Below are 230,686 nucleotides of genomic sequence, written 5' to 3'. Positions count from 1 at the left end.
GATGCATCTTAAAGTTGAGTGAAAGCGTTTATTAATATACTATGATATAATTTTGTTATTAAATTACAATAAAATGTCAGGAGAATGAAGCATGTATACAGTTAGAAAAGCGACAACTAATGACGTTATAGCAATAAGAGATGTAGCTACAAAAGCTTGGTATAATACGTATTTAAATATTTATGCAGTATCAACAATTAATGAATTATTAGCAGCTTCGTATAATGAACACCATTTAAAAAAGCGATTAGAAGATCAACTTTTTTTAGTTGTTGAAGAAAATAATGAAATTGTAGGATTTGCTAACTTTATCTATGGTAAAGAATTATACTTAGCCGCACATTATGTTCACCCAGGTGTACAACATAAAGGTTATGGAACAAGTTTACTTGAAGAAGGATTACATGAATTTGAAAATGAATATGATACGGTCTTTTTAGAAGTTGATAATAAGAACAAAGAAGCTATTCATTATTATCAACATCATGGTTTTGAAATAGTTCGTTCATATCAACCAGAAATGTATGGTGAACAATTAGATTTAGCATTAATGAAGAAAGTATTATAAGAATTAATCAACTTAAATTCATATTACTACTGATGAAAGCAAGTATGAAAGAGGAGGATGAACTTGACACAATCATCTTATGTAACTAAAAAATTAGCTGAAGAAAAAGTATTTAAAGATCCAATTCATAAGTATGTTCATGTTAAAGATCAACTAATATGGGATTTAATTAAAACTAAAGAATTTCAGCGCTTGCGTCGTATTAAGCAATTAGGTACATTATACCTTGCCTTTCATACTGCAGAACACAGTCGTTTTGGACACTCTTTAGGAGTCTATGAAATTGTAAGACGTATGATTGATGAATCATTTGTTGGGCGTGAAGCATGGAATAATAAAGATCGCCCCCTTGCTTTATGTGCAGCTTTATTACATGATTTGGGTCATGGGCCGTTTTCACATAGTTTTGAGAAGATATTTAATACGGATCACGAAGCGTTTACCCAAGAAATTATTACTGGAAACACTGAGGTTAACGAAGTATTAAGTAGAGTGTCTGAGACCTTTCCTCAGGAAGTAGCCGATGTTATTAATAAAACGCATAAAAATAAATTAGTCATTTCCATGATTTCATCTCAAATTGATGCTGATCGTATGGACTATTTGCAACGTGATGCTTATTTCACAGGTGTATCATATGGTACATTTGATATGGAGCGTATACTTCGATTAATGAGACCATCAAAAGATGAAGTACTTATTAAAGAAAGTGGTATGCATGCTGTAGAAAATTTTATTATGAGTCGTTACCAAATGTATTGGCAAATCTATTTTCATCCCGTAAGTCGTGGTGGAGAAGTACTATTAAATAATTGTCTTAAGCGAGTCAAACAGCTTTATAAAGAAGATTATCAATTTAAAATGTATCCAAAAGAATTTATTCCATTTTTTGAAGGCACAATTACAATTGATCAGTATGTAGAATTAGATGAAGTAACTGTATTATTTTATTTGAAGAAATGGATACATGAAGAAGATGAGATCTTAAGTGATTTAGCGCGTCGATTTATTAATCGTGATCTCTTTAAGTATATTCCATTTGATGGTTCGATTATTACAATTACTGAATTACAGGATTTATTTATTGAAGGTGGCATTGATCCGGAATATTATTTTGTTAGTGAAGCTTTTTCGGATTTACCATATGATTATGATCGACCTGGTTCTAATCGACAACCTATCCATTTGTTAAGACGAAATGGTAGTATTAAAGAAATTAGTAGCCAATCGTTAGTCATTTCAAGTATTACTGGGATTAATCGAGAAGACTATAAACTATACTATCCTAAAGAAATGATTCTTAATATTAAAGATCCAGAAGTGAAAGGTTCAATTATTAATTTATTGAATGAATTAAATTAAATATTTGTTGATAATATACGCTATGATTTAATAGCAAGTGTGAAAAGGTAAAGAAGTATTGGAGGAATCATCGTGGCAGAAAATAAAGGGTTTAAATTTAATATTATAAAAAATGATCCTCTAGATGGTCATAAAGGTACAAATATAGGAGCAATTAGTTTAGATAATATTGCACCTGTATTTATCGATGTTGCAAATAAAGAAGCATTTCTTGATATCGGCGGTATGCATGCACGTGCGGAAGTAGAAAAAGGCGTAAAGTGGATTACTGATAAAGAATCAGTGGAAGGTCCAGAAGCTAAGGAATATTGGTTATGTTGGGTGACTACTGAACGTGGTGAAAATGGTCCTTATTACGCGGGCGTCACTGCATGTTATTTACTTGTAAATAAAAGTATTCGTCGAGGTTATAAGAGTATGCCAGAACATGTCAATATGATGGATAAGTCTATGAAACATCAAGTTATTATTGATCAAATTGGTGAAGAAAATAAAAAGATATTAAAAGATTTTTTAATATCCCATAATGAAACGATGTGGAATAACTCAAACGAAGCGTTATTCAAGGCATTTGATTAGAAAAAACTCGAGACACTCAGTAGTGCATATTAAATGACTGAGTATCTCGAGTTTTATTTTTCTAATGTATCTCCAACATTATAAAAATGATAAACTGATTTCATTACATTATGATAAATCTGTTGAAAAGATTGTTCAGTTTGTTTACTAATAACTCTTAAATCTTCATATTAAAATTTCTGCTTAAATTAGAAGATTTAGGCTTTAATCATATATCATTAATGGTAGATCACATTGAAGATGTACTCGAAGATGCCAAGCGTGCAGGGGCTGAGCCTTTGTCTGAAACACATGATAATTCAACTTATGAAGATACTAAAGGCAGTAAAAGCGTTTATATCAAAGCGCCTTTTAATGTATTGATTGAATTGCAAGCGATCCCTAATGGGTATTATTATCGAGAAGATAGTGAGGCAAAAGTATTTATTCCTGGGAAATAAGGTACACCTAATCAAATTTAGTTATTAAGAAATGTATAAAAATGTTATTTAATGATATAATTATTTAAAAGATTATAGCTAATTTATGGAGTAAAGAGGACAACAAATGAAAAATATCTTATTATTTGTAGCATCAATCGGTTTCGGCATCATTTTCTTCTATAAATATAGAACACTTTTAGAAAAGTATCATTATGATATTGTTGAACTTGAATCAGAAACGGACATATTAGAAAGAAAAAAGTAATACTATGATACTAATGGTGACATTCAAAAAATAATAACTTGAAAAAAATCGAGTCTGAGACTTAAAACATAAGCGTCTTAGGCTCTTTTTCATTATATAGAAGTAGATAATTAAATTAAAAACATAGGATATCAAGATTTTTTAATTGTGTTGAGGCAAGGACTTAAATGGGACAATGAACACAAAATGACTTTTGTTTTACTCTCTTTTTTATGATAACTATTTAACTAATGTTGATAGAATTTTGTTAACTTCAAGCACTATAGGATTTATGCTATAATGTGGTGTAATATTTTAAAGATTAAGGTGAGTCACACGTTGGATAAGAATATACACATTCAAACGAAACAAGTCTTAAAACAAAATGGAGAAAAACAAACATTTGAGTTTTCTTCTCAAGGATCATGGCAACAAAAACATGCCGATTATATTCGATATCAAGAACAAATTGAAAGTGCAATTGTTAATGTAACAATTAAAATTGAAGACAATGGCGTGAAGTTGATACGTAAAGGTGATATCAATATGAACTTACACTTCGTTGAAGGTAAGGACACTACAACACTTTATACTATACCAGCAGGACGCATTCCATTAATAGTAAGAACTAAGAGTATTTTACATTTTGTAAATGAAAATGGTGGGAAATTAAAAATACAATACGAATTACATCAAAATGACGAAAAAATGGGCTCATATCAATATGAAATTAAGTATAAGGAGATAGGCGAATGAATATTATTGAAAAAGTAAAGAAAACTTTAATACAAGAAATTGAAGCAAGTATAAAAAAAGCAAATCTAGCAGAAGATATTCCTGAAATTAAAGTTGAAATCCCTAAAGATACTAAAAATGGAGACTATTCTACTAATATTGCAATGGTCTTAACTAAAATTGCTAAACGTAATCCACGCGATATTGCTCAAGCTATTGTAGACAATTTAGATACAAGTAAAGCAAATGTAAAACAAGTAGATATCGCTGGGCCAGGATTTATCAATTTTTATTTAGATAATCAATATTTAACAGCTGTCATCTCAGAAGCAATTCAAAAAGGTGATAAATTTGGTTATGCAGAAGAACCAAAAAACAAAAAAATATTATTAGAATATGTATCAGCAAATCCAACTGGTGACTTACATATTGGACATGCTCGAAATGCTGCTGTAGGTGATTCACTAGCAAATATTTTAATTGCAGCAGGTTACGATGTAACACGTGAATATTATATTAATGATGCTGGTAATCAAATTACAAATTTAGCACGTTCAATTGAAACACGCTTCTTTGAGGCATTAGGGGATACAAGTCATGAAATGCCAGCTGATGGGTATAATGGTAAAGACATAGTCGAAATTGGTAAAGACTTAGCCAAAAAACATCCAGAAATGAAAGATTACTCTGATGAAGAACGCTTAAAAACATTTAGACAACTGGGTGTTGATTATGAAATGGATAAATTGAAAAAAGATTTATCAGATTTCAATGTTCATTTTGATAATTGGTTTAGTGAAACATCACTATACGAAAATGGTGCGATTGATAATACATTAGAAAAAATGCATGAGTTAGGCTATACGTATGAAGCAGATGGTGCCACTTGGTTACGTACGTCAGACTTTAAGGATGATAAAGATAGAGTACTAATCAAAAAAGATGGTAACTATACGTACTTTACACCTGATACAGCGTATCACTACAATAAAATTAATCGTGGCAATGATATTTTAATTGATTTAATGGGTGCAGATCATCATGGTTATATTAATCGTTTAAAAGCAAGTTTAGAAACATTTGGTGTAGATAGCGATCGTTTAGAAATTCAAATTATGCAAATGGTTCGTTTAATGCAAAATGGCGAAGAAGTTAAAATGAGTAAACGTACAGGTAATGCAATTACGTTACGTGAAATTATGGATGAAGTAGGCATTGATGCGGCGCGCTATTTCTTAACAATGCGTAGTCCTGATTCGCACTTTGATTTTGATTTGGAACTTGCAAAAGAGCAATCGCAAGATAATCCAATTTATTATGCACAATATGCACATGCACGTATTTGTTCAATTTTAAAACAAGCTAAAGAAAAAGGTATTGAAATAGACAAAAACGCTGATTTTAGTACCATTACAAATGAAAAAGCGATTGATTTGTTGAAGAAAGTAGCAGAGTTTGAGCCTACAATTGAAAGTGCTGCTGAAAGTCGTGCACCACATCGATTAACTAATTATATTCAAGACCTAGCTTCAGCATTCCATAAATTCTATAATGCTGAAAAGGTATTATCTGATGATATTGAAAAAACAAAAGCACATGTTGCTCTTATTGAAGCTGTTAAAATTACATTACACAATGCATTAGCATTAGTGGGTGTATCAGCACCAGAATCAATGTAATATAGATACTTTTAAGTTAAAAAGCACCTTTACGAATACTTATTTGTGAAGGTGTTTATTTTTTATAGAAAGGTAAAAAGATGTCAATGATGACTACAGAACAACTTTACAAAGCATTATTAAAACATATGGGGCCTCAAGGATGGTGGCCAGCAGATACACGTGAAGAGATTATATTAGGTGCTATATTAGTTCAAAATACAAACTGGAATAATGCTGCACTTTCTCTTAGACGGCTGAAAGAAGCAACCCATTTTGAACCGCAAAACATATTAAATCTGCCGATAGAAGAACTAAAAATATTAATCCGCTCTAGTGGTTTCTATAACAATAAATCAAAAGCAATTTCTACATTATTCAACTGGTTAAATCAATATCAGTTTGATTATTGCAAGATTAATGAAGTATATGGAGAACATTTAAGAAATGAATTACTTAAGCTACACGGTATTGGAAGTGAAACAGCAGATGTATTGCTAGTTTATATTTTTGAGAGGGTCGAATTTATTCCTGATCATTATACACGTCGATTATATAAAAAACTCGGTTATGCCAATACTGAGAATTACGATAAATTAAAAAGATATGTAGAATTACCTTCAAACTTTACAAATCAAGATGCAAATGAATTTCATGCTTTACTAGATAACTTTGGAAAAAATTATTTTAATGGTTCCATTGAACAAAGATATCATTTCTTAGATCAATATTTTACAAAAATGGATTGACCTTAACGTGACGTCATAGCTTAGTCTCTTTTATAGAGAGATGAAAAGAGAAGTGAATCAAATAGATTAAGAAAAAGGCAGGATGTCAGAATGGAAAATCAGGTATACTTTACACCCAATGACGTGAGTCATATTACCGAAGTAACTAAACGCACACTTCATTATTACCATGAAATTGAGTTGCTTGTGCCAACTTATATTGCATCTAATGGTTATCGCTATTATTCTTCTAAGGATATCTCTAAATTACAGACCATTCAATTTCTAAGGGAACTGAATTTATCATTAGCAGATATTCAACTTTATTTTAGTAACAGTATAGAAGAGAAAAATATAATATTAGAAAATAATTATCAGTGTATTGTTGCACAAAGAGATCAATTAAACAAAATGATTCATTTTCTTAATCATCATCTCGTTAATCATAGAAAAGAGGAAATTAATATGAGTAAATGGAATAATGATAATATACAAAATCAATATGAGAAAGAAGCTGAAATGAAATATAGTCATACTCCTTATTATCAAGCTTTTAAAGAGAATCAAAAACGATTGAATTCTACAGAAAAACAACAAAATAATAAGAAAACAATGGAGAGGTTACATTTATTCTTTGATAAAATGAATGAATTATTCATTGCAAACTATAAAATAAATCATATACAGGTTAAACAAGCAATTTTTGAACTAAAAGATATTCTTCGAACACAAGTACCTAACGTAGATGAACAATTTTTAGAATATATTGCCTCGATTTATGAGAATGATGAGCGATTTGCTAAAACAATTAATAACAAACGACACGATAATTTAAATCAGTATATTGCTGATGCGATTCGAAATGATATTTAATAAAAGATGTTTTTAAGTTCTATAATATGTGATGATATATATAATATATCTGATGAATAAAAGGAGCTTAAACATGATAGAAGCGTTCAAATTATTTTGGCAAAATTATTTTAATATAAAAAGTCGAACTAGAAGACGCCATTATTGGTTTGCTATTTTAGCTAATTGTATTATTTTAGTGATTATGAGTTTACTTTTTAATATCATTACTTTGGGGTTAAATGGAGGGCATACATTTTTTGATATTGTGTATGAAATCATTGATATCATTATTTTTATAGGAACGTTTACGATGACGGTACGTCGTTTACATGATACAGGGCACACAATGGTTCTACCTCTTATTATTTTAATTTTTACATCAATCAGAAAAATTTCAAGTATTGTAGATAGAACATACGGTATTTCAATTGATGGTTTTTTCAACGGAATGATTGCGCTTGAATTAGGAATTATGGTGGCAGCGATGTCTTTAGTCTTACTTATTATTCTTGTGATTACTTTTGCATTTACAATAAAAGATAGTGATGAGGGGACAAATAAGTATGGCCCAAATCCTAAAATAGCTACTGTATAGTATGAAAACAGGAAGGATACAGAATGTATTTTGAAATCTGTTTCCTTCTTTTTTTATTTTGAAATAGAATTAAATCATTAAGTTTAACCAATAATATAAAATTACACAATAAAAATTTATAGAATTAAATTAATGATATAAATAATTTGGTATGATAAATATATGAAATAAACAAAATTGTGAAAGGAAGGTATTGTTTATAAATGAACAATAAGAAGCTGTGGATTATTTTATTTACATTAGTATTAGTTTTAGCAGCATGTGGACAAAATCAATCGAGTGAAAAAGGACATCATTCTACGCATTCAACTGAGCAAAAAACAACGGATCACAATAATAATACTCATACATATCATCGTATTATATCTTTGATTCCAAGTAATACTGAAATATTATATAGACTTGGTCTTGGAAAAAATATTATAGGTGTATCAACAGTTGATGATTATCCAAAAAACGTGAAAAAAGGCAAGCAACAATTTGATGCAATGAATTTAAATAAGGAAGCACTCTTAAAAGCTAAACCTGATTTGATTTTAGCTCATGAATCTCAAAAATCATCTGCTAAAAAAACACTTGATAGTTTAGCTGATAGTGGTGTGAAGGTAGTATATGTTAAAGACGCTCAGTCTTTAAATCAAGTCTACGATTCATTTGAGCAAGTAGGTAAAGTGACGCATCGTGAAAAAGAGGCGAAACAGTTAGTCAAAGAAACAAAAGATAATGTTCAAAAAGTAATTGAATCAATTCCAGCACATCATAAAAAACAGAGTGTTTTTATAGAAGTGTCTTCAAAACCCGAAATATATACAGCAGGAAAAGAAACCTTTTTCAATGATATGATAGAAAAACTAGATACAAAAAATGTATTTTCAAATGTTAGTGGATGGAAAGCAGTAGATAAAGAAAGTATTATTAGAAAAAATCCTGATATTTTAATTTCAACTGAAGGTATTTCAAAAGAAGAATATTATGAAGTGATTAAAGAACGTGATGGTTTCTCTGAAGTCAACGCAGTAAAAAATGAACGTGTGGAAACAGTCAATGGTGACGAAATTTCACGACCAGGACCTCGTATTGATGAGGGTATGAAAGAATTACGTGATGCAATTTATAAACGTTAAAACGTTAAGATGAGAGACTTTTCAAAAGCCTACAACGATATTGACAATGTTGTAGGCTTTTTATACAACATATATTCTTGTAAGTTTAGCAAAGCAGAGAAAGAATCATTTTGTAATCTTATTTTAATTAGTAGTAAGGATATATTCATTGTAATATAAGAAATAAATAATAATTGAAATGTGAGTGGAAATGAAACGACATCTATATTTAACATTTTCAGTTTGGACACTTTGCTTATGTATTATAATAGCTATAAGTCTTTTTTGGGGTTTAGGGTCATTACATCAAGCATTTAATCAAATGATTTTTTTAAAAGTTAGAGTTCCTAGAACATTTGAGGCGCTTATGGTAGGAGCCATATTAACGTTGACGGGTCAATTATTTCAAACGGTATTAAATAATCCTTTAGCAGATAGCTTTACACTTGGTTTAGCGAGTGGAGCGACTTTTGGATCAAGTTTAGCTATATTTTTAGGTGTATCTTTTCTATTTATTCCAATTTTTTCTATCATTTTTAGTATCACGACACTTTTACTTGTTGTTATAATGACAATCGTATTGTCTAGAAATTTTCCAATTAGAGTACTCATCATATCTGGACTTATGGTAGGCGCTTTTTTTAATGCATTAATATATATACTTACACTCATTAAACCAGAACGTACGAATCGTATGTTAGCCTATTATTTCGGAGGATTTGCGAATGCCGAAATGAATGAGCTCGTTTATATTACAATGGTTTCTTTGCCAATCATTATTGTGATATATAGTTTAGTTACACCAATTAAGCTCTTGCAATTAGGAGAAGCTAAAAGTAAGTCTCTAGGGTTAAATGTGCAATGGATAACATTTATTGTACTTTTGTTAACATCTATTATGACAGCTGTAGCAGTAGCGTTTATAGGTGTTATAGGTTTTATTGGCATCATTGTACCTCAATTAATTAGACGATATTATTTTCAATATAGTCTTGCTATACAAATGACATTAAACATATTGATAGGTGCATTAACGATGCTATTCGCTGATGTTGTAGGGAAGATTGTTATCAATCCAGTGCAAATTCCAGCAAGTATTATTTTATCACTTGTTGGGATACCCATATTATTTTATATTTTAGTCACTCAATCTAATACAACACGTTAGTGAAGTGAACAAAAATTATTAAAATAAGAATAATTATAGTGATAAGAGGTAAATAAAAATGGACTTAAGCCAAATCAAAGCAGTTGTGTTCGATTTAGAAGGCACATTATTGGATAGAACTAAGTCTCGAGATAAATTTATAGAAGAACAATATGAACGTTTTCATGATTATTTTGTACATGTACAACTTGCTGACTTTAAACATAAATTTATAGAATTAGATGATGATGAAGATAACGATAAACCTTATGTATATAAGGAGATAATAAAACAATTTCACATCGATAGATTGAAATGGAAAGATTTATTTCATGATTTCGAAATGCATTTCTATCGATATGTATTTCCATACTACGATACATTATACACACTTGAAAAGTTGTCAGAGCATGATTATTTACTCGGTGTAATTGCAAACGGGAAATCAAAGATTAAACAATTTCGGATTTATTCATTAGGAATAGAACACGTGATTAATTATTTATCAACTTCTGAAACAGTAGGTTATCGCAAACCTCACCCACGTATTTTTGAAGATATGATTGATCAACTCGGCGTTTTACCAGAAGAAATTATGTATGTTGGAGATGATACCTTAAATGATGTTGCTCCTGCACGTGCTATGGGAATGGTAAGCGTTTGGTATAAACAAGAAAATGCTGAATTAGAACCTTTAGAAGAAGAAGTAGATTATATCATTACAACAATAGAAGAGCTCTTAACGATTTTATCCATAAATAAACAAAAAAAAGGAGATAATTAAATGGAATTATTTACAAGAAAAGGTGGATTTACATTAAATTACAATACTATGGGACAAGGATACCCAGTAGTGCTTGTACATACTGCGTTTGAAAATGCTTCAATTTTTCAAAATTTAGCTCATGCACTTTCAAAAACATTTCAAGTCGTATTATTGGATTTACGTGGTCATGGATATTCAGATAAACCACGACATATTAAATTCAATGAATTTGCAGATGATATTATTTTATTATTAGATTATCTCTACATAGATCAAGCGGCTTTTATTGGCCATGAAATGGGTGCTACAATTATTGCGCATTTATCAAAGCAATATCCAGAGTATGTCTCTTCGTTAACAATGATCAATCCGACATCTATTGAAGGAGAGTTACCAGAAGAACGATTGTTTAGAAAATATGCACATAAAATCCGTAACTGGAATGAAGATAAACAAGAGAAGTTTTTAGATAAACATCGCTATTATAAACATCGTAAAGTGAATAAGTTCTTAAAAAATGTCGAAGATACTAATTCAATTTCTACTAAAGAAGAGACAGAAGCAGTAGATGAAGTATTTAAACAAAGAGGAATTGCAGAAGTATTTGAGTACATCACTAAACCCACATTTATAGTTGCAAGTGCGTATGGAGAAAGAATAACATCTCTTGAATCTAAAGAAGTAGCAGATTTAATAGGAAATGTACATTTTGAAGTGTATTCGAAGTCAAGCATGTATCCTTTTGAAGAAGAACAAGAGAAGTTTATCCATGATGTGACACCTTTTATAAAAAAACATATGCCTCAACACTAAATAATATTATTTACCAAAATGAATGGATTATAAAAAAGAAATATTTTGTAATGTTTTTGTAATATTTCTGTTATTTTTGTAATGGATAGGGTATACTGTAATTAAGCATAAAAGAAAAAGGAGCGAGTGCTTATGAAAAAGTTAGCAACAGCCCTATTAGTTTCAGGACTAGTAATGACAGGAGTAGGCTATAATCATGCTGAAGCAGCTAGTGGTAATTCGATTCAGACTGTACAACAATTAACTCAAGGTCAAAAAACATTAGAAAATGTGACAATAGGTGAATCAATTAAAAATGTTATTAATCACTATGGCACACCTATTTATTCATATAATCCAAATAATCAAGAAAAATATTATGAATTCCATACAAATAAAGGCGTATTAGTTGTTACTGCCATCGGTAAAAAAAATACTGGTTATGTGACTAGAGTATCAATGACTTATAATCAAGCCAATGGTCCAACTTATCAAAAAGTAGCACAAAGCGTAGGTAAAAAAGCCATTAAACGTGTTCAATATAATAGTGTAAGTGGCAATTTTGCTTATATTCAAAACGGTAAAACAAGCTATCAATTTGGTTCAAGCTCACCTAAAGACAAAGTATTAAAATTATATCGTATTGATATTAATAAATAATGTAATGAAGTAGTTAGTTAAAGTGACGTATAATCCATTTCATTTAAAAGGTAATGAAATATATAGAAGTAGGATAACGAATTCAATCTGGGATTCGTTATCCTACTTCTTTTTATGAAAAGAAATCAATTGAAATCTATGATAAAATGTTGAAATGAATAAATTGAATGTATTTTAAAACTTACATTTGATAAAGGAGCAACATATGCGATCAAACGATAAAGTATTACTTGAAAATGTGAATGATTATTTTACTCATAAAGGCATGCCCCCTAAACTTATCGATGACATTAAAGAAAATATACGTAATGACTTTAAAAAATCTGAAGAAAAAAAGCAAGATTATCTTGATTTTAGAGGGAAATCAACGGCTCAAATTATCCTAATTATTCAACGAAATTTATTTGGTTTACAATTGAATCCTATTATATTTTTTATTATCAATTTTATTTTAATTTCATATTTATATGATAAGCAATACGTTCCATTCCAAGCTGCAACTATATTATCTTTGTTTTATTGTATTGTTATTTTCCCGATTACTATTTTTATTCATATACAAATTGCTCGAAAAAAATATTTATATAGTAATCGCACAGAGATAATCATAGGCTATATGATTGCAATTATTGCTTTAATTCTTATTATTATGCGTGCATTTAATCTCACTATAGGCATTGTTCCTATTACTATGTATAGTCATCAATTTATTTTCTTTATGGGACTTATAATGAGTTTATGCGGGGTTATTTTTAAAAGATTAGAATATACAGCAGTAGGTTTATTATTCTCTCAAAAGACGATTGATGCTGTTATTGTAAATTCAAATGTCGCTCAAACTGTTTCACTTATCATTTGGATTATTATCGTCGTACTAATTGTTACATATACTATACGATTATCATCTAGAAGAAGTATTTAATAAAATATATGATTTTAACTCAACCCTGATTAATAGGGTTGAGTTTTTTTATTTAAATTATATAAAAATTTTTAAATAAAAAAATAATTAATTGTATACATGTTTATAGCGTTAAATATGTTTTAGTGGGTATAGTAAATACTAAGGGAGGTGCCGATATGAAAAAAATTGAAACGTCTAATCAAATAAAGATAGCTTATCAAGATGCAGGTACAGGCATTCCCGTTATTTTAATTCATGGTTTAGATGGTAATTTAGCTGGGTTTTACTCATTAAAAAAAGAGTTGAAAAAACACTATAGAGTCATTGTTTACGATGTGAGAGGTCATGGGAAATCTACACATCCTACGAGTTATAACTTAAATGATCACATTAAAGATTTAATTATGTTAATGCAACAATTAGGTATTAAAAGCGCACATTTATTAGGACATGATATGGGTGGAATTATTGCACAAGCTTTTACCGAAAAATATAAAGAGAAAGTGCGATCTTTAACAATTATATCTTCTAAATCTGAAGATATTGTCCATGGTTTTACAAAATTAATGATTGAGCACCAAGATAAAGTAGCGGGGTTTAATAAATCTGAAGCGTTACTTATATTATTTCCATATATTTACAAAAAAAGTGACGTTGCAATGAAGTGGTTTCAACGTCAACGTTTATATAGTAAACAAGACGATGAAGATAGTGCAGTAGCATCAAGAGCCTTATTAGATACAGAGAATCAATCAAATACAGTCACACATGATATCAATGTTCCAACTATGATAGTAGAAGGACGTTATGACCCAATTATTATCAATAAAGAGAATCAACAATTTGAAAATCAATTTAAAAATATAAATTATGTTTTATTTAATGACTCAGGGCATGCACCTCATATAGAAGAAGAAGAGAAATTTTTAACATTATATTTAAATTTTGTAGAAAAAAATGATGCATCTCATACTACAAATTTATTGATATAAAATTATAAGCATAGAGTCAAAATTATCTACAATAGAATATCTAAGGAAACAGAACAACCTAAAGGGTGGGGTTCTAGATATAAAAAAATTATTAAACAATGTTTATAAATATTAGAATGAAGTTATTCTACAGAAAACAACATCATATAATATGAATTATGGCTATAAAAGAGGCCCGTAGACGAATGTTATCTACGGGCTATTATTCTAGGTTTTTTAAAGTTCTAGTCTCTTTAGGGTTTACTATTATAATTCTGTTTCTTTATTAGCTTCTTCGATTCGTTTGTTAACTCTATTAAGTAATTCATCAATTTTTGTACGTTGCGTTGCATTTACAAGAATCAATACTGTTCTTTCATCATGCTCATTACGTTTTTTATCGAAGTAATCTTCTTGAGATAAATTTTTCACTGCTTTTACTACTTGAGGTTGCTTGTAGTTTAAGTGATTAATAATATCTTTTAAATAATATTCTTCTTCTTTACTTTGACTAATATAAGTTAAAACAGCAAATTCTTCAAAGCTAATTGAAAATTCTTTTTTAATAATGCTTTTTAATTTATCTGCATAAGTAATCATTGCTAATAATTCAAAGCAGTCATTAATTTTTGAAATAGCCATTTTAAGACCTCCCCAACTAATATTCTTTCTATTTTTTATGCATCCGTTAAATTTATCTATATATAACGTCAACTATTAGTTTAAAAAAGCTATTAATAATTTAGATTAAATAAATTAATTTAATTCTATTTTATTTAGTTAATTATAACTAAATAAAATTAGAAAGTAAACGAAAATGCACTTAATAAAACAATATTTTGATTAATTAATACTTTGTTTATAAAAATAAGCAAATTTTATAAAAGATTTAATTAAGAACAATTATTATGATACTCCATATTATAAAATTAAAGTTTAATATACTAAAATAAAAGATTATTCGGTGCTTTCTAATAAAGATGTAGAAGGATGCGTAATAATTTTATCACCAATATTTAATCCATTGGATACCATAATATACCCACTTTTTTTACTTTTAATATATTTAATGTTTCTTTTTATAATTTTTTTATTATGTATAACTAGAACATAATTTTTATTGTAAATGACTTTATTGGGTAATTCATATTCTGTTGTTCCTAAGTGAAGATCAAAATGGTATCCAATAGGGTAGGAAGGATCTGTAGAAATATCTACGTTATAAAAAGAGAAAGATGACTCAGTTTTATAAGGAATAGAAGAAATAGATAAAATTTTTCCTTCAAATTGCCTAGTATCTTTAATAGAAACTTGAACAAGTTGATTATTTTTAAGCTGTTTGAGTTGAGATTCATTGATTTTAGCACGAATGATTCGTTCATCACTATTAATTTGCATAATTTCAGTATGAGATTTTGAAGGGAAAGGGTGAAGTACAGTGACTCGACCTTTAATAGGAGCATAAATACGTGTTTGAAGTTGTTGCTGTAAGTTGAGTATATCATTAGATAATTGAACTTGTTGGTTGAAGTTATCGGAGGATATTTTATTTGAGTGTTGTATTGAAGATAAAAGATTCTTTTTTGCAAGAATATGTTTTTCAATGTGTGGATTATAATATTTAAATATAGGTGTATCTTTAGATATCGTTTCGTTATTTTTTACTAGAATATCTGAACTAATACCTAATGAGGGCTCATAATAAAGTGTATAACTTTGTTTAGCTTGCTGAACGCCTTGAAAAGAAAGAGAGTAATGTGGTTTTACAGTCATCGTTTCTATTTTGCTTAAATGAGTAGTTTTAGGAATCTTAGAATAAATATAAAATCCAAACGAAATAATAAGGAGAAGGAGGAGGGTTACAAGTATTGGTAAAGGGGATAAAAACTTTTTCAAATATAATCACCTCTAAACATTAATATGCATTTATTATACAAGTTTAGAGCTAAATACAACATAATTAAATGATGACATCAAAAAAGTCTTCTCAATTATTTCATTAAGAAGACGAAGATTTAGATAAAAGTTTAATTTTATTAGCCATTAAAATAAACGTAATAAAACAATACCAATTGCTATAGCGATTAATCCTATAAATTTACGGAAAGTCATTTCATTTTTAGGTACACCAATGCCAAAGTGATCAATAATGACGCCCATTATCATTTGACCAAGCATTGCGACAATAGTTGTAAGAGCAGCACCTAAATAGGGCATTAATATAATATTAGATGTAACGAATACGACACCTAAAATTCCACCAATAAAATAGAGCGGTTTAATACGACCGAAATGATGTTGTGATAGTTTAATTTTTAAACTTCTATTAAATATTATTGTTAGAATAAATAACGCAATAGTTCCAACAGTAAAAGAAACTAGTGCAGCGAATAAAGAAGAATGCATTTGCTTTGAAAGTCCGCTATTGATTGTAGTTTGTAGTGGAGGTGCAAATCCGAAAATAAAGCCAATGAACAACCAAATATAAAGTGAGATATTTCTTTTATCTTTAAGTTTATTTTTAGGTATATGATTCATAAGAAGAATTCCGAATAATAAAACAATAATTCCCACACCTTTTAAAAAGGTAAAAGATGTTTGATTGGCTCCAAGTAATCCCAATGTATCAATCATAACACCCATTATGATTTGACCAGCAACTGTCATCACAACCGTAAGTGCTGCACCTAATCTTGGAAGAAGTAATAAGTTACCTGTTAAGAACCATACACCAAGCAAGCCACCAACCCACCAATGATAATCAATAGAGTGACCAGCATAAAATGAGCTTGAGAACATTTGGATATTAAAAATGATATTAAGTATTAATAAAAATAGAGTGCCTACAAAAAAAGAAATCGTAGAGGCATAAAAAGATGATTCTGTAAATCGACCTAATCTAGAATTAATCGATGTTTGAATAGGCACCATCATACCAGCAATAATTCCAAGTACAAATAGAAAAAGCAAACTTAATTCCTCCATTATTTTTACTATCAAATACGATTATTATACGTAAATTTATAAAAAAATTCTATACTAAAAAAGAGAACGGATAGAATTCTGTTAGAACTCTCTATCCATTCTCAATCTACTGTTTAGAAGACGTGAAGTAAAATTTGACATTGTAACTTACGTCTACTATGTCAATTAATTTAATTCAAATAAAACAGTTGTTGTTTTATCTACAATCTGAGCTGAAGCGACTTTACTTGGAGCGCCACTGGTAAATCTTAAAACATCTAACTTAATGATATTTTCCATTGCTGATTGTACATTAGCTTCTGTTATTGTTGCTGAAATTTGTGGTAATTGTAACTTAGCTGTTTTGTTTAGGTTTGTCTTAAATATAAGTTCTAACGTTTTTGACATTGTTCATACCTCCTTTTTAATAAAATCATTCATTAAACTAATCCTTGAGTTTTTACAACTTCAACTTTATCGAAAGATTCTTCAATCAAATTTGAAATTGTTGTTACAAATGATTTGATGTCTGCTTCAGAAGCACGTGTATTAATGTTATTAAATCGACGTTTAATTTCTTTAGCTTTTCCATTTGTATCATGTGTAACGTGAGTACAAATAACAGATAACTGAGTAATTTCGTTCATCTTACTTTCACCTCCTTACACTTTATATATCGAAAATATTTTTAAAAAAAGTAACTTGAAGTCAAAAATAATTGAGCGAAATATTTTAATGTTACTAAAATATGATATATCATTAAATAAGAAACTTTTTTGAGGTGGATAAATGAATTATGTAGAACCTATTAAGAAAAAGAATGATATTAAGAAGATGTATCACGTGTTACAAATGAAATCAGACAGAGATTATCTTTTATTTAAACTGGCGATACATACAGGTATGCGACTTACTGACTTATTACATCTTAAAGTTGAAGATATAAAGAATAAAGAAAATAAAGAAATAAAGACAGCTTGGATTCAACAAAGTGCCCCATTTATCAAAATTATGATTCCTTCTGATTTAAGAAATGAAATTGATACATATATCTATGAAAATCAGTTGAAAGATGATCATCTTTTATTTCAGTCTCTTCGTACACATAAAGAACTTTCACGTCAGCAAGCTTATCGAATTATTCACCACGCAGCTAAAGAATTAGGCCTTTTACATATTGGTTTAACTACTCTACGTAAAACTTTTGCATATCATGCTTATAAATCGGGTATTTCTATTGCGATTATTCAAAAATATTTAGGACACCAGACTACGCATGAAACTTTGAAATTTATTGGTTTGTCACCTAAAGAAGATCATCATACAATTATTGCTTTGAATTTATAAAAAGGAGGGTTTTGATGAGTTTAATTTATTTACTAGGGGCACTTTTACTAATCATAGGTATGGTTCTAATCACTTTATTTATTAGACCTCTAAGACGCTATGCGGGATATATTTCCCTATTTGCTCCAGTAATTGCTTCTGTTTATTTCTTATCTCAAATTCCTAGTGTACTTCATCAGAAAGTGATTTCTTTTAAACTAGCTTGGATGCCAGCTATCGATTTGAATTTAGATTTAAGACTAGATGGACTTGGATTAATGTTTGCTTTAATTATTTCTATTATAGGGATAGCTGTTTTCTTTTACGCTACTCAATATTTAACGCCTAATGGTGATAACTTACCTAGATTTTTCATATACTTACTTTTATTTATGTTTAGTATGTTAGGTATAGTAATATCTAATAATACCATTCTTATGTATATCTTCTGGGAACTCACAAGTGTTTCATCTTTCTTACTTATTTCGTATTGGTATAGTAATGCAAATAGTCAGCTAGGTGCAATACAGTCATTTATGATTACGGTATTTGGCGGCTTAGCATTATTAACAGGTTTTATTATGTTGTACATAATGACAGGTACGAATACAATTACTGAAATTTTATCGCAAAGTCATCATATTAGTGAGCAACCTTTATTTATTCCAATGATCATTATGATGCTTATTGGAGCTTTCACAAAATCAGCTCAATTTCCATTTCATATTTGGTTACCTAAAGCTATGGCTGCGCCAACCCCTGTAAGTGCCTATCTACATTCAGCAACAATGGTTAAAGCAGGTATATTTTTACTATTTAGATTCACACCTGTATTAGGCTTAAGTAATAGTTATATTTATATTGTTACTTTTGTAGGATTAATCACAATGATGTTTGGATCTCTTACAGCTTTAAGACAATATGATTTGAAAGGAATTCTTGCCTATTCTACAGTTAGTCAACTTGGGATGATTATGACAATGGTTGGTTTAGGTGGAGGTATTGCGCAGCATCCAAGTGGACCAATGGCTAAAATTTACACATTAGTTTTATTTGCAGGGTTGTTCCATGTCATGAATCATGCGTTATTTAAATGTACGTTATTTATGGGCGTAGGTATTATTGATCATGAAGCGGGCACAAGAGATATTAAAAAATTAAATGGTATGAGAAAATTCTTTCCTAAAATGCACGTGAGTATGACGCTTGCAGCATTATCAATGGCGGGAGTACCATTTTTAAATGGTTTTTTAAGTAAAGAAATGTTTTTTGATTCTTTAGTTAAATCTATTGAATTAGAGCAATTTAGTTTAACTTTAACCATCATAATTGTGGCATTAGGCGTGATTGCAAGTATATTCACGTTTGTCTATGCAGTTTACATGCTAAAAGAAACATATTGGGGAGAATTTAATGAAAAAGAAGTTCCTAAAAAGCATATTCATGAGCCGTGGTTGTTCAGTTTACCAGCAATGATCTTTGCTGTGATGCTACCTGTTATCTTCTTTATCCCAAATACCTTTACGCATCCAATTGTTTTACCTGCATTAAGAAATGTCACAAACTTAGGTATCCAAGTTGATAAGATGGCACCACATGTATCCCAGTGGCATGGCATTAATTTACCACTTATTTTTAGTATTATTGTTATTATTTTAGGAATTATTTTAGCAACAAAAGTAAATTGGAAAGTGTTAACGCACCGCTTAATCAAAACAGCATCGATTACAAATTCCTATCGTAAAGCTTATAGCGTATTTGAACATTATGCTGGTTGTAGTATTCGTGGTGTAATGACGAACCGATTAAATTATTACAATGTGATTACGCTTTTAGTGTTTTCACTATTTGTAGCGTATGGCTTTTTAAGAGTAGGGTTTCCTAAACTACATCTAATGCATGTTACTGACTTTGGGCCTTTAGAAGTGCTGCTTGCGATTTCAATTAGTGTTGTTGGTATAGCACTTGTCTTTATAAGACAACGTTTAACGATGGTAATATTAAATGGAATTATTGGCTATTCAGTTGCATTATTTTATTTAATCATGAGGGCACCTGATTTAGCTTTAACACAACTTGTAGTAGAGACGATGACTACAATATTATTCATTGTTAGTTTTTCACGCTTACCAAATATTTCTCGTAAGAAAGCAGATAAGAAAAAAGAAATGATGAAAATTGTTGTAGCATTCATTTTTGCAGGCGCAGTGGTAACACTTGTATTTATGGCACAACAAGGTGATGGTTTAGAAACTATTTCTAAATATTATATGAATGCAAAAGAACTCACAGGTGGTAAAAATATTGTGAATGCCATTTTAGGTGATTTTAGAGCACTTGATACTATGTTTGAAGGCTTGGTATTAATTATTGCTGGTTTAGGTATTTATACATTATTAAATTACAAAGATCGGAGGGGTCAAGATGAAAGAAAATGACGTAGTCTTAAAAACAGTAACTAAAATTGTTGTATTCATTTTACTTACTTTTGGTTTTTACATTTATTTAGCGGGTCATAATAATCCAGGAGGGGGATTTATTGGTGGTCTCGTCTTTAGCTCAGCTTTTATCTTGATGTTTTTAGCTTTCGACGTAAAAAAAGTATTGGATAGTTTACCTATCGACTTTAGAAAATTAATGATTATTGGAGCGCTTATTTCTTTAATCACAGCAATTGCGCCTACCTTTTTTGGCAAATCATTTTTATATCAAAGTGAATTTACACTTCATTTACCAATATTTAATGAAATGCATATTACTACAGTGACGATTTTCGAATTAGGCATAGTACTTTCAGTAGTGGGCGTGATTGTCACAATTATGTTGGCATTGAGTGGGGGTAAATCATGAATCTTATTTTATTACTGATCATAGGATTTCTCGTATTCTTAGCGACATACATGATATTATCTTTAAATTTAATTCGTATTATTGTAGGGATTTCGATTTATACGCATGCGGGTAATTTGATTATTATGAGTATGGGTCATTATAGTGACCACGTAACAGAACCGCTTATTCGTGGTTCAAATACCAACTATGTCGATCCATTATTGCAAGCACTTGTTTTAACTGCAATTGTTATTGGATTTGGTATGACGGCATTCTTACTTGTATTAGTTTATCGAACATACCGTGTTACAAAAGAATCAGAAATTGATGTGCTTAGGGAGGATGAAGATGATGAACAGTAACTTATTAATCCTTCCGATTCTCTTACCACTTCTTTGTGCATTATTACTTGTATTTACGAAGAATAAAAATAGAGTTTCGAAGATTTTATATATTGGAACAATGACGGTTAATACGCTTATTTCGCTAGCTTTATTGATTTATGTGATGAATCATAAACCAATCACTTTAGATTTTGGTGGTTGGAAAGCACCTTTTGGTATTCAATTTTTAGGTGATACTTTAAGTTTACTCATGGTAACAGTTGCTTCTTTTGTAGTGACTTTAATTATGGCGTATGGATTTGGACCTGCTGAAAAACGTGTGAATCGCTATTACTTACCAACATTTATTTTATTTTTAACTACCGGTGTGATTGGTGCTTTTTTAACTTCTGATTTATTTAACCTCTATGTGATGTTCGAAATTATGTTACTTGCATCATTTGTGCTTGTAACATTAGGACAATCAGTAGAACAATTAAGAGCAGCTATTATCTATGTTGTTTTAAATATTATTGGTTCTTGGTTGTTTTTATTAGGTATTGGTTTACTTTACAAATTAGTAGGGACATTAAACTTTTCTCAAGTTGCATTACGCTTAGACGATGTTCACAATAATGAAATGGTAGTTGTCATTGCAATTGTATTTATGATTGCATTTGGTTCAAAAGCATCGTTAGTGTTATTTATGTGGTTACCTAAAGCTTATGCAGTGTTAAATACTGAGCTCGCAGCTTTATTTGCAGCTTTAATGACGAAAGTGGGAGCATATGCTTTAATTCGTTTCTTCACTTTATTATTTGATCAACATCCAAATATTACACACCCAATACTTGTATTTATGTCTTGTATTACAATGATTATTGGTGCTTTTGGAGTCATTGCATTTAAAGACATAAAGAAAATTGCAGCATATCAAGTTATTTTATCAATTGGTTTTATTATTTTAGGCTTAGGATCAAATACATTTGCTGGAATTCATGGTGCTATTTTTTATCTAACAAACGATATTGTAGTAAAAACATTATTATTCTTTATTATTGGTAGTTTAGTTTATATGTCTGGTTATAGAGAATATAAGTATTTATATGGTTTGGCAAAGAGAGAGCCTTTCTTTGGCGTAGCATTTATCGTTATGATTTTCGCGATTGGCGGGGTTCCTCCTTTTAGTGGATTCCCTGGTAAAGTGCTTATTTTCCAAGGTGCGGTTCAAAATGGTAATTATATTGGATTAGCACTCATGATTTTAACAAGTCTTTTAGCAATGTATAGTCTATTTAGAATACTATTTATTATGTACTTTGGAGATGCAGATGGCGAGCAAGTTGATTACAATCCATTGCCTGCTCATCGAAAAGGTATGATTGGCATATTAACTGTAGCTGTAGTAGTTATGGGTCTTGCAGCACCAATTGTTATGAATGTTACTAAAAATGCAACAGAGTTAAATACAAATGATGCTTACTTTCATCACTTAGTTAATCCACATTTAAAGGAGGAGAATAAATGAGACAAATTGTATTGAATATCTTAATTGCTTTTCTATGGGTACTCTTTCAAGACCAAGGTTCTTTTTTATTCTCTACCTTTGTATCTGGCTATCTTATAGGATTAATTGTGATTTATATACTGCACCGATTCTTTGGTCAAGAATTTTATTTAGTAAAAATATGGGTAGCTATTAAGTTTTTAGGTATATATTTGTATCAGTTAATTACTTCAAGTCTTAGTATCATTAAATACATTTTATTTAAAACAAAAGATATGAATCCTGGTCTTCTCACATATGAAACAGAGTTAAAAAGTGATTGGGCCATTACATTTTTAACCATTTTAATTATTATTACGCCTGGATCGACAGTGATTAGAATTTCAAAATTAACCAATAAATTTTTTATTCATAGTATAGACATTTCTGAAAATGAAAAAGCTAATTTGTTAAAAAGTATTAAACAATATGAACGTTTAATTATGGAGGTGTCACGATGATCCAAGCGATGACTAACTTTTTTAGTACAGGAGCTTTAATATTATTTGGTATTGCATTTATTATTGGATTGTTTCGTTTGATTAAAGGTCCTACAACAGCAGACAGAGTCGTAGCATTTGATGCAGCTAGTGCCGTCATTATGTGCATTGTTGGGGTAGTTAGCGTGATTTATGATACTGATGCGTACTTAGATTCAATTATGTTAATTGCGATCATTTCATTTGTAAGCTCTGTATCTATTTCTAGATTTATTGGAGGAGGTCGGGTATTCAATGGAACTCATAAAAAGCGTCACTGAGTTGATTGCGTCTATTCTTATTTTTCTAGGAAGTATTATTGCAGTAATTAGTGCAATAGGCATTGTAAAATTTCAAGATGTTTTTTTACGAAGTCATGCTTCTACGAAAAGCTCAACGCTTTCTGTATTACTTACTTTAATCGGGGTATTAATATACTTTACGACGGCGCAAGGTCTCTTTAGTGTTCGTTTATTATTATCCATTGTCTTTATTAATTTAACATCTGCTGTTGGTATGCACCTTGTTGCTAGAGCAGCTTATCGAACTGGAGCATACATGTATAGAAAAGATGATGCACCAAGACAATCTTCCATTTTATTAAGTTCAAAAGAATTTAATACAACAGATGAGTTAAAAAGTCGTGCTAAAAAAAGAGAAGAACAACGAGAAAAACTGTATTATGATATTAAAAACTATAGAGCTGAAGAAAGAAAACAACATGGTGATAAAAATATTGAAGATTTAGAAGAATAATTGCATATCTTAATAGTTTTTAAGTGAATTATTTTGAAAGTGCAAGTTAGTTAATCTGAATATATTTTAATGATAAAATTGATATTAAATTGAGAGCATAAGAACGGTAGATAATAACTACATACGTTTAAAATAAATAAGATGATAATGTATCTTATATCTCAAATTAAATATGAAATAATGGGGTGAAAGTTTGGAAATATTTGAAACGATTCTCATATTTCTAGCTGTTGTTATTGTAAGCTCCTTTGTTCATACTTTTATTCCTAAAGTACCTCTTGCATTTATTCAAATCATATTAGGAATGATCCTCTTTATATTGCCTGTACCAGTTGAATTCAATTTTGATTCTGAACTCTTTATGCTAGCTACCATTGCACCTTTATTATTTGTTGAAGGTGTTAATGTATCTAGGGTACATTTACGAAGATATATTAAACCTGTCATGTTAATGGCATTAGGTTTAGTAATTACTACCGTCATAGGTGTAGGGTTATTTATTCACTTAGTATGGCCAGATTTACCAATTGGTGCAGCGTTTGCGATTGCCGCAATTCTCTGTCCTACCGATGCTCCGGCAGTGCAAGCTATTACTCAAGGTAAAGTATTACCAAAAGGTGCAATGACGATTTTAGAAGGTGAGTCTTTATTAAATGATGCTGCAGGTATCATTTCATTTAAAATAGCAGTAGGGGTACTTGTTACTGGCGCTTTCTCATTATTTGAAGCGATTCAACAATTCTTAATTGCTTCAATCGGAGGGGCCATTGTAGGATTGTTAATCGGTATATTACTTGTTCGATTCCGTCTAACATTAACACGACGTGGTATTGAAAATATTAATATGTTTGTATTTCTTCAATTGTTAACACCATTTGTAACCTATCTTGTGGCAGAACTATTCCATGCTTCAGGTATTATTGCTGCTGTAGTGGCTGGACTTGTTCATGGTTTTGAACGTGACCGTATTGCTCAAACACGTACACGCCTTCAACTAAGTTATAACCATACGTGGAATATTTTAGGCTATGCGTTAAATGGTTTTGTATTCTCAATACTTGGCTTCTTAGTGCCGGAAGTCATTGTAAAAATTATTAAAAGTGAACCACATAACTTACTTTTCTTAATAGGAATTACTTTATTAGTAGCATTGGCTGTATATGTATTTAGATTTATTTGGGTTTATGTACTATATCCTTTATTTTATCTATCAGTCAGTCCATTCCAAAAATTAATGAATGATGATGGAACAAATACGAAAGAGAAACCCCCTAAACGAAGTATGTATGCGTTAATTATGACTTTTTGTGGTGTTCATGGAACAATTTCACTCGCAATCGCATTAACGTTACCTTACTATTTAGAAAATCATGAGTCATTTAAGTATCGTAATGACTTACTCTTTATTTCTTCAGGTATGGTTATCTTAAGCTTAGTGATTGCACAAATCATTTTACCTTTTGTTACGAAAAATGCACCTCAACCTAAAATAGGAAGTATGAATTTTAAAGAAGCAAGAATTTATATTTTAGAACACGTGATTGATTATTTAAACAAACGTTCCTCATTTGAAACAAGCTATCGATATGGAAATGTTATTAAAGAATATCATGATAAATTAACTTTCCTAAAATCAGTAGAAAAAGATGACGAGAATTCAAAAGAGCTGGAACGTTTACAACGAATTGCTTTTAACGTAGAAACAAAAACGCTTGAAAAATTAGCAGACGAAGGCGAAATTACGGAAAGCATGTTAGAAAACTATATGCGATTTGCTGAACGTACACAAGTTTATAGACAAGCTTCACTCATTCGTCGTATTATTGTTGGAATTAGAGGATTACTTTTGAAACGTCATATTCGTACACGTACAAATGCAGCTTCATCATTAAGTGTTACTGAAAACTTAATGGAACTTTCTAAAATCAATAAAAGAGTCCATTATAATGTTGTAAGCCGACTTGTTAAAGAGGCAAATGAAGATAATAAATTAGAAGTGGGTATGATATGTGATGGATATTTAATGAGAATAGACAACTTATCACCATCTAACTTCTTTAACACACGTTCTGAAGATTCAATTACTAAAATTAAGTTGAATGCTTTAAGAGAGCAACGTCGTATTTTAACTGAACTTATTAGTGATGAAGAGATTACAGAAGCGACAGCTTTAAAATTACGTGAGGCAATTAACTATGATGAAATGGTTATTGTAGACAGTTTAACTGATTAATTTAATAATTCAATAATGATTAATACTAAACCTAAGACAACTCGCTATGTCTTAGGTTTTTTAGTATAAATGGAAGGTTTAAAATTGAAATTTAAGATGTATTCCTCTTATTGTAAGATGATAGAAGACAACCACATTACTCAACCATTCGTGATACAATAAGATGAAACTGTTTATGAGGTGAAATCATGTTAACTGAAGAAAAAGAGGATTATCTCAAAGCAATTCTAACTAATGGTGGTGATAGCGCTTTTGTTTCAAATAAAATACTATCTCAATATTTAGATATAAAACCACCTTCTGTAAGTGAAATGGTAAATCGTTTAGAAAAAGCTGGATTTGTTGAAACTAAACATTATAAAGGGGTAAAACTCTCTAAAGAAGGTCTCTCTCATACACTCGATATTATAAAAAGACATCGTTTATTAGAACAATTTTTAATTGAAGTGTTAAATTATAATTGGGAAGAAGTACATCAAGAAGCGGAAATTTTAGAGCATAAAATTTCTGACTTATTTTTAGAAAGGATAGATAAACTGTTAAATTATCCTGAAACTTGTCCGCATGGAGGAGTTATTCCAAGAAATTATATTTATAAAGAAAAGTATAATGACTCATTACTTGAATATGATGAAGGAGACATAGTAAACATTAAACGTGTTCGCGATAGAACGGATTTACTTGTTTATCTATCCAGTAAGCATATTTCAATTGGAGATAACATTGAAATAGTATCCAAAGATAAAACCAATAAAGTCATGATTATAAATAATAATACAACTATGACGATTCTAAGTTATGATAATGCAATGAATATATTTGTGGAGAAAAATTAAACAAACCGTCATCTATTCAACTTGAATATGATGAGCCGTTTTTAAATCATAAATTTGTATATTAAATATAAAGAGAAACCGTTAATCATAATCCAAAATAGACTATAAAATAATGTTGGTAAATGTGTCAATTCAGCTAAAGTATTACCATCCCAATGTGTTTTTACTCTTTGGAAAGTCAATAATATAATTGTCCAACTAGATTGCAAAACTTCTCCTAATAGGACACCTAAGATAAGATGGCATAGGAGGACTACGATATAAAAAATCATAAATTGATTATTGTCTTGCAATAAAAAATACAATAATGAAATTAAAATGATTAAAACGATAATGGGAGACAATTTTCGAGATGTTAAATTAAGGTAATACACAAATATCAAACTATATAAGATTAAAAATAAGCTTGGATAGTTAAAATGAATGGTCCAAAAACCTATCATTAACATGATTGGTGGCATGACATATCCACCTAATGTCGTAATACATTGTCCAGTAACTGATTTAGATTGTGTTATTGCATAGCCTTGTTGTAACGTTTCTTTACGTTCACTAGGGCGTACAACAATGACAAGATCTTTAGCATGCCCCCCACTTAACTTATTAAATAGAATGTGACCCATTTCATGAGTCAGTACTGGAATATAATTTAAGTAAATATCTAAATATTGACTAAAAGAACAATGTCGATTTTGATGAATAATTATATAAAATATTGCTATAATAATGACTAAATAAATATTTAAGATAACAGTCGTAGTTAAAAATTGTTGCAAATAATCCATAATCAACCTCACGTTAATAGTATGACTTCTATTATAAATCATTAAGATAAACTGGACCTTTAGACTTTAGACGTATTTTTGAATACAATGATAAAAATAATATATGATGAATAAGTTGAGGTTATTATAAATTCATTACAACATATAAAGAGGGTAAGAAAGCAGGGAGTTAACGTAAATGTATAGTTCAAAAAAGAAAAAAAACGATAAAGTAGATATATTAGGCGTACAATTCGATAATGTGACAATGTTGGATATGGTTGAAAATATTAAACATTTTTTTGAAAATAATACAAATGATAACTTGTTTATTGTAACTGCTAATCCTGAAATCGTAGTGTATGCTTCTGAACATGTAACCTATAGAAAGCTTATAAATAGTGCAAGTTATATCATTGCGGATGGTACAGGTGTAGTTAAAGCTTCTAATAGATTAAAACAACCATTAAAGCGACGTGTACCAGGTATTGAACTTATGGAAGAATGTATTAAATTTGCACACGAGCAAAGTCAAAAGGTATACTTGTTAGGATCAAAAAATGAAATTGTTGCGCAAGCACAACATAAATTACAACAGAAATATCCTAATGTTACTTTTGAGTATCATCATGGGTATATTGATCTGTCAGATGAAACTGTAGTGAAAAGAATTCAACGTTTCAATCCTGACTATTTGTTTGTTGGAATGGGCTTTCCAAAACAAGAAGAATGGATTCAAAAAAATGAAAGTAATTTTAAGCATACAGTAATGATGGGGGTAGGTGGCTCGTTAGAAGTGTTTAGTGGTACTAAAAAAAGAGCGCCCCGTCTTTTTAGGAATTTAAATATTGAATGGGTATACCGATTACTTATTGACTGGAAGCGAATAGGTCGTATAAAAAGTATTCCTAAATTTATGTTTAAAGTTTGGAAATTGCAGAATAAGAAGAAAAAATAAAAGAGGATGAGACTTAAGCCTATGAATCGCTTAGGTCTCTACCTCTTTTACTTTACAACAAACCGTTTTTCATCAAGTTGTTGTCTAAATGCTTTTTGATCTTTTTTAGATTTTTTCTTAAAATCTTTTAAAAATTGCTCATATTTAGGTAACACTGTATCTAATTCACCAAATTCTTTTAGCTTTCCACCTTCAATCCAAGCGATTTTAGTACAGAATTCACGCACTTGTCTGATATTATGACTTACAAAGAAAATCGTTTTATTTGCTTCTTTAAACTCATATATTTTATCTAAACATTTTTGAGTAAATGTTTGATCGCCAACAGATAGTGCTTCATCGATAACTAAAATGTCAGGATTAATCGTTACATTGATAGAGAAACCAAGTTTCGCACGCATACCGCTTGAATAGTTTTTAACAGGTTGATAAATGAATTCGCCAAGCTCACTAAATTCAATAACTTGAGGCATAAGTCTTTTAATTTCTTTCTTTTTAAACCCCATACAAAGCATTTTAAATTCAATATTTTCAATGCCCGTCAGTCTCCCATTTAAACCGGCATTAATGGCGATGACACTTACTTCACCATGACGATCTATATTTCCAGAACTTGGAGATAATGAACCACCAATCATATTGCTTAACGTGGATTTTCCTGAACCATTTATACCTACTAAACCAATCACATCACCTTCATAAGCAGTAATAGACACATCATTTAAAGCAAAGAAGGTTTTGTTTTTATTTTTAGGAATTAACGCATCTTTGATACGTTCTTTATTATTGCGATATATTCGATATTCTTTTGTCACATGATTTATGTTAACAGATACGCTCATGATTTTTCCTTTCTTATGATTTATTATATAGATTATAATACATCACTCAATAGTTGTTAAATTTATTAACCTAGTGTAAAGTGTATATGAGATTTTGTATCTTTTTTGTAAACAATATATTAATTTTACTTTCTTTTCTGAATTAAGTCTATCCTAATAAAATTTTCGACGAATAAGTTGCGTAAATATATAATGGATTTATATGAATCATTTTAAACGTTGATTTAGAAATTTTATAATAAAACGATTTTAATCAGTAGTTAAAGAAATTAAAAGCCATTATGAATTTACAATTGAAAGTGTGGTTTATTTCAATGTCGGCAGTAGGAACTGTTTTTAAAGAACATATAAAAAACTTTTATTTAGTGCAACGACTTGCACAATTTCAAATTAAAATAACAAATACAAATAATTACTTAGGTATGGCTTGGGAATTACTTAACCCAGCACTTCAAATTATGGTGTATTGGTTTGTCTTCGGTATGGGAATTCGTAGTAATCAACCGATACATGGCATTCCATTTATTTTATGGTTACTAGTAGGAATTAGCATGTGGTTCTTTGTTAACCAAGGTATTCTTGAAGGTACGAAATCAGTATCTATGAAGTTTAACCAAGTAGCGAAAATGAATTTTCCTTTATCAATTATTCCAACTTATATCGTAACAAGTAAATTTTATGGCCATATTGGCTTATTAGCACTTATTATTGCAATTTGTATGGGAAATGGTATTATGCCGTCTATCCATATTGTACAATTGTTAATTTACGTACCACTAACATTTTTCTTTGTGGCTTCTGTAGCACTTTTTACTTCAACACTTGGAATCATTGTTCGTGACACACAGATGATTATGCAAGCATTACTAAGAATTTTATTCTATATGTCTCCTATTTTATGGATACCAAAAGATACTGGAATTAGTAGCGTAATTAATGACATTATGAAATTTAACCCTGTATACTTTTTAGCTGAGTCTTACCGTGCAGCAATTTTATTCCATCAATGGTACTTTATTGAACATTGGAGATTACTTCTTTATAATATTATTATTATTTTAGTATTCTTTGTATTAGGGTCTATATTACATCGTAGATATCGAGATCATTTTGCAGATTTCTTATAAAATGTGTGCTAGATAAATCAATACTTACATTTATTAGTAGAGAGCCTGAAATGTATTAGATTGCATTTCAAGCTCTTTAGTATATATATCATGAATAAATATAAAATATCGACGATGTCGATAGAGATGTATGTGAAAAGGATAAGGAGTAGAGACAAAATCAATGTATTTCTGTCCTACTCTTTCTTTATAAATTATTTTATTAACGAGTAAGGGGATTAAATGATGACAAGAGTAGTGATAAAAAATATTTATATGACACTTATTACTATCGTAAACCAAATTTTTAGATTTAAACGACTAAAATCGAATCATATTGCGATTTTAATGACATTTCCCGAAGACGTTATGCCAATAATTGAGCAATTAAATCAGAAAGGTTATGAATTAACAGTCATTGCTAAAGAAAAAGAATGGGCTAAGCTAAAGCAATTTAAAAATGTATCTTTTGTTCCTGCAGGAAATAATCATATAGTGAGACATATCAAGACGATAAGTACAGCAAAAGTGATTGTGATTGATACATATTATCTTATGCTCGGAGGGTATCATAAGAAAAAAGGACAGACCATCATCCAAACATGGCATGCTTCAGGTGCTTTAAAAAATTTTGGTTTAACGGATCATCAAGTAGATTTAAATAATAAAAAAATGGTTCAACAATATAAAAGCGTTTATAAGGCTACTGATTATTATTTAGTCGGTGGAGAAGAGATGAGTAAATGTTTTGAAAGTGCTTTTGACGCTAAGCGCACTCAAATGCTTAAGTTGGGTCTACCTCGATTAACCAAATATTTTAAACTAGACCTTAAGACGGAGCAAAAAAAGTTAAAAAAATATTATAATATTCCTAATAAATTAGCATTATATGTGCCTACTTATCGTGAAAATCAAATGGATAATCGTCAAATTGATAAAGTATATTTTGAAAAGCAATTACCCAACTATACTCTCATTAATCAACTTCATCCATCAATCCCTAATAGTGAGCATATTGCGCCAACATCAGAACTAATAATGATGGCTGATATTATTATTAGTGATTATAGCTCTCTACCAATAGAAGCTAGTTTACTCAATAAGCCTACATTATTTTATGTATTTGACGAAGAAGAGTATGAAGAGGTACGTGGATTGAATCAATTTTATCGCGATATTCCAACATTTTATAAAGTGAAACATATAGATGAATTAGTGACTAAGATTAAATATAATGAAAAAGAAATAAAACCATTATTTAAACATTGGCATAAATATAATAGTGAAAAAAGCTTAGAAAACGTATTGAAATTTATTGAAAAGTTGGTGAAAGAATGAAATTAGCGGTTATTATTCCAGTATACAATGCTGAAAATACAATTCGAAAAGCAGTTAAATCGATTGATACAACACATGACGTAGAAATTATTTGTATTAACGATGGATCAACAGATCGTACAAAACAAGTGTTAACTGAATTGCAAAAAGAAGTTAAACATCTCATTGTTTATCATCAAGACAATCAAGGAGCGGCAAAAAGTAGAAATATGGGCCTTTCTGCAATGTCAGATGATATCGATGCGTTTATGTTCTTAGATGCAGATGATCAATTTTTACCTGGAAAAATGGATCAAATGATTCAATATTATGAAAAAAATGAGCATCTAGATATTGTGATTGGGCAAATCGGTAGAGGATTGAATGGCGACTGGAAAGTTATTCCAACACACGAAGATATTCATCGTGAAGCAATAGTTTCTTTAGCAGAAGCGCCAGAAATACTTCAATCTATTGGACCAGGTGGCAAGTTATTCAAAGCTAAATTTAATACACTAAGATTCGATGAAGATGTAGTATTTTGTGAAGAACATACATTTGTCACTCGTGCTTATTTAATGGCAAGGGATATCCAACTAGTTCCTTTTATAGTATATGGATACAATGATCGAGAAGGTTCTATTACAGATCAACGTGCAGATACGTTTATATCTTACTTAGAAGATGCTAGAAAAGTTCGATGTGAAGTCATGGATATGTTATTACTTGTCAACGAAAAAGCATATTATAGTTATCGAATGGATGACTTAATTGTCAGCTATCTCATTCAAGCATATTTAATAAAATACAGTAAAGTGACACTTCAAATTATAGACAAAATCACTCAATATATCAGAGATATGCAACATACAAATTATTCTGGAGAAGCGTTGTTTAGAATAGTACAAGCCGTAGAGCAAAGTGCGACACATTGGACACGTGAGACATATGAGTTATGGAGACATACACTTATTGATGTAGGAATTGGGCGACCTGGTTTTTTACGTTTTCAAGCACAAGTAATGCCTAAAAAATTAGCATTCAGTGGAAAGCAATCATTGAAACGTATGATGAATAAGTAAATGAGAAAGGGTCAGATCAATATAAAATTAATGGTATGTTAAATATATTTATGCTAAATTAAGATTATTAATTAATGTTAAATATTTGTAAAGGAGAAAGGAAATATGAGAAGAGTCATTACATATGGTACATATGATTTATTACATTATGGTCATATAGAATTACTAAGAAGAGCTCGTGAAATGGGCGATTATTTAATTGTAGCTTTATCAACAGATGAATTTAACCAAATTAAAAATAAAAAATCTTATTATGATTTTGAACAACGAAAAATGATGTTAGAATCTATTCGTTACGTTGATTTAGTGATTCCAGAAGATGGATGGGGTCAAAAAGAAACAGACGTTGATCGTTATGATGTTGATGTGTTTGTTATGGGTCATGACTGGGAAGGTCAATTTGACTTCCTAAAAGACAAATGTGAAGTTGTATACCTCAAACGCACGGAGGGTATTTCAACAACTAAAATTAAACAAGAGCTATACGGAAAAGATGCAAAATAATAATGTATTGAAGGCATATATAGACGCCTTAGAAGTTTAGCTATGTCTCAATCATTGATTAAATCAAGTAGATAACAATAATTTGTTTGATTTGACTCATCCTTTTGGGAGTGAACAGTGAATTCAAAACGAATTCTAGGGCACTCCTATTTTTATGTAATAAAACATTTTAAATAAAATGCTATACTAAGAACAATCAATCAAATTACCAGTTAAAATACATTTAAATTAGGATAAACACTAAATATAATATCAAAAATACAAATATAAATTGATGATTAAAGAGGTTTATTTATGAAACAACACAATCCATTATTTTTTCTATTTAAACGATTGTCTTGGCCTTATGGTTTAATAATAACTGCTGTTATCATTTCTTCGTTAGGAAGTCTTAGCGGATTATTGATTCCACTGTTTACAGGTCGCTTAGTAGATAAATTTTCTACTAATAATATTAATTGGAATATTGTCGTTCTATTTGCAAGTATATTTATCATTAATGCATTACTTAGCGGTTTAGGTATTTACCTCTTAAGTAAAATTGGAGAAAAAATGATTTATGGTATTCGTTCATTATTGTGGGAGCACATGATTAAACTGAAAATGCCATTTTTTGACAAAAATGAAAGTGGTCAGTTGATGAGTCGTTTAACTGATGATACTAAGGTCATTAACGATTTTATCTCTCAAAAATTACCACAATTACTACCAGCTATTATCACATTGATTGGTTCTATTATTATGCTGTTTATTATGGACTGGCAAATGACTTTACTGACTTTCATAGCTATTCCAATATTTATGGGTATTATGATTCCACTTGGAAGACGTATGCAAAAAATTTCAAAACATACCCAAGCAGAAATTGCCAATTTTAGTGGGTTATTAGGTCGTGTATTGACAGAAATGCGTTTAGTAAAAATTTCTAATACTGAACAAAAAGAATTAAATAATGCACATTATAACTTAAATGAAATATATAAATTAGGTTTAAGACAAGCAAAAATAGTAGCGATTATTCAACCTATTTCAAGTGTAATTATGTTATTAATGATAGCCATTATTTTAGGATTTGGTGCCATTAGAATTGCTACAGGTGCTATTACAGCAGGTGCTTTAATAGCTATGATTTTTTATGTGATGCAGTTATCTATGCCGCTTATGAACTTATCTACACTCGTTACTGATTACAAAAAAGCTGTAGGTGCAAGTCAACGTATTTATGAAATTATGCAAGAACCCGTTGAACCGATGGAACAGTTAAAACCCATTGCTAATATCAACATTGAGAATGGAGCACTTGAATTTAATAACGTAGAATTTAAATATGATGTAAAAACGATTCTTGATCATGTATCATTTCGTATACCTCAGGGTGACATTAGTGCTTTTGTTGGTCCTTCAGGTTCTGGGAAAAGTACTATTTTTAATTTAATTGAACGTATGTATGATATCGATAATGGTGATATTACATATGGCAATGAAAGTATTTATGATATTCCAATTACAAATTGGCGTAGCAAAATTGGATATGTGATGCAGTCAAACTCTATGATGACAGGAACAATTCGAGATAATATCTTATATGGTATTAACCGTAATGTCTCTGATGAAGAACTAATTAAATATGCAAAACTAGCAAACTGTCATGACTTTATTATGCAATTTGATGAAGGATACGATACATTAGTGGGCGAACGTGGATTAAAACTGTCCGGGGGGCAACGACAACGTATTGATATCGCTAGAAGTTTTGTGAAAAATCCAGACATATTGTTACTTGATGAAGCTACTGCAAATCTTGATAGTGAAAGTGAACAAAAAATTCAAGAAGCTTTAGAAGTATTGATGAAAGGTAGAACAACAATAGTGATTGCACACCGTCTGTCTACGATTAAAAAGGCAGGTCAAATTATTTTTATTGATCAAGGACGTGTGACAGGTGAAGGTACACATGACGAATTAATGAAATATCATGAGAAATATCATCAATTTGTGACTACACAAAATTTAAATAAATAATGGATGTCGAACATCCAAATATCACGATGATAAAGTAATCTATAATTTTACAGTGTAGATGAAAAAATCTTAGACTGATAAGATATAGTTAGTACACAAACACATTGCTTAAAAATTAATTGAATAAACATAAATAAAATTGGAGAGAATGATATTGAATAAACTATCAATAATTATTACATATTTTAATAGTGAAGAATATATTGAAGATTGTATTAATAGCTTAAAAACTCAAAGGAATCAAGATTTTGAGATCATTATTGTAGATGATGGTTCTACGGATCATTCAACACAAATCTTAAATAAAACGTTAGCATCTTATGATAAAGATGTGACGTTTATTCAACTTGAAACAAATACTGGTCATGCACATGCTAGAAATATCGCTTTAGACTTAGCAAAAGGTCAATACGTGATGTTTTTAGATGCGGATGATCAATTAGCCTCATATGCTATTGAATATTATTTAAATCATATTAATGGTTTAGATACATTAATTGCACCGGTACACAAATTTACAATGCAACGTCCTCAATATGTAGATAAAGATAAGATACGTTTGCAGTATCGATCACATCATTCATATCCTAATTCAATTTTACGAAAAGAAACTGCATGTAATATTTTATTTAGAAATGCAATTATTAAAGCACATGACATTAAATTTAATGAAGATTTAAGCATTTTTATTGATAATTCATTTGTATTAGATTATCTGAAATATGCTGAACATTTTGTTAGAATTGTTAATTTTCCGTTTTATTATCGTGGTGAAGTATATGATCCATTTAATGGTAATACATTAAGTGATCAAGATTTTATTGATAAATTTGAAGACTATACAAATAGTTTCTTTGATGCTATACAAAGAACTACAAATAAAGAAGTTAAGAAATTTTTAGTCCAAAGAATGAAAAATGAAATTAAAAAAGGTTTTGATCCTTCGCTTAGAGATATTAAAGCAAGATATATTGCTTTAGAACACACTCTAGTTAAAGTAGTAAAAGCACTAAAATGGAATATCATTAAAGATGGTAAGTTGTTATATAATCTTGAAATCATGTTTTTATCTATGGATGACATTGAGAATGCAAGATATGTGAATGAATTACGTAAAAAAACACGTTTATTTAAAAGTATTCTAACAAACAATAAAATGAAAGAACGTGCTAAATATCAACTTACTGATAATGAAAATATGGTAGATCCACATACGATTATATTTGAGTCATTTGGTGGTAAAAATTACAGTGATAGTCCAAAGTATATATATGAATATATGCAACAACACTATCCACAATATAAATATATTTGGGTCTTTTCTAAGCCTAATAACAATATTATTCCTGGAAATGCAACTAAAGTGAAAAAAGGATCCAAAGAATATTATGAGGCTTATGCTAAAGCGAAATACTGGATTTCGAATGCTCGATTACCATTGTATTTAAATAAAAAAGAGAATCAAATGTATATTCAAACTTGGCACGGTACACCGTTAAAACGTTTAGCAAATGATATGAAAGTGGTAAGAATGCCAGGAACAACAACAGCAAATTATAAAAAGAATTTTTATACAGAAGCATCTCGTTGGAATTATTTAGTATCTCCAAACCGTTATTCTACGGATATCTTTAAGTCTGCTTTTTGGATGAATGAAGAAAGAATTTGGGAAATTGGCTATCCAAGAAATGATGTATTAGTTACAAGACAAAATGATACTGAGTATATAGAACAAATTAAAAAAGATTTAAATTTACCAAAAGATAAAAAAGTCATTATGTATGCGCCAACTTGGAGAGATGATGAATTCGTTAAAAAAGGTCAATATTTATTTGATTTGAAAATAAATTTAGCTAATTTAAAAGAGCAAATTGGAGATGACTATGTCATTTTACTAAGAATGCATTATCTTATTGCAAATGCATTAGATCTAACTGGATACGATGACTTTGCTATTGATGTTTCAAATTATAATGATATTTCAGAATTATATTTAATATCTGATGCGCTTATTACTGACTACTCGTCAGTGATGTTTGATTATGGTATTTTAAAACGTCCTCAATTTTTCTTTGCTTATGATATCGAAAAATACGATAAAGGTCTTCGTGGCTTCTATATGAATTATATGGAAGATTTACCAGGAGAAATTATTACAGATGAATTTAAACTTGCTGAAGAATTAAAACATTTAGATACACATAAAGAAAAATATAAAGATAAAATTGAAGCGTTCTATAATGATTTTTGTTCAATTGAAAAAGGTCAATCTTCTAAATTTATAGCAGACTATATTCATAATGATATTCATGAAAATGAATCATAAAATCAAATGACATAAAGAATGGGAAAAATTTACTTTGAATTCGTTTTCCCATTCTTTTTCTATATAACCGTATTAAGTTTAAATGGTATTTATGATAAATAACATCAAAAAAGAAAAATAGACAATTATTTTATTAAATATGTTATTTTAACGAACATTTTCTCGTGGTATAATGTTAAATGTATTTTTTACAGAACATTAGTTGTTATTTTATGAAAATAGTACGGTTCTATTTAAGGGTAATGTGATACATATTAATTTTAAAATGTGGGTAGGTGTCTTATGTTTTTACTAATAAATATCATTGGATTACTTGTGTTTTTAGGAATAGCAGTTTTATTTTCTAGAGATCGCAAACATATTCAATGGAAGTCTATATTAATCTTAGTTCTTTTAAATGTATTCTTAGCATGGTTCTTTGTATATTTCCAAATTGGAAGATCGATTGTTGAAGGTTTAGCAGCTGCCATTGCTTGGGTTATTCAATCAGCTCATACTGGAACAGGTTTTGCATTCAGTAGTTTTACAAGTGGTAAACAAATGGATATGGCAGTGAGTGCATTATTTCCAATTTTATTAGTTGTTCCACTATTTGATATTCTTATGTATTTTAATATTCTTCCTAAAATTATCGGAGGAATTGGTTTTGTACTTGCGAAAATTACACGTCAACCTAAATTTGAATCATTCTTTGGTATCGAAATGATGTTTTTAGGAAATACAGAGGCGCTTGCAGTCTCTAATGAACAACTTAAGCGTATGAACGAAATGCGTGTATTAACAGTTGCAATGATGTCAATGAGTTCTATTTCTGGAGCTATTGTAGGTGCCTATGTTCAAATGATTCCTGGTGAATTAGTGTTAACGGCGATTCCTTTAAATATTATTAATGCAATTATTGTCGCTTCTATTTTAAATCCTGTCACTGTTGAAGAAAAAGAAGATATTATCTATAGCATTAATAATGATGAAAAAATTGAACGTCAACCTTTCTTCTCATTTTTAGGAGATTCAGTATTAAATGCAGGTAAATTAGTATTAATTATTATCGCTTTTGTTATTAGTTTTGTCGCGTTGGCTGATTTTTTAGATCGTTTTATTAATTTGATTACTGGATTAGTAGGCAGTTGGATGGGTATGAAAGGTAGTTTTGGTTTAAACCAAATCTTAGGCGTTTTTATGTATCCATTTGCTTTATTGCTTGGCTTACCATGGGGTGAGGCATGGATAGTGGCACAACAGATGTCCAAAAAAATCGTTACAAACGAATTTGTAGTTATGGGTGAAATTACAAAAGTAATTGACACATATAGCGCACATCGTCGTGCAGTGATATCAACATTCTTAGTTTCATTTGCAAACTTCTCTACAATTGGGATGATTGTTGGTACATTAAAGGGTATAGTTGATAAGAAAACATCAGATTTTGTTTCAAAATATGTACCGATGATGTTATTATCAGGTATTTTAGTTTCACTACTTACTGCAGCATTTGTTGGTTTATTTGCATGGTAAGGTATTAAAATTTAAATCATTTTATAGTCAACCATTAGGAGTGAACATTGAATTCGAAAAGAATTCTATGTCACTCCTATTTTTATTATTCATTTTATTGCATGATAAAAACCAAGCATGCAAAGTGAGGAGACACTTTATATACTTGGTTTTTATGGGAAATGAATATTAATGTACTTGTAACGGTAAGGACTAGGTACTGTCACAGTACTTCGAGCAAAATTTGTTTTGTTACTATAAACAACACAAAGGAGATAACTTCTTGTAATTAAGAAGTTATACATAGTATAGCAAACTAATATTTATAAGTAAACGAAAAATTCAGAAAATTTCCACGTATTTTTTATTAGTACATTAGATTTAAAGATGAATATGTATCTTATTTAAATTAAATCTTTATATTTTAAGATAATTAAAATTTATTAATACATTTATTTTTAAAAAGCATATTGTAGGGAATGATGAGACTATGCTAACATTTTAATCGTTATAGTCGTAAAAGGAGTGGGTGTTTTTGAACAAAAATATAAAAAATATACTTTTAGTTATACTAGGCTCTTTTATCTTTTCTGCAGGAGTCAATGCATTTATTATATCAGGTAATTTAGGTGAAGGTGGCGTCACAGGTATTGCTATTGTATTATATTACGCTTTTCATATTTCACCAGCGCTCACTAACTTCGTTGCTAATGCAATATTGATTGTTATTGGGTATAAATTTTTAAGTAAAAAAAGTACGATATTAACAATTATTGCTACTGTACTTATTTCTGTTTTCTTAAGTCTTACAGAATCATGGCACGTAGAAACAGGTAATGTCATCATCAATGCAGTATTTGGCGGCACAAGTGTTGGACTAGGTATTGGAATAATCGTTTTAGCAGGTGGCACTACAGCTGGAACAACAATATTAGCAAGAATAGCTAATAAATACTTAGATGTTAGTACAGCATACGCATTATTATTTTTTGATTTAATCGTAGTAGCCATTTCTTTAACAGTGCTACCGTTAAGTAAAGCATTGGTAACTGTGATTTCACTTTATATAGGCACGAAAGTAATGGATTATGTTATAGAAGGACTTAATACAAAAAAAGCAATGACAATTATTTCTAGCAAACCTGAAGAGGTAGCTAAGGCTATTGATGAACAAGTTGGTAGAGGCCTTACTATATTGAATGGACATGGTTATTATAGTAGAGAAGAAAAAGACGTTTTGTATGTTGTTGTAGCTAAAACTCAAGTAACTCGTGCCAAACGAATTATAAAAAAAATAGATAAGAATGCTTTCTTGGTTATTCATGACGTGCGTGATGTTTATGGAAATGGTTTTTTAATCGATGAATAAAAAAGGGCCCTAAAAATTTGAGGCGTTTTATGTATATCTCAGATTTTTAGGGTTATTTTTTATAATCGTCTCATAGTAAAAAGAATAGTCAAAAATGTGTATAAATGGTATAATAGCAATAATTAATTGAGAACGATTATCAATAGATGTCGTAAATATTTTTTGTACAAAGGTAGGGCCTATATATGAATCGTTTAAATGCATCTCAAGTAGATATAGGATATAGAAATACGACAATTATAAAAGAATTAGATGTTCAAATACGTGATGGTAAAGTCACATCAATTATTGGACCGAATGGTTGTGGGAAATCTACATTATTGAAAGCACTCTCAAGACTGATTGAAGTGAAAAAAGGAGAAGTATTACTTGATAATCAAAACATTCAACATCAATCTACAAAAGAAGTAGCTAAAAAAATTGCAATTTTACCTCAAACTCCAACAGTGACTGACAGTATAACAGTTGAAGAACTCGTTTCATATGGACGTTTTCCTCATCAAAAAGGATTTGGACGATTATCTAAAAAAGATAAAGATGAAATTGAATGGTCATTAAACGTAACAGGCATTACAGAATTTCGTCATCAATCGATTAATGATTTAAGTGGGGGACAAAGACAACGTGTATGGATAGCAATGGCTTTAGCACAAAAAACAGATATTATTTTTCTTGATGAACCTACAACGTACTTAGATATTTCTCATCAGTTAGAAATTTTAGAATTGGTGCAACATTTGAATAAAGAATTAGGGTGTACGATCGTTATGGTCTTACATGATATCAATCAGGCAATTCGATTTTCGGATTATTTGTTAATCATGAAAGAAGGACACATTATAGATAATGGACCTACTGACCAAGTATTATCTAAAGAGATATTAGAAAGTGTGTTTAATATAGATGCAGTATTAGGAAAAGATCCTAGAACAGGGAAACCACTTTTAGTCACTTACAATTTACTTGAAAAAAGATAAGATTGATTATAACTTCAGCAATATAGCTACAATTATTATGATGTTGGATACCTATCTCAGTCATTTTTAATGTATAGGCAGTCAATGACTAATATTTTGTCTAATACACAAATATTCGCGCTTTCAGATAAGTTATTTTATAATGAAAACACACGTTGATTAAGGTTCACTTTAATAAAAAATCAAATTCGTTATTTAATTGATTGACTGGAGTTGAAATGATGACAACTATAGTTATTATTAGTCATAGTGAAGAAATAGCTAAGGGAACTAAAAATTTATTAAATAAAATGACAAATGACATAAATGTGATTGCTTATGGTGGAGTAAATGGTGAAATTGGAACTTCATATGATGATATTGAACAATTGATTAATCAGTTAGATGATGATGCATTATGTTTTTATGATTTAGGATCATCAGAAATGAATATCGATTTAGCAATTGATATGTATAAAGGTAAGTATCATATTTACAAAGTAAATGCACCCATTGTAGAAGGAAGTTTTACAGCAGCAATGTCTTTAAGTGTTGGTAAAACTGCTAATGAAGCGATTCAAGAAGTGAATCGTTCTTCATTTAAGTCTACAGCATTTAAATAAGTAATGATAAATTTTGATGTTTTTTTTATATAAAAAAAAGGTTATAAAATGATTATCCAAAATGAATATGGTAAAATAAATAGCATGATATTGATGATGAAAGTAGGTGGACATTATGCTACAAGAAGATATTAAATTTTACGTTCTGAACGGTAAATTTGAAGAAATTAAAAATATAATGTCCAATATTGATTTTATGGAATTCGAAGAAGTATATATATCCTGTGCTCATGAACAAGAAAACATTATGTTTTATACTTGTATATTAGATATGATGAAGGCTAATGAAACAGCAGAATTACATGATTTAGCATTTTTATTATTAGTCTATCCTTTGAGTGAAGTGGAAGGTGCTTTAGAAGCGGCATATTATCATGCAGATGCTTCTATTCAGTTAACAAATGGTAAAGAAATAAAAAGTTTGCTTCAAATGCTATTATTATATGCTATACCTAATCCAATTATTTCAGATTCTGAAGCGTTTAAAGTAGCTAAACAAATTTTAAAATTAGATCCTAATAATCATGTAGCAAGAAATGTGTTAAAAGATTCAGCTAAACGTATGGATAATGTTATAGTAAATTTTGATGAATTAAAGAAATTTGGAAGTTCAAAATAAAATAATATAGTGAAATAAGAGAGTTAGATAATGAATAACCATAGTTATTCATTTTATCTAACTCTTTTTTAATAATGTTTTACTTAGTAACTCAAATATAATTTTTTGTGGCAAACTATTAAAAATATTAAATTTTTTAAATTGTTTGTAAGGGTATTAACACTAGTATTTAGAAGCGATAAGCGTTGTCTCGCAACGTTTATGCACTGTTGCATAATATTATTAGTACGTTATAATTTTGAATGTGTCAAAAATAAGGAGGTTAATTAATACATGGGGTTGAATAAAGAATCTATAAAAATAGGTTTTGCTTATGTGGGGATTGTAGTAGGCGCAGGATTCTCTACAGGGCAAGAAGTAATGCAATTCTTCACGCCTTATGGTTTATGGTCATATATTGGCGTGTTAATATCAGGATTAATTTTAGGATTTATAGGGCGACAAGTCGCTAAAATTGGAACGGCTTTTGAAGCAACAAACCATGAATCAACATTACAATATTTATTTGGTGAAAAATTCAGTAAAATTTTTGATTATATTCTAGTCTTTTTCTTATTTGGGATTGCTGTAACAATGATTGCAGGTTCAGGCGCAACGTTCGAAGAGAGCTTTGGTATACCTACATGGCTTGGCGCGTTAATTATGACGGTCGTTATTTATTTAACACTATTATTAGACTTTAATAAGATCGTAAGAGCGTTAGGTTTCGTTACACCATTCTTGATTGTCATGGTAGTTCTTATTGCTATATATTATCTATTCGCTGGAAGTATCCCTATCAGTAAAGTTAATAGTACAGTAGATCATCCAAGTTTATTCTTAGGTATTATTAGAGGGTTAATGTACGGTGGATTAGCTTTTGCTGTAGGATTTAGTACGGTTGTGGCGATTGGTGGAGATGCATCTAAACGTCAAGTATCTGGTGCCGGTGCTTTATTTGGTGGTGTAGTGTATACTGTTTTACTTGCACTGATTAACTTTGCACTACAATCAGAATATCCACAAATTAAAAATGAACAAATTCCAACTTTAAAATTGGCGAACGAAATTCATCCATGGCTTGGATTAGTTTTAACAGTGATTATGTTAGCAGTAATGTATAATACTATTTTAGGATTGACTTATTCGTTTGCTGCACGTTTCACTGAGCCATACAGTAAAAAATATCATATATTTATTGTTATTATGATGATTGCAGCCTTTATTTTAAGTTTTGTTGGTTTTGCAGATTTAATCAACTTCTTATATAACATTATGGGCGTAGTTGGATTATTTATTGTGGTAGCAGTGCTTATTAAATATTATTTACGTAAAAGTGATAACAAAGACCACATTGCTTAAAATTGATAAAATAAATAATCCATAAAAAAACTGCCTACAAAGTTAAATAACTCATAGACAGTCTAAAGCAATTCGTGTAATTAACACGAATTGCTTTTTTGCATTTTGAACGTAGCGTATAATACATATTGTAATTAAAGTAGTAATTTAGCCATAATATATTTATTAAAATATTGATTGTTGATCAGTAATTTATTTTTAAGTTCGCCTTCAATATTAAATCCAGCGCCTTTAAGTAGCATGAGTGCGTGTGTATTTTCAGGAACGACTGAAGCTTGAAGACGTTTAATATTATGGTTAAGAGCCCAAGCTTCAACAGCATTAATTAAAGCAAGTCCAATACCTTTTTTTTGATAAAATTTAGTAACACCAAGTGTAATGATTGCTTCGTGTTGTGTACGTTCGTATTTTTCAGTAGTGACGAATATACATCCAACGAGTTGATCATCTTCTTCAGCTACATATATGGTATTTCTCGGAGAAGTGATAACACGCTCTAGAAGATTACTAATAGAAGAAACACTAGGGTTAAATTCTCCAGGATTATAAAGTGTATAATCAGATTCATCATATATTTTAGTTAATAATGTTGTCAAAGCTTCAGTATCTTTTATACTAATTTCACGAATAATATGAGCCATTCGGCTTCCTCCTGAGATAGTAATATAACATATATTATACCAATTATTTAAAAAATATACATATTTAGAATTTTAAAAAGGAGTAACAGAATAATGAAACCTAATGTATTATTAGCGGGTGGTAGTGGTTATATAGGTAAGAATATTAGCAGTGCGATAGAAAATGATGCAAATTTGTTTGCTTTATCTAAATATCCAAATACAAAAAAAGAGTTTAATCATAATATAAAATGGCTAAAAAAAGATATTTATAATTATGAAGATGTTAAATCAGCAATGTCAGGTATGAATATTGCAGTATTTTATTTAGATCCTAATAAAAATTCTGCCAAGCTTACTCAAGCAACTGCACGTGATTTAAATCTCATTGCAGCCGATAATTTTGCAAGAGCAGCAGCACAACAAAAAATAAATAAAATTTTGTACGTAAGCGGTAGTCGCTTTGATAATGAGACAATACAATGTTTAAAAAACTATGGTGTTCCTGTAGAAACGACTGAGACCTATATCAAACGCTCTCATATTAATGTTGAGTTACAAGTGTCTAAATATAATGATATACGGACAGCATTAAGAATGATATTACCTAGGAAATGGTCTTTAGAACAATTAGTCGCTTATTTTTTTAAATGGCTGAATGATACACGTGGTACATTTTTACACACGAAATATATAGAAAATCGATATATAATATATACTCGTAATGAGTTTAAGCCTCTATTAGTAATGAAGAAAGAAGTAAATGATAATAGTTTAATTACATTTAATTTAGTAGGCGGTTCAATTATAAAAAAACGTTCTAAAAAACAAGGAAAATTGGAATTTCGTCAAATTAAAGGAACGCGTTTAGTAATTGTTCAACTATATGATTATATTCCTAAATTGTTATGGCCACTCTATTATTTTTTTCAAGCTCCCGTACAAGGTTTAATTATGAGAGGGTTTGAAATTGATTGTCGTATTAGGCATTTCAATGGACGTGTGCAATCAGGAGAAAAAATGAAATATACAAAGTGATAGGATGAAAACACATGCAAATATTATTAGTAGAAGATGATCAGACGCTTTTTCAACAACTAAAGAAAGAATTAGAAAATTGGGATTTTTTTGTTTATGGTGTCAATGATTTTAGTAACGTAATGGAAACATATCATAATGTTCAACCAGAAATCGTTATAATGGATGTGCAATTACCTAAATATGACGGATTCTATTGGTGTCGTCAAATTAGACAAGTATCTAATGTGCCTATTTTATTTTTATCGTCACGTGATAATCCTATGGATCAAGTGATGAGTATGGAATTAGGTGCAGATGATTATATGCAAAAGCCTTTTCATACCAACGTACTAATTGCGAAGTTACAAGCAATTTATCGACGCGTATATCAATTTGGCGCAGAAGAAAGACGTACATTAAATTGGCAAGATGCACTAGTAGATCTTTCAAAAGATAGTATTCAAAAAGGCGATAAAATCATTTATTTATCTAAAACTGAAATGATTATTTTAGAAATGTTAATTCAAAAACAAAATCAAATTGTGACTAGAGATACATTAATTACAGCGTTATGGGATGATGAAGCGTTTGTGAGTGATAACACATTAACAGTCAATGTAAATCGATTACGAAAAAAATTATCTGAGATCGATATGGAAACAGAAATTGAAACAAAAGTAGGTAAAGGATATATGGCACATGAGTAATGTGAAATGGTTTTGGCTATTTCTTAAAACACGAAGTAATTGGATATTTTGGATTATATTTTTGCAGTTTGTGTTTTTAGAGATGGCATATATAGACTATGATATGGCAATTGAAAGTGTAGCGTACATTGTCTTATTAAATATAGGTTTAACTTGTATATTTCTTATTTTTACTTTTTTAAGAGAAGTAAAATTATATCAACATTTTTATAATAATAAGGAAATCGAAGAAATTAAACATAAAGAATTAGCTGAGAATCCATTTCAACAGGAAATGGTGGACTATTTATATCGTAAATTATTGTTTCAAAAAGAAAGAGCTACTGAACAACAAATTCATATACAAGCGTCTGAACAATCGTTAACTGAATTTGTTCACGATATTAAAACACCTGTTACAGCAATGAAATTATTAATTGATCAAGTTGAAGATATGGAACGTAAGAAAGCCTTACTTTATGAATGGTCAAGAGTGAATGAATTATTAGATAAGCAACTTTATTTAACACGTCTTGAATCTAAAAATAGAGATATGTATTTCGAAAAAGTACCATTAAAACGTTTAGTGATCGAAGAAATTCAACTTACGCGGCATATCAGTCAAGTTAAAGGTATTGGCTATGAATTAGAATTTGACACGAATCCAGAAGTATTTACAGATGTAAAATGGTGTCGCATGATGATTAGACAGATTTTATCTAATTCTTTGAAATATTCTCAAGGAAAAGATATTGTGATTCGGTCGTTTGCTAAAAAAGACCATATCGCTTTAGAAATTACTGATTATGGGCGTGGGATTAGTGCTAAAGATTTACCACGTATTTTTGAAAGAGGCTATACTTCTACCGCAAATCGTAATGAAACAACTTCTTCTGGAATTGGTTTATACTTAGTAGAAAGTGTAAGACATCCATTAGGTATTGAAGTAGAGGTCGAGTCGACGGTGGGTGAAGGAACAACATTTATTTTAACGTTCCCTATGCAAAACGAAGTCATAGAAAGAATGTCACAAGAGAAATTAAGTCTATCATAAAGACGTTGTTAAAATAGTATATAAGTGCAATTGTTCGCTTTATCGCAAGGAGATATTGGACTTTACTATAAAAAGTTTGGACTAAAACTTATATAATATTTAAAGTAAATACATAAATTAAGCTTATGGAAATATCATTTTAGTGTAATAAGTGAGTAGAACATTGAGTGAAACCTGGGACTTTATAGTGACGTCTCAGGTTCATCTATATCATTCAATCGTTAAAATATATGATAGTGAGGGACATTCTAAATTGACAATATTACAAGCAAAGCAAATTGTTAAAACATATGGGACAAAACAAACGATACAAGAAGTGTTAAGAGGCATTGATTTAAATATTGAAACTGGAGAGTTTGTTTCAATTATGGGACCTTCTGGATCTGGTAAAACAACATTACTTAATGTTTTAAGTTCAATTGATTATTTATCACAAGGATCTGTAATACTAAATGGAAAACAATTGGAAAAGTTATCAAATAAGGAACTATCAGAAATTAGAAAAAAAGATATTGGATTTATTTTTCAAGAATATAATTTATTACACACACTTACTGTAAAAGAAAATATTATGTTGCCTTTATCAGTACTTAAATTAAATAAGGAAGAAATGAATAAACGTTATAGACAAATTACTGAAGCGCTTAATATATATGATATTAGTGACAAATATCCGTCTGAAATTTCAGGGGGACAACGTCAACGAACATCTGCAGCGCGTGCATTTATTACATATCCTAAAATCATTTTTGCGGATGAACCAACAGGCGCTTTAGACTCTAAGAACACTAGGGATTTACTCACACGTTTTGAAAAAATAAATAAAATCTATGATGTAACTATTATTATGGTTACACACGATCCACTTGCAGCAAGTTTTTCTAATCGTGTTGTAATGTTGAAAGATGGCTTAATATTTACTGAAATTTATCAAGGACAAGATAATAAACAATTATTTTATGAAGAAATATTAAGAGCCCAAAGTATATTAGGTGGCAAGATTTATGAGTTTTAGCTATATTATTTGGAGAAATTTCCTAAGAAATATCAAGCACTATGCTATTTATATGTTTTCATTAGTCATTAGTACCGTTTTATATTTTAGTTTTATTACGATTAAATATGTTCATCATCTCCATATACATGAGTCTTTATCTATGATTAGAGAGGGTTCTAAAATAGGAAGTTATTTTCTATTTATAATCATCGTTGTCTTTATTATGTATACCAATATTCTTTTTATTAAAAGACGAAGTTACGAATTGGGACTATTACAGATTATGGGGTTAAATAAAGTAAGTATTATTTATATGTTTATGTTAGAACAATTGTTTATTTTCTTAATCACTGCAGTTTTAGGTGTGATAATAGGGATTGTTGGGTCTAAAATTTTACTTATGATTATATTGAAATTATTAGGTATACATACCTCGGTTTCGCTTGTTTTTAGTGTAGACGCTATAATTCAAACCTTATTTATTTTAATCATTGCATATATTTTAATTATTCTTCAAGCTATCATTTTCTTAAATAAATATTCTGTTACGCAATTAATGGAGTCTGAAGAATATATAGATGAAACAGGTAAACATATTACATTTGGAGAAATTATTCTAGGAATTTTAGGTATTGTTTTCATTTTGGCAGGATATTATTTATCCACACGATTTGTTGAATTATTAGATGATATCGTATTACCTTTTATTATTTTATTTTTAACTGTGATCGGAGCTTATTTCTTTTTCAGAAGTTCAGTGTCTCTTATATTAAAAATAATTAAATCATTTAAAAGTGGAAATGTAACTGTAAATGATGTTATTTTCACTTCTTCATTAATGTTTAGGATTAGAAAGAATGCTTTCTCTTTAACAATCATTTCTATTATTTCTGCTATTACCGTATCGGTCCTATGTTTTGCAGCAATTAGTCGAGGATCTTTAAGTAAAGAAATTTCATTAGAATCACCTTATGAAGTAACAACGAACAACGACATCTTGTCTGAAAAGTTAAAATATCAATTAGAGCAACAGCATATTGCATATAACTATAATTATAAGCAAGTAGTGTACACGCATTTATATAAAGATTATCTATTTGATGTAAATGCAGCTAGACCTTATTCGGTGACTGTAACAAGTGAAGATTACTTTTCAAATGTTTCTTTGAAAAAAGGACAAGCAGATTTAATTATCCCAGAAGATGTTATTCCTGAATTAACTAAACATCGACCACACGGGACAACACTGATTGGTACGAAACGACATCATACTAAAGTTCAACTGCGAAAAGTGATTCATAAAGTTTATTTTAAAGAGAGTATAGATTTAGGTGGACCGACACTCGTGCTTAATAACGAGGATTATCAATTTATAAAACAACATGTTAAAAATAAGGACATCATTTCTCAACATGGTTTTGATTTAAAACATACAAAAGATATACCTAGATTAGAAAAGACTATCAATCACATGAATCAGAATTTAAAAACTAGAAGTCAGATAGCAAGCGAAATTTCAAGTTTAACAGGAATTTTATTATTTATAAGTTCTTTTTTAGGTATTGCATTTCTTATAGCAACTGGATGTATTATCTATATTAAACAAATTGATGAAACTGAAGATGAATTAGAAAATTATTCAATATTACGTAAATTAGGTTTTACTCAAAAAGATATGGATAGAGGTCTAAAATTGAAAGTGGCGTTTAACTTTGGACTACCTTTAGCTATTGCTTTACTTCATGCATATTTTGCAGCACTTGTATTTATGAAATTTATAGGATTCACAAATCAAACGTCCATTTTTATCGTTATGATTATTTATACAATCGTATATAGTATGTTTGCATTTATTGCTTATAATCATTCTAAGCGAACGATCAATCACTCAATTTAAGAGAGAATATTTCGAGTTTGTAAAGAATTTGTAAATTTATTGTAGAGATGAAAAATTTATGATATTTTCAATTAGAGACAACTTAGGCGTTAAGTAGAAGTGTATCGTAACTGGTATAACATTATATTTACATAAATTTTACAAAAGCTTTCTAAATAATGTTTTAAAATAAGCTATTGTAAATGTAGCTCATTTTTAAATTGTCTTAAATTAAATAATAAACGTGTGATTGATAGCAATCGCTAAAATGGAGGCATTATAATGTTCACTAAGAAAAAGGATAAGTTTATGGTTCAATTAGAAGAAATGGTATTTAATTTGGACCGTGCAGCTGTAGAATTCGGAAAAATGGATTTTAATACCCATTTAGATTTAAAAGCTTATTCTGATAACATTAAAACGTACGAGTCACATGGTGACGAACTTATGCACAAAGTCATTAGCGACTTAAATCAAACATTTATCACTCCTATTGAACGAGAAGACATTCTATCATTGTGTAATGCAATCGATGATGTACTTGATGCAATGGAAGAAACATCTGGAATGTTTGAAATGTATTCAATTGAATATACTGATGAATATATGGCTGAATTTGTTGACAATATTCAAAAAGCTGTCGCTGAAATGAAATTAGCAGTTGGTTTACTTGTTGATAAAAAATTATCTCACATGAGAATTCATTCAATTAATATTAAAGAATTTGAAACAAATTGTGATGGTATATTAAGACAATCAATTAAACATATCTTTAATAGTGAAACCGATCCAATCACTTTAATTAAAATTAAAGATATTTACGAAAGCTTAGAAAATATCGCTGATAAATGTCAAGCTGTTGCTAACAACTTTGAAACAATTATCATGAAAAATAGCTAAGGGAGTTTTAAATTATGGAATATGTATTAGTCATCACTATAGCTATCGTTGCATTTTCTTTAGTCTTTGACTTTATCAATGGCTTTCATGATACAGCAAATGCAATTGCTACTGCGGTTTCTACACGTGCATTGACACCAAGAACAGCTATTCTTCTAGCGGCAATTATGAACTTTATAGGTGCACTTACTTTTACAGGGGTAGCTGGAACAATTACTAAAGATATCGTAGATCCATTTAAATTACAAAATGGTCTAGTAGTAGTATTAGCGGCTATTATCGCTGCTATTGTTTGGAATTTGGTTACTTGGTTATATGGTATACCAAGTTCTTCATCTCATGCCTTAATCGGCGCTATTGCTGGAGCTGCAATAGCTGCACAGGGGTTTACAGTATTACATTACCAAGGTTTTACTAAGATTATCATTGTATTAATTATTTCACCAATTATCGCATTTTGTGTTGGTTTTATCATGTATACAATTGTTAAAATTATTTTTAAAAATGCGAATCTTACGAGAGCAAATCGTAATTTCCGCTTTTTCCAAATGTTTACTGCAGCGCTTCAATCGTTTTCACATGGTACAAATGATGCTCAAAAATCAATGGGTATTATTACTCTTGCTTTGATTGTAGCGAATTTACAAGATCCATCGAATGTGGAACCAGTATTATGGGTTAAAATTGCTTGTGCCACAGCAATGGGTCTAGGAACTGCAATTGGTGGTTGGAAAATTATTAAAACAGTAGGCGGAAATATAATGAAAATACGACCTGCTAATGGGGCAGCTGCTGATTTATCTTCAGCATTAACGATTTTCGTTGCTTCATCATTACACTTTCCATTATCTACAACACATGTTGTATCGTCATCTATTTTAGGTGTAGGTGCATCAAATCGTGCAAAAGGTGTAAAGTGGAATACAGCTCAACGTATGATTATTACATGGATTATTACATTGCCAATTTCTGCTATTTTAGCAGCAATTATATTTTGGATTTTAAATATTTTTCTTTAAGGTAAAATAACCACAAAATAAGCTTGAGACATGTTTATGTCTCAAGCTTATTTTGTGGTTTGAATCATATTAATGAATATAGTTATAGTTAGAAACTAATGAAGCAGGAATCACACGAGTATCTGTGTTATAAGGGCCATATGTATAATTCATTTCTGAAATTAGAATACTACCATCTGGATTCACACGCTCCACGTATGCTACATGGCCATAATACCCAGCAGTCGATTGCATAATTGCTCCAACAGTAGGAGTATGATTAACAATATAACCATCTGAGGCAGCATTATAAGTCCAATACTTAGCATCAGACCAATATGTACTAATGGGTAATCCAGCTTGGGCGCGACGATTAAACACATACCATGTACATTGCCCAGCAGTGTATAAATTTTGATGGTTAAAGGTTGGTGAAGCATTAGTAGATGATGAGTTTGTAGTACTCGAACTACTTGGAATTTTTAATACTTGACCAGGGTAAATTAAATAATTTTTCAAATTATTTGCATTCATTAAGTTAGTAACTGAAGTTCCATATTTATTAGCGATACGAGAAAGTGAATCACCAGATTGAACAGTATAAGTAGTAGAAGACTTACTTGATAAACTACTTGATGTAGTAGATGTTGTAGTTGACGATCCATTAATAGTTAGTACTTGTCCTGGAAAAATTAAATTACCATTTAATTGATTATTTCGTTTAAGCTCATCAATAGTGGTATTGTATTTGTTTGCAATACTCCATAAAGAATCTCCAGGTTGAACAGTATGTTGTGTTGATGCTTCAGCATGATGAGAGAAAAATGCTACAGCTCCTGACGCAATAGATAACGTAAAAGCTAACTTTTTCAAACTACGTACCCTCCTTGAATTTTAAAATTTATTTTTAGAATTTAATATTGTTAAATTTGTATAATTTACCTTTTTATATCACATGCATATACTATCAAAAAAATATAAGAATATGTGGATTGTTATTATCTTGTAATATGATTAAAAGTAATAAGATTTTTTGTAAATAGATAAAAACCCTTGATACAGTAGTTTTTAACAGTTTTATTTAGATAAAATTAAATTGCTTTAAAAAGAAATTTGTAATATTTCTTACAGTAAAATTGAAGCAAGGACGTATCGTGTAAGAGGTAAGTTGAATTGTTTTTAATGATTTAAACTTGTAATAATTTTTGTATTTTCTTGATAAGATACCTACTTAAAAGTAAATAAATTATACTATTTTTTTATTCTCAACAAATATTGTACAATTAATGTAAGATACTATTTAAAAGAGGAGTATAAGATGCCGAGTTCTTCAAATTTAGTAAATCATCAACATCAAAACGCACGTTCAAAAGATAATACTCAACAAAACCATGCATATCGTAAAGTTTGGCTATTTTTTACATATTATTGGCTTATTTTTGGGATTGGCTGTTATTTAGGTCAATATTTGCCTGTAGAATGGCGACGTCCTTTATCAATCACATTATTTGTTATTGTATTAGCGACGTTATTTATTAAAAGAGCACGTAAATATGGTCTTATTATTTCGCATATCTATGCTATTATTATTGGCTTATTATCGTATGCAACATTTTCAATGTATATGCAAAATTTAGGCGCAGACGTTTTTTATAAAAATATATTGTTAGCCATTATAGCGTTCATTGTATTTGGAATATTGGGGTATTTTGTCATTAATGATGCTTCTAGCTTAGGTAAATATTTATTTGTAACATTAATTGCGCTTATTATTGCTAGTCTAGTTGGCTTATTTATTCGTAATTCAATATTCCATATCGTTATTACAATGGTTAGTTTAGTCTTGTTTTTACTATATACATTATTTGATTTTAATCGTATGAAACATGGTAGATTTACGCCAAGAGAAATGGGTTTTAATTTATTTCTTAATTTATTAAATATCATCAAAGATATATTGAATTTAGCAAATCGCTTTAAAAACTAGACATTCATATTTATAATAAGTTGAATATTTAGAAAAGATGTTCTCACATTGTTTTCAAAACATTTTAAATAAAGAGTAGTCTAAAGCTGTTTATTTTATTAAAGTAAGAAGGCAATTATAGAGCATCTTTTTTAAATAATTATGAAATGTATTTAATATAAAATTAAACTTAATTTAATTTTATACGTATTTTTGATTTAGTATTAATGTTGTGATAGATTTACATTTAAACACTTATAAATTAGCATTTTTATATGAACACATTAAAAGAAGGACTACCAAGATTAGAAAGAGGTTAGTATATGTCTAATGGGTATTTTCACGTACTTACTAAGCATGAATATCAAATGACACGTTGTCAAGATGGTATCATATTGCTGTTCCCAATAAAAGGTTCATTAGAAATTCAACATTTTGCCAAAAAAGTGACGATTAATAACGATATCTACGTTATAAACAATAAAGATATTTTTTCAATTAATAAGAATGAGAAAACAATAATGATTTATATTGCAAGTGACTGGTTTAAAGAAGAAGGATTTAATTTCTTTGATTATAAATATTCAATTAATTTAGTTAAATCTATTAATGCAATAAAAAAAGCATTATTACAGATAACAATGAATCATATTAATCATAAATCTGTTTCAGAAGATAACAAATACATAGTTGACATTGTTCAAATTATTGGAAGACAAGGTAGTGTTGAAATAGATATTGCTAATGATCAATATAATTATGCTTATTATGGGGAGTTAAGTGAAGTATTAGACTATATTAACGAAAATATTGAAAAGAAATTAACATTAAAAGACGTTTCATCTAATCTATTTACATCTAAATCTAATTTATCATCACAATTTACACAGTTGTTAAATATTAGTTTTAAAACTTATGTAGACACTTTGAAGATTGCAAATTCATTTGAATTATTATTGAAAACAAACGATACGATTAGTTTAATTAGTGAAAAAGTAGGGTTTAGTAATGCATCAAGTTATTCTAAAACGTTCAAAAGTTATATGGGAATGACACCAAATGAATATAGATCGTGTAATAAATATGAAAAAATGATTTTTATGGATTATGAAACTCATATTGATGATAGTTTACAAAATATAAGAGATATGATTCAGTCACAACAATATTATTATCAAAAGAAAACAGAACATAAAATATATATCGATTCAAAATTAGATACGTTTATTAAACCTTATCAATGTGTAGTACAGATCAATACGATTGAAGAAATAAAACTGTTATTTTTAGAGAAATATATCGATTATCTTGACGAGAGTCCGTCATTAATGATTTATGTAAGAGCGGATATGAAAGAAATAAAAGAACACTTCACTGTTAAAGAACTTCAGCGAATATTTGAATATATTATTAGAAAAAATCTAAATATAAGTTTTAAACTTGAGGATTTAAATCTAATTGACTTCCTTGAAATGACATATGAAAATGTATTAGATTATCTTGAAATAAACCAAGTTGAAGTAAATGTAAATCACGAATTAGGGATTGTTTTTGATTTAGAAAAGATTGATTTAAAAGCCATTTATCGTATGATATTAAAAATACAACATAAAACAAATCGGTTTTCTTTTGGATTAGAAATTAGCAAATTGCTAAATAATCCAGTTTTATTTAAAACTTTAGAATCGCAAATTAAAAGAGTGAATTTCCAATTTCTGTTTATTGATAATTCAAAACTAAATCAACCCTATTTAATAGAAGGTAATAATCGTTTATTAGTAAAGAATATATTACATTATCAAAATATACGTGAAATTTTAAATCACATTGATTTAGAAAATCAAAGAATCATATTTTTAAACGTTGAAAATCATGTGTTTTTAAATAGTGAATATAATGACTTAAATAGTAGTGCCCCGTTAATTGTAGAAACAAATATTAAATCAGCTCAACACTTTGACGGTATTGGTTTCAATTTTAGACAGGATAGTCATCAATTTAATGCTTTACATCTTTTTGATGAAAAAGGTTTTAAAACAATATTAGGAACAATGATGGCCCATATCATGACGCTTAGTCAGGAACCAAAATACATTAAAGATCATTATATAGTGATTGAAAAAGAAAATAAATTCATACTATTTATATATGATTGGCGTGTTCTAGAAAGTGAATCACGAAATGCTAATTATGAAAAAACTGATATATATGTAGATTTTAAACATAAGACAAATAAAAATCATCTTATAAAAATTCAACAGATTGATGATTATAACGGCAATATTAATCATATTATTACTGAAGACATACGTAATCGTTATCAATGGTCTAAAACATTCTTGAAGAAAGTAAATCGTTTATTACATCCTTCTTTTAAAATTAGAGAACACAACTTTAATAAAGAGGCATTACAAATTAAACTTGATTATAACGGGCTTTATATAATTGAGATATATAAATAATAAATTTCATCTCAAAAAAGTTTTGCACAACAATATTTGAGTTTGTTGGTAAATTTAACAAAAAATTCAAAACAAATGCAAAAGACAGAACTCCAAAATTAAAGGATAATATATGTTGAATTGTTCGCTTTTATTGGAGGTGCAAATGCTTGAGTAACGATGAATTAAATCGCTTGCTGAAAATCTATAAACAATATAAAGCGTTGTCTGAATATATAGAGAAAGAATACAAACTAACCTTAAATGATTTAGCTTTATTAAAATTAGCTTATGAATACACAGCAGACGATCAAATTTTAATGCAAACATTCTTAAAAGTTGCAATTGAAGAACTAGAATTAAGTAGAACAAAATTACTTGTTTCTATACGCAGATTAATAGAAAAAGAGAAATTAAGTAAAGTTCGATCAACAGAAGATGAACGTAAAATTTTTATCTATATGAACAAATCTAATATTGATCAATTTAATGCTTTATTTAATGATGTAGAAAGATTTTTAGATAATTAACTAAATGAATTGGGAGAGTACTGACAAGGGGATGCTTTGTCAGTATTTTATTTTTTATAAGGAAGTAACGTTTTTTTCAATTTAGACAATAAATTATTAATACTATATAATAAGTAGTATTGAGTAAGAAAGCGAGATGACAATATGGGACGTAAATGGAATAATATTAAAGAAAAAAAAGCCCAAAAAGATAAAAATACTAGTAGAATATATGCAAAATTTGGTAAAGAAATTTATGTAGCAGCTAAATCAGGAGAGCCAGATCCTGAATCAAATCAAGCATTAAGACTTGTGCTAGAAAGAGCAAAAACTTATTCTGTTCCAAATCATATTATAGATAGAGCCATCGATAAGGCTAAAGGCGGTGGAGATGAAAATTATGACCATCTACGGTATGAAGGATTTGGTCCAAGTGGTTCCATGCTTATTGTAGATGCCTTAACTAATAATGTGAATCGTACAGCATCAGATGTTAGAGCAGCATTTGGAAAAAATGGTGGTAATATGGGTGTATCTGGTTCAGTGGCTTATATGTTTGACCATACTGCAACGTTTGGTGTCGAAGGAAAATCTGCCGATGACGTCCTAGAAACATTGATGGAACAAGATGTAGATGTAAGAGACGTTATTGAAGAAGATGGCTTGACGATTGTGTATGCAGAACCTGATCAATTTGCACAAGTACAAGAGGTACTACGTCAATCAGGTGTAGAAGACTTTAAAATTGCAGAGTTTGAAATGTTACCTCAGACTGATATTGAACTTTCAGCAGATGATCAAGCAACACTTGAAAAACTTATTGATGCACTTGAAGATTTAGAAGATGTTCAAAATGTTTTCCATAATGTGGACTTAAAATAGTGAAACACACGGCTTCGTTTTGGATACAATCGTTAGACTTGGAATCTCATCCAGAAGGTGGATATTATAAAGAAACTATTCGACCGGAGGGTGTAAAGAAAGATGAAAGGGCATCTTTTAGTAGTATACTTTTCTTATTAAAAGCAGATGATATTTCGCATTTTCATCGTATAGATGCTGATGAAGTATGGTATTATCATGCTGGTGTATCACTAGAGATACATATGTTAACTGAAGATGGCCAATATCGTAGTGTCTTGTTAGGTCCAAATGTAGACCATGGAGAAGTACTACAATATGTTGTTCCCAAAGGAACCATTTTTGCTTCGAGTGTACCTCATTCGGAAGGTTATAGTTTAGTAGGCTGTATGTGTCAACCTGCATTTGAATTTAAGTATTTTGAATTATTCACACAAGATGAGTTGACAGAAGCATATCCACAATATCGCCGAATGATTCAAAAATATGCATTGAAAAACATTGAGTATTAATAATTAGACACTTCATTCATCTAGTTAAGTATAACTACATTAATGAAGTGTCTTTTTTAAAAAGAGATAGAGGACAACATTTCTGACCATTTTCTATTCAGCCGTGCCAAAAAGTTCATTAGCTAATTCTACAACATAAGCTAATTTGTTCCATTGTTCTTGTTCAGTTAGAGCGTTGCCTTCTTCTGTAGAAGCAAAACCACATTGTGGACTAATACAGATATGGTCAATATTTACATATTGTTCTGCTTCTTTAATTCTTTTTTTAATTGTGTCTTTATTTTCCAATTCACCTGTTTTAGAGGTGATAAGTCCTAGAACTGCATAAGCATTGTCATTAAAGAAACGAAGCGGTTCGAAATCACCTGAACGTTCATCATCATACTCTAAAAAGAAACCATTTAAATTTTCTTTAAATAGGTAAGGGGCGATGGCTTCATATCCTCCAGAAATTGCCCAAGTTGATTTATAGTTACCACGACAAATATGAGTAGTCAGAATTAAATCATTTGGTAGTCCTTCGATCGCTTTATTAATCACTTTATAGGCTAAATCACGTGCTTTTAGTTTTTCATCTTCAGAGCGTTGACGACCTCTCACTTTTTGAGTACCGTCAGTTAAACCAGCCCAGTATACGTCATCTAATTGAATATAGCGTGCTCCTAAGTCATAAAATGCTTGTAACGTCTCATGATAAACTTTTGCAATATCATTTGCAAAATCTTCTATATTAGGGTAAATCGTTTCATTTAAAATATTAGGGTGGAATAATTGATTTGGACTAGGTATTGATACTTTAGCAGTTGCGCGACCAGCCACTTTTTTATATAAAAACTTAAAGTGTTCAAAGTGTGGATGATTTGGATTAAATGATACTTTGTCCACAATTCTCACATTATGTGCACGTGTTTCTACACCTTCAAATTCTAATCCGTGGTCAGGAGTATATCCTTCTACGCCATTAATATTCTCCAGAAAATCAAAGTGCCACCAACTTCTACGAAATTCTCCATCTGTAATGCTATGTAAACCAATCTCAATTTGTTTTTCAATAATACGTTCGATTTCTTCATCTTCAATACGTGTTAATTCTTCTAAAGATAATTCGTTATTATTAAACTTAAATCTCGCTTCTTTTAGGCGTTTAGGACGTAATAAACTTCCCACGTGATCTGCTCGAAAAGGTCTAACTGTCATATATAAAACGCTCCTTTTATTTAGAATTTTCAGATAATATAGAATAAAACTATCAAATCTTAGTGTTTTTGTCAATTTTACCTAAAAATTTAATAGTTGTAGTAAAATGAAATTGAAAAATTAATAAATTTATATGCTAAAAGTAATAAAGCATGGCATAAGATGACATGGTTTACTTAGTTTAATATAATAATGACAAGGAGTTGGTGGCTTTATGAAAATTAAATACATAGATAAACGTCACTGGCGTCGCCTAATTGAACGTGATTACATAGAAGTTAAGGTAAATAATAATAGGTTTAAAGGTATTATTGGCTTGGTCACGATGAAAAAGGTGCGTGAGCCTTTAGAGGTGACGGTGGTCGATCAAAATGTAGTTGTAGTAGATAATAACTATAAATGGCTACAAATTTTGCCAGAAAAAAAACGCTATAGTATTACTGCAATGTTTGATGATAAGGGGAATCCATTAGAGTACTATTTTGATATTAACATTAAAAATATTACTCAAAAAGGGAACGCGAGAACATTAGATTTATTTTTAGATGTGTTGGTTTTACCATCCACTGGTGAATATGAGTTAGTAGATGAACATGATTTAGAACTAGCTTTGAAAAATGGACAAATTACGAAGAAACAATACCATGAAGCCTATATTATCGCTCATCAATTGATGATTGAGATTGAGGACAATTTTGCAGAGATACATCATCGAATTATGCATTGTTATAAAAAGATGATAGGTAAATTAAATAAGCATAAGAAAGCGTAATTATATTTCTTTAATACTAAAACAATAATGAAATAGTATCAATTTTATTTACCATCATAGCCGTATTCGTGGATAAACATAAGGGGGAAGCTATGAAAATTGAAGATTATCAATTACTAATTACATTAGATGAGACGAAAACGTTAAGAAAAGCTGCTGAAATTTTATATATATCACAACCAGCAGTCACGCAACGCTTAAAAGCAATTGAACATGCGTTTGGAGTAGAAATATTTATTCGTACTAAAAAACAATTAATTACTACTACAGAAGGTGCAATGATTATCGAACATGCACGTGATATGTTGAATCGAGAAAAAATGTTTTTCGATAAAATACAAGCACATATAGGGGAAGTAAATGGAACCATATCTATAGGATGTTCATCTTTAATTGGACAAACAATATTGCCCCGTGTATTGAGTTTGTATAATACACAATTTCCTAATGTAGAAATACAAGTTCAAGTGGGTTCAACAGAGCAAATTAGATCTAATCATAGAGATTATCACCTTTTAATTACCAGAGGGAATAAAGTAATGAATTTAAAAAATATCCATTTATTTGATGATGAACATTATTTTATTTATCCAAAAGAACGTCATGAAGATGTGTCAAAGTTACCATTTATTGAATTTCAAGCAGATCCAATATATATCAATCAAATTAATCATTGGTATAGTGAAAAATTTGGACAAGATTATCATGCTACCATTACAGTAGATCAAGTGGCAACATGTAAAGAAATGCTAATAAGTGGTGTAGGAGTAACTATTCTTCCAGAAATAATGATGAAGAATATTGATCATCACGTATTTGAATTTGAAAAAGTCAACATTGATGGTCTTCCGTTAATCCGCTCAACGTATATGAGTTATGATAGTAGTATATTGCAACTACCACAAGTTGATGCTTTTGTTTCTTTAATGCTTAATTTTACTAAATAATAGTTAATCAATATTGCAATTTAAAAGAAGAATAGAGGTATAATATATGTTTTCAGCACTATTGCATATTAAAAACTATAAATTATTTCTTATTAATATGATGCTCTTAGGAATGGGTATTGCCATTACAGTGCCATACTTTGTTTTATTCGCAACAAATGAACTAGGAATGTCGACAAATCAGTTTGGTGTTCTTTTAGCTTTGGCTGCAGTCAGTCAATTTACTGTAAATGCGATTGTTGCTAGATTTTCAGATACACATCATCTTAATCGGAAAATACTTATTATTTGTGCACTATTTATGGGAGCACTTAGTTTTTCTATATATTTTTACATCCATCATATATGGCTATTTATTATAGTATATGCGATATTTCAAGGATTATTCGCACCTGCAATGCCCCAATTATATGCATCCGCTAGAGAATCTATTAATGCGTCTTCATCCAGAAATAATGCAAAATTTGCTAATACTGTCTTAAGATCAATGTTCTCTTTTGGCTTTTTATTTGGTCCACTCATTGGTGCATATCTCATTCAATTTATGGGCTACGCAGGGCTATTTGGCGGCACAGTTATCATTTTATTATTTACACTGTTGTTACAAATATTCTTTTATAAAGATTTAAATCTGACTATAAACGAACAAGTTAAAGATACTGCTAGTATTGAAATAACTGCACCTAATATGTTAAAAGATAAAGCTTTATTTATTCCATTTATTGCTTTTATACTTCTACATATTGGTCAGTGGATGTATACAATGAATATGCCATTATTCGTTACAGAATATTTGAAAGAACGAGAAGGTTATGTAGGTACTTTAGCAAGTTTATGTGCTGGCTTAGAGGTGCCTTTTATGGTTATATTAGGGATTTTAGCATCCAAATTATCTACACGCACTTTGCTTATACTAGGAGCCATAAGTGGTGGTCTATTTTATTTTAGTATTGGTATATTTGAAAATATATATATGATGATGATAGGACAAGTATTTTTAGCATTTTATTTAGCGATTTTATTAGGACTGGGTATTAGTTATTTCCAAGATATACTACCTGACTTTCCTGGTTATGCGTCGACTTTATTTGCTAATGCAATGGTAATAGGACAATTATGTGGAAATTTATTAGGTGGCGTAATGAGTCATTGGGTTGGATTAGAAAACGTTTTTTATGTTTCTGCCTTATCTATTTTTATTGGTATGATTTTAATATTGTTCACTAAAGATCAAAAGTTTACATCCTCAACTATGAATATACAATAATTAAAAGAAATGATTATGTATGAAAATAAAAGTCTGGGACTTTAAATCCTTCGACAAATGAAAAAGACCACTTTTTCTATTGAAATAATAGAAAAAGGGTCTTTTTTATAATTATTTAATTTATATGTAGCTCAAAGAGTTGTTATGTTTTTGAGAATAATGTTCTAGGCTCTTATTTCATATTTTTATAATACAGTATTTGAATCTTCATCAACAAAATGATGTTCTATATAGAAAGCAATAGGTGTAATAATTATAGAAATGATAATAAATGCCCAATTATTAATTTGAATACTAGGTCCATATGCTAAAAATGACTGTGGAATAAAAAATACATAAAATAGTGCTACTACTAGTAATGCAATAATACAGTAATTAAACCACCAAATCCAATGCGAATTATTAAAACACTGTAATTGAACAGTTTTAAAAACGACTAAAATAAAGAGAAATATAATAGTTAAACCAATGATGAGCGTAATAGGAAAGGTATATAAATATACTTCATTATGATTATCAGGAACAAAAAAACCGATAAACCCCTTAAAGAAAAAGAATATACCCATTAAAAAGATAAAATTTCTAAAAATAGATTTAACAATATTTTTAAATGTTTCATTTGGTAGGGATTTAAGTTGTTTTTTAGCGTGTGCTTTTGGGTCATGATCGAAAAATTCAAGAGCTAAAGTTCCATCATTTTCTGCGGCAAGTAACTCCTTCAAAATACGATTGAGCATGAGTTCACTATCATGCGGATTTACACGTAAATCTGATCTAATATAAGTCATATAGTTTTCAAAGATTTCTCGATCCGTATTATTTAAACGCATGGATTTCACGTTGTTTTCGCGGGCTAATGTTGCAGTCGATTTCATTTATTATCCCCTTAAAAATAAAAATGTTTAAAAGTTTTAAAAGTTGATTATTATATATTAAATATGAATAATCATATCATAGTTATGTAAAGAATATAATGTATAAATAGGGAGAATATAAAATGAGAAGTCTTTCAATTACTGATGATCAATTAATTGAGAATATTGCAAGTATTCATGAATATTACTTAGAAAAAAGTGGATTAAATTATCATGCTACAACGCTCTCTATAGCTTTAAGACAAGAAATGATTGAGAGAAGATTAAACATGAACCAAGATATTATTTATGTTATTGAGTCAAAACATGATTTTAGAGAACCTTCTGCTTTCATTTGGGGTCATTTTGAAACGAGTACGAAAGTGGTAACGATTGAAATGTTATATACACACCCTCATTGTCGAAACAGTGGGATAGCTACTAATTTAAAATTGGCATTAGAACAATGGGCGATAGAAAAAGATGCACATTCTATCGAAAGCACAGTGGATGCGAATAATGAACAAATGATTCATATCAATCGTGAACAAGGATATGATATAACTCATGTTAAAATGCGAAAAGACTTAAAATAATAAAATGAATCATGCCACATTTCATGTTAAAATAAGTGTTATTGATATATATTTAAAGGAGAAATATATGAAGAAGTGGATTGTACTTTTACTATTAGCGACTTTAATATTGTCAGCATGTGGTAAAAGTGAAGAAAAAGTATCTTTAGAAAATGATATTAAACAGCTAGAAAAAGAAAATAAAGATTTAAAAAATGAAAAAAATAATCTAGAGAAACAAAAAGAAAAGCTCAATGCGCAACGAGAAAAGTTACAAAAAGAAGTAGATAGTTCTGTTGCCAAAGAATCAGTTAAACAAGAAACTGAAAAATCCAAAAAGGATAACTCAAGTCAAACGAATTTATCAAATGAAAGTTCTAGTAGTACTGAAGAACAAAGTAGTGACTCAAATAGTGAACAATCAAGTAATAATACAAGCTCTAGTTCGTCTACAGAGAACAACTAATATCGGTTTTAAAAGGCTGCAGGTTTGGCGATAGAATAAGAAGGGTAATAGTACTTAAATACATTTTGAATATAATATCCATATATTTAAAAATAAAGTTTAAAAATATAATAATAAAATTCAGCACATAATTTATAGTATTGGAGAGATAACTATGCATGAACATGATTTTCAAATTCTAGAGGGACGTGACCTTACACTTCCAGAATTAGGTAAAGAGATTGAAAATATTACTGGACGTACAGTAACTCATTCAACTGGAGACATTAAACGTGTTGTAGCACACTTGCCAAATTTTGAATCAGAAAGTGATACTTTTGTAGCTACTTTTAAACTTAATCATCGTAATGATTATATCGATGCAACATTTGTAGCACCTAAAAATCAACGTAATAAGTTAAAAGAAATTCCAGTACATATCGAATTAATAAGTTATATTTCAAAAAATTAATAATTTTTTAATCAAAATGAACGAAACGAAGTGTGTTATGGTTATATACTCCATGTCACACTTTTTTCATAATTGTATTTGGGTAATGGAGTGTGGATAAATGGTTGTTTATATAGAAACAGAAAGATTGAGATTGCGTGATTGGGAAGAAAAAGATTTATTATCTTTTCAAAAAATGAATGCAAATCCTCAGGTAAGACGCTATTTTCCAAGTCTATTAAGTTATAGACGTTCAGAATTAGATATGCAACGAATGGATGATATTTTAAAAGAAAAAGGAATTGGGCTGTTTGCTGTTGAGCTTAAAGAGACAGGAGCATGGCTAGGATATATAGGGTTAAACTACTTACCAAAAGATAGTAAATATCCTTTTGAAAATTTACCTATATATGAAATTGGATGGCGACTTATCCCTGAAGTATGGGGGAATGGTATTGCTACTGAAGGTGCTATGGCTGTTTTAGAGTATGCAAAAGAAAAAGGCATAGAAGAAGTATTTAGTCTTACTGCTGAGGGGAATTTGGCCTCTCGAAAAGTAATGGAAAAAATTGGGATGTCATTATTTGATTATTTTGAACTACCTGACCTAAGTAAATATCATCCACTTAAAAGACATGTAAGATATCAAAAAAAGTTAAACATATAAATATTAATAAATAAATACTAGAAGATAAATAGAAACCCTAGAGGCTTTTAGCATATTAAAAGTTATGGACTACATTAAAAATGTGACGATAAAAAACAAATTTATTTCTAGTCCTAGACGCAAATATAGAAACACTTAACACGAAAGTCTTTATATTTGATGCCGAAACTAGGATGGGCCAACAAATTCAGAAAGAATTCGTTGGCCCATCTTTTTTATAATATTAATCAATCATAGGTTCTAACACCAAGAGGTTTATAATTAAGTAATCCATCAATTAGAGCCTCTTTAGTGTCATATAAAGGTGCTAACTCTTTATATTTTTTATCGATAAAACCTTCTTCAATCATATGATCAATCAAAATTTGAAGCGGATTAAAGAATCCATTTAAATTAAAGATGCCGATTGGTTTTTGATGTATACCAATTTGTGCCCAGCTATACATTTCGAAAAATTCTTCAAGAGAACCAGCTCCTCCTGGTGCCATAACAAAAGCATCTGCTAATTCAGTCATTTTTTCTTTGCGTTCGTGCATTGAGTCTACAAGAATGAGCTCACTTACTTTTTGACTTGTAATTTCACGTTCATCTAACATTTTAGGCATCACTCCAATTGCACGGCCTCCGTAATCTAGTACGCCATCTTGAATAGCGCCCATGATACCTACTGAACCCGCTCCAAAAATGAGTTCATAACCTTGTTCAGCCATATATTTTCCTAATTGATATGCTTCTTTAACATAAATAGGATTATTCCCTTTACTTGCTCCACAATATACTGCTATACGTTTCATTTTGTATCCTCCATTAATTGATTAAGTAAGGTTTGAAAAACATCACAAAAATGCTGTCGGTCTGCTTTTGAAAAAGGGGAGGGTCCTTTATGACGTCCACCTTGTTTTCTAATTTGTGCATTATTATAACGCTGTTGAAGTAATATATCTATATTATTTTCGTTATAGATAAATCCTTTATGATGCATTATAATTCTAGCTTTCTTTAGTAACAAACTAGCTAATCCATAATCTTGAGTAATCACAATATCGCTAGTTGTTACAAGTTGTATAATTTTGTAATCCACTGCATCTGGTCCATCATCAACGTATAATATATTTACATGACTTGGATAATGAGAATGAGAAAAATGACTAAAGCTCCGTAAAATCGTAACAAAAAAGCCTGTCTCAGCTGTTAAATCAATAATTTCATTAACGACTGGACAAGCATCACCATCAACAAATATGGTTGTCATTATTTATTTGTAGCCTTTTCTGAATGTAAAACTTTATCTTGAGTGATAATACTGTCGGCATTATAGTTATCATATTTCTTCATTTCTTTAATTCGCTGTTTTTCATTATGTTTTTGAATTTTTTCTTCTTCTTTATGACGTTTATCAATATTTTTTTGAAGCTTTTTCTCTAATTTAGAAGATTGTTTATGGTTCTTTTTAGCTAATTTTGATCCTTTTTTCTTAATATATTTAGGGTCATTTTCTTTAGCAATTTTTTTGAGTTCGCGCTTATTATCGAACTCTTGTTTTTTATCACCAAAGTAATCTTTAACATCAGATGCCTTATTTGCTACTGTATGTGTAGCATGTGAAGTTGCATGCGAAGCTTTTTGAACATCTGGATGAGACTTGATTTTTTTACGTTCTACAACTAGTGGTACGATAAATATCGGTAACACGTTAATTACTGTTTTAATAACTTGTTTTTTGTCCATACTCGTTGCCTCCATAAAATTTTCTTTCTCTTTCATTACCCTATGATACAGGAATTCAAACGATTGCACTAGATTAAAATAGTGATTTAAAATTTTTATAAAAAAACACTAAAATTCAAAAAGAATTTTAGTGTCATATCATTAAATTCCTTTACCAATACCGAATCCGAAATAAAGAATAGCAATGAAAATAACTAATACGATTCGATAAATCGCAAATGGTACTAACTTCACTTTATTAATTAAATGTAAGAACGTTTTAATAGCGATTAAACCGACAATAAATGCTGCTAAGAATCCAATAATATAAAATGGGACATGTGCAAGATCAATATATTGATAATTTTTAAGTAATGATAATGCACTTGCTGCTAACATAATTGGAACTGCCATAATAAACGTGAAATCAGAAGCAGATTTATGATTGAGTTTCATTAATACCCCAGTAGAAATTGTTGATCCAGATCTACTGAACCCAGGCCACATTGCGACTGCTTGAGAAATACCAATGACAAATGCTTGTAAATAATTAATTTGATCGACTGTTTGCGGATGTTTTACTTTAGTACTGTATTTATCAGCAATAATCATATAAATAGCGCCAATGAATAAACCAATCATTACAGTAGGTACACTAAATAAATGCTCTTCAATAAAGTCATCAAAAAGAACACCTAAAATTCCAGCTGGAATCATACCTACTAATACATGAAGTAAGTTCAATCGGCGAGGTTTAGAACGCATTCCCTCACTATGAGCAACGTGTTTGTATTTTCCAATATGTAACATTTCGAAGTAACGTTCACGAAACACCCATGCAGCAGCAAAAACAGAACCTAGTTGAATGACAATTTTAAAAGTAAAAGCTGAATGAGAACCTAAAAATTGAGACGATTTTAACCACATATCATCTACAAGAATCATATGTCCAGTAGATGAAACAGGAGCAAATTCAGTAAGACCTTCTACAATACCTAAAATTAACGCCTTAATAAATTCAATAATTATCATAAGTAACCTCTTTCTTTTATGTAAAAAATGAACTTTTATTTATGCTAAATATTTTATTTTAAAAAATTCACTTTATTATCATAGCATATTGAAATAATAATTTACTAATAATTACCGGTGTATATGACAATAATATCATGTTGTTTTGAAATAAAATATTATTTTGTTGTATTGTGTGGAAGATGATGAATTCAAAGAAATGACATAATATTGTCACTTAACTTTGAAATCAATTAAATGATTATTTGTGATCAAGCTTCTATAATAAAGCATTAGGTGAAGAAAGTTGAAAAATTTAATGAGTTTAGTCTTTAAATATAAATTATTTCCAATTTTTATGGGAATGACTAGTGTATTGTTAGCCATATGTGTAGTGATTCAAAATATTGGAATTGCTGAGTTTTTGAATCAAGTCTTGTACCACAAGCTTTCATCCATCTATTCATTGTTATTTACTATTTTAATTGTATTAATTTTGAGAGTAACGTTTAATATGTTGAATCAACGATTAGGGGATATTTTAGCTTACAAAGTTAAACATGACCTTCGTCAAAAAATAATAACAAGTAAGTCTAAAGCTTCAATTGGCGTACAAACAAACATTTTAACTGAAGTTATAGATGGAATTACACCCTTTTTTAATAATTACTTGCCGCAAGTGTTTAAATCTATGTTCATACCACTCGTCATTATTAGTGTAATGTGTTTTATACATCTTAATACTGCTATTATTATGGCGGTTACTGCACCATTTATTCCATTGTTTTATATTATTTTTGGCTTGAAAACACGAGACGAATCTAAAGAACAAATGACGTATTTAAATCAATTCAGCCAACGCTTTTTAAATATAGCTAAAGGTTTGATTACTTTAAGACTATTTAGACGAACAACGGAGACGGAAAATCGTATTTATAGAGAGAGCACACACTTTAGGGATTTAACGATGAAAATTTTGAAAAGTGCATTTCTATCTGGTCTTATGCTTGAGTTTATAAGTATGTTAGGTATTGGTTTAATTGCACTAGAAGCGACGTTAAGTTTAGTCGTGTTTCACCATATCAATTTTAAAATTGCTGTAATTGCGATTATTTTAGCACCAGAATTTTACAATGCAATTAAAGATTTAGGTCAAGCCTTCCATACTGGTAAACAAAGTGAAGGAGCAAGTGATATTATTTTTGATTTTTTAAATAATATTGAAGAATCAAATATTAACACGCCTACCATAAATCAGAATCAGCAAAATCAAATTTACTTCGATAAAGTAAGTTATCAATACCCTAATACGACCCTATATGCATTAAAAGATATAACTTTTTCAATCAATCAAGGAGAAAAAATTGCAATTGTTGGTCCAAGTGGTGCTGGAAAATCCACACTAGCGAATCTGATTAAGCAAATGATAACACCTACAAAAGGTCGTATTATATTTAATTCTGAAGTTACAGATATAGGTATGTTAAACCAACATCCATATATTTTTTCGGCGTCTGTTAAAGATAATATTACAATGTTTAATGAGGTTTCAGATGAAAAAATTTTACAAATTTTAGAAACAGTAGGACTTAAAGAAAAAATTTTAAGCTTAAATAAAGGAATTCATACTGTAATTGGTGAAGGTGGGGAAATGTTATCTGGAGGTCAAATGAGAAGAATAGAACTTTGTAGAGTACTATTACTACGTCCAAGTATTCTAATATTTGACGAGCCTACTACAGGTTTAGATATTGAAACTGAACGTGTTGTTCAACAAACATTAGAGCATAACTTTAAGCATGCTACTACAATTACAATCGCGCATCGTAATTCGACTATACGTCGTGCAACACGACGTTTATATGTAAAAGAAGGTCATCTTATTAAAGATGATAATCAAATTTCTACGCAATTAAATAAGGTGGTGAATAAAGATGAAACCACATATTAAATTTCATTTAGATAAAGATTTATTTTTAGCTATATTAGTCAGCATTACTGGAAGCCTAATAGCACTTACAATGTTCTTCCTAAGTGGATATATGGTAACTCAAAGTGCACTAGGCATGCCTATTTACGCATTGATGATACTTGTCGTTTCTGTAAAATTATTTGGATTTTTACGTGCTATTACGCGATATGTTGAAAGATTATTATCCCATCGAACTACATTTACAATGTTAAGGAATATAAGAGTACAGTTTGTAAAGCAACTTTTTCCAAGAGTGCCTAATATTTATCGTAAATTTAGATCGAGCGATTTAATCTCAAGGATGGTTAATAAGGTGGAGTCACTGCAAAATATATATTTACGTGTATATTATCCCCCTTTTGTAATAGGTTTAACTGCGCTAATTGCTGCTGTTGCATTAATTTATTTTAGTATTGCTCATGCTATATTAATTGTCATAAGTATGCTATTTTATTTATGGATTATACCATGGTTAAGTGCTAAGCGTGTACGTATACTTAAACAACAAGTTACTACTCATGAACAAAAAATGTTGGCTGAGTTTTATGATTATAAAGCGGGTTATCAAGAGTTAATTACTTTTAATCAACAAGATGCATATAAAAAGAAAGTCGTTAAATCATTAGAATATTATGATAGGTTACAAGCTAAAGAAAATCGATTTTTAACATTTTATGATTATATATTGAATCTCATTTCTATTGTAACGATTTTTTTAAGTTTAGCTTTAGCAGTGATACAAATTGAACATGGATATTTAGATGTTATATATGTAACGAGTATGATATTAATGATTTTAACTTTGTTCGAACAGGCTATTCCAATGAGTAATTTTGCTTATTATAAGGCAGATACAGATCAAGCGTTAACGGATATTAATGAGGTGTTTAATTCTTCGATAACTACACCTAAGTTAAATGTACAGACAAAACAAGAACCTGTATTTAGTATTTCTAATCTAAACTTTAAATATTTTAATCAAGAAACATTAGTATTAAACGATATTAATTTAACCATCCATAAAGGTGAAAAAGTAGCTATCATTGGACCTTCTGGTTCAGGAAAAAGTACGTTAATGCAACTGCTATGTGGTTTATATGAAACAGAAGAAGGTAGTGTTGAGTTGTATGGTCAACCTATTACTCAAATTAATGAAAACGATAGATATAATGAAATCAATGCGTTATTACAATCTCAACAAATATTTGATGGTACTGTCAGAGAAAATTTATTATCTAATCAAAAAGATGAAAACTTAATCGATGTCTTAAATATGTTGAATTTAAGTTACTTAAATTTGAACACTCAATTGACTTTAGATGGAACTTCTTTATCTGGCGGTGAAATTCAACGTTTATCTTTAGCACGTTTATTTTTAAAATCGTCTAACATTTGGCTATTAGATGAGCCAACTACAGCGCTTGATGAAGATAATACGAACAATGTAATGAAAGAAATTAACAAGCGAGCAGAAACATTAGTTGTTGCTACACATGATTTAGACTTACTTCCATATTTCGATACCATTATCGTAATGGTTGAAGGTGAGGTTGTTGAGTACGGAGATTATGTATCATTAAGTCAAAATAAGGGGTATTTAAATCGCATGATTCATATTAATACATTATAAAATAAAAAACCTGAGATAGCTTTAAAGAATGATCTCAGGTTTTTCACTATTGATAAATATATAAATTACATTTTGAAATGAATAACTTTAATTAGTTTAGTACTAGCATGTCACATTATTTGTTTTCGGTAAAAGCAGTAATAATTTTACCTAATAGACGATTAAGTTCATGGACTTCATTGTTACTCAAAGAAGAAGCGATGGCAACTTTTTGAGATGCATCACTTAGTTCGGGTTTAATATTTTCACTTTTTTCAGTAAGATGAATAAATACTTCACGTTGGTCAATTTCAGAACGTTCCCGTTTAATTAAATCAACGTTTTCCATTCTTTTTAGTAAGGGTGATACTGTACCTGTATCTAAAGCTAATTCAGTGACTACTTTCTTAACATTTACAGGCGATTCTTCCCATAAAATGCTTAAAACTAAGAATTGTGGGTAGGTAAGATTGTACTTTTTAAAGACTTTGTTTGAATAGTAGCGATTTACTTGTCTTTGTGCATTGTACAAACTAAAACAAAGTTGCTCTTTTAAATTGTGTTGTTCAGACATTAAAGTTCTCCTCCAGACATTTATCCGTTTCTCTTTATTTCGGATTAAAGTTCGTCTATGTTGTGTAAAATATAAATTATCACACACTTCATTTCAATGCCATGCTAAAATTAAAGTATGCTTAAATTTTAGAAGAAAACGATATTTTAATCAAGTGTAATCTAACATACATTTTTATAATATTAATTTCAAATACATTTTATATAGAAATGAGTTTTTAAAATGATAAATAATAAAAATCAAAAAATATCTATTACAATTATTAATGGCTTTTTAGAAAGTGGTAAAACTACATTTTTAAATAATTATATACACCAATTATTAAAAAAAGATGAGAAAATAACAATTATTATGAATGAATTCGGTTCTTTTGACGTTGATAGTTTACTTATCGAAGAAGATATTACTGTAAAATCATTAATCAATGGATGCGTATGTTGTGACTTAAATAATGATTTAGTATTACAGTTACAATCACTGATTAAAGAAGGTGTAAGTCAACACATTCTTATTGAATCGACTGGAATTGCACATCCTTTAGAAGTCTTTGCAGCGTGTCAAGATCCAACAATAGTTAATGACGTGGAAATTCCTAAAATAATAGGCCTTGTTGATGCGTTAAGATTTAATAATAGAATGAAATATACGGCAGAAACGAATGAGTTAATGGAAGAACAAATTAAATATAGTGATGTAATTATTCTTAATAAAATGGATTTAGTGACACAAGTAGAATTAGAAAATATAAAAAAACAATTGGTTTCTATTAATAATAAAGCAACGATTTACTTGACTACATATAGTAAATTAGATGACGTAGTAGTGAAAAATAAATCTACTGATATTAATAGGCATGTTCATGTCCACCATCATAATGTACAATCTATGAAATATACGTTTAGCGCTCCTATTGATCGACAATTATTTTACCAATTTATAATGCGTTTGCCAGATGAAGTATTCAGATTAAAAGGATTTGTAAAATTTAAAGATCAATTGGATGCAATATACGAATTCCAATTTTCAATGGGATTACCTACTTATGGAATAACTGATAGAGAAGTTCCATTAACGATTGTTATTATTGGTGAAATGCTTGATACAACACGTTTGAAAAACCAATTAGAAATGATTCAATTTACTTAAAATGACTCTTTAATTTTTATGTGAGTGGTTATGAGTATTCTAAATTTCTAATAAATATGTCACAGTCTTGTCATGAGAATAAAAAAATAAATCATTTATAATAGAATAAGGAGGATATATTAATGAATCATAATGAAGATAAACGTACTAAACAAATTCGCTTTGAGTTTAAGTGGATTACAATCCCATATTTAATTTTTGCAATTATTATTCTATTGTTAAATATCTTTTTTACAAATATAAAAATCACAATGACACTATTTGGATTGTTCTTTGCTTATAATTTAGGAATATTATTTATCGCATTTATTAATAAGTACAAACGTACACTCATATTAACGCTAATTTTAACTATTTTAAGTGCAGCAACTTTCTTTACTTTATTATACGTTTTTGGACTTAATCGAGAAATATTTGGTTAATAAAAGTATGAATCACATCATATAAATCAAGTAAAAGGAGTCACTTTAGAATTTGTATTGAATTCTGTAGTCACTCCTTTTAATTTTAAGATAAATAGGGTAGTTAAATTATTAACAAATCCTCAGGCTAGGAGTGAAAGTATGAATATTGGCGTCATTCTCAATAGAGTATTTAGAATAAATAATAATCCATTATTCGAATATATTAATCAACAAAAAGATGACATTGATAAATGTTATCTTATAATTCCTAAGGAAACATTTGAAGAGGAAGGTACAGATAAAAAAGCAAACTATTATTATGGCACTTTAGAAAAATTTTTATATCAGTTGAAAGAACATCATATAGAGCCATATGTCATCAATTACAGTGAACTAGGTATGTTTTGTACTGAACATGATATTAAAGAAATAGTTATGGCGGGCGATATCATGAGTTATCATCAAGAAAGATATGATATTCGACACTTAAAACAAGCGTTTAAAAAGCACGATATATCCGTAATAACTATTAACGTTAATCATTATTTTAAGCCAAGTAACACGATGAATCAGCAAGGACAACCATATAAAGTATTTACAAGTTTTTATAAAGCACACCGTTCAAAACTTAGACAGCATTCTTCGTATCAATATCATTTAAGTGATATCGCTAATAAATGTAGCCAATCACAACAAACTATAACTAATGATTATCATCATGATGGACAATCAGAAGATCAAGCGTTAAACAATTGGCAGGATTATTTAAATCATAGTATTCAAAACTATAAAAAGGATAGAGAGTATCTTCCAGAAGTACTCACTAGTCAATTGAGTATTGCTCTAGCATATGGTCTGATAGATATTAAACAAATTATTACAGATTTATTAGAACGATATGAGGAAAATGAAAATAATTACGAAAGTTTTATTAGAGAAGTAATGTTTCGTGAGTTTTATTATGTTCTTATGGCTCAATATCCTCATAGTGCACATGAAGCATTTAATGAAAAATACCGTACTATACAATGGTCTTATAACAAAGAAGAGTTTAATCGCTGGTGTGAAGGTAAAACTGGTTTTCCTATTATTGATGCTGCTATGAATGAATTAAATGAGACAGGATTTATGCATAATCGCATGCGGATGGTAGTCTCTCAATTTTTAACTAAAGATTTGTTTATTGATTGGGCTTGGGGCGAAGATTATTTTAGAAAAAAATTAATCGATTATGATGCAGCTTCAAATGTACATGGTTGGCAATGGTCAGCTTCAACTGGGACAGATGCTGTGCCGTATTTTAGGATGTTTAATCCTACTAGACAAAGTGAACGTTTTGATAAAGACGCTTTATATATCAAAAAATATATTCCTATATTCGATAATGTGCCCGCAAAATTCTTACATCACCCATTTCAACATCAAACACAATTAGTAAAAAAAGGAATACAATTAGGTGAAGATTATCCTAAACCAATTGTAGATCATAAAGTTGCGCGCGAATATGTGATGACAATATTTAAAAATATATAAAAAAAGAGCTAGGGGAAGGAAACAGAGTTCACATTGAGTTCATGTTTCAACCCCTAGCTTTTTTAAATACATAACTAAACGTCTTATAAAATTTTTCTACATGAATAAACTGTATTAAATAGAAATATATCAATGTGCCATTCTTATCCCTTTAATGAATAATAAAATGACAAATTGAAGTAGCATCATTAATGAAATAAATATTAAACTACTACCATTTAAGGCACGAATGACTTCTGTGATAATAGTAAAGGGACGGGTAATTAAATGAACAGTATGAAATCTCAAAAATCTACCCATAAATATTCCTAAACCATTTAAAAACATAAGTGTTATTAATAAACATCGATTTAACCATAGCTTTGAAGTGAAATGAGATAAATGAACAAATATGAGAGCCATGCAATAAATCGCAAAAAATACACTTAACAGTAAGAAAGTAAAGTATAACCATTCTGTTAAATTAAGTTGAACGTAAAAATCAAATGTAAACTGATTAAGATGAATAAGATCAGTAACCATATAAAATGTATTGGGTACTAATAAAATAAAAATAAGAGCAAAAATAATAAATATAGGCCATTCAAATTTTTTTCTAGGTTTAAATAAATCTAATAAGAAACATAATTCAAGTGGAATGTAAGCTAAAAATAAATTCAAGCTTACAAAGTTAAATACACGTGTTTCAAATAAAGATATTACAAAAAGAATAATAAAATAGATTCTTGCAATATAACGTGAAGTCATAATATGCACTACTTTCTAACGATTTAGTTGAATTATTATAGTAAAGGTTAAAATCGAAGTAATCAAGAAAAAAGAAGGTAGAATAATTAAAGTTAGAGAAGCATTAATAATTGTAAAATGGATGTGTAATCTGTAAGAAAAGAATCTCAATAATTTTAAATACGTGATGTCATATGTATCATTAAGATAATTTGATTATACATAACATAAATGTAAAATACTTTGAATAACTATTAAGTAAGTAAGATGGTATATTTTAAAATAAAAAATAATATATAATAGTATCTAAATGAAAAATTTAGAATTTTTAACTTTTCTCAGAATATGAATTAGATGAATTTCATTAAGAGTATTTAATTATAGATAAAAGAGAGGTGGTCTTATATGAAAAAGCAATTATTTACATTATATTTTAATATATTTTTAATATTCGTTGGAATTGGCCTTGTTATTCCTGTTCTTCCAGTATATTTGAAAGATTTAGGATTAAAAGGAAGCGATTTAGGAATTTTAGTAGCCATTTTCTCATTGTCCCAAATGATTATTTCTCCTTTTGGAGGAAGTTTAGCTGATAAATTGGGTAAAAAATTAATTATTTGTTTAGGATTAGTATTTTTTACGATCTCTGAGTTCTTATTTGCTATGAGTCATTCTTTTATACTTCTAATAGTATCAAGAATACTTGGAGGTTTTAGTGCAGGGATGGTAATGCCTGGTGTAACAGGAATGATTGCAGATATTTCTAAAGCTAAAGATAAAGCAAAAAATTTTGGTTATATGTCTGCAATTATTAACTCTGGTTTTATTTTAGGACCAGGAATTGGTGGTTTTTTAGCAGAAGTATCACATCGTCTTCCATTTTATTTTGCAGGTGCACTAGGTGTTATGGCGTTTGTTATATCTGTAATATTGATTCGACAACCACAAAATACAGTGGAAAGTCATCATATTCACTTTGAAACAAAAGAACTTTCTAAAATTCAATGGGGTGTTTTTATTACTCCAATTATCTTAACGTTTGTACTTGCTTTTGGTTTGTCTTCTTTTGAGACGTTATTTTCTCTATATACTTCAGCGAAAGCAAACTACGCACCTGGCGATATTTCAATTGCTATTGTAGGTGGTGGTGTTGCAGGAGCAGTATTCCAAATTTTCTTTTTTGATAAATTTATGAGATATACCACTGAACTTACATTTATTACTTGGGCATTATTATATTCTGTCATTGTTATATTTAGTCTTATAATCGCTCATAGTTACTGGTCAATTATGTTAATTAGTTTTATTGTCTTTATTGGATTTGATTTAATTCGACCAGCGCTAACTAATTATTATTCAAATATAGCGGGTAATCGACAAGGTTTTGCTGGAGGACTTAATTCTACATTTACAAGTATGGGTAATTTTGTAGGCCCATTGGTAGCAGGTTCATTATTTGATGTTAATATTGAATTTCCTTTATATATGTCTATTATTGTAATGTTATTTGGGGTAGTAATTATTTTCATAGAGAAAAATTTAAAGTTAAATCGTAGCGGATGTGATTAAATAAGTTTTATATATTTTATATAATAGAAATGTAACAATAAAAAGTCGTTAGGTAATATAACTGTTACAAAGATTACAATTATTTTAAATTGCCTTCTATTGAATTATTTTATCTATATTTGTATGTTAAGATATAAAAAAATTCAAAGAGAAGTGTGGGTAAGGAGATGAATTTAAAAAATATATTGTTAAGTGTGGTAGCTATCATTTTATCAATTTGTTTGGCATTTCTATTATTTATCGCAACGAATCAAAATGCCTTAGCTAAGGTACATCGAACAATTTCTACTTTTTCAAAAGTTGGAAGTATTGTCGAAACTGAAAATATATTAAATATAAACAGCAATCACACCGCCGAAGCTTCTGAGAAAGATCAAACACAACGCAAAGCAGACATTCGTCAAAATCAAAACGTTAACTATAGGTTAAATGAGAAAGCTCAAGAAAAATATTTATATTCAACAGAGGAATGTAAAACGATAGCTGAAAATTATATGCAACAAAATTATAAAGAGCCTGTAAAGTTAGAGCGTTTGAATGAAACTAATCAATCCATCACTTTTGAAGCGTATCCAAAAAACAAAAAAGCTGAAGATATAACAATTAATAAAATGGGTAAAGTTGAAATCATTTCTGTAAATGATGTTAAATAAAAATGTAAAGTAAGATTAGAGTAGGAAAGTGAAATCTAAAGATTTCTATCTTACTCTATTTTTTATTAGTCAAAAAGAGTAGTAAAATGGGATATATAAAGAAGATAAATGAGGTGTTACATTGAAACATAAGAAAACTAATGCAATGAGAATGCTTGATAGAGCCAAGATTAATTATTCAGTAAATACATTTGAAATAGGTGAAGAACATTTAGATGGAGAAACAATTGCGGAATTAGTGCATGCGAATGTGAAAGACGTTTATAAAACATTAGTATTAGAAAATGCTAATCATGATCATTTTGTATGTGTTATACCAGTCAGTGAAACATTAGACTTAAAAGAAGCGGCACATGTCATAGGTGAAAAGAAACTTAATTTGATGCCGATGGATGATTTAAAAAAAGTTACTGGTTATATAAGAGGAGGGTGTTCTCCAATAGGAATGAAACATTCGTTTCCAACGATTATTGATGAGTCAGCTTTATCACGAGACAAAATCAATGTGAGTGGTGGTCAACGAGGCATGCAAATTATACTTGAACCTAATGATTTAATTGCAGTTACACAGGCACAAACAGCGCGTATTACTCAACATTAAATGTATTAGCAGAGTGAGCAATGATATACATTGTGAACACTCTGTTAATTTTTCGATTTTTTGAACGTTTTTGAACGTTTTTGATAATTTTTGATTGAAATATGTAAGCGCGAACACTATAATAAAAGTTGTAAAGGAGTGTTAAAGATGATCTCTGAAAAACGACAAAGTTTAATTTTACAAGAACTTAAGAAAAAAGATTTTTTATCACTCCAAGAGTTAATTGAACGAACAGGTTGTAGTGCTTCAACTATAAGAAGAGATTTATCAAAGTTACAACAACTTGGACGTCTTCAACGTGTTCATGGTGGTGCGACACTTAATAGTCATAGAAATCAAGAACCCATTTTATCTGAAAAACTGTCTACAAATCTAAAAGAAAAAAAAGAAATTGGAAGAAAGGCAGCTTTGCTCATTGAAGATAATGATTGTATTTTTATGGATGCAGGTTCTTCTACAATTGAGATGATTCCATTTATAAAAGCACAAGATATCGTAGTGGTTACAAACGGTTTATCTCACGTTGAAAGATTACTTCAGCGAGGTATTAAAACTTTGATGATTGGTGGAGAAGTAAAAGCTACCACTTTTGCTACTGTAGGAGCAAGTGCCCTTGAAGTTTTAAGACGTTATTGTTTTGATAAAGCTTTCATAGGTATGAATGGCTTAGATTTGAATCATGGATTAACCACACCGGATGAAAAAGAAGCATTAATTAAAGAAAGAGCAATACATCAAGCAACCACATCTTATGTTTTATTAGACCATTCAAAATTAGATGAAATATATTTTGCGCATGTCTCAACCAAATCTTGCCATGTTGAGTACATCGTATCTGAGCAATTACGTCATCATAATCGCTACAACGAATACAAAGAGAAATACCATTTTTAGGAGGTTAATTATGATATATACAGTGACATTTAATCCCTCTATTGATTACATCATGTTTACTGATGGATTTGAGCTAAAAGGGCTTAATAGAGCTAGAGAAACATACAAATTTGCTGGAGGAAAAGGTATTAATGTTTCTCGCGTGTTGAAAACCTTAGATGTTTCGTCTACGGCATTAGGATTTGCTGGAGGTTTTCCTGGGGAATTTATTTCTAGTATCTTGGAACAAAGCGATATTAATACGGAGTTTATTAAAGTAAATGAAGATACTCGTATTAATGTTAAATTAAAATCCGGCGATGAAACTGAAATTAATGCACCTGGTCCGAATGTGACTTCTGATCAGTTTGAAGCATTATTAAATCAGATTAGACATACTTCTAAAGAGGACACTGTCATTGTAGCAGGAAGTGTTCCAAAAAGTATTCCGAGTGATGCTTATGCTCAAATTGCAAAAATCACTCAAGAAACAGGTGCAAAATTAGTAGTGGATGCTGAAAGAGATTTAGTTAATACAGTGTTAGAATATCATCCTTTATTTATTAAACCGAATAAAGATGAATTAGAAGAAATGTTTGATGTCACAATTAAATCTGATCAAGATGTCGTTAAGTATGGTAGAGAAATAGTAAAAAATGGATCTCAATCTGTCATTATTTCTTTAGGTGGAGATGGTGCCATATATGTTGATGAGACAAGAAGTATTAAAGCCCAAAATCCTAAAGGTGAAGTTGTAAATACAGTAGGATCTGGTGACAGTACAGTTGCAGGTATGGTAGCGGGTCTTGAGTCGGGACTCTCACTTGAAGAAGCATTTCGCCAAGCAGTAGCTTCAGGTACGGCTACAGCATTTAATGATGACTTAGCATTAAAAGAAGATATAGAAAAAATCAAGTCACAAGTTACAATTTCTGTACTTGATGGGGAGTGATAGAGATGAGAATAACAGAATTACTTACTAAAGAAACAATTGCTATGGATTTATCAGCTAGTGATAAAAATGGCGTCATTGATGAATTAGTTAATCAATTAGATTCAGCTGGTAAATTAAGTGATATAGCTCAATTTAAGGAAGCGATTCATAATCGTGAGTCACAAAGCACAACGGGAATTGGTGAAGGAATAGCCATTCCACATGCTAAAGTAGCAGCAGTGAAATCACCTGCGATTGCTTTTGGTAAATCAAAAGAAGGTGTGGACTATCAAAGTTTAGATGGCCAACCTGCACATTTATTCTTTATGATTGCAGCGCCAGAGGGTGGTGCACAAACACATTTAGATGCATTAGCTAAATTGTCAGGTATTTTAATGGACGATAAAGTAAGAGAAAATTTATTACAGGCTAATTCAGAAGAAGAAATACTTCGTATTATTGATAATGCTGATGACGAAGCGACTAAAGAAGAAGAAAAAGAAGCTCAAGAGCAAGAGGCTGAAGCACAAGCAACAACTGGTGCATCAGCGAATGATAATGCTAACGAATCTTACGTTTTAGCTGTAACAGCGTGTCCAACAGGTATTGCACATACGTATATGGCCCGTGATGCTTTGAAAAAACAAGCAGAAAAAATGGGAGTTAAAATAAAAGTTGAAACAAATGGTTCAAGTGGTATTAAAAACCATTTAACTCAACAAGATATTGAACGTGCAACTGGGATTATTGTAGCTGCCGATGTTCATGTAGAAACAGATCGTTTCGATGGTAAAAATGTAGTTGAGGTTCCAGTAGCAGACGGGATTAAACGTCCTGAAGAGTTAATCAATACAGCACTTGATACAAGTAGAAAACCATTTAAAGCACATGGTGGACAAAAAAATACAGATAAAGATAGTAATGATGAAAAATTAAGTCCAGGTAAAGCATTTTATAAACACTTAATGAATGGTGTTTCTAATATGTTACCACTTGTTATTGCTGGTGGTATCTTAATGGCGATTGTATTCTTATTTGGTGCCAACTCATTTGATCCAAAAAGCCCTGAACATAATGCGTTTGCAGAACAATTGTGGAATATTGGTAATAAGAGTGCCTTTGCATTAATTATTCCAATCTTAGCTGGTTTCATTTCTCGTAGTATTGCAGATAAACCAGGTTTTGCAGCTGGTCTAGTTGGCGGTATGTTAGCAATTTCTGGTGGCTCTGGATTTATCGGTGGTATTATTGCTGGTTTCTTAGCGGGTTATTTAACACAAGGTATCAAATATATTACTCGTAATTTACCTCAAGCAGTTGAAGGTTTAAAACCAACATTAATTTATCCACTATTAAGTGTGACGATTACTGGATTATTAATGATTTATGTATTTAATCCACCTGCAGCATGGTTAAACAATCTATTATTAAATGGTTTAAATAGTTTATCTGGTTCTAACATTATGCTATTAGGACTAGTTATTGGAGCTATGATGGCAATTGATATGGGAGGTCCATTCAATAAAGCGGCCTATGTATTTGCGACAGCAGCTTTAACTGAAGGTAATGCTGCACCAATAACAGCAGCAATGGTTGGTGGTATGATTCCACCATTGGCAATTGCCACAGCAATGTTTATCTTTAAACGTAAATTTACAAAAGAGCAACGTGGCTCAATCGTACCTAACTATGTTATGGGTCTATCGTTCATTACAGAAGGTGCTATACCTTTTGCAGCTGCTGACCCATTACGTGTGATTCCATCAATGATGGTCGGTTCAGGTGTTGCTGGAGCGATTGCATTAGGACTTGGTTCAAGAATTAATGCACCACATGGTGGTATCATCGTTATAGCAGCAACAGACTTTAGTCATATCATCCAAACTATCATTGCTTTAATTATAGGTACACTTGTTTCAGCAGTACTTTATGGTTTACTGAAACCAAAATTAACAGAACAAGAAATTAAAGCTTCAGAATCTATGGATGAATAATCAACATTGGTTTAATGAGCCTGAGACATAATGAGTTGTCTCAGGCATTTTTTATATATTAATATTTGTTAATTGAATCGAAAACGTGTTGCCTCAAAGCTATTTTAAGGAATACTAGCATCGAGATCTTTGTAAAAAAGGCAATATTCAAAGAAATTTGGGTTGGGGCTTCAGCAAAAAGGGTTTCCTGAGAAACCCAACGTTCAACGAAAGCTGGGGTTGGGGCCTCAGCAAAAAGGGTTTCTTGAGAAACCCAACGTTCAACGAAAGGTGGGGTTGGGGCCTCAGCAAAAAGGGTTTCTTGAGAAACCCAACGTTCAACGAAAGGTGGGGTTGGGGCCTCAGCAAAAAGGGTTTCCTGAGAAACCCAACGTTCAACGAAAGGTGGGGTTGGGGCCTCAGCAAAAAGGGTTTCTTGAGAAACCCAACGTTCAACGAAAGCTGGGGTTACATTATCGAGGGGATTAACGAATTTTGTCCAATCTTTTATTATATAGTTAATATGTAATTAAAAAGATATGGCGATATATATACTTGACTATTACTATAGATTAGTTTTAAATGGGAATTTGAGTTTAAGAAACAAATAACCATCCTGGACTATTATTGCACTTTTATAGTGTTTAATTAAAAAATCCCTTATATATCGTTTTTCTGATTTTCTTAAAAATTTATTACAAGGACCATTAAAGTATATATGAAATAGTAGGAAGAAAATCAGTATATAATGCTTTTTAAATGATTTTAAATGTTAAAAGCTTTCTTATTTTTATTTAACCATTTAGTATAGAAATATGGTAAAATTAAAGTAATACATTTTTTTGGGGGTGTCTTGATGGGAAGGTCTTAACATGCTTTTATAACGGTGATAAGTATGACGTATTAAATTCGTGTTACTCATTAGAGACACATAATATTTGGAGGTGAATCCCTAGAAATAGGGAACTAATTGGAAACAGTGACCATAATTAATTTAGTAATATTTTTTCTATTAATCGCTTTAACAACTGTATTCGTTGGATCTGAATTTGCATTAGTAAAAGTACGTTCAACACGAATTGAACAACTTGCTGATGAAGGTAATGGAAGCGCAAAAATTGTTAAAAAGATGATTGCTAATCTTGATTATTATTTATCAGCTTGTCAACTTGGTATTACAGTTACATCTTTAGGTTTAGGTTGGTTAGGTGAACCGACATTCGAAAAACTATTACATCCACTTTTTAATCTATTACATTTGCCAAGTGCAGTAACTACAACCATTTCATTTGTGATTTCGTTTATTGTTGTAACTTATTTACATGTAGTGTTAGGTGAGTTAGCACCTAAATCAATAGCAATACAACATACTGAAAAATTAGCATTAACTTATGCTAGAACATTATATTATTTTGGTAATGTCATGAAACCATTAATATGGTTAATGAATGGTTCGGCACGAGTAATTATTAGAATGCTTGGTGTTAATCCTGATGCGCAAGCAGATGCAATGTCTGAGGAAGAAATTAAAATTATTATTAATAATAGTTATAATGGTGGAGAAATTAATCAAACAGAACTGAATTACATGCAAAATATCTTTTCATTTGACGAAAGACATGCGAAAGATATCATGGTTCCACGTACACAAATGGTAACGTTAAACGAACCATTTAATGTTGACGAATTACTTGAAACGATTAAAGAACATCAATTTACACGTTATCCAATTACTGAAGATGGGGATAAAGACCATATAAAAGGTTTTATTAATGTAAAAGAATTTTTAACAGAATATGCTTCAGGTAAAACAATTAAAATCTCTAATTATATTCATGAATTACCTATGATTTCAGAAACAACTCGTATTAGCGATGCATTAGTTTCAATGCAACGTGAACATGTTCATATTAGTCTTATTATTGACGAATATGGTGGTACTGCTGGTATTCTAACAATGGAAGATATTCTTGAAGAGATTGTCGGTGAAATCAGAGATGAATTTGATGACGATGAAATAAATGATATTGTTAAATTAGAGGAAGATATGTATCAAATTAACGGACGTGTCTTACTTGATGATTTACATGAAAAATTTGATATCACTTTTGAAGATTCTGAAGATATCGATACAATTGGTGGATGGTTACAAGCACACAATACTAATCTTCAAGTTGAAGATTATATAGATACAAAATACGATCGATGGATTGTTTCTGAAATGGATAATCATCAATTGGTATGGGTTGTACTTAAATACCAATTTAATGAAACAAGACCTGTGATTAGTGATGAAGAGGAAGAAGAAAATCACGATCACAAACATGAATCGGATGAATAAAAATAAAGGCACTTGGGTATGTAAACCTAAGTGTCTTTATTTGTATGCGTAAAAGAAATTAAGTTATGCTATTTTTTAGTTGAGAAATTATATTGAATAGGATGTGGCACAAATGATAAATGATACACAAGTGTTAAATAATGGTTACCCAATGCCTAAAGTAGGACTAGGTGTTTATAAAATGGAAGATGATGAGATGGAAACCGCAGTACAAACAGCATTAGAAGCGGGATATCGTGCATTTGATACTGCTTATTTTTACGGTAATGAACAAGCACTAGGTAAAGCTTTAAACAACAGTGATATTGCAAGAGAAGACGTATTTATTACTTCTAAATTATGGAATGATTATCAAGGATATGATAATACATTAGAATATTTTAATAAATCTTTAGAAAACTTAGGATTGGATTACTTAGATTTATATTTAATTCATTGGCCATGTGAAAAAGATGGCTTATATATTGAATCTTATAAAGCATTAGAAAAATTATATAATGAAGGTAAAATTAAAGCGATTGGTGTATGTAACTTTAAACCCCATCACTTAGAAACTTTGATGAAAGAGACAACTATTGTACCTCAAATTAATCAAATAGAAGTTCATCCTTATTTTAATCAACAAGATGTACAAGATTATTGTGATAAACATGATATTACTGTTACAGCTTGGATGCCACTTATGAGAAATCGAGGATTATTAGATGATCCAGTAATTACAAAATTAGCAGAACAATATGACAAAACACCAGCACAAATTGTATTACGTTGGCATCTAGCCCATGACAGAATTATTATTCCTAAATCAAAAACGCCATCTCGTATTCGTGAAAATTATGATATTTTTGACTTTAATTTAGAACTTACTGAGATTGCGGAAATTGATAGTTTAAATAGAAATGCACGTCAAGGTAAAGATCCAGATGATGTAGCAATAGGTGATTTAAAATAATATAGTTTAAATTATTACAAAAGCTAGAGTTAATGTTAATTATTTGTTAATTACATGGTTATTAGTAGAATGTTTATTGATTTTATTGATACAATATTAGAAAGAATGTAGAAAAGGATGTAATTAGATGAAAATCAGAGTCATTATACCTTGCTTCAATGAAGGTAAAGTCGTAAAAAAAACTTACGATAGATTGACTGAAATTTTGACGGAGAATAGTAACACTCGTCGTTATTATTATGACTTGTTATTTATTGATGACGGTAGTAAAGATAATACGATTGAGCATATACAACATTTAGCGGAATACGATGAACATGTTAAATATATTTCTTTCAGTCGAAATTTTGGTAAAGAAGCAGCAATGATTGCTGGTTTTCAACACAGTGTGAATTTTGATGCAGTCGTAATGATTGATGGAGATTTACAACATCCTCCGGAATTTATACCTAAAATGGTTGAAATGTATCAACAAGGGTTTGATCAAGTTGTCGCTAAACGAGATCGTAGTGGTGAAAATGTTGCACGTAAAACAATGTCAAAGTTGTACTATAAGCTCATTAATAGTTTTGTCGAAGATATTAAATTTAGTGATGGTGTAGGAGATTTTCGATTATTAAGTCAACGTGCAGTTAAATCGATTGTTTCATTAAATGAATATAATCGATTTTCTAAAGGCTTATTTGAATGGATAGGATATAATACAAAGATTTTTACTTATAAAAATGTAGAACGAGAAGCTGGAGAATCTAAATGGACATTTACCAAGTTATTAAATTATGGGATTGATGGATTAATATCATTTAATAATAAACCCCTGAGAGCAATGATATATCTTGGAATGTTTATCTTTGGATTAAGCATCATTTATATTATTTATTTGTTAATAGGCATTTTAATGAATGGAATTAATCATCCAGGTTACTTTACAACAATAGCAGCTGTATTGTTATTAGGTGGCATTCAGTTAATGTCTATTGGTGTAGTTGGCGAATATATTGGGCGAATTTATTACGAAGTAAAACAAAGACCAAAATATATTGTAGAAGCTTCCAATTTAAAAGCACCTATTGAAAAAGTAGTTGCAGAAAAAGAAAAAATTTATCAATAAAAAATAAACATGTAAAAGCTCTTACATCATAGCTTCTTACATGTTTATTTTTTTAAGTCATTTTCAATATGATTATGTTTGAGTTGCCACAATAAATATATATCAAATAAAGCATAAATAATTATGAAGATATACCAAAATGACGTTAATAAGGTCAAAAGTATAATTGAAATAATAATAATTGTATGACCAATCATAATAGGATGTTGTAGCTTACTCAAAAATTTAAGATGATTCAATTCATTTTTTGAAAAAGTACTTATGAAATCAATACTTAAGCCTACGATAAATATAGCTGGAGCTAAATAAGGAATAGACATATAGACTGATTGATCGCTAGATTCAAAAGTGATAAATAATGAGCAACTAATCATAATTGCAAAAATGAATGCAAGAGATTTATACTCTGAAATCATTAAGTATATATGTTTACGATTTAAATAATATTGTAGGATTGTCCAACTTAAGAAAAATATAATTGAAGCAAATGTTATAAAATTGAACTTTTCAATCACAATACTATTAATAATAGCATTGATAACAATGGATAATAGAACGGAGTTAAACGTTAGTTGTTTGAAATGATGCCGATATAAATCAAAACCCAGAACACATATTGTAATGGCTATATTAATAAATACATATATAATCATGGTGTACTCCTATCACGTGTGTGTAGTTCATTAAAATATTATAGCAATTAAAATAAACTTAATCATTTCAAAACACTTAATAAATAATATTCTATTATAATTTACTAATTATACACCTTTCTTATTACTCCATAACAATGTATGTAACTGAGGTAAAACATACACGTGATTCATATCACTGCTATTCATTACTGTGTCTACAAGGGTTTCATAGCGACCAAGTAATTTTTCGGTATGATGTTCAACATCATCATCTAAATAAGGGTTTCCTACTTGCAAATAAAATGGAATATTAGGATAACGATGATGAATCATTCTAGCAAATTGATAATCTTCTTTATCAAAAACAACTACTTTCAAGTTCAATGTTGATGGTATACATTGTTCTATGACATCATCTAATATTTCTAAATTAGGCACCATATTAGAGCTAGGCGGTTTAGGACTAATTGTTAAATCGTTAATTTGTCGCATCCAAGGTTGAAATTTACTGCCTTGGGTTTCTAATGCCGTAAAAATATTTTTTTCTTCAAATAAATCTACTAAATCTTGAATTCCTTTGATTAATGCAGGGTTACCTCCAGAAATAGTGACATGATCAAATTGATTACCGCCAATTTCTTTTAAACGATCATAAATGTCTTGAGCAGTTAATAACTCTATATCATCTTTAGCGCTACCATCCCACGTAAAGGCGGAATCGCACCAACTACAACGATAATCGCATCCTGCTGTGCGGACAAACATTGTTTTTCGTCCTATAACTCGTCCTTCTCCTTGAATAGTAGGACCAAAAATTTCTAAAACTGGTATTTTTGAAGGCATTATTTATTCTCCTTTGGACGATAGACAACATAACTTGATGGTGTTTCACGTAAATACACTTGTACACATTTAGGTTTATTGTCATACTCGTTAAGATGAGCTTGTACGATTTCAAAAATTGTCTGTGCCACAATTTCAGTAGAAGGACTTTTATCTTTAAATTGAGGTAAATCATTTAATAAATAGTGATCAAATTGGTCATGGACCAATCGTTTTAATTCACTAAAATTAATTAAAAATCCATTATGGTCGAGTGTATCTCCAACAATAGTTAAGTTAACAAAATAAGTATGTCCATGTGTTCTCATGCATTTTCCAGCATCTTCACTAGGAATAAAATGTGCCGCAGAAAAATTGAAATCTTTATTTAATTCAAATGTATAAGGGTGATTCACTGTAGGATAAACTTGTTGTATCATAATGACGCATCTCCTTTTTGTTCTAAATATTGATGAAGTCCACGTTGTCTTAATTTACAAGCTGGACATTCTCCGCATCCATCTCCAATAATACCGTTGTAGCATGTAAGCGTATTGTGGCGCACATAATCGAGGACACCTAATTCATCACTGAGTTCCCAAGTTTGCGTTTTATCTAACCACATTAAGGGTGTATGAATAACAAAGTCTCTATCCATAGATAAACTAAGTGTGACATTCATAGATTTAATAAAACTATCTCGGCAATCTGGGTAACCAGAGAAGTCTGTTTCACATACACCCGTAATGATGTGTTTCGCATTCACTTGATAAGCAAGAGCTCCAGCAAATGACAAGAATAATAAATTACGAGCAGGTACAAAAGTATTTGGTATACCATCTTCTCCTGTCTCAATTTTCATGTCATGTTTTGTTAATGCATTTGGAGTAAGTTGAGATAGTAAAGACATGTCTAAAATATGGTGTTTCAACCCTTGATCTTTTGCTATTTTAGAAGCTACTTCGATTTCTGTATTATGTCTTTGCCCATAATTGAATGTGACAAGTTCAACCTCTTTAAAATGTCTTTTGGCGTAGAAAAGACAGGTTGTACTATCTTGACCACCACTAAACACAACAATTGCTTTTTCAGAATTCAAAACACTGTTTGGCATAACGTTTCTCCTTTAAAAGTTAATATTTTTAATTTATGATGAAATAGAATGAAAACATTGGATATAAAATATAAAAAAAGCCTATCTCTATAAAAAGATAGACTTAAAAGATGTAGAACATATGTACATTAAAAAGCTTATATAAATATTTCTACAAAGGTCTAGTTTTTTATAGAGGGTTTCAGCTAGGAACCTCTTTATATTCGAATTATACGATAGATAGCTTAATATATTCATATCTTAAAATCAAGTGCTAGTTTATAGAATATTAAAAAAAGCGCTTATATAAAATTGTATTTTAATATATTATTTTGAAGGTTGGAAATAATTATGATTATAGTCATAGATAATAATGATTCATTTACATATAACTTGATTGATTACATAAAAACAAAAACTTCTCATTGTGTAAAGGTAATAAAGGTAACAGAAGTGACTGTAGCATTACTTGAAGAATTAACAATTGAAGCTATTGTCATATCTCCAGGTCCGGGAAAACCAAGTGACTATCCAATTTTGAAAAGCGTTTTAGATAGATACGCCTCATCGGTGCCTATATTAGGTATCTGTTTAGGGTTTCAACTCATCTATGAATATTATGGAGGGGAAATTATGCATGGGCCAAAGCCCGTTCATGGTCATACAACACCTATAATGCATACAGGTAAAGGACTTTTCAAACAGTTACCTCAAAATTTTAATGTTATGCGTTATCATTCTTTAATTGCTAATAGGCAACAATTACCTTCTCAATTAAATATTACAGCTACAAATAATGAAGGTATTATGATGGCATTTGAACATGATACACTACCTATTTTTGCAGTACAGTATCATCCTGAATCTATATTAAGTGAATATGGTCATCAGCAGATTCAATACTTTATAGAGAGAGTAGGAAAAACACATGAATATTACGTTTAATTACCGTTATTATACTAATGAAGATGACTACATCAATTATCAATTGCGATTTGATCAATATATTTCAAAATCAATTGCCTATTCTTTAGAAGAAGTAGGTGAAGTTATTCAATTTGCTGAAGAACAACAGAAAAAGGGGCATTATGTAGCGTTATATTTAACTTATGAATCAGCGCCATTTTTTAATAATCAATTAGAAACGTATCACTTAATAGAAAAAGAAGTATACGCTGCTGCATACGCTTTTAATCAACCCTTAAACTCTGATAATAATAAGGATAATATACAATATCATTCAGTACATCATTTTCAATTTCAAGAAAGTGAAGAACAAATGAGAAGAAAAATTATTAAAATACAAGAAGCTATTACAGAAGGAGATACTTATCAAGTTAATTATACTACTCGTTTATCCAGTAAAGTACATTATCCTATTTCAACGTTATATACCTATTTAACTCACAACAATAACGGTGGCTATACAGCTTTATTAGATACCGAAGAAGTAAAAGTTGCGTCAATTTCTCCAGAGTTATTTTTTCAAAAAGGTACGTTTAACAATAAAGCAAACATTATTGTTAGTAAGCCGATGAAAGGAACAATGCCACGTGGGAAAAATAGTGTAGAAGATCAGTTGAATTATGAAGCATTAATGTATTCTCATAAAGATAGAGCAGAAAATGTAATGATCGTTGATTTATTACGTAATGATATGTCAAGAATTTCAAAAACTGGAACCATCGAAGTTTATAAATTGTTTTTTATTGAAACGTATCAAACCGTATACCAAATGACAAGTATGGTAACAGGGCAACTAGAAGATGCTATATCGCTTCATTCAATTTTAACAGCAATGTTTCCATGTGGATCTATCACTGGTGCGCCTAAACAAAGTACTATGGCTTATATCAAACATTTAGAAACCAGTCCAAGACATATTTATTGCGGCACAATAGGTTTATTGTTACCAGATGATAAAATGATTTTTAACATTCCAATTAGAACAGTAGAATATCGAAATAATCTGGCTCTTTACGGGGTAGGTGCGGGAATTACCATTGATTCTGTTCCATTAAATGAAATTCAAGAATTTCGAGACAAAACCAAAATATTGGAGGAGTTATGATTGAAATTATTTGAAACAATGCGACTTAATCATGGTCATATACCAAGGCTAAACTATCATACGCGTCGTTTACGTCAATCTTGTTCACAATTAGGTTTTCAGTTTTCAGAGATTGCTTGGTATAGTTATATTGAAAATTTAAAACAAAATTATAATGACCACTTATATCGTTTGAAAATAGAAATTGATAAAGACGGACAATTTACCCACGTTATTCAGCCATTATCTTCTAAAGACATTTTTACTGCACGTTTTAAAAAGTCTAACAATGATTATCCACAAAAATTTATTATAAATAAAACAACAGAAAGAACATATTTAACGCATAATCATGAAACAGATTTGATACTACTGTATGATGATAGTGGTAAAATTTTAGAATTTGATATTGGAAATATTATGATTAAAGAAAATGGAAACTATTATACGCCACGATATAATAAAGATTTTTTACGAGGATGTATGAGAGAAAGTTTATTAGAAAATCATAAACTTAAGCTGAAAGATTATACTAAAGATGAATTAATGATAAAACTGGAAAATGAAGAAGTAGAAGTTTATTTGCTGAATAGTCTACGTGAAGTTGCTCGGGTATCTATTTATATATAAAATACATTTGATAAATATTGTGAAATTTAATTTAGTTAATAATGGAGAAGATTATGGCATTATTATGGTTAATACTTATCGTACTACTCAATAGTTTAAGTAAATATATAATCAATCGATATTTGAAGGATAATCTAATCATGCTACCGCGTATTGTAGGCACAATGACTGTGTTGTTTCAATTTGTACTAGTATATCTTTTAATTCAGTCTATCATGCCATATGCTACGCATTTATTAAATTTATTTTATCATCAATAAAATAAATTCAAATAATTTAGAATGTAATAAGAGGTGCAATAATGAAAATTTATAGTCAAGGAGACCAAGCGATTATTATAGATATTGAACAAGAAGTCGCTGAAGATGTAACAAAAAATTTAATTGCTGTACGTACACATTTATTAAATAAAGACTTACCTTTCATCACTGATATTGTACCTACAGAGTCTAGTATGATGATTTGTTATGATGCTCGAGATATGATTAAACATTATAATATTTCATCGCCATTTCAATATATGAAGGCACTTGTAAATTCAATTCAGACTGAATTAGAACATATCGAAAATAAACAAACAGCGTGTCATTTTCATAATATTCCTGTGGTTTATGGTGATCAATTTGGACCTGATTTAGAGGCTCTATTAAAATACTATCGTCTATCCAAAGAGGAATTTATTCAACTTCATTCAAAATCACATTACTTTGTCTCTATGATGGGATATTCTCCAGGCTTTCCTTATTTAACAGGAATGAATGAAAAATTATATGTTAATCATACAAGTCACAAGAAAAAAAGAGTACCTGCAGGTTCTGTCATTATTGAAGGGAAAAAATGTGGCATTGTAACGACAGATACTTATAACGATTGGTTAGTCATTGGCTATACCCCAATTAAATTATTTTCACCAGAGCGCGATAACTTTAATTTATTAAAATTAGGAGATAATGTCTTATTTCATCCTAAAAATCCAAATGATACTGAATTAGGAGATTTTAAATAATGTCAATCATAATAGAAAAACCTGGACTTTTTAGCACGTTCCAAGACTTTGGACGCCAAGGGTATGAATATGAGGGAGTCATCCCTGGCGGTGCATTAGATACATTAGGACATGAAATTGCGAATCGTCTTGTAGCAAATGATAAAAACGAAGCAACTTTAGAAATGACACATATTATGGCGAAAATTAGATTCACAGAGCCTACTTTAATTGCCTTAACAGGTCATCACTTTGAAGCGTGTACAGAAAATATGAAAATTAAACCTTATAAATTGTATTTAGTAGAAAAAGGAGAAGTATTGTCTTTCAAAGAAACGAGTACAACATCTCGTGTTTATTTAGCTATTGGAGGAGGATTTAAATTAGATTCTTGGTTAAATTCAACGTCAACAGATTTAAATGTTGGTGTTGGAGGGTTTCATGGAAGAACACTTCAAGAAGGCGATGAAATTGAAATGAAACGTGATTATACATCACGACACCGTAAACTTTTTGAAAATTTAGCACATCAGCGAACAACAAGTTGGGGAATTGATGGTTATGCTTTATCGTTTAATTATGTTTCTGATGTATTTCATGTCATTGCTAATAAAGGAACAAATGATTTTGATACTGAAACACAACAAACATTTATACATGGAGAGTACAAGGTAACGAATAAGTCTAATCGTGTAGGGATGTTATTAGAGGGTCCTAGTATTAAAGCATATTATGAAGATATGCCTGAGTATCAACCAGTAAAAAAGGGCACTATTCAAGTAAAACGTGATGGTACACCTATTATTTTATTAAATGATCATTACACTATTGGAAGTTATCCACAAATAGGTACTATAGCAAGCTATCATTTAACTAAACTTGCTCAAAAACCACGAGGATCTCGTTTGAAATTTCAATTTATAGATATTGAAACGGCTGAAAAAAATACTGTGAAGTTTAGTAATTGGATGAATCAATTATTTCACGGTATCGAATTTCGAATGCAATTAGAAATGTTAAAATAAAAAATATCATCAAAATATTGAATATTAATATTTAATGATATTTTTTAATGTAAAGGTATAGGACTATAGTCTGATTAAATTGAATAGATTAGACGTTATAATATATCAATCAGTTTAATAGTTTAGAAATGATTAGGTATATAAATGGAAAGGCTAAACTTGAGCTTTTTCTTGATAAATAAGTAAAAATACTTTATATTTATATATTGAACTATGAAGTATTATTACAAAAATATTACAAAATTCGCATTTTTTTAATAAATAGTTAACAATTAAATGTAGTGATAAAAAAGGTTCTTTTATTAAATAATAATTAAAAATTTTATTGTTTTAAAAACATATTAAATTTTAAAAATAGCATTCGTAAATGGCCGTATTTGAATAACTATAAACGGAGGAAACATTCATGAGTTTACACAAAAGAAAAATAAGTCTTTTTGCGTTTTTCTTAATGACTGTATTTACAGTAACATTGAAAACGTATTTCTCATACTATGTAGATTTTTCTTTAGGTGTTAAAGGGTTAGTTCAAAATTTAATACTATTGATGAATCCATATAGTTTAATCGCGCTTATTTTAAGTATCTTTCTGTTCTTTAAAGGTAAGAAAGCATATTGGTTTATTTTTATTGGAGGATTCTTATTAACATTTTTACTCTATGCTAATGTTGTTTATTTTAGATTCTTCTCAGACTTTTTAACGTTTAGTACATTAAATCAAGCGAGTAACGTTGAATCGATGGGGGGCGCAGTAAGTGCCTCTTTTAAATGGTATGACTTTGTGTATTTTATAGATACTATTGTTTATCTGTTTATTTTAATTTTTAAACGAAGTTGGTTAGACAAACGTGTATTTAGTAAAAAGTTTGTACCAGTAGTGATGGCAGCATCAATTGCATTGTTCTTTTTAAACTTAGCTTTTGCTGAAACTGATCGCCCTGAATTATTGACTCGTACATTTGATCACAAATATTTAGTTAAATATTTAGGTCCATATAATTTTACTGTATATGATGGTGTTAAAACGATTCAAAACAATCAACAAAAAGCATTGGCTTCTGAAGATGATTTAACTCGTGTTTTAAATTATACGAAACAAAAAAATACAGAACCAAACTCTGAATATTATGGTATTGCTAAGAAGAAAAATATCATAAAAATACATTTGGAAAGTTTTCAAACATTTTTAATTAATAAAAAAGTAAATGGTAAGGAAGTTACACCTTTCTTAAACAAATTATCGACTGGTAACGATGACTTTAGATATTATCCAAACTTCTTCCATCAAACAGGACAAGGTAAAACTTCTGACTCAGAATTTACAATGGATAATAGTTTATATGGTTTACCACAAGGATCTGCGTATTCATTAAAAGGAGATAACACATATCAATCTTTACCAGCAATTTTAGATCAAAAAGAAGGTTACACTTCTGATGTGATGCACGGGGACTACAAAACATTTTGGAACCGTGATCAAATTTATAAACATTTTGGTATAGATAAATTTTACGATGCAACATATTATGATATGTCGGATGAAAATGTCGTGAACTTAGGCTTAAAAGATAAACCTTTCTTTAAAGCATCAGCAGAATATCAATCTAAAATGAAACAACCATTTTACTCTCATTTAATTACACTAACTAATCATTATCCATTTACTTTAAATTCAGAAGATGCAAGTATTGATAAGCCGAATACAGGCGATTCTACTGTAGATGGATATATTCAAACGGCTCATTACTTAGATCAAGCTTTAGAACAGTATATTAATGATTTGAAAGCAAAAGGATTATATGATGATTCAGTCATTATGATTTACGGTGACCATTATGGTATTTCTGAAAACCATAACAATGCAATGGAGAAATTACTGGGTGAGCAAATTACACCAGCTAAATTCACAGATTTAAATCGTACTGGCTTTTGGTTAAAAATTCCTGGTAAAAATGGTACTGTAGATGAAACATATGCTGGGCAAATGGATGTGATGCCTACTATCTTACATTTAGTTGGTATTGATTCGAAGAATTATTTAATGTTTGGTACAGATATGTTATCTAAAGATCATAATGATGTAATTCCATTCCGTAATGGTGATTTCATCACAAAAGATTATAAATTTGTGAATGGTAAAGTATATTCAAATAAAAATAATGAATTAATAACAACGCCACCTAAAGATTTAGAAAAAAATAAAAAACAGGTGGAAAAAGATTTAGAAATGAGTGACGAGGTATTAAACGGCGACCTATTCAGATTCTACAATAATCCAGATTTCAAAAAAATTAATCCATCAAAATATGACTACAAAATAGGTCCTCATGGAAATCAAAAATAATTCAATATTAGAGAGTGTATAAAATAAACATTCTATATTAAAAACCCGTAGATAAGTTTTATCTACGGGTTTTTTATCGTTGCATTAAAAATCAACAAAAAATGAGAGTGGGACAGAATTCATTTTGAATTCGTCGTTATACTGCGACAACACATTCCTAAATTACGTTGGACGTAGACTTTCTTATTGAAAGTTTTTTGTTGGGGTCCCGGGACTAGAATTGACTGTCAATATATTAAAAAAGCCTAAGACCATTTAATATGTCTCAGGCTTATTCGTTAATTTAATTATCCTAATGATACGTCTAATATCATCATTATCACAAAACCAAGCATTAAGCTTAATGTAGCTAAATCTGTATTATTACTCGATTGAGAATCAGGGATAAGCTCTTCTACAACTACAAAAATCATTGCTCCTGCTGCAAAAGCTAATGCATAGGGTAGTACTGGAGTGATAAAAATAATTGCAATGGCACCTATAGTTGCAAAAATAGGTTCTACTATGGCTGATGCTTGACCATAATTAAATGCTTTAAAACGTGTTGCACCAGCGGCTCTAATCGGCATGGATAAAGCAGCTCCTTCTGGAATATTCTGAATACCAATACCAATTGCTAAACCAAGGGCTCCCAAAAAGGTAGCTTGTCCATTTCCAGTTGCAATTCCACCAAATGCTACGCCGATTGATAAACCTTCAGGAATATTGTGTAAAGTGATAGCTAATACTAGTAAAGCATTTTTACTTAAAGAAGTTTTAACGCCCTCTCGATATTGACTTTTATCACCGATTTTTTGGTGTATATGTGGAATGACTGCATCAAGTCCTCTAATAAACACACCACCTAGAATAAAACCAATCGCAGCAGGTAACCAAGCAGGTAAATGACCATTTGTACCATAATCAATGGAAGGTTGTAATAAAGACCAAAAACTTGCAGCAATCATAATTCCAGCGGCAAAACCTTGCATAGAAGTTAGGATTTTTTTGTTTACAGTCTTGAAAATAAAGACTGATGCAGCACCTAAAGCGGTTAATAACCAAGTGATAATACCGGCAATAAGCGCTTGAAGATAAGGCGGTAAATTTTCGAAAAAGTCTATCATATCTATTTTCTCCTTATATCATTTAGCATTAAAAAGGTGTATAATATATAGAACTGAATTAAGCTTATCAGAAATATATTGAAATTTCGATATTAAAAAGGAAGTAAAAATATGGAAGCGTATAAAATAGAACAACTAAATAAATCATATGCGGATAAAGTTATTTTTGATGACTTAAATCTCTCTATTTCTGAACATGAAAAAATTGGACTTGTAGGTATAAATGGTACTGGTAAAAGTACTTTATTAAAAGTCATTGGTGGTTTAGATGAAGATTTTTCAGCCGATATAACTCATCCTAATCAGTATCGCATTCGTTATTCTTCACAGAAGCAAAATTTAGATGGTGATATGACAGTATTTCAAGCTGTTCTAAGTTCCGATACAGATACGTTACGTATTATTAAAACATATGAAGAAGCTGTGACTATATATACAGAACATCAAAACGATGCGAATTTTAAAAAAATGATGGAAGCTCAAGAACTTATGGATCAACACCATGCATGGGATTACAATGCTGAAATTAAAACTATTTTATCAAAATTAGGTATTAATCATACGACTAAAAAAATTAAAGAATTATCAGGTGGACAACAAAAACGTGTTGTCTTAGCTAAGACACTTATAGAACAACCTGATTTGTTATTGCTAGATGAGCCTACAAACCATCTAGACTTTGAATCAATTAACTGGTTAATTAACTATGTTAAGCAATATCCACATACAGTTTTATTTGTTACACACGATCGCTATTTTTTAAATGAGATTGCTACACGTATTGTGGAATTAGATAGAGGAAAACTTAAATCTTATCCAGGAAACTATGAAGATTACATTGCAATGAGAGCTGAAAATGAAGTGATTGAACAAAAACAACAAGAAAAACAAAAGGCACTTTATAAACAAGAACTTGCATGGATGCGTACAGGCGCAAAAGCAAGAACGACAAAACAACAAGCTCGAATTAATCGATTTAATGATTTGGAGTCAGAAGTTCAATCTCATCATCAAAAAGATAAAGGTCAACTCAATCTTGCTTATTCTAGATTAGGCAAACAAGTATTTGAGTTAGACCATTTAACGAAAAAGATTCAAAATAAAATATTATTCAAAGATGTAACAGAAATTATTCAAAGTGGTCAAAGAATTGGTATCGTTGGACCAAATGGTGCAGGGAAGACGACAATGTTAAATATTTTAAATCAAGATGATACTGATTATTCTGGAGAATTAAAAGTTGGGCAAACTGTAAAAATAGCCTATTTTAAACAAACAGAAGAAACTTTGGATAGAGATATACGTATGATTGACTATTTGAGAGAAGAAAGTGAAGTGGCAAAAGAAAAAGATGGCACTTCAGTTTCAGTTACTCAATTGTTAGAGCGATTTCTATTTCCGAGTGCTACTCATGGTAAAAAGATTTATAAATTATCAGGTGGAGAGCAAAAACGATTATATCTATTGAGATTGCTTGTTCATCAACCTAATGTCCTGTTACTTGATGAGCCAACCAATGATCTTGATACTGAAACATTAACAATTTTAGAAGACTACATTAGTACCTTCGGAGGATCAGTAGTTACTGTAAGTCATGATCGTTATTTTTTAAATAAAGTAGCACAAGAATATTGGTATATTCACGGTGGCCAATTAGAACGTATTATTGGAACATTCGAAGATTATGAGGCCTATAAAAAAGAAAAAGATCGACAGGATACACTTGAAAAACAAGCTCAACAACCTAAAACTAAATCAAACGCTCGTAAAAAAACGGGACTGTCTTATAAAGAAAAACGTGAATATGAAGCTCTAATGGAACGTATTGAAACGACAGAACATAGACTAGAGCAGATTGATGCTGAAATGGTAGAAGCGAGCACTGATTACGCTAAAATAAAAGAATTAAATGAAGAAAAAGAACATCTAGAGCAATCATATGATGTAGACATCACGAGATGGAGTGAATTAGAAGAAATAAAAGAGCAATAAGGGGAATGTAAGTATGGAAGCAACTTTGTCACATTATTTTGGTTATGATACGTTTAGACCAGGTCAAAAAGAGATAATTTCTAAAATATTAAATCATCATAATGTATTAGGTGTCTTGCCTACAGGTGGTGGTAAATCAATATGTTATCAAGTACCTGGTTTAATGTTAGGTGGTACAACGATAGTAATAAGCCCATTGATTTCTTTAATGAAAGACCAAGTGGATCAGTTAAAAGCAATGGGTATCGAAGCAGCCTATCTAAATAGTAGTCTAAATAAAAAGCAACAATCTGAGATTGAAAATAAGTTAATAACTGGTGACATTCAATTTTTATATGTGGCACCTGAACGTTTTGAAAGTAACTATTTTTTAAACTTGCTTAGTCAAATTGACATTCACTTAATTGCATTTGATGAAGCTCACTGTATTTCAAAATGGGGACATGATTTTAGACCGAGTTATCAAAGCGTCATAAATAAAGTGTTTACACTACCTCAAGATTTTACGATTGTAGCTCTTACAGCTACAGCCACGGCCGAAGTTCAACAGGATATTATGGAAAAATTAAATATCCAAAAAGAAGATGGAATTAAAACAAGTACCAAAAGACGTAATCTCATTTTTAAAGTAAATTCAACATATCAAAGACAAAAATTTGTTATTGAATATGCTAAAGCTCATAAAGATCAAGCAGGTATTATTTATTGTTCTACACGTAAACAAGTAGAAGAATTACAAGAATCTCTAGAATCTATAAATATTGCTTCTGCTATTTATCATGCAGGTTTAACAAATAAAGAAAGAGAAGAAGCTCAAAATGACTTTGTATACGATCGTATTAAAGTTGTTATCGCAACAAATGCATTTGGAATGGGTATTGATAAATCTAATGTTCGTTATGTTATTCATTACAACATGCCTGGAGATCTTGAATCATACTATCAAGAAGCGGGTCGTGCAGGACGAGATGGCTTAAAAAGTGAATGTATTTTATTATTTAGTGAAAGAGATAAAGGATTACATGAATATTTTATTACTGTTTCGCAAGCAGATGATGATTATAAAGATAAAATGGGCGAGAAACTAACTAAAATGATTCAGTATACTAAAACGAAAAAGTGCTTAGAAGCGACAATTGTACATTATTTTGAACCGAATGCGCGTCTAGAGGAATGCGGTCAATGTAGTAATTGCATTCAACAAAATAAAACTTATGACATGACCAATGAAGCAAAAATGATTATTAGTTGTATCGCACGCATGCGTCAACAAGAAAACTATCATGTTATTATTCAAGTGTTACGTGGAGAATTAAGTGATTATATTAAATATAATCATTATCATCAACTTACAACACATGGATTGATGAAAGACTATACTACTTCAGAGTTAAGTCATTTAATTGATGAGTTACGGTTTAAAGGCTTTTTAAATGAATATAATGAAATTCTAACGTGTGATGAAAGTGTGAAAGAATTATTGAATAATGATGTCACAGTGTATACGACGCCATTTAAACATAAAAGTAAGGAAAAAGTTTTCATTAATACAATAGAAGGCGTTGATCGTGCTTTATATAGTGAATTAGTAGAAGTTCGCCGTCAATTAAGTGAAAAGTTGAATATTGCGCCTGTGAGTATTTTTTCTGACTATACATTGGAAGAGTTTGCTAAACGTAAACCAGAATCTAAACAAGAAATGATTGCGATAGATGGTGTAGGAAGCTATAAGTTAAAACATTATTGTCCTAAATTTCTTGAAACAATCCAATCATATAAAACGAATATCTAACAAAAAATTAAATATGACTTAATAAAACAACTTAGAAGCTAGAAAAATGTTTTAAGTTGTTTTATTTTTTATTGTTAAAAAATAATTAGTATTTAAATCTATTAAGTATGAATTTATCAATAAACATGATTTAATAGAAAATAAGCAATATAAATTTTATAGTGATGTGAAGGAAATGAAGGTGACAAGATGATAGAGTTTAAAAATGTAACAAAACGTTATGGAACGAATGTTGCAGTTGATGATGTGAGTTTTAAGATTAATGAAGGAGAATTTTTTATTTTAATCGGACCTTCAGGTTGTGGAAAAACAACTACTTTAAAAATGATTAATCGATTAATACCGTTAAGTGAAGGATACATTTATTTTAAAGATAAGCCAGTGAGTGATTATCCAGTTTATGAGATGCGTTGGGATATTGGATATGTACTACAACAAATCGCATTATTTCCACATATGACGATTAAAGAAAATATCGCACAAGTTCCTCAAATGAAAAAGTGGAAAGACAAAGATATTCATCGACGTGTAGATGAATTATTAGATATGGTTAGATTAGATCCAAATACATACCGAGATCGTAAACCAGATGAATTATCGGGAGGACAACGTCAACGTGTAGGCGTGGTAAGAGCATTAGCAGCTGATCCTCCAGTAATATTAATGGACGAACCTTTTAGTGCGTTAGACCCCATTAGTAGAGAAAAATTACAAGATGATTTATTAGAATTACAAACGAAAATTAAAAAGACAATTATTTTTGTAACACACGATATACAAGAAGCAATGAAATTAGGAGATCGTATTTGTTTATTAAATGATGGTCGTGTTGAACAAATTGACACACCTGAAGGATTCCAAGAGCATCCTAAAAATCAATTTGTTCGAGAGTTTATGGGCGATCACTTACATAAAGATATCAATAATTCAAAAATCTCCGATCTAAATCTTACAAGAACACTTACTGAATATGACGAAAAACAAGGATACCCAATTATAAAAGATAGTATGAAACTTCAAGATACTTACGAGATACTTGCTAAACATGAAGCAGTCATTGTAGAAAATAATCATGCTTTAACACAGTCATTATTAAGAAGAGAAGATGTTTTTGACTATCTATCTAAAAATGATAAGGAGGGTTAAAGCATGAACGAATTTTTAACAACGCTCAATGATCGTAGAGGAGAATTACTAAGAACAATTTTTGAGCACATACAAATTTCTTTTATTGCTTTATTTATCGCAATTTTAATTGCAGTACCACTTGGTATTGCTTTAACTAAAACAAAGCGTTTATCTGAAGTGGTAATGAATATTGCAGCGGTATTACAAACTATTCCATCCCTTGCTTTACTTGGATTAATGATTCCAATTTTTGGTATAGGAAAAGTTCCAGCAATTATTGCATTAGTAGTATATGCGCTATTACCTATTTTAAGAAATACATATACAGGTATTAAAGAAGTAGAGCCTTCTCTAACAGAAGCAGCCAAAGGTATCGGTATGAAACCAATGCGACGTTTAACTAAAGTCGAGTTACCTATTGCAATGCCAGTCATTATGGCAGGTATACGTACAGCTATGGTGCTTATTATTGGTACAGCTACATTAGCTGCATTAATTGGAGCAGGTGGATTAGGGGATTTGATCTTATTAGGCATTGATCGTAACAATACAGCACTTATATTGATTGGCGCTATTCCAGCTGCATTATTAGCTATTTTATTTGATTTTATATTGCGTTATATGGCGAAATTATCTTATAAAAAACTTCTTATTACACTAGGTATTATTCTATTAATTATCTTACTTGTTATTGTTGTTCCACTCTTTGGTAAAAAAGGTGCAACGATTACTATGGCAGGAAAATTAGGTTCTGAACCTTCAATTATTACGAATATGTATAAAATATTAATTGAAGAGGAAACACATGATACAGTTAATGTTAAAAGTGGTATGGGTAAAACCTCATTCTTATTTAATGCGTTAAAATCAGACGATATAGATGGGTACTTAGAATTTACAGGTACAGTACTAGGAGAACTTACTAAAGAGGATCTAAAATCTAAAAAAGAAGCTGATGTATATCACCAAGCTAAAGCAAGTTTAGAGAAAAAATATGATATGACGATGCTTAAACCAATGAAATATAATAATACCTATGCGTTAGCTGTTAAAAGAGATTTTGCTAAACAATATAATTTACAATCAATTGGTGATTTACGTAAAGTACAAGGTCAACTTAAACCAGGATTTACTATGGAATTTAAAGATAGAGATGATGGTTATAAAGCAGTAGCTAAAAAATATAACTTGAATCTTTCTAATATTAAACAAATGGAACCTAAACTACGTTATACGGCAGTAGAGAAAGGTGACATTAATCTTATTGATGCGTATTCTACAGATGCTGAATTAAAACAATATGATATGGTAGTACTTAAAGATGATAAACATGTTTTCCCACCTTATCAAGGTGCTCCAATGTTTAAAGAAAAGTTTCTAAAAGAACATCCGGAAATTAAAAAAGCTTTAAATCAATTATCAAATAAAATTACGGATGAACAAATGCAAGAAATGAATTATAAAGTGACAGTGAAAAATGAAGATCCATATAAAGTTGCTAAACAATATTTAGAAAAAGAAGGATTGGCACATTAAATTTGTAAAAAGCTCATAGATACATTTTATCTATGAGCTTTTTAACACATAAAGTATAAATCGATAATTTATGGTACTATTTTAATTAATAAGTGAAAAAGGAAAGTAACTTAATTTATATAGGAGTGATCATAAATGAAAAAACAATTACAACAATTATCGGCATATCAACCTGGGTTATCACCGCAAGCACTTAAAGAAAAATTTGGTATAGAAGGTGAGTTATATAAACTAGCATCGAATGAAAATTTATATGGACCATCACCTCGTGTAAAAGAAGCAATTGAGGCTCACTTAGATGAATTATTTTACTATCCGGAAACAGGCTCTCCATCATTACGAAAAGCAATTAGTAAGCATTTAAATGTTGATGAATCTCGAATTTTATTTGGCGCAGGTTTAGATGAAGTAATACTCATGATTTCTAGAGCAGTTTTAACACCGGGAGATAAAATTGTGACAAGTGAAGCTACTTTTGGACAATATTATCATAATGCGATTGTTGAATCAGCTAAAGTTGTAAAAGTACCGTTAAAAAATGGCGGATTTGATTTGGAAGGCATTTTAAAAGAGGTTAATTCTGATACCTCATTAGTATGGTTATGTAATCCTAATAATCCTACAGGTACATATTTTAGTCATGATGAATTAGAGTCATTTTTGGAACGTGTTCCAAGTCATGTGCCAGTCTTAATTGATGAAGCATATTTCGAATTCGTCACTGCTGAAGATTATCCTGATACATTAAAACTACAAGAACGCTTTGATAATGCATTTTTATTAAGAACATTTTCTAAAGCATATGGATTAGCAGGTTTACGTGTAGGATATGTTGTGGCAACAAATGAAGCCATTGAAAAATGGAATATCATTCGTCCACCATTTAATGTGACACGAATTTCAGAATATGCAGCGATTGCAGCATTAGAAGATCAAGATTATTTAAAAGAGATTACTAGAAAAAATGCAAAAGAACGTGAAAAGTTCTATAACATTGAACAAAGTAAACACTTTTTACCTAGTCAAACGAACTTTGTATTTGTAGTAACAGATAAGCCACAAGCATTGTATAATGAATTATTAAACGTTGGCTGTATCACTAGACCTTTTCCTAATGGAGTACGTATTACAATTGGATTTGAAGAACAAAATAATAAAATGATTGAAGTATTAAAACAATTTAATTATTAAACTAAGGAAAAACCTTTAATTGCGATTCATGACGAATTAAAGGTTTTTTGCTATACTTTGAAAATGTGCAAAAGATAACTAAGGAAGTGATAGCATGGCACGTAAATCTATAGCAATAGATATGGATGAAGTATTAGCAGATACTTTAGGTGCAATTATTGAAGCAGTTAATATTGAAACTAAATTAGGAATTACAATGGAATCGTTACATGGTCAGAAATTAAACCATGTGATTCCTGAACATGATGGGTTAGTAAGAGATATTTTAAGAGCGCCAGAGTTTTTTAGACATCTTAAAGTGATACCACATGCTCAAGAGGTGGTAGAAAAACTTAATGAGCATTATGATGTATATATTGCTACAGCAGCAATGGATGTACCCACCTCATTTCATGATAAATATGAATGGTTACTAGAATATTTTCCATTTTTAGATCCACAGCATTTTATTTTTTGTGGAAGAAAAAATATTGTTAAAACAGATTATTTAATAGATGATAATCCTCGTCAGCTTCAAATTTTTGAAGGAGAACCTATTATCTTTACGGCTGCACATAATATAAATGAAACACGTTTTAAACGAGTGAATGGCTGGAAAGATGTAGAAGCAATGTTTTTAAATAATAATTAAAGTAAAAAGGTATGTATGAAGCTTGAAGCATTCATACATACCTTTTGATTATTATATAGTTGTTATTTCTCATCATTCGAAAAAGTAAGGATATTGATTGCTTTAGGTAACACATCAATGGTGATAGGTGTTTCTAAATTAATTTCTCCATCAATATCTACTTTCATATTTGGTTCAGTGCGTAATGTTATGTGAGAACCTGGAATATGATTAATTCCTTCGGTAATTTCATTCCAATTCATGCTATCTCTTTTTTTGAAAATATCGTTTAAAATACTAAAACTTTGTTGTTCAAATATAAAACTATTTAACTTTCCATCTTGTGGAGAAAGATCTGTAAGTGGAATGCGACTGCCACCAATATTAGGTCCATTTGCTATCACTAGCATAGACGTATTTCCTTTATATTCTTTGTCGTCTACTGTCAATGTATAGTCAAAATGTTCGGGATTCATGAGTGTTTTTACAGTAGAACCAACATAACTTAATTTTCCAAAGATATCTTTACGTCCTTCTTGAACATTTTCAGCATTTTGCACAATAAGTCCTAGTCCGACAAAGTTAAGTACATAATTATCATTTACTTTCATAACATCATATGACTCAATATGTGAAGACAACAATTGCTCACTAGCTTTTTTGAAGTCAGGATTTAAGTTTAATGTTTTAGTAAAATCATTAAATGTTCCTCCTGGAATAATACCTATAGGAAGATCTAGATCATATTTCATCACACCATTAATCAATTCGTTAACTGTACCGTCTCCTCCCAATATAAAAACGATATCAATATCATTACTATAAGTATGATCTTTTATTTCTTTACAATATCTTTCAATGTCACCCTCATTTTCACTTAATTGTATTGAAAGATGCTTACATAACTGAGTTAGTGATTTAGCGACTTCTCCCAATCCATCATATATATCTTTAAGTCCGCTATGTTCATGGTAAAATAATACCCCATGATTATACTGTTGCTCCATAGTTAAACCTACTTTCATTTAAAATGATATTATAAATATTTACCCTGAATTTTATAATTTTAAATATATAAGTAAAAAAATACTTCTAGATGTCATAACTAGAAGTACTTTTTACTATTTTGTATTTAATTAGTGAATACCCTTCATAGCTTTTGTAATCTTAGGTGAGAAAACTAAAATGATAAGAGTAATAACAATAGCAACGGTACCTAAGAAAATAAAATAATTCGTTTGACCAAGTGGTTTAATTAATTTTACTAATGTACCATTAATCGCTTGTGCTGAAGCATTTGTTAATAGCCATACACTCATCATTTGAGCATTAAATGCTTTAGGTGCAAGTTTAACAGCAGCACTATTACCTGTAGGTGATAAACAAAGTTCCCCAATAACACAGATTACATATGATAAAATAACCCAGTTAACTGAGAATTGTGTATGTCCATAACCTAAACCAACTAATCCAATTAGAATGTATGATAAACCTGCTAGTAATGTACCAATACCAAATTTAATAGCTAAAGAAGGTTGCTTTTTACCCATTTTTAACCAAATCATAGAAATAACGGGTGCAAATAATAAAATAAATAATGGATTGATAGATTGGAACAAAGCTTCCCCAAATCGAGTTGTCCAACCAAATAAGTTGAGTTGCATGTCAGAACGTTCTAAACCATAAATATTTAAAACGTTAGAACCTTGTTCTTGAATTGACCAGAATAACATACCTAAAATAAATAAAGGTATAAATGCTTTAACTCGAGAACGTTCTACATCGGTAACGTCTTTACTACGAAGCATAGTTGTAAAGTAAATGATTGGTAAAGCTACTCCAAGAACTAATACAGTATTACTAATTAAATCGAATGAAAGGGTATGGGTATAATATGTAACTAATAATACGATAATCACAATTGCTACTATGATACCGATAATCATTCCATATTTACGCTTTTCTTCTTTAGATAGTGGGTTAGTAGGTTTCATTCCAACACTACCTAAATTCTTTCTATTAAATAACAAATACCAAACAAGACCTAATGCCATACCAATAGCTGCTAGAAGGAAGCCACCATGGAAATTACGTATATCTACAAAATGTTGCAGTATAATAGGTGAAATTAATGCACCTAAGTTAACAGACATATAGAAAATAACGAAACCTGCATCAATACGTGTATCATTTTCAGGATATAAACGACCTACAATATTTGAAATATTAGGTTTCATTAAACCTGATCCGATAATAATAAAGAACATTGATGAGAATAAACCAAATAAAGCAAATGGTAAACTTAAACAGATATGTCCAATAATAATAAGTACAGCACCTAATAAAGTAGCACCACGTGTGCCTGTAATTCTATCAGCAATCCATGCGCCAGGAATAGAAGACATGTAAATAAGTGCTCCATATACTGACATAATCGACATTGCTGTAGTTTGATCAATACCTAATCCATTTTGGTGTATTGCGAAATACATATAAAATATGAGCATCGCACGCATACCGTAGTAACTGAATCTTTCCCAAAACTCTACGAAAAAGAGCACACCTAGTCCTCTAGGATGACCGAAAAATCCTTTCTGTGGTATTGATTGAATTGTTTGTTCATGGGAGTTATTTGTTGCCATTAACATCCCACTCCTTTCTTTCCTAATATGACTGATTACTATGTAAATAAGATTGTACAATTACATCTCACAAGAATTTCTTAAAAATATAAATTTTTAGAATTTTCAGTCAAATAAAATATAATAACTTATAAAAATAAAAGTTTTTATTGCTCATGAACTTATATCTTTATAAATTTTAGCGATAATATTAAAATACGCTTTAATTTAATAAATCGCAATAGTTTATTAAAAAAATCTAGAATAAAAATGACTCCTTTTATATTACATTAGTAAAAATAAAAGGAGTTAAAAAACATGTTATCGATTGTCTATTTTTTCAGGATACATATCGTGATTCATTAAACGATGTTCGGCCATCTTTTCATATTTAGAGTTTGGACGACCATAATTTGTATATGGATCTATTGAAATGCCTCCACGTGGCGTGAACTTACCCCATACTTCTATATAATGAGGATCCATTAAGTCAATTAAGTCATTCATGATAATATTCATACAATCTTCGTGAAAATCACCATGATTTCTAAAACTAAATAAATATAATTTTAGTGATTTTGATTCTACCATTTTTATATTTGGTATATATGAAATATAAATTGTAGCAAAATCGGGTTGTCCAGTAATAGGGCAAAGAGAAGTGAATTCTGGACAATTAAACTTTACAAAATAATCTCTTCCTTGATGTTTATTATCAAAAGTTTCGAGTACTTGAGGTGTATAGTCAAATTCATATTTATTATTTTGATTGCCTAATAATGTAATATCTTGTAATTCTTCTTTATTGCGACCTTGTGTCATAATTTGCCTCCTAATTGTTAGATGTATTAGATTGTCTACGTGCTTTTTCAAACATAAAGTAACTAGCGCCAATAATGATGATATAACCTATAAATGCATAGAAATCTGGTGTTTCTCCGAATAATATAAAGCCAAATAATGCAGTAAATAATATAGAAGCATACGTAAAAATAGAAATGTCTTTTGCTGGAGCAAAACTATATGCTAATGTAATACCAATTTGTCCTACTGCCGCTGATAATCCAGCTCCTAATAAATATATAATTTGTAACTTTGTCATCGGTTCATATGTTGCAATAGAAAATGGAATAAGAACGATGACTGAAAATAATGAAAAATAAAATACAATAGTATAAGGTGCTTCACGTTTACTTAATGCTCGTACACAAGTATATGCAGATGCAGCGAAGATACCTGAGAATAAACCGGCTAAAGAAGAGAACATAGTTGAAGAAAATTCTGGTTTAACAATGAATAACATACCAAAAATAGCAATTAACATAGCTATAATTTGATACCTTTTAATATTCTCTTTTAAAAATATTAAACTTAATAAAATAGTCCAAAAAGGGTTAAGCTTCATTAAAGTATCAGCATCACTTAACACCATGTGATCAATAGCGTAAATATTTAGTAATACCCCTATAAGACCTAACGTCGATCTAGTCATTAAAAGGGGTTGACTACTCATTTTACCCAATATAGGTTGCCTATATTTTATTATGAAAAATAATGGAATAAACATGGCTACCAAATTTCTTGCTAAAGATTTTTGAAATACAGGTAAGTCTCCGGCTAGTCTAAAAAAAACAGACATAAAACTAAAACCAATAGCAGAAATTAAAATAGCAATGATACCTTTTACCTTAGGATTCAAAGTATATCTCCTCATTTATAAAAATTTAACGTCTATATATTAGCATAATTTATTTGTGGATGCATAAGTACTTGCAAAGATAAAAAAGAAAAACTATAATGATAACGAACATATGTTCTTAATATGGTTAAATATACTCTAAATTTTTAATTCGTAAAATAGAAATTTATTCGGCTTTTAATATAAAAAATGAGTTATTTTTTTAATAAATGGCTAACAATATATTATGATTTACATTCTTATGTATTGGAAATCCCGAATAAATAAGGTTTAGTAATGGTAGGCAAAAAATCAAGTGAAATACCTTAAAAAAACTAAAATAAAATTTTCTTAGTTTTTAATATAGCTATGATGCACCTTTAACCGATTTCACGAACATTTGACATCAAATATTAACTTTTAATTAGGGTACCATTTATGTATAATGAAACACAGAATATAGTGTTGGGTTTTGAATTGAGACACAATATGTTGTGTTTGAGGAAAATAGAAAGATTGTATGAATAATTCATTTTAGTAGCAATTTCACACTTATTTGGGTTGGTTTTTTCGGAATCTACACTATTTACATGAACGATTTACAAATAATGATTTTTAAAGATTAATAATTAGAAACACAATATGTAGTATTAACTTGATTAAGTTAACGAAATGATATTCGTTCTAAAAGTAAGTTTTCTTATAAGACTAAGAGAACTTCTTTTTAATTAATAAGATTGTCGAAAGAGGGCGTTCCTATGAAAGTAGTTTATTTCTCTTTTTCAGGAAATGTACGAAGATTTATAAAACGTAGTGAAATTAAAAATGTATTAGAAATCAATAAAGACAATTGTAAGGATAGTATAGAAGAACCTTATATTTTAGTTACAGGTACAATTGGTTTTGGTGAAGTTCCTAAGGAAGTACAGTCTTTTCTAGAAGTTAATCATGCCTATATACGTGCTGTTGCTGCTAGTGGTAATCGTAACTGGGGACAAAACTTTGCGAAAGCAGGTCGAACAATTTCTGAAACATACCATGTGCCTTTATTAATGAAATTTGAGGTTCAAGGCACAAATAAAGATGTTATCGAATTTAGAGATAAGGTGGGGCATTTCAATGAAGATTATGGACGAGAAAAAGTACAATCATATTGAATTAAACAATGAAGTAACTAAACGTAAAGACAATGGCTTTTTTAATCTTGAGAAAGATCAAGAAGCTTTAAACGTTTACTTAGAAGAAATTAGCGATAAAACAATTTATTTTGATAGCGAAATTGAACGTTTACATTACTTAGTAGATAATCATTTTTATTTTAATGTATTTAAGAAGTATAGCGAAGAAGATTTAATAGAAATTATCGAATTCGCAAAATCTATTAATTTTGAATTTGCTAGTTATATGTCTGCAAGCAAATTTTATAAAGATTATGCTTTAAAAACAAATGATAAATCTAAGTACTTAGAAGACTATAATCAACATGTTGCCATAGTTGCTCTATATTTAGCAGATGGTAATAAAGAACAAGCTAAACAATTTATTTTAGCGATGATTGAACAACGTTATCAACCTGCTACACCTACATTTTTAAATGCAGGACGCGCACGTCGTGGAGAGCTTGTTTCATGTTTTTTACTAGAAGTTGATGATAGTCTAAACTCAATTAATTTCATAGATTCTACTGCTAAACAATTAAGTAAAATTGGTGGTGGCGTGGCTATCAATTTATCTAAATTACGTGCACGTGGTGAAGCAATTAAAGGTATTAAAGGCGTAGCTAAAGGTGTATTACCTGTAGCAAAAGCATTAGAGGGTGGATTTAGTTATGCTGATCAATTAGGTCAACGTCCTGGAGCTGGAGCAGTATATTTAAACATTTTCCATTATGATGTTGAAGAATTCTTAGATACTAAAAAAGTAAATGCCGATGAAGACTTACGTCTATCAACAATTTCCACTGGTCTTATTGTTCCATCTAAATTCTTTGATTTAGCTAAAGAAGGTAAAGACTTTTATATGTTTGCACCTCATACTGTAAAACAAGAATATGGAGTGACATTAGACGATATTGATATTGAAAAATATTATGATGAACTTGTAGCTAATCCTAATGTTCTTAAAAAGAAAAAAGATGCACGAGAAATGTTGAATATGATTGCTCAAACACAACTACAATCAGGCTATCCATATTTAATGTTTAAAGATAATGCGAATAAAGTACATGCGAATTCAAATATTGGTCAAATTAAAATGAGTAATTTATGTACTGAAATTTTCCAATTACAGGAAACATCAATTATTAATGACTATGGAATTGAAGATGAAATTAAACGTGATATTTCATGTAATTTAGGTTCATTGAACATAGTGAATGTAATGGAAACGGGTAAATTCAGAGATTCAGTACATACTGGAATGGATGCATTAACAGTAGTAAGTGACGAAGCAAATATTCAAAATGCACCAGGTGTGAAAAAAGCAAATAATGAGTTACATTCTGTAGGTTTAGGTGTAATGAACTTACATGGCTATTTAGCGAAAAATAAAATTGGCTATGAATCTGAAGAAGCCAAAGATTTTGCTAATATTTTCTTTATGATGATGAACTATTATTCAATTGAACGTTCTATGGAAATTGCTAAAGAACGTGGAGAAGCATATCAAGATTTTGATAAATCAGATTATGCAAGTGGCAAATATTTTGATTTTTATACATCACAAGAGTTCGTGCCACAATTTGAAAAAGTAAAAGAATTATTTGCTAATATGCAAATTCCTACATCAGAAGACTGGAAATCATTACAACAACAAGTACAAGAATATGGTTTATATCATGCTTATCGATTAGCTATTGCACCAACTCAAAGTATTTCATATGTTCAGAATGCAACTAGTTCGGTCATGCCAATCGTAGATCAAATTGAACGACGTACGTATGGAAATGCTGAAACATTTTATCCAATGCCTTTCTTATCACCTGAAACAATGTGGTACTATAAATCAGCATTTAATACTGATCAAATGAAACTTATAGATTTAATTTCAACAATTCAAACACATGTGGACCAAGGGATTTCAACAATTTTATATGTTAATTCTGAAATTTCAACACGTGAATTGTCACGATTATACGTATACGCACATCACAAAGGATTGAAATCTTTATACTATACACGTAATAAATTATTAAGTGTTGAAGAATGTACAAGTTGTTCAATTTAATTAATAGTGAAATAAATATTTAGAGGAAAGATTAAATTATTTTCATAGAGAAGCATTTTAATCTTATCCTCTTAAATAATGTAATGGTTAATAAATAGAGGAGGATTTTATTAATGAAGGCCGTCAATTGGAATACTCAAGAAGATATGACAAATATGTTTTGGCGTCAAAACATTTCACAAATGTGGGTAGAAACAGAATTTAAAGTTTCAAAGGATATAGCAAGTTGGAAGACACTAACAGAGGATGAAAAAAATACGTTTAAACGTGCTTTAGCAGGTTTAACTGGATTAGATACACATCAAGCGGATGATGGTATGCCATTAATTATGCTACATACAACGGATTTACGTAAAAAAGCAGTTTATTCATTTATGCAAATGATGGAACAAATTCATGCTAAAAGTTATTCACATATTTTTACAACGTTACTTCCATCTAGTGAAACAAATTATCTATTAGATACTTGGGTAATTGAAGAGCCTCATTTAAAATATAAATCTGATAAAATTATCTCTAATTATCATAAACTTTGGGGAAAAGAAGCCTCTATTTTTGATCAATATATGGCAAGAGTTTCAAGTGTTTTCTTAGAAACGTTCTTGTTCTATTCTGGTTTCTATTATCCACTTTATCTTGCGGGTCAAGGAAAAATGACAACTTCTGGTGAAATTATTAGAAAAATTTTACTTGATGAATCAATTCATGGAGTTTTTACCGGTTTAGATGCTCAAAGTTTACGTAATGAGCTATCAGAAAATGAAAAACAAAAAGCTGATAAAGAAATGTATAAGTTGTTAGAAGAACTATATAAAAATGAGGTATCGTATACACATATGTTATATGATGATATCGGTTTAACTGAAGATGTTTTAAATTATGTACAATATAATGGGAATAAAGCTTTATCAAACTTAGGATTTGAACCTTATTTTGAAGAAAAAGAGTTTAATCCTATTATTGAAAATGCATTAGATACATCAACAAAAAATCATGACTTTTTCTCAGTAAAAGGAGACGGCTATACATTAGCACTTAACGTGGAAGCTTTACAAGACGAAGATTTTATTTTTGAAGATTAGAATAATAACTAATTTTAGAAAAACTAATTGTAGAATCATCACTGCAATTAGTTTTTTTAATTTCTCTATAAAAAATAAAAGAATATTAGTATTACTATTGAAAAATTTATTATGACAATTTAATATATAGTTAAATGATAATCATTTTCAATGGAAATGGTATATATACTAAGGAGCATTACGAATGAAGTTTCTATTCAAAGGTTATACATTATTAATCATTTTAGTGATATTAAGTATACTTTCTTTATTTATTGGCGTAAGTCAATTATCAATAACTGATCTTTTTCATTTGTCAGATAATCAGAAAAATATTTTATTTTCTAGTCGTATTCCTAGAACTATAAGTATTCTTTTATCTGGAAGTTCTCTTGCTTTAGCAGGACTAGTTATGCAACAGATGATGCAAAATAAATTTGTAAGTCCTACTACAGCTGGAACAATGGAATGGGCAAAATTAGGAATATTACTTTCACTCATATTTTTCCCAAAAGGTCATATATTGATCAAATTGACTTTTGCAGTTGCATTAAGCCTAGGAGGAACATTTTTATTCGTTAAACTAATCAATTTTATAAAAGTGAAAGAAGTTATTTTTGTCCCGCTCTTAGGTATTATGATTGGTGGCATTGTTTCAAGTTTTACCACTTTTATAGCATTAAGAACGAATGCACTACAAAGTATTAATAATTGGTTGAATGGGAATTTTGCTGTTATTACAAGCGGCCGTTATGAAATTTTATATTTAGCTATTCCTTTATTAATTATCGCTTATATATTTGCCAATCACTTTACGATTGCTGGAATGGGCAAAGATTTTAGTCATAATTTAGGTGTTAAATATGAACAAATTATAAATATTGCGCTTTTAATCACTGCAACATTGACAGCATTAGTTGTCGTGACAGTTGGAACATTACCATTTTTAGGTTTAATTGTTCCTAATATTATTTCAATGTATAGAGGCGACCACTTGAAAAATGCATTACCTCATACATTAATGCTAGGTTCTATATTTGTATTGTTTTCCGATATTATTGGTAGATTAATTGTTTACCCTTATGAAATAAATATTGGTTTAACAATAGGAGTATTTGGAACGATTATTTTCTTAGTTTTATTGATGAAAGGTAGAAATAATTATGCAAATTAGTGCTAATAAAAAAATATTAATTCTCTTTCTTTTTACGATTTGCATGGCTGCTTTCTACTTACTAGTAGGTTTGGATTTTGAAATTTTTCAATATCAGTTTGAAAGTCGAATAAGAAAATTAGTTTTAATTTTACTTGTTGGTGGATCTATTAGTACGGCAGTTGTTATTTTCCAATCTATCACTGCGAATAGATTACTTACTCCTTCAATTATGGGATTAGACTCAGTTTATTTATTTATTAAAGTCTTGCCTGTGTTCTTATTAGGTACACAAGCCAGTGTAGTGACAAATACTTATTTGAATTTTCTTCTAACTCTCGTAGTGATGGTTCTTTTTTCTTTAGTATTATTTCAAGGCATGTTTAAATTAGGACATTTTTCGGTTTATTTTATTTTACTTGTTGGGGTAGTATTAGGAACATTTTTCCGTAGTATCACTGGATTTATTCAACTTATTATGAATCCAGATGACTTTTTAACCGTTCAAAGTGCGATGTTTGCAAGTTTTGACGCTTCTAATTCTAAACTTGTTCTTATTTCAAGTATACTTTTAATTATTTTAATTGTAATTGCTTTTATATTAAGACCTTATTTAGATGTGTTATTACTAGGGAAAGATCAGTCTATTAACTTAGGTGTATCATATGAAAAAATGACAAAACTTTTATTAATTTTAGTGGCTTTATTAGTATCAATATCTACTGCTTTAGTAGGTCCTGTTACATTTTTAGGATTATTAACAGTCAATTTAGCGCATGAATTCATGAAAACATATGAACATAAATATATTTTACCCGCAACGATTCTTATAAGTTGGATTAGTTTATTTATAGCTCAGTGGATTATAGAAAATATGTTTAAAGCTACCACTGAATTTAGTCTTATTATAGATTTAGTTGGAGGTATTTACTTCATATACTTACTTATTAAAAGGAGGAATGAAGATTGATTCAGATTAGAAATTTAGATAAAAAAATTCAGAGTAAATCTATTTTGAAAGATATAAATGTTGATATACAAAAGGGTAAGTTAACCTCTTTGATAGGTCCAAATGGAGCAGGAAAAAGTACACTTCTATCAGCAGTAAGTCGATTATTTGAATATCAGAACGGTACAATTAATATTGAAAATAAATTAATTGATGATTATAAAAGTGATGAATTAGCAAAAAAGTTAAGTATTTTAAAACAAACAAATCATACTGATATGAATATCACTGTAGAACAGCTTGTAAATTTTGGGCGTTTTCCTTATTCAAAAGGTCGAATGAAAAAAGAAGATCATGAGAAAGTTGCATATGCCATTGATTTACTACATCTAAGGGAAATCAAAGATAGAAATATAAAAACACTATCTGGAGGACAAAGACAACGTGCGTATATTGCTATGACAATTGCTCAAGATACAGAATACATTTTGTTAGATGAACCGTTAAATAATTTAGATATGAAACATTCAGTTCAAATTATGCAGATACTTCGAACATTGTGTCGCGATTTAAATAAAACGATTGTTATTGTACTCCACGATATTAATTTTGCATCTTGTTATTCAGATTACATTGTTGCACTAAAGAAAGGTGAAATTGTTAAATCTGGCCCAAAAGATAGTATAATTGAAACAAATGTGTTAAGAGATTTGTATGAAATGGATGTTCATGTAGAAGAAATTAGAGGCCAACGTATTTGTTTATACTATGATGAGGTTATCTTTTAAAATGAGATAAATATTTTTATATTTAAAGGGGTGATGCTTAGAAAATATAAAAGAAAATAGTTGAAAAATTGAGTGCCAAATTTAACTTATAAAAGGAGAAATACATATGAAGAAAACAGTCTTATTTTTAGTCTTAACTTTAGCTTTAGTATTATCAGCGTGTAGTAATAATTCTGGTAATAAATCAAATAATGAAAATGATTCAAAAGATACAGTTTCAATTAAAAATAGCTTTTCAGCAAGTGGAAATGACGAAAGTAGTAATGAGGATAAAAAAATTAGTAACACTGTGAAAGTGCCTAAAAATCCTAAGAACGCGGTTGTTCTAGATTATGGAGCATTAGATGTTTTGAAAGAAATGGGTGTAGCTGATAAAGTGAAAGGCTTACCAAAAGGCGAAAATAATGAATCTTTACCAAGTTTTCTAAGTGAATTTAAAAAGGATAAATATATTAATACTGGTAATTTAAAAGAAATAAATTTCGATAAAATAGCTGAAGCTAAACCGGATGTTATTTATATTTCAAGTAGAGCAGCCACTCAGAAAAATCTAGATGAGTTTAAAAAAGCAGCGCCTAAAGCTAAAGTTGTCTATGTAGGCGCAAGTGAAGATCATTATATTAAAGATATGAAAAAGAACACAGAAAATCTAGGTAAAATTTATAACAAAGAAGATAAAGCAAAAGATATGAATACAAAATTAGATCAAAAAATTTCAGATATGAAAAAACAAACTAAGAATTTCGATAAATCTGTAATGTATCTTTTAGTTAATGAAGGAGAACTTTCTACATTCGGACCAGGCGGAAGATTTGGTGATTTGGTATTTAATACACTAGGCTTTAAACCAGCAGATAAACACGTTAAAATAAGTCCACATGGTCAAAACATTAATAATGAATATATCAGTAATCATGATCCAGATATCATTTTAGCAATGGATCGCGGGTCAGTTGTGGGTGGAAAATCGACAGCTAAACAAGTATTAAAAAATGATGTTATTAAAGATGTAACAGCAGTTAAAAATAACAATGTTTATGAATTAGATCCTAAATTATGGTATTTTGCTTCAGGCTCAACAACAACAACAGTAAAACAGATTGATGAATTAGAAAAAGTAATTGATAAAACTAAAAAATAAATCTAGGATATTAAGTTTAGAATAAATAAAAGAGTGGGACATACATCCTAGAAAAATAGCCAGTAAATGAGTTTATTATAAATTCATTTACTGGCTTCTTTATTTACAATACTTCGTATGGTTGGCTCGATTTGTTAGGGGACAACTTTAGTCTGTAGTCTTTAGTTTGTCCTGTTCCCTCAAGAGTCTTGCCAAAATACTTTGTCTTTATATGTTATTCTATATATCATTTAATTTAAGTATTAAATTTCAAAATATAAATGATAGTGAAATTTACAACGTGAATTAAAATGTGCTTGGCAATTTGGACATGTTTCAGTCATCATGTATTCATGAATAGAGAGTTCATTTTGACAAACTCCACAAAGTATCGCCTTTTTATGAAATTCCTCTGCTGACCAACGCTGAATGTTATGAGATTCATGTTCGTTATGACATTGATAACAAGGATAATACTTTTCACAACATTTAAATTTAATCGCTATAATGTCAAGAAATGTATGATAGTGAATACAACGTGTTTCATTGTCTACGAGAGAACCATAAACTTTTAGCATTGTTTCACATCTCCTAACATTGAGAATTTACTCTGACTCTGGATATTCGCCAATGATTCGAACTTCACGATGTAATTCAACATCAAATTTTTCTTTCACGACTTTTTGTACGTGATGAATTAAATTCTCATAATCTGTTGCTGTACCATTATCGACATTTACCATAAACCCAGCATGTTTAGTTGAGACTTCTACGCCACCAATACGATGACCTTGAAGATTTGAATCTTGAATTAATTTTCCAGCAAAATGACCTGGAGGACGTTGGAATACACTACCGCATGACGGGTATTCAAGTGGCTGTTTAGATTCACGACGTTCTGTAAGATCATCCATTTTAGCTTGAATCTCGTTCAAGTTACCTGGTTCTAAAGTAAATGCTGCTTCAAGAACTACTAAATGTTGTTTTTGAACGACACTGTTTCTATAGTCTAAATGTAATTGTTCTTTAGTAAGTTGTATCAAATCGCCGTGTTCATTTACACATAAAGCATAATCGATGCAATCTTTAATTTCTCCTCCATATGCGCCTGCATTCATATAAACAGCACCACCAACAGAACCAGGAATGCCACAAGCAAATTCTAAGCCGGTAAGAACGTGATCTCTTGCCGCTCTCGATACATCTATAATTGCTGCACCGCTTCCTGCTATAATTGCATCATCTGAGACATTAATATGATTAAGAGATAATAGACTAATCACAATACCTCTGATACCGCCTTCGCGAATAATAATATTTGAACCATTCCCTAAATATGTAACAGGTAATTGATGTTCGTGAGCATAACGTACGATAGTTTGTACTTGCTTATTTTCAGTAGGTGAAAGGTAAAAATCTGCATTTCCACCAGTTTTCGTGTATGTATAACGTTTTAACGGTTCATTAACTTTAATAATATTGTCAGGTATTAAAGATTTTAAATCTTTTAAGATGTCTTCTTGTTCTAACATAAGTACATCCTTTCTTCTCTTCTATAATCTAAACTTTATTATAGCAACTTTACATATGTTTTGCTAAAAGAGTTTAAAACAATTTGTATATCATTAAAGTGTATGATACAAATTATCAAAAAATTTCTGTTTTTGGTTTTCGTAGTATCGGATTGTTGAGTTTAGATTGATAAATTTATTTTTCTGATTAGAAAACATCTGTGCTACGTGTTTTTGTGTAGACAGTACGTGATCTATAGCTAAATATTGAGTGAATAAGGGCGTATCTATTTGAATAATATGTAATCGTATTATTTGCTTAAGATTGATCATATTATCAAATTTTGCCATCATCACTTTCTTTTTATAAGGGTGGTGTAATCGATAAAAGCCTACATAATTCAATCTCTTTTCATCAAGAGAGGTAATATCATGGAGATTGTTGACTCCAACTAAAACATCTAAAATCGGTTCTGTGGGATAAGAAAAATGTTTTGTTCCTCCGATATGTTGTGTAAATTTTACTGGAGAATCTAACAAGTTAAATAACAGAGCTTTAGTGTCTTCGTACAACTGATGATAATCATTGCCGTTGGAACAATTTATAAATGATTGAACAGATGCATACATGTGTAACTCCTTCAATTAAATTATTATACAAATTCTGAAATACTATAACATAATTTATTTTCAATATAAATAACTTTATGTATAATACGGGTGTTAGGAGTGCAAAAATGAAAAAATTAATAATACTTTCATTATGTTCACTATACTGTTTGATACTTTCTGGTTGTGGTCAGAATAATAACGAAGATTTAAATCGCTTCAAACAACACCTATCTAAAGTAGAGACCAAGCAAAAAAGCGTGGAAAAAGTGATGAATCAATTAGAGCTGAACCGTTTAAATGATATAAGTAAAACCGATACAACAGATAAAAATAAAAAGTCATTTGAACGACTACAGAAAAATATAAATCACCGTTTAGTGCCTGAGTTTAAAGAGTATGAAAAAGAAGCTAAACATCTTCCGGCTAAGACAAATAAAACTCGTCAATTAAAGAAAGATTATTTAAATCATGTGAGTAATCAACATCAATCTATAAATGAAATTAAATCATTTGTAGATTTATATAATCAATCAGTTGTGGAAAATGAAAAAATTCTAAATTATACACATTCATTTGAAATAAATAGAGCACTAGTAGAAAAAGATATACGTAAAACAAATAATCAAGAAAATGCACATCTATTAAAATCTAAAATTGAAAACAATAATCGTAATTTACGAAAAACTGCTCAAAAATATTTAGAAAAGGATAATTATCCTACTTCAAAAGCAATTAATGAGCATATAAAACCACTGATACAAAAACAGATTAAAGATTTAAATCAGACTAATATTACAGATTCACATGTAAACAATGCTCGTAAAAATGCGATAGAAATGTACTATAATTTACTTGATTATTATGAGACACGTGAAACAACTATTAAGATTGAAGATCAACTTTCAAAAATTAATGTTGAGAAACTACCTAAAACGGGTAAAGATTTAAGTAAGGGAAATCACAACTTTAAAACAAAATTAGAAAAAGTATAGCAAAACGAATAAAACCTAAATTTAAATTTTTGGTTAACATTATATGATGAAATGTGTATAATTGTAGCCATTGAGAAGTTTAATTTAAAAAAAGGGACAAAGTTAAAAAATTTAGAGGTGAATAGAATGGCTATAAAGCTGAGTTCGATTGACCAGTTTGAACAAGTATTAGAAGAACATAACGATGTATTTGTATTAAAACATAGTGACACATGTCCAATTTCAGCTGCAGCATTTGATCAATTTAATAAGTTTTTATATGAAAGAGACATAGATGGATATTATCTAGTAGTTCAAGAAGAAAGAAAACTTTCTGATTATATTGCTGAAAAGACAAATGTGAAACATGAATCACCACAAACTTTTTATTTTGTAGATGGAAAAGCTGTATGGAATGCTAGTCATAGTGATATTAATGTATCTACATTAGCACAAGCTGAAGAATAAGAAAGATAAATATATCGATTTAAGAGTCTGGTACATTTTTTGTTACCAGCTCTTTATTATATCTACCTTTTTATCATTTTAAATGACTTTTATGTTTATAAAATATAAAAAATGAAATATGCGATGAACCTATGTATAATGTGAAAGTGAAGTTATAACGTATGAATTTAAGAAAGATAGAAAGTGGCATGAGGTGAAAATAGAATGAAAATTTTAGTAGCCATGGATGAATTTAACGGTATTATTTCGAGTTATCAAGCGAATCGTTATGTGGAAGAGGCAATAGCAAGTCAAATTGATCAGGCAGATATTGTACAGGTACCTTTATTTAACGGACGTCATGAATTATTAAATTCAGTATTTCTTTGGCAATCAGGTACAAAATATAAAGTGAATGTTCATGATGCTGATATGAATGAGATTGAAACGATATATGGACAAACTGAAGAAGGTACTGTAATTATTGAAAGTAATTTATTTTCAAAAGGTCATAAAGCAATTGAACAACGTACTAGTTTTGGGTTAGGAGAAGTTATTTTAGATGCATTAAACAAGAACACAGATCATATTATTATATCTTTAGGTGGTATGGATAGTTTTGATGGTGGCGTAGGGATGCTGCAAGCTTTAGGAGCTAAATTTTATGATGATGAAAATAGAGAACTTGACGCACGAGAAGGCGCACAAATGATTAAGTTCATTCGTCATATTGACATTTCTGGACTGCCTAGTACATTGGAAAATGTCAGACTACAAGTGATGACGGATTTTTCTAGTAAGTTGTATGGAAAAAATAGTGAAATTATGAAATTAAGCTATAACCATCAAATTCCACACAAAAAAGCAGTGGAAATTGATAATTTAATTTGGTACTTAAATGAGATTATGAAAAATGAATTACATATTGCTTTAGGGCCAATTGAACGTGGCGGAGCCGGTGGCGGTATTGCTGCGGTGTTGAAAGCATTATACAACACAGAAATTTTAACGAGTCATGAACTAGTAAATCAAATTACACATTTAGATGAGTTAGTATCTCAGGCAGATTTAATTATCTTTGGAGAGGGTTTAAAAGAAGAAGATCATATGCTTGAAACAACCACATTGACTATTGCGGAACTTACAGAAAAATATCACAAACCATCTATTGCAATTTGTGCGACTAATGATAAGTTTGATATATTTAATCATCATCGCGTAACAGCCATGTTTAACACATTTATTGAAATGCCGAAAACATACACAGATTTTAAAATGGGTCTTCAAATTAGACATTATACAGTTCAAGCTTTGCGATTATTAAAAACTACAGCTAATGGAATAAAATAAATAAAAAAGTTTAGTTCAAAGAATGAACTAAACTTTTTTTATTTATTATTTTTCATATTGTGTTACTTCTTGAGCAATACCGATAATCACTTGTACTGCTTTTTCCATTACATCGATAGAAGCATATTCAAATGGGCCATGGAAGTTTCCACATCCTGTAAAAATATTAGGTGTAGGTAAACCTTTAAATGAAAGCTGAGAACCATCAGTACCACCGCGTATAGGCGCAGTATTTGGTTTTATCTCTAAATCTGCAAATACTTTTTTAGGAATATCAATAATATACGGATGTGGCTTAATTTGTTCAGCCATATTATAGTATTGGTCTTCGATATCTACTTTTACTGGATAACCTTCATAATGAATATTAATATCATCACGAATTTCTAAAAGTTTTTTCTTTTTAAGTTCAAAAGATTTTCTATCATGATCTCTTATAATATATTGTAAAGAAGCTTTTTCAACTGTTCCTTCTATTTTCATTAAATGATAGAATCCTTCATAACCTTCTGTACGTTCTGGTACTTCATTAGCAGGTAGTAGACTATGGAATTGATGTGCTAATCCAATAGCATTAACCATAACGTTTTTTGCAGAACCAGGATGAACGTTTACACCATGTGTAGTGATTGTTGCTTCTGCTGCATTAAAACTTTCGAATTGTAATTCTCCAAACTCACTGCCATCCATAGTATAGGCGAAATCGGCATTAAAGCGTTTCACATTAAATTTGTGAGGACCACGACCTATTTCTTCATCAGGTGTAAAAGCTATACGTATGCGACCATGTTTAATTTCTGGATGGGTCTGCAAGTATTTTACTGCTTCCATAATTTCTACAACACCTGCTTTATCATCGGCACCTAGTAAAGATGTACCATCTGTAATCATTAGAGTGTGACCTTCTAATTTTTTAAGTTCTGGAAATACATCTTGACTTAATACTCGATTTGTTTGACCTAATTTAATAGGTTGACCATCATAATCTTCTATAATCTGAGGATTAACATTTGTCGCATTAAAATCTGGTGATGTATCTACATGTGCTAAGAAACCTACCGTAGGAACTTCTTTTTCTATGTTACTTTCTAAAGTAGCAAAAAGATAACCATTATTATCCAATTCTGTTTCTAATCCAAAGTTTTGCAGTTCTTTTTGTAATAAATGTAATAAATCCCATTGTTTCTCAGTAGAAGGCGTCGATTTCGATTCGGGATTTGATTGTGTATCTATTTTCACATATCTTGATAATCTATCTATAATCTGTACTTTCATGACGAAACATCCCCTTAGACTCTATTGTTCATATTGTAAGATTTTCTGTACGTTTTTCCTTTGATTTTACCATAAAATTGCTTAATACGTGTGTAAATATAATAGAGAATTTCTGCTACTAATATTCCAAAAGCAATTGAACCAGAAATTAATGTGACCTCTAGAAATGTATTCACAGCATGAGTATAGTCATTAGATACTAAAAATCGTGTTGCTTCATATGCTGTACCACCAGGAACAAGAGGGATTATACCTGGCACAATGAAGATAATCACGGGTCTTTTATAGCGTCGACTCATCACATGACTTAATAAACCAAGAATTAAACTACCTAAAAACGCAGCGCCAACTTTTCCTAAATCCATATCTACGGTATATTGATAAATTGTCCAAGCTAAGGCGCCGACAAATCCACAAGCAAGTAAAAGTCGTTTAGGAGCGTTAAATATAATAGAAAAAAGTACTGTCGAAATAAAACTTATAACAAAATGAAATAAATAAAATAACATACATAAACAGCCTTTCTTAAAGAATTAATAAAACAATCGCTACGCCTGCACCAATAGCGAATGATGTTAGTGCAGCTTCTACACCACGAGACATTCCAGCAAGTAGCTCGCCAGCCATTAAATCTCTAATAGCGTTACAAATTAAAATTCCAGGTACTAAGGGCATAACACTAGAAATTGTTATAATATTTTGATTTGTAGCAATGCCTAGTTTAGTAAATGTAACAGCAATTGTAATGACTACTGCTGATGCTACAAATTCAGAAAAGAATTTAATTTGAATGAAACGCTGGACAAAGCTAAAAGTTAAGAACGCAGCACCGCCAGCTAAAATAGCAATCCAGCAATCAGAAACAACACCGCCAAACATGAGTAAGAAAAAGCCACATGCAATTGCCGCAGCAAAAAAATTCAATAAAAAAGAATATTGTAATGAAGCTTTACTTAGATGAATCAGTTCTGATTTAGCTTCATCAATAGTTAACTCATTTTTAGCAATCTTTCTAGAAAGACTATTTGTAAGAGCAATTTTTTCTAAATCTGTAGTACGATCTCTAATTCTTATAAGCCTTGTATTTGTTCGATCATTAAGTGAGAAAATGATAGCGGTCGATGTGACAAAGCTATATGTATCATTTAAACCATAACTGTGAGCAATTCGATTCATAGTGTCTTCAACACGGTAAGTTTCAGCTCCAGATTCTAAGAGAATACGACCAGCTATTAACACAACATCAATCACCTTATTTTCATCGATAATAGTGATTGAATTATTCATAAAAGCACCTCCACAATAATTAAAATATATAATGATTTTCGTGTATATCTATAATATTCTTCGCTTGTATTAATACTTTATTACTAAATCAGTCATTTTAAAAGTAGAATAACAAATAAATAATATAGATGTTAAATGAGTATAAAAAAGAGATGCAACAGAATTCATTTCGAATTCCACGTTCCATCTCAAATTAAATCGTAACGTCTATAATTTAATTATAGGATTAAACATTACTTGATTACGACCTTCTTTTTTAGCTACATGGACCATATCATCGGCGTCTTTAAATACTTTACGTTGAGATTTATATTCATCTTGAGATAAATAACCAACGCCAATAGATACAGATAATTTTATAACTTCCTTATTAGGTAAATGGAACGAAGATTTTTCGACTGCCATCCTAATATTTTCAGCAAGTTTCACACTTTGATCTAAAGAATAATCGAAGATAACGATAGAAAATTCTTCACCGCCATTACGGAAGATTTTAAATTGATGTGGTACATAATTTTTAAGCAATTGAGACATTTGTTTTAGTACAGCGTCTCCTGCTTTATGAGTATATGTATCATTAACATCTTTAAATCCGTCAATGTCAACGAGTAAAAGTGCGAGACTAGTATGTTCTATTTCGGCTTTTTGAGAAATCTTATTTAAATGTCTATCAAATTCTTTTACATTACCTAAACCTGTTAAATAATCGTATTTATCCTCGTTTTCGTACCGTGTAACAAGCGAAAAGAAATGCCAGATATCAACAAAGGTAATAGCAGAAGTAATCGTTAGTACGAATGAAATAGGTATAAGCATAATTAATTCAGTTAAATCATATAAAGTTGTGAAGATAGATAAAACAAAAATAATAACAATACTGATAGCATTTAAAATAATTAAAGCAATAATATCATTTTTTTTAAGAAACGGCCCAATTAAACTAACAATAATACCTATTATAATAAGAACGACGCCATAAAAAAATGAATTTCCGAATAAAAATATATCCACTAGACTTATGATAAGTGAGGCAATAAAAGTGTAACCGACGTTTGTATAGCGACCAAGGAATAGTAACGGAACGAAAGTTAGGCGAATAAGATATTGATGATGAAAAGGAATAGGGTAAGCTGTTAATAGTAATGCCACCAAAGTCATTAAAATTGTGACATAACCTTTAGAAAATATCATGATTTTATTTTCTGAATATTGTAATCGATGGAATAAATAAATTCCAGCTACCATAACGGCAATATTGTAAATAATTGCTTCAATCATATTGGGATCGACTCCTTTAAATTAACCATTAGTAATTGTAAGTGAAAACTTACTATTTGTCATTAAGTTGTTTGTTATAAAATATATATTATGAATTTCAGATAGACTTTCATGTTCAAATTTATAACAAAATGATATGATATAAAAAATACGTATCTTTACAAAAAATTTACAATTAATTTTAATTAGTTTATGATACATGATTAAAAGTGGTCTATTTAATGAATAGATTATTACGAAGAAAATAAATAGACTAATAATATATAAAATTAAAAAAGTATATATACTACTATAGTCTAATTTAAAAAATTAATAATAATTGTTTAAATAGTATAGATGAAAAAATAACAGGAATATATTGAAGGTGAACTGATGTATACTTTATTACTTATTGTTGTAACATTGGTAATCAGTTTAATAATAACACCTATTATAATAAAGGTTTCTTTTAAATTTAATTTAGTAGATCGACCTAACTATAGAAAAGTACATACAAAACCAGTATCAGTCATGGGAGGTACTGTCATACTACTTTCATTTCTTATTGGTTTATGGTTAGGTCATCCCATAGAGAGAGCAGTCAAACCTTTGGTAATTGGTTTAATTATTATGTATTTTGTAGGCATCATTGATGATATTTATGATTTGAAGCCAATTTTAAAATTAATTGGACAAATTATAGCAGCATCAGTTGTCGTTTTTTACGGGATTACCATAGATTTTATTTCTTTTCCAATTGGTCCAACCATTCATTTTGGTATTTTAAGTATACCGATTACAATTATATGGATTGTAGCAATAACAAATGCAATAAATTTAATAGATGGTTTAGATGGTTTGGCATCAGGTGTGTCAGTTATTGGTTTAACTACCATTGGTTTCATAGCTATATTACAAGGAAATGTATTTATCATTATGATTTGCAGTTTGTTGATTGGCGCATTACTTGGCTTCTTATTCTTTAATTTCCATCCTACTTCAATCTTTTTAGGCGATAGTGGAGCATTAATGATTGGATTTATTATTGGCTTTTTATCCTTACTAGGTTTTAAAAACATCACATTTATTTCTTTATTCTTCCCAATTGTTATTTTAGCGGTACCATTTATTGATACCTTATTTGCAATGATTAGAAGAGTGAGAAATGGTCAACACATTATGCAAGCAGATAAATCACATTTACATCATAAACTTCTTGCATTAGGATATACACATCGTCAAACAGTATTACTGATATACTCTATTGCGATTATGTTTAGTTTATCGAGTATTATATTGTATTTATCTCAACCATTAGGTGTATTACTAATGTTTATCTTAATCGTCATCACAATTGAACTCATCGTTGAATTTACTGGTTTAATAGATGATAGTTATCGTCCTATTCTTAATTTAATTTCTAAAAAAAATGACGATGCATCTCGCCATAAGACAAACCATAAATAATACTTTTATTCACTTATTTACAAAAGCCAGCAATCTTAAGCGTTTGCTGGCTTTTGTAATTTAATTAATTTGTTTCAATATCAAAAGGTAATTGCTTAGGTGTATCTTTTTCTAAATCATATTGACTTGCTGTATTACGGTTTAAAAATTCGATAAATGAGTCGTATTCTGTTTCTACAACATCAATCTTATAACTCACTTTATCAGTGTAAACTTTGTCTCTTAGAAAAAAAGAGGTTGAAGCAAGTTCATACTCAAATTTACCTGTTAAGTCATAATTAATGGTAACAGTAGTGGGAATAGCATTTCTTAATTCTACACGGCCGATATCGTAAATCACATCTCGTACTGCACCACTATATGCACGAATTAATCCGCCACCGCCAAGTTTAATGCCACCAAAATACCGAGTAACTACTACACAAGCATTGTGAATATCCAGTTTTTTTAATATTTCAAGCATAGGAATACCTGCTGTTCCTGTTGGTTCTCCATCATCGTTGGCTTTTTGTATATTCATTTGATTGCCAACAGTATACGCAGAACAATTATGTGTTGCTTCTTTATGAGTTTGTTTTACTTCTTCTATAAACATCTTAGCCTCTTCTTCTGAGAAAACAGGTTTGATATGAGCAATAAATCGAGATTTATTAATTGTATTTTCAATAATATGTTCTTTTTTTATAGTAATAACATGATCACTCAATTGATAAATACCTCCACGATATGATTAATATGAATTTTATTATACACGTTTGTTTTCTTTTAGATAAATAATTGATTATGAATTTCCTTTTTTATTAAAATAATTTATAATACTGTTGAGTATAATTGAGGAGGACGATTATGAAAATTGCAGTAATGACAGACTCTACTGCGAATCTGCCAAAACATATTATTGAAAAATATCAGATACCAGTTGCACCACTGAGTGTAACATTTGATGATGGAGAAACATTTACTGAACATCCAGATCTTTCAAAAGAATCTTTTTATAAAAAAATGGCCGCATCTAAAACAATTCCTACAACAAGTCAACCAGCTATTGGTGAATGGATAAAGAACTATGAGGAATTAAGAGATAAAGGTTATACAGATGTTATCGTCTTTAATTTATCAAGTGGGATTAGTGGTAGTTATCAATCAGCAACACAAGCAGGTGAAATGGTAGATGGCATTCAAGTCCACACATTTGATACAAGATTAGCTTCTATGATTGAAGGCAGCTATGTGATTTATACATTAAAATTGATTGAAGACGGAGCAACCCCTAACGAAATTATTGAGGAATTAACGTCTATTCGTAAAGATACAGGTGCATACTTATTTGTTGATGATTTAAAAAATTTACAAAAAAGTGGTCGTATTACTGGTGCCCAAGCATGGATTGGAACACTTTTACAAATGAAGCCAGTGCTTAAGTTTGAAGAAGATGGAAAAATTCATCCTTTAGAAAAAGTACGTACACGTAAGCGAGCTTATAATTCTATAGAACAACATGCACTTGATATTGCGAAAAATATTAATGATGTAACAGTGTTTGTGATTAATGGCGATAAAATAAAAGAGGGTAAAGATTTTTGTGCTAAATTAAAAGAGAAATATTCAAACATTAATATTCAATATTGTGAATATGGACCAGTCATTGCATCTCATTTAGGTTCAGGTGGAATCGGAGTTGGATATTTCCCAAGAAAAATTGTAATCGAATAAGATGAAGGTCTAATCGTTAAAAGTGAGAACATGGAGGGTTAAGGTACCCATCTCCTTTTCGATTAGACTTTTTTTATTTTAATAAGGAAGTGATGAAATATTAAATATTATGGAAGATTAGTATCTTCAGAAATAGAATTAAAAGATGAAATAATCAGTGAGAAAACGTTAGGTATCGTAAAGAGTTCAAAAGGATATCGGTGTATTCAATGTGGTAATGAAGATAGTGCTCATTTCTATCAATATTTTTCCTCTATTCTTAATAAAGAAGTAATATATTGTCGACAATGTATACATTTAGGAAGAATGGATAATATTACTGAATATAAAATCATTAAAAGTAAAAATGTTAAATCAGAGGGATTATATACATTATCTTTTAAATTATCTGAACAGCAATGTTATGCATCTGAAAAAATCTTATCTGCTATAGAAAACTGTGAAGACTTACTATTATATGCGGTAACTGGTGCAGGAAAAACAGAGATGATATATGAGGGGATTAGCTTATCACGTAAAAGAGGATTTAATGTAGCAATCATCTCTCCAAGAGTAGATGTAGTAGTAGAGATTAGCCAGCGTATTAAAGAAGTTTTTTTGAAAGAAAATATTGACGTATTGCATCAATCAAGTAAACAACAATATAACGGACATTTTGTAATTTGTACTATCCATCAACTATATCGATTTAAAAATCACTTTGAAGTTATTTTTGTCGATGAAATTGATGCATTTCCGCTGCCTATGGATCATCATCTACAAAATGCTATTAAACAAGCGGCTAAACCGCTATCTACATTGATTTATATGACTGCAACGCCACCTAGACATTTACTGCGTCAAATACCAAAACATCGCATTATACAGTTACCTGCTCGCTTTCATAGACACCCATTGCCAGTTCCAAAATTTAAATATTTTAAATTAAATATGAATCGTACTCAAAGTTTTTTTAAGTACATGTTATTAAATCAGATTGAAAATAAAAGATTTACGTTAGTATTTTTTAATAATATAGAAAAGATGATTAAGATATCCGAATACTATAAAAAAATATTTTCAGATTTGATATGTATTTCAAGTGAAGATGCTTTACGTTTTGAAAAAGTGAAAGCACTTCGTGAAGGAAAACATCGAATTGTTTTTACAACAACAATTTTAGAACGTGGATTTACTATGACTCAATTAGACGTTATCGTAATTAATGCAGATACATTTGAAAAGGCTGCATTAGTACAAATTGCTGGAAGAGTTGGACGTAAACAAGAAGCTCCCACAGGAATGGTATTATTTCTTCATGAAGGTGTGAGTATATCAATGTTGATGGCTAAAAAAGATATTACAAGAATGAATAAATTAGGGATTCAAAGAGGGTGGATCGATGAATAAATGTATTCAGTGTGCTACTCCTATTCACGAAGAGTTATCTATATTTAATTTTTATAAACCACCACAACAATTTTGTGAAACATGCAAAAAACAATGGCAAGCCATTAAGCTTGATATCAATGATGAAAAAAGATGTACAAGATGCCTTAATTATAAAATAAATACAGGTGATGAATGTTTAGACTGTAAATGTCTCAATCAGCAATTTACGCTAATGTCACAACTGTATTGTGATTATAAATATGATGGAATAATGAAAGAAACGATTCATCATTATAAATTTATGAAAGATTATTATTTAGCTGAGGTTTTAGCTTCAAAGTTAACATTGCCTAAAACGTCATACGATTATATTGTCCCTATTCCATCCCCTTATAAAAGAGATGAACATCGAACGTTTAATCCAGTAACCACTGTTTTGGACAAAATGGGTATAAGCTATATAGAATTATTAGGCACACGTTCACGACCTAAGCAATCAAGACTTGGAAAAAAAGAACGATTTAAAGCTGACAATCCGTTCTATCTTAAAGAAAATATAGATATTACAAATAAAAATATTTTACTGATTGATGATATCTATACTACAGGTTTGACAGTTCATTATGCTGGAAGTGTATTATGTAATAAAAAAGTCAGAAAATTCAAAGTGTTTGCGTTTTCAAGATGACTTAAACATGATATTATAATAGTAAGAATTACCAATATTAGAGGTTAAAGGAGAGATAACTATGATTAGATTTGAAATTCATGGAGATAACCTCACTATTACAGATGCTATTCGCAACTATATTGAGGAAAAAATTGGTAAACTTGAACGTTATTTTAATAATGTGCCAAATGCAGTTGCACATGTAAAAGTTAAAACGTATCAAAATTCAGCTACTAAAATCGAGGTAACAATTCCTTTGAAAAATGTTACATTGAGAGCTGAAGAACGACACGACGATTTATACGCAGGAATTGATTTAGTTACAAGCAAATTAGAACGTCAAGTTCGTAAATACAAAACGCGTGTGAATCGTAAGAATAGAGATAATGGAGAACAAGAACCATTTATTGCTGAGCAACAAACAGTAGTGAATGAGGATGTGGAAGATACTTCAGAATCATCAAATGAGAATGAAATAGAAATTATTCGTTCTAAACAGTTTAGTTTAAAACCAATGGATTCTGAAGAAGCAGTATTACAAATGGATTTATTAGGGCATGATTTTTACATTTTTACAGATCGTGAAACAGATGGTACAAGTATTGTGTATCGACGTAAAGATGGTAAATATGGTCTGATTGAAACAACTGAATAGTTGAATGTAGACGTTCTTTACGAAAGTTAAGTATGAGGAACTATGACTAGAATTGAAAATACATGACATAAGCACGTGTTCAATTCAGTCAATGACTACTTCCTTGTTTAAAGGTACCTGAGACAAGTTGATGTCCCAGGTACTTTTATTATTTAGAAGAGAATAATAAATATTATATGTATCGTACAATGTGAAGAATAAGTATGAAGCTACTATCGACTAGCTACTTTTACACTTATTCATGGACGGTATAATCATGCTATGCTAATGTAATGAGGTAATTAAAAATTAAAGGGATAGTAAGTTTTTTAAAATAGAAAGAAAGTATAAATATAAAAGTAATTATTGTACACAATTAAGCATATCATTTATATGAGTATTTAAGTATAAATTTGAACTTATAAATGATATTATAAATTGTTGTAGGCCAAACAGTTTTTTTAGCTAAAGGAGCGAACATAATGGGATTTTTATCAAAAATTGTTGACGGCAATAAGAAAGAAGTGAAACGTTTAAGTAAAAAAGCTGATGAAGTACTTGCTTTAGAGGAAAAAATAGCGATTTTAACTGACGAAGAAATCAGAAATAAAACGAAACAATTTCAAGAAGAAGCACAAGCAATTGAAGATGTAAAAAAACAAAATGACTATTTAGATAAAATTTTGCCGCAAGCATTTGCATTAGTACGTGAAGGTGCAAAACGTGTATTTAACATGTCACCTTATAAAGTTCAAGTTATGGGTGGTATTGCTATTCATAAAGGTGATATTGCAGAAATGAGAACTGGTGAAGGTAAAACATTAACTGCGACAATGCCAACGTATTTAAATGCTTTAGCAGGTCGAGGTGTTCATGTTATTACAGTCAATGAATACTTATCTAGTGTTCAAAGTGAAGAAATGGCTGAATTATATGAGTTTTTAGGTTTAACAGTTGGTTTAAATCTAAATAGTAAATCTACAGAAGAAAAACGAGAAGCATATGCAAAAGACATTACTTATAGTACAAATAATGAATTAGGCTTCGATTACTTAAGAGATAATATGGTGAATTATGCGGAAGAACGAGTAATGAGACCTTTACATTTTGCGATTATTGATGAGGTTGACTCTATTTTAATAGATGAAGCAAGAACACCGTTAATTATTTCAGGTGAAGCTGAAAAGTCAACGTCTCTTTATACTCAAGCGAATGTTTTTGCTAAGATGTTAAAAGCAGATGAAGATTATAAATATGATGAAAAAACAAAAGCTGTTCATTTAACAGAACAAGGTGCAGATAAAGCGGAACGAATGTTTAAAATCGATAATTTATATGATGTTCAAAATGTAGATATTATTAGTCATATTAATACTGCTTTAAGAGCACATGTTACTTTACAACGCGATGTCGATTACATGGTCGTAGATGGAGAAGTATTAATTGTAGATCAATTCACTGGTCGTACAATGCCGGGACGTCGTTTTTCTGAAGGATTGCATCAAGCTATTGAAGCTAAAGAAGGCGTGAAAATTCAAAATGAATCTAAAACAATGGCTTCAATTACTTTCCAAAACTACTTCCGTATGTATAATAAATTAGCTGGAATGACTGGTACTGCTAAAACTGAAGAAGAAGAGTTCCGTAATATCTATAATATGACAGTAACTCAAATTCCAACGAATAAACCTGTTCAACGTCAAGATAAGTCTGATTTAATTTACATTAGTCAAAAAGGAAAATTTGATGCAGTTGTAGACGATGTGGTTGAAAAACATAAACAAGGACAACCAGTTTTATTAGGTACTGTTGCAGTAGAAACAAGTGAATACATTTCAAATTTATTGAAAAAACGCGGTATACGTCATGATGTATTAAATGCGAAGAATCATGAAAGAGAAGCTGAAATTGTAGCAAATGCAGGACAAAAAGGTGCAGTTACTATTGCTACTAATATGGCTGGACGTGGAACAGACATTAAATTAGGTGAAGGCGTAGAAGAAATAGGTGGCCTTGCCGTAATAGGTACTGAACGACATGAATCTCGTCGTATTGATGATCAATTACGTGGTCGTTCTGGTCGTCAAGGAGATAAAGGGGATAGTCGTTTCTACTTATCATTACAAGATGAATTAATGGTTCGTTTTGGTTCTGAAAGACTTCAAAAAATGATGAATCGTTTAGGTATGGATGATTCAACGCCAATAGAATCTAAAATGGTTTCACGTGCAGTTGAGTCAGCTCAAAAACGTGTTGAAGGAAATAACTTTGATGCACGTAAACGAATTCTCGAATATGATGAAGTATTACGTAAACAACGTGAAATTATTTATAATGAACGTAATAGCATTATAGATTCAGAAGATAGTTCAGAAATTGTTATGGCGATGATGCGTACTACTTTACAGAGAGCTATTAACTACTATATTAACGATGAAGATGATAATCCTGATTATGGACCATTTATAGATTATGTTAATGATGTGTTTATTCAAGAAGGAGAATTAACTGAAGAAGAAATTAAAGGTAAAGATTCTGAAGACATTTTTGAAGTGGTATGGACTAAAATTGAAAAAGGTTATGAAATCCAAAAAGAAAAAATTGGAGATCAAATGCCTGAATTTGAACGTATGATTTTATTACGTTCTATTGATACTCATTGGACTGACCATATTGATACAATGGATCAGTTACGCCAAGGTATACACTTACGTTCATATGCACAACAAAATCCACTTCGTGATTACCAAAATGAAGGACACGAGTTATTTGACTTAATGATGCAAGCTATTGAAGAAGATACGTCTAAATATATATTAAAATCTGTTATTCAAGTAGACGAACAAGTTGAACGTGAAAAAACAACAGATTTTGGTAAGGCACAACACGTATCTGCTGAAGATGGCAAAGAAAAAGCAAAAAAACAGCCTATTGTAAAAGGTGAAAAAATTGGACGTAATGATCCTTGTCCTTGTGGTAGTGGTAAAAAATATAAAAATTGCCATGGTAAAGAAGATTAATATCAAGTAATTATAATTAGGCGAGATCGAGACGTATATTGCTTATCATTTAAAAGCTTTTGTCACGATCTCGTATTTTATTTAAAGAATTTATAAATAAAGGAGACATATATAGTGGAATTATCAGAAATCAAACGTAATATTGATGAATATAATAATGATTTAGAACAAATTAGGGGGTCTCTTTGACTTAGAAAATAAAGAAACAAATATTCAAGAATATGAAGAAATGATGACAGAACCGGACTTTTGGGATAACCAAAATAAAGCTCAAGATGTTATTGATAAAAATAATGCATTAAAATCGATAGTTAATGGTTACTATGAACTCAACCATAAATTAGAAGATATGGATGCAACATGGGAATTACTTCAAGAGGAATATGATGATGAAATCAAAGAAGATTTAGAACAAGATATTGTAACATTCAGAGAACAAATCGATCAGTTTGAATTACAATTATTATTAGATGGCCCACATGATGCAAATAATGCTATTTTAGAGTTGCATCCTGGTGCTGGAGGGACCGAATCTCAAGACTGGGCTAGCATGTTATTAAGAATGTACCAAAGATATGGTGAACAACAAGGTTTTAAAGTAGAAACCATCGATTATTTACCAGGTGATGAAGCGGGAGTAAAAAGCGTCACATTATTGATTAAAGGTCATAATGCCTACGGTTACTTAAAAGCAGAAAAAGGAGTACATCGACTTGTAAGAATTTCACCTTTTGATTCATCTGGAAGACGCCATACGTCATTTGCTTCTTGTGATGTTATACCAGAATTTGATAATGATGAAATAGAAATAGAAATTAATCCTGATGACATTACAGTAGATACATTTAGAGCATCAGGTGCAGGTGGACAACATATCAATAAAACAGAGTCTGCAATCCGTATTACTCACCATCCAACTGGAATTGTAGTGAACAACCAAAATGAACGTTCTCAAATCAAGAACCGTGAAGCTGCAATGAAAATGTTGAAATCTAAATTATATCAATTGAAGTTAGAAGAGCAAGAACGTGAAATGGCAGAAATTCGTGGTGAACAAAAAGAAATAGGATGGGGTAGTCAAATTCGTTCGTATGTATTCCATCCATATTCTATGGTAAAAGATCATCGTACAAATGAAGAAACTGCTAAGGTAGATGCAGTAATGGATGGAGATATTGCGCCATTTATAGAAGCTTATTTACGACAAACGATGTCACAAAATGATTGATTGAGTTGTTTATTAATAAAAAATAAAATTTTAAAATCTAAATAAATCTAACTTTAAAATGTAATTCGTGACTTGTAATATTACTAATTTAATCAATTTAAACTAATTTAGGAGTGTTATTTAACCTTTATATTACAAGGTTTTAACATTCCTCTTTTTTAATGTTGTTTATGCTAAAGTATTAATGAACAAGAATACACTACAGCAAAGGAATGACAACATGTTAAAAAAATCAATAACTGTAACATTTGCTTCAATTGCAGCAATTACAGGTTTAAATACGTTAGCACATGCACAACAAACACACATTGTTAAAGAAAAAACAAATGTAGAAGCAGTGGCACAACAATTTTCTACAACTGCAGATGAGATAAAAAAATTAAATCATATAGGTAATGATGAAGTTGAAAAAGATGTTTCAATAGTTGTACCTGATAAAGATATTGTTGAAGTTAAATCTGGTGATACATTAAACAAAATTGCGAAAGCTCATCATTTAACATTAGATGAATTATATGCATTTAATCCAGGAGTAAAACCGTTAATTCATCCTGGTGATTTAATCGCAGTAAGTGACAAAGGTTCAGCAACATTAGAAAGTCACTTGATAAGTGATAGTAGTGTATATGCTACGCCTTATTCAAGTGAAACTGCACCATTAAGTTATAATAGCGCTGAAACTACGCCGTATGTAGCGTCTCCATCATATGTTACTAGTAGTAATGACAATACAGAAACAGTCAGTGCACCAGTATATTATAATAATAGCGCTTTAAATAACCAAGGTAATCATTATTATTTTGGTAACTGTACATATTATGCATTTGATCGTAGACAACAATTAGGACGTTCAGTAGGGAGCTATTGGGGAAATGCAAATAATTGGGCAAGCTCAGCTAGAAATGCTGGTTTAGTGGTCGATCATCGTCCTGAAGTAGGAGCGGTTTTCCAAACATCAGCGGGTTACTATGGTCACGTAGGTATCGTAGAACGTGTGAATAATGATGGTTCGTTTTACGTTTCAGAAATGAATTGGAATGGTCATTTCAATGATGTTACAAATAGAACAATTTATAATTCGTCTAGTTATAATTTTATACATTAAATTTTTCAAAGGATTTATAATGTTAAAACATCAACAAAGCTTATGTTTTGTTGATGTTTTTTAGTTATTAATAATGCAATGTATTATTTAAAAGAAGAAATAAAAGTTACGAAATTATCACAATTAAAAATTTTTACTAAACGATTGATTGATATAATAAATACAAGTATAATTTCTATTTAATAATATAAGGAGGTATAACCGCATTATGGGGGTTCATCAATACTTTAAACGTTTATCTGATCTTGAAAAATTAATAAGATTGCCAGGAAAATTCAAATATTTTGAGCATAATGTTGCAGCACATTCATTTAAAGTGACTAAAATAGCTCAATACTTAGCAACAGTTGAAGAATATCATGGTAATTCAATTGATTGGAAAAGTTTGTATGAAAAAGCCCTTAACCATGATTTTGCAGAAGTATTTACAGGGGATATTAAGACACCAGTTAAATATGCAAGCAGAGAATTAAAAATGTTATTTTCCCAAGTCGAAGAAGAAATGGTAGATACGTTCATTAATGAAGAAATTCCGAAGCCATACCAAGATATTTATCGTAAAAGACTTCAAGAGGGAAAAGATGATTCTTTAGAAGGCCAAATTTTATCAGTAGCTGATAAAATTGATTTATTATATGAAACGTTTGGTGAAATTCAAAAACGTAATCCGGAAGATCTGTTTTTTGAAATCTATGAACATAGCCTAGAAACAATAATGCAGTTTGATCATTTAAGTTCAGTACAAGATTTTATCGATCACGTTATACCGGAAATGCTTACGGAAAACTTTATTCCTCGTGCTGAACTACGTGAAACAACAATGTCAATCTTAGAACGACGAAGACGAAATGAGTGAATATAATGATATGGTATACTTTAGCTGCCTTCTTTCCTTGTATCTTAGTTATTTTATTCAGTGTAATTACCAGAAGTAAATGGGTAGGCGTCATTGTAACATTGATATTAATTGCCGCTTCAGTGTATAAAGGATTTTTTCATAATGAATGGATTATATTTTTAGATGTAGTATCTATCCTAGCTGGTTATGTGATTATTGATAATTTAGAATTACACAAACATCAAGACTAAGCTAAAAAAATTGCAGTACGATACCATTTGTTTTATATTATTAATACATATCTAATAAAAATACGTCAACATATTAAGATGAGGCATAAATATAGAAGTGAATTTATATTTGTGTCTCATCTTTTATATATGTATAAAAAGTGATGGCAAACGTAAGCGAACAAACGTTTGTTTTTTTATTCGCTTTTTTGTTAAGATAAGTATAAATAATATTATTTTTACTGAAATAAACATTTAATAAAATAAACTGAGGAGGCGCTTGAAAGAATGGTAGAACATCATCCTTTTAAATTAAATTCTGAATTTGAACCACAAGGGGACCAGCCTCAAGCCATAAAAAAAATTGTTGAAGGTGTTAAAGCTGGTAAACGTCATCAAACATTACTTGGTGCAACGGGTACTGGTAAAACATTTACCATGAGTAATGTAATTAAAGAAGTTGGAAAACCTACATTAATTATAGCGCATAATAAAACGTTAGCAGGTCAATTGTATAGTGAATTTAAAGAGTTCTTTCCTGAAAATAGGGTAGAATATTTCGTAAGTTACTACGACTATTATCAACCTGAAGCATATGTGCCATCAACGGATACATTTATCGAAAAAGACGCCTCAATTAACGATGAAATCGATCAGTTACGACATTCAGCTACAAGTGCTTTATTCGAACGTGATGATGTGATTATTATTGCAAGTGTAAGTTGTATTTATGGTTTAGGTAATCCAGAAGAATACAAAGATTTAGTTGTTAGCGTTCGAGTAGGGATGGAAATGGATAGAAGTGAGCTTCTTCGAAAATTAGTCGATGTTCAATATTCAAGAAACGACATCGATTTTCAACGTGGTACATTTAGAGTAAGAGGAGATGTTGTAGAAATCTTTCCTGCTTCAAGGGAAGAAATGTGTATCCGAGTAGAATTCTTTGGCGATGAAGTTGATAGAATCAGAGAAGTAAATTATCTAACTGGTGAAGTGATACGTGAAAGAGAACATTTTGCTATATTCCCTGCTTCCCACTTCGTTACTAGAGAAGAAAAAATGAAAGTCGCTATTGAACGTATTGAAAAAGAACTTGAAGAGCGATTAAAAGAATTGAAAGCTGAAAATAAATTATTAGAAGCACAACGTCTAGAACAACGTACAAATTATGACTTAGAAATGATGAGAGAGATGGGCTTTTGTTCAGGAATAGAGAATTATTCTGTTCATTTAACATTAAGACCACTTGGTTCCACGCCTTATACGTTACTTGATTATTTTGGTGATGATTGGCTTGTAATGATAGATGAGTCGCACGTGACGTTACCACAAATTAGAGGTATGTTCAATGGAGACCAAGCACGTAAAAAAGTACTCGTAGATCATGGTTTCCGTTTACCAAGTGCTATGGATAACCGTCCACTTAAATTTGAAGAATTTGAACAAAAAACTAAACAGCTCGTTTATGTTTCTGCAACACCTGGTCCATATGAAATTGAACATACTGATAAAATGGTAGAACAAATTATTCGACCAACTGGTTTATTAGATCCTAAAATTGATGTTCGACCTACGAAGAATCAAATTGATGATTTACTCAGTGAAATTCAAGAAAGAATTGATAGGAATGAACGTGTGCTTGTTACAACCTTAACTAAAAAAATGAGTGAAGATTTGACAACATATATGAAAGAGGCAGGAATTAAAGTGAATTATCTTCATTCTGAAATCAAAACACTTGAACGTATAGAAATCATACGTGATTTAAGAATGGGCACGTATGATGCTGTAGTAGGTATCAATTTGCTTAGAGAGGGTATTGATATACCTGAAGTGTCGTTAGTAGTTATTTTAGATGCAGATAAAGAAGGATTTTTACGTTCAAATCGTTCACTTATTCAAACTATCGGACGTGCTGCACGTAACGATAAAGGAGAAGTTATCATGTATGCCGATAAGATAACAGACTCTATGCAGTACGCAATTGATGAAACACAGCGTCGTCGAGAAATACAAATGGCACATAACGAAAAATATGGTATTACTCCTAAAACAATCAATAAAAAAATACATGACGTCATTAGTGCTACAGTGGATAATGATGACACAAATGAAAAACAACAAACTGAAGTACCTAAGAAAATGACAAAGAAAGAGCGTCAGAAAACAATTGAAAATATTGAAAAAGAAATGAAAAAAGCAGCTAAAGATTTAGACTTTGAAAGAGCAACAGAATTGAGAGATATGTTATTTGAACTAAAAGCAGAAGGGTGATTATTAAATGAAAGGTCCAAGTATCATAGTTAAAGGTGCAAGAGCACATAACTTAAAAGATATCGATATTGAGTTACCAAAGAACAAACTTATAGTGATGACTGGTCTCTCTGGGTCGGGAAAATCATCACTTGCATTTGACACAATATATGCTGAAGGACAACGTCGCTATGTAGAATCGTTAAGTGCCTACGCACGACAATTTTTAGGACAAATGGATAAGCCGGATGTTGATACCATTGAAGGACTATCACCTGCAATTTCAATTGACCAAAAAACGACAAGTAAAAACCCACGTTCTACAGTAGCTACTGTGACTGAAATATATGATTACATTCGATTATTATATGCACGTGTGGGGAAAGCATTTTGTCCATATCATGGAATCGAAATCGAATCGCAAACTGTGCAGCAAATGGTAGATCGTATATTAGAATTAGAAGAGAGAACTAAAATTCAAATTTTAGCTCCTTTAGTTTCACATAGAAAAGGAAGCCATGAAAAATTAATTGAAGATATTGGTAAAAAGGGATATGTCAGATTACGTGTCGATGGTGAAGTAGTCGATGTAAACGACGTTCCTGCACTAGATAAAAATAAAAATCATACTATTGAAGTAGTTGTAGATCGTTTAGTTGTAAAATCAGGAATAGAAACAAGATTAGCAGATTCAATAGAAACAAGTTTAGAGTTAGGTGAAGGAAACCTTATTGTTGATGTCATTGGTGGAGAAGATCTCAAATTCTCTGAAAATCATGCTTGTCCAATTTGTGGATTTTCTATAGGTGAATTAGAGCCTAGAATGTTTAGTTTTAATAGTCCATTCGGTGCTTGTCCAACATGTGATGGATTAGGTCAAAGACTTACAGTGGATCTAGATTTGGTTGTTCCTGATACTAATAAAACTTTAAATGAAGGTGCGATTGAACCTTGGGAGCCTACAAGTTCCGACTTTTATCCAACATTATTAAAACGAGTATGTGAAGTTTATAAAATTAATATGGATAAGCCATATAAAAAATTGACTGATAGACAAAAAGGTATTCTTATGAATGGGTCAGGCGATAAAGAAATTGAGTTTTCATTTCATAGTCGAAATGGAGGCACACGCCGTAGAAAAATGAAATTTGAAGGCGTAGTCGCTAATATAGATCGACGTTATCACGAATCACCATCAGAATATACACGTGAAATGATGAGTAGATATATGACTGAACTTCCGTGTGAAACATGTCACGGTAAACGTTTAAGTAAAGAAGCACTTTCAGTATATGTTGGTGGATACAATATTGGAGAAGTTGTAGAATATTCAATTAAAAATGCACTCAAATTTTATGAGAATATAGAGTTATCAGAGCAAGACAAAGCGATTGCTAAACAAATTTTAATTGAGATTATTTCAAGATTAACATTTTTAAATAATGTAGGCCTTGATTATTTAACACTGAATCGTTCTTCAGGAACATTATCAGGTGGAGAAGCACAACGTATTCGTCTTGCTACTCAAATTGGATCACGATTGACAGGCGTGCTTTATGTATTAGACGAACCTTCTATCGGGTTACATCAACGCGATAATGATCGTTTAATCAATACATTAAAAGAGATGAGAGATTTAGGTAACACACTAATTGTCGTTGAACATGATGATGATACGATGAGAGCAGCAGATTACCTTGTTGATGTCGGACCTGGTGCAGGTAACCATGGCGGCGAAATTGTCTCAAGTGGGACTCCTAAAAAGGTAATGAAAGACAAGAAATCCTTAACAGGTCAATACTTGAGCGGTAAAAAACGTATTGACGTACCGGAACATCGTAGAGAAATCACGAATCGTAAAATATCAATAAAAGGTGCAAAAAGTAATAATTTAAAAGATGTTGATGTAGATATTCCATTGTCTATAATGACGGTTGTAACAGGTGTTTCTGGATCAGGTAAAAGTTCATTAGTTAATGAAGTGTTATATAAATCATTAGCTCAAACAATTAATAATTCTAAAGTTAAACCTGGAGAGCATGAGGAAATTAAAGGTATTGATCAATTAGATAAGATTATAGATATTGATCAATCACCTATAGGAAGAACACCACGTTCTAATCCGGCGACATATACAGGTGTATTTGATGACATTAGAGATGTTTTTGCTCAAACGAATGAAGCTAAAATTAGAGGATATCAAAAAGGACGCTTTAGTTTTAATGTTAAAGGCGGTCGTTGTGAAGCTTGTAAAGGCGATGGCATCATTAAAATAGAAATGCACTTCTTACCAGATGTATATGTTCCATGCGAAGTGTGTGATGGCAAACGATACAATAGAGAAACTTTAGAAGTCACATATAAAGGGAAAAATATTGCAGATGTATTAGCAATGACAGTAGAAGAAGCGACTTATTTCTTTGAAAATATTCCTAAAATTCATAGAAAATTACAAACACTTGTAGATGTAGGATTAGGCTATATTACTTTAGGACAACAAGCAACCACACTTTCTGGTGGGGAAGCACAACGTGTGAAACTGGCTTCAGAATTACACAAACGTTCTACAGGACGCTCAATTTATATCTTAGATGAACCTACTACAGGTCTTCATGTTGACGATATCAGTCGATTATTAAAAGTATTAAATCGCCTTGTGGAAAATGGAGATACAGTGGTTATTATTGAACATAATTTAGATGTTATTAAAACAGCAGATTATATTATAGATTTAGGACCAGAAGGCGGCGAAGGTGGCGGTACTATCGTTGCAACTGGAACGCCAGAAGACATTGCAAGTGTGGAAGCTTCTTATACTGGTAAGTATTTAAAAACAGTGTTAGAACGTGATAAAGTGCGAGATGAATAAAATAGCATTTAATGTGCGATAGTGTTTTTTTAGAGTACAAATGAAGTAGAATATCATTTTACTGATTTTGAAAAAAGGAGTAGAAAAATCATTTTCTACTCCTTTTTTATATAACATATTGTTATATTTTTGATATGATAAGAGATGAATTAATTCAAGGGAATTTTGAGGTGAACTCATGTTAACGACAGATAGATTGGTTAAAGTATTAAAACTGAAGCTATTTACTGGAGAAAAAGGATTAAATAAAACGATTAAAAACATTGATATTTCTAGACCTGGTTTAGAAATGGCAGGTTATTTTTCTCATTATGCAGCAAATCGTATTCAATTATTAGGTACCACTGAATTATCATTTTACAATTTATTACCAGATGAAGAAAGACGGGGACGAATGAGAAAATTATGTCGTCCTGAAACGCCAGCAATTATTGTGACAAGAGGATTAGAGCCACCTCAGGAACTGATTGAAGCGGCTCAAGAAATGGATACACCTTTGATTGTTTCTAAAGATGCTACAACAAGTTTAATGAGTCGATTAACGACATTTTTAGAACATGAGTTAGCTAAAACGACCTCTCTACACGGTGTTTTAGTAGACGTATATGGTGTAGGAGTATTAATTACAGGAGACTCTGGCATCGGGAAAAGTGAAACAGCATTAGAATTAGTAAAGCGAGGTCATCGTTTAGTAGCAGACGATAATGTTGAAATCCGTGAAATTACGAAAGACGAATTGGTTGGTACACCACCTAAGTTAATTGAACATTTATTAGAAATACGTGGACTAGGAATTATCAATGTCATGACTTTATTTGGAGCGGGGTCAATTCTAACCCAAAAACAAATACGGTTAAATATAAATCTTGAAAATTGGGATAAGAATAAATTATATGATCGCGTTGGATTAAATGAAGAAACATTAAAGATTTTAGATACAGAAATAACTAAAAAAACAATCCCTGTAAGACCAGGAAGAAACGTTGCTGTTATTATAGAAGTAGCTGCAATGAATTATCGTTTAAATATCATGGGTATTAATACAGCTGAAGAATTTAATCAACGTTTGAATGAAGAAATTATCAAGAATGGGAATCAGAATGAAGGGAAATAGTATATGCTTTTTAATTTGAATTATATCAATCCTACTGCTATCGATATAGGTCCTTTATCGATAAAATGGTATGGAATTATTATTGCAGTAGGAATATTAATAGGATATTTTATTGCTCAAGAAAGCTTGAAATCTATAGGATTACATAAAGATACATTAGTAGATATTATCTTTTATTGTGCAATTTTCGGATTTCTAGTTGCAAGAATTTATTTTGTTATATTTCAATGGCCTTATTATATGGAAAATCCATCAGAAATACCTAAAATTTGGCATGGCGGGATAGCTATTCACGGTGGATTAATAGGTGGCTTTATTACTGGAATTATTCTATGTAAATTGAAAAATCTTAATCCTTTTCAAATTGGAGACATTGTTGCACCAAGTATTATATTAGCTCAAGGTATAGGGCGATGGGGCAATTTTATGAATCATGAAGCTCATGGCGGACCAGTATCAAGAACATTTCTAGAAAGCATGCATATTCCAGAATTTATTATTCGAAATATGTATATTGAAGGTGTATACTATCATCCTACTTTTTTATATGAATCTATTTGGGATATACTTGGATTTATTATATTAATTACCCTTAGAAAGCATCTACGCGTTGGAGAAACATTTTCATTATATCTCATTTGGTATTCAATAGGACGCTTCTTTATTGAAGGATTACGAACAGACAGTTTAATGTTAACAAGTCATATTCGCGTAGCTCAACTTGTTTCAGTTATTTTAATGATTATGGGTATTATTTTAATTATCTATCGTCGAATCAAACATCAACCAGTTATTTATAAAAATGCTGGACCATTAACTTGGAATTCAAGAGTGAAGGTAAAATAATGAGACGATTAACTATTATTAATACACAGTCGATGAATCCCTTATGGCGCATTTACCAATTTGTTCGTTTTTCTAAAGTGTTAAAAAATACAGTAATAATAGAAATAAGTCGCTTTATTCCTTTTTTAAATGTAAAACGTTATATTTATATTCATTTCTTGAAGATGTCAATTGGGGAACGAACTGCATTTGCCTATAAGGTAATGCCTGATATTTTTCATCCCCAGTTAATATCTATTGGCAGTAATACTGTTATTGGTTATAATACAACAATATTAACGCATGAAATTTTAGTAAATGAGTATCGTTATGGACGAGTGGACATTGGTTCTCATACTTTAATTGGAGCAAATGTGACCATTTTACCTGGGGTGAAAATCGGTCATAACGTTATAATTAAAGCAGGTACTATCGTCTCTAAAGATGTTCCCGATGATACTATTGCTTTTGGAAACCCCATGCAAATTCATAATAAATAAGAAAGTGGTGACAAAGCATGGCACGAAAGGAACAAAAAATTATTCCAATGACTTTTGATGAGAATTTTTATCGAAAGATGGCAGATCAAAAATATAAACAGAGAGATTATAGAAAAGCAGCTGAATATTATAGAAATGTGCTAGATTTGTCACCTGAAGATTTTGATATAAGACTTAAGTATGCCGATTGTTTAAATGAATTGAATTTGAATAAAAAAGCAGAAAAAATGTTTTATGAAAGCATTATAAATGATCATAATGTAGCAGAAAGTTATTATCAATTGAGTCAACTGAATATTAAACTTAACGAGCCAAACAAGGCCTTCTTGTTTGGTATTAATTATGTAATTTTATCAAATGATGATTCTTTTAGAGAAGAATTAGAAAAAATGTTCGAAGTTTCTTATATTGAAGAAAATAAAATTGAAATGGAAGCACAATTATTTGCAGTTCAATTATTATTTCAATATTTATTCGCTCAAGGACGTTTACAAGAAGCACGAACGTATATTTTAAAACAAAACGATGATATTCAGTCGCATCGCGTTATTAGAAATTTACTAGCAATGTGTTATCTTTATTTGAGTGAATATGAGATTGCTAGAGAATTATTCGAAACATTGCTTGCTGAAGATAACTCGGATGTACATGCACTATGTCATTATACATTGCTATTATATAATACTAATGAAACAGAGAAGTATCACAAATATATAAAAATATTAAATAAAGTGATGCCGATGAACGAAGATGAAAGTTTTAAGTTAGGTATTGTACTAAGTTATCTCAAACAGTACAAAGCGTCTCAACAACTTTTATTACCTTTATATAAAAAGGGTAAGTTTGTTTCAATTCAAATGTTTAATGCTTTAAGCTATAACTATTATTACTTAGGAAATAAAAAACAAAGTAAATTATTTTGGGATAAATTATTGCAAATTTCTGAAGTAGATGTTGGATATGCCCCATGGGTATTAGAAGAAAGTAAATATACATTTGAACAAAAAATATTACCTTTATTATTAGATGATGACAGTCATTATCGATTATATGGCGTATTTTTATTAAATCAGTTAAACGGAAAAGAAATACTAATGACTGAAGACATTTGGTCAGTATTGGAAAACATGAATGACTATGAAAAGTTATATTTAACTTACTTAGTTCAAGGATTACATTTAAATAAGCTTGATTTTATTCATAAAGGATTAAAGAAAATGTATGACGTTGAAGAACTATCGTTTGATACAGAATTATTTGTCAGTTGGATTGATAAAGGAGAAGCTTTAATCGTTGAAGGCGTTAATTTTAAAGAGTTAAATAGATATATTGCGGCACATGTTTATTTATATTACCGTTATCATAAAAAGCGTATAACTAAAAAGAAGATTATTGAAATTTTTAATACTACAAGATATAAATTAGATAACGCAATTGATAAATTATTGAGCATATAAATTTATGAAAAGCAAATAATACTATATAATGCGCGTATTAATATAAACATAGGAGGTATAAAAATGAACGAAGTAGATTTTGATGTTGCGATAATTGGGGCTGGACCAGCTGGAATGACTGCTGCAGTTTATGCATCACGTGCAAATCTAAATACAGTGATGATTGAACGTGGTATGCCTGGAGGACAAATGGCAAATACGGAAGAAGTTGAAAATTTTCCAGGGTTTGAAATGATTACAGGTCCAGATTTATCAACAAAAATGTTTGAACATGCGAAAAAATTTGGTGCTTCTTATCAATATGGAGATATCAAATCAATTGAAGATAATGGCGATCACAAAGTGATTAATCTAGGAAATAAAACTATAACAGCTAGAGCAGTGATTATTTCAACAGGTGCAGAATATAAAAAAATTGGTGTTCCTGGTGAACAAGAATTAGGTGGCCGTGGCGTAAGTTATTGTGCAGTATGTGATGGTGCATTCTTTAAAAACAAAAATATATTTGTTATTGGTGGAGGCGATTCAGCGGTAGAAGAGGGCGCATTCCTTACTAAATTCGCTGATAAAGTAACAATTGTTCACCGAAGAGACGAATTAAGAGCCCAAAAAATTCTACAAGATCGTGCATTTAAAAATGAAAAAATTGATTTTATTTGGAGTCACACTTTGAAATCAATTAATGAAAAAGATGGAAAAGTTGGATCTGTAACGTTAGTTTCAACAAAAGATGCGTCTGAACAAACGTTAGATGCAGACGGTGTATTTATTTATATTGGGATGAAACCTTTAACAGCACCATTTAATAACTTAGGTATTACAAATGATATGGGTTATATTATTACAAAAGATGATATGACTACTTCTGTACCAGGGATTTTTGCAGCTGGAGACGTGAGAGATAAAGGATTACGTCAAATCGTAACTGCTACAGGTGATGGTAGTATTGCTGCACAAAGTGCAATTGATTATATCGAAGAATTAAAAGATAAAGAAGAAGCTTAAGGGATTAATTAAAGCTAGAATAATCACTTCTGATAGAAGTATTATTACTAGCTTTTTTCTTAGCAGTAAAGTCGATACAAATTGTTAGCAAGGTAAAAATATATGCTATGATGTTATATAAATACATGTATGCTTAAATGGATGGTGCTTAGAATGGTTAATCAAATAAATGATGAAATGAGCAAAAGTGAACTATTAGTTGTTACAGGATTGTCTGGCGCTGGTAAATCATTAGTTATTCAATGTTTAGAAGATATTGGCTTTTTCTGTGTAGATAATTTACCACCTATATTACTACCTAAACTTGTGGAGTTAATGGAGCAAGGTAACCCTTCACTTCAAAAAGTAGCAATTGCAATTGATTTAAGAGGAAAAGAGTTATTTAAATCACTTATAAATGAAATTGATGTAATTAAAACGAGAAATGATGTAATTGTAGATGTTATGTTTTTAGAAGCTACAACTGAAAAATTAATTTCTAGATATAAAGAATCACGTAGAGCGCACCCTTTAAATCAAAATGGTCAAATGTCTTTAATTGATTCAATTCTAGAAGAACAACAATTACTTTCAAATATTAGATCAATAGCGAATTATATTATTGATACAACAGAGTTAAAGCCCAAAGAATTAAAAGAAAGAATCAAACGTCATTTCGCCGATGAAAAAATGAATTCATTTAGTATTAATGTAACTAGTTTTGGATTTAAACATGGTATTCAGAAAGATGCTGATTTAGTATTCGATGTACGCTTTTTGCCTAATCCATATTATGTTGAAGACTTGAGACCGATGACTGGAGAAGATGAAGCAGTTTATAATTATGTGATGAAATGGAAAGAAACTGAAACTTTCTTTGAAAAACTAATGGATTTACTTATTTTTATGATTCCAGGCTATAAAAAAGAGGGTAAATCACAACTGGTTATAGCAATAGGTTGTACTGGCGGACAACATCGCTCTGTAGCCTTAGCTAAACGTATCGGAGAAGAGTTAAATGATATATTTGATTATAATGTGTACGTTCATCATAGAGATGCACATATTGAAAGTGGCGTGAAGAAATGAAACAGTTGAAAGTAGTACTAATCGGAGGAGGCACAGGACTCTCAGTACTAGCTAGAGGGTTACGAGAATATCCAATAGATATTACTGCTATTGTTACAGTTGCAGATGATGGTGGTAGTACAGGTAAAATTAGAGATGAAATGTCTATTCCTGCTCCAGGAGATATTAGAAATGTCATTGCAGCGCTAAGTGATGCAGAACCAATTCTAGAAGAATTATTTCAGTATCGTTTTGAAGAACATCAAATTGAAGGTCACTCATTAGGTAATTTATTACTTGCAGCACTTACAAATATAAAAAATGACTTTGGTCATGCAGTGAAAGAATTAAGTAAAATTTTAAACATTAAAGGAAAAGTGATTCCATCTACTAATACTAATGTTATGTTAAATGCTGTTTTAGAAGATGGTGAGATTGTTAAAGGTGAATCTAAAATACCTAAAAAAAATAAAAAAATTCGACGTGTCTATTTAGAACCATCTAATGTAGAACCCATGCAGGAAGCCGTTGATGCTTTACAAGAAGCGGATTTAATTGTTCTAGGTCCTGGTTCACTGTATACAAGTGTAATTTCAAATTTGTGTATTGAAGGTATTTCTAAAGCAATCATAAGTTCACAAGCACCGAAATTATACATTTCTAATATTATGACTCAACCAGGAGAAACAAATGATTATGATGTCTACGATCATGTTAAAGCTATTCATCAACATGCTGGTGAACCATTTATTGATTATGTTATTTGTAGTAATGATGCATTTGATGAACAGATTCTTCAACGATATAAAGAACGTAATGCTCATCCTGTAAGTACGAATAAAATAAAATTAACAGAAAATAATATTAAAATGATTACTTCTAAAAATCTTGTAGAAATTTATGACCATGTCTTTGTTCGTCATAATACAAAGGTACTTGCTAAACTTGTATATGATTTAGCACTTGAATTAACAAGTACAATTCAATTTAAACCTAAAAAATAAATTTTAATGAATTTAAAAATAATTTGATATAGAGTGTTATATATTTTGAGATGTTAATTACATATAATAATGATGATGAGAAAAGGAGGGAGCATCAATGAGTTTTGCATCAGATATGAAAAATGAATTGACCCGCATTGAAGTCGATGAAAGTAATGCTAAAGCTGAACTTAGCGCTTTGATTCGGATGAACGGTGCACTCAGTTTATCTAATCAACAATTTGTAATTAATGTTCAAACTGAAAATGCGACTACGGCTCGAAGAATATATTCATTAATTAAGCGTATTTTTAATGTCGAAGTAGAAATTTTAGTACGAAAAAAAATGAAATTAAAAAAGAATAATATCTACATTTGTCGAACTAAAGTACGTGCTAAAGAAATACTTGATAAATTAGGTATTTTAAAAAATGGTATTTTCGTTCATGACATTGATGCGAGTATGATTAAAGATGATGAAATGCGTAGAAGCTATTTAAGAGGGGCATTTTTAGCGGGTGGATCAGTAAATAATCCAGAAACCTCTTCCTACCATTTAGAAATTTTTTCTCAATATGAAGGACATGCTGAGGGATTAACTAAACTAATGAACAGTTATGGACTGAATGCTAAGCATTTAGAACGAAAAAAAGGAAGTATTTCTTATTTGAAAGAAGCGGAGAAAATTTCTGAGTTTTTAAGTTTGATAGGGGGGTACCAAGCACTATTAAAATTTGAAGATGTAAGAATAGTGAGAGATATGAGAAACTCTGTCAATAGATTAGTAAATTGTGAAACAGCTAATTTAAATAAAACTGTGAGTGCAGCTATGAAACAAGTACAAAGCATTCAATTAATTGATGAAGAAATAGGTTTAGATAATTTACCTGATCGTTTAAGAGAGATTGCAAAATTACGAGTAGAACATCAAGAAATTTCTTTGAAAGAATTAGGAGAAATGATATCAAATGGGCCTATTTCTAAATCAGGAGTAAATCATCGCTTACGAAAATTAAATGAACTCGCTGATAAAATTAGAAATGGAGAAAAAGTCGAATTATAAAATAAAATGTGTTTTAAGAAATAGGATGAAACATTAATATAACGTTTCATTCTATTTCTTAATAATAGCCCCCTCGAGAGGAATCGAACCTCTATCTTAAGAACCGGAATCTTACGTGCTATCCATTACACTACGAGGAGTATAATATAAAAACTAATTTCTGTACTAAATATATAATTAACAGTACAATTTGAATATATGAATAGTGTATAAAATTATAAAAAGCAACGTCAAATAAAAGTAAAAGTATTCTTTTTGACCATTTTTGACTTTTGTTGTAAAATAAATATAACAGTTAATTACAAGGAGGAAATATAATGAATTTAATTCCTACAGTTATTGAAACAACAAATCGCGGTGAACGCGCATATGATATTTATTCTCGTCTATTAAAAGACCGCATTATTATGTTAGGCTCAGCAATTGATGATAATGTTGCAAATTCAATTGTATCACAATTATTATTCTTACAAGCTCAAGATTCTGAAAAAGATATTTATTTATACATTAATTCTCCAGGTGGTAGTGTAACAGCAGGATTTGCTATTTACGATACAATTCAACACATTAAACCAGATGTACAAACAATTTGTATTGGTATGGCTGCGTCAATGGGATCATTCTTATTAGCAGCTGGTACAAAAGGTAAACGTTTTGCCTTACCAAACGCTGAAGTTATGATTCATCAACCATTAGGTGGCGCTCAAGGTCAAGCGACAGAAATTGAAATTGCTGCTAACCATATCTTAAAAACACGTGAAAAATTAAATCGTATTTTAGCTGAACGTACAGGTCAAAGTATTGAAAGAATTCAAAAAGATACTGATCGTGATAACTTCTTAACTGCTGATGAAGCAAAAGAATATGGTTTAATTGATCACGTAATGCAACCTGAAGATATGTAAATAGAATTGTTTAATATGTAAAAAAGGAAGAGCATTGATGCTCTTCCTTTTTTATGGTTTTTTAGTTTTTAATAAATATTGTATAGCTACAAACCCTAATAATAATCCTATAATAATAAAGAAAAAAGATAAAAGTACCATAATGATACTCTTTTCGAAAGCAAAGACACCATTTAAAATTAAAAATATACTAGCGATAAGTAGTAAGATATACGTTAACTTGTTGTCATTCATCACTAAATCTCCAATTACTATTCGTTAATTAAGTCTTCAAGTGCAACTTTTAAATTATTATACCTAAAATTAAACCCTAATGCTTCTAATTTATTAGGTAAGACTTTTTGAGTATCGAGAACTACTGTCGACATTTCTCCTAGTACAGCACGCATAATTAATGATGGCACCCACGTTTCATGTGGTTTATGCATCGTACGTCCAAGCGTATAACCAAATAAATTTTGACGTTCAGGAATTGGAGAAGCCATATTAAATGGACCTTTTGCATTTGATTCGTCAATTGTAAATAAAATCGCACGCACTAAGTCATCTATGTGAATCCAAGAATACCATTGATGTCCAGAACCTAATTTACCGCCTACGTAGAATTTATATGGTAGTTTCATCGTTTGAAGTGCGCCACCTTCAGAAGACAAAATCATACTAAATCTTCCTAATACAACACGTGTACCAAAATTTTCGAAACGACGAGCAAATCGTTCCCATTGATAAACGACATCTGACAGGAAATCAAAAGGAAGTGTTTGATATTGTTCTGTATAAGTTCGATATAAACTTGGAGGATAATAACCCATAGCGCTTGCATTAAAAAGCACTTCAGGTTTATGTTGACGTTGCTCAAATAAATGAACTAAAGATTCAGTCGATTGAATACGACTTGTCATAATCATTTGTTTGTAAGAGGGTGTCCAACGTTTATTTAATGTAGCGCCTGCTAAATTAATAACTACATCAATATCTGGCACTTGATTTTCCCATCCTTTTTTAGACCAGTTAACATACGTAATCTTAGGCTCATCACTTTGTTTATCACTACGAGTTAAAATTGTAATATGAGCCTCTCTTTTTTTTATTTCATTTACTAAGTGACTACCTACCATTCCAGTTCCACCAGTAATTAAAAATTGTTTCATTTACTAACACCTCATTTTTTATAAAGAAAATAAATTTTTTTAATGACAATGTAGAGAAAGATGCTCAAAAAGCATTCAAGATTTATTCAATAATATGTCATTAACTTTAGAAAATACGGTCATTAAATTTACCTAAATTTAGCTATAATATAAGTATAGCTTTGCCATAGAGAATAGTAGAATATTTAAAAAGTATGTTTACACCTTTAATATAATAATATACAAAACAAAAGTCATTTTAATTTCTTTCTATTCTCTTTCAAGTTTCTATTATATTACTTTATAAATAAGATTAAGAATAATATGATTATAGGAACTAAAATGCCAATAAATATATCAAATTTTGAATTTTTACTTTCATCAAAATCATCATTACTTAACATCATAGATTTAATTTTATTGCTTGAAGGATTTTTAAATAATGTGTTAAAAGTATCTTTTTTCATTTTGTCACTCCAAAATTTACTTTATATTGATAGTGTAGTTATTTATATATGATGTTATCATATATAATTGAATGAGTATTTCATTTATATATGTACTTAAGTGTTTTTTTATTTTTTTAAAAGGAAATAACGTAAAATAGATTGCTATATTAAAGGATGAATAGATAATTAAGAAGTGAGGGAGTCCATGTCAAAAAAAAATAGAAATCTTAAAGACTATGAAGCACATGAAAAGAAAAAAATGAGTGGTATTTCTAAAATAATTAGTACACTTATTGTGCTTCTATTACTTGGTGGATTAGTGTTTGCAGTTTTTTCTTTTGTAGATAATTCAAACAGAGTCAATGAACGTTTAAATAATCAATCAACGGAAGAACATAAACATAAGAAAGATAAAGATACTGAAAGTGATAAAAAGAACGAAGAAAGTACGCAAGAAAATACAACAAGTGAAAACAATACAAATAATAGTAAGGAAAATAAATTAGATAACGTAAAAAATCCAAATGTCACTGATAACTATTCTAATAAGCAAAGTAATTCAATAAGAGTACAACCTACTAATCAAGGTAAAACAGCACAAACACAACAATCTTCTAAAGAAACACCTACAAAACAACCTAGTACAAATCAAATTCAAAGTACTCAACAAAAAGAAAACTCACAAACTCAAGAAAAAGCAACGCAAGAAGAAACAAATAAATCAACTGAAAGCACTCAGTCAAGTCGATCTTCTCGTTCTAATGCTTCAACTGAAACATCACAACATAATTCAAGTAACAATGACACAACTACTACACAAGAACGAGCTAATACAAATCAATCATCACAAACACAAAAATCAACGACGCAACCATCTACTGCCGAGCCTAAAACACAATCATCTAGTTCAACAAATTCAGAATCAAAAAGTAATACCCAACAATCTCAGAGATCTTCAAACGAAGAATAAAAAAAGACCTAGGTATATACACATTTTACCATGTGTGTATCTCTAGGTTTTTTTAAAATATCCAGTTGAGCAAGAACGTTAAGATAATTGAAAGAACAATCGATATAAAAATGGAAGAGAAACAACCAAAAGGACAACCACAACCATAGTGATATCGTATTGTATTGTGATGTTCAGACATATCTCGATATTCTTGTTCTCTTTTAAAATAGTCATCATCTTTATATCTATTATCAGAAGGATCTAAAACTTCTACATCCTTATTGTCTTTATATTTCAAAGTGATTCCTCCTATCTAGTTAATTTTCAATTATAATTCATCATTTTTGAAAAACCTATAAAGTTAACTCTATTGCATTTACTATACCCTATTTTAAATATTTAACAGATTATTTAAAATAATAAGGGTTTTCGCTTGCTTTTTTATAACGACAATAGTAGTATTGCAATTGTAAAGAGGTTGAATTTTGTCCCACCCGGGACAAAAAAAGTCAAACCCCCTCTAACTCTCGATTACCTTTTGAGAAAAATAGGAGGAAGGTAGTAGTGAAAGACCTGATTAAACTACAACAAAAGTTGGTTCCTGACTTAGTTGATAAAATGTATCGACGTTTCTCTATCTTAACGACAATTTCAAATAATGAACCTGTTGGGCGTAGAAGTTTAAGCGAACATATGGATATTACAGAAAGAGTCTTAAGAACAGAAACAGACATATTAAAAAAGCAAAATCTTATACAAGTAAAATCAACTGGTATGGAAATCACCGAGGAAGGTACAAAAGTACTTAATCAATTAAGTGATTACTTTAAAGTGTATAAAGATGATAATCATTATGCTAAACATATTAAGTCCAACTTTGGAGTTAAAGAAGTATATGTCATACCTGGAAATGCTGACATGCATGAAGAAGTTAAGTCTGAGATGGGTAGACAAGCAGGTCATTTACTAGAAGATATATTGTATGAAGATGCAATTGTATCAGTGACAGGCGGATCAACAATGGCTAATGTTAGCCGAGCAATGCATTTATTACCATTTAATGTGTTTTTTGTTCCGGCACGTGGTGGTCTTGGTGAAAATATGGTTTATCAAGCAAATACAATTGCAGCAAGTATGGCACAACAAAGTGGTGGGTATTATACTACCCTATATGTACCAGATAATGTAAGCGAATCAACATATAATACATTACTGATGGAACCATCAGTTGTGCACACATTAGAAAAGATTAAACAAGCAAATATAACAATACACGGTATTGGTGATGCGCTGAAGATGGCGCATCGTAGACAATCATCTGATGAGGTGATTGAAAGACTTCAACATCATCAAGCCGTCGGAGAAGCTTTCGGATATTATTTTGACGCTCAAGGTCATGTAGTTCAAAAAGTAAAAACTATTGGATTACAACTTGAAGATTTAGAAAGCAAAGAATTTATATATGCTGTTGCTGGCGGCATGTCTAAGGGAGAAGCTATCAAAGCATATCTCAGTATTGCTCCCAAAAATACAATATTAATTACTGATGAAGCAGCAGCTAAAGTAATACTAAATAAGGAATAAAAAGTTATTTAACTTTTTAAATATCATTTTAAAGGAGGCCATTATAATGGCAGTAAAAGTAGCAATTAATGGTTTTGGTAGAATTGGTCGTTTAGCATTCAGAAGAATTCAAGACGTAGAAGGTATTGAAGTAGTTGCAGTAAACGACTTAACAGACGACGAAATGTTAGCTCATTTATTAAAATATGACACTATGCAAGGTCGCTTTAACGGAGACGTAGAAGTTGTTGAAGGTGGTTTCCGTGTAAATGGTAAAGAAGTTAAATCTTTTGAAGAACCAGATGCAAGTAAATTACCATGGGGCGATTTAGATATCGACGTAGTATTAGAATGTACTGGTTTCTATACAGAAAAAGAAAAAGCTGAAGCACACATTAATGCAGGAGCTAAAAAAGTATTAATTTCTGCTCCAGCTAAAGGTGATGTTAAAACTATCGTATTTAACACAAACCACAAAGATTTAGACGGATCTGAAACAGTAGTATCAGGTGCTTCATGTACTACAAACTCATTAGCACCAGTTGCTAAAGTTTTAAATGACGAATTTGGTATTGTTGAAGGTTTAATGACAACTATTCACGCTTACACTGGCGACCAAATGACTCAAGATGGTCCACACAAAAAAGGTGACAAACGTCGTGCACGTGCAGCAGCACAAAACATCGTACCTAACTCAACAGGTGCAGCTAAAGCTATCGGTAAAGTAATTCCTGAAATCGATGGTAAATTAGATGGTGGAGCACAACGTGTACCAGTAGCTACTGGTTCATTAACTGAAGTAACAGTTGTATTAGAAAAAGAAGTAACAGTTGAAGATGTTAACAAAGCAATGAAAAATGCTGCTGACGAATCATTCGGTTACACTGAAGATGAAATCGTATCATCAGATATTGTTGGTATGAACTTTGGTTCATTATTCGATGCAACTCAAACTCGTGTCATCTCAGTTGGCGACAAACAATTAGTTAAAGTAGCTGCTTGGTATGACAACGAAATGTCTTATACTTCTCAATTAGTACGTACTTTAGAATATTTAGCTGAATTAACTAAATAATTTCGTAGCCTAGTTTAATAAAAACTTGTGCTCAGTACACTTATATAAAATGTTGAATGAAGTTAGCTTATGAGTAAGCGGGGAGCACTAACGCTTCTCCGCTTATTTTTATATTAATAATTCCTATTTAAAGGAGGAAATTATAATGGCAAAAAAAATTGTTTCTGATTTAGACTTAAAAGGGAAAGTTGTACTTGAACGTGCTGATTTTAATGTACCTTTAAAAAACGGTGAAATTACAAATGATAACCGTATTGTTCAAGCTTTACCAACAATTAAATATATTTTAGAACAAGGCGGTAAATTAGTATTATTCTCTCATTTAGGTAAAGTTAAAGAAGAAAGTGATAAAAAAGAGTTAACTTTAAAACCAGTAGCGGATTCATTAACTGAAAAATTAGGCAAAGAAGTTGTGTTTATTCCAGAAACACGCGGTGAAAAATTAGAATCTGCAATTAAAAATTTAAATGAAGGCGATGTATTATTAGTTGAAAATACTCGTTTTGAAGATTTAGATGGTAAAAAAGAATCTAAAAATGATCCTGAATTAGGTAAGTATTGGGCATCATTAGGTGATGTGTTTGTAAATGATGCATTTGGTACTGCACACCGTGAACATGCTTCAAATGTTGGTATTTCTACTCATCTAGAAACAGCTGCAGGCTACCTAATGGAAAAAGAAATTAAATTTATCGGTGGTGTGGTAAATGATCCACATAAACCAGTTGTGGCTATTTTAGGTGGTGCTAAAGTATCTGACAAAATTGGTGTTATTAAAAATTTAGTGAATATCGCTGATAAAATCATTATTGGTGGCGGTATGGCATATACATTTTTAAAAGCACAAGGTAAAGAAATTGGTCTATCTTTATTAGAAGAAGATAAAATTGACTTTGCTAAAGAACTTTTAGAAAAAAATGGCGATCAAATTGTATTACCTGTTGATTGTAAAGTAGCTAAAGAATTTTCAAATGATGCTAAAATCACTGAAGTGTCTATTGATGAAATTCCAAGTGATCAAGAAGCAATGGATATTGGACCAAAAACAATCGAGTTATTTACTAAAGAATTACAAGGTGCTCACACAGTAGTATGGAACGGACCTATGGGTGTATTTGAATTTAGTAATTTTGCTAAAGGTACAATCGGTGTATGTAAAGCAATTGCTAACTTAGAAGATGCAATCACAATTATCGGCGGCGGTGATTCAGCAGCGGCTGCAATTTCACTAGGATTTGAAGATGATTTCACTCATATTTCAACTGGTGGCGGTGCTTCATTAGAATACCTTGAAGGTAAAGAATTACCTGGTATCAAAGCAATTAACGATAAATAATATTTATTTGAATAATAAAAATGTTTCTTTTATGATTTTCATGGGAAAACAATAAAAGAACGTAAATATTTATAATTAAGTTTAAATTTATTAATAATAGGAGTGTCAATAATGAGAAAACCAATCATAGCTGGTAACTGGAAAATGAATAAAACAGTTCAAGAAGCTAAAGACTTTGTAAACAATTTACCTACATTACCTGATGAAAAGGAAGTTGAATCAGTAATTTGTGCGCCAACAATTCAATTAGATGCATTAATCTCTCTAGTGAATGATGGCAAAGCAAAAGGATTAAAAATTGGTGCTCAAAACACTTATTTTGAAGATTATGGTGCATATACAGGAGAAACTTCTCCAGTAGCATTAGCTGATTTAGGTGTTAAATATGTCGTTATTGGACATTCAGAACGTCGTGAATTATTCCATGAAACAGATGAAGATGTAAATAAAAAAGCACATGCAGTATTTAATCATGGAATGACACCAATTATTTGTGTTGGTGAAACAGATGAAGAAAGAGAAAATGGCAAAGCTAACGAAGTAGTAAGCAACCAAGTAAAAGAAGCAGTAAAAGGCTTGTCAGAAGATCAACTTAAAGAAGTTGTTATTGCTTATGAACCAATTTGGGCAATCGGTACTGGTAAATCAGCTACTTCAGAAGATGCAAATGAAATGTGTGCACAAGTACGTAAAACAGTAGCAGACGTGTCTAGTCAAGATGTAGCTGATGCGACTCGTATTCAATATGGTGGTAGTGTGAAACCAAATAATGTTAAAGAATATATGGCTCAATCAGATATCGATGGTGCATTAGTTGGTGGCGCATCACTTAAAGTAGATGATTTTGTACAATTGTTAGAAGGTGCTAAATAATTATGGCTAAACAACCAACAGCATTAATTATTTTAGACGGTTTTGCTAACCGTGAAAGTGAACATGGTAATGCAGTAAAACAAGCGCATAAACCAAATTTTGATCGTTATTACAACAAATATCCTACGACTCAAATTGAAGCAAGTGGTTTAGATGTTGGTCTTCCTGAAGGTCAAATGGGTAACTCTGAAGTAGGTCATATGAATATAGGTGCAGGCCGTATTGTCTATCAAAGTTTAACTCGTATTAATAAATCCATTGAAGATGGTGATTTCTACGAAAATGAAGTGTTAGGTAAAGCAGCTCAACACGTTAAAGATCACGATTCAGCATTACATGTATTTGGTTTACTTTCAGATGGCGGTGTTCACAGTCATTACAAACATTTATTTGCATTATTAGAACTTGCTAAACAAAAAGGTTTAGATAAAGTGTATGTACATGCATTTTTAGATGGTCGTGATGTAGATCAAAAATCAGCAATTAAATATATTGAAGAAACAGAAGCTAAATTCAAAGAACTTGGTGTAGGTCAATTCGCATCAATTTCAGGTCGTTATTACGCAATGGACCGTGATAAACGTTGGGATCGTGAAGAAAAAGCTTATAATGCTATTCGCAATTTCGAAGGACCTTCTTATGCGAACGCTAAAGAAGGTGTAGAAGCGAATTATGCAAATGATGTTACAGATGAATTTGTTGAACCTTTCATAGTTGAAGGACAAAATGAAGGTGTTCAAGATGGTGATGCTGTTATCTTCTTCAATTTCCGTCCTGATAGAGCAGCACAATTATCTGAAATATTTACAAATAAAGCATTTGACGGCTTTAAAGTTGAGCGTGTAAATGATTTATTCTATGCAACGTTTACTAAATACAATGATAATGTTGATGCAGAAGTCGTATTTGAAAAAGTTGATTTAACGAATACAATTGGTGAAGTTGCTCAAAATAATAATTTAAAACAATTACGTATTGCAGAAACTGAAAAATACCCACATGTTACTTATTTCATGAGTGGGGGACGTAATGAAGAATTTGAAGGTGAACGTCGTCGCTTAATCGATTCACCTAAAGTTGCTACGTATGATTTAAAACCTGAAATGAGTGCATACGAAGTTAAAGATACATTGTTAGAAGAGTTAGACAAAGGTGATTTAGATTTAATTATTTTAAACTTTGCTAACCCTGACATGGTAGGTCATAGTGGTATGCTTGAACCAACCATCAAAGCAATTAAAGCAGTAGATGAATGTTTAGGTGAAGTGGTTGATAAAATTTTAGATATGAATGGCTATGCAATTATTACAGCTGATCATGGTAACTCAGATCAAGTTTTAACTGATGATGATCAACCTATGACTACTCATACTACAAACCCAGTTCCGGTAATTGTTACTAAAGAAGATGTAACATTACGTGAAACTGGTCGTTTAGGTGACTTAGCACCTACATTACTAGACTTATTAAATGTTGAACAACCGTCAGACATGACAGGTGAATCTTTAATTAAGCATTAGTAAAACTGTAAATGATAAGATGATTTAATATTATTCTTTAATATTAAGTCATCTTAGTATAAATATTTTATTAAATAACAAAAAATAGTTATAATAATTAAGGAATCTAAATTTAAAGGAGATTATTTATTATGCCAATTATTACAGATGTTTATGCTCGCGAAGTATTAGACTCACGTGGTAACCCAACAGTTGAAGTTGAAGTATTAACTGAAAGTGGTGCTTTTGGTCGTGCTTTAGTACCTTCAGGTGCTTCTACTGGTGAACACGAAGCAGTTGAATTACGTGATGGAGATAAATCACGTTATAGCGGTAAAGGCGTTACAAAAGCTGTTGAAAATGTAAACGAAATTATCGCTCCAGAAATCGTTGAAGGTGAATTTTCAGTTTTAGATCAAGTATCAATTGATAAAATGATGATTCAATTAGACGGAACACCTAACAAAGGTAAATTAGGTGCAAACGCTATTTTAGGTGTATCTATTGCCGTTGCACGCGCAGCAGCTGACTTATTAGGTCAACCATTATACAAATATTTCGGTGGATTTAACGGTAAACAATTACCAGTCCCAATGATGAATATTGTTAACGGTGGTTCTCACTCAGATGCACCAATTGCATTCCAAGAATTTATGATTTTACCAACTGGTGCTGAATCATTTAAAGAAGCATTACGTTGGGGTGCTGAAATTTTCCATAACTTAAAATCAATTTTAAGTGAACGTGGATTAGAAACTGCTGTAGGTGACGAAGGTGGTTTCGCTCCAAGATTTGACGGTACTGAAGATGCAGTTGAAACAATCATTAAAGCGATTGAAAAAGCTGGTTACAAACCAGGCGAAGATGTATTCTTAGGATTTGACTGTGCTTCATCTGAATTCTATGAAAATGGTGTATATGACTACACTAAATTCGAAGGTGAACATGGTGCGAAACGTAGCGCAGCTGAACAAGTTGACTACTTAGAAGAATTAATTAGTAAATATCCAATCATTACAATTGAAGATGGTATGGATGAAAATGACTGGGACGGTTGGAAACAATTAACTGATCGTATCGGTGATAAAGTTCAATTAGTAGGTGACGATTTATTCGTAACTAATACTGAAATTCTTTCTAGAGGTATTGAACAAGGTATTGGTAACTCAATCTTAATCAAAGTAAACCAAATTGGTACATTAACTGAAACATTTGATGCTATTGAAATGGCTCAAAAAGCTGGTTACACTGCAGTAGTATCTCACCGTTCTGGTGAAACTGAAGATACAACAATTGCTGATATCGCAGTAGCAACAAATGCTGGTCAAATTAAAACTGGTTCATTATCAAGAACAGATCGTATTGCGAAATATAATCAATTACTACGTATTGAAGATGAATTATTTGAAACAGCAAAATTTGACGGAATTAAATCTTTCTACAATTTAGATAAATAATTTTAGCACTATACTAAAATCAATAGAGTTCACGCGTTTGCCTGTCATAGAGTTGAGACTATGACAGGCTTTTTTTAATATAAAATTTTAAATAATAGTATAGAAGTGTAAGATTTAACTTCATTGATGAAACTGATATAATAATCCTGTAATTGAAAGAAGGAGAATTGAAGATGGATCAACAACTTAATCAGTCAAATAAAAGAGAACGTATTACTGGTCAATTGATTGGATATAGTTCGCTTGTATTTTGTATATTATTAATTATCCATAATTTTATTGCTTTAGATGCTCGCACTGCTAAAACACTGTTAACACTAGCACATCAAAAAGCGTCAAGCAGTGCAGTAGATAATATTTTAAATAGTTTTAGATATACAGGTATTATGTATATTCTTGCATATTTAGCTGGAGTGATTGCTTTATGGAATCGACATAAATATCTTTGGTGGTTTATGTTTGCCGTATATGTATCAAATGTATTATTTACACTTGTCAACTTAACAATGGTGTTAAATGCTATTATTGAAACAAAATCGGTTTTATTTATTTTACCTATTTTAATCGTCGTGATTGGTTCAGCAATATTAGCAATATATATGTTAATTATTTCAATTGTACGTAAAAGTACATTTAATCGATAGTATTTGATAACTATATTAAGAATATGTTATAATTCGGAACGTATATAATGAACGGAGGACAATTTTCATGCATACATTATTTATGGTCTTATTAATTATTGATTGTATTGCATTAATTACTGTTGTATTACTCCAAGAAAGTAAAAGTAATGGACTTTCGGGTGCGATTAGCGGGGGCGCTGAACAGTTATTTGGTAAGCAAAAACAACGTGGCGTCGATTTATTCTTGCATAGATTAACAATTGTGTTAGCCATCATTTTCTTTTTAATAATGATTGGAATAAGTTATTTTGGTTTATAAGGTCCGACGATATCAATGTCGGGCTTTTTTATTTATAATAGAATTAACACATTTTATAAAGAAGTCATTATTTTAATATAATCATCAATGCATATTTTTAAGCTATTCAGGGAATAAAATAGATTGATTATATAATGAATACAACCTATTAGTACAAATTAAAAAAATAATCATATTATAATTTTTGTTAGAGAGGGATAAAAAATGCAAATTAAGTTACCTCAACCTTTCTTTTTCCAAGAAGGTAAAAGAGCAGTCTTACTTTTACATGGATTCACAGGTAATTCCTCAGATGTAAGACAACTTGGTAGATTTTTACAAAAAAAAGGTTATACTTCCTATGCGCCACAGTATGAAGGTCATGCTGCACCGCCAGAAGAAATATTAAAGTCTAGTCCATATGTATGGTTTAAAGATGTACTTGATGGCTATGATTATCTTGTAGAACAAGGTTATGAAGACATAGCGGTAGCTGGATTGTCATTAGGCGGCGTATTTGCATTGAAGTTAAGTTTAAACCGTCCTGTAAAAGGTATCATAACAATGTGTGCACCTGCCGAAGTAAAAACAGAAGGTACAATCTATGAAGGTTTTTTAGAATATGCACGTAATTTTAAAAAATACGAAGGTAAAGATCAAGCAACGATTGATAAAGAAATGGAAGATTTTCATCCTACTGAAACACTCAAAGAACTTAGTGATACTTTAAGTCGTGTGCGTAATGATGTAGATGAAGTCTTAGATCCCATTTTAGTAGTTCAAGCTGAAAAAGATGAAATGATTGATCCTCAGTCAGCAAATTATATATACGAAAATGTAGATTCAGATGAAAAACAAATTAAATGGTATGCAAATTCAGGACATGTCATTACAATTGATAAAGAAAAAGAGCAAGTGTTTGAAGATGTATATGCGTTTTTAGAAGGATTAGACTGGTCTGAATAAATCATAAAAATAATTGATTAAAGAAAGGAGGGGCATGATGAATTTAAAGCAATCCATTGAAGAAATTGTAAAACAACCTGATTATGAACCGATGTCTGTATCAGACTTTCAAGATGCTTTAGGTCTTAGTAGTGCCGACTCATTTAGAGAATTAATAAAGGTGCTCGTTGAACTTGAACAAGCAGGATTGGTAGAGCGAACAAAGACAGATCGCTATCAACGTAAAGTATCAAATAAGAATTTAAGTTCAAAATTAATAAGAGGTACTTTAAGTCAAAATAAAAAAGGCTTTGCTTTTTTACGCCCAGAAAATGAAGAACTTGAAGATATTTTTATTCCACCAACAAAGATTAATCGTGCTTTAGATGGAGATACAGTAATAGTTGAATTACAAAAATCCAGAGGAGAGCATCGTGGAAAAGTTGAAGGTGAAGTAAAATCTATAGAAAAACACTCTGTCACACAAGTGGTAGGTACGTATAGTGAAGCAAAACATTTTGGTTTTGTCATTCCTGACGATAAACGTATTATGCAAGATATATTTATACCTAAAGGACAGAGTCTTGGAGCTGTAGATGGTCATAAAGTACTTGTCCAAATCACAAAATATGCTGATGGTACAGATAATCCAGAAGGACATGTGTCTGCTATTCTAGGTCATAAAAATGACCCAGGAGTAGATATTCTTTCAATTATTTATCAGCATGGAATTGAGATTGAATTTCCTGATGAGGTATTAAAAGAAGCGGAATCAGTCCCTGAAGAAATAAAACCTGAAGAAATTAAGGGACGAAGAGATTTAAGAAACGATCTTACAATTACAATAGATGGTGCAGATGCTAAAGATTTAGACGATGCAATTAGCGTTAAACGTCTAGATAATGGCCATACGGAATTGACAGTAAGTATTGCAGACGTAAGTTATTACGTAAAAGAAGGCTCTGCGCTAGATAAAGAAGCTTATGATAGAGCAACGAGTGTATATTTAGTAGACCGTGTTATTCCAATGATTCCACACCGTTTAAGTAATGGTATCTGTTCATTAAATCCTGAAGTAGATCGTTTAACGTTAAGTTGTCGTATGGAAATAAATGAGCGTGGCGAAGTGGTGAATCATGACATATTTGATAGTGTTATTCATTCAAACTATCGTATGACATATGATGCAGTGAATCAAATTATTACCGAAAAAAATACAGAAGTGCGTCAACAATACAGTGAAATTGTCCCAATGTTAGATTTAGCACAAGATTTATCTAATCGACTTATCCGTATGCGTAAACGTCGTGGTGAAATTGATTTTGATATTAATGAAGCAAAAGTGTTGGTCAATCAAGAAGGACTACCTACAGATGTAATAATGCGAGAACGTGGTGAAGGAGAGCGTTTAATTGAATCATTTATGTTAGCAGCCAATGAAACAGTTGCTGAACATTTTAACAAATTAGAAGTGCCATTTATTTATCGTGTTCATGAACAACCAAAATCAGATCGATTACGCCAATTCTTCGACTTTATTACTAATTTTGGTATTATGGTTAAAGGCACAGGTGAAGATATTCATCCTTCAACATTACAATCTATCCAAGAAGAAGTTGAAGGTCGTTCTGAGCAAATGGTTATTTCAACAATGATGTTACGTTCGATGCAACAAGCACATTATGATGATACGAATTTAGGTCATTTCGGCTTGTCAGCAGAATATTATACACATTTTACTTCCCCGATTCGTCGTTATCCAGATTTAACTGTTCATCGCTTAATTCGTAAGTATCTTGTCGATCACTCTATGAATCATAAAGAGATGCATAAATGGGAAGAAACATTACCAGAATTAGCAGAACATACATCCCAACGTGAACGTCGCGCAATTGAAGCAGAGAGAGATACAGATGAGTTGAAGAAAGCAGAGTATATGATTCAACATATTGGTGATGAATTTGAAGGTATTGTAAGCTCTGTTGCCAATTTTGGTATGTTCGTTGAATTACCAAATACAATAGAAGGTATGGTTCATATTTCTAATATGACAGATGATTATTATCAATTTGATGAACGACAAATGGCGTTGATAGGTGAACGACATGCTAAAGTGTTTAGAATTGGTGATGAGGTAAAAGTTAAAGTTACTCATGTAGACGTAGAGGAACGCATGATAGATTTCCAAATTGTTGGCATGCCATTACCTAAAAATGATAAATCACAGCGTCCTGCTCGTGGAAAAACGATTCAAGCTAAAACGCGTGGTAAATCTTTAGATAAATCCAAAGATAATCATCATAAAAACAAAAAGAAAAAACGTAAACAACGTAAGGGTAAAAATCAACGTCAACGTGATAAACAAAGCGCAACTAAGCATAAACCTTTTTATAAAGATAAAAATATTAAGAAAAAAGCGCGTCGTAAGAAAAAATAATCAGCAAAGAGGTGACATACATTAATGGCCAAGAAAAAAACAAAATCACCAGGTACGTTGGCTGAAAACCGTAAAGCAAGACATGATTATAATATTGAAGATACCATTGAAGCAGGTATTGCGCTTCAAGGTACAGAAATTAAATCGATTCGACGAGGTAGTGCGAACTTAAAAGATAGTTATGCACAAGTGAAGCGTGGAGAAATGTACATTAATAATATGCATATTGCTCCATACGAAGAAGGAAATCGTTTTAATCATGATCCATTACGATCAAGAAAGCTGTTATTGCATAAAAAAGAGATTATCAAACTCGGCGAACGTACAAGAGAAATTGGATATTCGATTATTCCTTTAAAATTGTATTTAAAACATGGACAATGTAAAGTTTTATTAGGCATAGCTCGTGGTAAAAAACTGCATGATAAACGTCAAGCATTGAAAGATAAAGCAATGAAACGAGATGTTGATCGTGCAATGAAAGCCCGTTATTAAGCATAATTGTTGCTTAATCGGGCTCTATTTGTTATGATAAGTAAAGTTGTTTAAATTAAACTGTATCTTATATTTTATTATATTGCGGGGGCGTTTTTGGATTCGACAGGGGTCCCCCGAGCTTATTAAGCGTGTCGGAGGGTTGTCTCCGTCATCAACACATTCGGTTAAATATAACTGACAAATCAAACAATAATTTAGCAGTAGCTGCGTAATAGCGCTCTGCATCGCCTAACAGCATTTCCTATGTGCTGTTAACGCGATTCAACCCTAATAGGATATGCTAAACACTGCCGTTTGAAGTCTGTTTAGATGAAATTTAATCAAACTAGCATATTGTTGGTTGTCTATTGCTTACCAATATGCGAAATGAATCAATAGACTACACACGTAGAAAGATTTGTATCAGGACCTCTGGACGCGGGTTCGAATCCCGCCGCCTCCATCTCATAGCTTGTAACCCTATTGGTTGCAGGCTTTTTATTTTTATTGCTCCAATACAGCTCCAAATATGCCCCAATAAAAATGCACCCTATAATTAAGATGCAATATTTTTGTATAAAACTATTTCATTTTTATCATTGTGAATTTCAAGGATAATATCATGAATTTTCTCATCTTCACTATAAGTATCTTTCATTTCATTATATTTAAAATATGCTAACTGTCTATTTGTCCTTTGTCCCAGTTATGTTGAGTTTTTATTGATTTTTTTGTTCTAAATCCGTAGAAGCGGTTTATCTTTTTAGGTGGGTTTTTAATAATTAAATTTCCTAGTAAAATCATAAAAATACTTGAAGGAAATAAAAGCATTTGATAACTTCCTTTTTCATGTTTTTGAAGAGCTTCTTTCTTAATATTATATAGAAATAATGTAACGAAAAAAATAATGTAAGTATGATGTTAATAAATTAAAGAATGATGAATACTTTTGACTAACACTAGATATAAGTCAGTTAGTCTAAGACAAAATAGAAATAACGAACTTTTATGATTGGTAAATCAACTGTGGTGATTAAATGTAATGCAATTTATATTTACATTTATGTGATAAATCATTTTGCCTCAAATATACAATGTTTTTAAATTTCAATTATTTATTGTAATAACATTAAAACGTTGATATATTAATGTTTGTAACGTTTTTTTTAATATATATTAGGGTAGTTTTAAAGAAAATAATTTATAATTTAATTGTTTGGAGAGAAGTAATGAACAATCAATCAAAATATTTTCATCATGTAGAACATAGGAAATTTCAAAGTAGTTCAAAAGCAACGCTTTGGTCTTCTTTGATTATTACGTTGATTTTTACAATTGTAGAGTTTGTAGGTGGGTTATATGCTAATTCACTTGCTTTATTATCAGATTCATTCCATATGTTAAGTGATGTTTTGGCACTAGGGTTGTCTATGCTTGCTATTTATTTTGCAAGTAAACCTCCAACGAAACATTATACGTATGGATTTTTAAGATTAGAAATTATTGTAGCTTTCTTAAATGGTTTAGCATTAATTGTTATTTCGTTAGGTATTATGTATGAAGGCATTTTGAGAATCATACATCCTGAATCGGTAGCAAGTGGTATCATGATATTTGTAGCTGTATTAGGTTTTATTATAAATATCATTTTAACACTTATTTTATATAGATCTTTAAGAAAAGAAGATAATGTTAATATTCAAAGCGCATTATGGCATTTTTTCGGAGATTTATTAAATTCAATTGGCGTTATCGTAGCAGTAGTACTTATTCATTTTACTGGATGGGAAATTATTGACCCAATCATTAGTATCATCATTTCTCTTATCATTTTAAATGGTGGATATAAAATAATTAAAAATGCTTGGAAAGTGTTAATGGAGAGTATTCCAGATGGATATGATTCAGATGAAATTATTAATGCAATGAAAAGCGTTGAAGGCGTTATAGATGTGCATGAATTTCATTTATGGAGTATCACTACAAACCATAGTTCATTGAGTGCTCATGTTGTTTTAAGTGATGAATATACTAAATGGCCATATTCAACGGTTAATAAAGTTTCTGAATTGTTGAAAGAAAAATATAATTTAGAACATGTTACACTACAAATTGAAAATATTCATCTTAACCATTTAGATGAAGATTACTTTAAACAATACGAAGAATGATAATTAAATAAGAGTAGAAGCGATGGATAGTAAGAGCGCTTCTACTCCTTATTTTTAGTTTTTATTTATTTTTTTACTATCTACGCGTTCAGAATTGCCTTTAGATTTGTGTGCTTTTGGATTATTTTTTTTATGTGCACTTTCGTTTACATCTTTGACTGTATCATTACTATGACTACATGCACCTAATACTAGAAAGCTTGAAAGTGTTAGTAAGGCTAATTTTTTCATTGTCTCATCCCTTTGTTTTAAGTCGTATCATATTTTAGTATGGCATATTAAATGTAATATTCAATAAATATTTATAAGTTTTAAAAAGAAGTCGAAAATAAAAGGTAGAGCCTCAAAACTCTACCTTTTTTATTATTAATTGTTTATTTGGTTTATATTATTATTCGTATTACCGCTTTGTGTATTTTGAGTTGTATTTGATGTGCTATTTTGATTTACATTATTAGTGTTGTTTTTTGTTGTATTAGATTCATTTGTATGATTATATTGAGTACTATTTTGACTATTCTGGGTTTGAGTAGAATTTGTTTGTTTTAAATCATTATTTGCTGAATTCGTCTGATATTGAGATGTGTCTTGTTGGTGTGTTGAAGGTTCTTGGTGTCGTTGTGTAGAATTTTGGTTATTTGTAGTCGCATTATTTTGTTCAGTAGTTGGGTTTTCTTGTTGTGTAGTTGGTGATTCTGATGACTGAATTGAATGTTCTTCTGTGGCGGGTGTGTTTTCTTGAGTGGCAGGAGTGTCCTGAATAGACTCATTTGATGTATCCTTATGATCTTTCTTAGAATTATTATCTTTTTTATTATTATTTTCTTTATTTGTTTTATTATCTTTAGGCTTTTCTTTTTTTACAGGAGTGATGTCACTTTTAGAGGGATTATTACTCTCAATGACTTTATGAATACCCAGTGCAAGCATACTTAATAAGATAATAATAATAGCCATAGCAAGCATTTTTAAGTAATTTTTATTCTTAAAAATAGCAATAATACCAAAAATAATGACTATACATGCGATTAAAAATAAAGTAATGCCTAGATAGAATATAATGTTATCCATAACTGACCTCCATAATTACAACATATCAATCAAATATTACTATAATTATTACATAATAAATATTAATATTTATTTAACATTTTATTATTTTTTTAAAACAATTTAGTTAATAAAATTATTAATATAATAGTGTTATTCATTCGATTTATTGTAAATGTTAATTTCTTCATTTTTAAAATTGATTGAAACATATAACTGGTCATCATATGTATTAATAGGAAGAGACGGTGTATTCAGTTTAAACTCTGATAGAATTTTAAATGAACCATTATTTAAAGGTTCAACTATAGATACATCATTTTCGTTTTGTTGTATAAGTAGATTTCTATTCGTCATATTATTAATTTTCCAATGATTCATGTAAACTCACCTCTATTAAAAATAAAAAGCCTGAAACATACTCAATACATATGTGCAGGCTTTAAAAGTTATATTCATAGTTAAATAAATATATTTATTTAAGACTTTTAAGCAAATATCCTTGAATAGGAATAACTTGAAAAAATTGGATATTTTTAATTAAAGCTTTGTTCAATTTCAGTAAAAGCTTTATTTGTAACTTTAATATTATAAATTCTATCAGACATAATATTACCATCTAGATAGCCATGATCAATAAGAACTTTACAATTTTCTAAGAAATCGCTATATTTTCTATCGCAAAAATAATCATCTTGAGCTGTAATACTATCTTTAAAATTATTTGCTTCTTCCTCTGTTTGACCACTATTTGAACGTTCCATATATAGCTTATAAAATTTTGCTACTGTATATTTTTGTTCGTTAGTTAATTCGTCCATAGAAACGCCTCCTAAACTCATTACTTATATATACCCAATTTAATTTAATTAAAAAACTAAAAAAACGATATTACATTTATTGAGCTTTTTTAATACCTTGATCTACTGCTTCGGCAAATCTATAAAATGTTCTCGTATAATTCTTGGGGGATCGTCTATTATTTTTATCCAAGTTGTTATGTTTAAAAAACAAAGCTCGTTGGCGAGTCGTCAATTCTAGTTGCACTCCTGTATCTTTTTTATCTCTATTAATAATATTATTATTGGAAAGGGCCTCAATTCCTTTAGGCGTTTTTTGTACTGTAAATCCATGATCAGTTAATGAATGACGTAATGTTTGAACCAATTTTTTATCTTGACCACCTACGTAAACAATGGGTTCATCGCCTGCATATCCGTGAATAGATACTGTTTTTGACGAATGGTTGAGCATATCTAATAATTGAGGTTCATCAAAAACAGTAGAAGTAATATGTAGTTGAGCATTATTATCTGAACGTAGACCTTCAAATGAATAAAAATTATATTGACCAATATTTGAAATACGACGAGCGAGTTCAGTGGTTCCAGGTTCAATACTTCCACCATGAATCGCTGTAATTAAGATATCGCTGTGCTTACGGTGTTTTGTGATTATTTTCCAATCTTTATTTTTTGTTGTATGTTGTTTTAAATCATTAAAGTTAGCATAGTAATCTAAGGATTGATTTTGTTTTAAATCAAAATGTTTATAAAAGTAAAGAAAGAAAAGAATAAATAATATAATAATAAGAGTTAAAAAGATGTAATAAAAAAATCGATAATTTAATTTTTTGTTTTTCATAAAAATAAGTTGTTCCTTTAAATATCATTTCTTAGTATAGAAAAGTATAGCGTAACGCCATAGTCTTTAACTATTAGTATGTTTTTACAAGCTTAAGGCGATAGTCATTATTAAAATTATCAACTAAAGCATATGGAGAGATAATCAGTAAACCATGATCATTTATCGTATCTTTACTTACACCGTATTTATATGCTTGATAAATAATTTTAGTACAATATGTAAAGCGTTCACTTTTTAAATTAAGTGTAACTAAATAAGTTTTATCACTATTTTTATAATGAGCTTTTGCCCAATCAGCTGCTTTTTGACCTGCATTAGGATATTCACAACGATATATTTTAATCCAATCATTTTTTTTAACGCCAAATCGCTGTTTAAATGATTCGAAAGATTCAGTAATAGGCTTATCGCCAGGTCCTTCAATTTGTAAAACAGTATCATGATCTAAAGCAATACTTGAATGTCCAAAGAAACCAAATAATACCGGACCTTTTGTAAGAATAATGTCACCAGGTTGTAATTTGAAATCATTTCCTTTTCCTGAAGATGAAGAAGTGGAACTTATAGATGCATAAGTATGAGAAGGGAACGCGAAAAATAGTAATGAAGTGAAAATAACAAATATAATACGCTTCAATTGAATAGTCTTCAATTTATATCTCCTTAATTGTTTTATAGAGGAATATATAAAAAAGAACAAAATAAGATTGTATTTTGTTCTTTTAAACTCTATTTATAAAATACCAAATATTAGTACATATATCAGTAAAGCAAAACCAAAAATATAAAAGATGACTGTAAAGCCTAAATATGATTCTTTACGTTCTTCTTTTTTAGATTTTAACAATAACCCTAATATAATTGAAGCAGCAACAACAAATATAATACCCAGCCAAAGTAAAATTGTTAAATGTGTACTCATTTGTAAACCTCCCACATTTTAATTAAAAAAAGTTATATATCAGTGGATATATATAATATAAAAAAATGATTAGATTAGTTAAAAAAATTATTTCGCTTATAAGGTTTTTATCCAAAATAGCGGCAATTAAACTGAATGAAATAGTAAGGCCACATATGATTAAACCAGGTATGAGCCAAAAATAATCATCTAACTTAGGAAAATAGGTGACAGTAATATTAAAACCTAGAAATAAAAGGGTAATCATAATATTAATCCAAAATAATTTATTAATATTCATAGGTAGTGTCACCTCTATAACAATGATGTCTTTTTTATCATCATATCACTTCTTTAAAAGAAAGGTAAAACTTTAATTCTTATTAAAAGAATTACTTCGTAAATACACAGAAAAAAAGCTGGCGATTAAACTAAAATATACTCATCGGCAGTCATAAATATGTATGATTACACTAATAAACATATCAATTAAAAGGGAAAATCAGAAAAGTAAATAGAAGAGTATAAAAGTTCAAAAAATCATCACATTTACAGAAAGTTAATATCCGCATAGAATGTTTTTAGTGAATAATTAAAAATAAAGTGTTTTAATTATTTTAATAAAATCAATTAAAACATTACAACTTTTATAAAAATCTAACTTACTGATTTGCTTATATAAATAAACATCACTCATTTAGAAATAATAAGATGATAGGAGATACTGAAATGTTGTAATGTGAGGAGGAAAAAATGACATTTTATGATTTTGTTATTGGATTTATTAATGATGATACACCACTAGGAAGTTTAGCAAACTACATTGTAAATGATCATAAATTTCCCAAAAACGAACGCAATAATAAAGAAATTAGAGCATATGTTATGTCAAATTACGTTGATCACCAACTTATCGAAAGCGCTAATCGAGCAATTAGCCTCTATAAATTAATTTGAATTAGGATAGTACCAATTTTGTTGCTTTAGCGCATTCCATATATCTTTAGTTTTAAAGTTTAATTCATTATCTCTAATTGAAAAAGGTTCTATAATTTCTCTATCTAACCACGAATGAATAAGTTCACTAGGAACTCCATCAAGTAACATTTCTGATTTACTTATTACAAAACATTCCCAATCTAATGAGAGGTTATTAGGATTGACATAATTGTATTGATTATGATCATTCATAATGAACGCTCCTTTATTTATAAAACTTATAATTCATTATACCCCTTATAATGAGAATCAAACGAGTAGTAATTAATTTTTTACCTTTAGTTATTTTTAAGTATAAAAAAATTAAGGTATACTATGTATGGATTATAAAGTGGTGTAAAAGAAAGTTGCCTATATTATTTAAAAAATATATTGAGGTGAATGTAATGAGTAAAATACTCTATTTAATGAGACATGGACAAACTATGTTTAATTTAAGAGGGAAAGTACAAGGTGCAAGTGATTCTCCACTTACTAAATTAGGAATATCTCAAGCGAAGCAAGCAGGTCATTACTTTAAACATAATCATATTACTTTTGACGAAGCATATTCATCTAGTTCGGAACGAGCATGTGATACGTTAGAAAATGTTTTACCTGATCAAGCATATCAACGTAATAAAGGATTAAAAGAATGGAGTTTTGGGCTATTTGAAGGGGATAGTGTTCAATTATTGGATGCAGTTTGGGATAAACACGATATTTTTGGAACTAGACTACGCCCTTTTGGAGGAGAAACGAAAAATGAAGTTGAACATCGTATCGTTACGACATTAAGTAATTTATTAGAGTCCTCTAATGGAAAAACATTCTTAGCGGTAAGCCATGGTACAGCCATTCAGGTTTTTTTAAGAAAATGGATAGGTGATGATATGGCAAATCAATATGTCATTGGAAATTGTTGTATTTTAAAATTTATTTATACACATGGAAAGTTTAAATTTCTCGATATGGTTGATCCTACAATCGATGATGCCAATAAATAAATCATTATCCTGGCTATTTAATATCATAGAGTAGCCAATGAACATCGAAATAAGTATCATCTACTTTAAATGAGTTTTTTTCAATCCCTAAAGTTTCAAAACCAAGTGCAGTGAAAAAAATCTTTGCACTAATATGATTGGACGTAATACAAGTCATTAGTTTTTCAATATGACGAGCCTTTGCATAATTAATCACTTCACAGATTAAATTTTGCAAAGTAATCTCGTCTTTTTTGTCTTTTAAAAAGAGATTTTCTAACATTGCTTTATGTTGTGTGCCTACTTGTTTGAGTTGTCGCAATGTAACACCAGCCACAAGTTTTTCATTTTTAAAATTGCCAAAAATATTACAATACTCTTCTTCTTTAGATAGAATGTGTTTTAAATAATTTGGAGACACATGTTGAAAATAAAGTTTATCCCATGAATAAGTATGTGAATCATTTGATATTAAAGTAATATATTGATTTAAATCATTGTTAGTAAGAATTCTAACTTCTGACATTATACTCACCTCAAATTATCATTAGCATTTAATAATCTATTTATACAAATTAATTGAATTATAAATATTTTATAAACTTTAATTAATAACTATATACATAGAATAGCTTATTTTAAAAAATTATACAAAAAGTGTGAGAATATATAGACATTAAAATAATATCTATCATACATCGATATTTTTAAACTTAATTTTTTAGATAGGAAATGGGCAGGATAGGATTCAATTTGAACTCGTCGTTCAACTCTAGCAATACAGCCCAAAGAACGTAGATGTTTTTATTGAAAGTCTTTATGTTAACTTCTGTACTACTATTGAAATAACTTGATATCAGCTCTTTTCAATTCAATCTTTATCTATCAACATAAAAAAATCCTGAGACATAATGAGACGTCTCAGAATTTTTTAAAATTATAAAATTTAGATTTTAAAGCGTAATACTAATTAGTCAACAACTTGAACATTTAAATCTACATCGATGTTGCCACGAGTTGCTTTTGAATATGGACAGAATTCGTGAGCGTCTTGTAGATATTTTTCAGCATCTTCTTGAGATAATACATTTTTAACTTTTGCATCAATAGATACGCTTAATTTTGGACTTTCAGCATTTGGATCATCTTCTAAGCGTACAGTTAAAGTTACCTCAGGTTCTGCCCCACGAACTTTGTTTTGTTTTAAAATAAGGTCATATGCACCATTGAAACATGAAGCATAGCCAGCTGCGAATAATTGTTCAGGGTTAGTTGCTTTTCCGTCTGCTTGTTGTGGTGGTAATACATCTACATTTATTGCATTATCGTCTGTGTGTACGTGTCCTTTACGTCCACCAACGTTTGTTGCTTTAGTTTCATATTGAACTGCCATTATTATTACCTCCTAAATTCGAATATAATTATTGTATACCCAACTAAAACGTTTTAAATCATGATTTGTAAAAATTAACATGAATTTTAAACATTGGCGAGTGTGACATAAATAGTTTAAAATAATATAAAATTGTAAATGGTAAGAAAAGAAGGGATTATATGGCAGAAGTAAAGGTAGCTGCAACCATAGCACCTCAAGATATAATAGATAATGAAACGTTAAATAGTATAAATGATAATCATGCATATATAGATATCATTGAGTTGCGTATAGATCAATGGGAGAGTCATCATCACGAACATTTAATGAAAAACCTTTCACTTCTAAATGAAATAAAGGGTCATTTCAAAATATTGGTGACATATCGCACACTTTCTCAAGGTGGAAAAGGTCAGTTAACTAATAAAGAATATTTACAGTTAATTGAAACAATTTCCTCAATAGATGCATTTCAAATGATAGATATAGAATGGGAGTCAAATATAGATGTTGAGACGCATAAACGTATTATAGAAAATGCACATCGTCATCAGAAGCAAATAATTGTCTCATATCATAATTTTTTAGAAACGCCACCGTTAGAAGAATTAAAATTCACATATTATAAAATGCTAAAATTAAATCCTGAGTATGTAAAAATTGCAGTAATGCCTAAGGAAAATCAGGACGTAGCAACGCTATTAGAAGCAGTAGCTTACACATCTGAAGCGATTTCTCAACAAGTTATTGGGATATCTATGTCTCGTTTAGGATTAGTGAGCCGAACTGCTCAAGGTGTTTTTGGGGGGACAGTGTCATATGGTTGTTTAGGTGAACCTCAAGCGCCAGGACAGATTCATGTTAAAGAACTAAAAAAACAATTATTATTTTACGAAAACATGTAGTATACATTGAAATGTCATCGATATCCGCGTATAATTGATAATAGTTATCAATATAGAGGAGCGATAATTGTGGAATTACAAGAAGTAATTTCTTTAAGAAGAAGTATAAAGAAATTTAAACATGATATGGTTATTAATGATGAAGATGTATTTAAAGCCATAGAACAAGCTACTGACGCTCCTAATCATGGTATGAGAGAACCGTGGAGAGTTATTCATGTTTCTAAAGATAGATTAGGAGATATGAGTAGAGATATTACACGTTTTGCCTTTCCAAATAGTCCGGAAAAACAAGAAGATCATTATAACGCGGTGACAAATTTAGGAGGTATGTTAGTTTTAGTACTTAAAACTGACCCACGACAACGACAAAATCGCGAAAACTTTTTTGCGATGGGTGCATACACTCAGAATCTAATGTTATTACTCTATGAAAAAGGTATTGGTACATGTTGGAAAACGCCATTGTACATCTTTGAACCAAAAGTAAGAAAAGCATTTGGTATTGCTAAAGATGAAGCTATTGCAGGTTTATTGTATCTTACTGATTTAGAAGAGGTTCCACCTAAAGCAAAACGTAAAAATAAACATTTAATCTCAGAATATTAAAGAAACCACACTCAAAATAACGAGTGTGGTTTTTTAATTATTTATTAAATGTTTCTTTTAAGAATGATTCAACTTGTTCAGGTGATTTTGCATTAGCAGAATGTAAATGGGCATGTTTTTGACCATTTTCAAATATAAGTAAACTTGGGATACCCATGACTTCATTGTCTGATGCTACATCTTCTAATTCATCACGATTTACTGAATACCATTTATAGTCGTTATACTTGTCAACGATTGGATCAATCCACATATCCATTGCTTTACAATCAGGACACCAACCAGCTTCAAATTTTACAATAACAGGTTGTTCACTTTGAATAACTGAATTAAATTCTTCAGTAGTAGTAATATTTTTCATACTTTACACTCCTTTTAGCTTGTTTTATATATTATAACTAATTACTAATGTTTAGAAAAAAATAAAGCTTAAAAAGTAGAGCGTTTATTTAAATAATCTGATATATTTAGAATAAGTTTAAATAGGAGGATAATACTGAATGATTAAATTTTATCAATATCCAAAATGTACAACTTGTAAAAAAGCTGCTCGATTTTTAGATGAGCATGGAGTGAGTTATGAGTCTATAGATATTGTGCAACACACACCTACAAAGCAAGAATTCAAAGAGTTAGTAGTTAAATCAGAAGTGGAAATCAATAAATTCTTTAATACACATGGTGTGAAATATAGAGAACTTGGTTTGAAAGATAAATTAAATGAATTATCTAATGATGAAAAATTAGAACTCTTAGCCTCAGATGGAATGTTGGTAAAACGTCCGCTAGCGGTTTCGGGTGAAAAAGTTACATTAGGTTTTAATGAAGAACAATACAAAGATGTATGGTTATAGAAAGTATAATCACAACTTTTAATATTAATAGTTGAATGAAAACTTACGGTATGGCATCATTAAATTGTAATTATTTTTAGGAGGGGATTTTCGTGGCAGTACCGAGCGAATTCAAATATTCTAAGGAACATGAATGGGTTAAAGTTGAAGGAAATACGGCAACAATTGGTATTACTGAATACGCGCAAGGTGAATTAGGAGACATCGTATTTGTCGAATTACCAGATGTCGATGATGAAATTAATGAAGGGGATACATTTGGTAGTGTTGAATCAGTAAAAACAGTATCTGAATTGTATGCACCTGTTTCTGGGAAAATTGTTGAAACAAACGACGAATTAGAAGATAGTCCAGAATTTGTTAATGAATCACCTTATGAAAAAGCATGGATGGTAAAAGTTGAATTAAGTGACGAAAGTCAATTAGATGAATTACTATCAGCTGAACAATACTCTGAAATGATTGGCGAATAATTTTTTAAAACTCCTTGATATTAAATCTAGGAGTTTTTTATATAATTATATTAATTATCTGTAAATTGTGTTTATATTCATCAATAACGTGAAAAAGTAAATGATTGTTTAATATCGACTTAGAAGGTGGATGAACATGGCAATTTTAAATAAAGTTATCATTGTTGAAGGTAAATCTGATAAGAAGAAAGTGCAACAAGTCATTGCTGAACCTGTAAATATTATTTGTACACATGGTACAATGAGTATCGACAAACTAGACGATATGATAGAAACGTTATATGGAAAACAGGTCTATATTCTTGCCGATTCAGATGATGAGGGCGAAAAAATTAGAAAGTGGTTTAAACGTTATTTAAGTGAAAGTGAACATATCTATGTAGATAAAACATATTGTGAAGTCGCACGTTGTCCCAAAAATTATCTTGCTCATGTATTGAGTAAATACGGATTTAACGTAAAAAAAGAGAAAAAACTTATACCTAATTTAAGTTCTGAAAGGTTAGTACTTGTGAATGAATAATTCTATTAAAATCGAAGACATCAAAGAACACTTTGATAAAGATAAACATTTAATATTTGGATATACTCCTATGTGTGGAACATGTAAGATTTCAGAGCGCATGCTAGATATTGCAAATGATATCGAACAATTACCACTTAAAAAAATTGATTTAAATTTCCATAAGTATTTTAGTGAAGAATATAAAATTATGTCTGTACCTGTACTGTTAATTATGGATAAGGATAAAGAGGTAGATAGAATCTATGCATTTCAATCCGTGCCATATTTGTTAGAAAAGTTAAAAAAATGATTGACGAATTATTAGTACAGTGATAGGATATAAATTAATTAAATAGTGCGAAAACTCTTATCGAGAGAGGTGGAGGGATGTGCCCTACGAAGCCCGGCAACCGTCTATAATGGAAATGGTGCCAATTCACATAAAGTTTAAGACTTTAGAAGATGAGAGAAAGATAATTTTAAATGCTTTCTCATCTCTCTAGATGGGAAAGCATTTTTTAATTACATAAGGAATTTAAGGGAGGCATTTAACGTGATTGAGTTAAATCAAGTTGTTAAACGCTATCACACAAAGAACAAAGATGTACTAGCAGTAGATCACGTTGACTTGAATATAGAATCAGGCTCAATTTTTGGAGTGATTGGGTTTTCTGGTGCTGGTAAAAGTACGTTAATTCGAATGTTTAATAATCTAGAAGAACCGACTTCAGGGGATATCATTATAGATGGAGACAATATTAACAAACTTTCTAAGTCAGATTTGAGAAAAAAACGACAAAAAGTAAGTATGATTTTCCAACATTTTAATTTGTTATGGTCACGTACTGTCATTAGTAATATTATGTTCCCACTAGAAATAGCTGGAGTATCTCGTGCAGAAGCAAAACAAAGAGCTTTAGAACTTGTAGAGTTGGTCGGTTTAAAAGGTCGTGAAAAAGCTTATCCTTCAGAATTATCAGGTGGTCAAAAACAAAGAGTTGGGATTGCTCGTGCATTAGCGAATGATCCGAATGTCTTATTATGTGACGAGGCTACAAGTGCGCTAGATCCACAAACAACGGATGAAATTTTAGATTTACTATTAAAAATAAAAGAAGAAAGAAATCTAACGATTGTGATTATTACACATGAAATGCAAGTGATTAGACGCATATGTGATGAAGTTGCAGTGATGGAAAATGGGCGTGTTATTGAGCAAGGTAATGTTGATGAAGTATTTGAAAATCCTCAACATGAGGTGACAAAACGATTCGTGAAAGACGATTTAGACGACGATTTTGAAGATTCAATTAAACATCTAGAACCATTGAACAAAGACGCTTATATTGTAAGATTGAATTTCAACGGTAATAATACCACACAACCTGTTGTATCTGATATTACGCGAATGCAGAATATTGAATTAAATATTTTGGAAGCAAATATTAAAAATACACGTACAGGTTCAATTGGATTTTTAATTGTACATATTCCACATATTAGTGAAGATGGATTTAATACATTTGTAACTGAGTTACATAAACAACACGTAAATGTGGAGGTGATTAAACATGGATAAATCATATGGTGATATCTTCCATGAAATGATTACTATGCCTAACGTGCAATGGCCTGAAGTTTGGCAAGCAATATATGAAACACTTTATATGACTGTAGTGTCAACCATTTTTGCTTTTATCTTTGGCTTAATCTTAGGTGTGCTGCTTTTCTTATCAGCTAAAAGTGATGCACCTGGAGCTAAAATTTTCTATACGGTAGTTTCATTTATAGTTAACTTGTTCCGTGCGATTCCATTTATTATTTTAATTTTGTTATTAATTCCGTTCACAAGTGTATTATTAGGTACAATTAGTGGACCGACGGGAGCACTTCCAGCATTAATCATTGGCGCTGCACCGTTCTACGCAAGATTAGTTGAAATCGCATTTAAAGAAATCGATAAAGGCGTTATTGAAGCAGCATGGTCTATGGGTGCGAATACTTGGACAGTCGTTCGAAAAGTATTGCTTCCAGAAGCAATGCCAGCACTTGTTTCAGGTATTACAGTAACTGCTATCGCTTTAGTTGGTTCAACTGCTATTGCAGGCGTTATTGGTGCAGGTGGTTTAGGTAACTTAGCTTACTTAACTGGTTTTACACGTAACCAAAACGACGTCATTCTAGTGTCAACCGTATTTATTTTAATTATTGTATTTATAATCCAATTCATCGGGGATTGGCTTACAAATAAAATTGATAAACGATAATAGAAAAGAGGACAGATTAAATGAAAAAACTTTTAAGTTTAGTATTAGTACTTACACTGACAGTTGTATTAGCTGCTTGTGGTAAAGGCGGAGACGAAAAAGATAAAAAAATCGTTGTAGGTGCCTCACCAGCACCACATGCTGAAATCTTAGAAAAAGCAAAACCACTTCTTGAGAAAAAAGGTTATAATTTAGAAATTAAAACAATCAATGATTACACTACACCTAATAAGTTGTTAGATAAAGGTGAGCTTGATGCTAACTACTTCCAACACGTTCCTTATTTAAAAACTGAAAGTAAAGAAAAAGGATACAAAATTGAAGATGCAGGTAAAGTTCATTTAGAACCAATGGCTGTTTATTCTAAAAAATACAAAAGTTTAAAAGACCTTCCTAAAGGTGCGACAGTTTATGTTTCAAATAACCCAGCTGAACAAGGTCGTTTCTTAAAATTCTTCGTTGATGAAGGCTTAATTAAAATTAAAAAAGGCGTAAAAATTGAAGACGCTAAATTTGAAGATATTACTGAAAACAAAAAAGATATTAAATTCAATAACAAACAATCAGCTGAATATCTTCCAAAAATCTATCAAAATCAAGATGTAGATGCAGCTATTATTAATTCAAACTATGCTATTGATCAAGGCTTAAGTCCACAAAAAGATTCAATTGTAGTTGAAAAACCTAATAATAACCCTTATGCAAACCTAATTGCAGTTCGTAAAGATCATAAAGATGATGAAAAAATTAAAGCTTTAGTTGAAGTATTACAATCTAAAGACATTCGTGATTTCATCAATGAAAAATACAAAGGTGCAGTTGTACCTGCAAAATAATGAATAATAATGCAGTAAAAAACGGTTCACAAACAAATATGTGAACCGTTTTTTTATTTTATATCAATACATTTATTGCAGTCATTTATATTATAAACTTGAATCGTCTTGATATAGTATTCCAACGCCGATACCACCTTGACCCATCGCATATTCAAATTTAACAATTTCTATATATGGATGTTCTTCTAAGAATGCATTGACTTTTTTATTTAAACCTTTTTCTGTCATAGCAGTAAAATTAACAAATGTCATAGTTATCATCTCCAATTGGATAAGTAAATTGAACAATGTTATTATAACAATTATTTTAATTAGACAGAAAATATAAAAAAATAACAGAATTTATGTTTATACATGATATGTATTGGGTATGTTAATATTACAAAAATCATTTAAGAATGAAATGTTTAACAAGGAGGAATTTAAAATGGCAGAAGATAAATTTGAACAAGCTAAAGGTAATATTAAGGAAACAGTTGGTAATGCAACTGATAATAAAGATTTAGAAAAAGAAGGTCAAGGCGACAAAGCTTCAGGTAAAGCTAAAGAAGTGGTTGATAACGTTAAAGATAAAGCAAATGATGTTATTGATAAATTAAAAGGCGATAAATAAGTCGTTTTAACTAGAAGAGAACGCATGTGTTAAACACATGCGTTTTTTGTTTATTTTAGAATATTATGTCTGAGTATCATTGTTAGACGTAATCAGTCCTAATGAATAACTTACTATATATCCTATTACTAAAGAAATAATCGAAACAATCCATTCTACTGGTGATTTAGGAATTCCTGGGAATACAGCATAAATTGAACCAATAACAAAACCAGTAATTAAGGCAAATGTTCCAATAAAGTGGTGGGTTAAAAAGTATTTTATAATACGGCTTGAAAATAGAAATCCACATAAAATACCTAAACCAACTACTATTAATATAGGCAGACCGGTAAAGTTAAATTTAGCTAAATTAGCAATAGCTAACATTATTGTTCCATATGCACCGAATACAAGTAGCATAAATGAGCCAGAGATACCTGGAAGTAGCATTGCACTAGAAGCACAAACACCTGCTATAAAATATTTAATAATAAGACTAAAAGATAATTGAAGTGTTAAACTTGATTGCTGTGTGCTAGGATTTAATATTGTTAATGCTACTATAACTATGATTCCTAAAATTAATAATCCATAGTGTTTAGTTGTAAATGTTTTTTTAAAATCTGAAGTTTTTAATAGGTAAGGGACAATGCCTATAATTAAACCAGTAAAAAAGAACATCGTTATTACATGATGATGATCGAGTAGGTAATGAATTAAATTACTAAGTACACCAATCGCTAAAATCATTCCTATTAATATAGGAAGTAAAAATTTTAGACTTGGCCAAAACCGTTTAGAAAACAATCCACTAATGGATGAAATAAAATCATCATAAATCCCTAAAAGTAAAGCAATGGTACCTCCACTGATTCCTGGAACTAAATCTGAAGTCCCCATCGCAAATCCTTTTAAAATATTTTTCCATTTGAATGTCATAAAGGTCTCCTTTCTTTCTTTATTAAGTTAATACGAATATTACCAAATTTTCACCTTACATTGAAATATTAAATAGTTAATCATCGTTAGTATCTAGTTACCTATTGAGAACAGATGCCTTTTGATTATCAGTCGCACTTGAAAATTGAAGTGATTTCGAAACAATTTTGACGAAAATATAATCTTTTTTGTCATTTTAATAAGTTTATATTGGGGACTATTTACGTTATAATTAAGTGTATTAAAGTGTTAGAAGTCTTTTTGACTATAAATTAAAATTACTATAAACTAGTTAAGAAAACTTTATATTTTATGGAGGGAATATAAATGTCATCAACATTGGAAATTAAAGACTTACATGTGTCTATTGAAGATAAAGAAATTTTAAAAGGTGTTAATTTAACAATTAATACTGGTGAAGTTCACGCAATCATGGGACCTAATGGTACAGGTAAATCAACATTATCTTCTGCAATTATGGGTCACCCAAGTTATGAAGTTACTCAAGGTGAAGTATTACTTGATGGCGTAAATATTTTAGAATTAGAGGTTGACGAAAGAGCAAAAGCAGGTCTTTTCTTAGCAATGCAATATCCATCAGAAATTACTGGTGTAACAAATGCAGACTTTATGCGTTCAGCGATTAATGCAAAACGTGAAGAAGGTCAAGAAATTAACTTAATGCAATTTATTAAAAAATTAGATAAACAAATGGATTTCTTAGATATTGATAAAGATATGGCGCAACGTTATTTAAATGAAGGTTTCTCAGGTGGGGAGAAAAAACGTAATGAAATCTTACAATTAATGATGTTAGAACCCAAATTTGCGATTTTAGATGAAATTGACTCAGGTTTAGATATTGATGCATTAAAAGTCGTTTCTAAAGGAATCAATGAAATGCGTGGTGAAGATTTCGGTGCATTAATGATTACACACTATCAACGTTTATTAAACTATATTACTCCTGATAAAGTACATGTTATGTATGGCGGTAAAGTTGTAAAATCAGGCGGTCCAGAATTAGCTAAACGTCTTGAAGAAGAAGGTTATGAATGGGTTAAAGAAGAATTTGGTGCAACTGAATAGGTCATTAAATAATATAAAAACTATTCATAAAAAGAACTGATTGATTTTAAAATGTGGAAATAAACAGTTTATATATCAATTCAGTTACTAAAATTTTTCATCAAGTAGGAGGAAAAAGCATTATGACAACAGAAACTTTAAATATTTCTGAAGCACAACTTGTTGATTATTCTAAAGCACAAAATGAACCTTCTTGGATGACTGAACTACGTCAAAAAGCTTTGAAATTAACAGAAACTTTAGAAATGCCTAAACCAGATAAAACAAAACTAAAAAAATGGGATTTCGATGCATTTAAACAACATCATGTAGAAAGTAAATCATATAATGATGTATCAGAACTTCCTGAATCAGTTAAAAATATTATTGATATAGAAAATTCTAAAAATTTAATTATTCAACATAATAATGATTTAGCTTTCACACAAGTATCAGAACAAGCAAATCATAATAATGTTATTATTGAAGGTTTATCAAAAGCGCTACAAGATCATAGTGAATTAGTAGAAAAATATTTAATGAAAGATGCAGTTACAGTAGATGAACATCGATTAACTGCTTTGCATACAGCATTATTGAATGGTGGCGTATTTGTATATGTCCCTAAAAATGTAGTAGTTGAAGACCCTATTCAATATGTAGTATTACATGACAATGAGAATGCAAGTTTATTTAATCATGCCATTATTGTAACGGAAGAAAGTGCTGAAGTAACATATGTTGAGAATTACCTTTCAACTGCAAGTGGTGAAGGTAATCAAGTCAATATTATTTCTGAAGTGATTGCAGGAGCAAATTCAAACATTACTTATGGTTCAGTTGACTATCTAGATAAAGGATTTACAGGTCACATTATCCGTCGTGGTGTGACGGCAGCAGATGCATCAATTAATTGGGCTTTAGGTTTAATGAATGAGGGAAGCCAAATTATTGATAATACTACTAACTTAATTGGTGATCGTTCAACAAGTGAACTAAAATCAGTCATTGTTGGTACTGGTGATCAAAAAATTAACTTAACATCTAAAATCGTTCAATATGGTAAGGAAACAAATGGTTATATCTTAAAACATGGTGTAATGCGTGAAAATGCTTCATCTGTATTTAATGGTATTGGATATATTAAGCATGGCGGTACAAAATCTATCGCAAATCAAGAATCTCGTGTGTTAATGCTTTCAGAGCATGCTCGCGGAGATGCGAACCCTATTCTACTTATCGATGAAGATGATGTTGAAGCAGGTCATGCAGCTTCGGTTGGTCGTGTTGACCCAGAACAACTTTACTACTTAATGAGCCGTGGTATTTCTCAAAAAGAAGCAGAACGTCTTGTTATTCATGGTTTCTTAGATCCAGTTGTCCGTGAATTACCAATTGAAGATGTGAAACGTCAATTACGAGAAGTCATCGAACTTAAAGTAAATAAATAGATCATTGAGATTTTCAATAAAAGAAAGGTCGTGAAGGTAGTGGCCGAAACTTCATTAAACATACAAGAAATTATTGAAGACTTTCCTATACTAAATCAAAAAATTAATGGAAAACGATTAGCTTATCTTGATTCAACAGCAACAAGTCAAACACCAGTGCAAGTATTAAATGTATTAGATGATTATTATAAACGTTACAATTCTAATGTGCATCGTGGTGTGCATACTCTAGGTTCTTTAGCAACAGATGGATATGAAAGTGCTCGTGAGACAGTACGACGTTTCATTAATGCTAAATATTTTGAAGAAATTATTTTTACTAGAGGTACGACTGCTTCAATTAATATTGTTGCACATAGTTATGGAGACGCTAATATTAACGAAGGCGACGAAATCGTTGTGACAGAGATGGAACATCATGCTAATATTGTGCCTTGGCAACAGCTAGCTAAACGAAAAAAAGCTACTTTAAAATTTATTCCTATGACTGATGATGGTGAACTAAGAATTGAAGATGTCAAATCGACAATTAATGACAATACTAAGATTGTAGCTATTACTCATGTGTCTAATGTCTTAGGTACCATTAATGATATAAAAGCAATTGCTAAGATTGCGCATGAACACGGTGCTATTATTAGTGTTGATGGAGCACAATCTGCACCTCATATGGATATCGATGTTCAAGATTTAGATGTTGATTTCTTTAGCTTTAGCGGTCACAAAATGTTAGGACCGACTGGTATTGGTGTATTATATGGAAAACGTGAACTACTTCAAAACATGGAACCTGTTGAGTATGGTGGGGACATGATTGATTTTGTAAGTAAGTACGATGCAACATGGGCTGACTTACCTACTAAATTTGAAGCTGGTACACCGATTATTGCTCAAGCTATTGGATTGGCTGAAGCTATTCGTTATATCGAAAATATAGGCTTTGATGCCATTCATCAGCATGAAAAAGAATTAACAGAATATGCATATGAGCAATTATCTTCAATTGAAGGATTAGAAATATATGGTCCCCCTAAAGAAAGACGTGCAGGTGTGATCACTTTTAATTTAGCTGATATTCATCCACATGATGTTGCTACAGCAGTAGATACTGAAGGTGTCGCTGTTAGAGCTGGACATCACTGTGCGCAACCATTAATGAAATGGTTAAATGTATCATCTACTGCAAGAGCAAGTTTTTATATTTATAATACTAAAGAAGATGTTGACCAATTAGTAGAAGCATTGAAACAAACGAAGGAGTTTTTCTCATATGAGTTTTAATAATTTAGATCAACTTTATAGATCTGTAATTATGGATCATTATAAGAATCCTCGTAATAAAGGCGTTTTAGATAATGGATCAATGACAGTAGATATGAATAATCCTACTTGTGGTGATCGCATTAGACTAACATTTGATATCGAAGATGGTATCATTCAAGAGGCGAAATTCGAAGGTGAAGGTTGCTCAATTTCAATGTCAAGTGCATCGATGATGACTGAAGCAGTTAAAGGTCATTCATTAGGTGAAGCAATGCAAATGAGTCAAGAATTTACTAAAATGATGTTAGGTGAAGATTATAACATCACTGAAGATATGGGAGATGTAGAAGCATTACAAGGGGTTTCTCAATTCCCAGCGCGTATTAAATGTGCAACGTTAGCGTGGAAAGCTTTAGAAAAAGGTACAGTGCAAAAAGAAGGTAAAGCAGAAGGTACAACTGAAGAATAAAATACGAATAGGTAATAAATGTTATTCTAAGCACTATGGTGCTGTGACATTTTACACATATTTCTTTTTATATAGTTTTCATGTTGTTACAATGACTATAGATAGTAGTGAAAGATAAATGATGCGTATATCGTTTTAAATATATTTAAGGAGTGATTGAAATGGCTAAAAAAGCACCTGATGTTGGAGATTATAAATATGGTTTCCATGATGAGGATGTTTCCATTTTCAGATCAGAACGTGGTCTAACAGAAAATATTGTTAGAGAAATTTCTAAGATGAAAGAAGAACCAGAATGGATGCTTAATTTCCGATTAAAAGCTTTAAAACTATTCTATAAAATCCCAATGCCTCAATGGGGTGGCGATTTATCAGAATTGAATTTTGATGACATTACTTATTATGTTAAGCCTTCAGAGCATACTGAACGTTCTTGGGATGAAGTACCTGAAGAAATTAAACGTACATTTGATAAATTAGGTATACCAGAAGCAGAACAAAAATATTTAGCTGGTGTTTCTGCACAATATGAATCAGAAGTTGTATATCATAATATGGAAAAAGAATTAGAAGAAAAAGGGATAATCTTTAAAGATACAGACAGTGCTTTACGTGAAAATGAAGACTTATTTAAAGAATACTTTGCTTCTGTTGTTCCAGCAGCTGATAATAAATTCGCAGCATTAAATTCAGCAGTATGGTCAGGTGGTTCATTCATCTATGTACCTAAAAACGTTAAATTAGATACACCATTACAAGCGTACTTCCGAATTAACTCAGAAAATATGGGTCAATTCGAACGTACATTAATTATTGCTGATGAAGGAGCTTCAGTGAACTATGTTGAGGGTTGTACTGCACCAGTATATACTACAAGTTCATTACACTCAGCAGTAGTTGAAATTATTGTTCATAAAGATGCACATGTTCGTTATACTACTATCCAAAACTGGGCTAACAATGTGTATAACTTAGTTACTAAACGTACGTTTGTTCATGAAAATGGTAATATGGAATGGGTTGACGGTAACTTAGGTTCTAAGTTAACAATGAAATACCCTAACTGTGTATTATTAGGTGAAGGTGCGAAAGGTAGTACATTATCCATCGCATTTGCGGGTAAAGGTCAAGTTCAAGATGCAGGTGCTAAAATGATTCATAAAGCCCCAAATACATCTTCAACTATCGTATCTAAATCAATTTCTAAAAACGGCGGTAAAGTAATCTATCGCGGTATTGTTCACTTTGGACGCAAAGCCAAAGGTGCGCGTTCAAATATCGAATGCGATACATTAATTCTAGATAACGAATCAACTTCAGACACAATTCCATACAATGAAGTATTTAATGATAATATTTCATTAGAACATGAAGCGAAAGTTTCTAAAGTATCTGAAGAACAACTATTCTATCTAATGAGTAGAGGGATTTCTGAAGAAGAAGCAACTGAGATGATTGTTATGGGATTCATCGAACCATTTACTAAAGAATTACCAATGGAATATGCTGTAGAAATGAACCGTCTTATTAAATTTGAAATGGAAGGTTCAATCGGATAACTTAAAATTTAGCTTAAGCTAATAGTTAAAAGAACTAGAATGTTAAACATTCTAGTTCTTTTGTTTTTCAAGCAATGATTAATTATGATGGCGATATTCCACCTTATCCAGTTTAAAACCAGTTAACACAATCTATTAGAAGAGAAGTAGTTACAAATTAGCTACTAATCAAAAGTGAACGATTTAATAGATTAATTATTTTTACAAATGAATCAGTTATTAACGCAAACTTAGGGTGTTATAGTAGAAATTTTAAAATAATAAGAAAATGTAAAGTTAGTATACAACAAGTGATATATTAATTTTGAATATGGTATCATATATCTGGTGATAAAAATGATTAATATCGGTCTAACTGGATGGGGAGATCATTATTCTTTATATGAAGATCTTGAAAGACAAACAGATAAACTACGTACATATGCGAGTCATTTTCCTGTTGTTGAACTTGACGCCTCATATTATGCTATCCAACCTGAACGTAATATATTGAAATGGATCAATGAAACACCAGATACGTTTCAGTTTATCGTTAAGATTCATCAAGCATTAACGCTTCATTCAGATTATAAAACCTATGCTGATTCACGCTCTGAACTATTTAAACAATTTAGACAAATGCTTGAACCACTGATTGCACATCATAAATTAGCAATGGTCCTAGTGCAATTTCCACCTTGGTTTAATTGTACAGCGCAAAATATAAATTATATTTTGTATGTTCGACAACAGCTAGAAGATATCCCCATGTGTGTAGAATTTAGACATCAATCTTGGTTTAATTCCCAATTTAAAGAACAAACTTTAATGTTTTTAACCGAACATCAAATTATTCATGCGGTCGTAGATGAACCACAAATTAAAGATGGGTCTATACCTTTAGTCAATCGTATAACTTCTAGTACCGCTTTTGTGCGTTATCATGGTAGAAATCAGCATGGTTGGACTAAAAAAGATATGACTGATCAAGAGTGGCGAGATGTTAGATATTTATATAATTATAATGAAAATGAATTAAAAGATTTAGCAAATAAAGTTCAAATATTAGAACAAAAAGCTGAAAAGGTCTATGTTGTTTTTAATAATAATTCTGGTGGTCATGCAGCTCAAAATGCTAAAACCTATCAAGATATTTTAGATATAGAGTATACAGGCTTAGCACCTCAGCAATTAAAATTTTTCTAAGAGGCGAATTATAATGTTTTTAACAATGATTTTATTAGTTTTAATTGGATTATTATCTGCAGTATTAGGTTCTTTAGTAGGTATTGGTGGTGGTATAATTATCGTACCTACTTTAGTGTATTTAGGAGTGAACCATCATCTATTACACGGCATCACTACTCAGATTGCAATTGGTACGTCATCGGTTATTCTTATTGTAACTGGACTTTCTTCATCTATTGGTTATTTGAAAACAAAGCAAGTAGATATTAAAAATGGATCCATATTTTTATTTGGATTATTACCTGGTTCACTTATTGGTTCATTTTTAAGTAGATATTTAACATTAAATTCGTTTAATTTATACTTTGGTATTTTTATGATCTGTGTATCTATTTTATTGATGATTAGATATAAAATTAAACCATTTAAAATATTCGATAAGGAAAAGTATCGTAAAACATACATCGATGCTAAAGGGATGACTTATCATTATAGCGTTCCACCTATGTTTGCCTTCTTTGCTACATTATTTATAGGTGTACTTACAGGTTTATTTGGAATTGGTGGTGGAGCGTTGATGACTCCTTTAATGCTTATAGTATTTAGATTTCCACCTCATGTAGCAGTAGGGACAAGTATGATGATGATTTTCTTTTCAAGTGTAATGAGTTCAATTGGTCATATTATTCAAGGTCATGTTGCTTGGTCATATTCAATTATTCTAATCATTTCTAGTTATATTGGCGCTCAAATTGGAGTAAAAATAAATCACTCGATTAAATCAGAAACAGTAGTATTATTATTACGCACAGTAATGTTAATTATGGGTGTATATCTAATTATTAAATCGTTTCTATAATAAAACAGGAGGAATTTAAGTGAAGCTTACAATTTTTCATACAAATGACATTCATAGTCACCTTAATGAATATGCACGTATTATGACGTACATGGCTGAACACCGACCTGAACTTCAACACCCTTCACTTTATTTAGATATTGGTGATCATGTTGATTTATCTACACCAGTAACAGAAGCAACTATGGGCAAAAAGAACGTTGAACTTTTAAATGAGGCTCATTGTGATATTGTTACAATTGGGAATAATGAAGGAATGACTATTTCTCATGAAGCATTAAATAATCTTTACAATGATGCACAATTTAAAGTCATATGTGCTAATGTTTTAGACGAAGATGGCCACTTACCTCGTCATATTGCCACTTCTTATATAAAAGAAATAGAAGATGTGCGCTTTTTATTTGTAGCAGCGACGGCACCTTTCACGCCATTCTATCGAGCACTTGATTGGATTGTGACAGACCCATTAGAAGCCATCAAAGACGAAATTGAACAACGCAAAGGACAATACGATGTATTAATAGTTATGAGTCATGTAGGTGTCTTTTTTGATGAAAAATTATGTCAAGAAATCCCAGAGATAGATGTGATACTAGGAAGCCACACACATCATCATTTTAATCATGGTGAAGTCAATAATGGTGTACTTATGGCAGCAGCAGGGAAATATGGATATTATCTTGGAGAAGTGAATTTAACGATTGAAAATAAAAAAGTAGTTACTAAAGAGGCTACATTACATCCAGTAGACACATTACCAGTGGTTAAAACACATTTTGATGAAGAAGGAAAAGATTTGATGAAGAAGGCGATTATTAATAAGCCAGTTTCTTTATCTAGTAAAACAAATGTGATTACAAAAACGACTTATTTACTTGCAGAAAGTGTGTATGAGTTTACAAATGCAGATTGTACAATTATTAATGCTGGATTAATTGTTAATAGTGTTGAGAGCGATCAACTTACTGAATACGATATCCATACTATGTTACCTCATCCAATCAACTTAGTTCGTGTACGTTTGAAAGGTTCTGAATTGAAAAAGGTAATCTTAAAAAGTCAAAAGCAAGAATATATGTATGAACATGTCCAAGGATTAGGATTTAGAGGTGATATTTTTGGTGGTTATATATTATATAAATGTGGATTTATTCAATCAGAACATCGCTTCTTTGTAGATGGACAAGAAATAGAAGATAACCGTACCTATATATTAGGAACTGTAGATATGTATACATTTGGAAGATATTTCCCATTATTAAAAGGAACATCGATTGATTATTTAATGCCTGAATTTTTAAGAGATATCTTTAAAGAAAAATTAATTCATATGCATCATTCTTCTTAGTACACAAATGTTCATAGTTATGTCTTAATTTTATAAGTTATTACATTTTAATTTAATGTAAATTTCGTTATAATAGTTGAAGATAGATTAAACAGGAGGGTATGTGTTGTTATGGCTACTAAAAATGAAGAGATTTTACGTAAACCAGATTGGTTGAAAATAAAGCTAAACACTAATGAAAACTACATCGGCCTCAAGAAAATGATGCGTGAGAAAAATTTACATACAGTTTGTGAAGAAGCAAAATGTCCAAATATACATGAATGTTGGGGAGCTAGACGTACGGCTACATTTATGATTTTAGGTGCGGTATGTACAAGAGCTTGTCGTTTCTGTGCAGTAAAAACTGGCTTACCTAATGAACTAGATTTAAATGAACCAGAACGTGTTGCAGAGTCTGTAGAACTAATGAATCTTAAACATGTTGTTATCACAGCTGTTGCACGTGATGATTTAAGAGATGCAGGATCTAATGTATATGCAGAAACGGTTCGTAAAGTACGTGAACGTAATCCATATACGACAATTGAAATTTTACCGTCAGATATGGGTGGGGATTATGAAGCACTTGAAACACTAATGGCTTCAAGACCTGATATTTTAAACCATAACATTGAAACAGTACGTCGTTTAACTCCAAGAGTTCGTGCGCGTGCGACTTACGACAGAACATTAGAATTCTTACGTCGTTCTAAAGAGTTACAACCTGATATTCCAACTAAATCAAGTTTAATGGTAGGTTTAGGTGAAACATTGGAAGAAATTTATGAAACAATGGATGACTTACGTGCAAATGATGTTGATATTTTAACAATTGGTCAATATTTACAACCATCACGTAAACACTTAAAAGTTGAAAAGTATTATACTCCATTAGAATTTGGTAAATTAAGAAAAATTGCAATGGAAAAAGGATTTAAACATTGTGAAGCTGGTCCAATGGTACGAAGTTCTTATCATGCTGATGAACAAGTAAATGAAGCGGCAAAAGAAAAACACCGTCTTGGAGAAGAACAGTTACAACAAAAATAATATTAACCCAAAAATTTAAAATAAACTTTCTGTTAAGTGATATTGCATAATGAAGTCATATTATCTTGTGAAACAATAATATGAGTACATAAAGTCAATTAACAATGTTTATTAATAGATAGATGCTAAAACTTAGATTGCTCTTTTTCTTTAAAATAGGCAATCTAAGTTTTTATTATAATTACAATTAAAGGTGACTTATTATGATTAAAGTTAATCAACAGTATTTTGAATTAATTGAAGATTATAGAGAATGCTTTGACGAAGAATTATTTGCTTCAAGATATTCAGATATACTTGATAAATATGATTTTGTAGTTGGAGATTTTGGTTATGATCAATTACGTTTAAAAGGATTTTATAAAGATTCAAATAAAAAAGCTGAAATTTCAAAACGTTTTTCAACCATTCAAGATTATATTTTGGAATATTGTAATTTTGGTTGTCCATATTTCATAGTGAGACATATTAATGATAATGAACGATTAGAACTAGATAGTGTAGATGAAGTAGAGGATAAATTACATGATGTTAAAATAAAACCAACAATACAAGCTACGCAATCTACTGAAAAAAAGAATAATAAATAATGAAAGGTCAAAACAATGTATATTTTGTAAATATCATTGTTTTGACCTTTCATTTATTGAATAACTTGATTTAGATATTCAATGATTTCTTCGCTTTCTTCTTGAGACACACCTAATATATGAGCAATATATCCTTCTTCTTCAATATCATCTGTGCCTATGATGCCAAATTTATTAGTTTGAAGATTTAATACCAGTGTTTTACCGTAATGACGATCGGTCTGAATAAGCATTAAATCATAGCGACTATGTTCACCTACAAATCCTACGAATTGTGCTTGCGATTGTTCCTCATCATCGTACAGAAACATATCTATCATATCAGTCATGCTCCTTTATTTTTAATATGTGAAATTAGTATAACGACAAATGATGCATGATGCAAAACTATGATATGATAATAATAATAAGAGGTGACAGATATGTATTTTGTAGATAAAGATAAATTAGCACTTAAAATAAAATATTTAAATCAGCTTATTAAGGATTATGAAACAAATAAATCAAATCATTATGCATTTGAACGTATTGCGCAAATGCTAATTGAATCATCGGTAGATATTGGAAATATGATTATTGACGCTTTTATTTTGAGAGATCCTGGTAACTATAAAGATGTTATTGATATTTTAGAACTTGAAGGGGTGATTTCCAAAGATACACAGAACCATATTAATGATACAGTTAAAATCAGAAAACAGTTTGCACATCATTATACAGAATTAGAAGTTGAAACACTTGTACCATTATTTGACACCTCAATACCGTATTATCGACAATTTGTTAAAGAAGTTACTCAATTTCTAAACAAAGAAAATGTGCCAATTACCGCTTTTGGAAAAGGAGATTATTCATAATGAAAAATTATAAAGGTTATTTAATCGATTTAGATGGAACAATGTATATGGGTACAGCAGAAATTGATGGTGCTGCTCAATTTATCGATTATTTGAACAAAAACGATATTCCTCATTTATATGTTACTAATAACTCTACTAAGACGCCTGAAGAAGTAACAGAAAAGTTAAAAGAAATGAAGATTGACGCTAAACCAGACGAAGTAGTTACTTCTGCTCTAGCTACGGCAAATTACATTGCAGAAGAAAATAGTCAAGCTAGCGTGTATATGCTAGGAGGTAATGGTTTAAGAACAGCGTTAACCGATGCAGGTTTAACCGTAAAAGAAGATGAGAATGTAGATTACGTAGTTATCGGTTTAGATGAAGCAGTCACATATGAAAAACTTGCAATAGCTACTTTAGCAGTACGTAAAGGCGCAAAATTTATCTCTACGAATCCAGATGTCTCAATTCCTAAAGAAAGAGGCTTCTTACCTGGAAATGGAGCTATTACAAGTGTGGTTAGTGTATCTACTGGACAACAGCCACAATTTATCGGTAAACCAGAAACCATCATCATGCAAATTGCTTTAGATATTTTGAAACTCGATAAGTCTGAAGTGGCTATGGTAGGAGATTTGTATGATACAGATATAATGTCTGGTATTAATGTGGGGATGGATACGGTACATGTACAAACAGGTGTAACATCTTATGAAGAAATTCAAACTAAACAACCAAAGCCAACCTATTCATTTAAAGATTTGAATGTGGCTATAGCTGAATTAGAAAGTAATACTAATTAATAAAAATAATTTCTATGATAACTTCTTATTACTTAAATTGATGATATGAGTAATAAGAAGTTTTTATATCTAACAGTTTTGTTATGCTCTGTGTAATTGTGATATGTAACCATTAGTACTAATATATAGAATATCAAGGATAAGAATAAGGACATATCGGATAAGATAGATACATATTTAACACTCACTAATTATTATATAAAATAAATTTGATATATAATTAATATTTTTATATAATAAAGTGTAAAATAAAAGTGCGATATAATATTTCTTGATAGTAAGATAACTTTACTAAATATAAAATAAGTAGAATTGTTCTTCAAAATAAATAGCAATGTTTGTGAGGTGCAATATTCAATTGAAAGAAACTAAAAAAATAAGTGTTTTTTATGAAAAAGCAAAACCATATCTACTGACTATTCTATACTTAGCAATTTTTATAGCTTTGTATCTTATATATGGTTCAGGCGATACACATAATAACTTTATATATAACGAATTCTAGTAAGGAGTCAAAGGATGACAGATATTATAAATTTAATTAATGATATTGGACAAAAAAATCCAGATCGAGTAGCTATTAGACATAAATCAGATGAGTTAACGTATCGTCAACTTATAGAAGAATCTAGTAAGCTAGCACATTATTTGCAAGATACAAATAAGCCATTAATCATCTATGGTCATATGTCACCATATATGGTAGTTGGAATGATAGGAGCAATCAAAGCAGGATGTGGCTATGTCCCAATTGATACGTCAGTTCCAATAGAACGTGTAGAAATGATTATGAATAAAGTAGATCCAACATTTATTTTAAATACAACTGATTCAAGTGTGAATCAACCAAGGAAAGAACTTACAATCGAAGATATTAAACATTCTGATTATCCTATTGTTTTTGATAGTCAAATGGATAAAACAGATGTTGTTTATACTATATTCACTTCTGGTTCTACAGGTGAGCCTAAAGGTGTGCAAATTGAGTATGCGAGTTTAATAGAGTTTGCAGAATGGATGGTCTCATTAAATGAAACAGATAATCATCAGGAGTGGTTGAACCAAGCACCATTTTCATTTGATTTATCTGTAATGGCAATTTATCCATGTTTAACATCTGGTGGAACACTTAACTTAGTAGATAAAGATATGATAAAAAAACCGAAGTTATTAAATGAAATGCTTGTTCAAACGCCAATTAATGCTTGGGTATCAACACCATCATTTATAGAAATGTGTTTATTACTTCCTAACCTTAATGAAAAAGATTATCCAAGTTTAAATCATTTCTTCTTTTGTGGAGAAATTTTACCGCATAGAACAGCTAAAGCACTTGTTGATAGATATCCAAATGCAATTGTTTATAACACATATGGACCAACGGAAGCGACAGTTGCAGTTACTGGTGTAAAAATCACACCCGAGATTTTAGAACGTTATAATCCACTTCCAGTAGGTGTAGCAAGACCGAATACTACACTATCAACAACTGATGAAGGTGAACTTGTTATTAAAGGAACAAGTGTGAGTTTAGGATATCTAAAAAACAAAGAAAAAACTGAAGCAGTATTTAAGTTTGATAATGGCGTTCGCATTTATCACACGGGTGATAAAGCTATTGAAAAAGATGGTTATTGGTTTATCCAAGGACGTATCGATTTTCAAATAAAGTTAAACGGTTATCGCATGGAACTAGAAGAAATTGAAACACAATTAAGACACTCAAAATACGTTAGAGAAACTGTTGTTGTGCCTATTTATAAAAATGGAAAAGTTGTTTATCTTGTAGGTGCTATTGTACCTACTAAAAAAGTGGATAATGACTTAGAGATGACCAGAAACATTAAAAATGAATTGAAATCTCGCTTACCTGAATATATGATTCCGAGAAAATTCGTTTGGATGGAACAACTTCCATTAACATCAAATGGAAAACTTGATCGTAAACAAGTTGCAGAGGATATCGACGCATGATTCCTTATGGTACGTTTACCTTCTTCTTAGTCGCATTTATCGTTCTTTTACCAGTCATCATACTCGGATTTTTAGGTAAGCGAAGCTATGTGTACAATGGGATAAGTACAGTGATTATGATTGTGATTATTTTCTCTTCAGATAAATACAATTTATTTGGACAGAAATATTTAAGTGTTCAATTAATCAGTTTTGTAATTTATTTAATATGGCAAGTGCTATTAATCATGTGGTATTACAAATCACGACAAAAAAATAATACTTTTATTAAATTTTTAATTGTTATGATTTTATCTATTTTACCTTTAGCACTTGTTAAAATATTACAAAGTTCATGGTTAGGTGGACATCAAATACATTTCCATGAACATAAGTTAATTGAATTTGTCGGATTCTTAGGAATCTCATATGTTACTTTTAAAAGTGTACAACTTATAATGGAAATTAGAGATGGTTCTATTAAAGAAATTAAAGTGGGGAAATTGATTCAATTTATTTCATTCTTTCCAACAGTATCTTCAGGACCCATCGACCGTTATAAACGTTTTGTCAAAGACGATAAAAAAATACCAACTGGTGAGCAATACAGAGGTATGGTAGTTAAAGCGATTCATATGATTATGATGGGCTTCTTATATAAATATATTATTGCTCATTTAATTAATGTATATGCAATTATGCCATTATTAATGCATTTACATGGTTTTACTCATAAATGGTTATATATGTATGCCTATAGCTTTTACTTATTTTTTGACTTTGCAGGTTATAGTTTATTTGCAATAGCAGTGAGTTATCTATATGGCATTAATACACCACCAAACTTTAAACAGCCGTTTAAAGCACGTAACATTAAAGATTTCTGGAATAGATGGCATATGTCATTATCATTCTGGTTTAGAGACTGTGTTTATATGAGAACATTGTTCTATATGTCTCGTAAAAAAATAATGAAGAATCAATTTGCAATGTCAAATTTTGCCTTCTTCTTAAATTTCTTTATTATGGGTGTATGGCACGGATTAGAAGTATTTTATATTGTTTATGGTATTTATCACGGTTTAATGTTTATCGGATATGGATATTATGAACGCTGGAGAAAGAAACATCCACCTCGCTTTCAAAATGGTTTTACTACAGCATTAAGTGTTATTATCACATTCCATTTTGTAGCATTTGGATTCTTGATATTCTCAGGAAAATTAATTTAAAGGGAGAAATAAATGATGGAATTTAGAGAACAAGTTTTAGATGTATTAGCTGATGTAGCAGAAAATGACGTAGTTAAAGAAAACCCAGATGTTGAGATTTTTGAAGAAGGAATTATTGATTCATTTCAAACAGTTGGATTATTATTAGAAATTCAAAATAGATTAGGAATTGAAGTATCAATTATGGATTTTGATCGCGATGAATGGGCAACTCCTAATAAAATTGTTGAAGCTTTAGAAGAATTACGATGAAATTCAAACCATTTTTACCAATTCTTATTAGTGGAATCATATTTTTAGCTTTTGTATTAATGCCTGCGAGTTGGTTTACTGGTCTCGTTAACAATAAGACACTTGCTGATAATAGAATGTCACTAACTGATCAAGTACTTAAAGGTACGCTCATTCAAAATCAATTATTTAGTAATGATAAATATTATCCACTTTATGGTTCAAGTGAGTTAAATAAACGTGACCCGTTTAATCCTGCGATAGCAATGCATCATCGAAAAAATACAAAGCCTGTATTCTTAGTTGGTACGGGCGGTAATACAGATTTAATTAATGCTATTGAATTAGCGGGTCAATATGATCAACTTAAAGGTAAAAAGATGACATTTATCATTTCACCACAATGGTTTAGTACACATGGCGTTAATGATATGGATATGGCTGCGCGTACGACACCAAATCAAATCAATCAGATATTTCAACAAAAGGATATGCCTTCAGAGTTAAAACAACGCTATGCTAAACGATTATTAAAATTTAGAAGTGTTCCTAATAAGGAATATTTAAAAGAATTAGTAAAAGATCCAAGCAATCCAAAAGGTCGTTATATTTCTAATTTTAAAAAAAGTCAACTTCTTAAAATTGAGGCAATAAAAACATACTTTTCATTAGATAAATCACCATTAGCTCATGTACACTCACTTACATCACCCAATGATTCTTGGGAAAACATGAGTAATAAAGCAGTGCAACTTGGTGAAAAACGTTCTACTTCTAATGGTTATGGTATCCGTAACGAATATTGGAAAAAACTAATGCATAAAAAACCAATGAATCGTCGCCAATATGAATTTAAAATGAATTCACCAGAGTTTAAGGATTTATCTTTACTAGTAGATACAATGCATCAAGCAGGTGCTGATGTACAATATGTTATTCTTCCAGTAAATGGTAAATGGTACGATCATTTAGGTATTCACCGTTCAACACGTGAACCTGTCTATAAAAAAATACATAAAACTGTTGTGGGACATGGTGGCAAAGTGTATGATATGTCAAATAAAGACTATGAAAAATATGTATTAAGTGATGTGGTACATGTAGGTTGGAAAGGTTGGGTATACATGGATCGTCAAATTGAAAAACATATGAACAATCATCAAACTCAATTCTAAATAGCAAAAAAAAAAGACACCCTACTCTGATTAAATACTGAGGGTAGGGTGTCTTTAATTTATATCGTTAGAAAACTTGTTCTACTTCTATAACGCCTGGTACTTCTTCGTGTAAAGCACGTTCTATACCTGCTTTTAATGTAATAGTTGAGCTTGGGCATGTTCCACACGCACCATGTAATTGTAATTTTACGATGCCATCTTCTACATCGACTAATGTACAATCTCCTCCGTCACGTAATAAAAACGGACGTAAACGTTCAATAACTTCGGCTACTTGATCAAACATTGTTGCATTCTCAGTAGGCATGAGATATGTCTCCTTTCAAGTAAAATACTTCATAAACTTATTATTAATTTATTATAATAGATAAAGAAAGAAAAATCTATAAAACTAAACGGGGGATTAATATATGACAAAAGTAAGTGTTGTTGTTTACGGTGCAGATGTAGTGTGTGCAAGTTGTGTCAATGCACCAACTTCTAAAAATACGTATGAGTGGCTAAAACCATTATTAGAAAGAAAATATCCTAATATTCATTTCGAATATACATATATCGATTTTCAAAAAGAAACTGAAAATTTAAGTGATCATGATCAACAATATATTGAGCAAATTGAAAATGATGAGTTGTTTTACCCGCTTATTACAATGAACGATGAATATGTGGCTGACGGTTATATTCAGTCAAAAAAAGTGACTCATTTTATAGAACAATATATTATAAACAATTAATATAAAGTGCAGTATTCAATTTTTATAAAAATGTGGGGAAGCGTGAGATGATGAATAAAATTAAATTCTGTCTTGCTTCCCAGTTTTATTTATCCATTATGATATTTATATAGCCACAAAACACCTGATTTTAATATATGCGCTAAACGTCCTGTGACTGTGCGATCCATAATATAGGCAAACCCTTTTTTCTCTCCTAGAGAACCTAAGAAACCTTGAACTTTTAATTCAGACATTTTTTCAGGAAGTGGTTCATGATTCCATTGTTTTTTTAGTACATCGGCAATTTGATCACCCTGTACTTCTGCTAATTGAGCACTTGGCGCATGTGGTAAAGCTGCGCAATCTCCAACTACATAAACATTTTTATAAGTTGGTACTTGATGATATTGATTGACGATAACGCGACCACTTTTATTAATATCAATAGGCAGTTTTCTTACAATTTCAACGGGTTGAATACCTGCTGTCCATACTACAATATCAACAGGCTCTGGTGTACCTCCATTATAAATTCTTCCTTGCTCAACTTTATCAATCAAAGAATTAGGAACCACGTTTACATTATTTTCGCGGAACCACTTCGCAATATAATTACTTAATTTTTCTGGAAAATTTCTTAATATACGAGGTCCACGATCATATAAAATAATTTCTAAATCTGTGCGACTTTCACGTAGTTCACTTGCTAATTCAATGCCACTCAAGCCAGCTCCTACAATTCCAACACGCGCTCCTTTAGGTAGTTCGCTAATACTATGAAACGTTTCACGCGCTTTAGAAAGCGTTTGAATACTATGAGTGTATTCTTTAGCTCCTGGAACATTATGATATTTATCTTCACAACCTAGTCCGATAATCAACTCATTATAATCTACTTTAGTTTGTCCTACCGAAACAATTTGGTTATCTAAGTCGATATCACTTATTTCTCCATAAATTGTATTTACGCGATGTGAATTAGGAAAATTCATTCGCACATCACTATCAGATTTTGTGCCTGCAGCGAGCGCATAGAATTCAGGTTTTAAACCATGAAACGGCATTCGATCTATAAGAGTTAATGTGTATTCTTGAGGAAGAACATCTGGAAGAATGCGCGACATAATACGCATATTACCATACCCTCCACCAAGCAGAACTAAATGTTTCATATTATGTTACCCCTTTACATTAAAATATCAATTGTCTATGTAGTATTAATGTCAGACCTTTATAATGTCAGACTGTATAAATAAAGTATAGGTTCAATAATAAGTGATTCAGCCTATTTTAACGCTTATTTTTCATTTATTGTCCCCTAACAAATAAATGAAAGATTAATATAATTTTATTATATATGTTTTTAATAATCACGACAAACAAATGTGAAATGTTATTGCAAAATACAAATAGTTAAAAACCATAGCAATGCAACATATTAAGAGATTTGTTATAATAATGTAATTAAATTAAAAAGAAGGTGAAGTATGTTTCCATTAGTCGAATTCTGTATATCGAATATGGCCAAAGGCGGAGACTACGTTTACGATAAACTCGAAAGTGATCCTGAAGTAGATGTGTTAGAATATGGATGTCTCAATAATTGTGGTTTATGTTCTTCTGGGTTATATGCATTGGTAGATGGAGAAGTCGTAGAAGGGGATACACCTGAAGATTTGTTAAACAATATTTATAAACACATAGAAGAAAATGATTTTACAAACTTATTATAGGAGTGATTAGAAATGCCAACAGTAATACTTACTGAAGCAGCAGCTTATGAAGTAAAAGACATGTTGAAAAGTAATCATATGGAAAACGGTTATTTAAAAATTAAAGTGAATGGTGGCGGATGTACAGGTTTAACATATGGTATGTCTGCAGAAGAAGCCCCAGGATCAAATGATGAAATATTAGAATATTATGGATTAAAAGTCTTAGTAGATAAAGATGATGCTCCCGTACTGAATGGCACTAAAATTGATTTTAAACAATCATTAATGGGTGGTGGATTCCAAATCGACAACCCAAATGCAATTGCATCATGTGGATGTGGCAGTTCTTTTAGAACAGCAAAAGTAGCTGGACATCCTGAAAATTGTTAAGTCTCATATTCTTAAGTTAATACAATATAGTAATAATAAATTTAAATAATCGTTCTGTTGTTGCTTGAAAATATGGTATAAAAACTATAAAATTGGAAGTGGATTAATTTTGTCTTTTTTGTGAATAAATGTTCGCAAAATGGAATATAAAAGTGTTGACTAAGACTATAAATGGGGATGAACAAATAGGTTAAGTTCAAAGTTTTACGAAACAATCAGTATTTTTACAATACTATTGTATTATAAAAATGCTACGTTTCAACATGTTCTGAAACTTGTAGCCTTTATCTACATTTAAGAAAAAATACGAAAGCTTAGGTGAATGAAATGGCACAAAATCGTAAAAAAGTACTTGTATTAGGTGCAGGATATGCAGGTTTACAAGCAGTTACTAAATTACAAAAAGAAGTATCTGCAAATGAAGCAGAAATCACTTTAGTTAACAAAAACAAATATCATTATGAAGCAACTTGGTTACACGAAGCGTCAGCTGGTACTTTAAATTATGAAGATTTAATTTATCCAATTGAAAGTGTAATTGACAAAAATAAAGTCAACTTCATCAATGCAGAAGTAACTAAAATTGATAGAAACGCTAAAAAAGTAGAAACTACTCATGGTATTTTTGAATATGATATTTTAGTTGTTGCTTTAGGATTTGAAAGTGAAACATTCGGTATTAACGGAATGAAAGAACATGCGTTCCAAATTGAAAATATTCATACTGCTCGCGAATTATCTCGTCATATTGAAGATAAATTTGCGAACTACGCTGCATCAAAAGAGAAAGATGAAAATGATTTAGCAATTTTAGTAGGTGGCGCTGGATTTACAGGTATTGAATTCTTAGGTGAATTAACAGACAGAATTCCTGAATTATGTAATAAATATGGTGTAGATCAAAATAAAGTTAAAATTACATGTGTTGAAGCTATGCCTAAAATTTTACCAATGTTCTCAGAAAATCTTGTAAATTATGTAGTTAATTATTTAGAAGAACGTGGCGTTGAATTTAAAATTGGTACGCCAATCGTTGCTTGTAATGAAAAAGGTTTCAAAGTTAAAACAAATGATCAAGAACAACAACTTGAAGCCAATACTGCAGTGTGGGCTGCTGGAGTTCGCGGTAGTCAACTTATGGAAGAATCATTCGAAGGTGTAAAACGTGGTCGTATCGTAACTAAACAAGATTTAACAATCGATGGTCATGATGATATCTTCGTTATTGGTGATGTTTCTGCGTTTATCCCAGCAGGTGAGGAACGTCCATTACCAACTACAGCTCAAATTGCTATGCAACAAGGTGCACATGTTGCTAAAAACATTGAAAATATCTTAAATGGTCAAGCTACAACTGACTTCGAATATATTGATCGTGGTACAGTTTGTTCTTTAGGTTCACATGATGGTGTAGGTCATGTGTTTGGTAGAGACATCACTGGTAAAAAAGCTGCGTTCATGAAGAAAGTGATTGATACACGTGCAGTATTCAAAATGGGTGGCGTTGGCTTAGCATTTAAAAAAGGTAAATTCTAAGTTAATAAATTAAATATTTAATCATTAAGGAGTGAGACAGAAATCTGTGAAACAAAATAGATTTCAATATCTCACTCCTTTATTTTAAAGGAGAGTTATATGATACATTTTAATTATGATTCGAATAAAATGACCGACGTTATTATTCTAGGAGTACCCGATCATCTTAATCAAATTGGAAAGATCACGTACAAAAATAGTGACCTTACACAAACTATTGAAAATTACCGACATCGTCATATTGTAAGTAGTCAATTAGGAAAAACATCTTCGACTATTTTATACATAAATAATGAACCTAAACGTTTAATTACGGTTGGACTAGGAAATTTGAAAACATTATCTTATGCTTCATTTTTAAAAGTATTTGGTACACTTTTTCAATATCTAAAAAAAGAGCGTGTGACAGAAGCAAATGTTCTTTTTGATACATTTAATTCAAAACAAATTGACAAAACAATTATTGCAGAGATTTTCGGATTACAAAGTAGACAATCGATTTATGAATTTAACAACTATAAATCTAACAAATCCACACCATATCAACTGGAATTATATATAGAATCATCTAATAGTGATGAAGATACAAAAAATATAAAAGCAGGGTATTTGATTGGTGAATCGGTGAATATAGCACGTGACTTTAGTAATATGCCTCCCAATATACTTACTCCAGAATATTTTGCAAGTGAAGTAGCACATCACTTTAAATCGTCTTCTGTTTCAGTAGATATTAAAAATAATGACACATTGTTATCAGAAGGTTTTGGTTTACTACATGCTGTAGGTAAAGGATCCACTCACTCTCCTGTTGTTATTACTTTAACGTATCATGGAACAGATGAAAATGAAGCGCCTATTGCATTAGTTGGGAAAGGGATTACATATGATTCTGGTGGTTATAGCATCAAATCTAAAATGGGTATGCAAACAATGAAATTTGATATGTGTGGTGCTGCTAACGTTGTAGGAATGATTGATGCTGTATCTAAATTATCTTTACCAGTAAATATTGTAGGTGTCATTGTCTCTGCAGAGAATATGATTAGTCAACAGGCTATGAAACCAGATGATGTATATACTGCCTTAAGTGGTGAAACAGTAGAAGTTTTAAATAGCGATGCTGAAGGCCGTTTAGTTTTAGGAGATGGCGTATTTTATGCAAATCAATTTCAACCACGTTTAATATGTGATTTTGCTACTCTTACAGGTGCTGCTATAGCGGCATTAGGAGAAGATAAGGCTGCTTTATTTAGTTCTAATGCAGATGAAGATATGAAACACATTTTAAAAAGTGCTAGAGAAGTTGATGAATTCGCTTTTGAATTACCTATTACTCAAACTGAACAACAATTGATTCGTAATACAGAGGTCGCTGATTTAGTGAATCATACAAATGGACAAGGTAAAGCCTTATTTGCTGCAGCTTTCGTTACGCATTTTAGTGAGCAAACACCACATATTCATTTTGATATTGCAGGTCCTGCAACGATTAATAAAAATAACTATAAAGGTCCTAAAGGTCCGACAGGAAGCATGATAATGACCATTGTGAATTGGTTAAGACAATCAATATAAAATGGATGTTAGAAATGAATATACATTCATTGTGAGGCAAAATAGATAAATGTCTGAGGTACATTGATACCTTAGACGTTTATTTTTTTAAAATACTATTATATTAGGCGTTGACAACCGCCTAACTACTTGATATTATTAATCACATAATTATACACTTTAGTTCGGTAGAGTGATAAAGGATGTGAGTATAATGTTTAATGCTGTAGTTATTGCCGTAATATTAATGATTATATTATGTCTCTTAAGACTGAATGTTATCATTAGTTTATTTATTAGTTCACTTGTAGGTGGTCTAATATCGGGCATGAGTTTAAACAAAGTAATTAGTGTATTCGGTAAAAATATTGTAGATGGTTCGGAAGTGGCATTAAGTTACGCTTTATTAGGGGGCTTTGCAGCACTGATATCATATAGTGGCATCACAGATTATTTAGTAAATAAAATTATTCGTGCGATTCATACTGAGAATAGCCGCTTATCAAGGATTAAAGTAAAAGTGATTATTATTTTAGTATTACTAGCAATGAGTATTATGAGTCAGAACTTAATTCCAGTACATATTGCATTTATACCAATTGTAATTCCACCATTACTTAGTCTATTTAACGATTTGAAAATTGATAGACGATTAATTGGTTTAGTTATAGGATTTGGTTTATGTTGGCCATATGTTTTACTACCTTATGGCTTTGGACAGATTTTCCACCAAATTATACAAAGTGGATTTCAAAAAGCTCATCATCCTATCGAATTTAATATGATTTGGAAAGCAATGTTAATTCCTTCACTTGGTTATATTGTCGGTTTAGTTATTGGGTTGTTTGTTTATCGTAAACCACGTGAATATAAGCAAGAGGTACTTAAAGATAATGAAGAAGAAATAGCAGAAATTCGGCCATATGTATTAGTTGTTACGATTGTTGCTATTTTCGCTACTTTCTTAGTTCAAACATTTACGGATTCAATGATTTTTGGAGCATTAGCTGGAGTGCTGATATTCTTTATTTCTGGTATTTATAAATGGAATGAATTAGATAGTCAATTTGTAGAAGGAATAAAAATAATGTCATTTATTGGTGTCGTTATTTTATCAGCTAACGGTTTTGCCGGTGTCATGAATGCTACTGGTGATATTGAAAAATTAGTTTCTAGTTTAACTGAGATTACAAATGGACATAAATTAATTACTATTATTGCAATGTATATTGTTGGCCTTATTGTTACGTTAGGCATTGGATCATCTTTTGCTACGATTCCAATTATTGCAGCTTTATTTATACCACTAGGTTCATCTCTTGGTTTAGATAATATGGCATTAATTGCTTTAGTAGGAACAGCTGCTGCACTTGGAGATTCTGGTTCACCAGCAAGTGATTCAACACTTGGACCCACAGCAGGTCTTAATGTAGATGGTCAACATGATCACATTAGAGATACATGTATACCTAACTTCCTTTTCTATAATGTTCCATTGATGATTTTTGGTACAATAGCTGCAATGGTATTATAGAAAAAAAGAGGTGACAACATGTCTAATTTACTTGAAACATTTGATATGAAAATCGAAACAGTAGATGAGGGAATAGTTGTAATTTCTATGCCAGTCACTGATAAGGTTAAACAACCCTTTGGCTATCTACATGGTGGTGCAAGTATTGCATTAGGTGAAACAGCTTGTTCATTAGGCGCTGCCCATTTAATTGATACGAAACACTTTATCCCATTAGGTTTAGAAATGAATGCCAATCATATTCACTCAGTAAAAGAGGGACGCGTGATTGCTACCGCTTCTATTATTCATAAAGGTCATACGACACAAGTATGGAATATAGAAATTAAAAGTGATCAAGATAAATTAATTAGTATCATGAGAGGTACAATAGGGATTAAACCATTAAAATAACAAATTATAAAATACTAGCCCGTAGAAAATATTCATCTACGGGCTAGTATTTTATATTTATGATACTTCTCTATGGTGATTTATTCTTTGAAATACGCTATAAATTCTTTGAGCTGCTTCTTTACCTCCCATGATATTTCTAGCAAATGGACCAAGTTCTAAATCAGCTAGTCCACCAGCAACAAATAAATGAGGTAACCATTCTAATTCATGTGTGATTTTTGGAAATCCACAAGATAGGAGGAGGCATTAGCATTTTGAATTAGAGATTGTATCATGGGTTGCTGCAAAGTTGAAGACTTAAATCCAGTTGCTAAAAGTATGTAATCATATGGGATATTTAAATTTTCAGTAATAATTTGATGCGATTTTAAGTCCTTAATCTCTTCTTTATATATAATAAGTCTTTTATTTTGAACATATTTCTTTAAGCGTAAATATAACTCGTGAGGCATTGAACCTTTATGTCTTTCTTTTAATACTGTTTGAAGTTTTTCTTCATGTGAAGAATGATTTAAAAAGGCCTTCATTTTTTGGGGACCTAGCCAACCAGGATCAGCATCAAAATGTTGAATATCTATATTTTTATTCATCCATAAATGAACGATTTTATTCTTATCTAATTTTAAAACCTTTAATGTTAAATGAGCAGCTGAAATACCACTTCCAATGACATGAGATGATTGTGAAAATAATTGAGAATTAAAATGATCACTAAATATATGACATACATCTTTAGCTTGAGTAAATGCGGCAGGGACAAAAGGTTCATTATGACATCCTTGTGCTAAAACAACACAATCAGTTTGAATGACAGAATGATGACTTGTTGTAATACTCCATCCTCTTTGATTTTTTTCAATGCGTTGAACATAACTTTGAATATAACTTTGATTTAGATGGTAGTTATGTATTTGAGCATGTGTGTGATCCATAAACATCTCTGTTTGAGATCTTTGATAACGACCAAAAGTTGGATTAATATACTAATTCATTTTTGCAAATTTTTTTAAATGAAATGGGTCAGGATGAATATGATGTACAATAGGTGAACGTAAGTAAGGCATAGCAATTCTATTTGTGCATTTATGAAATTGTTCGCATAAAGAATCATGAGGGTCGATAATTGTAAGATTTTGGATGGACATGCCTACTTCACGTAACTTAATTGCTATAGTGGTTCCTTGTATACCGCCACCAATAATAGTCCAATGCATAATAAAACTCCTTTAAAACGTAATTATTACGATTTATAATAACATAAAACTATCTTTTTCAAAACAAAAAATCGAAGCACTTTAAGAAAGTACCTCGATTTTTATCAAATTATATTTTCTTATTGTTAAATTCATCTTTAAGTTCATCAATTTTTGTATCTTTAGTATAAGGCGTTTTATTATTATATGATGCTTTCATCATTAAATGGCTAGAAAGAGGGCCAGTAATCAAAATGAAAATAATGCCGAATATCAGTTGCATATTGGCGTATCCTTCTGTTCCCATAAAATATAAAAACGTTCCAAATAATAAAAATATAGCACCTAATGTTGCAGATTTACCTGCAGCATGACCGCGTGAATAGACATCTTTTAAACGAATAATACCAATAGCAGTAATTGCACTTATCAATGCACCTAAGATAATGAAAATGATGGCTAAACTAATGATGATTTTTGCTATCACGTTCAATCACCTTACCTTTATCTATAAATTTAGAGAATACTGCTGTACCTAAGAAAGCTAAAATACCAATAAGTAAAATAACTACAAGTAAGTATTGTGAGCCGATAAATACACTATATAATGCAACACACGCCATCAATTGTAAGCCAATAGCGTCTAGTGCAAGGACGCGATCAGGTAAAGTGGGACCTTTAATAATACGAATAAACATTGCTAGCATCGATAATACTACGACAATTAAAGCAATAATAATAATTGTTTTTACCATTAAGCTTCGCCCACCTCTCTCACTACTTTTTCAAGTGATGATTTAATGCTTTCAATTTCTTCTTCTTTCGTACTAAAGTCAATTGAGTGAATGTATATTTTAGTTCTATCATCACTAATACCTAAAACGACAGTTCCTGGTGTTAAAGTGATTAAATTAGATAATAAAACAATTTGCCAATCATGTTTTAAATCTGTGTGATAAATAAAGAAACCAGGTTGATTTTTAAGTCTTGGCTGTAACACAATTTTGGATACATCAATATTGGCTTTCATTAATTCTATAAAAAAGACAACAATCAATTTAATGACTTTATAAACTCTTTTTAAATAAAAACTACCAGGCAATACTTTTTTAAATAAGTAAACAAGCCCAATTCCTATTAAAAATCCTAGTAAAAAGTTATTAAATGTATAACTGCCGCTTAAAAACATCCATATAATAGCTAATATAATATTTAACACAAATTGAAGAGCCATTAGTATCTACCTCCTAATACACTTTTAATATAAACATTAGGATCATAGAAAGATTTAGCTGCTTCTGATATAAATGGATAAAGTGCATCAGCAGATAAACCAAATAGTACAGTAATGATAACTGCAATTACTGAAACGATTGTTGCTTGTTTTACATTTACATTGTTATTCATTTTATATCCCTTAGGTTCACCAAAGAAACCATGTAGGAAAATACGAATCACAGAATAGAGTACGATTAAACTTGAAAGTAATACGATAATTGCACTGATATAAAATCCTTTTTCAAAAGCGGCTTTTACAATAAAGTATTTTCCATAAAACCCACTAAATGGGGGAATACCAGCCAAGCTTAAAGCTGCAATAAAGAAAGACCAACCAAGTATAGGATATGTCTTAATTAAACCACCGAATGACTTAAGATTTGATGTTTTGGTAATTTGATACATGACACCAATAATTAAGAAAAGTGCAGTCTTAACTAACATATCGTGAATGGTATAATATATAGCACCCATAATTCCTAATTTACTCATCATAGCAACACCAACGAGTATGACACCTACTGCAATCATAATATTATATAAAATAATTTTTTTAATATCATAATAAGCAATGGCACCAATGGATCCAAATATAATCGTTAATAGTGCTAAGAATAAAATAGTATAGTGAGAAAAACTCATTGTGTTATGGAAAAAAAGACTAAGTGTTCTTAAAATAGCATAGACGCCAACTTTAGTTAATAAAGCACCGAAGAATGCAATGATAGCAAAAGGTGGCGCATAGTATGATCCAGGTAACCAAACATATAATGGAAAAACACCAGCTTTAGTTGCAAACACAAAGATGAACAAAATAAAGACAATACTTAATAATCCTTGATGTGAATGAGATAATTCATTCAGTTTTACGCTAATGTCAGCCATATTTAAAGTGCCGACGATTGAATATAAGATAGCAACAGCAATAACGAAAAATGTCGATGTTACAACATTAATAAGTAAATATTTGACCGTTTCTTGAAGTTGAATACGTGTACCACCTAATACAAGCAATGCATAAGATGACATTAAAAAGACTTCAAAGAATACGAAAAGGTTAAAAATATCTCCAGTAGTGAAAGCACCAATAATACCCACTAACATAAAGACGATTGAAAAATGAAAATAGTAACGCTCTCTATCGATTCCGGCAGTTGAAAAAGAATAGATCGTAATGAGCAGAGTAATGATAATACTCGTTACAATCAACATTGCCCCTAACGTATCTAATAAAAAGATAATACCATATGGGGCTGGCCAAGAACCTAATTCTACTTTAAGAGGACCAAATTTACTAACATTAATTAAATTAATCATCGCTACAATCAAAGTTAAAACTAAACCTATCAATGTGACCGCACGCTTTAATGGATAGCGTTGACCCAAAAAGATAAGAATAATAGCGGTAATGATTGGTATAACTAATGTAAGAACAACCATATTAGTTGCTATCATCACTAGGCACTCCTTTCATTTGTTCTATGTTGTCTGTGCCTAATTCTTTATACGTTCTAAAAGCTAAGACTAAGAAAAAAGCAGTAGTTGCAAATGCAATAACAATTGCAGTAAGTATTAATGCATGAGGGATTGGATCTACATAGTGATGAATATCTTTTTCATATATTGGCATTTCACCATGTTTCAATCCTCCCATAGTAATTAAAAATAAATTTGATGCATGTGTAATCAGCGTTGTTCCCATAATAATACGTATTAAACTTTTAGATAAAACGAGATAGACACTGATTGATGTAAGTATGCCACATACAATAATCATAATAATTTCCACTATTCGTTCTCTCCAATCGTTATAATAATAGTCATTACTGTACCAATTACTGCACACATAACGCCAAAGTCGAAGAACATTGGTGTATTCATATGAACAGAGTGTAGAAGTGGTAATGGAATATTAAATTCTGTATGTGTAAAGAAACTTTTTCCGTAAAACCAACTTGCTATAGGCGTACTTACACAGAATAATAAACCAATACCAATTAAGATTTTAAAATCCCAAGGAAAGATTTTACGCATCGTTTTTATATCAAATGCAATCATAATAATGGTCAAAGCAGTTGATAGAAGCAATCCACCAACAAATCCTCCACCTGGTGTGTAATGTCCTGCTAAAAATAAAGTAATACCAAAAAGAGCAATTAAGAAAGCAATAATTACAGCTGAATACTGAAACATTAAATTGTTATTTTGTCTATTCATTGCTTTCCACCTCACTTGTTTTGTTACGTTTACTTCGTAATTTAATCATCGTGTAAACTGCAAGACCTGCAATACCTAATACAGAAGATTCAAATAAGGTATCCATACCACGGAAGTCTACGAGAATAACGTTAACCATATTTTTACCATGTGCTAAGTCATAAACATGTGCCTTGTAATATTCTCCAATAGAAGAAAAATGTCTATTACCATAAGCGATAAGACCTAATATTGTCACTACCAAACCAACACCAATAGAGATGATAGCATTCGTTAATTTAAATGATGTTTTTTCATTATAGCGATTTAAGTTAGGCAAGTGATAGAAACATAATAGAAATAGACCCGTTGAGATAGACTCAACAACAAATTGTGTTAAAGCTAAATCAGGTGCCTTAAAGAAAACAAATAAAACTGATACTGCATAGCCAACAACACTAAGCATAATAATACTAAATAAACGAGATGTTGCTGTAACAACTAAGAACGCTGAGATAGTAAGTATTATGATAATAATCATTTCATAGATGTGAATTGTATTTATATTTTTAAAATTAAAGCTAAACGGTACCCTCACTAATGTGATGAGTGTTAACACAATTAATGTACCAAAAATAAAGACTAAACTATCCCGTACATACCCATTAACATAATAATTAGTTAGAGAAGCGGAATGATTTGGTAACCATTTGCCAGTAGTATCATACCAATAATTTAATTTTAAGTTGTCTGGTTGTGCTTTTAATAAACGAATCCAATAATTGAACGTAAATAATAAGATAATACCTACAATCCAAATCGTTAAAGTAGAGATGAACGCAGGAGTAATACCATGGAACATATGGAATTCTGCATGTACGGTTGATATTCCACTTATGGCTTTAGTAGCTGGTTCGATTATAGAATGTGTTAATAGTCCAGGGAATAGTCCGAAAACAACAACTAGCGTTGCTAGAATTGCTGGTGAAATTAACATTAATAATGATGCTTCATGTGCTTTCTTAGGTAATAAATCAGAATGATATTTACCAAAGAATACATGTAGTACGAATTTAATTGAATATACAAATGTAAATATACTACCTACAATCGCTAAAATTGGAAAAACAATACCTAGAGTATTTAAACTAAATAGAGGCGTGTGTGTAGCTTCTATCATAGCCTCTAAGAATTTTTCTTTTGATAAGAAACCATTAAATGGTGGCACACCTGCCATACTTAATGCTGTAATTACAGTAAGAGTAAAAGAAATTGGCATGATAGTAAGTAAACCGCCCAATTTTTTTACATCACGTGTGCCTGTCACATGATCAATGGCACCTGTAATCATAAATAATGCACCTTTAAAGGTAGCATGGTTAATTAAATGGAAAGCAGCTGCTGTAAAACCAGCGATATATAATTGACTGTCACTACCTTCAAAATGATAACTTATAGCTCCAATACCTAGCATAGACATAATCATTCCCAATTGTGAAACTGTAGAAAATGCTAGAATCCCTTTCAAATCTTGTTGTTTCGTTGCATTTAATGAAGCCCAAAATAGTGTGATTAAGCCTACTAAAGTAATAGTCCATATCCATCCTTCTGATATCGCGAATAATGGGGTTAAACGTGCAACAAGATATAACCCTGCTTTAACCATTGTAGCTGAATGTAAATATGCACTGACAGGAGTAGGTGCCTCCATTGCATCAGGTAACCAAATGTAAAATGGTACTTGTGCAGATTTTGTGAAAGCTGCTAACATAATTAAAACCATTGCAAGTGTAAAGAAAGAACTGTCTTGTATTTGAGATACATGATGGATTAAATAATGTAGACTTAATGATTGTCCTGCAAGTGAAATTAAGATTAATCCACCAAGTAAACTAAGTCCTCCAAATACAGTGATAATCAGTGACTTTTGTGCTCCATATATAGAAGCTTTCTTTTCTCTCCAAAAAGAAATGAGTAAAAAACTTGAGAATGAAGTTAATTCCCAGAATAGATATAAGATAATGATATTATCTGAGAGTACGACGCCTAACATTGCACCCATAAACAGTAATAAATAACAGTAAAAATTCCCTAATCGTTCAGATTTATCTAAATAACCGATTGAATAAAGAACTACTAAACTTCCAATGCCAGTTATAAGCAAACTAAAGAGTATGCTTAAGCCATCAAGATAAATATCAAAATTCATGCCGATATGTGGCATCCAATTGAAAGTTTTTATTACTGTATTACCTGATTGAGTAGTTGAAATATAAGATAAAAAATAAATAAATAAGACAACAGGAACAGGTAATACAAACCATCCTAAATGAATCTTTTTAAAGAAACGATAAAGAATTGGAATAATGAGTGCGAATATTAACGGTAAAAGTACCGCAATATGTATCAAACTCACTATATTTTCCTCCTTCAAAAATTGTTATAAATTTTATTATACATCAATCAATTTATTCTGAAAAACTGTGAAAAGATGTAAAGTCAGCAATTTTACTTATCTTGTTAAATAGGAAGAAAGACGTAAAATGGACTAGAAAAAATTTTGTTTATATTGGATAGAATAGTCTTTTTTTAAACTGTTTAAATTGTCTAATGCCAATTTTGCGTATTCTGTGTGTTGTTGTTTTAATTCGTTTTCCATTTGAGTAATCGCTTGTTGTAAAGAATCTTCATATTTCATCTCTTCTACATTAAAATCTCTCAATTGTGAACGTGTTGCATAACGTTTTTCATAATGGCTTAAAGCACGTCTTTCATGAAAAAAAACACCTTCAGTTTCACCAGGATGATGTAAATCTCCTTGTTTAGGATGTTTAATGACTTGTTCAATTTGTACTAAAACTTGATGATCACTATCTTCTTTAATCGTTACACCATAAGTACCTGTTTTATGAGAGAATCGATATAACATGCTATATTACTTCCTTTCAAATATGTTAATATGTATCTATATCATCATAACATGAATGGAGAATTTAAATGACTAACTATCCACAGTTAAATAAAGAAATACAAGATAATGAAATTAAAGTAATTATGCATACAAATAAAGGAGATATGACATTTAAGCTGTTTCCTGAGATTGCTCCAAAAACAGTTGAAAATTTTGTGACACATGCAAAAAATGGATATTATGACGGCATTACATTCCATCGTGTCATTAATGATTTTATGATTCAAGGTGGAGACCCTACTGCTACTGGTATGGGAGGAGAAAGTATTTATGGAGGTTCATTTGAGGATGAGTTTTCATTAGAAGCATTTAATTTATATGGTGCACTTTCAATGGCAAATGCTGGTCCAAATACAAATGGTTCACAATTTTTTGTTGTTCAAATGAAAGAAGTACCAGATACAATGCTTAATCAGCTTGTTGATGGCGGTTGGCCTGAACCAATTGCTAAAGCTTATGCAGAAAAAGGTGGAACACCTTGGTTAGATCAAAAACATACTGTGTTTGGTCAATTAATTGACGGTGAAACTACATTAGAAGATATTGCAAATACTAAAGTAGGGGCACAAGATAAGCCTGTACATGATGTGGTTATTGAATCTATTGATGTAGAAGATAAAAAAGCTTAATTCATCAAAGAAATATCATTAAATAAAAAAAGGTGAGCGTAAACTGTTTTAAATAAGACATTTACGCTCATCTTTTTATATTAAAAACGAACTTTTTAATGTAAATTTATGAAGAAGAAATATAAATTTCTAAAGAAATTAATTTTTTATTAGTTTATCGTTAGTCCAAGTATGGGATTTATGCTATTATTAATATGTTAAGAAAAACGAAATAAGGGGTTATCAAGTTGAATACTCACTATAAAGAAGGTCAGCATATTAAAGTGCGTGTGACTGGAATTCAACCGTATGGCGCTTTTGTTGAGACCCCTGACCATACTGAAGGACTTATCCATATTTCAGAGATTATGGATGATTATGTCCATAATCTAAAAAAATTTCTATCAGAAGGTCAAATTGTAAAAGCTAAAATCCTTTCTATAGACGATGAAGGAAAGCTTAATTTGTCACTTAAAGATAATGATTACTTTAAGAATTATGAACGAAAAAAAGAAAAACAGTCTGTATTAGATGAAATTAAAGAGACAGAAAAGTATGGGTTTCAAACGCTTGAAGAACGCCTACCGGTCTGGATTAAGCAGTCTAAACGTGCAATTCGTAATAATAATTGAATGACTGTCAACACGCTAAAACGTTACTTTTTTAAGTAACGTTTTTTATTATGTCAATATATTGCTAAATTTAAAAAGATGGTTAATGCATATAAGCATAAAAGTAGAGACATAAAAATGTTCATGTTATAGTTTGAAAATAATAAAACTAAAAGATTTAGAAAGGAATTACTTATGAATAATAAATATAAAAAATTATTTGAAACTGTTACATTACCCAACGGTGTATCATTAAGAAATCGCTTTGTACTTGCACCTTTAACACATACATCATCAAATGATGATGGTACTATTTCAGATGTCGAAATTTCTTACATTGAGAAACGTGCCAAAGATGTAGGTCTTGCAATTAATGCTGCAAGTAATGTAAATGATATTGGTAAAGCCTTCCCAGGCCAACCATCTGTCGCACACGATTCAGATATCGAAGGTTTAAAACGCTTAGCGACAGCAATGAAGAAAAATGGCGCAAAAGCATTAGTACAAATTCATCATGGTGGTGCACAAGCTTTACCTGAATTGACTCCTAATGGAGATGTTGTGGCACCAAGCCCCGTTTCAATGAAAAGTTTTGGTCAACAACAGGAACATCATGCAAGAGAAATCACTACTGAAGAAATCGAACAAACAATTAAAGATTTCGGTGAAGCTACACGTTGCGCCATTGAAGCTGGATTTGACGGCGTAGAAATACATGGAGCGAACCATTACTTAATTCATCAATTCTTCTCTCCATACTATAATCGTCGTGAAGATGAATGGGGAGACCATTTAAAATTCCCACTTGCAGTGATTGATGAAGTATTAAAAGTTAAAGAAACTTATGCAAATAAAGATTTTATTGTAGGTTATAGATTATCACCAGAAGAAGCAGAATCACCTGGTATTTCAATGGAACACACAGAAAAATTAATTAAAACAATTACAAAAAAAGCGATTGATTATGTTCATATTTCAATTATGGATATTCATTCACAAACACGTGAGGGTAAATATGAAGGAGAAGAACGTCTAAAACTTATCCATCAATGGGTAGATGGACGTATGCCAGTCATTGGTATAGGTTCTGTATTTACTGCTGATGATGCTTTAGATGCAGTAGAATCGACAGGCATTGAACTCGTAGCATTAGGTCGTGGAATTCTTCTAGATTATAACTTTATCCATAAAATTGAAGAGGGTAAAGAAGAGGAAATTATCTCATACTTTGATCCAAATCGTGAAGATAAACATGCGTTACCACCAAATTTATGGGAACAATTTAATAAAGGATTTTATCCGTTACCTCGTAAAGATAAATAATTAATAAAATATGAAATAGTATGGTAGTGAGACAGAACTCATAATGAATTTTGTCCACTACCTTTTTTTATTAAGAAAAAAAGGTTTATATTAAAATTTTAGCTAATAGAAATAATTTACTTGTAAAATGATAAGAGGATATGTCATTATCTTTGTAAGGGCTTTCATAAATGGATTTAGAGAGACTTTAATGTTTTAAAATAGAATTGCGAAAGCCAGTAAATATAGTGATTAGTTTTAATATAACAATAAGCAAAGGGGAGATATTATGACTAAATCTGAAAAAATTATTGAACTAACAAACCATTACGGTGCTCATAACTATGTGCCGCTACCAATTGTTGTTTCAAAAGCAGAGGGGATTTGGGTTACTGATCCAGAAGGTAATAAATATATAGATATGTTATCAGCATATTCAGCAGTTAACCAAGGTCATCGTCATCCAAAAATTATTCAAGCATTAAAACATCAAGCAGATAAAGTGACACTTGTCTCTCGTGCTTTTCATAGTGATAACTTAGGGGAATGGTACGAAAAAATTTGTAAATTAGCTGGTAAAGATAAAGCACTACCAATGAATACAGGTGCTGAAGCAGTTGAAACAGCCTTAAAAGCTGCACGTCGTTGGGCCTATGATGTTAAAGGTATTGAACCAAATCAAGCTGAGATTATTGCATTTAATGGGAACTTCCATGGTCGTACAATGGCCCCTGTGTCTTTATCATCTGAAGCTGAATATCAACGTGGATATGGTCCTTTATTAGATGGTTTTCGTAAAGTTGACTTTGGCAATGAAACACAATTAAAAGAAGCAATTAATAAAAACACAGCAGCTGTTTTAGTTGAACCTATTCAAGGCGAAGCAGGCATTAATATTCCTCCAGAAGGTTATTTGAAAACCATTAGAGATTTATGTAATGAACATAATATTTTGTTTATCGCCGATGAAATTCAAGCTGGATTAGGACGATCTGGAAAATTATTTGCATGTGATTGGGATAATGTTAAACCGGATGTATATATTTTGGGTAAAGCGCTTGGTGGAGGCGTCTTACCAATTTCAGTTGTATTAGCAGATAACGAGGTGCTTGATGTATTTACACCTGGTTCTCATGGTTCTACTTTTGGTGGCAATCCGCTTGCTTGTGCAGTGTCAATTGCGGCTTTAGATGTCATTATCGATGAAAATTTACCAGAACATTCAAATGAACTAGGTGAATATTTTAAATCAGAATTACAAAAGATTAATCACCCTGCAATTAAAGAAGTTCGTGGACGCGGGTTATTCATTGGTGTGGAATTACACGAAAGTGCAAGACCATTTTGTGAAGCATTGAAAGAAAAAGGTTTATTATGTAAAGAAACCTATGATACAGTAATTCGTTTTGCACCACCTTTGGTTATTACTAAAGAAGAATTAGATGAAGCATTAAATCGAATTAGAAGTGTATTTAAGTAAATAGATATGACGTAATATGGCATGATTTAATTTCTTTAAAAAGTATAGGCGTGTTACAATACTTATGAAAGCGAAAACATTTGTGAAAAAAAGAGGCGAAAGTGATTATGACTGAGAATAATAATTTAGTGACTTCTACACAAAGCATCATTAAAGAAGCATTGCATAAATTGGGATTTGATGATGGTATGTATGATTTAATTAAAGAACCATTAAGATTCTTGCAAGTGCGTATTCCAGTACGTATGGACGATGGTACAGTTAAAACATTTACTGGGTATCGTGCACAACATAATGACGCTGTAGGTCCTACTAAAGGTGGCGTTCGTTTCCATCCTGATGTAGATGAAGAAGAAGTCAAAGCTTTATCGATGTGGATGACTTTAAAATGTGGCATTGTCAACTTACCTTATGGTGGAGGTAAAGGTGGTATTGTATGTGATCCACGTCAAATGAGTATTCATGAAGTAGAACGTTTATCACGAGGATATGTACGTGCAATTTCTCAATTTGTAGGACCAACTAAAGATATTCCTGCTCCAGATGTGTTTACAAATTCTCAAATTATGGCTTGGATGATGGATGAATATAGTGCTTTAGATAAGTTTAATTCTCCAGGTTTTATTACTGGTAAGCCAATTGTCTTAGGTGGCTCACAAGGACGTGATCGTTCTACTGCTCTTGGCGTAGTGATTGCTATTGAACAAGCTGCTAAGCGTAGAGGAAAAGAAATTAAAGGGTCACGTATTGTGATTCAAGGCTTTGGGAACGCTGGAAGTTTCTTAGCTAAATTTTTAAATGATATGGGTGCTAAAGTAGTTGGTATTTCAGACGCATATGGTGCATTACATGATCCTAATGGCTTAGATATCGATTACTTACTAGATCGTCGTGATAGCTTTGGTACTGTAACTAACTTATTTGAAGATACAATTTCAAATAAAGAATTATTCGAACTTGATTGTGATATTTTAGTACCGGCTGCAATTTCAAATCAAATCACAGAAGATAATGCACACGATATTAAAGCTGATATTGTTGTAGAAGCGGCAAATGGACCAACCACTCCAGAAGCTACACGTATTTTAACTGAACGTGGCGTTTTACTCGTACCCGATGTATTAGCAAGTGCAGGTGGCGTGACAGTATCTTATTTTGAATGGGTACAAAACAACCAAGGTTATTACTGGTCAGAAGATGAAGTCAATGAAAAATTACGGGAAAAATTAATCGAGGCTTTTGATACTATTTATGAATTAGCTCAGAATAGAAAAATTGATATGAGATTGGCAGCTTATATTGTAGGAATTAAACGTACCGCTGAAGCAGCACGCTATCGTGGATGGGCGTAAATATAACTATTAAAAATGAACCTCCCAATAATGAGAAATATATACTCGTTATTGGGAGGTTTTTTATAGAGTGATTTAATTAATAAAATTACTCGTTTGGGATAGTAGCTTTATATTTATCAGCAAAATTTGTAAATAGACCGTCAACACCATATTGATTTAAACGTTGCATATCTGTAGTTTTATCTACTGTATAAGGATGAATTAGGAAACCTAAATCTTTTAAATGCTTAGTGTTTTCAGCGTTTAAACTAGTATAATCTGGGCCGACACCTATGGCATATGAGAGAATATGTTGTAAATCTGCTTCACTTTGTTGTTGCAATTCATTTTTATCAAGTAATCGAATCAATGGTACTCGTGAATCTAATTGATGCATTTTTTGTAAACTTTCTTCTGAGAAAGACTGAATTAATATATGTCCATGATTTAAAGAGTTACCAGTTAACATGTGATGTTTTTTTAATGTTTCAAGTAGTTGTTCTTCCATACCTGGATATACATTAGGATTTTTAGTTTCAATATAATAATTAGCCTTTGTACCGTATCGAGATAAAATTTCATCTAGAGTAGGGACTTTAGCATTTTTATATTCTGGTTTCGCATATTCAGGGTGAGCATTGTTAAACCATGACCCAGCATCTAGTTGTTTAAGTTGTGCGAGTGTATAGTCTTCGACACGACCTGTACCGTTTGTTGTACGATCAACGGTTTCGTCATGCATTGCTACAAGTTGTCCATCTTTCGTACGTTGTAAGTCTAATTCAATATACGACGCCCCTAACTCATTATGACTTTTATCATATGCATGAAACGTATGTTCCGGCGCATAGCCACTTGCACCTCTATGAGCGATAGTCGTAAAACGTTCGCCAGTTAAGTTGGTCATCCAATTCGAATGATCTTGATTACGATGTTTACTAATCGCTACTGACGTATATTTATTTTGTGATTGATTAAACTGTTGATGTTCTGCAGCGGAATTAGAAGTAGTGCTATAGTTGTTATGATTATTATTTGCTTCTACTGGATTATGTAATGTTACTAAACCGATAGTGGCTATTGCTAAACTAGATATCATTGCTTTTTTAGAAACCTTCAAAAAATTCATCCTCTCAGTTCAATTTAAAAATACATTAAAACTTTAGCAAAGAGAAGAAATTTTTAGAATAATTTTTTCAAAATTTTAGCAAAACTATTAATTTATTAACAATAAATATAGAGAAAGTTAAAATAATTAAATTAAATTTAACTAAAAAATGAGTCTTGCCAATTTACTTTATATTTATATGTAATTTTACATTGAAATACTTAAAAAAATAAGGCACTTTCGTATAATTTAATAAACATCACTAAACTAAATTAACGAAGTGCCTTATGTATAAAGATTCTAACATGACTTAACTTACTCTACGAAAGGAAACTTCAGTACTTATTCTTACAAGTGATGTGATCTTCACAAAATCAAAAACTTTCTTATAAAACGATTAAGCGATTTAGAGTTAATCCTCAAGTAGATGCTTTATTAGAATCTTTATTTATTCGATTCATAGTCATTTAATAATAGTATTCATTATTGTTTTAAAATATTTTCTGCAACGTTCAATTGATGACGCACAGCATCTTGGCCTGTAGAACCATAACTTTTTCTTCTATTTAAACAATTTTCTGGTTTTAAGTAATCATATACATCTTCTTCGATTTTATCATTTAATTCTTGATAACGTTCAAATGGTACATCTAATAAATAGATGCCTTGTTGAATACATTCAAAGACAATTTTTCCTACAATTTCATGTGCTGTTCTAAACGGTACATTTTTATCTACTAAATAATCTGCAAGTTCTGTTGCGTTAGAGAAATCTTGATGCACTGTTTCATTTAAACGATTTGTATTAACCGTTAACGTATTAAGCATGCCCTCAAAAATACGTAAAGAACCTTTCATCGTACGAACAGAATCAAATAAACCTTCTTTATCCTCTTGTAAGTCTTTATTATATGCAAGAGGCAAGCCTTTCAATGTGACAAGCATACTCATTAAATGTCCTGTCGTACGTCCAACTTTACCACGAATGAGTTCAGCCATATCTGGATTTTTCTTTTGAGGCATAATAGATGAACCAGTAGAAAATGCATCAGATAGTGTAATAAATTTCGCTTCATCCGTAGACCAAAAAATAATTTCTTCTGCAAAACGTGATAGGTGAGTCATTGTTAATGATATATTATGCAATGTTTCAATAATGTAATCACGATCACTCACTGCATCAAGACTATTTTCATAAATATATTCAAAACCAAGTAATTCTTGAGTTTCATGTCTATCGATAGGATGTGTAGTGCCACTCAATGCTGCAGCGCCAAGAGGAGATATATCAATACGTTTTAAACTATCTGCAAAACGTGTATAGTCTCTTTCCAACATCCAAAAATATGTCATGATGTGATGAGCGAAAGAAATAGGTTGAGCACGTTGTAAGTGCGTATAACCTGGCATAATCGTTTCTACGTGAGATTTTGCTAGAGTTAAAATAGACTCTTGGAATGAACGAATAAGTGCTTGAATCTCAATGACCTGTTTTTTTACATAGAGATGTAAGTCTGTTGCTACTTGATCATTTCTGCTACGACCTGTGTGTAACTTGCCACCTGGATCTCCAATGCGTTGTATCAGTTCATGTTCAATATTTAAATGTATATCTTCTAAAGCATGTTTAAATTCAATATTATGGTTATGAAAATCTGCCTGTATATCTTTCAAACCTTTTACGATAGCATTTTTTTCTTCTTCAGAAATAATGTTTTGGTGTGCAAGCATTGTTGCATGTGCAATACTACCTTGAATATCCTCATCTAAAAGCGTTTGGTCAAAGTCAATAGAAGCATTAAACGCATCTACCCATTCTTCAGGTTGTTGTTGAAAACGACCTCCCCATGCTTTATTACTCATTACTATAACCTCCATGTAAATAAGCATTTACTTGTGTTGGCAGTCCATAAATATCAATAAAGCCGACTGCAGCTGATTGATCAAAAGCATCTTCTTTAGTATAAGTTGCTAACTTTTCATCATAAAGTGTATAAGGCGATTTTCTACCATTAACAATAGCATTACCTTTAAATAATTTAACTCTAACATCTCCTTCAACATAGTGTTGAGTGCTATCGATGAATTGCTTTAGACTGTCTGTTAAAGGTGAGAACCATAAACCATTATATGTTTGTTCAGCAAATTGTTTTTCAATGACTGGTTTAAAATGCGCCACATCTTTAGTTAATGTTAATGTTTCTAAAGCTTTATGAGCTTTTAATATCACTTCAGCACCTGGTGTTTCATATACTTCACGTGATTTTATACCAACTAAACGATTCTCTACGTGATCGATACGTCCGATACCATGTTTACCAGCTACATCATTTAATGTTAGAATTAGCTGATCTAAATCATAGTCTTTATGGTTAAGTTGAACAGGAACACCATTTTTAAATGATAAGATAATTTCATCTGGTGTATTTGGTGTATCCTCTAATTCAGCAGTTAAATCATATGCATCTTTCGGTGGAGCAGCATAGGGATCTTCTAAAATACCACATTCATTTGCACGACCCCATAAATTTTGATCGATTGAATAAGGTGAATCATGATTAATACTTACAGGAATACCATGTTTGATTGCATAGTCGATTTCTTCTTCACGACTCCAGCCCCACTCTCTAACAGGAGCAAATGTTTTCAAATTAGGGTTAAGTGCTTTAATTGCTACTTCAAAACGTACTTGATCATTACCTTTACCAGTACAACCATGTGCAATACCGATTGACTTTGTTTGTTCAGCAATTTCTACTAATTTCTTCGCTATTAAGGGTCTTGAAAGCGCAGATACTAAAGGATAACTATTTTCATACATTAAATTTCCTTTTATTGCATAACTTACATAATCTTCACTAAATTCCTTAGTTGCATCAATAACATGACATTCGACGGCGCCCATGTCTAATGCTTTAGAATAAACAACATCTAAATCTTTACCTTCGCCAACATCTAAACATACTGCCACTACGTCATACCCTTTATCTATAAGCCATTTAACAGCTACACTAGTATCTAATCCACCTGAATAAGCTAAAACAATTTTATCTTTCATATTGTCACCTCAAAATTTTCTGAAAATTAATATAATTCTATACTAACAGATTGTTTTTGAAAATAAAACCATTTTTTTACATATTTATACAAAATAAAGATAATTTGAATATCATTAATCATCTATTGTTATTTCTATATTTATTGAATATTACTACAACTAAGGAGTTTATTGCTGTTTCGATTGTGTATTCATTACAAGGTAAGGTAATTCAATGATTCTAAAAAAAACAGACTATTTTTTGAATAATTGAACTTGTTCATTGAATAGATAACTTAAAGTTAGTAAAATGAAACTAATTCATAAACATTGGAGGATTTATAAATGACTCATATTCAATTAGATTATGGAAAAACGTTAGAATTTTTTGGTCAACATGAACTTGATCAACAAAAAGATATTGTAAAAACAATTCATAAAACGATTCATGAAGGTACAGGTGCTGGAAGCGACTTTTTAGGTTGGGTAAATTTACCTGAAGATTATGATAAAGAAGAGTTTTCTAGAATTCAAAAAGCAGCAAAACATATTCAATCGAATTCAGATGTATTGGTAGTTATCGGAATTGGCGGTTCATATTTAGGTGCACGTGCTGCAATTGAAATGCTTACTTCATCTTTCCGTAACAGTACAGAATATCCTGAGATTGTATTTGTAGGAAATCACTTATCTTCAAGTTATACACAAGAATTAGTGAATTACTTGTCTGATAAAGACTTTTCAGTAAATGTTATTTCTAAATCAGGAACAACGACTGAGCCTGCTGTAGCATTTAGATTGTTTAAACAATTAGTTGAAGAAAAATATGGTAAAGACGAAGCAAAAAAACGTATTTTTGCTACAACTGATAAAGCAAAAGGTGCATTGAAACAATTAGCAGATAATGAAAGTTATGAAACATTTGTTGTACCTGATGATGTAGGTGGTCGTTATTCAGTATTAACTGCAGTAGGATTATTACCAATTGCAACTGCAGGTATTGATATTGAAGCAATTATGAATGGGGCAAATAAAGCTCGTAAAGAACTATCATCTGAAAATTTAGAAGAGAATATTGCATATCAATATGCAACAATTCGAAATGTTCTTTATAGTAAAGGTTATACAACTGAAATGTTAATTAACTACGAACCATCTATGCAGTACTTTAATGAATGGTGGAAACAGTTATACGGTGAATCTGAAGGTAAAGACTTTAAAGGTATTTATCCTTCAAGCGCAAACTATACTACTGATTTACATTCATTAGGTCAGTACGTTCAAGAAGGACGCCGTTTCTTATTTGAAACTGTTGTAAAAGTAAATCAACCTAAACATGATATTACAATTGAAAAAGATGATGACGATTTAGATGGCTTAAATTATTTAGCTGGAAAAACAATCGATGAAGTTAATACAAAAGCATTTGAAGGTACGTTATTAGCTCATACTGATGGTGGCGTTCCTAATATCGTTGTGAATATCCCACGTTTAGATGAAGAAACATTCGGTTATGTTGTTTACTTCTTTGAATTAGCTTGTGCGATGAGTGGCTATCAATTAGGTGTTAATCCATTTAACCAACCTGGTGTAGAAGCTTATAAACAAAATATGTTTGCTTTACTTGGTAAACCAGGTTATGAAGATAAGAAAAAAGAATTAGAAGAACGTTTATAATATCAACATAAATTTAAATAAAATGATAGTTTAAAGCCTAGGACATGATGAGCTGTCTTAGGCGTTTTTTATATATTGGCAGTCAATGACTCAATTGAATATATACTTATATCAATCTTTTTCAACATACTAGACTTTCATAAAAAGAAGTTTTTGTTTAACGTAATATGGGGTCAAGAGAAGGAAACTGAATTCGTTTTGAATTCAGTCTCACTCTCTTTTAAATGATTAATATG

Annotated in this window: 236 protein-coding genes, 1 tRNA gene, 1 other RNA gene, 3 pseudogenes and 1 riboswitch; of the genes and pseudogenes, 173 read left to right on the top strand and 68 right to left on the bottom strand. The window is 30.5% G+C overall.

All coding sequences use genetic code 11. From position 1 onward, the window contains the following. Positions 1-91: 91 nt before the first annotated feature. The 17 genes from MHI13_RS10050 to MHI13_RS09970 all read left to right on the top strand — a co-directional run bounded on the left by MHI13_RS10050 (position 92) and on the right by MHI13_RS09970 (position 14,110). Positions 92-568, top strand: a complete 477-nt coding sequence (locus MHI13_RS10050) for a GNAT family N-acetyltransferase (RefSeq protein ID WP_002488589.1) — start codon at positions 92-94, stop codon at positions 566-568. Positions 569-625: 57 nt separating this feature from the next. Next, positions 626-1,930: an HD domain-containing protein gene (locus tag MHI13_RS10045; protein WP_170999975.1), complete on the top strand. Its 1,305-nt coding sequence runs from the start codon at positions 626-628 to the stop codon at positions 1,928-1,930. A 72-nt stretch (positions 1,931-2,002) separates the two neighbouring features. Then, on the top strand, positions 2,003-2,509 hold the full coding sequence (locus MHI13_RS10040) for a YwhD family protein (protein WP_002488571.1): 507 nt from the start codon (positions 2,003-2,005) through the stop codon (positions 2,507-2,509). A gap of 221 nt (positions 2,510-2,730) precedes the next feature. After that, a complete protein-coding gene (locus tag MHI13_RS10035) occupies positions 2,731-2,949 on the top strand; it encodes a glyoxalase/bleomycin resistance/dioxygenase family protein (RefSeq protein ID WP_049379665.1) in 219 nt (72 codons plus the stop codon). 106 nt (positions 2,950-3,055) lie between these two features. Then, entirely contained in the window at positions 3,056-3,196 is a 141-nt protein-coding gene (locus MHI13_RS10030) for a hypothetical protein (RefSeq protein ID WP_162837134.1), read from the top strand. Positions 3,197-3,514: 318 nt separating this feature from the next. Then, positions 3,515-3,931, top strand: a complete 417-nt coding sequence (locus MHI13_RS10025; protein ID WP_049434584.1) for a DUF1934 domain-containing protein — start codon at positions 3,515-3,517, stop codon at positions 3,929-3,931. After that, a complete protein-coding gene (gene argS / locus MHI13_RS10020; protein ID WP_002448884.1) occupies positions 3,928-5,589 on the top strand; it encodes an arginine--tRNA ligase in 1,662 nt (553 codons plus the stop codon). Before MHI13_RS10025 ends, argS begins: the two co-directional genes overlap by 4 nt. Before the next feature lie 80 nt (positions 5,590-5,669). Then, positions 5,670-6,317, top strand: a complete 648-nt coding sequence (locus tag MHI13_RS10015; RefSeq protein WP_061544194.1) for an endonuclease III domain-containing protein — start codon at positions 5,670-5,672, stop codon at positions 6,315-6,317. Positions 6,318-6,407: 90 nt separating this feature from the next. Further along, entirely contained in the window at positions 6,408-7,169 is a 762-nt protein-coding gene (locus tag MHI13_RS10010) for a MerR family transcriptional regulator (RefSeq protein ID WP_019834888.1), read from the top strand. Positions 7,170-7,242: 73 nt separating this feature from the next. After that, on the top strand, positions 7,243-7,746 hold the full coding sequence (locus MHI13_RS10005; RefSeq protein WP_017176037.1) for a DUF805 domain-containing protein: 504 nt from the start codon (positions 7,243-7,245) through the stop codon (positions 7,744-7,746). 203 nt (positions 7,747-7,949) lie between these two features. After that, positions 7,950-8,870, top strand: a complete 921-nt coding sequence (locus MHI13_RS10000) for an ABC transporter substrate-binding protein (protein ID WP_048682710.1) — start codon at positions 7,950-7,952, stop codon at positions 8,868-8,870. A gap of 190 nt (positions 8,871-9,060) precedes the next feature. Continuing rightward, positions 9,061-10,017 (top strand): FecCD family ABC transporter permease, encoded by a 957-nt coding sequence (locus MHI13_RS09995; protein ID WP_049379663.1) that lies wholly within the window; start codon positions 9,061-9,063, stop codon positions 10,015-10,017. 58 nt (positions 10,018-10,075) lie between these two features. Beyond that, positions 10,076-10,780: an HAD family hydrolase gene (locus MHI13_RS09990; protein WP_070547931.1), complete on the top strand. Its 705-nt coding sequence runs from the start codon at positions 10,076-10,078 to the stop codon at positions 10,778-10,780. Beyond that, positions 10,781-11,575, top strand: coding sequence for an alpha/beta fold hydrolase (locus MHI13_RS09985; protein WP_017176033.1), 795 nt, complete (start codon positions 10,781-10,783; stop codon positions 11,573-11,575). A 132-nt stretch (positions 11,576-11,707) separates the two neighbouring features. Further along, positions 11,708-12,214 carry an SA0570 family protein gene (locus tag MHI13_RS09980; protein WP_002448912.1) on the top strand — a complete coding sequence of 169 codons (507 nt, stop codon included), beginning with the start codon at positions 11,708-11,710 and terminating at the stop codon, positions 12,212-12,214. Positions 12,215-12,419: 205 nt separating this feature from the next. Further along, positions 12,420-13,136 carry a hypothetical protein gene (locus MHI13_RS09975; RefSeq protein WP_019834891.1) on the top strand — a complete coding sequence of 239 codons (717 nt, stop codon included), beginning with the start codon at positions 12,420-12,422 and terminating at the stop codon, positions 13,134-13,136. Positions 13,137-13,294: 158 nt separating this feature from the next. Then, positions 13,295-14,110, top strand: a complete 816-nt coding sequence (locus MHI13_RS09970) for an alpha/beta fold hydrolase (protein WP_049413752.1) — start codon at positions 13,295-13,297, stop codon at positions 14,108-14,110. 246 nt (positions 14,111-14,356) lie between these two features. On the opposite strand, the gene sarA is transcribed toward MHI13_RS09970, so the two are convergent. The 5 genes from sarA to sroA form a co-directional block, all read right to left on the bottom strand. Beyond that, positions 14,357-14,731: a global transcriptional regulator SarA gene (gene sarA / locus MHI13_RS09965; RefSeq protein ID WP_002448898.1), complete on the bottom strand. Its 375-nt coding sequence runs from the start codon at positions 14,729-14,731 to the stop codon at positions 14,357-14,359. Between the two features lie 315 nt (positions 14,732-15,046). Continuing rightward, positions 15,047-15,862 carry an HlyD family efflux transporter periplasmic adaptor subunit gene (locus MHI13_RS09960; protein WP_231451783.1) on the bottom strand — a complete coding sequence of 272 codons (816 nt, stop codon included), beginning with the start codon at positions 15,860-15,862 and terminating at the stop codon, positions 15,047-15,049. A 270-nt stretch (positions 15,863-16,132) separates the two neighbouring features. Continuing rightward, a complete protein-coding gene (locus tag MHI13_RS09955; RefSeq protein WP_054105301.1) occupies positions 16,133-17,059 on the bottom strand; it encodes a DMT family transporter in 927 nt (308 codons plus the stop codon). Between the two features lie 180 nt (positions 17,060-17,239). Continuing rightward, entirely contained in the window at positions 17,240-17,461 is a 222-nt protein-coding gene (locus MHI13_RS09950) for a DUF2922 domain-containing protein (protein WP_017176027.1), read from the bottom strand. A gap of 32 nt (positions 17,462-17,493) precedes the next feature. After that, the gene (gene sroA, locus MHI13_RS09945; RefSeq protein ID WP_002448893.1) at positions 17,494-17,700 is read right to left on the bottom strand and encodes a sigS mRNA-stabilizing protein SroA; all 207 of its coding nucleotides are present in this window, start codon (positions 17,698-17,700) and stop codon (positions 17,494-17,496) included. Positions 17,701-17,842: 142 nt separating this feature from the next. On the opposite strand from sroA, the gene MHI13_RS09940 reads away from it, so the two are divergent. From MHI13_RS09940 to MHI13_RS09895, 10 genes are all read left to right on the top strand, one after another. Continuing rightward, the gene (locus tag MHI13_RS09940) at positions 17,843-18,400 is read left to right on the top strand and encodes a tyrosine-type recombinase/integrase (protein WP_017176026.1); all 558 of its coding nucleotides are present in this window, start codon (positions 17,843-17,845) and stop codon (positions 18,398-18,400) included. Between the two features lie 14 nt (positions 18,401-18,414). Next, positions 18,415-20,817, top strand: coding sequence for a DUF4040 family protein (locus tag MHI13_RS09935; protein WP_054105302.1), 2,403 nt, complete (start codon positions 18,415-18,417; stop codon positions 20,815-20,817). Further along, positions 20,804-21,229, top strand: coding sequence for a Na+/H+ antiporter Mnh2 subunit B (gene mnhB2 / locus MHI13_RS09930; protein WP_002455676.1), 426 nt, complete (start codon positions 20,804-20,806; stop codon positions 21,227-21,229). Before MHI13_RS09935 ends, mnhB2 begins: the two co-directional genes overlap by 14 nt. Next, a complete protein-coding gene (mnhC2, locus tag MHI13_RS09925; protein WP_002448875.1) occupies positions 21,226-21,573 on the top strand; it encodes a Na+/H+ antiporter Mnh2 subunit C in 348 nt (115 codons plus the stop codon). Before mnhB2 ends, mnhC2 begins: the two co-directional genes overlap by 4 nt. Further along, positions 21,563-23,062, top strand: a complete 1,500-nt coding sequence (mnhD2, locus tag MHI13_RS09920; protein ID WP_054105490.1) for a Na+/H+ antiporter Mnh2 subunit D — start codon at positions 21,563-21,565, stop codon at positions 23,060-23,062. Before mnhC2 ends, mnhD2 begins: the two co-directional genes overlap by 11 nt. Further along, positions 23,059-23,541, top strand: coding sequence for a Na+/H+ antiporter Mnh2 subunit E (gene mnhE2 / locus MHI13_RS09915; protein ID WP_017176023.1), 483 nt, complete (start codon positions 23,059-23,061; stop codon positions 23,539-23,541). Before mnhD2 ends, mnhE2 begins: the two co-directional genes overlap by 4 nt. Further along, positions 23,538-23,840 (top strand): Na+/H+ antiporter Mnh2 subunit F, encoded by a 303-nt coding sequence (gene mnhF2 / locus MHI13_RS09910; protein WP_017176022.1) that lies wholly within the window; start codon positions 23,538-23,540, stop codon positions 23,838-23,840. Before mnhE2 ends, mnhF2 begins: the two co-directional genes overlap by 4 nt. Further along, positions 23,815-24,315 carry a Na+/H+ antiporter subunit G gene (locus tag MHI13_RS09905; protein WP_017176021.1) on the top strand — a complete coding sequence of 167 codons (501 nt, stop codon included), beginning with the start codon at positions 23,815-23,817 and terminating at the stop codon, positions 24,313-24,315. Before mnhF2 ends, MHI13_RS09905 begins: the two co-directional genes overlap by 26 nt. Before the next feature lie 193 nt (positions 24,316-24,508). Beyond that, positions 24,509-26,548 (top strand): cation:proton antiporter, encoded by a 2,040-nt coding sequence (locus MHI13_RS09900; RefSeq protein ID WP_061544188.1) that lies wholly within the window; start codon positions 24,509-24,511, stop codon positions 26,546-26,548. A 188-nt stretch (positions 26,549-26,736) separates the two neighbouring features. After that, entirely contained in the window at positions 26,737-27,384 is a 648-nt protein-coding gene (locus tag MHI13_RS09895; RefSeq protein ID WP_049382098.1) for a metal-dependent transcriptional regulator, read from the top strand. 41 nt (positions 27,385-27,425) lie between these two features. Here the strand turns inward: MHI13_RS09895 and MHI13_RS09890 are convergent, their stop codons facing one another. After that, complete coding sequence (locus MHI13_RS09890; protein ID WP_017176018.1) at positions 27,426-28,169, bottom strand: M50 family metallopeptidase; 744 nt, start codon at positions 28,167-28,169, stop codon at positions 27,426-27,428. A gap of 178 nt (positions 28,170-28,347) precedes the next feature. On the opposite strand from MHI13_RS09890, the gene tarA reads away from it, so the two are divergent. Further along, positions 28,348-29,106: an N-acetylglucosaminyldiphosphoundecaprenol N-acetyl-beta-D-mannosaminyltransferase TarA gene (gene tarA / locus MHI13_RS09885; protein WP_017176017.1), complete on the top strand. Its 759-nt coding sequence runs from the start codon at positions 28,348-28,350 to the stop codon at positions 29,104-29,106. A 47-nt stretch (positions 29,107-29,153) separates the two neighbouring features. On the opposite strand, the gene tagH is transcribed toward tarA, so the two are convergent. Continuing rightward, positions 29,154-29,948 carry a teichoic acids export ABC transporter ATP-binding subunit TagH gene (tagH, locus tag MHI13_RS09880; protein ID WP_017176016.1) on the bottom strand — a complete coding sequence of 265 codons (795 nt, stop codon included), beginning with the start codon at positions 29,946-29,948 and terminating at the stop codon, positions 29,154-29,156. A gap of 314 nt (positions 29,949-30,262) precedes the next feature. On the opposite strand from tagH, the gene MHI13_RS09875 reads away from it, so the two are divergent. The 12 genes from MHI13_RS09875 (at position 30,263) to MHI13_RS09820 (ending at position 44,707) form a co-directional block, all read left to right on the top strand. Further along, positions 30,263-31,075 (top strand): ABC transporter permease, encoded by an 813-nt coding sequence (locus MHI13_RS09875; protein ID WP_017176015.1) that lies wholly within the window; start codon positions 30,263-30,265, stop codon positions 31,073-31,075. A 222-nt stretch (positions 31,076-31,297) separates the two neighbouring features. Then, positions 31,298-32,392, top strand: a complete 1,095-nt coding sequence (tarB, locus tag MHI13_RS09870; protein WP_049382099.1) for a teichoic acid glycerol-phosphate primase TarB — start codon at positions 31,298-31,300, stop codon at positions 32,390-32,392. After that, the gene (locus tag MHI13_RS09865; protein ID WP_054105303.1) at positions 32,389-33,453 is read left to right on the top strand and encodes a glycosyltransferase family 2 protein; all 1,065 of its coding nucleotides are present in this window, start codon (positions 32,389-32,391) and stop codon (positions 33,451-33,453) included. Before tarB ends, MHI13_RS09865 begins: the two co-directional genes overlap by 4 nt. A 105-nt stretch (positions 33,454-33,558) precedes the next feature. After that, entirely contained in the window at positions 33,559-33,957 is a 399-nt protein-coding gene (gene tagD, locus MHI13_RS09860) for a glycerol-3-phosphate cytidylyltransferase (RefSeq protein ID WP_017176012.1), read from the top strand. A 294-nt stretch (positions 33,958-34,251) separates the two neighbouring features. Continuing rightward, on the top strand, positions 34,252-35,979 hold the full coding sequence (locus MHI13_RS09855) for an ABC transporter ATP-binding protein (RefSeq protein ID WP_019834902.1): 1,728 nt from the start codon (positions 34,252-34,254) through the stop codon (positions 35,977-35,979). Positions 35,980-36,133: 154 nt separating this feature from the next. Next, the gene (locus MHI13_RS09850; protein ID WP_079118803.1) at positions 36,134-38,305 is read left to right on the top strand and encodes a bifunctional glycosyltransferase/CDP-glycerol:glycerophosphate glycerophosphotransferase; all 2,172 of its coding nucleotides are present in this window, start codon (positions 36,134-36,136) and stop codon (positions 38,303-38,305) included. A 282-nt stretch (positions 38,306-38,587) separates the two neighbouring features. After that, positions 38,588-39,820, top strand: coding sequence for a NupC/NupG family nucleoside CNT transporter (locus tag MHI13_RS09845; protein ID WP_017176009.1), 1,233 nt, complete (start codon positions 38,588-38,590; stop codon positions 39,818-39,820). A gap of 514 nt (positions 39,821-40,334) precedes the next feature. Then, positions 40,335-41,168 (top strand): YitT family protein, encoded by an 834-nt coding sequence (locus MHI13_RS09840; protein WP_017176008.1) that lies wholly within the window; start codon positions 40,335-40,337, stop codon positions 41,166-41,168. A 185-nt stretch (positions 41,169-41,353) separates the two neighbouring features. Further along, entirely contained in the window at positions 41,354-42,145 is a 792-nt protein-coding gene (locus MHI13_RS09835; protein WP_017176007.1) for an ABC transporter ATP-binding protein, read from the top strand. Positions 42,146-42,366: 221 nt separating this feature from the next. Next, complete coding sequence (gene dhaM / locus MHI13_RS09830) at positions 42,367-42,747, top strand: dihydroxyacetone kinase phosphoryl donor subunit DhaM (RefSeq protein ID WP_017176006.1); 381 nt, start codon at positions 42,367-42,369, stop codon at positions 42,745-42,747. A gap of 115 nt (positions 42,748-42,862) precedes the next feature. Further along, entirely contained in the window at positions 42,863-43,366 is a 504-nt protein-coding gene (locus MHI13_RS09825) for a hypothetical protein (protein WP_070547933.1), read from the top strand. A gap of 273 nt (positions 43,367-43,639) precedes the next feature. Further along, positions 43,640-44,707 (top strand): YkvI family membrane protein, encoded by a 1,068-nt coding sequence (locus MHI13_RS09820; RefSeq protein WP_049379654.1) that lies wholly within the window; start codon positions 43,640-43,642, stop codon positions 44,705-44,707. A gap of 134 nt (positions 44,708-44,841) precedes the next feature. Here the strand turns inward: MHI13_RS09820 and MHI13_RS09815 are convergent, their stop codons facing one another. Further along, a complete protein-coding gene (locus MHI13_RS09815; protein ID WP_017176003.1) occupies positions 44,842-45,348 on the bottom strand; it encodes a GNAT family N-acetyltransferase in 507 nt (168 codons plus the stop codon). Between the two features lie 93 nt (positions 45,349-45,441). Between MHI13_RS09815 and MHI13_RS09810 the strand changes: the two genes are divergently transcribed. The 7 genes from MHI13_RS09810 to MHI13_RS09780 all read left to right on the top strand — a co-directional run bounded on the left by MHI13_RS09810 (position 45,442) and on the right by MHI13_RS09780 (position 52,879). Next, positions 45,442-46,365 (top strand): NAD(P)H-binding protein, encoded by a 924-nt coding sequence (locus tag MHI13_RS09810; protein ID WP_017176002.1) that lies wholly within the window; start codon positions 45,442-45,444, stop codon positions 46,363-46,365. A gap of 14 nt (positions 46,366-46,379) precedes the next feature. Beyond that, positions 46,380-47,054, top strand: coding sequence for a response regulator transcription factor GraR/ApsR (graR, locus tag MHI13_RS09805; protein ID WP_017176001.1), 675 nt, complete (start codon positions 46,380-46,382; stop codon positions 47,052-47,054). Next, positions 47,047-48,087 carry a sensor histidine kinase gene (locus MHI13_RS09800; protein WP_070547935.1) on the top strand — a complete coding sequence of 347 codons (1,041 nt, stop codon included), beginning with the start codon at positions 47,047-47,049 and terminating at the stop codon, positions 48,085-48,087. Before graR ends, MHI13_RS09800 begins: the two co-directional genes overlap by 8 nt. A gap of 253 nt (positions 48,088-48,340) precedes the next feature. Continuing rightward, positions 48,341-49,102 (top strand): ABC transporter ATP-binding protein, encoded by a 762-nt coding sequence (locus tag MHI13_RS09795; RefSeq protein WP_017175999.1) that lies wholly within the window; start codon positions 48,341-48,343, stop codon positions 49,100-49,102. Further along, complete coding sequence (locus MHI13_RS09790; protein WP_017175998.1) at positions 49,092-50,981, top strand: FtsX-like permease family protein; 1,890 nt, start codon at positions 49,092-49,094, stop codon at positions 50,979-50,981. Before MHI13_RS09795 ends, MHI13_RS09790 begins: the two co-directional genes overlap by 11 nt. A gap of 261 nt (positions 50,982-51,242) precedes the next feature. Further along, positions 51,243-51,860 carry a DUF47 domain-containing protein gene (locus MHI13_RS09785; RefSeq protein WP_002449132.1) on the top strand — a complete coding sequence of 206 codons (618 nt, stop codon included), beginning with the start codon at positions 51,243-51,245 and terminating at the stop codon, positions 51,858-51,860. A gap of 14 nt (positions 51,861-51,874) precedes the next feature. Then, complete coding sequence (locus tag MHI13_RS09780; RefSeq protein ID WP_017175997.1) at positions 51,875-52,879, top strand: inorganic phosphate transporter; 1,005 nt, start codon at positions 51,875-51,877, stop codon at positions 52,877-52,879. Between the two features lie 69 nt (positions 52,880-52,948). Here the strand turns inward: MHI13_RS09780 and MHI13_RS09775 are convergent, their stop codons facing one another. Then, positions 52,949-53,731: a CHAP domain-containing protein gene (locus MHI13_RS09775; protein WP_017175996.1), complete on the bottom strand. Its 783-nt coding sequence runs from the start codon at positions 53,729-53,731 to the stop codon at positions 52,949-52,951. Positions 53,732-54,176: 445 nt separating this feature from the next. Between MHI13_RS09775 and MHI13_RS09770 the strand changes: the two genes are divergently transcribed. From MHI13_RS09770 to MHI13_RS09750, 5 genes are all read left to right on the top strand, one after another. Then, positions 54,177-54,845, top strand: coding sequence for a Bax inhibitor-1/YccA family protein (locus tag MHI13_RS09770; protein ID WP_017175995.1), 669 nt, complete (start codon positions 54,177-54,179; stop codon positions 54,843-54,845). Between the two features lie 302 nt (positions 54,846-55,147). Beyond that, positions 55,148-57,286, top strand: a complete 2,139-nt coding sequence (locus MHI13_RS09765; protein ID WP_070547937.1) for a helix-turn-helix transcriptional regulator — start codon at positions 55,148-55,150, stop codon at positions 57,284-57,286. 149 nt (positions 57,287-57,435) lie between these two features. Next, positions 57,436-57,795: a transcriptional regulator, SarA/Rot family gene (locus MHI13_RS09760; protein WP_002449574.1), complete on the top strand. Its 360-nt coding sequence runs from the start codon at positions 57,436-57,438 to the stop codon at positions 57,793-57,795. Between the two features lie 144 nt (positions 57,796-57,939). Further along, a complete protein-coding gene (locus MHI13_RS09755) occupies positions 57,940-58,656 on the top strand; it encodes a YebC/PmpR family DNA-binding transcriptional regulator (RefSeq protein WP_049382103.1) in 717 nt (238 codons plus the stop codon). Continuing rightward, positions 58,656-59,147, top strand: a complete 492-nt coding sequence (locus MHI13_RS09750; protein ID WP_049335017.1) for a cupin domain-containing protein — start codon at positions 58,656-58,658, stop codon at positions 59,145-59,147. The genes MHI13_RS09755 and MHI13_RS09750 overlap by 1 nt, the downstream gene beginning before the upstream one ends. 93 nt (positions 59,148-59,240) lie before the next feature. Here MHI13_RS09750 and MHI13_RS09745 read toward each other — a convergent pair whose 3' ends face one another. Continuing rightward, positions 59,241-60,344 (bottom strand): 5-methyltetrahydropteroyltriglutamate--homocysteine S-methyltransferase, encoded by a 1,104-nt coding sequence (locus MHI13_RS09745; protein ID WP_049382104.1) that lies wholly within the window; start codon positions 60,342-60,344, stop codon positions 59,241-59,243. Positions 60,345-60,558: 214 nt separating this feature from the next. Here MHI13_RS09745 and MHI13_RS09740 point away from each other — a divergent pair, with 214 nt between their 5' ends. The 3 genes from MHI13_RS09740 to MHI13_RS09730 all read left to right on the top strand — a co-directional run bounded on the left by MHI13_RS09740 (position 60,559) and on the right by MHI13_RS09730 (position 63,330). Further along, complete coding sequence (locus MHI13_RS09740; protein WP_017175988.1) at positions 60,559-61,116, top strand: DUF402 domain-containing protein; 558 nt, start codon at positions 60,559-60,561, stop codon at positions 61,114-61,116. 92 nt (positions 61,117-61,208) lie between these two features. Next, positions 61,209-62,063 (top strand): LysR family transcriptional regulator, encoded by an 855-nt coding sequence (locus MHI13_RS09735; RefSeq protein ID WP_017175987.1) that lies wholly within the window; start codon positions 61,209-61,211, stop codon positions 62,061-62,063. Between the two features lie 46 nt (positions 62,064-62,109). Then, on the top strand, positions 62,110-63,330 hold the full coding sequence (locus MHI13_RS09730; protein WP_017175986.1) for a sugar efflux transporter: 1,221 nt from the start codon (positions 62,110-62,112) through the stop codon (positions 63,328-63,330). Between the two features lie 185 nt (positions 63,331-63,515). Here the strand turns inward: MHI13_RS09730 and MHI13_RS09725 are convergent, their stop codons facing one another. Beyond that, complete coding sequence (locus tag MHI13_RS09725; protein ID WP_017175985.1) at positions 63,516-64,205, bottom strand: DUF1129 family protein; 690 nt, start codon at positions 64,203-64,205, stop codon at positions 63,516-63,518. Between the two features lie 122 nt (positions 64,206-64,327). Here MHI13_RS09725 and MHI13_RS09720 point away from each other — a divergent pair, with 122 nt between their 5' ends. The 4 genes from MHI13_RS09720 to MHI13_RS09705 all read left to right on the top strand — a co-directional run bounded on the left by MHI13_RS09720 (position 64,328) and on the right by MHI13_RS09705 (position 66,322). Beyond that, positions 64,328-64,780 carry a GNAT family N-acetyltransferase gene (locus tag MHI13_RS09720; protein ID WP_019834911.1) on the top strand — a complete coding sequence of 151 codons (453 nt, stop codon included), beginning with the start codon at positions 64,328-64,330 and terminating at the stop codon, positions 64,778-64,780. Positions 64,781-64,847: 67 nt separating this feature from the next. Further along, a complete protein-coding gene (locus MHI13_RS09715) occupies positions 64,848-65,225 on the top strand; it encodes an SA0632 family lipoprotein (RefSeq protein WP_017175983.1) in 378 nt (125 codons plus the stop codon). Positions 65,226-65,379: 154 nt separating this feature from the next. Next, positions 65,380-65,676, top strand: coding sequence for a hypothetical protein (locus MHI13_RS09710; protein ID WP_049420405.1), 297 nt, complete (start codon positions 65,380-65,382; stop codon positions 65,674-65,676). Positions 65,677-65,776: 100 nt separating this feature from the next. Then, the gene (locus MHI13_RS09705; protein WP_017175981.1) at positions 65,777-66,322 is read left to right on the top strand and encodes a GNAT family N-acetyltransferase; all 546 of its coding nucleotides are present in this window, start codon (positions 65,777-65,779) and stop codon (positions 66,320-66,322) included. 227 nt (positions 66,323-66,549) lie between these two features. On the opposite strand, the gene MHI13_RS09700 is transcribed toward MHI13_RS09705, so the two are convergent. The 4 genes and pseudogenes from MHI13_RS09700 to MHI13_RS09685 all read right to left on the bottom strand — a co-directional run bounded on the left by MHI13_RS09700 (position 66,550) and on the right by MHI13_RS09685 (position 69,061). Then, complete coding sequence (locus MHI13_RS09700; RefSeq protein WP_017175980.1) at positions 66,550-67,116, bottom strand: LOG family protein; 567 nt, start codon at positions 67,114-67,116, stop codon at positions 66,550-66,552. Continuing rightward, positions 67,113-67,574 (bottom strand): YaiI/YqxD family protein, encoded by a 462-nt coding sequence (locus MHI13_RS09695; RefSeq protein WP_017175979.1) that lies wholly within the window; start codon positions 67,572-67,574, stop codon positions 67,113-67,115. The genes MHI13_RS09700 and MHI13_RS09695 overlap by 4 nt, the downstream gene beginning before the upstream one ends. A gap of 23 nt (positions 67,575-67,597) precedes the next feature. Beyond that, positions 67,598-68,050, bottom strand: a pseudogene (locus tag MHI13_RS09690) (hypothetical protein); the annotation flags it as partial. 141 nt (positions 68,051-68,191) lie between these two features. Then, positions 68,192-69,061 (bottom strand): undecaprenyl-diphosphate phosphatase, encoded by an 870-nt coding sequence (locus MHI13_RS09685; protein WP_070444107.1) that lies wholly within the window; start codon positions 69,059-69,061, stop codon positions 68,192-68,194. A gap of 286 nt (positions 69,062-69,347) precedes the next feature. Between MHI13_RS09685 and MHI13_RS09680 the strand changes: the two genes are divergently transcribed. Together MHI13_RS09680 and MHI13_RS09675 are read left to right on the top strand one after the other, a co-directional pair. Then, a complete protein-coding gene (locus MHI13_RS09680; protein WP_070468309.1) occupies positions 69,348-70,991 on the top strand; it encodes an ABC transporter ATP-binding protein/permease in 1,644 nt (547 codons plus the stop codon). Then, positions 70,975-72,642: an amino acid ABC transporter ATP-binding/permease protein gene (locus MHI13_RS09675; protein ID WP_049379644.1), complete on the top strand. Its 1,668-nt coding sequence runs from the start codon at positions 70,975-70,977 to the stop codon at positions 72,640-72,642. The genes MHI13_RS09680 and MHI13_RS09675 overlap by 17 nt, the downstream gene beginning before the upstream one ends. A 115-nt stretch (positions 72,643-72,757) precedes the next feature. On the opposite strand, the gene MHI13_RS09670 is transcribed toward MHI13_RS09675, so the two are convergent. Then, positions 72,758-73,195 (bottom strand): MarR family winged helix-turn-helix transcriptional regulator, encoded by a 438-nt coding sequence (locus MHI13_RS09670; RefSeq protein WP_048682595.1) that lies wholly within the window; start codon positions 73,193-73,195, stop codon positions 72,758-72,760. A 222-nt stretch (positions 73,196-73,417) separates the two neighbouring features. Here MHI13_RS09670 and MHI13_RS09665 point away from each other — a divergent pair, with 222 nt between their 5' ends. From MHI13_RS09665 to MHI13_RS09655, 3 genes are all read left to right on the top strand, one after another. Further along, positions 73,418-74,341, top strand: a complete 924-nt coding sequence (locus tag MHI13_RS09665) for a CobW family GTP-binding protein (RefSeq protein ID WP_070547940.1) — start codon at positions 73,418-73,420, stop codon at positions 74,339-74,341. Between the two features lie 122 nt (positions 74,342-74,463). Next, positions 74,464-74,763 (top strand): hypothetical protein, encoded by a 300-nt coding sequence (locus tag MHI13_RS09660; RefSeq protein WP_019834917.1) that lies wholly within the window; start codon positions 74,464-74,466, stop codon positions 74,761-74,763. Between the two features lie 141 nt (positions 74,764-74,904). Next, positions 74,905-76,278 (top strand): cryptochrome/photolyase family protein, encoded by a 1,374-nt coding sequence (locus MHI13_RS09655; RefSeq protein ID WP_019834918.1) that lies wholly within the window; start codon positions 74,905-74,907, stop codon positions 76,276-76,278. A 129-nt stretch (positions 76,279-76,407) separates the two neighbouring features. On the opposite strand, the gene MHI13_RS09650 is transcribed toward MHI13_RS09655, so the two are convergent. After that, the gene (locus MHI13_RS09650; RefSeq protein ID WP_019834919.1) at positions 76,408-77,025 is read right to left on the bottom strand and encodes a DUF1361 domain-containing protein; all 618 of its coding nucleotides are present in this window, start codon (positions 77,023-77,025) and stop codon (positions 76,408-76,410) included. 384 nt (positions 77,026-77,409) lie between these two features. On the opposite strand from MHI13_RS09650, the gene norA reads away from it, so the two are divergent. The 9 genes from norA to MHI13_RS09605 all read left to right on the top strand — a co-directional run bounded on the left by norA (position 77,410) and on the right by MHI13_RS09605 (position 88,011). Continuing rightward, positions 77,410-78,573, top strand: coding sequence for a multidrug efflux MFS transporter NorA (norA, locus tag MHI13_RS09645; RefSeq protein WP_048761349.1), 1,164 nt, complete (start codon positions 77,410-77,412; stop codon positions 78,571-78,573). A gap of 167 nt (positions 78,574-78,740) precedes the next feature. Next, positions 78,741-79,226 carry a hypothetical protein gene (locus tag MHI13_RS09640; RefSeq protein ID WP_025987153.1) on the top strand — a complete coding sequence of 162 codons (486 nt, stop codon included), beginning with the start codon at positions 78,741-78,743 and terminating at the stop codon, positions 79,224-79,226. Between the two features lie 145 nt (positions 79,227-79,371). Continuing rightward, positions 79,372-79,827, top strand: coding sequence for a Cys-tRNA(Pro) deacylase (ybaK, locus tag MHI13_RS09635; protein ID WP_172457931.1), 456 nt, complete (start codon positions 79,372-79,374; stop codon positions 79,825-79,827). A gap of 147 nt (positions 79,828-79,974) precedes the next feature. Further along, positions 79,975-80,721, top strand: a complete 747-nt coding sequence (locus MHI13_RS09630; RefSeq protein ID WP_048682600.1) for a DeoR/GlpR family DNA-binding transcription regulator — start codon at positions 79,975-79,977, stop codon at positions 80,719-80,721. A 10-nt stretch (positions 80,722-80,731) separates the two neighbouring features. Then, entirely contained in the window at positions 80,732-81,652 is a 921-nt protein-coding gene (gene pfkB, locus MHI13_RS09625; protein ID WP_019834923.1) for a 1-phosphofructokinase, read from the top strand. 5 nt (positions 81,653-81,657) lie between these two features. After that, entirely contained in the window at positions 81,658-83,628 is a 1,971-nt protein-coding gene (locus MHI13_RS09620; protein WP_019834924.1) for a PTS fructose transporter subunit IIABC, read from the top strand. A gap of 949 nt (positions 83,629-84,577) precedes the next feature. After that, the gene (locus MHI13_RS09615) at positions 84,578-85,948 is read left to right on the top strand and encodes a hemolysin family protein (RefSeq protein WP_049382083.1); all 1,371 of its coding nucleotides are present in this window, start codon (positions 84,578-84,580) and stop codon (positions 85,946-85,948) included. A 112-nt stretch (positions 85,949-86,060) separates the two neighbouring features. After that, on the top strand, positions 86,061-86,900 hold the full coding sequence (locus tag MHI13_RS09610) for an aldo/keto reductase (protein WP_017175966.1): 840 nt from the start codon (positions 86,061-86,063) through the stop codon (positions 86,898-86,900). 127 nt (positions 86,901-87,027) lie between these two features. Then, positions 87,028-88,011, top strand: coding sequence for a glycosyltransferase family 2 protein (locus tag MHI13_RS09605; RefSeq protein ID WP_070548256.1), 984 nt, complete (start codon positions 87,028-87,030; stop codon positions 88,009-88,011). Between the two features lie 44 nt (positions 88,012-88,055). Here MHI13_RS09605 and MHI13_RS09600 read toward each other — a convergent pair whose 3' ends face one another. From MHI13_RS09600 to queC, 4 genes are all read right to left on the bottom strand, one after another. Continuing rightward, positions 88,056-88,664 (bottom strand): hypothetical protein, encoded by a 609-nt coding sequence (locus tag MHI13_RS09600; protein ID WP_049382080.1) that lies wholly within the window; start codon positions 88,662-88,664, stop codon positions 88,056-88,058. Positions 88,665-88,772: 108 nt separating this feature from the next. Next, positions 88,773-89,489 (bottom strand): 7-carboxy-7-deazaguanine synthase QueE, encoded by a 717-nt coding sequence (gene queE / locus MHI13_RS09595; RefSeq protein ID WP_017175963.1) that lies wholly within the window; start codon positions 89,487-89,489, stop codon positions 88,773-88,775. Continuing rightward, the gene (gene queD, locus MHI13_RS09590; RefSeq protein ID WP_017175962.1) at positions 89,489-89,908 is read right to left on the bottom strand and encodes a 6-carboxytetrahydropterin synthase QueD; all 420 of its coding nucleotides are present in this window, start codon (positions 89,906-89,908) and stop codon (positions 89,489-89,491) included. The genes queE and queD overlap by 1 nt, the downstream gene beginning before the upstream one ends. Further along, positions 89,905-90,582 carry a 7-cyano-7-deazaguanine synthase QueC gene (queC, locus tag MHI13_RS09585; RefSeq protein ID WP_017175961.1) on the bottom strand — a complete coding sequence of 226 codons (678 nt, stop codon included), beginning with the start codon at positions 90,580-90,582 and terminating at the stop codon, positions 89,905-89,907. The genes queD and queC overlap by 4 nt, the downstream gene beginning before the upstream one ends. 330 nt (positions 90,583-90,912) lie before the next feature. Here queC and MHI13_RS09580 point away from each other — a divergent pair, with 330 nt between their 5' ends. The 7 genes from MHI13_RS09580 to ltaS all read left to right on the top strand — a co-directional run bounded on the left by MHI13_RS09580 (position 90,913) and on the right by ltaS (position 97,595). Next, on the top strand, positions 90,913-91,506 hold the full coding sequence (locus MHI13_RS09580) for an anthranilate synthase component II (protein WP_017175960.1): 594 nt from the start codon (positions 90,913-90,915) through the stop codon (positions 91,504-91,506). Further along, the gene (locus tag MHI13_RS09575) at positions 91,490-92,632 is read left to right on the top strand and encodes a chorismate-binding protein (protein WP_049379638.1); all 1,143 of its coding nucleotides are present in this window, start codon (positions 91,490-91,492) and stop codon (positions 92,630-92,632) included. Before MHI13_RS09580 ends, MHI13_RS09575 begins: the two co-directional genes overlap by 17 nt. Continuing rightward, positions 92,633-93,241 (top strand): aminotransferase class IV, encoded by a 609-nt coding sequence (locus MHI13_RS09570; protein ID WP_019834928.1) that lies wholly within the window; start codon positions 92,633-92,635, stop codon positions 93,239-93,241. It begins immediately after the preceding gene. Positions 93,242-93,294: 53 nt separating this feature from the next. Continuing rightward, complete coding sequence (locus tag MHI13_RS09565; protein WP_049379636.1) at positions 93,295-93,501, top strand: hypothetical protein; 207 nt, start codon at positions 93,295-93,297, stop codon at positions 93,499-93,501. A gap of 41 nt (positions 93,502-93,542) precedes the next feature. Next, on the top strand, positions 93,543-94,247 hold the full coding sequence (locus MHI13_RS09560; protein WP_019834929.1) for a 5-oxoprolinase subunit B family protein: 705 nt from the start codon (positions 93,543-93,545) through the stop codon (positions 94,245-94,247). Then, positions 94,247-95,251 (top strand): 5-oxoprolinase subunit C family protein, encoded by a 1,005-nt coding sequence (locus tag MHI13_RS09555; RefSeq protein WP_019834930.1) that lies wholly within the window; start codon positions 94,247-94,249, stop codon positions 95,249-95,251. Before MHI13_RS09560 ends, MHI13_RS09555 begins: the two co-directional genes overlap by 1 nt. Positions 95,252-95,657: 406 nt before the next feature. Then, positions 95,658-97,595 carry a polyglycerol-phosphate lipoteichoic acid synthase LtaS gene (gene ltaS / locus MHI13_RS09550; RefSeq protein ID WP_019834931.1) on the top strand — a complete coding sequence of 646 codons (1,938 nt, stop codon included), beginning with the start codon at positions 95,658-95,660 and terminating at the stop codon, positions 97,593-97,595. Positions 97,596-97,882: 287 nt separating this feature from the next. On the opposite strand, the gene MHI13_RS09545 is transcribed toward ltaS, so the two are convergent. Beyond that, entirely contained in the window at positions 97,883-98,701 is an 819-nt protein-coding gene (locus tag MHI13_RS09545) for a ZIP family metal transporter (RefSeq protein ID WP_070548254.1), read from the bottom strand. A gap of 111 nt (positions 98,702-98,812) precedes the next feature. On the opposite strand from MHI13_RS09545, the gene MHI13_RS09540 reads away from it, so the two are divergent. The 6 genes from MHI13_RS09540 to MHI13_RS09515 all read left to right on the top strand — a co-directional run bounded on the left by MHI13_RS09540 (position 98,813) and on the right by MHI13_RS09515 (position 106,971). After that, positions 98,813-100,693: an ABC-F family ATP-binding cassette domain-containing protein gene (locus tag MHI13_RS09540; RefSeq protein ID WP_048681244.1), complete on the top strand. Its 1,881-nt coding sequence runs from the start codon at positions 98,813-98,815 to the stop codon at positions 100,691-100,693. A gap of 13 nt (positions 100,694-100,706) precedes the next feature. After that, complete coding sequence (gene recQ / locus MHI13_RS09535) at positions 100,707-102,485, top strand: DNA helicase RecQ (RefSeq protein ID WP_019834933.1); 1,779 nt, start codon at positions 100,707-100,709, stop codon at positions 102,483-102,485. Between the two features lie 189 nt (positions 102,486-102,674). Continuing rightward, positions 102,675-103,631, top strand: coding sequence for an ABC transporter ATP-binding protein (locus MHI13_RS09530; protein ID WP_019834934.1), 957 nt, complete (start codon positions 102,675-102,677; stop codon positions 103,629-103,631). Positions 103,632-103,634: 3 nt separating this feature from the next. Further along, the gene (locus MHI13_RS09525; protein WP_019834935.1) at positions 103,635-105,149 is read left to right on the top strand and encodes an ABC transporter permease/substrate-binding protein; all 1,515 of its coding nucleotides are present in this window, start codon (positions 103,635-103,637) and stop codon (positions 105,147-105,149) included. A 135-nt stretch (positions 105,150-105,284) separates the two neighbouring features. After that, a complete protein-coding gene (hisC, locus tag MHI13_RS09520; protein ID WP_019834936.1) occupies positions 105,285-106,340 on the top strand; it encodes a histidinol-phosphate transaminase in 1,056 nt (351 codons plus the stop codon). 94 nt (positions 106,341-106,434) lie between these two features. Then, positions 106,435-106,971 carry a 5' nucleotidase, NT5C type gene (locus MHI13_RS09515; protein WP_017175949.1) on the top strand — a complete coding sequence of 179 codons (537 nt, stop codon included), beginning with the start codon at positions 106,435-106,437 and terminating at the stop codon, positions 106,969-106,971. Positions 106,972-107,033: 62 nt separating this feature from the next. On the opposite strand, the gene MHI13_RS09510 is transcribed toward MHI13_RS09515, so the two are convergent. From MHI13_RS09510 to MHI13_RS09495, 4 genes are all read right to left on the bottom strand, one after another. After that, a complete protein-coding gene (locus MHI13_RS09510; RefSeq protein WP_017175948.1) occupies positions 107,034-107,957 on the bottom strand; it encodes a diacylglycerol/lipid kinase family protein in 924 nt (307 codons plus the stop codon). A 129-nt stretch (positions 107,958-108,086) separates the two neighbouring features. Further along, the gene (locus tag MHI13_RS09505; protein ID WP_017175947.1) at positions 108,087-109,592 is read right to left on the bottom strand and encodes an S-Cys-Gly-3M3SH uptake peptide MFS transporter; all 1,506 of its coding nucleotides are present in this window, start codon (positions 109,590-109,592) and stop codon (positions 108,087-108,089) included. 300 nt (positions 109,593-109,892) lie between these two features. Beyond that, entirely contained in the window at positions 109,893-110,393 is a 501-nt protein-coding gene (gene queF / locus MHI13_RS09500; RefSeq protein WP_002449091.1) for a preQ(1) synthase, read from the bottom strand. Positions 110,394-110,403: 10 nt separating this feature from the next. Further along, a complete protein-coding gene (locus MHI13_RS09495; RefSeq protein ID WP_002449096.1) occupies positions 110,404-111,270 on the bottom strand; it encodes a DMT family transporter in 867 nt (288 codons plus the stop codon). A 737-nt stretch (positions 111,271-112,007) separates the two neighbouring features. Between MHI13_RS09495 and nrdI the strand changes: the two genes are divergently transcribed. The 7 genes from nrdI to MHI13_RS09460 all read left to right on the top strand — a co-directional run bounded on the left by nrdI (position 112,008) and on the right by MHI13_RS09460 (position 119,566). Continuing rightward, on the top strand, positions 112,008-112,406 hold the full coding sequence (gene nrdI, locus MHI13_RS09490) for a class Ib ribonucleoside-diphosphate reductase assembly flavoprotein NrdI (protein WP_002449085.1): 399 nt from the start codon (positions 112,008-112,010) through the stop codon (positions 112,404-112,406). Then, positions 112,369-114,474, top strand: a complete 2,106-nt coding sequence (gene nrdE, locus MHI13_RS09485) for a class 1b ribonucleoside-diphosphate reductase subunit alpha (protein WP_070548431.1) — start codon at positions 112,369-112,371, stop codon at positions 114,472-114,474. The genes nrdI and nrdE overlap by 38 nt, the downstream gene beginning before the upstream one ends. Positions 114,475-114,587: 113 nt before the next feature. Further along, positions 114,588-115,556 (top strand): class 1b ribonucleoside-diphosphate reductase subunit beta, encoded by a 969-nt coding sequence (gene nrdF, locus MHI13_RS09480; protein WP_002455627.1) that lies wholly within the window; start codon positions 114,588-114,590, stop codon positions 115,554-115,556. A gap of 184 nt (positions 115,557-115,740) precedes the next feature. Further along, positions 115,741-116,709, top strand: a complete 969-nt coding sequence (locus MHI13_RS09475; RefSeq protein ID WP_002449086.1) for an ABC transporter permease — start codon at positions 115,741-115,743, stop codon at positions 116,707-116,709. Next, complete coding sequence (locus MHI13_RS09470; protein WP_002449066.1) at positions 116,699-117,658, top strand: iron chelate uptake ABC transporter family permease subunit; 960 nt, start codon at positions 116,699-116,701, stop codon at positions 117,656-117,658. Before MHI13_RS09475 ends, MHI13_RS09470 begins: the two co-directional genes overlap by 11 nt. Further along, positions 117,655-118,425 carry an iron ABC transporter ATP-binding protein gene (locus tag MHI13_RS09465; RefSeq protein ID WP_017175941.1) on the top strand — a complete coding sequence of 257 codons (771 nt, stop codon included), beginning with the start codon at positions 117,655-117,657 and terminating at the stop codon, positions 118,423-118,425. The genes MHI13_RS09470 and MHI13_RS09465 overlap by 4 nt, the downstream gene beginning before the upstream one ends. 106 nt (positions 118,426-118,531) lie before the next feature. Further along, positions 118,532-119,566 carry a ferrated catecholamine ABC transporter substrate-binding lipoprotein SstD gene (locus MHI13_RS09460; protein WP_048761397.1) on the top strand — a complete coding sequence of 345 codons (1,035 nt, stop codon included), beginning with the start codon at positions 118,532-118,534 and terminating at the stop codon, positions 119,564-119,566. Positions 119,567-119,808: 242 nt separating this feature from the next. Here MHI13_RS09460 and MHI13_RS09455 read toward each other — a convergent pair whose 3' ends face one another. The 3 genes from MHI13_RS09455 to MHI13_RS09445 form a co-directional block, all read right to left on the bottom strand. Next, positions 119,809-120,123, bottom strand: a complete 315-nt coding sequence (locus MHI13_RS09455; RefSeq protein ID WP_017175939.1) for a CHY zinc finger protein — start codon at positions 120,121-120,123, stop codon at positions 119,809-119,811. A 27-nt stretch (positions 120,124-120,150) separates the two neighbouring features. Beyond that, entirely contained in the window at positions 120,151-121,077 is a 927-nt protein-coding gene (gene murB, locus MHI13_RS09450) for a UDP-N-acetylmuramate dehydrogenase (protein ID WP_049415425.1), read from the bottom strand. A 93-nt stretch (positions 121,078-121,170) separates the two neighbouring features. Continuing rightward, entirely contained in the window at positions 121,171-121,686 is a 516-nt protein-coding gene (locus MHI13_RS09445) for a GrpB family protein (protein ID WP_017175937.1), read from the bottom strand. A 107-nt stretch (positions 121,687-121,793) separates the two neighbouring features. On the opposite strand from MHI13_RS09445, the gene MHI13_RS09440 reads away from it, so the two are divergent. The 3 genes from MHI13_RS09440 (at position 121,794) to MHI13_RS09430 (ending at position 124,436) form a co-directional block, all read left to right on the top strand. After that, positions 121,794-122,660, top strand: coding sequence for an EMYY motif lipoprotein (locus MHI13_RS09440; RefSeq protein WP_049415420.1), 867 nt, complete (start codon positions 121,794-121,796; stop codon positions 122,658-122,660). Positions 122,661-122,786: 126 nt separating this feature from the next. Further along, positions 122,787-123,107 (top strand): bacillithiol system redox-active protein YtxJ, encoded by a 321-nt coding sequence (gene ytxJ, locus MHI13_RS09435; RefSeq protein WP_070548429.1) that lies wholly within the window; start codon positions 122,787-122,789, stop codon positions 123,105-123,107. A gap of 204 nt (positions 123,108-123,311) precedes the next feature. Then, the gene (locus tag MHI13_RS09430; RefSeq protein WP_070548427.1) at positions 123,312-124,436 is read left to right on the top strand and encodes a glycerate kinase; all 1,125 of its coding nucleotides are present in this window, start codon (positions 123,312-123,314) and stop codon (positions 124,434-124,436) included. A 45-nt stretch (positions 124,437-124,481) separates the two neighbouring features. Here the strand turns inward: MHI13_RS09430 and pepT are convergent, their stop codons facing one another. From pepT to gdpS, 4 genes are all read right to left on the bottom strand, one after another. Further along, the gene (gene pepT / locus MHI13_RS09425; RefSeq protein ID WP_017175934.1) at positions 124,482-125,711 is read right to left on the bottom strand and encodes a peptidase T; all 1,230 of its coding nucleotides are present in this window, start codon (positions 125,709-125,711) and stop codon (positions 124,482-124,484) included. Between the two features lie 14 nt (positions 125,712-125,725). Continuing rightward, positions 125,726-126,220, bottom strand: coding sequence for a threonine/serine exporter family protein (locus MHI13_RS09420; RefSeq protein ID WP_002448047.1), 495 nt, complete (start codon positions 126,218-126,220; stop codon positions 125,726-125,728). A 16-nt stretch (positions 126,221-126,236) separates the two neighbouring features. Then, positions 126,237-126,998 carry a threonine/serine exporter family protein gene (locus MHI13_RS09415; protein WP_002448186.1) on the bottom strand — a complete coding sequence of 254 codons (762 nt, stop codon included), beginning with the start codon at positions 126,996-126,998 and terminating at the stop codon, positions 126,237-126,239. Between the two features lie 207 nt (positions 126,999-127,205). After that, a complete protein-coding gene (gene gdpS, locus MHI13_RS09410; protein WP_017175933.1) occupies positions 127,206-128,276 on the bottom strand; it encodes a GGDEF domain-containing protein GdpS in 1,071 nt (356 codons plus the stop codon). Positions 128,277-128,648: 372 nt separating this feature from the next. Here gdpS and MHI13_RS09405 point away from each other — a divergent pair, with 372 nt between their 5' ends. After that, on the top strand, positions 128,649-129,722 hold the full coding sequence (locus MHI13_RS09405) for a glycosyltransferase family 4 protein (protein WP_145423032.1): 1,074 nt from the start codon (positions 128,649-128,651) through the stop codon (positions 129,720-129,722). Between the two features lie 64 nt (positions 129,723-129,786). Here the strand turns inward: MHI13_RS09405 and MHI13_RS09400 are convergent, their stop codons facing one another. Next, positions 129,787-130,428 carry a YigZ family protein gene (locus MHI13_RS09400; protein ID WP_017175931.1) on the bottom strand — a complete coding sequence of 214 codons (642 nt, stop codon included), beginning with the start codon at positions 130,426-130,428 and terminating at the stop codon, positions 129,787-129,789. A gap of 140 nt (positions 130,429-130,568) precedes the next feature. Between MHI13_RS09400 and fakB1 the strand changes: the two genes are divergently transcribed. From fakB1 to whiA, 19 genes are all read left to right on the top strand, one after another. Beyond that, on the top strand, positions 130,569-131,435 hold the full coding sequence (gene fakB1, locus MHI13_RS09395) for a fatty acid kinase binding subunit FakB1 (RefSeq protein ID WP_017175930.1): 867 nt from the start codon (positions 130,569-130,571) through the stop codon (positions 131,433-131,435). A 306-nt stretch (positions 131,436-131,741) separates the two neighbouring features. After that, complete coding sequence (locus MHI13_RS09390) at positions 131,742-132,824, top strand: DEAD/DEAH box helicase family protein (RefSeq protein WP_070548423.1); 1,083 nt, start codon at positions 131,742-131,744, stop codon at positions 132,822-132,824. Further along, positions 132,817-133,494 carry a ComF family protein gene (locus MHI13_RS09385; protein ID WP_049382078.1) on the top strand — a complete coding sequence of 226 codons (678 nt, stop codon included), beginning with the start codon at positions 132,817-132,819 and terminating at the stop codon, positions 133,492-133,494. The genes MHI13_RS09390 and MHI13_RS09385 overlap by 8 nt, the downstream gene beginning before the upstream one ends. Before the next feature lie 61 nt (positions 133,495-133,555). Beyond that, complete coding sequence (gene hpf, locus MHI13_RS09380; RefSeq protein ID WP_017175927.1) at positions 133,556-134,131, top strand: ribosome hibernation-promoting factor, HPF/YfiA family; 576 nt, start codon at positions 133,556-133,558, stop codon at positions 134,129-134,131. A 461-nt stretch (positions 134,132-134,592) separates the two neighbouring features. Beyond that, positions 134,593-137,130 carry a preprotein translocase subunit SecA gene (gene secA / locus MHI13_RS09375; protein ID WP_070548421.1) on the top strand — a complete coding sequence of 846 codons (2,538 nt, stop codon included), beginning with the start codon at positions 134,593-134,595 and terminating at the stop codon, positions 137,128-137,130. 114 nt (positions 137,131-137,244) lie between these two features. Further along, a protein-coding gene (prfB, locus tag MHI13_RS09370; protein WP_100442621.1) for a peptide chain release factor 2 occupies positions 137,245-138,358 on the top strand; the annotation gives its coding sequence in 2 pieces (ribosomal slippage) (positions 137,245-137,316 and positions 137,318-138,358; 1,113 coding nt in all). 220 nt (positions 138,359-138,578) lie between these two features. Next, positions 138,579-139,463, top strand: a complete 885-nt coding sequence (locus MHI13_RS09365) for a COG3942 and LysM peptidoglycan-binding domain-containing protein (RefSeq protein WP_054105325.1) — start codon at positions 138,579-138,581, stop codon at positions 139,461-139,463. Positions 139,464-139,671: 208 nt separating this feature from the next. Then, positions 139,672-140,319, top strand: a complete 648-nt coding sequence (locus MHI13_RS09360; RefSeq protein ID WP_017175923.1) for a YfbR-like 5'-deoxynucleotidase — start codon at positions 139,672-139,674, stop codon at positions 140,317-140,319. A 5-nt stretch (positions 140,320-140,324) separates the two neighbouring features. Then, positions 140,325-140,552 (top strand): CsbA family protein, encoded by a 228-nt coding sequence (locus MHI13_RS09355; protein WP_054105326.1) that lies wholly within the window; start codon positions 140,325-140,327, stop codon positions 140,550-140,552. Between the two features lie 267 nt (positions 140,553-140,819). Beyond that, entirely contained in the window at positions 140,820-142,805 is a 1,986-nt protein-coding gene (gene uvrB / locus MHI13_RS09350; protein ID WP_019834949.1) for an excinuclease ABC subunit UvrB, read from the top strand. 7 nt (positions 142,806-142,812) lie between these two features. Next, complete coding sequence (gene uvrA / locus MHI13_RS09345; RefSeq protein WP_070548419.1) at positions 142,813-145,653, top strand: excinuclease ABC subunit UvrA; 2,841 nt, start codon at positions 142,813-142,815, stop codon at positions 145,651-145,653. Positions 145,654-145,831: 178 nt separating this feature from the next. After that, positions 145,832-146,767: an HPr(Ser) kinase/phosphatase gene (gene hprK, locus MHI13_RS09340; RefSeq protein WP_017175919.1), complete on the top strand. Its 936-nt coding sequence runs from the start codon at positions 145,832-145,834 to the stop codon at positions 146,765-146,767. A 3-nt stretch (positions 146,768-146,770) separates the two neighbouring features. Continuing rightward, positions 146,771-147,613 carry a prolipoprotein diacylglyceryl transferase gene (gene lgt / locus MHI13_RS09335; RefSeq protein ID WP_048761415.1) on the top strand — a complete coding sequence of 281 codons (843 nt, stop codon included), beginning with the start codon at positions 146,771-146,773 and terminating at the stop codon, positions 147,611-147,613. Continuing rightward, positions 147,613-148,092, top strand: a complete 480-nt coding sequence (locus tag MHI13_RS09330) for an acyltransferase (RefSeq protein WP_017175917.1) — start codon at positions 147,613-147,615, stop codon at positions 148,090-148,092. The genes lgt and MHI13_RS09330 overlap by 1 nt, the downstream gene beginning before the upstream one ends. A 17-nt stretch (positions 148,093-148,109) precedes the next feature. Then, complete coding sequence (locus MHI13_RS09325; protein WP_049415402.1) at positions 148,110-149,549, top strand: tetratricopeptide repeat protein; 1,440 nt, start codon at positions 148,110-148,112, stop codon at positions 149,547-149,549. A gap of 63 nt (positions 149,550-149,612) precedes the next feature. Beyond that, on the top strand, positions 149,613-150,554 hold the full coding sequence (gene trxB, locus MHI13_RS09320) for a thioredoxin-disulfide reductase (RefSeq protein ID WP_017175915.1): 942 nt from the start codon (positions 149,613-149,615) through the stop codon (positions 150,552-150,554). 153 nt (positions 150,555-150,707) lie between these two features. After that, on the top strand, positions 150,708-151,622 hold the full coding sequence (gene rapZ / locus MHI13_RS09315) for an RNase adapter RapZ (RefSeq protein ID WP_054105330.1): 915 nt from the start codon (positions 150,708-150,710) through the stop codon (positions 151,620-151,622). Further along, positions 151,619-152,605, top strand: coding sequence for a gluconeogenesis factor YvcK family protein (locus MHI13_RS09310; RefSeq protein WP_019834951.1), 987 nt, complete (start codon positions 151,619-151,621; stop codon positions 152,603-152,605). The genes rapZ and MHI13_RS09310 overlap by 4 nt, the downstream gene beginning before the upstream one ends. Before the next feature lie 97 nt (positions 152,606-152,702). After that, positions 152,703-153,647: a DNA-binding protein WhiA gene (gene whiA, locus MHI13_RS09305; RefSeq protein WP_049419775.1), complete on the top strand. Its 945-nt coding sequence runs from the start codon at positions 152,703-152,705 to the stop codon at positions 153,645-153,647. 68 nt (positions 153,648-153,715) lie between these two features. Here whiA and MHI13_RS09300 read toward each other — a convergent pair. Further along, a tRNA-Arg gene (locus tag MHI13_RS09300) sits at positions 153,716-153,787 on the bottom strand. Between the two features lie 177 nt (positions 153,788-153,964). On the opposite strand from MHI13_RS09300, the gene clpP reads away from it, so the two are divergent. Then, a complete protein-coding gene (clpP, locus tag MHI13_RS09295; protein ID WP_017175911.1) occupies positions 153,965-154,552 on the top strand; it encodes an ATP-dependent Clp endopeptidase proteolytic subunit ClpP in 588 nt (195 codons plus the stop codon). A 51-nt stretch (positions 154,553-154,603) separates the two neighbouring features. Here the strand turns inward: clpP and MHI13_RS09290 are convergent, their stop codons facing one another. From MHI13_RS09290 to MHI13_RS09280, 3 genes are all read right to left on the bottom strand, one after another. Further along, a complete protein-coding gene (locus MHI13_RS09290) occupies positions 154,604-154,786 on the bottom strand; it encodes a hypothetical protein (RefSeq protein WP_048683232.1) in 183 nt (60 codons plus the stop codon). A 17-nt stretch (positions 154,787-154,803) separates the two neighbouring features. Next, on the bottom strand, positions 154,804-155,703 hold the full coding sequence (locus MHI13_RS09285) for a TIGR01777 family oxidoreductase (RefSeq protein ID WP_054105331.1): 900 nt from the start codon (positions 155,701-155,703) through the stop codon (positions 154,804-154,806). A 275-nt stretch (positions 155,704-155,978) separates the two neighbouring features. Beyond that, positions 155,979-156,149, bottom strand: coding sequence for a hypothetical protein (locus tag MHI13_RS09280; protein WP_167805761.1), 171 nt, complete (start codon positions 156,147-156,149; stop codon positions 155,979-155,981). 187 nt (positions 156,150-156,336) lie between these two features. Here MHI13_RS09280 and MHI13_RS09275 point away from each other — a divergent pair, with 187 nt between their 5' ends. After that, a complete protein-coding gene (locus MHI13_RS09275) occupies positions 156,337-157,101 on the top strand; it encodes a DUF4887 domain-containing protein (RefSeq protein WP_054105332.1) in 765 nt (254 codons plus the stop codon). A gap of 52 nt (positions 157,102-157,153) precedes the next feature. On the opposite strand, the gene MHI13_RS09270 is transcribed toward MHI13_RS09275, so the two are convergent. Then, positions 157,154-157,381 carry a hypothetical protein gene (locus MHI13_RS09270; RefSeq protein ID WP_049382072.1) on the bottom strand — a complete coding sequence of 76 codons (228 nt, stop codon included), beginning with the start codon at positions 157,379-157,381 and terminating at the stop codon, positions 157,154-157,156. A 266-nt stretch (positions 157,382-157,647) separates the two neighbouring features. Here MHI13_RS09270 and MHI13_RS09265 point away from each other — a divergent pair, with 266 nt between their 5' ends. The 13 genes from MHI13_RS09265 (at position 157,648) to MHI13_RS09205 (ending at position 171,840) form a co-directional block, all read left to right on the top strand. Next, positions 157,648-158,667 (top strand): sugar-binding transcriptional regulator, encoded by a 1,020-nt coding sequence (locus MHI13_RS09265; protein ID WP_048683224.1) that lies wholly within the window; start codon positions 157,648-157,650, stop codon positions 158,665-158,667. 46 nt (positions 158,668-158,713) lie between these two features. Further along, on the top strand, positions 158,714-159,721 hold the full coding sequence (gene gap, locus MHI13_RS09260; protein WP_017175906.1) for a type I glyceraldehyde-3-phosphate dehydrogenase: 1,008 nt from the start codon (positions 158,714-158,716) through the stop codon (positions 159,719-159,721). 145 nt (positions 159,722-159,866) lie between these two features. Continuing rightward, a complete protein-coding gene (locus MHI13_RS09255; protein ID WP_017175905.1) occupies positions 159,867-161,057 on the top strand; it encodes a phosphoglycerate kinase in 1,191 nt (396 codons plus the stop codon). Positions 161,058-161,168: 111 nt separating this feature from the next. Beyond that, on the top strand, positions 161,169-161,930 hold the full coding sequence (tpiA, locus tag MHI13_RS09250) for a triose-phosphate isomerase (RefSeq protein ID WP_070548417.1): 762 nt from the start codon (positions 161,169-161,171) through the stop codon (positions 161,928-161,930). A 2-nt stretch (positions 161,931-161,932) separates the two neighbouring features. Continuing rightward, the gene (gene gpmI / locus MHI13_RS09245; RefSeq protein WP_070548415.1) at positions 161,933-163,450 is read left to right on the top strand and encodes a 2,3-bisphosphoglycerate-independent phosphoglycerate mutase; all 1,518 of its coding nucleotides are present in this window, start codon (positions 161,933-161,935) and stop codon (positions 163,448-163,450) included. Positions 163,451-163,581: 131 nt separating this feature from the next. Then, the gene (gene eno, locus MHI13_RS09240) at positions 163,582-164,886 is read left to right on the top strand and encodes a surface-displayed alpha-enolase (RefSeq protein WP_002448208.1); all 1,305 of its coding nucleotides are present in this window, start codon (positions 163,582-163,584) and stop codon (positions 164,884-164,886) included. Between the two features lie 173 nt (positions 164,887-165,059). Next, positions 165,060-165,530, top strand: coding sequence for a hypothetical protein (locus tag MHI13_RS09235; protein ID WP_017175901.1), 471 nt, complete (start codon positions 165,060-165,062; stop codon positions 165,528-165,530). Between the two features lie 67 nt (positions 165,531-165,597). Further along, entirely contained in the window at positions 165,598-165,831 is a 234-nt protein-coding gene (gene secG, locus MHI13_RS09230; protein ID WP_002448159.1) for a preprotein translocase subunit SecG, read from the top strand. A gap of 204 nt (positions 165,832-166,035) precedes the next feature. Then, positions 166,036-166,776, top strand: a complete 741-nt coding sequence (locus tag MHI13_RS09225) for an alpha/beta hydrolase (protein WP_017175900.1) — start codon at positions 166,036-166,038, stop codon at positions 166,774-166,776. A gap of 37 nt (positions 166,777-166,813) precedes the next feature. Next, the gene (gene rnr, locus MHI13_RS09220) at positions 166,814-169,192 is read left to right on the top strand and encodes a ribonuclease R (protein ID WP_054105334.1); all 2,379 of its coding nucleotides are present in this window, start codon (positions 166,814-166,816) and stop codon (positions 169,190-169,192) included. A gap of 24 nt (positions 169,193-169,216) precedes the next feature. Next, positions 169,217-169,687: an SsrA-binding protein SmpB gene (smpB, locus tag MHI13_RS09215; protein ID WP_017175898.1), complete on the top strand. Its 471-nt coding sequence runs from the start codon at positions 169,217-169,219 to the stop codon at positions 169,685-169,687. Positions 169,688-169,773: 86 nt separating this feature from the next. Further along, positions 169,774-170,135, top strand: a transfer-messenger RNA (tmRNA) gene (gene ssrA, locus MHI13_RS09210). A 763-nt stretch (positions 170,136-170,898) separates the two neighbouring features. Continuing rightward, positions 170,899-171,840 (top strand): cation diffusion facilitator family transporter, encoded by a 942-nt coding sequence (locus tag MHI13_RS09205; RefSeq protein WP_070548414.1) that lies wholly within the window; start codon positions 170,899-170,901, stop codon positions 171,838-171,840. A gap of 54 nt (positions 171,841-171,894) precedes the next feature. Here the strand turns inward: MHI13_RS09205 and MHI13_RS09200 are convergent, their stop codons facing one another. The 8 genes from MHI13_RS09200 to tsaA all read right to left on the bottom strand — a co-directional run bounded on the left by MHI13_RS09200 (position 171,895) and on the right by tsaA (position 175,739). Beyond that, positions 171,895-172,071, bottom strand: coding sequence for a hypothetical protein (locus MHI13_RS09200; protein ID WP_019835718.1), 177 nt, complete (start codon positions 172,069-172,071; stop codon positions 171,895-171,897). Between the two features lie 135 nt (positions 172,072-172,206). Further along, positions 172,207-172,911 (bottom strand): hypothetical protein, encoded by a 705-nt coding sequence (locus tag MHI13_RS09195; protein ID WP_017175892.1) that lies wholly within the window; start codon positions 172,909-172,911, stop codon positions 172,207-172,209. Positions 172,912-173,043: 132 nt separating this feature from the next. Beyond that, positions 173,044-173,271, bottom strand: a complete 228-nt coding sequence (locus MHI13_RS09190) for a hypothetical protein (protein WP_019835716.1) — start codon at positions 173,269-173,271, stop codon at positions 173,044-173,046. 155 nt (positions 173,272-173,426) lie between these two features. Beyond that, positions 173,427-173,711, bottom strand: a complete 285-nt coding sequence (locus MHI13_RS09185) for a hypothetical protein (RefSeq protein WP_019835715.1) — start codon at positions 173,709-173,711, stop codon at positions 173,427-173,429. 76 nt (positions 173,712-173,787) lie between these two features. Further along, positions 173,788-174,534: a poly-gamma-glutamate hydrolase family protein gene (locus MHI13_RS09180; RefSeq protein ID WP_070548412.1), complete on the bottom strand. Its 747-nt coding sequence runs from the start codon at positions 174,532-174,534 to the stop codon at positions 173,788-173,790. Between the two features lie 73 nt (positions 174,535-174,607). Continuing rightward, positions 174,608-175,174: a lipoprotein N-acylation protein LnsA gene (lnsA, locus tag MHI13_RS09175; protein ID WP_371089541.1), complete on the bottom strand. Its 567-nt coding sequence runs from the start codon at positions 175,172-175,174 to the stop codon at positions 174,608-174,610. 96 nt (positions 175,175-175,270) lie between these two features. Then, the gene (gene tsaT / locus MHI13_RS09170; RefSeq protein ID WP_017175887.1) at positions 175,271-175,459 is read right to left on the bottom strand and encodes a type II toxin-antitoxin system toxin TsaT; all 189 of its coding nucleotides are present in this window, start codon (positions 175,457-175,459) and stop codon (positions 175,271-175,273) included. Between the two features lie 22 nt (positions 175,460-175,481). Then, positions 175,482-175,739 (bottom strand): type II toxin-antitoxin system antitoxin TsaA, encoded by a 258-nt coding sequence (tsaA, locus tag MHI13_RS09165; protein ID WP_017175886.1) that lies wholly within the window; start codon positions 175,737-175,739, stop codon positions 175,482-175,484. Between the two features lie 452 nt (positions 175,740-176,191). Here tsaA and MHI13_RS09160 point away from each other — a divergent pair, with 452 nt between their 5' ends. Further along, complete coding sequence (locus MHI13_RS09160) at positions 176,192-176,395, top strand: sterile alpha motif-like domain-containing protein (protein WP_017175885.1); 204 nt, start codon at positions 176,192-176,194, stop codon at positions 176,393-176,395. On the opposite strand, the gene MHI13_RS09155 is transcribed toward MHI13_RS09160, so the two are convergent. Then, entirely contained in the window at positions 176,387-176,629 is a 243-nt protein-coding gene (locus MHI13_RS09155; RefSeq protein WP_017175884.1) for a hypothetical protein, read from the bottom strand. The genes MHI13_RS09160 and MHI13_RS09155 overlap by 9 nt on opposite strands. Before the next feature lie 194 nt (positions 176,630-176,823). On the opposite strand from MHI13_RS09155, the gene MHI13_RS09150 reads away from it, so the two are divergent. Beyond that, positions 176,824-177,423, top strand: coding sequence for a histidine phosphatase family protein (locus MHI13_RS09150; RefSeq protein WP_049415371.1), 600 nt, complete (start codon positions 176,824-176,826; stop codon positions 177,421-177,423). Between the two features lie 13 nt (positions 177,424-177,436). On the opposite strand, the gene MHI13_RS09145 is transcribed toward MHI13_RS09150, so the two are convergent. Both MHI13_RS09145 and MHI13_RS09140 read right to left on the bottom strand, forming a co-directional pair. Continuing rightward, a complete protein-coding gene (locus tag MHI13_RS09145) occupies positions 177,437-177,928 on the bottom strand; it encodes a GNAT family N-acetyltransferase (RefSeq protein ID WP_048761455.1) in 492 nt (163 codons plus the stop codon). Positions 177,929-178,372: 444 nt separating this feature from the next. Next, positions 178,373-178,795, bottom strand: coding sequence for an organic hydroperoxide resistance protein (locus MHI13_RS09140; RefSeq protein WP_048680989.1), 423 nt, complete (start codon positions 178,793-178,795; stop codon positions 178,373-178,375). Positions 178,796-178,956: 161 nt separating this feature from the next. Between MHI13_RS09140 and aroD the strand changes: the two genes are divergently transcribed. Beyond that, a complete protein-coding gene (aroD, locus tag MHI13_RS09135; protein WP_054105338.1) occupies positions 178,957-179,682 on the top strand; it encodes a type I 3-dehydroquinate dehydratase in 726 nt (241 codons plus the stop codon). A 69-nt stretch (positions 179,683-179,751) separates the two neighbouring features. Further along, on the top strand, positions 179,752-180,291 hold the full coding sequence (locus MHI13_RS09130; protein WP_002448165.1) for a nitroreductase family protein: 540 nt from the start codon (positions 179,752-179,754) through the stop codon (positions 180,289-180,291). A 37-nt stretch (positions 180,292-180,328) separates the two neighbouring features. Here the strand turns inward: MHI13_RS09130 and MHI13_RS09125 are convergent, their stop codons facing one another. Continuing rightward, positions 180,329-180,652 (bottom strand): thioredoxin family protein, encoded by a 324-nt coding sequence (locus MHI13_RS09125; RefSeq protein ID WP_048682682.1) that lies wholly within the window; start codon positions 180,650-180,652, stop codon positions 180,329-180,331. Positions 180,653-180,791: 139 nt separating this feature from the next. Between MHI13_RS09125 and MHI13_RS09120 the strand changes: the two genes are divergently transcribed. The 7 genes from MHI13_RS09120 (at position 180,792) to MHI13_RS09090 (ending at position 185,226) form a co-directional block, all read left to right on the top strand. Continuing rightward, complete coding sequence (locus tag MHI13_RS09120) at positions 180,792-181,145, top strand: arsenate reductase family protein (protein WP_048761460.1); 354 nt, start codon at positions 180,792-180,794, stop codon at positions 181,143-181,145. 92 nt (positions 181,146-181,237) lie between these two features. Next, complete coding sequence (gene gcvH / locus MHI13_RS09115) at positions 181,238-181,618, top strand: glycine cleavage system protein GcvH (RefSeq protein WP_017175879.1); 381 nt, start codon at positions 181,238-181,240, stop codon at positions 181,616-181,618. Between the two features lie 136 nt (positions 181,619-181,754). Further along, positions 181,755-182,141: a toprim domain-containing protein gene (locus tag MHI13_RS09110; RefSeq protein ID WP_002448075.1), complete on the top strand. Its 387-nt coding sequence runs from the start codon at positions 181,755-181,757 to the stop codon at positions 182,139-182,141. Continuing rightward, the gene (locus tag MHI13_RS09105; protein ID WP_002448091.1) at positions 182,134-182,433 is read left to right on the top strand and encodes a thioredoxin family protein; all 300 of its coding nucleotides are present in this window, start codon (positions 182,134-182,136) and stop codon (positions 182,431-182,433) included. The genes MHI13_RS09110 and MHI13_RS09105 overlap by 8 nt, the downstream gene beginning before the upstream one ends. A 54-nt stretch (positions 182,434-182,487) precedes the next feature. Continuing rightward, positions 182,488-182,592: riboswitch (SAM riboswitch) on the top strand. Positions 182,593-182,676: 84 nt separating this feature from the next. Then, complete coding sequence (locus MHI13_RS09100) at positions 182,677-183,702, top strand: methionine ABC transporter ATP-binding protein (RefSeq protein WP_017175878.1); 1,026 nt, start codon at positions 182,677-182,679, stop codon at positions 183,700-183,702. Next, positions 183,695-184,390 carry a methionine ABC transporter permease gene (locus tag MHI13_RS09095; protein WP_017175877.1) on the top strand — a complete coding sequence of 232 codons (696 nt, stop codon included), beginning with the start codon at positions 183,695-183,697 and terminating at the stop codon, positions 184,388-184,390. Before MHI13_RS09100 ends, MHI13_RS09095 begins: the two co-directional genes overlap by 8 nt. A 20-nt stretch (positions 184,391-184,410) precedes the next feature. Beyond that, a complete protein-coding gene (locus tag MHI13_RS09090; RefSeq protein ID WP_017175876.1) occupies positions 184,411-185,226 on the top strand; it encodes a MetQ/NlpA family ABC transporter substrate-binding protein in 816 nt (271 codons plus the stop codon). A gap of 90 nt (positions 185,227-185,316) precedes the next feature. Here MHI13_RS09090 and MHI13_RS09085 read toward each other — a convergent pair whose 3' ends face one another. After that, on the bottom strand, positions 185,317-185,481 hold the full coding sequence (locus MHI13_RS09085) for a hypothetical protein (protein WP_002448129.1): 165 nt from the start codon (positions 185,479-185,481) through the stop codon (positions 185,317-185,319). A gap of 175 nt (positions 185,482-185,656) precedes the next feature. Here MHI13_RS09085 and MHI13_RS09080 point away from each other — a divergent pair, with 175 nt between their 5' ends. Beyond that, positions 185,657-185,842 (top strand): CsbD family protein, encoded by a 186-nt coding sequence (locus MHI13_RS09080; RefSeq protein ID WP_002448111.1) that lies wholly within the window; start codon positions 185,657-185,659, stop codon positions 185,840-185,842. A 63-nt stretch (positions 185,843-185,905) separates the two neighbouring features. Here the strand turns inward: MHI13_RS09080 and MHI13_RS09075 are convergent, their stop codons facing one another. Continuing rightward, the gene (locus tag MHI13_RS09075; protein WP_019835074.1) at positions 185,906-186,763 is read right to left on the bottom strand and encodes a DUF368 domain-containing protein; all 858 of its coding nucleotides are present in this window, start codon (positions 186,761-186,763) and stop codon (positions 185,906-185,908) included. Between the two features lie 327 nt (positions 186,764-187,090). Between MHI13_RS09075 and sufC the strand changes: the two genes are divergently transcribed. From sufC to MHI13_RS09025, 10 genes are all read left to right on the top strand, one after another. Next, complete coding sequence (gene sufC, locus MHI13_RS09070; RefSeq protein ID WP_002448050.1) at positions 187,091-187,852, top strand: Fe-S cluster assembly ATPase SufC; 762 nt, start codon at positions 187,091-187,093, stop codon at positions 187,850-187,852. Between the two features lie 122 nt (positions 187,853-187,974). Further along, complete coding sequence (gene sufD, locus MHI13_RS09065) at positions 187,975-189,282, top strand: Fe-S cluster assembly protein SufD (RefSeq protein WP_017175874.1); 1,308 nt, start codon at positions 187,975-187,977, stop codon at positions 189,280-189,282. Between the two features lie 30 nt (positions 189,283-189,312). Beyond that, positions 189,313-190,563: a cysteine desulfurase gene (locus MHI13_RS09060; protein WP_170999981.1), complete on the top strand. Its 1,251-nt coding sequence runs from the start codon at positions 189,313-189,315 to the stop codon at positions 190,561-190,563. Next, positions 190,553-191,014, top strand: coding sequence for a Fe-S cluster assembly sulfur transfer protein SufU (gene sufU / locus MHI13_RS09055; protein WP_002448166.1), 462 nt, complete (start codon positions 190,553-190,555; stop codon positions 191,012-191,014). The genes MHI13_RS09060 and sufU overlap by 11 nt, the downstream gene beginning before the upstream one ends. A 161-nt stretch (positions 191,015-191,175) precedes the next feature. Continuing rightward, complete coding sequence (gene sufB, locus MHI13_RS09050) at positions 191,176-192,573, top strand: Fe-S cluster assembly protein SufB (protein WP_002448087.1); 1,398 nt, start codon at positions 191,176-191,178, stop codon at positions 192,571-192,573. A 336-nt stretch (positions 192,574-192,909) separates the two neighbouring features. After that, complete coding sequence (locus tag MHI13_RS09045) at positions 192,910-193,758, top strand: DUF72 domain-containing protein (protein ID WP_054105344.1); 849 nt, start codon at positions 192,910-192,912, stop codon at positions 193,756-193,758. Between the two features lie 13 nt (positions 193,759-193,771). Further along, on the top strand, positions 193,772-194,599 hold the full coding sequence (locus MHI13_RS09040) for a sulfite exporter TauE/SafE family protein (protein ID WP_017175871.1): 828 nt from the start codon (positions 193,772-193,774) through the stop codon (positions 194,597-194,599). 19 nt (positions 194,600-194,618) lie between these two features. After that, positions 194,619-195,950: a bifunctional metallophosphatase/5'-nucleotidase gene (locus tag MHI13_RS09035; protein ID WP_070548410.1), complete on the top strand. Its 1,332-nt coding sequence runs from the start codon at positions 194,619-194,621 to the stop codon at positions 195,948-195,950. 111 nt (positions 195,951-196,061) lie between these two features. Further along, positions 196,062-196,982, top strand: a complete 921-nt coding sequence (lipA, locus tag MHI13_RS09030; protein ID WP_002448197.1) for a lipoyl synthase — start codon at positions 196,062-196,064, stop codon at positions 196,980-196,982. Positions 196,983-197,185: 203 nt separating this feature from the next. Then, complete coding sequence (locus MHI13_RS09025) at positions 197,186-197,572, top strand: YutD family protein (protein WP_017175869.1); 387 nt, start codon at positions 197,186-197,188, stop codon at positions 197,570-197,572. 53 nt (positions 197,573-197,625) lie between these two features. Here MHI13_RS09025 and MHI13_RS09020 read toward each other — a convergent pair whose 3' ends face one another. Next, positions 197,626-197,892: a DUF3055 domain-containing protein gene (locus tag MHI13_RS09020; RefSeq protein WP_002448201.1), complete on the bottom strand. Its 267-nt coding sequence runs from the start codon at positions 197,890-197,892 to the stop codon at positions 197,626-197,628. Positions 197,893-197,994: 102 nt separating this feature from the next. On the opposite strand from MHI13_RS09020, the gene MHI13_RS09015 reads away from it, so the two are divergent. The 7 genes from MHI13_RS09015 to dltD all read left to right on the top strand — a co-directional run bounded on the left by MHI13_RS09015 (position 197,995) and on the right by dltD (position 203,808). Beyond that, entirely contained in the window at positions 197,995-198,429 is a 435-nt protein-coding gene (locus tag MHI13_RS09015; protein ID WP_070548408.1) for a DUF86 domain-containing protein, read from the top strand. Continuing rightward, positions 198,429-199,217, top strand: coding sequence for a TIGR01457 family HAD-type hydrolase (locus MHI13_RS09010; RefSeq protein WP_002448132.1), 789 nt, complete (start codon positions 198,429-198,431; stop codon positions 199,215-199,217). Before MHI13_RS09015 ends, MHI13_RS09010 begins: the two co-directional genes overlap by 1 nt. A 334-nt stretch (positions 199,218-199,551) precedes the next feature. Then, positions 199,552-199,722 (top strand): teichoic acid D-Ala incorporation-associated protein DltX, encoded by a 171-nt coding sequence (locus tag MHI13_RS09005; protein ID WP_227944882.1) that lies wholly within the window; start codon positions 199,552-199,554, stop codon positions 199,720-199,722. 14 nt (positions 199,723-199,736) lie between these two features. Beyond that, positions 199,737-201,191: a D-alanine--poly(phosphoribitol) ligase subunit DltA gene (dltA, locus tag MHI13_RS09000; protein ID WP_017175866.1), complete on the top strand. Its 1,455-nt coding sequence runs from the start codon at positions 199,737-199,739 to the stop codon at positions 201,189-201,191. Continuing rightward, complete coding sequence (dltB, locus tag MHI13_RS08995) at positions 201,188-202,402, top strand: D-alanyl-lipoteichoic acid biosynthesis protein DltB (RefSeq protein ID WP_049335123.1); 1,215 nt, start codon at positions 201,188-201,190, stop codon at positions 202,400-202,402. The genes dltA and dltB overlap by 4 nt, the downstream gene beginning before the upstream one ends. Positions 202,403-202,417: 15 nt before the next feature. After that, entirely contained in the window at positions 202,418-202,654 is a 237-nt protein-coding gene (dltC, locus tag MHI13_RS08990; RefSeq protein WP_002448193.1) for a D-alanine--poly(phosphoribitol) ligase subunit 2, read from the top strand. Beyond that, the gene (gene dltD, locus MHI13_RS08985; protein WP_070548406.1) at positions 202,651-203,808 is read left to right on the top strand and encodes a D-alanyl-lipoteichoic acid biosynthesis protein DltD; all 1,158 of its coding nucleotides are present in this window, start codon (positions 202,651-202,653) and stop codon (positions 203,806-203,808) included. Before dltC ends, dltD begins: the two co-directional genes overlap by 4 nt. A 67-nt stretch (positions 203,809-203,875) precedes the next feature. Here the strand turns inward: dltD and MHI13_RS08980 are convergent, their stop codons facing one another. Then, positions 203,876-204,118, bottom strand: a complete 243-nt coding sequence (locus MHI13_RS08980; RefSeq protein WP_002433501.1) for a NifU family protein — start codon at positions 204,116-204,118, stop codon at positions 203,876-203,878. 103 nt (positions 204,119-204,221) lie between these two features. Here MHI13_RS08980 and MHI13_RS08975 point away from each other — a divergent pair, with 103 nt between their 5' ends. Next, complete coding sequence (locus MHI13_RS08975) at positions 204,222-204,545, top strand: YuzD family protein (protein ID WP_048679904.1); 324 nt, start codon at positions 204,222-204,224, stop codon at positions 204,543-204,545. Positions 204,546-204,634: 89 nt separating this feature from the next. Here the strand turns inward: MHI13_RS08975 and MHI13_RS08970 are convergent, their stop codons facing one another. Continuing rightward, entirely contained in the window at positions 204,635-205,699 is a 1,065-nt protein-coding gene (locus tag MHI13_RS08970) for an NAD(P)/FAD-dependent oxidoreductase (RefSeq protein WP_070548404.1), read from the bottom strand. A 315-nt stretch (positions 205,700-206,014) separates the two neighbouring features. On the opposite strand from MHI13_RS08970, the gene MHI13_RS08965 reads away from it, so the two are divergent. The 6 genes from MHI13_RS08965 to MHI13_RS08940 all read left to right on the top strand — a co-directional run bounded on the left by MHI13_RS08965 (position 206,015) and on the right by MHI13_RS08940 (position 211,652). Continuing rightward, positions 206,015-206,260: a YuzB family protein gene (locus MHI13_RS08965; RefSeq protein ID WP_002448156.1), complete on the top strand. Its 246-nt coding sequence runs from the start codon at positions 206,015-206,017 to the stop codon at positions 206,258-206,260. 12 nt (positions 206,261-206,272) lie between these two features. Continuing rightward, positions 206,273-206,632 (top strand): HesB/IscA family protein, encoded by a 360-nt coding sequence (locus MHI13_RS08960; protein WP_049379468.1) that lies wholly within the window; start codon positions 206,273-206,275, stop codon positions 206,630-206,632. A 327-nt stretch (positions 206,633-206,959) separates the two neighbouring features. Beyond that, the gene (locus tag MHI13_RS08955; protein ID WP_017175861.1) at positions 206,960-208,168 is read left to right on the top strand and encodes an NAD(P)/FAD-dependent oxidoreductase; all 1,209 of its coding nucleotides are present in this window, start codon (positions 206,960-206,962) and stop codon (positions 208,166-208,168) included. A gap of 99 nt (positions 208,169-208,267) precedes the next feature. Beyond that, entirely contained in the window at positions 208,268-209,746 is a 1,479-nt protein-coding gene (locus MHI13_RS08950; protein ID WP_070548402.1) for a M17 family metallopeptidase, read from the top strand. A gap of 193 nt (positions 209,747-209,939) precedes the next feature. Beyond that, positions 209,940-211,259 carry a Na+/H+ antiporter family protein gene (locus tag MHI13_RS08945; protein ID WP_019835068.1) on the top strand — a complete coding sequence of 440 codons (1,320 nt, stop codon included), beginning with the start codon at positions 209,940-209,942 and terminating at the stop codon, positions 211,257-211,259. An 18-nt stretch (positions 211,260-211,277) separates the two neighbouring features. Continuing rightward, positions 211,278-211,652, top strand: coding sequence for a PaaI family thioesterase (locus MHI13_RS08940; RefSeq protein WP_017175858.1), 375 nt, complete (start codon positions 211,278-211,280; stop codon positions 211,650-211,652). Between the two features lie 57 nt (positions 211,653-211,709). On the opposite strand, the pseudogene MHI13_RS08935 reads toward MHI13_RS08940, so the two are convergent. The 9 genes and pseudogenes from MHI13_RS08935 to kapB form a co-directional block, all read right to left on the bottom strand. After that, positions 211,710-212,869 (bottom strand): annotated as a pseudogene (locus MHI13_RS08935) (NAD(P)-binding domain-containing protein). Between the two features lie 109 nt (positions 212,870-212,978). Then, positions 212,979-213,335 carry a Na+/H+ antiporter subunit G1 gene (locus MHI13_RS08930; protein WP_017175855.1) on the bottom strand — a complete coding sequence of 119 codons (357 nt, stop codon included), beginning with the start codon at positions 213,333-213,335 and terminating at the stop codon, positions 212,979-212,981. After that, entirely contained in the window at positions 213,313-213,603 is a 291-nt protein-coding gene (locus MHI13_RS08925) for a Na(+)/H(+) antiporter subunit F1 (protein WP_017175854.1), read from the bottom strand. The genes MHI13_RS08930 and MHI13_RS08925 overlap by 23 nt, the downstream gene beginning before the upstream one ends. Then, the gene (locus MHI13_RS08920) at positions 213,603-214,082 is read right to left on the bottom strand and encodes a Na+/H+ antiporter subunit E (protein WP_017175853.1); all 480 of its coding nucleotides are present in this window, start codon (positions 214,080-214,082) and stop codon (positions 213,603-213,605) included. The genes MHI13_RS08925 and MHI13_RS08920 overlap by 1 nt, the downstream gene beginning before the upstream one ends. Then, entirely contained in the window at positions 214,082-215,581 is a 1,500-nt protein-coding gene (locus tag MHI13_RS08915) for a Na+/H+ antiporter subunit D (RefSeq protein WP_049382057.1), read from the bottom strand. The genes MHI13_RS08920 and MHI13_RS08915 overlap by 1 nt, the downstream gene beginning before the upstream one ends. Beyond that, complete coding sequence (gene mnhC1 / locus MHI13_RS08910) at positions 215,568-215,915, bottom strand: Na+/H+ antiporter Mnh1 subunit C (RefSeq protein ID WP_002448250.1); 348 nt, start codon at positions 215,913-215,915, stop codon at positions 215,568-215,570. The genes MHI13_RS08915 and mnhC1 overlap by 14 nt, the downstream gene beginning before the upstream one ends. Continuing rightward, complete coding sequence (locus tag MHI13_RS08905; RefSeq protein ID WP_017175851.1) at positions 215,915-216,343, bottom strand: Na(+)/H(+) antiporter subunit B; 429 nt, start codon at positions 216,341-216,343, stop codon at positions 215,915-215,917. Before MHI13_RS08905 ends, mnhC1 begins: the two co-directional genes overlap by 1 nt. Next, positions 216,336-218,738 carry a Na+/H+ antiporter subunit A gene (locus MHI13_RS08900; RefSeq protein ID WP_049382056.1) on the bottom strand — a complete coding sequence of 801 codons (2,403 nt, stop codon included), beginning with the start codon at positions 218,736-218,738 and terminating at the stop codon, positions 216,336-216,338. The genes MHI13_RS08905 and MHI13_RS08900 overlap by 8 nt, the downstream gene beginning before the upstream one ends. 132 nt (positions 218,739-218,870) lie before the next feature. Beyond that, positions 218,871-219,251 (bottom strand): sporulation phosphorelay system protein KapB, encoded by a 381-nt coding sequence (gene kapB / locus MHI13_RS08895; protein ID WP_019835064.1) that lies wholly within the window; start codon positions 219,249-219,251, stop codon positions 218,871-218,873. A gap of 68 nt (positions 219,252-219,319) precedes the next feature. Here kapB and MHI13_RS08890 point away from each other — a divergent pair, with 68 nt between their 5' ends. The 5 genes from MHI13_RS08890 to MHI13_RS08870 all read left to right on the top strand — a co-directional run bounded on the left by MHI13_RS08890 (position 219,320) and on the right by MHI13_RS08870 (position 224,646). Then, positions 219,320-219,922, top strand: coding sequence for a peptidylprolyl isomerase (locus MHI13_RS08890; RefSeq protein ID WP_017175849.1), 603 nt, complete (start codon positions 219,320-219,322; stop codon positions 219,920-219,922). Between the two features lie 227 nt (positions 219,923-220,149). Continuing rightward, a complete protein-coding gene (gene ygs / locus MHI13_RS08885) occupies positions 220,150-220,533 on the top strand; it encodes a S1 domain-containing post-transcriptional regulator Ygs (RefSeq protein WP_002455545.1) in 384 nt (127 codons plus the stop codon). 174 nt (positions 220,534-220,707) lie between these two features. Next, positions 220,708-221,835, top strand: coding sequence for an NADH-dependent flavin oxidoreductase (locus MHI13_RS08880; RefSeq protein WP_070548400.1), 1,128 nt, complete (start codon positions 220,708-220,710; stop codon positions 221,833-221,835). A 268-nt stretch (positions 221,836-222,103) separates the two neighbouring features. After that, positions 222,104-223,294, top strand: a complete 1,191-nt coding sequence (locus MHI13_RS08875) for an ornithine--oxo-acid transaminase (RefSeq protein WP_049382054.1) — start codon at positions 222,104-222,106, stop codon at positions 223,292-223,294. Positions 223,295-223,401: 107 nt separating this feature from the next. Further along, positions 223,402-224,646, top strand: a complete 1,245-nt coding sequence (locus MHI13_RS08870; RefSeq protein ID WP_017175846.1) for a Glu/Leu/Phe/Val family dehydrogenase — start codon at positions 223,402-223,404, stop codon at positions 224,644-224,646. An 88-nt stretch (positions 224,647-224,734) separates the two neighbouring features. Here the strand turns inward: MHI13_RS08870 and MHI13_RS08865 are convergent. From MHI13_RS08865 to MHI13_RS08855, 3 genes and pseudogenes are all read right to left on the bottom strand, one after another. After that, a pseudogene (locus MHI13_RS08865) lies at positions 224,735-225,538 on the bottom strand (glycerophosphodiester phosphodiesterase); the annotation flags it as partial. A 681-nt stretch (positions 225,539-226,219) separates the two neighbouring features. After that, positions 226,220-227,599: an argininosuccinate lyase gene (argH, locus tag MHI13_RS08860; protein ID WP_002455540.1), complete on the bottom strand. Its 1,380-nt coding sequence runs from the start codon at positions 227,597-227,599 to the stop codon at positions 226,220-226,222. Then, complete coding sequence (locus MHI13_RS08855) at positions 227,592-228,794, bottom strand: argininosuccinate synthase (protein WP_070548398.1); 1,203 nt, start codon at positions 228,792-228,794, stop codon at positions 227,592-227,594. The genes argH and MHI13_RS08855 overlap by 8 nt, the downstream gene beginning before the upstream one ends. 324 nt (positions 228,795-229,118) lie before the next feature. Here MHI13_RS08855 and MHI13_RS08850 point away from each other — a divergent pair, with 324 nt between their 5' ends. Next, positions 229,119-230,450: a glucose-6-phosphate isomerase gene (locus tag MHI13_RS08850; RefSeq protein ID WP_017175842.1), complete on the top strand. Its 1,332-nt coding sequence runs from the start codon at positions 229,119-229,121 to the stop codon at positions 230,448-230,450. Positions 230,451-230,686 lie beyond the last annotated feature (236 nt).

Source organism: Staphylococcus sp. FSL K6-0223 (assembly GCF_038008285.1).
This window is presented reverse-complemented; position numbering and strand designations above follow the sequence as displayed.

Excerpts from the sequence above, each read along its gene's own strand:
- MHI13_RS09650 (WP_019834919.1), bottom strand. The coding sequence starts at position 77,025 with ATGACTTCACGTTATATTGCAAGAATCTATTTTATTATTCTTTTTGTA.
- MHI13_RS09075 (WP_019835074.1), bottom strand. The coding sequence starts at position 186,763 with ATGACATTCAAATGGAAAAATATTTTAAAAGGATTTGCGATGGGGACT.
- MHI13_RS09440 (WP_049415420.1), top strand. The coding sequence starts at position 121,794 with ATGAAAAAATTAATAATACTTTCATTATGTTCACTATACTGTTTGATA.
- MHI13_RS09145 (WP_048761455.1), bottom strand. The coding sequence starts at position 177,928 with ATGTCAGAAGTTAGAATTCTTACTAACAATGATTTAAATCAATATATT.
- MHI13_RS09715 (WP_017175983.1), top strand. The coding sequence starts at position 64,848 with ATGAAGAAGTGGATTGTACTTTTACTATTAGCGACTTTAATATTGTCA.
- MHI13_RS09710 (WP_049420405.1), top strand. The coding sequence starts at position 65,380 with ATGCATGAACATGATTTTCAAATTCTAGAGGGACGTGACCTTACACTT.
- uvrB (WP_019834949.1), top strand. The coding sequence starts at position 140,820 with ATGGTAGAACATCATCCTTTTAAATTAAATTCTGAATTTGAACCACAA.
- MHI13_RS09670 (WP_048682595.1), bottom strand. The coding sequence starts at position 73,195 with ATGTCTGAACAACACAATTTAAAAGAGCAACTTTGTTTTAGTTTGTAC.
- mnhE2 (WP_017176023.1), top strand. The coding sequence starts at position 23,059 with ATGAGACAAATTGTATTGAATATCTTAATTGCTTTTCTATGGGTACTC.
- MHI13_RS09460 (WP_048761397.1), top strand. The coding sequence starts at position 118,532 with ATGAAGAAAACAGTCTTATTTTTAGTCTTAACTTTAGCTTTAGTATTA.
- MHI13_RS09470 (WP_002449066.1), top strand. The coding sequence starts at position 116,699 with ATGCAAATTAGTGCTAATAAAAAAATATTAATTCTCTTTCTTTTTACG.
- hisC (WP_019834936.1), top strand. The coding sequence starts at position 105,285 with ATGAAAAAACAATTACAACAATTATCGGCATATCAACCTGGGTTATCA.
- MHI13_RS09255 (WP_017175905.1), top strand. The coding sequence starts at position 159,867 with ATGGCAAAAAAAATTGTTTCTGATTTAGACTTAAAAGGGAAAGTTGTA.
- MHI13_RS09685 (WP_070444107.1), bottom strand. The coding sequence starts at position 69,061 with ATGATAATTATTGAATTTATTAAGGCGTTAATTTTAGGTATTGTAGAA.
- recQ (WP_019834933.1), top strand. The coding sequence starts at position 100,707 with ATGGAAGCAACTTTGTCACATTATTTTGGTTATGATACGTTTAGACCA.
- MHI13_RS09040 (WP_017175871.1), top strand. The coding sequence starts at position 193,772 with ATGTTTTTAACAATGATTTTATTAGTTTTAATTGGATTATTATCTGCA.
- MHI13_RS09720 (WP_019834911.1), top strand. The coding sequence starts at position 64,328 with ATGAGAAGTCTTTCAATTACTGATGATCAATTAATTGAGAATATTGCA.
- lgt (WP_048761415.1), top strand. The coding sequence starts at position 146,771 with ATGCTTTTTAATTTGAATTATATCAATCCTACTGCTATCGATATAGGT.
- MHI13_RS09970 (WP_049413752.1), top strand. The coding sequence starts at position 13,295 with ATGAAAAAAATTGAAACGTCTAATCAAATAAAGATAGCTTATCAAGAT.
- MHI13_RS09205 (WP_070548414.1), top strand. The coding sequence starts at position 170,899 with ATGAACAATCAATCAAAATATTTTCATCATGTAGAACATAGGAAATTT.
- MHI13_RS08850 (WP_017175842.1), top strand. The coding sequence starts at position 229,119 with ATGACTCATATTCAATTAGATTATGGAAAAACGTTAGAATTTTTTGGT.
- MHI13_RS09235 (WP_017175901.1), top strand. The coding sequence starts at position 165,060 with ATGGATCAACAACTTAATCAGTCAAATAAAAGAGAACGTATTACTGGT.
- mnhD2 (WP_054105490.1), top strand. The coding sequence starts at position 21,563 with ATGAACAGTAACTTATTAATCCTTCCGATTCTCTTACCACTTCTTTGT.
- MHI13_RS09580 (WP_017175960.1), top strand. The coding sequence starts at position 90,913 with ATGATTATAGTCATAGATAATAATGATTCATTTACATATAACTTGATT.
- rapZ (WP_054105330.1), top strand. The coding sequence starts at position 150,708 with ATGGTTAATCAAATAAATGATGAAATGAGCAAAAGTGAACTATTAGTT.
- MHI13_RS09365 (WP_054105325.1), top strand. The coding sequence starts at position 138,579 with ATGTTAAAAAAATCAATAACTGTAACATTTGCTTCAATTGCAGCAATT.
- MHI13_RS09960 (WP_231451783.1), bottom strand. The coding sequence starts at position 15,862 with ATGACTGTAAAACCACATTACTCTCTTTCTTTTCAAGGCGTTCAGCAA.
- MHI13_RS10000 (WP_048682710.1), top strand. The coding sequence starts at position 7,950 with ATGAACAATAAGAAGCTGTGGATTATTTTATTTACATTAGTATTAGTT.
- MHI13_RS09890 (WP_017176018.1), bottom strand. The coding sequence starts at position 28,169 with ATGGATTATTTGCAACAATTTTTAACTACGACTGTTATCTTAAATATT.
- MHI13_RS09745 (WP_049382104.1), bottom strand. The coding sequence starts at position 60,344 with ATGACAGTTAGACCTTTTCGAGCAGATCACGTGGGAAGTTTATTACGT.
- MHI13_RS09565 (WP_049379636.1), top strand. The coding sequence starts at position 93,295 with ATGGCATTATTATGGTTAATACTTATCGTACTACTCAATAGTTTAAGT.
- MHI13_RS09045 (WP_054105344.1), top strand. The coding sequence starts at position 192,910 with ATGATTAATATCGGTCTAACTGGATGGGGAGATCATTATTCTTTATAT.
- trxB (WP_017175915.1), top strand. The coding sequence starts at position 149,613 with ATGAACGAAGTAGATTTTGATGTTGCGATAATTGGGGCTGGACCAGCT.
- whiA (WP_049419775.1), top strand. The coding sequence starts at position 152,703 with ATGAGTTTTGCATCAGATATGAAAAATGAATTGACCCGCATTGAAGTC.
- MHI13_RS08855 (WP_070548398.1), bottom strand. The coding sequence starts at position 228,794 with ATGAAAGATAAAATTGTTTTAGCTTATTCAGGTGGATTAGATACTAGT.
- MHI13_RS09785 (WP_002449132.1), top strand. The coding sequence starts at position 51,243 with ATGTTCACTAAGAAAAAGGATAAGTTTATGGTTCAATTAGAAGAAATG.
- MHI13_RS09895 (WP_049382098.1), top strand. The coding sequence starts at position 26,737 with ATGTTAACTGAAGAAAAAGAGGATTATCTCAAAGCAATTCTAACTAAT.
- MHI13_RS09275 (WP_054105332.1), top strand. The coding sequence starts at position 156,337 with ATGTCAAAAAAAAATAGAAATCTTAAAGACTATGAAGCACATGAAAAG.
- MHI13_RS09010 (WP_002448132.1), top strand. The coding sequence starts at position 198,429 with ATGAAAAATTATAAAGGTTATTTAATCGATTTAGATGGAACAATGTAT.
- MHI13_RS09820 (WP_049379654.1), top strand. The coding sequence starts at position 43,640 with ATGGGGTTGAATAAAGAATCTATAAAAATAGGTTTTGCTTATGTGGGG.
- rnr (WP_054105334.1), top strand. The coding sequence starts at position 166,814 with ATGAATTTAAAGCAATCCATTGAAGAAATTGTAAAACAACCTGATTAT.
- MHI13_RS08920 (WP_017175853.1), bottom strand. The coding sequence starts at position 214,082 with ATGGCTCTTCAATTTGTGTTAAATATTATATTAGCTATTATATGGATG.
- sufC (WP_002448050.1), top strand. The coding sequence starts at position 187,091 with ATGTCATCAACATTGGAAATTAAAGACTTACATGTGTCTATTGAAGAT.
- MHI13_RS09285 (WP_054105331.1), bottom strand. The coding sequence starts at position 155,703 with ATGAAACAATTTTTAATTACTGGTGGAACTGGAATGGTAGGTAGTCAC.
- MHI13_RS10010 (WP_019834888.1), top strand. The coding sequence starts at position 6,408 with ATGGAAAATCAGGTATACTTTACACCCAATGACGTGAGTCATATTACC.
- MHI13_RS09515 (WP_017175949.1), top strand. The coding sequence starts at position 106,435 with ATGGCACGTAAATCTATAGCAATAGATATGGATGAAGTATTAGCAGAT.
- MHI13_RS08925 (WP_017175854.1), bottom strand. The coding sequence starts at position 213,603 with ATGGTAAAAACAATTATTATTATTGCTTTAATTGTCGTAGTATTATCG.
- MHI13_RS09120 (WP_048761460.1), top strand. The coding sequence starts at position 180,792 with ATGATTAAATTTTATCAATATCCAAAATGTACAACTTGTAAAAAAGCT.
- MHI13_RS09725 (WP_017175985.1), bottom strand. The coding sequence starts at position 64,205 with ATGAAATCGACTGCAACATTAGCCCGCGAAAACAACGTGAAATCCATG.
- secA (WP_070548421.1), top strand. The coding sequence starts at position 134,593 with ATGGGATTTTTATCAAAAATTGTTGACGGCAATAAGAAAGAAGTGAAA.
- MHI13_RS09695 (WP_017175979.1), bottom strand. The coding sequence starts at position 67,574 with ATGACAACCATATTTGTTGATGGTGATGCTTGTCCAGTCGTTAATGAA.
- MHI13_RS09660 (WP_019834917.1), top strand. The coding sequence starts at position 74,464 with ATGAATCATAATGAAGATAAACGTACTAAACAAATTCGCTTTGAGTTT.
- aroD (WP_054105338.1), top strand. The coding sequence starts at position 178,957 with ATGGCAGAAGTAAAGGTAGCTGCAACCATAGCACCTCAAGATATAATA.
- clpP (WP_017175911.1), top strand. The coding sequence starts at position 153,965 with ATGAATTTAATTCCTACAGTTATTGAAACAACAAATCGCGGTGAACGC.
- pfkB (WP_019834923.1), top strand. The coding sequence starts at position 80,732 with ATGATATATACAGTGACATTTAATCCCTCTATTGATTACATCATGTTT.
- MHI13_RS09530 (WP_019834934.1), top strand. The coding sequence starts at position 102,675 with ATGATAGAGTTTAAAAATGTAACAAAACGTTATGGAACGAATGTTGCA.
- MHI13_RS09560 (WP_019834929.1), top strand. The coding sequence starts at position 93,543 with ATGAAAATTTATAGTCAAGGAGACCAAGCGATTATTATAGATATTGAA.
- MHI13_RS09605 (WP_070548256.1), top strand. The coding sequence starts at position 87,028 with ATGAAAATCAGAGTCATTATACCTTGCTTCAATGAAGGTAAAGTCGTA.
- queE (WP_017175963.1), bottom strand. The coding sequence starts at position 89,489 with ATGCCTTCAAAAATACCAGTTTTAGAAATTTTTGGTCCTACTATTCAA.
- ltaS (WP_019834931.1), top strand. The coding sequence starts at position 95,658 with ATGAGTTTACACAAAAGAAAAATAAGTCTTTTTGCGTTTTTCTTAATG.
- sufB (WP_002448087.1), top strand. The coding sequence starts at position 191,176 with ATGGCTAAAAAAGCACCTGATGTTGGAGATTATAAATATGGTTTCCAT.
- MHI13_RS09855 (WP_019834902.1), top strand. The coding sequence starts at position 34,252 with ATGAAACAACACAATCCATTATTTTTTCTATTTAAACGATTGTCTTGG.
- MHI13_RS08880 (WP_070548400.1), top strand. The coding sequence starts at position 220,708 with ATGAATAATAAATATAAAAAATTATTTGAAACTGTTACATTACCCAAC.
- MHI13_RS09185 (WP_019835715.1), bottom strand. The coding sequence starts at position 173,711 with ATGGACGAATTAACTAACGAACAAAAATATACAGTAGCAAAATTTTAT.
- MHI13_RS10050 (WP_002488589.1), top strand. The coding sequence starts at position 92 with ATGTATACAGTTAGAAAAGCGACAACTAATGACGTTATAGCAATAAGA.
- MHI13_RS09940 (WP_017176026.1), top strand. The coding sequence starts at position 17,843 with ATGAATTATGTAGAACCTATTAAGAAAAAGAATGATATTAAGAAGATG.
- MHI13_RS09765 (WP_070547937.1), top strand. The coding sequence starts at position 55,148 with ATGTCTAATGGGTATTTTCACGTACTTACTAAGCATGAATATCAAATG.
- MHI13_RS09845 (WP_017176009.1), top strand. The coding sequence starts at position 38,588 with ATGTTTTTACTAATAAATATCATTGGATTACTTGTGTTTTTAGGAATA.
- MHI13_RS08975 (WP_048679904.1), top strand. The coding sequence starts at position 204,222 with ATGACAAAAGTAAGTGTTGTTGTTTACGGTGCAGATGTAGTGTGTGCA.
- sarA (WP_002448898.1), bottom strand. The coding sequence starts at position 14,731 with ATGGCTATTTCAAAAATTAATGACTGCTTTGAATTATTAGCAATGATT.
- tsaA (WP_017175886.1), bottom strand. The coding sequence starts at position 175,739 with ATGAATATTAATAAATTATTTTGGATTAATATTATGATTACCCTTTTA.
- MHI13_RS09935 (WP_054105302.1), top strand. The coding sequence starts at position 18,415 with ATGAGTTTAATTTATTTACTAGGGGCACTTTTACTAATCATAGGTATG.
- sufU (WP_002448166.1), top strand. The coding sequence starts at position 190,553 with ATGAGTTTTAATAATTTAGATCAACTTTATAGATCTGTAATTATGGAT.
- MHI13_RS08915 (WP_049382057.1), bottom strand. The coding sequence starts at position 215,581 with ATGATAGCAACTAATATGGTTGTTCTTACATTAGTTATACCAATCATT.
- tpiA (WP_070548417.1), top strand. The coding sequence starts at position 161,169 with ATGAGAAAACCAATCATAGCTGGTAACTGGAAAATGAATAAAACAGTT.
- MHI13_RS09790 (WP_017175998.1), top strand. The coding sequence starts at position 49,092 with ATGAGTTTTAGCTATATTATTTGGAGAAATTTCCTAAGAAATATCAAG.
- MHI13_RS09610 (WP_017175966.1), top strand. The coding sequence starts at position 86,061 with ATGATAAATGATACACAAGTGTTAAATAATGGTTACCCAATGCCTAAA.
- MHI13_RS10045 (WP_170999975.1), top strand. The coding sequence starts at position 626 with ATGAACTTGACACAATCATCTTATGTAACTAAAAAATTAGCTGAAGAA.
- MHI13_RS09225 (WP_017175900.1), top strand. The coding sequence starts at position 166,036 with ATGCAAATTAAGTTACCTCAACCTTTCTTTTTCCAAGAAGGTAAAAGA.
- MHI13_RS09825 (WP_070547933.1), top strand. The coding sequence starts at position 42,863 with ATGCTACAAGAAGATATTAAATTTTACGTTCTGAACGGTAAATTTGAA.
- MHI13_RS09105 (WP_002448091.1), top strand. The coding sequence starts at position 182,134 with ATGAATAATTCTATTAAAATCGAAGACATCAAAGAACACTTTGATAAA.
- ytxJ (WP_070548429.1), top strand. The coding sequence starts at position 122,787 with ATGGCTATAAAGCTGAGTTCGATTGACCAGTTTGAACAAGTATTAGAA.
- MHI13_RS09360 (WP_017175923.1), top strand. The coding sequence starts at position 139,672 with ATGGGGGTTCATCAATACTTTAAACGTTTATCTGATCTTGAAAAATTA.
- MHI13_RS09655 (WP_019834918.1), top strand. The coding sequence starts at position 74,905 with ATGAATATTGGCGTCATTCTCAATAGAGTATTTAGAATAAATAATAAT.
- MHI13_RS08960 (WP_049379468.1), top strand. The coding sequence starts at position 206,273 with ATGCCAACAGTAATACTTACTGAAGCAGCAGCTTATGAAGTAAAAGAC.
- MHI13_RS09740 (WP_017175988.1), top strand. The coding sequence starts at position 60,559 with ATGAAAATTAAATACATAGATAAACGTCACTGGCGTCGCCTAATTGAA.
- MHI13_RS09080 (WP_002448111.1), top strand. The coding sequence starts at position 185,657 with ATGGCAGAAGATAAATTTGAACAAGCTAAAGGTAATATTAAGGAAACA.
- MHI13_RS09090 (WP_017175876.1), top strand. The coding sequence starts at position 184,411 with ATGAAAAAACTTTTAAGTTTAGTATTAGTACTTACACTGACAGTTGTA.
- mnhF2 (WP_017176022.1), top strand. The coding sequence starts at position 23,538 with ATGATCCAAGCGATGACTAACTTTTTTAGTACAGGAGCTTTAATATTA.
- MHI13_RS09735 (WP_017175987.1), top strand. The coding sequence starts at position 61,209 with ATGAAAATTGAAGATTATCAATTACTAATTACATTAGATGAGACGAAA.
- MHI13_RS09810 (WP_017176002.1), top strand. The coding sequence starts at position 45,442 with ATGAAACCTAATGTATTATTAGCGGGTGGTAGTGGTTATATAGGTAAG.
- MHI13_RS09995 (WP_049379663.1), top strand. The coding sequence starts at position 9,061 with ATGAAACGACATCTATATTTAACATTTTCAGTTTGGACACTTTGCTTA.
- queC (WP_017175961.1), bottom strand. The coding sequence starts at position 90,582 with ATGCCAAACAGTGTTTTGAATTCTGAAAAAGCAATTGTTGTGTTTAGT.
- MHI13_RS09385 (WP_049382078.1), top strand. The coding sequence starts at position 132,817 with ATGAATAAATGTATTCAGTGTGCTACTCCTATTCACGAAGAGTTATCT.
- queD (WP_017175962.1), bottom strand. The coding sequence starts at position 89,908 with ATGATACAACAAGTTTATCCTACAGTGAATCACCCTTATACATTTGAA.
- MHI13_RS09290 (WP_048683232.1), bottom strand. The coding sequence starts at position 154,786 with ATGAATGACAACAAGTTAACGTATATCTTACTACTTATCGCTAGTATA.
- mnhC2 (WP_002448875.1), top strand. The coding sequence starts at position 21,226 with ATGAATCTTATTTTATTACTGATCATAGGATTTCTCGTATTCTTAGCG.
- MHI13_RS09505 (WP_017175947.1), bottom strand. The coding sequence starts at position 109,592 with ATGGCAACAAATAACTCCCATGAACAAACAATTCAATCAATACCACAG.
- hprK (WP_017175919.1), top strand. The coding sequence starts at position 145,832 with ATGTTAACGACAGATAGATTGGTTAAAGTATTAAAACTGAAGCTATTT.
- MHI13_RS08965 (WP_002448156.1), top strand. The coding sequence starts at position 206,015 with ATGTTTCCATTAGTCGAATTCTGTATATCGAATATGGCCAAAGGCGGA.
- secG (WP_002448159.1), top strand. The coding sequence starts at position 165,598 with ATGCATACATTATTTATGGTCTTATTAATTATTGATTGTATTGCATTA.
- MHI13_RS09770 (WP_017175995.1), top strand. The coding sequence starts at position 54,177 with ATGCCGAGTTCTTCAAATTTAGTAAATCATCAACATCAAAACGCACGT.
- MHI13_RS09310 (WP_019834951.1), top strand. The coding sequence starts at position 151,619 with ATGAAACAGTTGAAAGTAGTACTAATCGGAGGAGGCACAGGACTCTCA.
- MHI13_RS09835 (WP_017176007.1), top strand. The coding sequence starts at position 41,354 with ATGAATCGTTTAAATGCATCTCAAGTAGATATAGGATATAGAAATACG.
- MHI13_RS08950 (WP_070548402.1), top strand. The coding sequence starts at position 208,268 with ATGATACATTTTAATTATGATTCGAATAAAATGACCGACGTTATTATT.
- MHI13_RS09200 (WP_019835718.1), bottom strand. The coding sequence starts at position 172,071 with ATGAAAAAATTAGCCTTACTAACACTTTCAAGCTTTCTAGTATTAGGT.
- MHI13_RS09545 (WP_070548254.1), bottom strand. The coding sequence starts at position 98,701 with ATGATAGACTTTTTCGAAAATTTACCGCCTTATCTTCAAGCGCTTATT.
- MHI13_RS09665 (WP_070547940.1), top strand. The coding sequence starts at position 73,418 with ATGATAAATAATAAAAATCAAAAAATATCTATTACAATTATTAATGGC.
- MHI13_RS09865 (WP_054105303.1), top strand. The coding sequence starts at position 32,389 with ATGAAATTAGCGGTTATTATTCCAGTATACAATGCTGAAAATACAATT.
- MHI13_RS09085 (WP_002448129.1), bottom strand. The coding sequence starts at position 185,481 with ATGACATTTGTTAATTTTACTGCTATGACAGAAAAAGGTTTAAATAAA.
- MHI13_RS10015 (WP_061544194.1), top strand. The coding sequence starts at position 5,670 with ATGTCAATGATGACTACAGAACAACTTTACAAAGCATTATTAAAACAT.
- tarB (WP_049382099.1), top strand. The coding sequence starts at position 31,298 with ATGATGACAAGAGTAGTGATAAAAAATATTTATATGACACTTATTACT.
- queF (WP_002449091.1), bottom strand. The coding sequence starts at position 110,393 with ATGACACAAGGTCGCAATAAAGAAGAATTACAAGATATTACATTATTA.
- gap (WP_017175906.1), top strand. The coding sequence starts at position 158,714 with ATGGCAGTAAAAGTAGCAATTAATGGTTTTGGTAGAATTGGTCGTTTA.
- gpmI (WP_070548415.1), top strand. The coding sequence starts at position 161,933 with ATGGCTAAACAACCAACAGCATTAATTATTTTAGACGGTTTTGCTAAC.
- murB (WP_049415425.1), bottom strand. The coding sequence starts at position 121,077 with ATGTTAGAACAAGAAGACATCTTAAAAGATTTAAAATCTTTAATACCT.
- MHI13_RS09015 (WP_070548408.1), top strand. The coding sequence starts at position 197,995 with ATGTATTTTGTAGATAAAGATAAATTAGCACTTAAAATAAAATATTTA.
- norA (WP_048761349.1), top strand. The coding sequence starts at position 77,410 with ATGAAAAAGCAATTATTTACATTATATTTTAATATATTTTTAATATTC.
- sroA (WP_002448893.1), bottom strand. The coding sequence starts at position 17,700 with ATGAACGAAATTACTCAGTTATCTGTTATTTGTACTCACGTTACACAT.
- MHI13_RS08980 (WP_002433501.1), bottom strand. The coding sequence starts at position 204,118 with ATGCCTACTGAGAATGCAACAATGTTTGATCAAGTAGCCGAAGTTATT.
- MHI13_RS09510 (WP_017175948.1), bottom strand. The coding sequence starts at position 107,957 with ATGGAGCAACAGTATAATCATGGGGTATTATTTTACCATGAACATAGC.
- MHI13_RS09985 (WP_017176033.1), top strand. The coding sequence starts at position 10,781 with ATGGAATTATTTACAAGAAAAGGTGGATTTACATTAAATTACAATACT.
- MHI13_RS09475 (WP_002449086.1), top strand. The coding sequence starts at position 115,741 with ATGAAGTTTCTATTCAAAGGTTATACATTATTAATCATTTTAGTGATA.
- pepT (WP_017175934.1), bottom strand. The coding sequence starts at position 125,711 with ATGAAAGTACAGATTATAGATAGATTATCAAGATATGTGAAAATAGAT.
- MHI13_RS09555 (WP_019834930.1), top strand. The coding sequence starts at position 94,247 with ATGTCAATCATAATAGAAAAACCTGGACTTTTTAGCACGTTCCAAGAC.
- MHI13_RS09155 (WP_017175884.1), bottom strand. The coding sequence starts at position 176,629 with ATGAATGATCATAATCAATACAATTATGTCAATCCTAATAACCTCTCA.
- MHI13_RS09575 (WP_049379638.1), top strand. The coding sequence starts at position 91,490 with ATGAATATTACGTTTAATTACCGTTATTATACTAATGAAGATGACTAC.
- MHI13_RS10035 (WP_049379665.1), top strand. The coding sequence starts at position 2,731 with ATGGTAGATCACATTGAAGATGTACTCGAAGATGCCAAGCGTGCAGGG.
- eno (WP_002448208.1), top strand. The coding sequence starts at position 163,582 with ATGCCAATTATTACAGATGTTTATGCTCGCGAAGTATTAGACTCACGT.
- MHI13_RS09125 (WP_048682682.1), bottom strand. The coding sequence starts at position 180,652 with ATGAAAAATATTACTACTACTGAAGAATTTAATTCAGTTATTCAAAGT.
- nrdE (WP_070548431.1), top strand. The coding sequence starts at position 112,369 with ATGAAGATTATGGACGAGAAAAAGTACAATCATATTGAATTAAACAAT.
- MHI13_RS09025 (WP_017175869.1), top strand. The coding sequence starts at position 197,186 with ATGATTAAAGTTAATCAACAGTATTTTGAATTAATTGAAGATTATAGA.
- MHI13_RS09140 (WP_048680989.1), bottom strand. The coding sequence starts at position 178,795 with ATGGCAGTTCAATATGAAACTAAAGCAACAAACGTTGGTGGACGTAAA.
- sufD (WP_017175874.1), top strand. The coding sequence starts at position 187,975 with ATGACAACAGAAACTTTAAATATTTCTGAAGCACAACTTGTTGATTAT.
- MHI13_RS09700 (WP_017175980.1), bottom strand. The coding sequence starts at position 67,116 with ATGAAACGTATAGCAGTATATTGTGGAGCAAGTAAAGGGAATAATCCT.
- MHI13_RS09815 (WP_017176003.1), bottom strand. The coding sequence starts at position 45,348 with ATGGCTCATATTATTCGTGAAATTAGTATAAAAGATACTGAAGCTTTG.
- MHI13_RS09975 (WP_019834891.1), top strand. The coding sequence starts at position 12,420 with ATGCGATCAAACGATAAAGTATTACTTGAAAATGTGAATGATTATTTT.
- tsaT (WP_017175887.1), bottom strand. The coding sequence starts at position 175,459 with ATGAGTACACATTTAACAATTTTACTTTGGCTGGGTATTATATTTGTT.
- MHI13_RS10005 (WP_017176037.1), top strand. The coding sequence starts at position 7,243 with ATGATAGAAGCGTTCAAATTATTTTGGCAAAATTATTTTAATATAAAA.
- MHI13_RS09445 (WP_017175937.1), bottom strand. The coding sequence starts at position 121,686 with ATGTATGCATCTGTTCAATCATTTATAAATTGTTCCAACGGCAATGAT.
- MHI13_RS09430 (WP_070548427.1), top strand. The coding sequence starts at position 123,312 with ATGAAAATTTTAGTAGCCATGGATGAATTTAACGGTATTATTTCGAGT.
- dltC (WP_002448193.1), top strand. The coding sequence starts at position 202,418 with ATGGAATTTAGAGAACAAGTTTTAGATGTATTAGCTGATGTAGCAGAA.
- MHI13_RS08890 (WP_017175849.1), top strand. The coding sequence starts at position 219,320 with ATGACTAACTATCCACAGTTAAATAAAGAAATACAAGATAATGAAATT.
- argH (WP_002455540.1), bottom strand. The coding sequence starts at position 227,599 with ATGAGTAATAAAGCATGGGGAGGTCGTTTTCAACAACAACCTGAAGAA.
- MHI13_RS09020 (WP_002448201.1), bottom strand. The coding sequence starts at position 197,892 with ATGATAGATATGTTTCTGTACGATGATGAGGAACAATCGCAAGCACAA.
- MHI13_RS09905 (WP_017176021.1), top strand. The coding sequence starts at position 23,815 with ATGGAACTCATAAAAAGCGTCACTGAGTTGATTGCGTCTATTCTTATT.
- nrdF (WP_002455627.1), top strand. The coding sequence starts at position 114,588 with ATGAAGGCCGTCAATTGGAATACTCAAGAAGATATGACAAATATGTTT.
- lipA (WP_002448197.1), top strand. The coding sequence starts at position 196,062 with ATGGCTACTAAAAATGAAGAGATTTTACGTAAACCAGATTGGTTGAAA.
- MHI13_RS09390 (WP_070548423.1), top strand. The coding sequence starts at position 131,742 with ATGGATAATATTACTGAATATAAAATCATTAAAAGTAAAAATGTTAAA.
- dltB (WP_049335123.1), top strand. The coding sequence starts at position 201,188 with ATGATTCCTTATGGTACGTTTACCTTCTTCTTAGTCGCATTTATCGTT.
- argS (WP_002448884.1), top strand. The coding sequence starts at position 3,928 with ATGAATATTATTGAAAAAGTAAAGAAAACTTTAATACAAGAAATTGAA.
- MHI13_RS08870 (WP_017175846.1), top strand. The coding sequence starts at position 223,402 with ATGACTGAGAATAATAATTTAGTGACTTCTACACAAAGCATCATTAAA.
- tagD (WP_017176012.1), top strand. The coding sequence starts at position 33,559 with ATGAGAAGAGTCATTACATATGGTACATATGATTTATTACATTATGGT.
- MHI13_RS09095 (WP_017175877.1), top strand. The coding sequence starts at position 183,695 with ATGGATAAATCATATGGTGATATCTTCCATGAAATGATTACTATGCCT.
- MHI13_RS08940 (WP_017175858.1), top strand. The coding sequence starts at position 211,278 with ATGTCTAATTTACTTGAAACATTTGATATGAAAATCGAAACAGTAGAT.
- MHI13_RS09755 (WP_049382103.1), top strand. The coding sequence starts at position 57,940 with ATGGGACGTAAATGGAATAATATTAAAGAAAAAAAAGCCCAAAAAGAT.
- mnhB2 (WP_002455676.1), top strand. The coding sequence starts at position 20,804 with ATGAAAGAAAATGACGTAGTCTTAAAAACAGTAACTAAAATTGTTGTA.
- MHI13_RS09190 (WP_019835716.1), bottom strand. The coding sequence starts at position 173,271 with ATGAATCATTGGAAAATTAATAATATGACGAATAGAAATCTACTTATA.
- dltD (WP_070548406.1), top strand. The coding sequence starts at position 202,651 with ATGAAATTCAAACCATTTTTACCAATTCTTATTAGTGGAATCATATTT.
- MHI13_RS09875 (WP_017176015.1), top strand. The coding sequence starts at position 30,263 with ATGTCGGCAGTAGGAACTGTTTTTAAAGAACATATAAAAAACTTTTAT.
- uvrA (WP_070548419.1), top strand. The coding sequence starts at position 142,813 with ATGAAAGGTCCAAGTATCATAGTTAAAGGTGCAAGAGCACATAACTTA.
- MHI13_RS08875 (WP_049382054.1), top strand. The coding sequence starts at position 222,104 with ATGACTAAATCTGAAAAAATTATTGAACTAACAAACCATTACGGTGCT.
- MHI13_RS09420 (WP_002448047.1), bottom strand. The coding sequence starts at position 126,220 with ATGTTATTTTATTTATTTCATTTTGTTATAAGTTTTATTTCGACAGTA.
- MHI13_RS09730 (WP_017175986.1), top strand. The coding sequence starts at position 62,110 with ATGTTTTCAGCACTATTGCATATTAAAAACTATAAATTATTTCTTATT.
- MHI13_RS09415 (WP_002448186.1), bottom strand. The coding sequence starts at position 126,998 with ATGAATAATTCAATCACTATTATCGATGAAAATAAGGTGATTGATGTT.
- MHI13_RS09280 (WP_167805761.1), bottom strand. The coding sequence starts at position 156,149 with ATGAAAAAAGATACTTTTAACACATTATTTAAAAATCCTTCAAGCAAT.
- MHI13_RS09630 (WP_048682600.1), top strand. The coding sequence starts at position 79,975 with ATGATCTCTGAAAAACGACAAAGTTTAATTTTACAAGAACTTAAGAAA.
- hpf (WP_017175927.1), top strand. The coding sequence starts at position 133,556 with ATGATTAGATTTGAAATTCATGGAGATAACCTCACTATTACAGATGCT.
- MHI13_RS09455 (WP_017175939.1), bottom strand. The coding sequence starts at position 120,123 with ATGCTAAAAGTTTATGGTTCTCTCGTAGACAATGAAACACGTTGTATT.
- kapB (WP_019835064.1), bottom strand. The coding sequence starts at position 219,251 with ATGTTATATCGATTCTCTCATAAAACAGGTACTTATGGTGTAACGATT.
- MHI13_RS09980 (WP_002448912.1), top strand. The coding sequence starts at position 11,708 with ATGAAAAAGTTAGCAACAGCCCTATTAGTTTCAGGACTAGTAATGACA.
- MHI13_RS09705 (WP_017175981.1), top strand. The coding sequence starts at position 65,777 with ATGGTTGTTTATATAGAAACAGAAAGATTGAGATTGCGTGATTGGGAA.
- MHI13_RS09780 (WP_017175997.1), top strand. The coding sequence starts at position 51,875 with ATGGAATATGTATTAGTCATCACTATAGCTATCGTTGCATTTTCTTTA.
- MHI13_RS09950 (WP_017176027.1), bottom strand. The coding sequence starts at position 17,461 with ATGTCAAAAACGTTAGAACTTATATTTAAGACAAACCTAAACAAAACA.
- MHI13_RS09640 (WP_025987153.1), top strand. The coding sequence starts at position 78,741 with ATGAATTTAAAAAATATATTGTTAAGTGTGGTAGCTATCATTTTATCA.
- MHI13_RS09990 (WP_070547931.1), top strand. The coding sequence starts at position 10,076 with ATGGACTTAAGCCAAATCAAAGCAGTTGTGTTCGATTTAGAAGGCACA.
- MHI13_RS09540 (WP_048681244.1), top strand. The coding sequence starts at position 98,813 with ATGGAAGCGTATAAAATAGAACAACTAAATAAATCATATGCGGATAAA.
- fakB1 (WP_017175930.1), top strand. The coding sequence starts at position 130,569 with ATGAAAATTGCAGTAATGACAGACTCTACTGCGAATCTGCCAAAACAT.
- graR (WP_017176001.1), top strand. The coding sequence starts at position 46,380 with ATGCAAATATTATTAGTAGAAGATGATCAGACGCTTTTTCAACAACTA.
- MHI13_RS08970 (WP_070548404.1), bottom strand. The coding sequence starts at position 205,699 with ATGAAACATTTAGTTCTGCTTGGTGGAGGGTATGGTAATATGCGTATT.
- nrdI (WP_002449085.1), top strand. The coding sequence starts at position 112,008 with ATGAAAGTAGTTTATTTCTCTTTTTCAGGAAATGTACGAAGATTTATA.
- tagH (WP_017176016.1), bottom strand. The coding sequence starts at position 29,948 with ATGAGCGTATCTGTTAACATAAATCATGTGACAAAAGAATATCGAATA.
- MHI13_RS08945 (WP_019835068.1), top strand. The coding sequence starts at position 209,940 with ATGTTTAATGCTGTAGTTATTGCCGTAATATTAATGATTATATTATGT.
- MHI13_RS09005 (WP_227944882.1), top strand. The coding sequence starts at position 199,552 with ATGTTTGTGAGGTGCAATATTCAATTGAAAGAAACTAAAAAAATAAGT.
- MHI13_RS09150 (WP_049415371.1), top strand. The coding sequence starts at position 176,824 with ATGAGTAAAATACTCTATTTAATGAGACATGGACAAACTATGTTTAAT.
- MHI13_RS08955 (WP_017175861.1), top strand. The coding sequence starts at position 206,960 with ATGGCACAAAATCGTAAAAAAGTACTTGTATTAGGTGCAGGATATGCA.
- MHI13_RS09800 (WP_070547935.1), top strand. The coding sequence starts at position 47,047 with ATGAGTAATGTGAAATGGTTTTGGCTATTTCTTAAAACACGAAGTAAT.
- MHI13_RS09355 (WP_054105326.1), top strand. The coding sequence starts at position 140,325 with ATGATATGGTATACTTTAGCTGCCTTCTTTCCTTGTATCTTAGTTATT.
- MHI13_RS09110 (WP_002448075.1), top strand. The coding sequence starts at position 181,755 with ATGGCAATTTTAAATAAAGTTATCATTGTTGAAGGTAAATCTGATAAG.
- ybaK (WP_172457931.1), top strand. The coding sequence starts at position 79,372 with ATGAGAATGCTTGATAGAGCCAAGATTAATTATTCAGTAAATACATTT.
- smpB (WP_017175898.1), top strand. The coding sequence starts at position 169,217 with ATGGCCAAGAAAAAAACAAAATCACCAGGTACGTTGGCTGAAAACCGT.
- dltA (WP_017175866.1), top strand. The coding sequence starts at position 199,737 with ATGACAGATATTATAAATTTAATTAATGATATTGGACAAAAAAATCCA.
- MHI13_RS09325 (WP_049415402.1), top strand. The coding sequence starts at position 148,110 with ATGGCACGAAAGGAACAAAAAATTATTCCAATGACTTTTGATGAGAAT.
- MHI13_RS09600 (WP_049382080.1), bottom strand. The coding sequence starts at position 88,664 with ATGATTATATATGTATTTATTAATATAGCCATTACAATATGTGTTCTG.
- gdpS (WP_017175933.1), bottom strand. The coding sequence starts at position 128,276 with ATGATTGAAGCAATTATTTACAATATTGCCGTTATGGTAGCTGGAATT.
- MHI13_RS08905 (WP_017175851.1), bottom strand. The coding sequence starts at position 216,343 with ATGAATAGACAAAATAACAATTTAATGTTTCAGTATTCAGCTGTAATT.
- MHI13_RS09195 (WP_017175892.1), bottom strand. The coding sequence starts at position 172,911 with ATGGATAACATTATATTCTATCTAGGCATTACTTTATTTTTAATCGCA.
- MHI13_RS09525 (WP_019834935.1), top strand. The coding sequence starts at position 103,635 with ATGAACGAATTTTTAACAACGCTCAATGATCGTAGAGGAGAATTACTA.
- MHI13_RS10030 (WP_162837134.1), top strand. The coding sequence starts at position 3,056 with ATGAAAAATATCTTATTATTTGTAGCATCAATCGGTTTCGGCATCATT.
- MHI13_RS09675 (WP_049379644.1), top strand. The coding sequence starts at position 70,975 with ATGAAACCACATATTAAATTTCATTTAGATAAAGATTTATTTTTAGCT.
- dhaM (WP_017176006.1), top strand. The coding sequence starts at position 42,367 with ATGACAACTATAGTTATTATTAGTCATAGTGAAGAAATAGCTAAGGGA.
- tarA (WP_017176017.1), top strand. The coding sequence starts at position 28,348 with ATGTATAGTTCAAAAAAGAAAAAAAACGATAAAGTAGATATATTAGGC.
- MHI13_RS09620 (WP_019834924.1), top strand. The coding sequence starts at position 81,658 with ATGAGAATAACAGAATTACTTACTAAAGAAACAATTGCTATGGATTTA.
- MHI13_RS09405 (WP_145423032.1), top strand. The coding sequence starts at position 128,649 with ATGTATACTTTATTACTTATTGTTGTAACATTGGTAATCAGTTTAATA.
- MHI13_RS09160 (WP_017175885.1), top strand. The coding sequence starts at position 176,192 with ATGACATTTTATGATTTTGTTATTGGATTTATTAATGATGATACACCA.
- MHI13_RS09330 (WP_017175917.1), top strand. The coding sequence starts at position 147,613 with ATGAGACGATTAACTATTATTAATACACAGTCGATGAATCCCTTATGG.
- MHI13_RS09180 (WP_070548412.1), bottom strand. The coding sequence starts at position 174,534 with ATGAAAAACAAAAAATTAAATTATCGATTTTTTTATTACATCTTTTTA.